Raw genomic sequence first — 230,686 nt, 5'->3', positions numbered from 1 at the left:
ACTTAAAAAAGCATGGATATAGTTTTGTAACAATTTCAGATTTAATGAATAAAGAACGAGATGAAATTATGCCTCCTGTTTCTTCTGAGGGGAAGCAATATTTACTTTACAATAAAGCTGTCTTTTCAGGAGCTGGATATTTTAAGCATATATTAACAACTATTTTTTATATTGCTATTGGATTAGGGATTTTTCGATTTTTATTCTTAATTTATTTTGCATGGAAGCAGAAAAGAAAAACGTTATCTCGCTATATTAATTCGTCTTATCAACCTTTTGTTAGTGTTGTCATAGCGGCATATAATGAAGAAAAGGTGATAGCCAAGACGATTCACTCAATTTTGAATAGTAATTATAGAGAATTTGAAGTTATTGTTGTGGATGACGGATCGACAGATGGTACGTCAAAAGTAATGAAAGAAACATTTTATAAACACCCTAAAGTTCGTTTCATTCAGAAAGAAAACGGCGGGAAATCATCGGCAATGAACCTAGGGTTTCAACAATCGCGAGGAGAAATCATTGTCACTTTAGATGCGGATACTATTATTGCGCAAGATGCTATTTCTTTAATGGTTAGACACTTTGAAGATCAGAATGTAGCTGCAGTTTCAGGTAATGTCAAAGTGGGGAATAGACGGAATTTGTTAACTACTTGGCAACATGTTGAGTATATTACAGGGTTTAATTTAGAACGTAGAGCTTTTGATGAGTTAAATTGTATTACAGTAGTTCCAGGAGCTATTGGGGCGTGGCGCAAGAAGAATGTAGTTGAATCTGGATATTTAAGCGAAGATACATTAGCAGAAGATACGGATCTTACTATTACATTTTTACGTCAAGGGCATAGAATTGTATATGAAGAAAAAGCGCATGCTTTTACGGAATCACCTGAGGATGTGAAAAGTCTCATTAAACAGCGATATCGTTGGTCATATGGTACACTTCAATGTCTTTGGAAACATCGAAAAGCGTTGTGTAATTCAAAACATAAAACATTAGGGTTTATTGCACTGCCTAATATGTGGTTATTCCAATATGTTCTGCAATTCATTGCTCCTTTTGCAGATATATTAATGATTATAGGACTATTTAGTAGTAATCCGCTAAAAGTTTTAGGGTTTTATCTTGTATTCTTTTTAATGGATCTTCTCGCTTCTCTGTTCGCATTTAAATTAGAGGAAGAGAACCCAAAACCATTGGCATGGTTAATTTTACAACGTTTTATTTATCGTCAATTTATGACTTATGTTGTCATTAAATCTATATTCTCATCGCTTCGAGGAGTAGCGGTAGGATGGAATAAACTAAAGAGACTGGGGAGTGTTAAACATTCCACGGAACATAAGGAGGCATCATAAAAGAGCAGACTATTTGCTCTTTTTTCATTGATTTTAGTTAGTTGAATGTAGAGTTGTAGCATAAATAAAAACTGCTGCTTCTATAATGAGATTCCTATTCCTCATTAATGGTGAGACATTATGTTAAGCTAATCCTTTAGTTTCGGATTAAATTTTTTTTATATTTTTTTAAAATGACGGACACAAAAACGCATATACCTTCGAATTATATATATGGATAACATAAATATGTATATAAAAGGGGAGAAATAAGATGAAAGAAAAAAAAGAAATGTTTCAAGAAATCGCTGAGGTGTTAAAGGTATTGGCGCATCCAGTTCGTCTATCTTTAGTAAAAATAATGCTTGCAAAAGGTCCTACTAATGTAACAACAATGTATGGGGATTTACAAATGCCTCAAAGTACAATTAGTCAACATTTATCTAAACTAAAAGCTGCTAAAATGGTTACAGGTACTCGGAAAGGATTAGAAATTTATTATGAGGTAACTGACAATCGCACAAAATCAATATTAGCATGTTTAGTTTAAATAATGACTTCTATTTCAAAATAAAAAACGCTATTCTTTTCTATGATTTTACAGAGAGAATAGCGTTTTTTATTTTGAAGGAGTATCTTTTTATATGCCTATAGAATGGAGTGAAAGGTTTATGGGTTTAAATGTACCTACTATTACCTTAGGTTCTAATGCGTCTAATAATGAAAAAATTCTCGGTTTAGGGGTGCTTCTTTATAGCTTACGTACAATTGAGATTAGAAAAAGTAGAGCGAGCGCTTAATGAGGCGGAAGTAGTGTTTATATGCGAAACTGTATAGAAATCTCATTTTTCTAATTGTATCTTTTTAGATTGATGGATGTGGGGTCACGTCCATCAATCTAAGAAAACAAGTTAGCTAAAAAATGATGAAAATAAACTTTATAGAAATAAAAAATATGAACGTAGAGATTAAACAAAGTATATAGTGCTTTTTTAGTCATGTAATCTTTTAATCTGATGATCTTTTCCCCATTCAAACAGATCATTCATTATTTGCATTAAAGATTTTCCGTATTCACTTATGGTGTACTCAACCTTTGGTGGTACTTCTTGATATACGGTACGATAGATAATCCCATCAGCTTCAAGTTGCCGAAGTTGTTGTGTAAGAACCTTTTGTGTAATGTTTGGGATTTCTCGTTTAATTTCATTTGTTCGCATTTTTCCATCCGACAAAATACATAAAATATGAACTTTCCATTTTCCACCGATTACATCGAGTGTTGTTGCAATTGGGCAATTATCATTTTGATTCATATAACACCTCCAAAGGTACTTCAAGGTTCCTATAGTACCTGAAAGTACGTACTTTTCAATTATATGTAACTCATTCATACTAATACGTAAAGGATTGATTAATTTATAAAGGGGCTGGAAAATGATGAGAACACTTGTAATTGTAGCACACCCTCATATTGAAAAATCAAAAATTAATAAAAGATGGATAGAAGAACTTGAGAAACATTCAGATGAAATTACGGTGCATGAATTATATAAGGTGGCACCGGATTGGGAGTTTAATATTGAAGAAGAGCAAAAGTTATTAGTAGAACATGACAGATATATATTTCAATTTCCGCTTTACTGGTACAGCACACCACCATTATTAAAAAAATGGTTCGATGATGTATTAACATATGGATTTGCGTACGGATCACAAGGAGATAAAGTGAAGGGGAAAGAATTTGGTGTAGCTATTTCTATAGGTGGATTAGAAAAAGACTATGAAAATAGTGGGATTACAATGGATGAGTTGACGAAACCATTCCAAGCTACATGCCTATATACAGGTATGGAATTTATACCTTCCTTTTATTTATATGGTGCAGAATATAAACTAAGTGATGAAGAGATTGATAAAAGTGCACCTGAGTATGTGCAATATGTAATGAACAAGAAGTATTCTAATATATAATGAAAAATAGCCATTTACTTATGAAGTAAATGGCTATTTTATATTCTTCTTATATTCACTAAGTGTAATCTTTAGTAAATTAATAGTTAATCTGGTAAAATAAAAAACCTAACATATATAAAGGGGAGTTTTACTTGAGAACGATGCAAAAATTACTACAAAAAAGAGCAATGCAATCACCAAATTTGGAAGCGCTTGTAGGGGGGAAGAAAAGATATTCGTTTCAGCAATATAATGAACGAGTAAATCAGCTTGCACATTATTTGTTACATAATGGTGTGCAAAGAGGAGATCGTATAGGAATACTATGCAAAAATAATCACCCATTTCCAAGCGTTATGATGGCAAGTTTAAAAATTGGAGCGGTATTTATTCCGCTAAATCATCAGCTTACTGTATATGAATTAGAAACGATTGTAAAAGAAGCGAAATTAAAAGTGTTAGTTATTGATGAAGAATTTAGTGAAGTGTTATTAAATGTTGATGCTGTTAAAGAAATCCCTTATGTAATTCAAACGACAAAAGAAGGCTTTGGTTCATTTGAATTAGAGTTGCAAAAACAGCCAACGACAGAACCGAACGTAGAAGTTCATGAAGAAGACGATGCCATTTACTTATTTACTTCAGGAACGACTGGACAGGCGAAAGCATGTGTAATTGGACATAAAAACTTACATCATTATTTTGCTGAAATTGCGGGACAAAGAGAAATCCCAGCAGGTGAACGCTTTTTATCTGTGCATCCATTGTTCCATATGAGTGGCGTGCTTTCTATTTTAAATTGTATTTATCATGGCGTTACAATGATTTTCTTAGCTGATTCGAACCCTACTCTTATTTGGGATAAGATTGAAGAAGAGAAAATTACTACGATGCTTGCGTTCCCAGCTGTTTATAGTTACATGCTTGATGAATTAAATAAAAAAGAACGTAATATTTCAACCTTTAAAGTAGCACAAAGCGGTGGTACAAAAGTGCCAGAAACACTCATTCAAAAATATATGGAAAAAGGAATATATATGGTGCAAGGCTATGGTAGTACAGAAGGTTGGGTTGTAACCTCATGGCATCCAATGATGGGAAAAGAAAAGATGTCTTCTGTAGGAAAAACCTTGAAAAATGTAGAGGTGAAAATTGTTCATCCGGAAACAGGACATGAACTAACAACAAATGAAGTTGGAGAGATTCATGTGAAAAGTCCATACATGTTTAAAGGGTATTGGAATAATGAAAAGGCGACAAAGAAGGTAGTAAAAGATAACTGGTTTAACATGGGTGATGCTGGCATGATAGATGACGATGGATTCCTGCATATTATGGGAAGATATAAAGACGTTATTATACGCGGTGGTGACAACGTATATCCAGATCAAGTAGAAGATGTTATTCATGAAATACATGGTGTTTTAGAAGTTGCAGTAGTTGGAGTTCCAGATGACTTTTGGGGAGAGGTTCCAAGAGCTTACACTGTGAAGGATGGCGAAACAACATTAACAGAAGAAAGTATTATTCAGTATTGTAAGGAGAAGTTAGCAAGTTACAAAATTCCAGAAGTGGTATTCATAGATGAGTTACCGAAAAACGCTTTAGGAAAAGTGTTGAAGAGGGAATTAAGAGAAAATGTACTTGTAAAATAAAAAACGATTAGATAATGAGGAATCCAGTTATGTACAAAGCATAACTGGATTTTTTGTTTATGGTTCTGTTAGTAGATATCATAAAGATTTTAAAAATTTTGTGTTTTTGGTGTAATATTGAAAATAAAGGGAGCTAACTAATTTCAGTACAAGGGGGAGAAAAGATGGCTATAAAATTAGAAACTGAGCATTTATGTATAGAACCTTTTACCAATGATGATGTTTTTAGAATTAAAGAATTGGCTAATGACAAGGAATTAGCTAATATTCTTGGGCTTCCGCATCCATATAAATTGGAGTTCGCGCAAGATTGGGTTGATATGCAACCAGAACTTATAAGGAAAGGAATCGAATATCCTTTAGGAATTGTCTCTAAAGAATCAAGAGAAATTGTAGGTACAATTACACTAAGAATTGACAAGGGTAACAATAGAGGTGAACTTGGTTATTGGATTGGTAAGAATTATTGGGGAAAGGGTTTTGCAACTGAGGCTGTAAACAGAATGATTCAATTTGGCTTTATCGAATTAGGTCTAAACAAAATTTGGGCATCTGCCATTTCTAGAAATAGATCGTCGATTAAAGTATTAGAGAAGTCGGGTTTACGTAAAGAAGGCACATTGAGACAGAATAGACTTTTATTAAACACATATGAAGATGTTGATGTGTATGGAATATTAAAGACAGAATACAACGTTTTAAATTACAGATAAGTTTGGTAGTGTGATGACAAAAGGAAACCCTTTAGAACAGGGTTTCCTTTTGTATTTTAATAGAAGCATGTTTATCAAAAACATAATGATTTACTAGATTTTGTATTTTGTGTAAGATAATAAAGAATATTCAAATATTAATCAAGGGAAGAGATGTAAATGAAGCTGCCGCTATTACAGATAGAGACAGAGAGACTCATGATCCGTCCGTTCCAAAATGATGATTATGAAAGTTGGTTAGATGGATTTAATAAGAGGCTGCCATCTCAGTATAAATACGACGATGGTTATCAAGTTATGGCATCATCAACAAAAGAATGGTTCACGGAATGGATTAGAGGATTTGATGAAGCAGCACATCGAGATGAGATGTATGTATTAGGTATTTTTCGTAAAGAAGATGGGGCTAATATTGGAAAGCTAGAGCTAATAAAAATTTTACGTATGGACTATCAATGGGCGATGATGGGATACTCCATACATAATCAATATTGGAGAAATGGATATGGTGTTGAAAGTGTGAAAGCTGCGTTACCGTTATTTTTTAGTAGCCTTGATTTTCATAGAATCGAATTACATATACGTGTTGATAATGAGCCATCAATGCGTCTTGCGAAAAGAGCAGGTTTTTCTTTTGAATGCAAGAGAGAGGCGTTTTCATTAGAGAATGGTAAGTGGATGGATTTTCTTATTTATTATAAAAATAAGGAGATGAATATATGAGAGTGTTTATTACAGGTGGCAGCCGCGGGTTAGGATTACAGTTAGTAAAAGTATTTTATGAAAATGGGCATATCGTTTATCCATTAGTTAGAACTGAGGTTGCGGTAATGCAATTGAAGCAAATGTTTAGTGGTAGATGTTTTCCTATATTGGCAGACTTATCGGCTGATGAGAGTACGGAGCAAATTAAGAAGCAGCTTGAGGAATATACAGAATATGTTGATTTAGTTATAAATAACGCTGGCATTACTGGGAAGGAGACTGAGATTTTACATACAAATTCAGAAGAGTTAACGGACTTATTTAATATTCATTGCTTAGGTGTAATTCGGGCTGTAAAAGGTACATATGTGGCGTTAGCTAAATCGGATCATCCGAGAATAATAAATGTGTCCTCTCGATTAGGATCATTACATAAAATGGCGAACAAAGAGTTTCCGCAAGGCCAGTTCTCATATTCATATCGAATTGCTAAAGCAGCACAAAATATGTTAACACTCTGCTTACAACAAGAGTTTGAGAATAAAGGAATTCGTGTAACTGCCATTCACCCAGGAAAATTAAAAACTGATATTGGTGCCTTTGATGCGAATATGACTCCGGCTGAAGGAGCAAAAAATATATATGATTGGGTAATAGATTCAAATGAGGATATTTCAGGGAAGTTTATTGAGCCTGGTGTGGGGGAATTGAAGTGGTGATATACGATTTTGCAATCATTCAGAATCTATTTGGCCCTTCTAAAAAAGTATAAAATGGCTTACCAAATGCAGTAACGATTGAAGAGATAGAAGAGAATGTTCTTTATGATGTACAAACTTATAAAGAAAAGATAAGTAGATTTGAAGAAGTTTGTTTTAACTGGGAGTTAAAAAGAGCGAGTATTGTATTAAACAAAAGGTTTAGTAGTTATAACTCAAGTGTAAGAGTGTTACTTGATGCCGGTTTTTCTTTGTATGCCGCAAAGATAGAAGTATGTAGAGAATTGAACAATGTAGAAGGACCTGAAAGACAATATACATATCGATCAATAGCAGAAGGAACGTTATCGGAAAAAGAATTTAAATATATTTGGGAACAATGTATGTCGGGTTCAGGGAATCAAACTTCAATTTTAACTATCGATGAGCATTTTTATTCAGTGCAAACAGAGTTAGGTACGGGCTGGGAAAAGTCATGTATTGTTTTTTATGATAAAACTGAGCCAATTGGTATGTCCATACCGCATATAGAAACTGGAACAGAAAGTGAAGGACGATTATTTTATTTTGGGGTAATGCCTTATTATCGCGGGAAAGGAATTGCTTCTCGGTTGCATCTTCAATCGTTGCATATGTTAAAGGAAATGGGGGCTACTTATTACATCGGAAGTACGCATACTTCAAATGAAAAGATGCAGAGGATATTTTGGAGAAATTATTGTTCGGTGAAAACGGAGACAGAGCTTTATTATAAAATTTTTAAAGTAGATTAGGAGAAAAGAAAATGAAGACTATAAATGTATTTCATTACGACGCATTTACGAATAAACCAAATAAGGGAAATCCAGCAGGTATTGTATTAGAAGCAGATGGATTAACGGAAGAGGAAATGCAAATTATTGCTGAAAAAGTTGGATATAACGAAACAACTTTTGTTCTTTCCTCAGAAGTAGGAGATATAAGAATGCGCTATTTTACACCTGGTTTTGAAATGGATTTATGTGGTCATGGGACAGTAGGGACGATATATGCCTTGCGCGAAAAAGGTTTATTAGAAGAGAAAAGTAACCTTACGATTGAAACGAAGGCTGGGATTTTACCGATACAAATAGGTGTAAATAAAAATGGAGAACCCTTTATTAAAATGAGACAGGCAGCACCTCAGTTTAAAGAATTTACAGGTTCAAAAGAAGAATTAGCTCATAGTATCGGTTTAGAAGTAAATGATTTAGATGTAAGTTTACCGATTGTATATGGAAGTACTGGTAATTGGACTGTAATTGTACCGATTAAAAATCTTAATGCATGTGAGAGAATGAAACCTAATAATGCTGCATTTCCATCAGTATTAAAAGAAATACCTAATGCTTCTATTCACCCAATTTGTCTAGAAACTTATGATGAACTAGCACAAATGCACGGCCGTCATTTTTCATCAGCTTACGCTGGGACGATTGAAGATCCAGTGACAGGAACAGCTTCAGGTGTAATGGGAGCGTATTATGCGGAGTATTTAGAGAAAGATTTTGAACATGAATTGGGTTTAATCGTTGAGCAAGGACAGGAAATAAATAAAGATGGTCGTGTAACTGTTTATGTAACGAAAGGGATAGAAAACGAAAAGTTACAAATAGATATTGCTGGAACAGCGGTGTATGTGAAAGAGTTTGAAATTTCGATATAAAGTGAAATTTTAATCAGTGGGGCTCTTACTGCCCAGTGAATAGCGGGATAAAAAGAAAGCCCGGAATACATCCGGACTTTTATTATCTGTTCAATACTTCAATGTACGAAGCATTTCCAGTTGTTCTTAAAGCGGAGCGGAAATTATTATTTTCTAACGCCACAGCAACTTGTTGTAATTGCTGTGCATCATCATGATGAATAAGTAAGCTGTCAGCACCGCTTTCTTCTATATGAATGTGTTCAATATTTCCAATGGCATCATGTACAGCTTTTAAAAATTCAGGTTTCATATGTGTCCTCCTATATGTATGTAACGTTGTAATTTAGTATTTCCTTATTTATGAAATATAAAAGTAAATGAAGGGAGAAATAAAATGAATATAAAGCAGTTTAACGAACATATAACATCACTATTTGGAGAGGACCTTCATAAATACGGCGATGATGAATATGGTTTTACTCATATAAGTAAAGATGAATTTCACAAAATCGGTTACACAACAAATTTGACATTAGAGACGATTGAAGAAGCGTATAAAAATGGAGTCGATATGATAGTTACACATCATGCACCATGGAGTTTTTTATTTGGTATGGAAGAGGCTTGTATTGAGAAATTGAAGCAATATGAAATGAATCATTTTTGGATTCATTTGCCGTTAGATTTTGTAAAGTTTGGCACGTGTACATCGTTATTTAACGGAATTGGGATAGATAAAATACTGGAATATTCCACGTATGAGGAAGAAGAACTACCGGGAATAGGAGAATATAAAGAAGCGATTCCTTTTTCAAACTTAGTTGGAAAACTTGAAGAAAAAATGGAAGAGAAAGTGAAGAGCTGGAGAAATCACGATAAACCAGTAAAACGGATTGCGATTTTAACCGGTGCAGGAAACAATACAAATTTGATTGAACGTGCATTAGAAAAAGGGTGTGACACGTACATAACAGGTGAAAAAACATTATATACAGTGCAACATGCGAAATTTAAAGGGATTAATTTAATTGTAGGCAGTCATACGTTTACAGAAGTGTTTGGTGTAGAAAGTTTGGCTCATAAATTACAAGACATAGACCCTGCAATAGAAATTATTAGAGTATATGAAGAGCATTTAGAGTGATAAAATCACGTTATCATAAATGAGATATGGAAGAAAGCCATTGTAATAAAATAAAATTGTTGTTTGTTATATTAGGATGGTTGGGAGGATTTCCCTTGCGTTTGTCAAATAATAGTAAAGTTGTCTTTTGAATTAAGGGAATCTTCCGAATTAAAGGGTGAGAGAATGGACATTTCAATAATCACTGCACAACTAGTTAAGGAAAAAGTTATTTCACATTATCCAAATAGCGTAAAAGCATTAAACGGGGGAACGGCAAGTACTATATATTTGTTAGATGAACAATACGTTGTAAAGTTGAATGAATCGGATGTCATACGTGAAGAAGCTTATTTTCTTCAGTTTTATAAAAAGGACGAATTATTTCCAAAGCTTTTATATAAGGAACCTTTAAATCGCTATATTGTTTACTCATTCCTTGAGGGCACAACTTCTTGCAAACTAGGCTATAAACGGAGTGTTCTTTGTAAACTTGTAAAAGAAGTTATCAATGAGTATGAAGTAGCTACAGAGGTTGATGGCTGGGGATGGAAAGAAAATCTCGTTCAATCTTGGAGTGAATTTTTAACAACAAATGTGATAGAAGCTCATGAAAATGTAAGGCGTTACATAAGTGAAGAAGAGTATAGAACGGTTCTTAAGTTAGCGAATAGGGACGCTGGAATAAATCAGCCATTTTTATTGCATGGTGATTTCGGATTTCATAATTTTATATTTCAAGAGAATAAACTGCACGGTGTAATTGATCCTTTACCAGTGTTAGGAGATCCTATATACGATTTAATTTACGCGTTTTGTTCGACTCCAGAAGATTTAACAAAAGAAACAATTCATTATGCGATGAAACAATGTGTATTTCATAAGAAAGCCCGTGATTTATATGAAGAAATAGTCATAGGCTTATATTTGCGTATAGATACATGTTTACGGCACCACCCGAAAGATTTAGAAGGTTACTTAGCAGCTTGGCGTTATTGGATGGGCGAAGTTAAGACGACTATATAGCACTAATATTTTTAGGGGAGATGGTGAGATGAATGTTGCAGAAGCGAAAAAGGATTTAGCAATAAAAACGAAGAGAGGCCTACCGATTATATTAGCCGGCGTTTTATTTTGGGTAGTTATGAGTATAACGGGATTTGTTCTTTCTGAAAAACAAGTAGTGTGGGTATATTTAATCGGTATGGGCTGTGTGTTTCCTTTTGGCTTAATGATAGCTGCTATATTGAAAATTGATATGTTTGCGAAAGGAAATCCGTTAGGGATTTTGGCTGGATTAATTGGTGGGATAAATGTATTGAATATTCCACTTGTATTACTTGCCTATTTTCAATTTCCAGAATGGTTACCTTTTGTAGTAGCAATGTTAATAGGTGTTCATTTTATCCCGTACGTATGGATTTATGAAAGTAAAAGTTATGGTTTATTGTCGGTAGGGACTGTATTTGTAACGTCAGTTTGCGGGATTCTTTTTGCAGAAAAAGGATTTACTGTAATTCCATTATCGGTTACAGTTGTCTATTTACTTACTTTTATAAGTTTAATGATTGAAAATAAAAAAGCAGATCATTATCAACAAAAGTCAGCTTAATAAAAATATAGGGATAGGGGAAATTATGATGAAAAATTTCGTTTGTACAACGTGTGGCGTGCAGTATGCAGCGAGTGTAGAAGAACCGGTGAGTTGTCATATTTGTGATGAAGAAAGGCAGTATGTGAATCCGAAAGGGCAGTCTTGGACGACTTTAGAAAATTTGCAAACAGATGATACATATAAAAATGAAATAATCAAAGAGGAAAATGGACTTTATAGTATTACGACAAAACCAGGATTTGCGATCGGTCAAACGGCATTTGTAGTGAAAACAGAGTCATATCGTTTACTGTGGGACTGTATTACGTATTTAGATGAAACGACAATTATGAAAATAAAAGAGCTTGGCGAATTAGATGCGATTGCATTGTCTCATCCTCATTATTATTCAACGCAAGTAGAATGGGCAGAGACATTTGATGTACCAATTTATATACATGAAGATGATAAAGAGTGGGTGATGCGTCCGAGTAGTCGTATTATTTATTGGTCTGGTGAGTCTTTACAATTAGCTGATGGATTAGTCATTCATCGTTTAGGGGGACATTTTAAAGGTGGATCTGTCTTACATTGGGAAGAAGGTAATGACGGAAAAGGGATTTTGTTAACAGGTGATATTATTCAAGTTGTAGCGGATGAGCGGTGGGTGAGTTTCATGTACAGCTATCCAAACTTAATTCCATTACCAGCGAGAAAAGTGGAAGAAATGGTGAATCGAGTGAAGCCATTACAGTTTAATCGTTTATACAACGCTTTTCATCGAGTAGTAAAAGAAAATGCAAATGAAGCAGTTGAACGTTCTGCTGAAAGATATATTGGAGCATTAGAAGGTAAATTATTTCATACGTAAAAAGGGGAGCAAGCCTAATGAAAACGTTAGTATGTTTTGGCGATAGCATTACAGCTGATGAGACGTTTTTTGATGGAACACCGAGATTAACGCCAAGGTTACAAGCAATGTTTCCAAATTGGAAAGTAGTGAATGCAGGTGTTCCAGGGGATAATACATTTGATGCGTTAAATAGGATTGAAGAAGATGTAATATCATATAAACCAGATTTCGTAACAGTTTTTCTTGGTACGAATGATGCAGTTTCTTTTTCTCAAGTGTCATTACAAGCATATAAAGAAAACTTAGAGAAGATTGTGAACCAGGTTTCCTCAGATAAAATACTACTTATTAGTCCTGCACCAGTTGATGAAGAAAGACAGTACAATAGAACCAATAAAGTGCTCGGTCAGTATACAGACGTAGTAGAGGAAGTGGCGAGGGAAACAGGAAGTTATTTTCTAAATGTATATGCTGAAATGATTCAAGAACGGGATTATAAAAGATTTGTAGAAAATGATGAAAAAGATGGGTTACACTTTGGGCCAGAAGGTTATGAGTATGTAGCGAAGTTAATTGGTGAAAAGTTAAAAGGGATTTTATAAGGAGCAAAGCACTTAGTGCTTTGCTTTTTCGTATTTCTTTCGTAGTCCATAAACTTATTGATTGCTGTAATTTGGACAGATATTTTGCGTTTTTATCCCGCATTAACTGTCCGTAAACGCCCCATTGGTGAGGGCTAATAATCAGTGGGGGATGAACAAAAACCCCACTGATTAAAGTTTCACTTTATGTGCTTAAAAGGCGAGTTCTGTTTTAAAGTAATATAAATTTATTTTTAAAAATTTATATTTCGTAGTTGAAAATCAATAAAGGTGTAACTATAATAGTTACAGTAAGTTTGTTATTTTGAAATGTACACATTGAATTACAAGAATGAAGGGAGTTTTTATGTAAATCAAAAAGTTATAAAAATCTATTAATTTTTATAATAAGATAAAATGCTTTTCGGTTCATACACATTATGAAATATGTTATTTCTAATAGAAAACTAGAGGTGGAAAAATGAAAAATTTTAAAGGTATGTTGATATCATCACTTGCAATTACAACTTTTGCTGGGGTAGGTACGACATTTGTGACAAATACAGTACATGCTGCTAATGACGATTCTAGTAAAATACAAGTTCGTTCTAATAAGAGTATAAATACAACAACTGGCTCGAGATTCCCTGTATTATCATCAGTCAATCCTTATGATGAACCTAGATTTTCGAGACAGGGATATCTTGAAGAGGCACCTTTAGGAATTAATGCTCCTTATGCTTGGGGAATTAAAGGAGGGAATGGTCAGGGGGCAACTTTTGTAGATTTGGAAGAAGGCTGGTTATTAAATCATGAAGATTTAGTCGGTCAAAATATTGAATTTATGTCTGGAAAAATGAGTAATGATCTTTCTCATGGTACTTCAGTTCTAGGTGTTGTTTCTGCAGCTGACAATGGGATTGGGAACATTGGAATTGCACCAAAAGCAAAGGCAAAAGTAATTTCAGTGATCCGAGACAATGGGAGAATTGATGTAAGAGATGCTATTTTAAGTGCCGTAGATTCTTTACAGGCTGGAGATGTTTTATTAATAGAAGAATCCTTTAAATATGATGGATATGGAGATGACCCTTTACCAGTAGAAGTATACCCGAGTATATTTAACGCAATTCGCAAAGGTACAGATAAAGGCATTATTATTGTAGAAGCAGCTGGTAATGGTGGGATTGATTTAGATGAATTTAAAGACCGTAATGGTAAACAGATTTTAAATCGAAACAGTCAAGACTTTAAAGATTCAGGAGCTATTATAGTGGGAGCATCTACTGCAAGAGTTCCTCATAAACGTTTAGCTTTCTCTAACTATGGTAGTAGAATTGATGTATATGGTTGGGGAGAGTATGTTGATACATTAGATACATATCAAAATCAAAATAGTAAAGGACAAAAAGTTACAGATCAGAACATAACTAATCGTTATACTTCTAATTTCCGTGGTACTTCTAGCGCTTCGCCTATAATTGCTGGGGCTGCTGTATCGATTCAAGGGATTGCTAAAGAACATTTAGGTAAGGCATATACACCAAAAGAATTGAGAGCAATTTTAAGTAATCCTAATACAGGCACAAAGTCTAATAACCCATCATCTGATAAAATAGGGGTTTTACCAGATTTAAAAGCAATTTTGTCTAACCTTGGATTTCATAGTGATTTGACTACCAATGATCCTATGGTATTTCCAGATAACGTAGAAAAAAATGAAGGAAAAGAAAATTCAACTTTCGTATTTCCAGGTGAAGAAACAAAAAGAACAGGTGATAAAAATTCAACTGTAACCTTCCCAGAAGAAGATTTAAAACAGGAGGAAAAAGAAGAGGGATTAATTGTTTTTCCTGATTAATAAAAAAATACTACCTTCCATTTGGAGGTAGTATTTTTTATTTCTTGTCATTAACAAGCAGGCATGAAATTTGTATTTGTTTATCTTTTATAATGAATTTAACTAAAAAAATCGAATATTTGACTGTTAATTTACTTTTTTGTCTCAATCAATTACATGAATCAATCTAGAAATGCTTGCTGCAATGCTCTCAGTCCATCACTGTAAATGCCATGAAACAGATTAATTGCCTCTTCATCACTAACTTCAACAGGAGTGAACGTACCAGACCACTCTACTAACGATGTGTTACTTTCAGTACCTCCTTTAACCTGGATTGTAGATAAATAATTAGTGACTGGGAATGGTGCATTCATGATTGAATATGTGTAGTAGCGCTCTTTATCATTGAATACTTCTAATCGTTCTATAATTGTATCGCCATCTGGATTAGCTAGATGACGTACACGACCGCCTTCAGTTAATTTACTGCTAGGTATATAAGGTAACCAGTCTGGAAGGGAGTTGAAACCTCCGATTAATTGCCATACTTGTTCCGGTGAAGCAAAAATTTCCATAGATGTAGTAGTATGTGCCATATTCATTACGCTCCTTTTCATCCCGGTATTTACGGGTAAATAATCAGTGGGGGATGCTCCCACTGATTAAAGTTATATTATTATTTTACGTTGATTGGTAGTGGTGCATTAGGTGCTACTAATTTTTGTTCGCGCATTTCTTCCCAGAATGCTGCTGGAATTACTGTGTTTAAGGCATTTTGGTCTTCTACAATGCGTTCCGGTTTACTTGCACCAGGAACAACAGCAGCAACTGCTGGATTGGCTAGTGAAAATTGTAGTGCAGCAGCTTTGATGCTGATTTCGTGACGATCTGCAAGAGCTTTGATTTTCTCAACTTTTGCAATAATTTCTGGCGATGCTTTTTGATATTCGAAGTGAGCGCCGCCAGCAAGAATACCTGAGCTATATGGGCCACCAACAACAATATCCATATTATGCTTTATAGCTGCAGGCATTACTCGTTGCAATGCACGTTCGTGGTCTAATAATGAATAGCGACCAGCTAATAAGGATATATTTGGTTTCGCTTCTTCTAAATCAAGCATAAGTTCAATTGATTCTACTTTGTTTACTCCAAGCCCCCAGCTTTTAATGACTCCTTCTTCACGTAAACGTGTTAGCGCACGGAATGCTCCTGTTCGAGCAATTTCAAATTGTGAAATCCACGCATCACCATAAAAGTCTTGTGCTAAATCATGAATGAAAACAAAGTCTAGACGATCTGTTTTTAAACGTTTCAAACTTTGCTCGATAGAACGAAGTGTTGCATCTGCGCTATAGTCATTGATCATTTTATTTTTGCGACCAAATTCGAAAAGCCCGCCTTTTTCACCCAAATCACGTGCAGATGGATCTTCTAATTCATCCGAAATCGTTCGACCTACTTTCGTACTTAAAAAGTAATCATCACGATTTCTTTTTGATAGTGCTTCACCAAGACGAATCTCCGCTAAGCCAGATCCATAAAGTGGAGCTGTATCAAAGTAACGAACGCCATTCTCCCAAGCAGCATCCACTGTAGCGATTGCTTCTTCTTCAGGAATATTACGGTACATGTTTCCTAGTGGTGCTGTACCAAAACCGATTTTTTCTTTTAGTAATTTACTCATTATAGATATCCTCCTAAAATGTATTTAAAAATGAATTCATCATTGTAAATGGATGTGAAAATGAAAACATGTCATTTCATCGTCTGACAAAATGTATGATAAAAATACTCACTTTAAAGTACGGGTACCAAAAGGTTATTTCTAATACTGCATGACTCACTCAACTCTTACAAATGCTATTATGAAATGTATTTTACATAATGAAAAGTACGTACTTTAAAGTGATATAGATACTAAAAAGTAATACAGGTACTTTTTGGTGCCGTACTACTCATCTGCTGTTTACGTATGCTATTATGAAACATGTTTAATACAATAAAAAGTACGTACTTTAAGGTGCTATAGATACTTAAAAGTAATATTTAAATATTTTAGCTTATTTGTCTTATAAAATTATTAAAGGAGATTTTTATATGAAAACATACAATATTCCTGTAGAGGCAACTTTAGAGGTTATCGGTGGAAAGTGGAAAGTAGTTATCCTTTGTCATTTAAAGAAAGACAAAAAGAGAACGTGCGAATTAAAACAATTAATGTCTGGTATTACACAAAAGATGTTAACGCAACAATTACGTGAATTAGAAGAAGATGGTGTAATCGAGAGAAAAGTGTATAACCAAGTGCCGCCAAAAGTAGAGTATTCGTTAACCGAATACGGTCATTCTTTAGATGCTATACTCGATTCTCTTTGTAACTGGGGAGAAAATCATCTTGAAAAGAATGGTAACACGTCTATGCTTATAACAGCAGCTGAATAAAGAAAGAAAAAACGAACGAGAATACGTTCGTTTTTTCTTTTTGTATAGAGGGAGATTTTTAAGTGGCATAATTACTTTTTTGTAATATAGGTACTTTTTTGTGCTGTAGGAACTAAAATGTGCCGTATAGAAAATTATTTATTTTTACGTAACAATAGATAAGGAATTTATAAAAAAGGAGAGGAGATCGCGTGAAACAATATAATATACCTATAGAAGCAACTTTAGAAATTATCGGGGGAAAGTGGAAGGTCGTTATTTTATGTCACTTAACAAAAGGGAAGAAGCGAACGAGTGAGTTACAACGTTTGATGCCTGAAATTTCTGTTAGAATGTTAACGCAGCAACTACGTGAGCTGGAAGAAGATGGTGTGATTACACGTGAAATTTACAAAGAAATTCCCCCTCGAGTAGAATACTCCCTAACCGATTATGGGTGGTCTTTACAAAATGTATTAAATCAATTAACCGCGTGGGGAGAACGATGCATAGATAGAAAAAACACAGAAGTTAAGTGAAATCTCTATATGTAATATTGAAAACACCACCTAATGACGAGGTGGTGTTTTTCGTTTTAAAACTTTAGAAAGTTGTTATGATGAAAAGTAAAATTTTTGAGGACCTGTTTCAGTCATGGGTACTTAAAAGTGCCTACATCACTTTAAAGTACGTACTATGCTTCATAATATAACCGTTTTATAATGACACTCGTAGCAAGAAGTCATAACGATTTTAAGCTATGTTCAAAAAGACTTATTAACTAGTATAGTTTTTTGTTCAATTTTTTAGTAGGAGATGTTTTTATGGTTGAAGAACTTTTTTATAAAAAAATACTTAAAAATCTGTTTTCAGATCCAGTTCAAATTACACTTTGGAATGGAGAAACAATACAATATGGCGAAGGGGAACCTCAATTTCATATAACATTCCATAAGCCGCTCTCAAAAAAAGAAATTGCTAAGGATCCTTCTATTGCATTCGGTGAAGCATATATGAATGGAGACCTTGAAATAGAGGGTAATCTTGAAAAAGCAATTCAATCTATTTATAAAAGGCAGGATAGCTTTTTAGGTGATAGTAAGTTGCAATATTTCAAAAGTAAATGGAATTTCTCAAAACAAAAAAATAAAGAAGATATTGCTCACCATTATGATATTGGGAACGATTTCTATAAATTATGGCTTGATGAGACAATGACATATTCTTGTGCGTATTTCCAAAATGAACAAGATTCTTTAACGACAGCGCAGCATAATAAAGTGAATCATATTTTGAAAAAGTTGAACCTTCAAAAAGGTGATACGCTATTAGATATCGGTTGCGGGTGGGGTGAGCTCATTACAGCTGCCGCTAAGCAGTACGGTGTGAAAGCGATGGGAGTAACATTAAGCGAGGAACAATTTGCAAAGACTTCCGAGCGAATTAAACAAGAGGGACTTACGGATTTAGTTGAAGTATCTTTACTTGATTACCGCGATATTAAGAATCGTAAATTTGATAAAATTGTTAGTGTAGGTATGATCGAACATGTAGGAAAAGACAACATTACGCAATACTTTGAAACAGTTAACAAACTACTAAATGATGGCGGGATTTCTCTGCTGCATTGTATTACTTCTCCGGCTAATGGTGGTGCTACGAATGGTTGGATTGAAAAATATATATTCCCTGGTGGGTATGTTCCTGCTGTTAACGAATTAATCACGAACATGACAAACGAACAATTTTTCATTGTTGATGTGGAAAGCTTACGTAGACATTACGGGAATACATTACAACATTGGGCTCGAAATTATGAAAATGTACTAGAGGAAGTTCGCAAAACGAAAGATGAGCGATTTATCCGCATGTGGCGTTTATATTTAAATGCATGTGCAGCTTCGTTCTTTACAGGTAATATTGATTTACATCAATTTGTATTTACAAAAGGGATTAATGATACAATTCCGATGACACGTTCTTATATGTATGAATAAGAGTATATAACTAAGTAGCTCTCAAGTCATTGAGTATAAATAAAATGATGATAGGATATAAGTCTATAACGTAAAGTCGAGATGGGAATCAGAAAATGATTTCTTTCTCGACTTTTTGATATATAATTTTGAAATTAAAACTATATACTTTTAAAGATAAAAATATATAATAAATGTAGAAACGAAAATTTATGAGCAAGGAAGTTGAAGAACATGACATTAACAATGGGCTTTATTGGATTTGGAAAATCAGCTAACCGTTATCACCTACCTTATCTAAAGACACGTAATAATATAAAAGTAAAAACAATTTTTGTACGTCAAATAAATGAAAAATTAGCGGCTCCATATGAGGAAAAAGGTGTTTACTTCACTACTGATTTAGACGAATTGTTGAATGACAAAGAAATTCAAGTTGTGACGATTTGTACGCCAGCACATACGCATTATGAATTAGCAAAAAAAGTTATACTAGCCGGAAAATCAGTTATCGTTGAAAAACCATTTTGCGATACAGTAGAACATGCGAAAGAATTATTAGCTTTAGGACGAGAGAAAGGTGTAGTCGTTATGCCTTATCAAAACCGTCGTTTTGATGGTGATTTTTTAGCTGTAAAGCAAGTAGTTGAGCAAGGATTCCTTGGTGATATTATTGAGATTGAATCACATATTGATTATTTCCGTCCTGGTTCAATCACTCATGAAGCTCCAAAAGAAGAAGGTTCATTTTACAGTTTAGGTATTCATACGATGGACCGTATGATTTCATTATTTGGCCGTCCAGATACGGTAACATATGATATTCGTAATAATGAAATGGAAGGTGCGGTTGATAACTATTTCGATGTTGGTCTACATTACGGAAATCAGTTGAAGATTAAACTGAAAACGAACCATGTCGTAGCAAAAGATTATCCACGCTTTATTGTCCATGGAACAAATGGATCATTTATTAAATATGGTGAAGATCAGCAGGAAAATGATTTGAAAGCGGGTATTATGCCTGAGAGTGCAGGATTTGGTGAAGATTCACCGATGTATTATGGAATTGCTAAATATCGTAATGCAAATGGTGACTGGATTGAAAAACAAATTAAAACGCCGCTTGGTGATTACGGTCGTTTCTATGATGCAGCGTATAACACAATTGTAAATGGTGCACCAAAACTTGTGAAAGATGAAGAAGCAGTAACGAATATTGAAATCTTGGAAAACGGATTTGCTGCCCCATCACCTTCAGTTTACAAACTTGAGGCTTTACATTTGAATGAATAGAAGAGAGTTTGCGGTATAAAGGAGGTATGGAAATGGCAAGCGGATCAACACAAGTAAAATACCTCGGCATTTATCAAAAGATTAAACAGCAAATTTTAGACGGTGAATATAAAATCAACGAAAAAATTCCGAGTAGCTCCGTCCTTGCTGAAGAATTCGATGTTTCAGCACTTACGATTAAAAAAGCGTTAGATCTATTAGTAAGAGACGGCTACATTATCCGTCGGCGCGGAAGTGGAACAGTGGTACAAGATTGGCATCAGCAGGAAAAGGCACGAATGATTCAAACTTTAACAGGTACGAAAGCTGTTTACGGTAGTGAGGTAGAAAGTAAAATTATCGAGTTTGCGATTGTAGGTGCTGATAAAGTAGTTGCTGAGAAATTGGGAGTTTCAATTGGTGATTTCGTCTATAAAATCATTCGCCTTCGCATCATTCACAGCATTCCGACGATTATGGAGCATACATGGATGCCAATTTCGGTTATCCCAGGTGTTGAGGCTTCTGTTTTAGAGGAGTCGATATACTCACATATTCAAAATAAACTTGGTCTTGAAGTAGGGACATCTGTTGTCAGGGTTAAAGGAATTCGCCCAGATGATAGGGAAAAGCAGTTTATGAACTTAACAAATCAGGATTTCCTAATGCGAGTTGAGCAAGTAGCTTACTTAACGGATGGACGAACTTTTGAATATTCTTACGCAGATCATTTACCGGAAACCTTTGAGTTTGAAACAGTCATTACGGCAAAAAATTATAAAGAGACATAAAAAACGGTTGAGGCAAGTATTGTCTCAACCTATTTTATGTCTTCTACAGTTATTATTCATCAGCAGTAATCAGCATGGATGTGTTCCCGGTTTTTTCAAGATGAACTTCTCCCCAGGAACAGAGGGAATCAAGTATAGCTCCTAAAGACGAACCGTAATCCGTTAAAGAGTACTCTACTTTCGGTGGTACTTGGTCATATACTTTCCTTTGGATTACACCATCTTCTTCTAGTTCCCGTAATTGTTGCGTTAACATTTTTTGCGTAATACCAGGCATTAAACGTTTTAATTCACTCGTTCTTTTTGTTCCTTTTTTTAAATGACAAAGGATAACAACCTTCCACTTTCCACCAATAACTTCTAAAGTCGCTTCTACAGGAATATTATATGTCTTCATAAAAAAACTCCTTTGATGAATTTAGATTACAGTTGTGAGCCTACATCCGTTGTAATACTAAAATTATTTCTTTTTAGTACCTATAACACTTTAAAGTGCGTACTATTTATTGTGCTAAATATCGGTCATAATAACCGATGTAAGAGAGAAATAAGCAGAATGGCACTTGAAAATGCATATGTTCCTTTTTAGTACCTATAACACTTTAAAGTACGTACTTTTTATTAGGATGAATATAATCCATAATAGCACTTGTAAGCAAGAAATGCGTGAAATGTGCTTTGAAGGAGCCATCATGCTATGGGGAATTTTACATGAGAATAATTTGTTGTGTTATTAAAATTAATCCAAGACTTAACAGTTGATTAATTGAACTGTAAAGTTTAAAATTACAGTAAGATTTTTAAAAGTGAGTTGTTAACGTCTGTAAAATGTAGCATGAATAATAGAGATAAATGAAACATTGCTGAATAACTAACATTATGTGAATTTGATTCTAAACTGTAATTTTTTTTAATACATTTCAATAAGCGATATTTAAAATGTACGTTTAATAACATTAAAGGAGTGAGTTAAATATGGTAATTCTATATACAACAGCAAGCTGTGCGTCATGCCGAAAAGCGAAAGCATGGCTTGAAGAGCATCAAATTGATTATATTGAAAAAAACATCGTATCAAATTCTATGACAGTTGATGAGCTTAAATCGATTCTTCGTTTAACTGAAGAGGGGGCTACTGAAATTATTTCAACTAGATCCAAAACTTTTCAGGACTTAAATATAAATATTGATGAGCTCTCGCTAAATGAATTTTATACATTAATAATTGAGCATCCACTAATGTTGCGTCGCCCGATTATGCTGGACGAAAAAAGATTGCAAATTGGTTTTAACGAAGAAGAAATTCGCAAATTTTTACCACGTAGCGTCCGAACATTTTTAAACATTGAACTGCAAAAGTTGGCTAATTAATAAGTAATATTTTTTAGGAAAAGTGGTATGAAAGGAGGAAGCTGAAAATGATAGAAGTATGTGTTACAGTCTATTATAACGATAGAAATTATCAAACAAATGTTATTGTAAGTAAAGATACGATATGGACAAAAATTAAACAATTGGCAGAAGAACAAGTCAAAAAACAGTGGGGCTTTTAAATTGGATTATTTAAAAAGTGAAGTTACACGTTAGAGGCTTTAACTAAATCTAAGACTTTTCAGGACTTAAATATAGATAAGAAATTTGTATGAAAGGAGGAAGAAGGAAATGATAGAAGTATGCGTTACAGTTAATTATAACGATAGAAATTATCAAACAAATGTTATTGTGAATAAAGATACGATATGGAAAAAAATTAACCAGTTGGCAGAAGAACAAGTGAAGAAACAGTGGAGTGTTTAAATGTATTTTTAACTTAAAAAGCTAAATGAAGTTATGGAATCTATTTCTTTATGCTAAGAGTGGTTCTTATATATTTTAACGTTCAACTAACCTATCTGTAATGTTTATGGCTACAGTATGTTAATATAGGAGAAACAATATTTTTGATTGTAGGAGGAAAACAATGAACAGCGACTTTACCTTGGCCATACACAGTTTAACTTATTTAGCTTTACAGCCAGACCGGATGTCAACAAGCAATGCTATTTCAGAAAGTGCAGGTGTTCACCCAGTACGCATTCGCAAAGTACTAAGTTTGTTAAAAAAACATAAGTTTATACAATCGAAAGAGGGAACTGGTGGAGGTTTTATTTTCGCTCGCGATTTAGATGAAATTAATCTTTGGCATATTTATCAGATAACCTCTGAAGGTGCTTTGCAGCCGAAGTGTCCAGAATCAAACAATCAGTGTGTTGTAGGTTCGAACATGCGAAAAGTTCTTTTCGCTATTTTCTTAGGTGCTGAAGAGCATTTAGGTGAATACTTAAAGAATTATACGATGAAAGAAGTTGTTGACCTTATCAATCAAGAGCGTTAAGCAGCTTAATTATTATATAGCCGTGAGTTCTTAACACTTAAATGTAATGAAAAATATTACAGTATAATTTGTTTTTATATCTTTTTTATCGTCACAAAAAATGTTTATAGGAAGGTGAAACGGTATGATGTCAAATAATAATCATGTTTTAAAAGTAGGAGATTGGGTTCGTGGAATATCAAATGAAGGTGAATTAATAGTTGGTTATATTGTATCACTTGATGATGTAGAGGATATAGTTACAGTTAGTATTGTGAAACGTGACGGCCAGTACACAATAAACGAAGCGATTTTACTCTTTAGTAAACACGTTAACAAACTCCCTGAATCAAAGGTAATAAATAAGGAACAAATCCTTTATCTTATAGATCTTGCATTATTAACAGGGGATGAAGAATGGTTTATCGAGCTTTCTTCAAAATTAAACTCGATAAAAGAGCTAGTTAATGAGGGATTTTAAAATTTAAACTTTTGAGGGTGCACACAATCCGCCTTATGGAGAGGACACAATTACTTTTCGCATAAAAGGAAATGATGTAAAAACGATTCATTACAAACATAGAGATATCCCTGAAGAAGAGCCGAACAAACTACAATTAAGATGATATTGAAGTGATTTGTTTGTGTATTCCTGATAACGATAATTATGTAAATGAGCTGTCCATATGGGGCAGCTTTTTTGTTTTTTGCTCAGTGTAGCTTTTTAAATTGTATATGAATTCAATATTAATAATATATATCCTAAAATTTGGTTTTTGTATTTTGGGATTTTTTTCTTTTTACCTACATTAATTATTTATTAGAATATCTTTTATGTTTAAAATAAAATTTTTTGATAAAAGGGGATATAAGTATCTTTATAATAAGTCACCTAGAAAAACAATGTATTATTGTATTTTTTTACTAACTAATTCAGCTTTAAGCGATAAAAACAATGGCTACATGCTAACTGTAAAATATTATCCATATAAAATTATTCCTCGTTAATATTTCTGAAAATATAAAAATATTAATTTTATAAATATACACGTTATAATGAGGGCGTCGAGAGAAATTTTATTATCTCTGGAGAAAATATAAAAAATGCGATTATTAGTAAGAAAGGTGTGTGATTAGAGGCGAAATGTATGTAATGTGCTTCAGTGGCTTGTGTAAGCAATATCATCAGTGCTACCGAAGTTATGAAAGTAATGTATAGAATTGAGAAAGAAATGCCTCGCAAATGAAGAGAGGCCGGTTTAGCTAAAATTACTGTTAAAAGTAAAAAAGAGAAACCATTAAAGTAATACACTGTTATTAGAAATGTTGCAACGTATTTATGAAGTCTATTCTATATTGTTCTCTTAAGGGTTCTTTATATAAAGAGCGGATATTACGAGTAAACTTTTTTGTGAACGCTAACAATTATATTAGGACGCTAATTAGCGAATGTTTCAATTTGGATTCATTATGATGAAGAACATACAATGTGGGGCAACTTGTAAGGAATTCATTTTCCAAAAAGGGAATATTTGTTAGGTGCAAAGAGAGATGCAGGAATAGATACAAGGGGGAGTTATTATATGAACGGGAATACTGCAAAGAAAATAGAAGTTCAAGCTGAAAATACCGCACTAAAAAATGAGCAATATGCAGATCCGAAAAAGTGGCATAAGCAGGATACTACATGGGCACTCAGTCTATTTGGAACTGCAATTGGAGCAGGGGTGCTCTTTTTACCGATTAATGCAGGTTCAGGTGGTTTATTATCTTTACTACTAATTACATTGCTTGCATATCCAGTTATGTACTACTCACATAGGGCACTTGCTAAAATGATATACGCTTCTAATTCTGCTGATGAGGGGATCACAGGTACAATTAGAGAGTATTTCGGAAATAAAGCTAGTATCATTTTTAACATCGTATATTTCGGTTCAATTTATACAATCGTACTAATGTATTCGGTTGCGCTTACAAACACTGCAAGTAGTTTTATCGTGCATCAATTGCACATGCCAGAACCTCCAAGAGCTATTTTATCACTTGTATTAGTTCTTGGTCTTATCGCTATACTGAATTTTGGTCAAGATATTACTGTAAAGGTAATGAGTATGTTAGTGTATCCTTTCATAGTTTCTCTACTTTTTATCGCAATATCTTTAATTCCACAGTGGAATACGTCAATGCTTAGTTTTTCAGCTGTTTCAACTGCTTCAACAGGAACAGGCTATTTTGGGACGATATTGATGATTCTACCAATCATCGTATTCTCATTTAATCATTCACCTATGATTTCATCATTTGTTGTGAAACAGAGAGCTACGTATGGAATCGAAGCCACTGATGCTAAATGTGCGCAAATACAAAAGGTTTGTTATATCATGACATTCGCTGTTGTTATGTTCTTCGTTTGGAGTAGCGCATTGAGCTTGACTCCAGATGATATAAAAATGGCAAAAGAACAAAACTTATCAATTCTTTCATATCTTGCTAATGAGCTTAATTCGCCTGTAATCACTATTGCAGCTCCAATTATTGCTTTTGTGGCTATTACAAAGTCTTTCCTTGGCCATTATATAGGAGCATTTGAAGTAATGCGTGACATGATTATTAAGTTTGGTAAATCACGTGGAAAAGATATTGAAGAAAAAACAATTAAGACAATAATTCTTACTTTTGTTGTATTATCATGCTGGTTTGTTGCTTATACAAATCCAAGTATTCTTGGACTTATTGATTCTCTAAGCGGTCCTTTAGTTGCTGCTATCTTATGTCTATTACCGATGTATGCGATTCAAAAAGTGCCAGTACTAGCTAAATACAAAGGGAAAATGAGCAACGTATTTGTTATTATTGTAGGTGTACTTACTGTCTTAGCAAGTATTAAGTCATTATTCTAATTCACTACTGTTGGTTTTAGTATCAAAATAGTTGGATCTGAGAAAATAAGGAGCAAGTTTTGAATAGTTTTTTTCAAAACTTGCTCTTAAGATATTCTACGGAATTAATTTTACAAATAAGTTTATTCATATTAGTCATCTAGCGTTTTGGTCATATACTCATCCGATATTATCAAGACCTAAATCGAAAAATTTTAAATATCAAGCGCCTAACGTATTATATATCCCTAATATGTTAGGCGCTTTTATTTTGGATAATAAATTTTGAACCTGAATTTGAATAGTATATTTCTCTATTTGATGCTTATTTAATATTGTAAAATTTGTATTGAAAATTCGGGGTTTTAAAAGTATCATATACATATTCAAACATTTGAAGATGTATATGATACTTTTTGAAATTGAGGAAAAGTAACGGAGGGATTTCAATGGGAAACGAAATGCAACAATTTAAAGCAGATTTCTTTAAAGCCTTAGCACACCCTTTGCGAATAGGTATTTTAGAATTATTGTCAGAAGGTGAAAAAAGCGTAAACGAAATTCAAGATATTTTAAATAAGGAAGGCTCAGCTGTTTCTCAGCAATTAAGTGTACTACGTTCAAAAAATATTGTTGTTGGTAGGAAAGATGGAAAAAGAGTTTTATATTCTTTACGAGACCCTATTATTGTGGATTTATTGGTGGTTGCACGGAAGATTTTTAACAACCATTTAATCGATACGATTTCAATGTTAGAAGAGCTAGATGAAGCAGAAAGTGAAATGATGGCCAAGGAGGGATAGGTTGAGTATTGAGGTTAAGAAAGAAGATATCATCCAACATGGGATTGAAACATTTCGCTCATTAGGAGCTCATTACGTTTGTGAAGTTTGTATAAAAAGTGGGAATTCTTGTTGTTTTTCATGCCAACATTTACAAGATGGAGTTGGATGTCGAAAAAGAAATACTGCTTGTACAGCTTGGTTATGCGGAATTCAAGGTTTTTTATTTGATCAACTAGGATTACTGGATGAATGGAATCGTTTTTGGAGTGAAATTCCAGGACAAATGTTTCGTAGAGATATTACTCCAGATAAGGTAAGGATTAGATCGTTTATTGATACGAAGAAGCTAGATAGTAGAGCCGGAGAACGTCTAGCAGAAAGATTAAAATCCTATGTACAACAAGGTGGAGATATAGGTGAATTGGAGTGTCATTTAAGTAAAACATATAGTAAATATTAGGATGGTTTTTCTTTTTGTGAAAAGGACAATTTTCTGTATAAGGGACCGAGAAATACATTTGTAATCCAGATCTATTAAAAATAGAAAAGAAGGGTTTGTAATGAGAAAGTTATTTACAGGAAGGTTTGAAGGATATTCATTAGCACATTTTCAAAAGGATCTTCTTTCAGGAATGATTGTTGGAGTTGTTGCGATTCCACTTGCTATGTCTTTTGCTATTGCCTCTGGTGTTAAGCCAGAGTATGGGATTTATACAACCTGTATTGCTGGAATACTCATTTCACTGTTTGGTGGTTCGAAGTATCAAATTGGAGGACCTACAGGTGCTTTTGTTCCGATTCTTTTAGGAGTTGTAATTACCTATGGATACGAAAATTTACTACTCGCGGGTTTGTTAGCTGGAATTATTTTATGTCTTATGGGAATCTTCAAGCTAGGCTCTTTAATTAAGTTTATTCCACGTCCTGTAACAATTGGTTTTACTTCAGGTATTGCTGTTATTATCTTTACGGGACAAATTGCTAGTTTTTTAGGTTTAACAGGTATAAAAAAGCATGAGGAATTTCTAGCGAATTTGAAGGAACTCTTCACTCATATCAGTACTACCAATTTTTATAGTGTTATAACTGCTTTGATTTGCTTTTTTGTTATAGTCATAACACCAAAGATTTTACCAAAAGTGCCTGGTTCATTAGTAGGTGTTGTTATTTCAACTGTAATTGCAACTGTATTTTTCTCAGGTCATGTACCTACTATTGGTACAGCATATGGCACGATTCCAAATACACTTCCTCAGTTTGATATACCAGAAATCACATTAGAACGTATAAAACAGTTAATTGGTCCTGCATTTGTTATTGCGATGCTCGGTGGAATTGAATCGCTTTTATCCGCTGTCGTGGCAGATGGTATGACAAATAGTAAACACAACAGTAACAAAGAGCTTGTCGGTCAGGGGATTGCAAATATTGTTACCCCGTTATTTGGCGGGATTCCAGCAACTGGAGCAATTGCTCGTACAGCGACTAATATTAAGAGTGGGGCTGTATCTCCGATGTCGGGTATTATTCATGGGGGATTTGTGTTATTGACACTTTTACTGTTAGCTCCATATGCTTCACATATTCCTCTTGCTAGTATGGCTCCCATTTTAATGGTGGTAGCTTGGAATATGAGCGAACAAAAACATTTTTATCACATACTCAAAATGAAGACAGGAGATTCCCTTGTATTACTAGTAACATTTTTACTTACTGTATTTACTAGTTTAACAACAGCTGTGGAAATCGGTCTTATTTTAGCTGTTATTTTGTTTACAAAACGTATGAGTAATATGCTTGTTATATCTAAAGTGCTTCCTGATCATACAAAAAAGAATGAAAAATTGTTATCGCATGTGGTAAATAAAGCTCATGATTGTCCACAAATTAGTATTTATACAATAGAAGGGCCATTATTCTTTGGGGCTGCTCAAACATTTGAACAAAATATTTTAGCGACTATTCATTATAAACCTAAAGTTTTAATTTTACGTATGGGAAAAGTTCCTTTTATTGATACCACAGGAGAGTCTTACTTTAGGAATATTGTTCAGCACTTCAAAAAACAAGGTGGCGTACTTCTTATTTCTGGAATTCGATCAGAGCTAAAAGCCAATCTAGATAAGAATGGATTGTATGCTGAAATTGGGAAAGAAAACTTTTTTGATCATACCGGAGAAGCAATTAATTGTGCTTTAGGACATCTGAATACAAAAAAATGTATAGGGTGTAAGCATTTTGCTTTTCATGAGTGTACAGGGCTTTCTCAGCAATCTCAGGAAATCAATACAATAAAGAATAAAGTAAATGCATTAGATTTTTAAAAATTTCACTTCACATACAAAGTTTGTTTGATTTAATCTACTTTTTCATCATTTTATTAAAAAATAGAGAAGAAGAAAGTTTGCTTTGGAGAATGTGGAGAAAATTTTTTACAAGGTGTGAACAAGTAGTTTTTTTATACATTCAACAAATAAGTATCAAACAGTAAGAAGAGAATATTTCCCGTATATTTAAACGAAAAAGGGAAATTAAAAATAATATTTATTTAATAGAATACACGAAAACGAGTGGAGGAAATAAAAATATGTCTAATTTACCAAATTGTCCAAAATGTAATTCAGAATACACTTACGAAGATGGGAATCTTTTTGTTTGTCCAGAATGTGCTCATGAGTGGACTTTAGAATTAGAAGCTGAAAATAGTGAAGATACAAAGGTAATTAAAGATGCAAATGGAAATATTTTAAACGATGGTGATTCTGTAACAGTAATTAAAGATCTTAAAGTAAAAGGAACTTCATCAGTTGTAAAAATTGGTACAAAAGTAAAGAGTATCCGATTAGTTGATGGAGATCATAATATTGATTGTAAAATTGATGGTTTTGGAGCTATGAAATTAAAATCTGAATTTGTTAAAAAGGTATAAATACAATTTTGTTACATCAAAATTAGTTTGAAGTTAATGAATATACACTGTTTTTCAGCTGTACCCTGTGCCCAACAACTTAAGAATTTCGAATTACCTCGAAATGATAAAATGAACTTTTGGTTATGATTCAGCAGATTTTTTTGGGGAGTACCATGAAATTTTAGCTTGCTAGCGATATAGTGCTGCCGAAATATTTGAAATAGCTATAAGACTATTCTTTCGATGGTATGATGAAAGATATGGAAAAGGCATAGGTGTCAATCAGACCCCAATATTAATCTTGACCATTAGCAACAAAAAACCACCTCTCATAAAGGTGGTTTTTTAGTATTATTTTAATTAGTCACGTCTAAATGGACCTTTTGGAGCAATAAGCTCTAAATTAGTACCATCTGGATCACGGAAGTAGGCAACGCCTGTGCCAAATCCAGATTTCTAGCCGTCTTCTTGAAAGATAATTGGTTCGTCATATGGGTGCTATCCTATGCCCATCAAGCTAACAAAATGGATTGCCTCTGAAACAAAAAAATTTTTATTACTATAAAAAACGTAAAGTATCTGTTTTTAGAAAAAATTAATTTTTATAAATTGATGGAGATATAACTCAATTCTTTTATATATTTAGTTAAATATGATTGTCAGAATGAACTTAAAGTAATTATGATTTCTAGAAATGCGAACTGATGTTTTGAATTGGTTTAAAGTTGCTGGAACAAAATAAAACCAATTGAGCAAAAAACTTGCAAAAATAAAAAGAGAGATGTATATTAATTGATATATCAATAATTGATATATCAATTAATATTTTGACAAGAAAGAAAAGGAACATTTTATGAAGGAAATGTTCGTAAATATCAGTGGAGAAGAACGCAAAATACTTATTCGTGTTCTATTACAGATGCAAAAAAATGTAGAGAATATTAAAGAATAGAGAGTGTAGGGGGCAGAATAGTGTGGAAATAATCGCAGCTATTTTAGTCGGGATCGTAGCATTAGAACATTTGTTTATCATGATCCTTGAAATGTTTTTTATTGATTCAAAAGTAGCGAAACGTGCTTTCAAATTACCGAAGCATTTAGAAGGAGATCGAAACGTAGCCATTATGTTTGCAAACCAAGGTTTATATAATGGATTTTTAGCGGCTGGTCTCATTTGGGGACTTGTACTTGGGCTCAATCCAATTGGTTATATGGTCCAATTATTTTTCGTGATTTGTGTGGTGATAGCAGCTATTTTCGGAGGTTTCACATCTAATAAATCAATTATTGTGAAACAAGGACTTCCAGCTGTTTTAGCACTGGTTGCCCTTTTATGTATGATATAGAATCAAAGTTTCTCAATAAAAGAACTCATTTTTGAAAAGAATACGCTATTCTTTCTTTAGAATTATAGGAAAGGATGGCGTTTTTTTATGTCTATTTCTATATGTAGTGAATTATAACTATTCCCTCAAGGGACTCAACTGTTTTTCAGCTTTTGGATATATTTTCATCCATCTTTGTTTCCTCCTATTGTTGGATAGTGTAATAATTGATAAAAATTTTGATGAAATTGGATTATAACGATTGATCAAAAAAGTTAGTGATTAAAAATATTATTCTTTAGTACATACATTTTTAAGATGTTAAATATATTTCATAATAGTCTCTGTAAGATAGGGATAAGTAAAATAGTACTTTAAAGTACCTATAGCACTTTAAAGTGCGTACTTTTTATAACTTTGAATATCATTCATAATAGCACCAGCAAGAAGAAAACAAGCTTTACGGTACTAGTTACCAACGATGTTACAGAATTTTATTTAGAGTCAGATTGATTGAAAGGTTGTACTATATGGCCTAATAATTTCGGGAAAATGTCGGTGTGGCATAAAACAATTATGGAGGTTAAAGATATGAGTTCTTCAAATTTGAATGAAATAAGTAAACAAATTTTAAAAGAGGAGGAAACACTTCAATTTTCCTCTTTTACAAATGAAGATGCCTTGCAACTAGGTTTATTTATCGTTGAAACAGCAAAGCGAGAGGGAAAATTGATTGCTGTTGATATAACGAAAAATGGTGTCCAATTATTTCATTTCAAGATGACAGGGACAAATGAGGAAAATACGAAATGGATTGAGCGTAAAAAACGTGTCGTTTCTCTGCATGATCGTAGCTCGTATTATATGCAGATACAAAGTGAAATAACTGGGATTTCATATAATGAAAAATATCTTTTAGATACTTCGGAATATGCTGCGTTTGGTGGATGCTTTCCTATCAGAATAAAAAACGTAGGGGTTATTGGAATGATAACAGTTTCAGGATTACCACCAGAAGAAGATCACGAATTGGTAGTAAGAGCAGTTAAAAATCATTTGAACCAATAGTTGTAACGAGTCAATAGATAATTAATTTTAGGGGGCAACACTATGCCATTAATTGAGCTAAATACTTGGCCAACCATGTCAACAGAAGAAAAGAAGGCGTTTATTTATAATGTAACGGAACTTACAATAAAACTATTAAAAATTGTCCCTGACAAAATTCAAGTGTTGATAACGGAACTTGAGAAAGAAAATTGGGGGAAAGCTGGGGCTGTAGCAAGTGATGCTACCTTTGCTGAGAAAAGTAGGGTGTCCGATTGGGAGACAAAAGAGTCTTACGATACACCAGGTTGTAACGTTAATGGAATGGCTATTATTAAGATTGATATATGGAATACATTTGATCAAGAGACAAAGGATAAGTGGGTAAAAGAACTTACACAAGTAACATCTAAATATACTCATGCACCTTTGGATAAAGTGCTAATTCTTATTCGTGAAATGATTCCAGGGAACTGGGGACAAAGTGGTGTAACAGGATCTAATGCAGATTTCCTTTCCAAAAGTCGTACATTTTAATCGTTAAATAAAAAAGGCAAAAATGAACATATTTCTGTTCGTTTTTGCCTTTTTATTATTTGTCTGTGGTAATGAACATGATCCTTTATATGTTTAAGTAATGTCCTCTAAAGTTGCCTCTACGGGAAAAGTGTATTTCTTCATTTAAAAGTCTTTTTCATGGAATGTAGATTTCAATTTTTGAGCAAAATAAGCTAGGCTATATAAATGTTACTTTTTAGTACCTATAGTACTTTAAAGTACGTACTTTTTATTATGTTAAATATCATACATAATAGCACATGTGAGAGGGAAACAAGATTTATGGTACGAGCAATTAACTATGTTACTTTTTAGTACCTACAGCACTTTAAAGTACGTACTATTCATTGTATTGAATATATTTCATAATAGTACATGTAAGAGAGAGACAAGCTTTACGGTATTAAAAAGTACCTATAGTACTTTAAAGTGCGTTATTTAAAAAAAGAATGAAACCATTCATAATAGCGTTTGTAGAGATTAAATATGTTTTTTAGAAGATAAAAGGGCCTTTTTATCGCACTATTATGATAGGAATTATAAGGAAGAGGGGAAACTCAATTGAATTCATATACAGCATCGTCTTCAGAAGTTCAGACGAATCGAAGAAGTATATTTGCGTTATTAGCGCTAGCAATTAGTGCGTTCGGGATTGGGACAACTGAATTTGTTAGTGTCGGTTTATTACCATCTATTTCGGAAGATTTACATGTGTCGGTTACAACAGCTGGTTTAACAGTTTCTTTATATGCGTTAGGTGTAGCGTTTGGTGCTCCAGTATTAACGTCATTAACAGCTAATATGTCACGAAAAACGTTATTAATGTGGATTATGATTATTTTCATTATTGGTAACGGAATCGCAGCGGTAGCAACAAGCTTCACTGTATTACTTATTGCGCGAATTGTGTCTGCACTTTCACATGGTGTGTTTATGTCAATTGGTTCAACAATTGCTGCGGCACTTGTACCAGAAAATAAACGTGCTAGCGCGATTGCAATTATGTTTACTGGTGTAACAGTTGCGACTATTACAGGGGCACCAATTGGAACATTTATTGGTCAACAATTTGGCTGGAGAACATCATTTTTAGCAATTGTAGTAATTGGAATTATTGCCTTAATTGCAAATAGTATTCTCATTCCATCTAATATGAAAAAGGGTACGTCTGTATCATTCCGCGATCAATTTAAACTGATCACGAACGGAAGACTGTTACTTGTTTTCATCATTACTGCACTTGGATACGGTGGTACATTCGTAACATTTACGTATTTATCTCCGTTATTACAAGAAGTAACAGGATTTAAAGCTAATACAGTTACTATCATTTTATTAGTGTATGGAATCGCAATCGCGATAGGGAATGTGATTGGCGGTAAATTATCGAACCATAATCCAATTCGAGCGCTATTTTACATGTTCTTTATCCAAGCGATCATATTATTCGTTTTAACATTTACAGCGCCATTTAAGGTAGCTGGGCTAATCACAATTATTTTAATGGGACTATTCGCATTTATGAATGTTCCAGGGTTACAAGTATATGTCGTAATGTTAGCTGAACGATTTGTACCGAGTGCTGTCGATGTTGCATCGGCAATTAATATCGCGGCGTTTAATGCAGGGATTGCCCTTGGTGCGTATTTAGGTGGTATTGTAACGAACTCTTTAGGGTTAATTCATACAGCTTGGGTAGGCGGCATTATGGTAGTAGGTGCTGTTATTTTAACAGCGTGGAGTATGGCATTAGAAAAACGAGATCTAGTAAAATAAAAGGAGAGAAAATAAAATGAAAAATTTACAAAGTACAACAACATTGTATAACGGTGTAGAAATGCCTTGGTTCGGTTTAGGGGTATTTAAGGTAGAAGAAGGTCCGGAACTTGTAGAAGCGATTAAATCAGCAATTAAAGCTGGATACCGTAGCATCGATACAGCTGCAATTTATGGAAATGAAGCAGCTGTAGGTGAGGGAATCCGTGCAGGTATCGAAGCAACAGGGATTTCAAGAGAAGAATTATTTATCACTTCAAAAGTATGGAATGCAGATCAAGGATATGAAGAAACGATTGCTGCATATGAAGAGAGTTTAAAAAAATTAAAGCTAGATTATTTAGATTTATATCTTGTTCACTGGCCTGTAGAAGGGAAATATAAAGATACGTGGAGAGCGTTAGAAACACTTTATAAAGAAAAGCGTGTACGTGCAATTGGCGTAAGTAACTTCCAAATTCATCACTTACAAGATGTAATAAAAGATGCGGAAATTAAACCAATGATCAACCAAGTGGAATACCATCCTCGTTTAACACAAAAAGAATTACAAGCTTTCTGTAAAGAACAAGGTATTCAAATGGAAGCATGGTCACCACTTATGCAAGGTCAATTATTAGATAACGAAACATTACAAGAAATTGCTGAGAAACATGGTAAAACAACAGCACAAGTGATTTTACGTTGGGATCTTCAAAATGAAGTGATCACAATTCCAAAATCAACGAAAGAACACCGCATTATTGCAAATGCCGATGTATTTAACTTTGAATTAACGAAAGAAGATATGGAAAAAATCGATGCATTAAATCAAAATCACCGCGTTGGTCCAGATCCTGATAACTTTGATTTCTAATAGAAATGAGTAAAAAGAGTGCAAAAATTGCACTCTTTTTTATTTTCTATTCTATTCAATAAAATGTTTCTGTTTATATTATGACTTTTAAATTACTTTAAGCAATCTAAAGAACTGATTAACAGTATTAAAGTTTGACATAAAATAATGCATTCTATATTATATATGCTATAGCATGTAAATTATGATTTATTTGGAGGTGGCATATGGACTTATATGAGTTAACAGGACATCTTGTTCATCATACGGATGTGAAGTTAACAAATTATATAATGTAAGTTTTTAAGCACATATTGCTTATAAAATTTATCTTTTATATGCTGTAGCATATAAGTGTTATCTCATAACTTGTAACGGTAAAAATTTAAATAATACAGTAGATATATTATGAAACGAGGAGATTTTAGTTATGGAAAAATTCATATTAGCGTTTGATAGAGAACTTGTAATCGCAGAAAAAAAAGACTCAACATGGAGCGTCCAATCGCAGTTTGTAGGTGCGAATCCAGTTGCTTTAGCTTTAGATCCATACGACCAAGAAAGAATGTATTGTGGTACTTTTGATAGGGGATTATGGAGAAGTAAAGATGGAGGAAGTTCATGGGAAGCAATTGGTACGTTGCCTTCATTTGGTGAAGTGTTCCCAGCTAATGCTATTCATATGAGAGCTATTACAGCAGTTTCTGTATCTCCAGCGAAGGGGGATGACGGTAACGGGATTGTATATGTAGGAACTGAACCGAGTGCAATGTTCGTATCCAAAAATGGAGGAGACAGTTTTGAGCTGCTAACAGATTATCGACAAATGCCATCATATTCATCATGGTTCTTTCCTCAAAGAACATATACACACCATGTAAAACATATTGAAATTGATGCTAATAATCCAGAAACTATTTATACGACTATTGAGGTAGGTGGGTTAATTAAAAGTGTAGATGGAGGTAAGACATGGACTGAGGAAAAAGAGGGGAACTATCCTCAAGATATTCACATTCTTACATCACATCGCAATGCCCCAAATCGTTTATACGGGGTGTTAGGTGATTCATTCTTGAAAGAACCAGGTCAAGAGTATGCGGAGAGTAATGATGGAGGTAAGACTTGGAACTATATGTGTAGCGGGCTAAAGCATCATTACGCATATCAAATGGCAGTTAACCCAAATGATCCAGAAAATATTATTATCGCGACATCTTCAAATCCACACGTAGCGCATGATTACAATAATGGAAATTGTGAATCATTTATTTATAAGAAAGAAAAAAATCAGTCTTGGGCAGAAATGAATGCAGGTTTACCAACTCCTAAAGGGACAATCATACCAGTATTAAAGGCAACAAGTGATGGAACGTTTTATCTGTTTAGCAATAAAGGAGTGTATCAGTCAGTAGACGGTGGTTCAAATTGGACATCATTAGAGATTCCTTGGGAGAATAGATTTATGGAACAGCATCCATATGAGATGTTAATTATTAAATAAGTGACGGGTATAGTTTTTACTACTATTCATTGGTAATGTTTAGTTGAATTTAAATTAAAAATGTAAAAAGCCAGGTATTGTGTTATTCATGCTACCTGGCTTTTTTGACCATCAATTTAAGGTTATTTTCATATTTGTGTAAATATGAAACAAGCAGGATACATGAATAGAGAATGGGTAAAATAATACCGAATGATCACTAGATTGTATCAATGATGCTATAAGAGTTTTTTTAGGTGAACTGAAGCAAGAAATAGTGGTTTAGATTCAGAATGACTAGCAATTGGTGTTATGGAGTTCGATGGTTCAAAAATGAACTCATTTCAACTCATATTATCTTCGCAATGTATCATTTTGAAGAATATTAAAACTTAGGAGGAAATGAATTATGACAAAAGATTTCTATACTGCACTGAAAGAAAGACGTACTTACTATGGAATTAACAAAGAGGTACAAGTATCGGATGAAAAAATTAAAGAAATCGTGGAGTTTGCTGTGAAATATACTCCATCAGCTTTCAATTCTCAAACTGCGCGATTAGTTGTATTATTTGGTGAAGCTCATGATAAATTATGGGATATTACAACTGAAACATTAAGAAAAGTAGTTGGAGATGGAGATTTCTCAGGAACGCAACAAAAAATGGATTCTTTTAAAGCTGGTTATGGAACAGTACTATTCTTTGAAGATGAGGCTATCGTTAAATCGCTTCAAGAAAAATTTGCTGCATATGCTGAAAACTTCCCAATTTGGTCACACCAAGCATCAGGTATGCACCAATTAGTCGTGTGGACAGGTTTAGAAGCAGAGGGATTAGGGGCGTCTTTACAACATTATAATCCATTAATTGACGATGAGGTAAAACAAGAATGGAATGTCCCTGCTAATTGGAAGCTAATTGCACAAATGCCATTTGGTAATCCGACAGCTGTACCAGGTGAAAAAGAATTCCAACCACTTGAAGAGCGTGTGAAATTTCATAAGTAACATTCAAATGTAATAAAGTGAAGCTTTAATTAGTAGTGGTCTTACTGTTCGCAAATAGCGGAGGAAGCTAACTGTATTGTGAAAAAAACTGTTTCGTCAAAAAAGTTTATTCGTTCTGTTAAAAACACTATTTTAATCTTTAAAGGAACAAGGTGATCGCTTTGATCACCTTGTTTCATTTCTTAAATTTTATTTTATTCATTCAAAAACGCTAGCTTTTCATAAATGTTTGAAAAACTAGCGTTTTAATTATAGATATTTGTAATTTGATTACTTAAAACTATATACGAAAAAGCTTTTATGCTATTCCTCAAGTTTTACCCATTCCTGTGACCATTCTTCTATTCCACGAATAATGGATTCTAAAGCAAATCCTTTTTGAGTTAAAGAATATTCTATACGAACTGGTGTCTCAGGAAAGACTTTACGTTCGACAATTCCTTCTAGTTCTAATTCTTTCAATCTTTCTGAAAGTAATCTTCCGCTTACAGGAAGAGAAGATTCAAGCGTACAAAAGCGCTGAGATCCAGAAAAAAGTTGGTAAATAATTAGTGCTGTCCATCGTTGACTAAAAAATTTCATTCCTTTTTCAAAGCGAGGGCATAATGTCGAATCATTCATTTTCCTTCACCTCCTAAAATAAATTATATAACATCTTACTATTAGTAACAAATGTTTTTATAATTAATTACTTGACGTAAATTAATTACGAATGTATACTAACTTACATAAAGTAACTAAGTTGTTTTATGTAACTAGAATTCTTTTCTTTAAATAGCCAAGGTTGTAATGATACATATTGCATATAAGCTGAGAGAAAAAAGAATATCATCTGTAAAAACACTTACGCTGTGTAAGTTAAACAATAAAAAATATAACAATGGAAGAGAATTTTTTAGAGATTCTCTATACTAGGAGGTACCTAATGGTTACAACAGATACAATTCATATGTTAGAAGATAAAATTCAATTTATACATCAAGATGGAAAGGATATTTATTTAGTAGGACCTATCAAATTGCCAATTAATTTATATGGGGAGACTAAAATTTTCCAATGGTATTCTTGGTTACAATGTAGTGAGGTTACAAATAGTGTAGAAGGAATTATCGAAAAACTCTCATCTATTAATTTAGCTGATATGCAGCAATCTAGTGTGCTTGTGTATGGTGATTTTGAGAATTCTGAAGATGCCCTAATTCGTATGCATAGTATTTGTCACACCGGTGATATCTTTGGTAGTAAACGTTGTGACTGTGGATTCCAATTAAAGCAGTCTTTACAAATGATTACAGAACATGGTTCAGGTGCTTTATTTTACTTAGCGAATCATGAAGGCAGAGGAATTGGCTTGTTTAGTAAAGCGATGACGTATCTCTTGCAAGAAAATGGGTTAGATACAGTGGAAGCCAATCTGAACCTAGGTTTTGAAGATGATATTCGAAATTACGATGACACAATTGAAGTATTAAAAGCGCTACGCTCAAAACCTGTAAAACTTATTACAAATAATCCGAAAAAATTAGAAGCGTTACAAAAAGCTGGGTTAAATGTTACGAGTCGTGAACCGTTATGGGGGGATGTCTCAGAATTTAATGAGAAATATTTGCAAACAAAGATTCAACGTTCTGGACATTTTGAAGGGGGACACTTACATGCTTGAGCATGAATTGTATATGAAGCTAGCACTAGAAAATGCCAAGGCTATGAAGGGACAAACGACTCCAAATCCACTGGTTGGATCTGTAATTGTAAATGATAACCGAATTGTAGGGATCGGAGCACATATGAAGGCTGGAGAACCACATGCCGAAATACATGCGATACGTATGGCGGGAGAACAGGCACGTGGTGGTACAATCTATGTAACTCTTGAACCTTGTTCTCATCATGGAAGAACAGGGCCTTGTGCAGAAGCAATTGTACAAGCAGGAATTAAGAAGGTAGTAGTTGCTACACTTGATCCAAATCCACTTGTTTCTGGACGTGGAATTAAAATTCTGCAAGATGCTGGTATTGAAGTGCTTGTAGGAGTGTGTGAAGAAGAAGCTAAAAAGATGAATGAAGTCTTTAATAAATATATTTTGACAAAGCGCCCATTTGTAACGATTAAATCAGGAGTTACATTAGATGGGAAAATTGCTACTTCTTTATCGGATAGTAAGTGGATTACATCTACAGAAGCAAGACAGGAAGTACACCAAATACGAAACGAAAATGCGGCTATTTTAGTAGGAGCGAATACTGTTCAAAAGGATAATCCATCATTGACAACGCGTATTCCAAATGGACGAAATCCAATTCGAATAATAATGGACTCGACATTACGCATACCGATGGAAGCTAACGTTGTTACAGATGGAGAAGCTCCTACCTGGATATTTACAACAAGTAATCATGCAGCGAAAAAAAAGAAAGCATTAGAAAATGCAGGAGTTAAAGTATTTGTTACTAGCGGAGAAAAGCATATAAACTTACATGAAATGCTTGATGTTTTAGGACAAAAAGGAGTTTCCTCCCTGCTTATTGAAGGTGGTGGAGAGGTAAATGCTTCGTTTATTGAAAATGGATTGATGGATAAACTTATTTTATATATTGCACCTAAAATTATTGGGGGTAGAATGGCGCCTAGCTTTGTAGAGGGTGCTGGTATTGCTAAAATGCAAGATGCGATTGAGTTTGAGGACATATCCTTTACCCAGGTTGGAAAAGATTATAGATTTATTGGCTATCCAAAATATCGGAAAGAAGAGGAATAAGGAGAATAAAAAAATACTTATATTTTTCAATAAATGAAGTACAGAAAGGAGCGATGAAGAGTGAAGTTTGGATTTGATATCGATGATACGTTAATTGATTTAAGACAGCATGCTTTTCATTTATATAACAAAAAATTAAACAAAAAAGTAGGTTTGGATGTATTTCATACTTTAAAAACAATTGAAATTCATGAAGCATTTGGCATGACTTCGGAGGAAGGCAGTCATATGTGGAATAGTTTGCTGGATGAGATTTATTATACTTCTTGTTCACCGTTTCCATATGCAGTAGAGACATTACAAGAATTAGAAAAACAGGGACATGAAATATACTATATAACAGCACGGCCTAAAGAACATGGAGAGCAAACAAAAAAATGGTTAATAGAAAAAGGTTTTCCGGTACATGAAGATCGCTTTTTCTATGGAATGAGGGATGAAGAAAAAATACACTTCATACAAGAAATAAAATTAAACTATTTCTTTGATGATAAGCCGGCAGTCTTAGAAACGTTAATAGGAAAACCGATAAATGTGTATGCAAAAACTACTTCTTACAATCAACATCTCAATATCCCGCGGATTACAAGTTGGACGGAGTTAGGAGATATTATAAAGAAAGAAATGTGAGGATTTAACTGGCAAATCAAATAGAGCTAAGAGTATATTGAGTGTTACAATTTTAGAGGAAAGACATAGGTGTTATGTCTTTCCTTATTTTTTAATACTATCGTTTTTATTAGTGTGATGTGCTAGGAGTACTTCTAATAGAGAGGAAATAGAAAAATGAGCAATAAGAAAAATATTTTTAAGCTAGTCTTGTATGGTAGTGTAATTTATACATCAATGATGGGTTCCCCTAGTGCCACAATATTTTTGGATATTTTGGATGAGAAGTTCAAGAATTAATAGGGTGTGTTCATAATCATGAATTTTTGGAAAACCAAAATTACAATGTTAGGTTATTTTGAATCAGTAGTGGATGATATGCAAAATTGCATATTACAAAATAAACATCGTAATTTTTGAATTCTTGGTATAAAATACATTACTTAAACTATATATTAGAATGGAGAAAGTGAATTGGAATTATTAAGAAACAGTAAGGTTGGTACAAAACTAAACATATTAATAACTATATCAAGTATTGCATGTATAGTATTATCCCTAATAGGGTTTTGGGGATTAGAAAGAGGGAAAAGTACTTCCTCTAATATGTATGAGGATAATTTACTACCAATTGAGTGGATTGGTATTGTAGAATCTAATTTTTATCATGTTAATATGAACTTTATGGAAATTATGGTATCAAAAGATGAAAAAAGAATGAATGAATTAATAAGAGAAATGGACGGAATTCGTCAGGAAAATGATTATCTTTTAAAGCAGTTTGAGGCTAAAGTTATTTCTACTAAAGAAAAAGAATTATATAACACGTTTTATGAAACATTTAATAAATTAAGAACTCAAATGAAGAAAGCGCAAGAATTAGGGAAATCTAATAATGAGGAAGCATATGCATATTACCTAAAAGAGATTGAACCTAATATGCAAAAATCAATAAAATCAATTCGTGAATTAATTTTATATAATAGTAATAATGCAGAGCTTTTACAGAAGGAAAATAATAATAGTGCTCAAAATACAATGATAATGTTTGTTAGTATTTCGCTTTTAGCAATTTTGATAATTATATTAATTGGATATATTATTAAATTAACTATCCGAAAACCACTTGTGTTACTACAAAATGATATGGAAAAAGTAGCAGCTGGAGATTTAACAACACGTACTCCTTATAAAGCAAATAATGAATTAGGGCATATTGTTCAGTCTTTTAATAGTATGTTAGATAACCTTCAACAATTAATTGCGAATGTTAAGATGACAACACAAGAGGTTATTTCTACTACGGAGGGCGTATTACAAGATACAAATCGAGCGTCTAGTATTTCAAATGAGGTTGTACAGACTGTTTTAGAAGTAAAAACAAAAATAGAAGGACAGGTAACTAGTATTCAGGAGAGCTCATCCTCAATGGAAGAAATTACAACAGGGGTGCAAACTGTAGCTGAATCTTCAGCAGTAGTCGCTGAGGTAGCAGTAACGACTACAGAACGAATAAATATCGGTAGTGAAGTGATAAATCACTCTATTCTTCAAATGAATAGTGTGCATGATGTTGTCGAGGAAACATCAAAAGTAATAAATAAACTTGTTACACGTACACAACAGATTGATACAGCTCTCGCTGCAATTACTAATATTGCCGAACAAACGAATCTTCTTGCCTTAAATGCCGCTATTGAAGCGGCACGTGCTGGAGAGAATGGGAAAGGATTTGCAGTGGTTGCCGCAGAAGTTCGAGACTTGGCTGAGCAATCTAAAGAATCTGCAAAGGAAGTGAATCATTTAATAAAATCCATTCAACAAGATACTCAAGATACAGTTAATGTCATGCGAAAAGGCCAACAGAAGGCAGTAGAAGGAAAAGAAGCTGCCCACAAAGCGAATCAAACCTTCTTGTCTATTATGAGAGATATTGATAAGATTACAAGTCAAATTCAAGAAGTATCCGCAGCGACAGAAGAGATGTCTGCTGGTACAGAAGAAGTAAATGCTTCTCTTTCGCTAGTTTCTGAAACTGCAACGGATGTGAAAAAGGAGACGCTTCAAACAGTAAATTCAATTCAATCACAGGCCGTATCAATTGAACAAATATCAATCCAATCCAACAAAATGAAAGAAAAGGTGGAAGAATTAAGGGGATTGGTTTCAAAATTTAATATTACAGAATAAGATAATTTATTCAATTATAAATGTAATAACATGTATGAAAACACATGAAGACTTAAGGGGCTTCGTGTGTTTTTTTTATTGAATAATGTATGAAATAATATTGGATCATTACAAGATATCTCGAAATTTTTCGTTAAACATTAATATATGCAAAATTACATATATTTAATGATTGATAATCATGAGCTAATGTAACTATAATAATTACACTAATAAGTAACTTACTGACGACAGTTATAAGTAAAGAAGGAGGGTTTTATTGTATTTTGTATATAAAAAATAGAAAAGGAGATATGTAAATGAAAAGGCTACTTGTTATAGGCATCATGTATACAATGTTTTTCTTCATAGGAAATATACACTTACATGCTGATGAACGAACAAATGTAAAAGAAATTACTAGTTTAGAAGAGCCTACTTGGATATTTCAGGCGGGCATAAGTAAGGGTAAATATCACGATCGACAAGATTTAGGATTTATTTTGCAGAGAAATACACCATTAAAGGTAAGACAAACGAATCCTAATTTTAAAGACAAATTAACATTACGTTTATTGTCTAATGACTCTAAAAATGAAAAATCCATACAAGTAGGAAATGAATGGATTACCATTCAAGGTGATACGCCTTTAGTTCCTTTCATAGATACTCCGTATGGTGAAGAGCACGCTGTACTTGAGTACCAAGTAGGGAATGAAAGTGCTACTAAACCTCTTCCCATTTATAAACAACAAGGAAGTGTATCTCAATTTTTTAGTACATGGGATCAATTTGATGGAGAGTATGCGTTACTTCAAGGGGAGAGTTTTCAATTATTTATACCTAAAAAAGATAAAGAAATAGTAAGGTCTTTAAAAGATTTTCAATCATTGGATGAGTTAATTGCGTATTATGAAAATATTTTTGCGATGTATGATTCAATTATTGGTTTAGATGGTTCAGCGGTTGAAAATAAAAAAAGTCAAAATCGTTATTTTTTAAAAGCAGATATATCCGGTGCTGGCGGTGCCTATTATGGTGCAAATTGGACAGCGAATAGTTCAGATAGTACAAAGATGTGGTTAGATAAACTGAGTTGGGGAACTTTACATGAAATCGCTCACGGATACCAAGCTGGTTTTGATAATCAAGGAATATTTACAGGAGAAGTTTCTAATAATCTATTCGGTGTTCAATATCAATATAGTAAATATGGAAAAAAAGCAGATCAAGTTGGTTGGTTGTTTAATTTCGGGAAAAAGGAACAAGTAGAACGGAATTTATATAATGCTTTAATGAAAGAAAATAAAAATTATGATGACTTAGATTTACGACAAAAACTTATTCTTTTAACGATGGCGAAACAAAAAGCTGGCGATGAAGCTTTTGCAAAAATGTATCAAGGTTATCGAAAACTAGCTAGTAATGCTGCTTTTAAAAAAGGTGACCATTCTTTACCAGATTTAATGAATCAGTATTATAGCGAGAATGTACAAGTTGATTTTACACCCGTTTTTGAAAGATGGGGCTTTAAGCTTAATCATAAACAAATAGAGATGAATAGGGCGAAAGGTTATCCGGCAGTTACTTCTTTAGCGTATATAGTGCCTGAATCACAATTAGCTAAGGCGAGAGCTCTAGTTGATCCTGATATTCCGATAAACTCTAACTTTGAAATAGTTACGAATCAGCAAATTGCTTCACTTAGGTTAAAAGGGAATTTGCATATCCATTTAAATACAAATGAAATAGATACATTGAAAGGAAGAAAGATTAAATTAAAAGAAGGGAATACAGTTGTTCAAGAAAAAACAATTGAAACAGCAGATATCAATTTACAAGACGTACCAAATGGGGTTTATACGGTTGAAATTTCAGGTGAGAAAATGGATAGAATGTATCATTTCCGTTCGTATTATGCCTATGTAAAGGAAAAGGATAATAGTCTAACGATTGATGTTAACGAAATGAAAGTGAGCAATTTGGTAAATGAAACGATTCAATTCCTAGGATTAGGAGATGATCAGTTTGCCGAATTAAATACAGACTTAGAGCAAAAGCGGGCTGTTTTTACGGTTACTACTAAAACGCCTCATAGCTATTATGCAGATGAAAAATACGCATCAATAGAGGTGTTTAATGAGAAAGGTGAAAAAATTTATACGAAGGAAATGGAAGGGACAAATGTAACGATTGTAAAAGATACTATTCCACTAAAAGAAGGATATAAAATTAAAATCTATCATGATGAAATAAAAAAACGATTAACTAGTAAAGCTACTATTATTAATCCTATGAATAAAACGAATGAATTTATAATGACAAAATGGGGACTGAAAAATACTTATTTAAAAAATAATCCAGAAGAAAATCTTATGAAAAGAATTGATGAAGAAATGGAAGAAATTATAAGTAATCCGGTTTTAAAAGAGATACCAATGCAAAAATTAGAAATGAAAAAGAATGTGTGGATGGCGATAAATATGTTATCAGAACCACAAAAAATAACGTATATAAATAAATATAAAGATAGCTTATATAATGAGTAATTTTTGAGGAATGAAATGAATCTAAAAGTAAAGACGCAATCTATCTATATTATGAGGAATCACAATTCATAAACAGTAGATAAACATAGATAGTTTGAAATATCTATGTTTCCAATTTTGAAAAAACATTTATTTAACTTAATAATAAGATTATAAAGGAGTAAGAATATGAATAATTTCGTAAAGGTAGGTTTAACTACAGGAGTGGTGTTATCGGCGATTATGCCCTATGGAGGAGTGCATGCGGAAACAGAAGATTTAAAAGTGGAAACAAAGGAAGATACGTTCCGAACAGGTAATTTAACAGTACCTTCTCAAAATTCGGCAGAAAATGTAGCAAAGGATGCACTAAAAGGAAAAACAGAACAAGCATTATCATCAAAGCAAGTTAATACGGAATCCAAAGTTAATTATAATGTTACGCAAAGTCGTAAATCTTATGATGGTACTACATTGGTACGTCTTCAACAAACGTATGAAGGACGTGATGTATACGGATATCAACTAACAGCACATATTAATGATGATGGTGTACTTACGAGCGTTTCAGGGGATAGTGCCCAAGATCTACAACAACAGGAAGATTTGAAACAACCTATTACTTTATCAGAAGAGGATGCAAAAAAACAGCTTTTCAACATCTATGGAAATAATCTCACATTTATTGAAGAACCAGAAATTAAACAAGTGGTATATGTAGATGAAAATACAAATAAAGCTACAAACGCATATCAAATTACTTTTAGTGCATCTACACCTGAATATGTATCTGGTACAGTATTAATTGATGCTTTTGGTGGTAATCTATTAAAAGAACTCGTTCAAAAATTGGGTATACAAGTAGATAGTAGTATTGTCCAATCTGCGACAGCAAATAAATCACAAGATTCTTCAAGATTAACAGGTACAGGAAAAGATGACTTAGGTATTAATCGTACGTTTGGAATTACGCAGCGAAGTGATGGAACGTACATGCTTGCAGATTATTCTCGTGGTAAGGGAATTGAAACATATACTGCTAATTATAAAGATTATAATAATTATAGAAGAAATGTATGGGGTTATCTCGATGATTTAGTAACAAGTAATTCTACAAATTTTACTGATCCTAAAGCAGTTAGTGCTCATTATTTAGCAACGAAAGTATATGATTTTTATCAAGAAAAATATGGCCGTAACAGCTTTGATAATAACGGACAAAAAGTAATTTCTGTCGTTCATGGTTGGAACACAAATGGTACGAATAAAGGAAATCCTAAGCAGTGGTTTAATGCATTTAGTAATGGAGCTATGCTAGTATACGGAGATCCAATTGTTAGAGCATTTGATGTGGCAGGACATGAATTTACACACGCGGTTACAAGAAATGAGTCTGGACTTGAGTATGCAGGAGAAGCTGGTGCAATTAATGAGGCTCTATCTGATATTTTAGGAGTAGCAGTTGAAAAGTATGCTAATAACGGAAAGTTCAATTGGACAATGGGAGAACAATCAGGTCGTATTTTTAGAGATATGAAAAACCCATCATCTATCTCTTCTAGATATCCGGAGGACTATAGACATTATAATAACTTACCTATTGATGCTGACCACGATCATGGTGGTGTACACACGAACTCTAGCATTATTAATAAAGTAGCTTACTTGATTGCTAGTGGTGGAAGCCATAATGGAGTAAATGTACATGGCATTGGAGAAGATAAAATGTTTGATATTTTCTATTATGCAAATACGGATGAATTAAATATGACTTCTGATTTTAAAGAATTAAAAGAAGCTTGTATTCGTGTAGCAACGAACTTATATGGTAAAGACTCATTAGAAGTACAAGCTGTCCAACAAGCCTTTAAAGCAGCTTATATTTAATATTATTGTGATGAATTATAAACTCTTTTATTTTAATATAGTGATTAATTTGTATGTATAGACAAAAACCTTGTAGAATTTTTCTGCAAGGTTTTTTTGAATGTTATCCCGCTATTTGCCGGGCAGTAAGACCCTGCCTCAAAATTCAGCGGAAGCAAAGAAGTTAGGTGGGGGTCGGGCTGATTAAAGTTTCACTTTATGTTATATGGTTTTTAGTTAATTAGGATAAAAAATAATCCTATAACTGTATGTAAGAATGTGTAATTTTACACTCTTTTTTATGATAGAAAAGGATACTACGTTAGTAAATATAAAAAGTTAGAAATTATAGTATATAGGGCACTTTTTTGTTCCTATGGAACTTTAAAGTGCGTAATTTTCTTTCTAGTTAATATAGATCATAATGGTATTTACTGGTTGGTTTTAGCTTTACTCTGCTGTTGATGTGATTTTTTAACATTACAATGATTAGAATCAGAATTATCGAGTAGATCTAAATGATGATAATTTCGATTTTTAATTCAGTACAGAGTGAAATAGCTACATAACTTTCGTTTATACGCTTTTGAAAAAAGGGTGAATCTGCTTATTTTCTGTTAAAGATAAGAGAAGTGAACCACAATATAAACGTAATTATTTATTCCAACGTAAGTCAATCATTTAGCACATGAATTTGGAGGGATTTATATGTATATGCAATTAAAAGGAAAAACAGCACTGGTTACTGGATCTACGGCAGGGATTGGAAAAGCAATTGCCACTTCATTAGTAGCGGAAGGAGCTACTGTACTTATTAATGGACGCCGTGAAGAAAATGTTAATCAAACGATAAAAGAAATTCAAGCGCAGTATCCTGATGCTATCCTTCAACCCGTAGTAGCTGATTTAGGAACAGAACAAGGGTGCCAAAATGTGATTGAAAAGTACCCTGAAGTAGACATTCTTATTAACAACTTAGGAATTTTTGAACCTGTAGAATATTTTGATATCCCTGATGAAGATTGGTTTAAATTGTTTGAAGTCAATATTATGAGTGGTGTTCGACTTACTCGCTCATATTTGAAAAAAATGATTGAAAGAAAAGAAGGAAGAGTCATCTTTATTGCTAGCGAAGCAGCTATTATGCCATCTCAAGAAATGGCTCATTATAGTGCGACTAAAACGATGCAACTCTCACTTTCTCGTAGTTTAGCTGAGCTGACGACAGGAACGAATGTGACTGTTAATACTATAATGCCTGGTTCGACTTTAACGGAAGGAGTTGAGACTATGCTAAATAGTCTTTATCCTAATGAGCAATTGACAATAGAAGAAGCTGAGAAGCGATTTATGAAAGAGAATCGACCAACCTCTATTATTCAAAGACTTATTCGACCAGAAGAAATTGCCCACCTTGTCACTTTCTTAAGTAGCCCACTTTCCTCAGCGATTAATGGTTCCGCGTTGCGAATAGACGGGGGATTAGTACGTAGTATATTTTAATAAAAAAAAGCAAATTGCGATATGAAAACAGCCGAATTTTTCTACTATAAGAAAAATTCGGCTGTTATTTTTTACTTGTTGTAAAGGAGGAAAAGCGTTTAGCGTTGTGGCATCTCTTAAGAAAAAGATAAGGTGGTTTAAAGCAATTCCACTGTTATTTTCAAACAACAAATATTTGTTGTTTGTATTATTTAGTGAAAGTTACCAAACGTTTTTCAACACTATTTTCCCAATTGCTTCTTTCGAATCCAAATAATCATGTGCTTGTGCAACTTCATCAAACGTAAATGATTTAGAATCTAGCAATGGACGAAGTTTTCCTTCTTCTACAATTTGCGTTATTTTCGTTAAGATTTCTCCGCAATCATTACGCTTATCTGTATGTAATATTTTTAACGCCATAAAAGTAACGTGCAGAGAGAGTCCTTTTGCGTGTAAAGGAGAGAGGTCATGGGTTGAACGAGCTGCAATTGTTACGACGGTTCCATTGACCGCAGCAGCTTCAAACGAATGATCAAGATTCTTGCCGCCTACTGTATCAAATATAACTTCAAATCCGTTGCCATTCGTATGTTTTTGCACATATTCTTGAACAGATTCTTCTTTATAATTAATAGCTACGTCAGCTCCCAGACGATGAGCTATTTCAATTTTTTTCTGCTGAGAAGCGGTTGTAAAAACTTTAGCGCCTGCCCATTTAGCTAGTTGAATGGCTACGTGTCCTACGCCACCAGTAGCTCCATGAATGAGGACATTTTGACCAGGTTTAATATTTGTACGATCAAATAAAGATTCCCAAGCTGTAATTGCCACCAATGGTAGAGCAGCTGCTTCTTCCATTGTTAAATTTTTAGGTTTTTGAGCAATTAATCGCGCATCAGCAAGCATAAATTCTGCAAGTGCACCACCAGTTTCTTTAAAACCTCCGGCACATCCGTATACTTCATCCCCTGATTTGAATTTCGAAACACCTTCTCCTACTTCAATAACAATACCAGCTACATCGCCGTGTAATATAGCTGGAAACTCAGGAGCGACTGCTGAAACAGCGCCACTACGCATTTTTGTATCGATTGGATTTACACTTGTTGCTTTTACATTGATTAGAACATGACCTGGTAAAAGTTTTGGTTTTGAAACTTCTTCTAATTGAAATACAGATGAATCCCCAAAAGAATGGATAATTTGTGCTTTCATAGTTTATACCTCCTGTTTGTGGTTATAGCATAGCAAAGTACGAAAAATAAGTATAATATTTTGAATTTGGTTAGTGAGAATTTTATATAAAGAAGAGGAAAGTGCATGAAATGAAATAATGTAACGTACTTCTAAAAACTACTGTAAAGCTTTTTGAAGAAAGGGTAGATGTTATTTTTGCAGCATGATTTATTATTACTCACTTAGTATAGGTACTTAAAAGTGCCTACATCACTTTAAAGTACGTACTGTTATTCATGTTATGGCCGATTTATAATAACACTCGTAGCACAAAGAAAGTTATAACGATGACAATCGGCAACAATGTGGTGTTGCAGTGTTGCTTATAAATTTTGAGAAGAAATATGAAAAGTATAGGTTTATATGAATGAGGGAAAGTGAGTGAAACACATGGAAAAGTTTGCGAACCATTTTGGATATAATCGTATGTTTGCGAAAGATCAACTTACGTTAGGAGTTCATATTCCGATTGAAAATTATCAGTTTCATGCTCCAACGATGGAAAAACAAGTAGAGTTAGTGCAAAAAGCTGAACAATACGGTTTTACAGGTGTATGGCTTCGCGATGTTTTACTGCAAGACCCTGACTTTGGTGATCCTGCAACAGGTCAAATTTACGATATGATGATTTATTTGACGTATTTAGCAAGCAAGACAGAGAAAATCGCATTTGGAACGTCGGCAACAGTGTTGTCACTTCGTCATCCATTGCGTGTAGCAAAAGAAATTGCTACATTAGATCAACTATTTCCAGAAAGAATTATGCTGGGCGTTTCATCCGGTGACAGACGTGCCGATTTCAAAGCGTTAGGTGTTAGTCATGAAACACGAGGTGAAAAGTTTAGAGAAGCGTTTGCTTACTTGGAAGAAATTTTGTATAAAAACTTCCCGTCTATCCAGTCGACACTAGGAGAAGTTCATGGTGCGAATTTAGTTCCAAAACCGTCTAAACGTGTTCCAACCTTTATTACAGGTTTTAGTCAGCAAAATATGGAATGGTTTGCTGAACATGGAGATGGATGGATGTATTATCCACGTAGTCCGGTGCATCAGGCGGGAGCAATTGGACAATGGAGAGAACTAGTAGAGGATTATCATCCAGCTGTATTCAAACCATTTATCCAACCGATGCATTTAGATTTATCTGAAGATCCAAATGAACGTCCTACACCAATACGTTTAGGTTACCGTACAGGGCGTAAGGCACTAATTGAATTACTTGATATATATAAAAGTATTGGTGTGAATCATTTATTCCTTGCTCTATTTGATGGTCAACGTCCAGCTGAAGAAGTATTGGATGAGCTAGGAGAAGAAGTACTACCTCATTTCCCAGCATTGTAAAGGAGTGAAAAGAATGAAAGCAATAGGACTTATACAATATGGAGATAAAAGTGTACTACAAGAGATTGAAATGCAGACACCGCTATTGGGAGACAACGATATACTGATTGAAGTATATGCAGCTGGTGTAAATCCTGTGGATTGGAAAATTCGTGAGGGTTTACTTCAAGACGTAATTTCTTATGACTTCCCGCTCGTTTTAGGATGGGATGTTGCAGGTGTAGTTGCTGCTATAGGTCCAAACGTAACAGCATTTAAAGTGGGGGATGAAGTATATAGTCGTCCAGATATTGAACGAAATGGTACGTATGCAGAGTACGTGGCAGTAGATGAGAAGTATGTAGCGAAAAAACCGAGAAATCTATCTTTTGAGGAAGCGGCATCAATCCCTCTAGTAGGTTTGACAAGTTGGCAAAGTTTAGTGAAATTCGCTAATGTTCAAAAGGGTAATAAGGTTTTAATTCATGCTGGATCTGGCGGGATTGGTACGTTTGCTATTCAGCTAGCAAAAAGCTTCGGTGCATATGTTGCAACTACGACTAGTACGAAAAACATACAGTTTGTAAAGGATCTAGGCGCTGATACTGTCATTGATTACAAAACAGAAGATTTTTCTTTGCTTTTGCATAATTACAATATTGTATTTGATGTGTTAGGCGAGGATGTACTAAAGGATAGTTATAAAGTGCTTGCCCCAAATGGAAAGTTAGCGTCTATCTATGGTCCGAAAGGTATGGAAATTCCGCAAACTGAAGTAGCAAGAGAGAAAAATATTCAGAGTGACCATATATTTACTGAACCTAACGGATATGAACTTTCTCTTATTACAGAATTAATTGAGGACGGGAAGATTAAACCTGTTGTAACACATGTGTTGCCTTTACATGTAGAAGGCGTAAAAAAAGCACACCACATAAGTGAATCAGAACGTGCTCTTGGCAAAATTGTATTAAAGAAACATTGGTAAAGTATGAGGATTTAGAGAGAGCGTTGTGCTAAGTAGCGAATGAGCTAATATATTCTTTTCTAGCAATTGTTTTAAAAAGGGAGATAGCAAATGGATTCAATGACATTTCTTTTATTCGGAGCGACAGGGGATTTAGCGAAACGCAAAATTTACCCTGCTTTATACAAACTATTTAGTAATGAAAATATACCGCAATCTCTTTCGATTATCGGTATTGGCAGAAGGGGAATGTCAGATGTGGAATTTCAAACAATAGTAGGACAATCCCTTACTACATTTTCTAGAAAATCTACTGATGACGAATCAGGAGTAGAAGAATTTATTAGCACATTTCGTTATTGTCAATTAGATACAGCGAATATAGAGGACTATCAAGATTTGTTGAGTCTTGTAAAGAGGCGTGAAATAGAATTAAACATTCCTGAAAACCGTATGTTTTATCTATCTGTTATACCAGAAGTATTTGATGTGATTGCTTTAAATATTAAAGAGAGTGGATTGTGGGCTACAAAAGGATTAAACCGTCTTATTATAGAGAAGCCTTTTGATTATAATGTAACGTCTGCTCGCGAGTTTAACGAAGAATTAATTGAAGATTTTGACGAAACTGATATTTATTATATCGATCATTATCTTTGAAAATGAATGGTAACTAGGAATACACTTAGAAAAGTATTACGAAATAAATAGTATGTAATGCAAGACATTTTTATTGACGATAATAATTTATGTGGTTAATATACTAGACATAAGATTACTTAATTACTAAAAGTAAACAGATATAAAATGTTTCGTTAAATTCTATAAATAAGTAAGTTGTAGTAGAAATGCTTTGAATTGCCACTATTAATATTGGGGACAATGAGAGAGCGAAAGGTATAAAAAGAATTGGAATTAGATAACTCTTTGTTTTTTATAAAAACAGGAAGTATAAGAGTATGAGCTTCTGTACAATTCATTTTTAGTATATTGAAGAGGATTATACAACCAGAGGGGGACTGAACTTGGAATCAATGACCTTTGTTTTATTTGGAGCGACAGGGGACTTAGCGAAACGCAAAATTTACCCCGCGCTATATAACTTATATAGAGATCAAAAGCTTCCAAAGCAAATATCTGTTATCGGGCTTGGAAGACGTCAAGTATCTCACGAAGATTTTCAAGAAAGAATAAAAGAATCAATAGAGACGTTTTCTCGTCAGAGGGAAGAAGGTACTCCGGAACTGGAAGGTTTTTTAGATAATTTTCGCTATTGTCCATTAGATGTGAGTAAGCCGGAAGACTATGAGAGATTATTACAAGTCGTTCGTGAAAGGGAAGAAGAACTACATATAAAAGGTAATAGAATGTTCTATCTTTCAGTTGCTCCTGAATTTTTCGAGACGATTGCTTTAAATATTAAGGAAAGCGGACTTGATAAAACAGATGGATGGAAACGCCTGATGATTGAGAAACCGTTTGGGCACGACCTTGCATCTGCTCGTGAGCTGAATGATAAGCTTAGTCGCACGTTTGAAGAAGACGAGATATACCGTATTGATCATTATTTAGGTAAACCGATGATTCAAAACCTTGAAGCGCTAGAATTTGCAAATCCTGTTCTCCAGTCGATTTGGAATAAAGAACATATAGCGAATGTACAAATCACAGCTAGTGAAACAGTTGGGGTTGAAGAAAGGGCAGGATATTATGACCAGGCAGGAGCCATTCGAGATATGGTTCAAAATCATATGTTACAAATATTAATGATGACTGCTATGAATCTGCCGGAAAAGGTTAATGCATGTGAAATTCGAGAGGAAAAGCGAAAGGTAATGGAGACGCTTCGTAAAGTGAAAAAAGAAGACGTTCAAAACCATATCATTCGCGGACAATACGCTTCAGGAGAGATAAAAGGCGGGCAAGTTGTAGCATATAAAGAGGAACCAGGAGTAAATCCTTCTTCTAACATAGACACATTTGTTGCTGCTCGCTTGTGGATCGATAATCCATTTTGGACTGGCGTTCCCTTTTATATACGAACAGGTAAACGAATGAAAGAAAAGTCTACTCGTATTGTAATCGAATTTAAAAATACGTTAAAACAGCAATATCAAGATAGTAATCCAAATGCAGCACCTAACTTGTTAATAATTGAAATTAGCCCAGGTGAGAACGTTTCATTACAGTTAAATAGTAAAAATCCATTAAAAAATGGAGAAATTGAACCGATGCGTATTAACTTTACTTGTGAGCAAGCAGATGTGGGAGTACCTGAAGCGTATGAAAGACTCATTCATGATGCTGTGAGTGGAGACGCTACATTCTTTGCACATTGGAAAGAAGTTGAATTGTCATGGGAATGGGTACAACCAATTCTTGAAGCATTCGAGGAAAACTTATTACCACTTCATGAATATGAGTCTGGTTCATATGGTCCAGATGCGTCGAATGAATTATTGCAAGAAAGTGGATTTAAATGGTGGTTAGATCAAGAAACGGAAAAATAAGTACTTTCTTTCATGAAAGCATGTAGGGGGACGATTACTATGACACAAAACATAAATCAATTAGCAGTGAATACAATTCGTACGTTATCAATTGATGCTATTAATGCGGCAAATTCAGGTCATCCAGGTCTTCCGATGGGAGCAGCACCGATGGCTTATGCATTATGGGCGAATCATTTAAATCACAATCCTAATCATCCGAAATGGTTTAACCGTGATCGATTCGTTTTATCAGCGGGACACGGATCGAGCCTACTGTATAGCTTACTTCATTTAGCTGGATATGACGTTTCAATTGATGACTTGAAAAACTTCAGAAAGTTAAATAGTAAAACACCAGGACATCCTGAGTTTGGTCATACTCCTGGAGTTGAAGCGACGACAGGCCCGTTAGGACAAGGGATTGCTAATGCTGTCGGAATGGCAATGGCAGAAGCTCATTTAGCAGCGAAGTTCAATAAGGATGGTCACTCTATTATAGATCACAATACGTACGCATTAGTCGGAGATGGTGACTTAATGGAGGGTGTCGCTTATGAAGCGATGTCAATGGCAGGACATATGAAACTTGGCAAGTTAATTGTACTGTACGATTCAAATGAAATTTCACTTGATGGTGAATTAGGCATTGCTTTCTCTGAAGATATTCAGAAAAGGGCAGAATCTGTACATTGGCAATATGTAAGAGTTGAAGATGGAAACGATGTCGATGCTATTACAAAAGCCATTACATTAGCGAAAGAAAATACGGATCAACCTACTCTTATAGAAATTAGAACCATTATAGGTTATGGAAGTCCAAAAGTTGCTGGAACGAACAAAGCACATGGTAATCCGCTTGGAGTAGAAGAGGCAACAGCGACAAAACAAGTGTATGGTTGGGATTATGAGGAAGACTTCTTTGTGCCTGAAGAAGTAACAGCTCATTTTAATGAACTGAAACAAAAAGGTATTGAAAAAGAGAATGAATGGAATGAGCAGTTCAACGTATACAGAGAGTCAAACCCTGCACTAGCAGATGAATTAGAAAAAGCGATTACAGGTGAGGTTTTAATCGAAGCGAAAGACATTCTATCCTTTGATACTGAAAAAACGATTTCTACTCGTGTTGCAAGTGGGGAAGCTATTAATCATTATGTGAAATCGATTCCTTCTATTTTCGGTGGAAGTGCAGATCTTTCTCATTCTACGATGACAGATATAAAAGGTGAAGCAGTATATGCAGTAGAATCGTATGCTGGCCGCAATATATACTTCGGTGTACGTGAACATGCAATGGGCGCGGCAGCGAATGGATTGGCGCTTCATGGAGGAGTAAAACCTTTCGTAAGTACATTCTTTGTATTTAATGATTATCTTCGTCCATCGATTCGACTGGCTGCACTGCAAAAGTTACCTGTTACTTACGTATTTACACATGATTCGATTGCTGTAGGAGAAGATGGTCCAACGCATGAACCAATTGAACAATTGGCAGCGCTTCGAGCAATTCCTGGTCTAACAGTTATCCGTCCGTCAGATGCAAATGAAACAGCAAGTGCTTGGGCGTATGCTTTACAGCAAACGGATGGCCCAGTCGTTTTAGTACTGAGCCGTCAAAATTTACCGGTGTTTAATGAAACGAAAGCGAACATAGAGAATCTCTCTAAAGGAGCTTACGTATTAACGGAAACAAATGAAAATCCGGATGTAATTTTAATTGCGACAGGTTCTGAAGTATCTTTAGCTGCTAGTGCAAAAGCAAAACTAGAAGAAGACAATGTCTCTGTTCGCATCGTTGCAATGCCGAGCTGGGAGTTATTCGATCGTCAATCGAACGAATATAAAGAATCCGTTCTTCCGTCTTCTATAACGAAACGAGTATCTCTTGAGATGGGTGTATCTCTCGGTTGGGAACGTTATGTAGGGCAAGAAGGAAAAGTACTATCAATTGAAACATTTGGAGCTTCAGGTACTGGAGCTGAAGTCATGAATCTATTTGGATTTACGATAGAAAATGTTGTTCAAATTACAAAAAATGTGTTGAATTCTTAAGCTATGACTGTGAATACCTTTCTAGATTTATCAATACTGAATGGTATTCAAAATCGTAGTGATATGAATTTTTAATAAAAGATAATCTGAGGAGGAATTATATTATGCAAGTAGGATTAATTGGGTTAGGTAAAATGGGATTAAATTTAGGGAAAAATTTAATGGATCATAAACATGAAGTAGCAGCATTTGATTTAAATGCAAGTGCAGTGGAAGAAATGAAAGAGTACGGGGCAACAGGTACATCTAGTTTAAGTGAACTTGTTCAGTCATTACAATCACCAAGAATTCTTTGGGTAATGGTACCACACGCTGTTGTTGATTCTGTTATTGATGAGGTTACACCACTTTTATCAAAAGGAGATATTTTAATTGAAGCAGGTAATTCACATTATAAAGAGTCTATCCGCCGATATGAACAATTAAAGAAAGATGGCATTCACTTTATGGATGCAGGAACTTCTGGCGGAATGGAAGGCGCTCGTAATGGTGCTTGTTACATGATCGGAGGAGATCAAGAAGCTTGGGACATCGTTGAACCTATCTTCCGCGATACTGCTGTAGAAAATGGATTTTTATATGCTGGAAAAGCTGGTAGTGGTCACTTCTTAAAAATGGTTCACAACGGAATTGAATACGGTATGATGGCTGCTATTGGTGAAGGATTTGAGATTCTAGAGAAAAGTGAATTTGACTACGATTATGAAAAAGTATCAAGAGTATGGAACAACGGTTCAGTCATTCGCTCTTGGTTAATGGAATTAACAGAAAATGCATTTTCTAAAGATGCAAAACTGGATGAAATTAAGGGTGTTATGCATTCTTCTGGTGAAGGAAAATGGACAGTAGAAACAGCATTAGACCTTCAAACAGCAACTCCTGTTATCGCAATGTCTCTATTAATGCGCTACCGCTCATTAGACAATGATACATTTACAGGAAAAGTTGTAGCAGCTCTGCGCAATGAATTTGGCGGACATGCAGTAGAAAAGAAATAAAGTGAAACTTTAATAAGTAGGGGCTTTATTCCACACCAATCGGGCTTTTACGGGATAAGCATATTAAACATGTAACTCATCAACGTTTAAAAACTGGAGGGAATGGATAATGAAATTTTTTATTGATACTGCAAATCTTGAGGACATAAAAAAAGCATATAAACTTGGAGTTTTAGCTGGTGTTACAACGAATCCTTCTTTAGTAGCAAAAGAGGGCATTAAGTTTGAAGACCGTATTGCAGAAATTTGTCAGGCAGTGCCGAAAGTTGAATCTGTTTCGGCAGAAGTAACGCCAGATGCTGTTACAGCTGAAGAGATGATCGCTCAAGCAGAGGAACTGATTAAGATTAACGGCGGCGATGAAAAAGTTACAATAAAACTTCCGATGACGCTAGCAGGATTAGAAGCTTGTCGCTATCTTACTGAAAAAGGTGTAAAAACGAACGTTACACTTATTTTCACCGTGAACCAAGCACTTTTAGCAGCTCGAGCAGGTGCAACGTATGTTTCTCCATTTTTAGGGCGCTTAGATGATATTTCTGAAGATGGCGTATTATTAGTTGCTAAAATTGCTGAATTATTCGATGTTCATCAATTAGATACACAAATTATTGCGGCTTCTGTTAGACATCCAGATCACGTAACTCGTGTAGCGATGGCAGGTGCTCACATTGCAACAATCCCTTATAAAGTAATCGAGCAACTTGCTATGCACCCATTAACAGATCAAGGTATTGAGAAGTTTGCTGCGGATTGGGCGAAAGCTCCTAAATTATAATGCATAAAAGTGAAGGGGCTTTCCGAAAATTGCTTTTCATGAGAGGACAAATCCTAAGTAACTTCATCGTTTAAACTGGATCCTGAGTTTGTAGTCTTACTACGTGAAAACAGCAGAGAAGAAAGTGTCATTCACTTTTGAAGAAGGAAAATATGCTCGTATGACGCATGTATAAAATAACACTATAATTATGAAAGAGAAATCCCCTTATCAGAGAGAGTAGTTAACATGTATCTCTGATAAGGGAGATTCTTTTTGTATAAATTATTATTTTGTGAAGATGATTTGTATATCGATATATAAATTCTTACTCATGAAAGAACGATATAGGTTCTCTTAATTGTATAGTAATTTTGAAAGGGTTTACATAAAGGGGTGGAACTGAGTATGAATATGTACCTTTTAATGATTACATTATTATCAATCGTAATTGTTATTTTAGGGGTGTCGTGGTGGAGATGGCATGCGTTTATTAGTTTAACGGTTGCAAGTTTGTTTTTAGCAATTATGTCTGGAATGCCAATGGATAAAATAGTGAGTGCTTATGAAACAGGAGTGGGAAGTGTTCTAGGGCATTTAGTAGGTATTTTAGTATTAGGTACAATTTTAGGGAAAATGATGGCAGAGTCAGGTGCTGGAATGCAAGTGGCAGAGTTCTTTATTAAATCCTTTGGGATAAAAAACTTACCATGGGCTATGTTAATTGCAGGTTTTATTATTGGAATCCCGGTGTTTTTTGAAGTAGGTATTTTAATATTACTGCCGTTAGTAATTTCAATTCATAAAACAACGAAACAAAATATTTTATTAATAGCATTACCAGCAATTGCTGGGCTATCTGTCGTGCACGGTCTTGTTCCTCCGCATCCAGGGGCCATAGTTGCAATTGGTATTTATAAAGCGAATCTTGGGAAGGTACTAATGTATTCACTCATTATTACATTTTTTGCAGCGATTATTGCAGGTCCTATATTTGCGAAATGGATTCACAAACGTGTAATTCCTGAAAATGAGCCAGAATTGATTCGTGTAAATACAAAATCAACGAAATTACCAGGAATAGGAGTTTCATTTTTAGTTATATTGTTACCTGTTATGTTAATGGTTTTAGCTGCAGCAGCTCCTTATGTGCCTCTTTCTAATACTTTGATGAAGATTATCACATTAATCGGTAGTCCTATCATTGCACTATTGATTGCATGTTTTGCGGCGTTCTATTTTCTTGGATTTCGTCAAGGTATCGATAAAAAAGCTATTAAGAAGATAACAGAAGATAGCTTATTACCAATCGGTTCAATTGTTGCGATTATTGGTGCTGGCGGGGGGTTTAAGCAAATTCTTATCGATAGTGGGGTAGGGAATGCTATTGCTCAAATGTCTGAACATTTAGCTCTATCTCCAATTGTATTAGCATTTATAGTAGCTGGTTTAATTCGAATTGCGACAGGGTCAGCGACAGTCGCCTTAACAACAGCAGCGGGTATCGTTTCGCCAATCGTTGAAAATACAACAGGTGTGAACTTAGAATTACTCGTTATTGCAACAGGTGCAGGAGCATTAATGTTTTCACACGTAAACGATGCTGGTTTTTGGATGGTAAAAGAATACCTAGGTTTAACAGTGAAAGAAACATTTAAAACATGGACAGTATTAGAAACGTTACTTTCATTTATCGCTTTTGGAGGCGTTTTACTAATCGATATGTTTGTTTAAGATAAAGATGTTTCTATTTAGATAATTGTGGCATACAACGTTATCAATAGATAAAAGGAATGTATTTTTATGGTGGGATACTGTAACAATTTTTTGTTAGGAGGAAGAAATGGTGAGCTCAAAATATATGATTGGTGTAGACATTGGGACAACTAGTACAAAATCAGTTCTATTTTCTACTGATGGATCTGTTATTGCTAGTCATGGAATTGAATATCCTTTATATTCTCCTACGCCTGAAACAGCAGAACAAGACCCAGAAGAAATTTTTCGTGCAGTAATACATACGATTAAAGAAACTGTACGATCAAGTAGTGTACAGCCAAGTGATATTCTTTGTGTCTCTTTTAGTTCGGCAATGCATAGTATCATTGCTGTAGATGAAAAGGGAAAGCCGTTAACGAGATGTATCACTTGGGCAGATAATAGAAGTGCAAACTGGGCGGAGAAAATAAAGAATGATATGAATGGTCACGAAATTTACCTTCGTACTGGGACACCAATTCATCCGATGTCACCACTTTCGAAATTAGTTTGGCTACAGAATGAGAAGGCAGAGTTATTCGCAAAAAGTTATAAATTCATTTCTATTAAAGAATATGTTTTTTACAAGTTATATAAAGAGTATGTAATTGATTATTCTATAGCATCAGCAACAGGGATGTTTAATTTAAAATCTTTAAAATGGGATGAAGAGGCTTTATATGTTGCGGGAATTACAGATGAAAAGCTTTCAAAGCTTGTTCCAACAACGCACAGTTTAACAGGATTAGATGAAGAGCTGGCCAAAGAGATGAATGTACCTGTTTCTACGCCTTTTGTAGTAGGAGCGAGTGATGGAGTACTATCTAATTTAGGGGTAAATGCAATAGATCCTGGCGTTGTGGCTGTTACAATTGGTACAAGCGGTGCGATTCGTGCTGTAACAAATCGTCCTGTAACAGATCCAAAAGGGAGAATCTTTTGTTATGCGTTAACTGAAGACCATTGGGTAATCGGTGGTCCAGTTAATAACGGTGGTATGATTTTCAGATGGGCTCGTGACCAATTGGGTACTTCAGAGATTGAACTTGCGAAGCGTTTAGGAAAAGATCCATATGAAGTACTTACTGAAATAGCAGCAAAAGTGAATCCTGGATCTGACGGTTTATTATTTCACCCGTATTTAGCAGGGGAAAGAGCTCCTTTATGGAATGCAAATGCACGAGGATCTTTCTTTGGACTCGGATTGCATCATAAGAAAGAACATCTGATCCGTGCTGTTTTAGAAGGAGTAATTTATAACTTATATACAGTTCTTCTCGCTTTAAAAGAGCTAATTGGTGAACCGAAAAAAATTCAAGCGACAGGTGGTTTTGCAAGATCGGAACTTTGGAGACAGATGATGGCAGATATTTTCCATCAAGACGTATATGTTCCGGAAAGTTTTGAAAGTTCTTGCTTAGGAGCTGCAATCCTCGGTTTATATAGTTTAGGTGAAATAGATACATTATCCGTAGTTTCTGAAATGGTAGGTGCAGATTTTCATCATGAGCCAAACATGGAAAGTGTGGAAAAATATAAAGATTTAACGCCAATCTATATTCGTCTGTCCCGTCAATTGGAAGAAGAATATGAAAGTATAGCAGCGTACCAAAAAAAGTGGGTTTAAAAGCTATTTACCAAGAAAATATGGTAACGTATAAAGAGGTACTCCGATTTTTTAGGATACTCTTTCAACATAAAATATTTTAAGAAGTATGATGAATGAAAAATATAGGGAGAGAGGGTTATGAAAATGAAGGATAACAAAGAGTTTATTGGATATGTTGGAACTTACACGAAAGAAAATAGCGAAGGAATATATAAGTTTACTTTAGACACAGAAGCAAAAAAAATTAGTAATGTAACACTTGCCGCTAAGCTGGATAACCCTACATATGTAACGATTAACCGAAATAATGAATATCTCTATTCCGTTGTTAAGGAAGGCGAATCTGGCGGTGTAGCTGCTTATTCCATTGATAGTCATACTGGAGAACTAAAAGCGAAAAATAGACAAGTAGTAGAAGGGGCTTCTCCTTGTCATATTAGTGTTGATAGTGGGAATCATACAGTAGTTACAGCAAATTACCATAAAGGAACGATTGAGTCTTTTAAAGTAAATGAAGAAAATGGAACTGTAAATCCTGCTGCATCTATTATGGCACATGAAGGTTCAGGTCCGAATAAAGAAAGACAAGAAAAACCACATGCACATTACGCGGGATATACTCCTGATGAAAAATATGTGATAGGTGTTGATTTAGGGATAGATAAATTAATTACGTATGAAATAAAAGATAGTACATTAATAGAAGTGAATAGCCTGTCTGTGAATCCGGGAAGTGGACCAAGACACATTGCTTTTCATCCAAATGGAAAATACGCTTATGTAATGACGGAGCTTAGTTCAGAGGTTATTGCGCTAACATATAACTCGGAAGAAGGATCCTTTACAGAATTACAGTATATTTCTACTCTTCCAGAACAATTTGATGAAAATAGTCAAGGCAGTGCTATCCATATTTCTTCTGACGGCCACTTTGTATATGCAGGTAATCGTGGTCATAATAGTATTGCTGTTTTCAGTGTGGATCAAAACTCAGGCCAGCTTACATTTGTGGAACATACATCTACAGAAGGAAATTGGCCGAGGGACTTTGTATTAGATCCTACTGAAAAGTTTCTTGTTGCTACAAATGAAAAGTCACATAATCTTGTGTTATTTTCAAGAGATGAATCTACAGGTAAGTTAACACTTTTACAATCTGATGTTGTTGTGCCAGAGCCTGTTTGTGTGAAGTTTTTAAATATATAATTTCAGATGCCTAAACAAAAGCAAAGCGATATCGCTTTGCTTTTTATTATTTCTTTTTCGGTCTACGTACTAATTCGCCGCCGCAGTTTGGACAAACGTTATGTCTTTCTTCTGTACATGGTGCGCAAAATGTACATTCATATACACAAATGTATGCTTCAGAATCTTGTTCGAGCGATTGATCGCAAATTTGACAGTTTGTTTTCATTTCTAGTGCCATAATAAGTCTCCTTTTTAGTTAGAAAATTTATAATTTAATTATAATTCATTAAATAGAAATAGTCCTTTTCAATTGAAAGGAAATCGAATGATAAAGTTATGAATTGAAACGAAAGATGCTGGTTTATTTTAAAATTGATTATTTATTACAGTTGGAATATTATGAAATAGTCAAAAGACAACAGGGGGTATAGATTTTGACTAATCATAACGATCATTTAAAAGCAAACTGCGAAAAATGCTTCGGTCTATGTTGCGTTGCATTACCGTTCGCAGCATCGGTAGATTTTGCAGTGAATAAAGATGGTGGTAAACCATGTTCCAACTTACAATCAGATTTCAAATGTAGTATACATAAAAATCTTAGAGGAAAAGGTTATAAAGGTTGTACAGTATTTGAGTGTTTCGGTGCTGGACAGAAGATTTCTCAGGGTACGTTTAAAGGGATTGATTGGCGGAAAGATGCAAAGCATGCAAGAAAAATGTACGATGCTTTTCCAGTTATGCATCAACTTCATGAAATGCTTTGGTATTTGAATGAGGCGATTCTTTTAAAGGCAACACAGCCAATTCATAAAGAGCTGGAGAACGCAATTGAGGAGACAGAGCGACTTTCGAATTTAAATCCAGATGAGTTAATGAAAATAAATGTTCCAATGCATAGGGCAGAGGTGAACATTCTCCTTTTAGAAACGAGCGAACTAGTATGGAAGGAAATGAATACTGCGCGTAAGAAACGAATCATACACCGTGGAGCAGACCTTATGGGAGCGAATCTGAAAAAGAAAAATTTACAAGGTGCAAATTTAAGAGGAGCTTATTTAATTGCGGCTAACTTAAATGGTGCAGATTTAAGAGGAGCAGATCTCATCGGAGCAGATTTGCGAGATGCAGATATTCGCGGGGCTGATTTTACTAATAGTATTTTTCTGACGCAAGTTCAAGTTAATGCTGCGAGAGGGGATAAGCATACGAAATTACCGAAATTATTGTCCCGTCCATCGCATTGGAGTGCGTAAAGAGTGAGGAGTGTTTAGTGTGGATATATTTCAGTATTTAGAAGAGATGCAAGAGGATGTCTTTTCGTTAGCAGTAGAGCAAATAGAAGCGAAGTATTATGATATTTGTTGCATGTTGGCGTCTACAGAATGTGCAGAGCGAATTAAAGTAATTGATTTAGAGTCATATAAGGAAAGTATTCGAGTAGGTTTGGATGCAACTGTAGAAAGGGCTACTAATGAAGAAGCAAAAGCGATTTATTTTGAGTATGACCTTGATAACGAATGGGATAGTCAGTTCTATATTTGTGAGGAGTATTTTCCAATGGAAGAAGAGGATGACGATTGGGCATCTGAATGGACATATAATATTGAGGGGCCGGGGTCTGTAGAATTAGCAGATATGTATACTGAAAATGGCTTTGACACAAGTGAAAAAGCAGTCGGTATAACTTTATATTTAATTGCTAAAACGCTGTGTAGTTTTATAAGTGTACGTAGTGAAGTGCAAAGTAATATACCGATTTGTATTGGTTTTCACGACCAAGATCCAATTATGCGAACAGGCAGAGACTAAGAATCTCTGCCTGCTTTTTATTTCTTTTCAAAAGTAGTAATGAAAACGCTACATATAATGAGAATACCACCAATGAAAAAGTTACTATTTAATGTCTCATTTAATAAGAGCCAGCCAAGTAACGATCCAACGATAGGTTGGAAGAAGAAAAATAAGGAACCGATGCTTGCATCCATTAATTCCAATCCTTTATTCCAAAGGAAAAAGGCACCTGCTGTTGAGACGATTCCTAAGTATAATACGCCTAATATGACGTACGTATTTACTGTTCCGATAGAGGCCGCTTGTAGTTCCCATATCATAAAAGGTGTAATAAAAAAGAGTGAAAAGAAAATTGCGTACGTTGTAATAACTAAGGATGAAAATTGGATTGAAGCGATTTTTACATGAATAGATAGTAAAGCCCACGTAATAGCAGCTCCAACTAAAATGATTGTTCCGATAAAATAAGAGCCGATTTCAATGTCCCATCCGATTACGATAATGACACCGATTGTCGCTATTATAGTAGATAAAAGTCTACGAGCAGTTAGTTTCTCTTTCAAAATGAGCGCTGCAAATATAACCATAAATGCAGGTGTAGCTGATGTAACTAACGAGCCTGTATGAGCGTCGGATAATTTTGTTCCGATAAATTGGCATGTGATCGAAATGAAATAGCCGATAAATCCAATCCAAGCGAAGAGGAGCCAATCTTTTTTGCGAATGGTTACTTTTTTCTTTTGCTTTTTCTCAGCTAGTTTTAAAATGCCATACAAAACAACAAAAGCGATAATAAAGCGTAGCCAAACGAGTGTTAGTGGTGGGATAAAATCGAGTACGTATTTGCTAACAACATACATACCGCCCCATATACTTGCTGCTAGTGATAAATATATAGCTCCTAAAATTGTTTGTTTCATGTAAAGTACCTCCGTCTATTTTTAGGGTATTATGAGTTCCCTAAGACGAGGCGTAGTGTATGTGTTATATGATTGCCCGTCTTAGTTTATAGACGGCCTACAGGTTGATCGTTTTCGAATGAAGTGTTGTAGTACATGCGTGCATTCCTCCTCTTTAAGTTATAATGATATTATAACTTAATTTTCTGATTATTGGAGGTTGTTATGAAATATATCGTTATAAAATCACATGTTAGCAATTATCCTAATCCAATTCGCTTAGAAGAGGGGGATGTAGTGAAAATGATAGAGAGTTACGCTGGTCCGGAAAACTGGGAAAACTGGATGTTTTGTCACGAAGAGAAGTATAACCGGAAAGGATGGGTTCCGGAGCAAATTATAAGAAAAGATATGAATGGAACAGGAATTATTATAAAACAATATACTGCGAAAGAATTAAATGTGAGTATTGGAGAAAGATTGATCGGATTAGAAGAATTGAATGGATGGGTTTGGTGCGAAGGAAGAGATGGTGAGAAGGGCTGGGTACCAAAGGAAAACTTACAAAAATATTAATAATAATATTTGATCAATAATTAGGAAACATATTTTTGCTTATGAGTATATTGGTTGTAGGATAAAAAGTAGATTAATAGAGAAAGAGGAGGAGATTATTATAACTACAACCGTTATTTCACATTTTTACAATGAAGAGTATTTATTGCCATGGTGGCTTATGCATCATACGAAACTTTTTGATCATGGTATTTTAATTAATAAAGGTTCAACAGATCGTTCCGTTGAGATTTGTAAAAAATTCGCACCGCATTGGGAGGTGCGAGATTCTGTAAATCCAGAGTTTGATGCATATGCGACAGATCATGAAGTGATGAGGATAGAACAAGAAGTACAAGGATGGAAAATGATTTTAAATACGACTGAGTTTCTTTGCGTGCAAGATAAAAATCAGTTTTGGAAATCGCTAAATGAATTGGGGGGGAGGATGTATTGGCTGGACGGGCTTATTATGGTTGATGATCCTAACTACAACTATCCGGACCTTAACTTTGGAATACCTTTAATGAAACAGCGATTTCATGGTTATTTACCAGAAGATTGGCCGTTATGGAGAAGAGGTAGATTTATTCATAATCATGAGCATGGAAGTTATACGGTTGGAAGACATTTATCTGCGCATGAATCGATGATTTATCCACCTCTTGCCTGTATATTATGGTTTGGGTTTAGTCCGTGGAACGATGCGATGAGAAAGAGAAAGTTACAAATTGGTCCGACTCTTTCTGAAGCTAGTAAGCATGGGGGAATGGGGACGCATCATATTATTACGTCGGAAAGATTAGGAGAATGGTATAAGGAATTAGCGAGAGGAACGAAGGATTTACGTTTTAATGATGCATATCGTTATGTTTTTGTATAAATGATTTCCACCATAAAATTGTTTCTTCAATTCCTGTATTTAGATCGTATGTTGGTTTCCAGTTTACTTCAGTTTTTAAACGTTCTACATTAACCCCGACAAATAAAGGTTCATCTTTAGAGAAAGGGATTGCACCTAGTTTAATTAAATGTTCTTTTCCTATCTTTTTAGCAATGATAGAAGCTAACTTTTTAATTTGTACAGATTGACCAGAAGCGATATTGATGGTGCCTGTAACGCTGTGTTCTAATATTGTTACGAGAGCGTCAGCGACGTCACTCACATGGAGGAAATCTCTCGATTGTTTTCCATGTGTACATAGTGCTTCCTCGTTTTTTAATAAGGAAGTGATAATGTTAGAAACGAGCCGATTACCTTGTTCGTGAGGTCCATACATATGAAAAATGCGGCCCCAACACATGCTGAGGCCTGTTTGTTGTGCATACGTTTCTAGCCAGGAGTGCAGTGCATTTTTACATAAAGAATACGGGGTTTTATAGGAAAGGAGCGGTGAATCTTCAAATAATACGCCGTTAAACCATTCGTACTCTGCGCCAGTACCTGCAACGACAACACGCTTTCCGCCGCATGTTGTGAAGTGTTGAATCAATGAAATACTAGACTTTAGCCAATAGTAATTATTAATAGATACATAGCATGCTGGTGGCACTGCTTCCCAAGCAAGGTGAATGAGATGGCTAGGCTGAACATCCGAAATGAATTGTTTTACTTCGTCATCGCGAAGCAAGTTTACTTTATGCCAATGGCAAGGGAGGTGAGAGGGGTTATTTTTATTATACGTAGCGTGCACTTCATATCCCTTTTGTATAAGTGAATGTACAACATATTTACCTATCCAGCCACTACCACCTGTTACAACAACTTTCTTCATGGCTCGATCACCTCAATTTCTGGAACCGTCACTAAAAATTTACCGCCCCATTCACGAATGAAAGAGCATTCTTTCATAATTTCGTCTTTCAAATTCCAAGGAAGTATAAGAATGTAATCCGGTTTTGTACGTTTAATTTCTGCTGGAGATTTTATTGGAATACGAGTTCCTGGTAAAAGGAGATTTTGTTTGTGAGGATTTTTATCTACTGTATAAGCTAGAAATTCTTTACCTATCCCGCAATAATTCAAAAGGGTGTTTCCTTTAGCTGGAGCACCGTAACCGATAATTTGTTTGTTTAAAGCTTTCGCTTCAATAAAAAACTTTAAAATATTTATTTTCAATTGTTCGATGCGTTTAGAAAAAAGGAGATAGCAATCTAAAGTATCTAACCCGTGGTCGACTTCTTTTTGAATTAATTTTGTAACATTGGAATGGATAGTTGATTGGGCACTTAGATGGTTTACAAAAATCCGTAAGGAACCACCATGCGTTGAAAGTTCTTCTGCATCAACAATTTGTAAATGATGATAACTTAAAACTTTTTGAAGGCTTATAAGTGAGAAGTAGGAAAAGTGCTCATGGTAGATAGTATCGAACTGTTTAAAGGATATGAGGTTTAATAAGTGTGGGAATTCAATTGTTATCGTGCCATCTTGTTTTAATAACGTTTTTAAACCGGCAACAAAATCATGCAAGTTTGGAACATGTGCTAATACGTTATTTGCGACGATTAAATCAGCTTGTGGCAATTTTTTTGCTAAGTCATTACTGAAAAAATTCACATGAGTAGGAATTCCTTTTTTGATAGCAATTTCTGCTACGTTTTTCGCGGGTTCAATTCCCAATGTCTCGATATTTTCTTTTTTAAAGTATTGTAATAAGTACCCATCGTTACTTGCGATTTCAATCACTTTTGAATGTTTCGTTAAGTTGAAACGCTTAATCGCCATTTCTACATATTGTTTAGCGTGTAGTAGCCAACTTGAGGAGTAAGAGCTGAAGTATAAATAGTTATGGAAAATATTTTGTGGGGATTCAAATTCATCTAGCTGTACGAGTAAACAAGAGTTACAAACAAATGTGTGCAGCGGATAAAAAGGTTCCATTTTATATGAGCTTTCAGGAGCTACAAATGAATTAGCAAGAGGGGAAACGCCCAAATCTAAAAAAGTGTTGGTTAGTAATGAGTGGCAAAAACGGCATTTTTTCTGTTCCATTTTATAGCCTCCTTATAAATTTTTGAATGCATCGATTTGTTGTCGTGTGAAAGATTCTATATTTTCACCAGATGCATATTTTTTGTACCAATCAACAGTCCAAGCGATAGCATCATCTGTTGATAACTTAGGAGTCCAGCCGAGTTTGTTTACTGCTTTTGTACTATCGAGTGTTAAAACAGGTGATTCATAAGGAGTATTTGTAGAGGAGGAAATGATTGTTAGTGGGTTATTCCATAATTTTATTACAGATTCAATGACATCATGAACGGTTCTGTTAGGTTCATTCATTGGGCCGAAATTCCACGCTTCTGCATATTTAGCATCATTCCAAAGTTTCTCAGCTAAAAGGATATAGCCATGTAGAGGATCTAAAACATGTTGCCACGGACGGACGGCATATTTGTTTCGAATACACAAAGTATGATTGTGCAAATATGCCCGAATGATATCAGGGAATAATCGGTCTTCTGCCCAATCACCACCGCCGATGACGTTACCAGCTCTGACTGAGGCGAGTTTCTGGGTATTAGTGCGGAAGAATGATTTTTGATAGGATGTTGCCGCTATTTCAGCGCAAGCTTTACTAGCGCTATAAGGATCGAAACCTCCTAGTCGGTCATTTTCCACGAACGCTCGGTCGCCACTACCGTCATTCTCATAACATTTATCGCTTGTCACATTAATAATGGCACGTACGCTTTCGACGGACTTTGCTGCTTCTAGCACGTGGACAGTACCTAAAACATTCGTTTTGAATGTATCGATAGGATTTTTGTATGAAGCGGTTACGATTGGCTGAGCTGCTAAATGAAATATTATGTCAGGTTTATGCTGCTTCATGGCATGAAATAAAGAATGGTAATCTGTAATATCGCCTTTCATTGTCGTGCACTCTTTTGCTACGTTACCTTGTTCAAAAATGTTAGGAATGGATGGGGGATGAGAAGAAAAGCCTACTACTTCTGCACCTAAAGAACTTAAGAAAAGGGTGAGCCAGGAGCCTTTAAATCCAGTATGTCCTGTAATAAATACTTTTTTCTTATTCCAAAAAGATGATGAAGCCATATTACCAAACCTTCCACGGAGCGTTATTACTTTCCCATAGCTCGACTAATTTATTTTTATCGCGCAATGTATCCATCGGATGCCAAAAACCAGAATGTTGATATGCGGCCAATTCATTTTTGTTTACTAACTGAACTAAAGTGTCTGTTTCAAAAACAGACTTATCTCCACTAATGTAATTGAAAACTTCAGGATTTAAAACGAAAAATCCACCGTTAACCCATCCGCCATCACCTAATGGTTTTTCTTGAAAAGATGTTACAGACTGTTTATCTAATATGAGAGAACCAAATCTACCAGGAGGTTGTACGGCAGTAACAGTAGCCATTTTTCCATGTTTTTTATGGAATGTAATAAGTTCTTTTATATTTACATTACTTAATCCATCACCATAAGTGAGGCAGAAAGGTTCGTCTCCGACATAATTTTGAATCTTTTTCACTCGGCCACCCGTTTCGGTATTTACACCAGTATCGATTAGTGTAACTTTCCATGGTTCTACACGATGAGAATGGCTAGTAATTGTATTATCGTTTAACTGTATTGTGAAATCAGACATGTGTAAGTTGTAATTTAGAAAGAACTCTTTAATTGCATATCCTTTATAGCCTAAGCAAATAATAAACTCAGTAATCCCGTAATGACTATACAAACTCATAATGTGCCATAGAATGGGCTTTGTTCCAATTTCAATCATAGGTTTCGGTTTTAAATGTGTTTCTTCCCCAATTCTTGTACCGTACCCACCAGCAAGAATAACAGCTTTCATTTTTTCCTCCTAAAATAAAAATTTATTATTTATACAGTATTCATGTTTTATGCAAATGAGATTGTTTTTGATTAAGTGAATGAAAATGTTTGAGGTGATGACGATGCAGAAAATATTACGGTTTGAATTTTGGAAATAATTCTTGATATTCAGGGTTATGACGGAGGTCTTGTGTTAGGTTACTAAGCTCTAAAAAACGTATGTCCAGTACTTCAGGAGATTGACCGTAATGTGTTTGAAGTCCCATTTGAACACCCCTTTTTGAAAGGGTAGGTGTAATTTGTAATTTTCTTGCCTTTGATTGTTCATTCCAAGGGCTAAAATAAAATTTTAAAATAAATGAAGGATAGTCATAAATTATATATCCGTGCCGCGAATGATGTCTACCAGGTAAATATGCACCGTCTAGATGATTGTGAATAAATCTCCAAGCACATCCGAGATTTGGGTTATAAGGGAAGACACCGTGGTATCGCTGTTCTACTAAGGGGATAGAATATCTAGGCTTTGAATAATTATAATTATGATTATCTATCATTAAAATCATTCTAATCGCATACATGTTTTGGCCTAGTGTATGAAGAGATGAAAAAAATTCTTCAGTATTATTACAACAAAAGAATTCAGTAGTATTTAAAACGATTTTCCAACCTGAAACTTCTCTTTCAATTTCCATCACTTCAATATCAGTATTAGTTGGATCAAACTCAAGAAATCTTGAATTTCGTACTTCCCAGTGGGGTGCTAATAGTTTACAAATCTCTACGGAACGATCTGTAGACCCTCTATTAATTAAAATGCCGTGATCGAATATTTTCGTGTGATGCATAAGCCACCATGGAAGTAGGTATTCTTCATTATAAAAATGAGAAATGATTGTCTTTTTCATATTAATTCCCTCCTATACAAGCAATCATTATTAGTAGGATATGCTTTTAAATAAGAAAGGTTAAAAGTGGCAGACAATGTAGTGATTAGGTAGTAGTTTAGTAATTTTATTGTATAAGTGTAGATTACTCGTATTGAATCATCATAGGAGGGGATTGGAATTTTGTATAAATTGTGAATAATAAACCGTCACGTTTGACTGTACAGTTTATGTGTTGTATGATGTAAGTAATATAAACAAGGGGGGAAGATCGTTGGGAAGGTGTATCGAATCGGACAGTTGGCTCTCATGGCTCACGTGTCGAAACGAACGATTGATTATTATACGAATCTAGGTATCTTAAAAGCGGAGCGATCTCAATCTAATTATCGCTATTACGACGAAACAGCATTTGAGACATTACAATTTATTGAGAAGTGCAAAGAAATGCATATGCCGCTTTGTGAGATTAAAGAGAAAATCGAGGAGAAGAAGAAGCTGCTCGGTATCAATGAACACGTTTCGAAACAAGTGAATGAAGTGACAGACCATATTCATCAATTAGAAGTGGAGCTTACTGAGTTAAAGCCGCTTTTAGATGGATTGACTGATTCACAACGTGAAAAAATATCGAAATCTTTATCTGGTCAAACGACAGCTTTAATACAGACACTTGCTCTATTATTATAGAATAAGTGAAATCCGACCTCTTTAATTTTTGTATCGGGCTATGTTTTCTAACAAACAAATAAGAAAACATTATAGTATACAGGAGGTGGACACCTTAGTTTTTTAACTAAGGGGATTCATTGGAAATATTTAATTTAGTCATGGTTGCGATTTTAATCGCATTTACTGGATTTTTCGTAGCAGCAGAGTTTGCGATTGTAAAGATACGTTCAAGCCGTATCGATCAGCTTGTTGCGGAAGGAAAACGCGGTGCTTTAGCAGCGAAAAAGGTAACAACAAATTTAGATGAATATTTATCTGCTTGTCAATTAGGTATTACAGTTACAGCTATGGGATTAGGTTGGTTAGGTGAACCGACAATTGAAAAGTTATTACACCCGTTATTTGAGAAATGGAACTTAAATCCTTCTATTTCATCAGTACTAACATTTGGTCTTGCTTTTATGATTATGACGTATTTACACGTTGTAGTAGGGGAATTAGCTCCAAAAACGATGGCAATTCAAAAGGCTGAAAGGGTAACGTTATTATTGGCAGGTCCATTAATGATGTTCTATAAAGTAATGTATCCATTTATTTGGGTATTGAACGGTTCAGCTCGTGTGATAACTGGTTTATTCGGTTTAAAGCCAGCTTCAGAACATGAAGTAGCTCATACAGAAGAAGAATTACGTCTTATCCTTTCAGATAGCTATGAAAGTGGCGAAATTAATCAAGCTGAATACAAGTATGTAAATAACATTTTTGAATTTGATAATCGCATTGCAAAAGAGATTATGGTACCGCGAACAGAAATCGTTGGTTTCTACCTGGAAGATTCAGTAGAAGAACACATGAAAGTAATCCAAAATGAGCGATACACACGTTATCCGATTTTTGGAGAAGATAAAGATGATATTATCGGTATGGTCAACGTAAAAGATTTCTTTATTCGATATATGACCGAGGATCAAAAAGATTTATCATCTATTCGCTCGTATATGCGTCCGATTATTGAAGTGATGGAAACGACTCCAATTCACGATTTATTACTTCAAATGCAGAAGAAGCGAATTCCGATGGCTGTTTTATATGATGAGTACGGAGGAACAGCTGGAATTGTAACGCTTGAAGATATCTTGGAGGAAATCGTCGGCGAAATTCGTGACGAATATGATGAAGATGAAGCACCACCAATTCAACATGTGAACGAGCAACATATTATTGTTGATGGAAAAGTGCTTATCTCAGAAGTGAAAGATTTATTTGGATTACACATCGAAGAAGATGATGTGGATACAATCGGTGGATGGATTATGATGCAAAATCATGAAATCGAAGAAGGACAACACGTTGAGGCGGAAGGTTATGAATTTAAAGTGTTAGAAAAAGACGCTTACCAAATTAAACGTGTTGAAATTCGTAAGATGGAACAAGAACAAGAAGAAGAGAAAGCAGCAACTGTGTAAGTTGCTGCTTTTCTTCTAAAGTACAAAAAATGAGAACTTAGGAGCGGATATTTTGATTCAAGAAGCCTTACGTGTATATCGATTACAATTGTATGTGATCTTTAGTGGTTTACTACTTATGTGGACGATTACTCCGTTTGGAAAACAAGTGACAGGGTTCGGTATTGGATTAGCAGTAAGCGCCTATTGTCTTTGGTTATTAGCTCGCAGAGTGGAGAAACTCGGAAAAAGTATCGTAATGAAGGAAAAGGCTCCTGGATTAGGAGTTTTAAACCGATTTGCAGCTGCTATTTTAGGAGCTATCATCATGTATGAAATTGAGCATGAAATGGAAATGTGGGCATTCGGTACAGGTATTTTAGGTGGTCACTTTTTAATGATTGCAAATTTAGCGTATGCAAATATGCAGTTAGTGAAAGAAGAAGAGAAGCAAAGAGAACATGCTTCGAAAAATATAGAGCTATGATGAAAGGGACCTAATCAGGTTCCTTTTTTAGTTTAGCGATATGATACAAGTAATCAAATTAACGACAAATATAATACGCTTCTTTTTTGTGTTTTTCAATAGTATGAAAAATAATAAAAAAATTTTAAAAAACCCATCGATTTCTAAAGGTTATGTATGTTATTATGACAAAAGACTTTTTGAAAGAGGTGGATACCAATGTTACAAGCGCTACTTATTTTTGTGCTTCAAATTATTTACGTTCCAATATTAACAATCCGTACGATTTTGCTTGTAAAGAATCAAACAAGATCCGCTGCTGGTGTTGGATTGTTAGAAGGAGCTATTTACATTGTCAGTTTAGGTATTGTGTTTCAAGATTTATCAAATTGGATGAACATCGTTGCCTATGTCATTGGCTTTAGTGCGGGACTGTTATTAGGCGGTTATATAGAGAATAAATTAGCAATTGGTTATATTACGTATCAAGTTAGTTTACTAGACCGTTGTAATGAATTAGTAGATGAATTACGTCACTCTGGATTTGGCGTTACAGTATTTGAGGGCGAAGGTATTAATTCTATACGTTATCGCTTAGATATCGTCGCAAAGCGTTCTAGGGAGAAAGAGCTTTTAGAAATCATTAATGAAATTGCACCGAAAGCGTTTATGTCTTCGTATGAAATTCGCTCGTTTAAGGGTGGATATTTAACGAAGGCGATGAAGAAAAGAGCGTTAATGAAAAAGAAAGATGAACATGCATCGTAAAAAAGAGGAGTAGTGCTGCATTAAAAGCGCAGTATAAGTCCAAATGTAAAAGGGAGGAATCTATTTTGATGTAGATTCCTCTCTTTTTTATTGTTAATTGAAAAACTAAATCGTATAATTATTTTTTCTACTCATCCTCAAATTAATGATTAGCCATATAACTTGAAAAAATACCGGTATGATAAACGCGATTAATATAACGATAAGTGATATGGATTTAATTTCAGGTGTTTGAATAACACCAGCACCATCAACCTCTCGTAACCAAATAATAGCGGCCCATATTCCAAAAACGATAATCCAAAATAGGTTACCAATCCACCAAGAAATCCATCGTTTTTTCATGTTAGCACCCCTTACATTTATCTACTGTTAAAAGTATATTTTCGTTCGTTACATTTATAATGAAACAACTTTAAAATTAGTTTTTAACTGTATATCTAACTTGTTTGAAGGTTACTATTTCTCCATCATCATTATCATCTTTCGTTTGCAAAAGTTGAACTTTTGGTTTGTAGTCTGTCCGATGAGCGTGTTCGATATCTTTAATGTTAAGCTTGTAGGATTCACCATTCTTTAGCTTTTGTTCTAACACTTTTTTATTAGCAACATAAATAAAAGTTACTTTATTTTCATCAATTCCCTCGGTCTTAATTTCTAACTCATTATCTTTTGCTGTGATCGTTGGTGTTAATAATTCCATACTGCCTTTCCCGCTTTCTAAAGAATTCTCTGCTATAGTTGAACATCCTGATAGTATGATTCCGGTGAATAGAAGAACAAGTAATTTCCTTTTCATAACATCCCCTCCGATTCTATGTGATTTTTGATTTTGGCATTGTTAGACTGCTAGTGTGGAGCGTAAATGTTTAGCTAGTACTCTTTTTATTGTACCATAATATGTAAATTAAAAAAGGCTGTATATCCAATGTAAGAGAGACTGAAAAATTTACTTATTGTTGTAAATTCGTGTGTTTTAGCTTCTATTTCAATCGAAATGTAGACGAGAAAAAGAAATTTTTTACAGAAATTATAATTTTTACATTTTACTATAATGATAGGGAATAGATGAATTCATTTACTTCGGAGGTAGTTATTTGAACATTAATGAGAAGGCAATTGAAATGTTTGAACAAAATAAATATGAGGAAGCAATGGAACTGTTTCAACAAGCAGTACATGAATCTAGAGACGTACAATCTCTCAATAATCTTGCCTGGATGTATTTTTATGAGGAAGAGAATGATGAGAAAGCTCTTGAATTAATAAGAGAAGTTGTTAAGTTGAATCCATCTTCATACTTTCCTTATAACATCTTAGGGGACATTTACATGAAACAAGAAAAATGGACAGAAGCGAAAGAAGCATTACAAAAGTCTATTTCGATTCAACCATCAGATGAAGCATATCATAATGTAGCTGTAGCGCATTATAACCTTGGAGAGCTGGAAAAAGCTTCAGAATTTTTCTTGCGAGTTGCAGGGGATTCGGACTATATCATGTATAGCTATGTAAAATGTTTAATTGATTTAGAACGAACGACAGAAGCAAAAGAGAAGTTAGATACTTTTAACAGGGAGTCTGATAATTTTTTAGGGGAAATTCATGTAGCAGATTTATATGTTGAGTTGAATTGCTATAAAGAAGCAATTGAATGGTTCGAAAAGGGATACAAAAAATGCTGGAAAAGTCCTAATTGGATTAGTAGATTTGTTTATGCTCTATATAAAGTGAATCATTTCTCGCGTATAAATGAAGTGATACGGGAATCTATCGAAGCGAAAACAGCAGAAATAAAAGATGTCGAGAATGAAGAAGTAGAAGACAACTGGACAGAGAAAGATAAGAAAGAGTTAATTGAGGAATATACAGAAGCGAATAATGATTATAAAACAATGATAGAGCGTATTAAATCAGGATATGTTCCAGGGTTAGAATTTGAAACGGATTTTATAGGTGGGTGCTATTTGTTTGGTTGTAAAAGGCATAATCATCTTGAATATGAAGAATAAAAAAATCGACTGTCACATATGATGGTCGATTTTTTTTATTATAGGACGCTTGTATTACATAGGTATATATCTATCCTCTTTAGAGGCCACTTTTTTTATATTCAAAATATGTAGTGAAATAAAACCAGTAAGCCCTATTCCGCCAAAAATAAGCCATGGTGTATACACTCCGCTTAAGTTGGATGTAAAAGATGTACCGGTATAATTACCAATGATAAAACCAAATGCGAGTGATAGTTGATAAAATCCAAAGAAAGTGGCTGTATATGATTCATTACTGTAATTTGCAATAGCGATATCAGCGTTTGGTAATACAAGTGTTTCACCGATTGTAAATAAAATTACACAAATAAAGAGCCAATATGGGTGTTGAAATAAAGGAATGAGTAAAAAGGAAATACTCATTAGTAAAACACCGTATTTAATAAAGGAAAGGGTGTTGTATTTGAGAAAGAGTTTTCGGAATAACACCATAAATAGGACGCCTGTTATTGCATTTATCGTAATGACTAATGTAGCAAGTTGATTGCTACTACTAATGTTTTTCATATGAAGTGGAAGTGCGACAGTAAGCTGAGTAAACATAATATAGAAGAAAATCATGATAAAGGAAAACAGAAGGAAAGACTTGTTTTGTAAGATGGCCTGTATTCCTAATGTAATAGACGTGTTTTCAGTAGTGACTTGGAAGTGATTTTTAAGTAAGTAAAAGATAAAAGCGAATAACAGCATAAGAGATCCTGTTAGAGAGAAAGCGTAGAGTGGATCGAGTAAGAGTAAGAACCCTCCTGCAATTGGTCCGATTATTGCACCGCAATTAAAGCTAAGGTTTAAATATGTAAATAAATTTTTTCTCAAATGAGCTGGTTGTGAACCGAATATGGCGCGCGCAGCAGGTTCGTAAAATGCAGTTCCGAAGCCAATAAGTGCAGAAGAAATAGAAATTGTATAGAAATCAGAGCATATTCCTAAAGCGATAAATCCGATTCCTCTCAAAAATAAACCGGATATCATCATAATGATATAGCCTATTTTGTCAGCAATTAACCCTGAGAATAATGGGATAACTCGTGATGTAATTGTCATAACCGTCAACACTGTTCCTACTTGGACAGCAGAAAAATGAAGAAAGGTTAATAGATAAATAGCTAAAAATGCGTATACTGCAAAATACCCAAAAGACATAAAAAATGAAGAAATAAGCATGAAACGTATCGGTGTTGAGAAACTTTTCATAGAAATCCTCCTAATTATGTAACCAGTAAAATCATTTGATGGTTAACTATTTTATACTATAATTATACATAAAGTCAGAAAAAAGTAAATTTTAAGAAGAAGGTGGATCGAATTGAATCAAAACGCTCCAAATGAACTAGAACATATTCGGGAATTTTTAAATACATGGAGAATACCAAACGATACGAGAGAGCCAATTGATTTGCTGCAAACAGAAGAAGACATAAAGCTTTTTATGAAAGAATATTTTGATGAAGAGTTTCCATTTCATACGATAGAGGAATTAAGAGGTTTTCGAGAAGATATTCGGATGACAATTGAAGGCGAAGGATCATTGCAAAAATGGTTAGAGAAATACCCATTTCATGTACATATAAAGGATGATATGAAAGATATTACATATGAACCGGTATATGAAGAGAATGTGTATACAAAAGTGTTAAGCATTGTGTTAATGTCAATTCAAGAAAATGTATGGGGAAGGTTAAAAGCATGTCCAGATTGTCGCTGGGTATTTTATGATCATTCGCGAAATGGAAGTAAAAGATGGTGCGGTATGTATGCTGGAGAAGAAGGAGGAAGAGCATGCGGTACGATTGCGAAAGTGAAAAACTACCGGGCGAAGAGAAAAGGGCGATCTGGTTATGATATGTAATTAATATTAGAGAAAGAAAAATGGATGGGGGAATGTAGAATATGAAAGGTAGGCAAATGTTAGCTTTAAATAAAAAGTGTTGGGATACAGTTGCACCTTATTTCTTTCAAGTGGATTGTTTACCTAAATATGGTCCGTATACGGCGTCTGAAGATGAGATTCGTTTGTTCGATTCAATCAGAAAGAAAAAGGTTCTTGATATTGGCTGTGGAAGTGGGCATTCGTTGCAATATATGGCGGAACAAGGGGCAGAGGAATTATGGGGGCTTGATCTTTCGAGTACACAAATTGAAATAGCGAATAAGACGTTAAAGGATTGGAATCCAAAGTTAGTATGCGGAGCAATGGAAGAAGAAGGAGATATTCCGAAAGGATATTTTGATATTGTATATTCCATTTATGCATTAGGTTGGACTTCGGATTTAAGAAAAACGTTGGAACTGATTTATTCATATGTAAAGCCAGGGGGAAGTTTTATTTTTAGTTGGGAGCACCCGGTATATTCAAACTTACAGTATGGTACGGAAGAAGTTGCTATAAAGTCTTCTTATCATAAGGAAACGCCCATTACGTTTGAAACATTTAAAGGAGAAAATGTACAAGCGACATTATATAAGAGAAAAATAAGTACATACATAAATGAGTTAAATAGAGCGGGATTTAAAATTGAGAGAATAGAAGAGCCTGAACCATCAAGCTCGTTTGATGGAGAACTAGCTGAGCCGTCTACGAAGTATTATTCTTTATATAAAGCTAGAATGGTGCCGACTACTTTTATTATTAAAGCTAGAAAGTAAAGTGTTTTTATAAAAGAAGCCTATGATTTCAAATAGATGAAATGATAGGCTTCTTTATTTTAAAAAAATGAGGTCAAAGGTGTACTTTTCTTATAAAAATGCATTTCATATAAAAGGTGTAATTATTTTGGGGAAGGGGGATTGTTGTGCGTCATCATAGAAAGTGCAAAAAATTTGGAGTGGCACTGCCTCTTCCGCTTATAGGAGCAACGGGTCCGACAGGTAATAGTGGTCCAATCGGTCCAACTGGAGGGCATGAAGGTCCTGTTGGTCCTACAGGGGTGACTGGACCGACTGGAGCAACTGGGCCCCAAGGTCCTCAAGGTATCAGGGGAATACAAGGTCCCCAAGGGACAACAGGAGCACAAGGAATACAAGGGGCTATTGGTGATACAGGAGAGCAAGGTATAACTGGCCCGACTGGTCTCCAAGGTGCTCAAGGATTAATCGGTAACCAAGGTCTAATTGGTGATATTGGAGTACAAGGATTAGAAGGAATACAAGGAGCAACGGGTCCTGCTGGTAGTCAAGGTATACAAGGCACACAAGGAATACAAGGGGAAATAGGCGAGCGAGGACAAACAGGGGCACAAGGAATGCAAGGAGAGAGAGGCATAACTGGAGTCTCGGGTGTAACTGGTCCACAAGGCCCTCAAGGTGTTCAAGGAATACAAGGAGAGCAAGGGGCTATTGGTATACAAGGAGAAGACGGCTTCCAAGGTATACAAGGAATTACTGGAGAGGAAGGCCCGCAAGGAGCTCAAGGAATACAAGGGGAAGTGGGTCCAACTGGTTCTACTGGAATGCAAGGTGCCCAAGGTATAAGTGGAATAAAGGGGATAACAGGTGCAATAGGTTTACAAGGACCACAAGGTGTGCAAGGAATACAAGGTATAACGGGAGCAACAGGTTTTCAAGGGATAAAAGGAATAAGAGGTATAACGGGAGCGACAGGTAGCATTGGTATTCAAGGCTCAGAAGGACCACCGGGCGGTCCGACGGGAACAACTGGTCCAATTGGTCCATCTAGTGGGGTGACTGGACCAGCTGGTCCACCCGGTCCACCAGGAGGTCCAACAGGTCCAACGGGTGCGACTGGTTCAACAGGTGTAAGCGGTGGGATAGGACCAATTGGAGCGCAAGGAGTGCAAGGTATAACCGGTCCAACAGGTCCTCAAGGTGTAAGAGGAGCGCAAGGTTCCCAAGGTGTAGTTGGAGCAGTTGGAGTACAAGGGGCACAAGGTCCTCAAGGTAACCAAGGTATAACCGGTCCAACGGGTGCAGAAGGTTCTCGAGGAATACAAGGTCCGCTGGGAGTAATCGGTCCAACAGGTGCAGAAGGCCCTAAAGGTATTCAAGGTATTCAAGGTGTAATCGGTCCAACAGGTGCACAAGGAATGGTGGGAATCCAAGGTGTAGCTGGTCCAGCTGGTGTTACAGGAGCGGAAGGAGCTCAAGGTGCACAAGGAATCCGAGGAGTAACCGGTCCTGCTGGATCACAAGGTATACAAGGAGTTCAAGGGATACAAGGAGAAACAGGAGCAGCTGGAATACAAGGTCCTCAAGGTGTTCAAGGGATACAAGGGACTACCGGATTGACAGGCACACAAGGTGCACAAGGTCCTCAAGGAGTGCAAGGAATAATAGGACCGACTGGAGCTATTGGCTTGCAAGGTTCTCAAGGATTACAAGGAATAACGGGTCCAACAGGAGCGCAAGGAGTGCAAGGAATACAAGGAGTGCAAGGAATTATCGGTCCAACAGGTGCACAAGGAATTAGAGGTCCCCAAGGAAGTGCAGGGGAAGTCGGTATAACAGGCCCACAAGGAGTCCAAGGAGCGCAAGGTAGTCAAGGCCCACAAGGCCCACAAGGAAATGTTGGAATTACAGGTGCAACGGGTGAAACTGGGGCTACTGGAGCAACCGGGGCAACTGGACCACAAGGTGTGCAAGGAGTGCAAGGGATTACGGGAATACAAGGAATAACGGGAACGACAGGCAATACAGGTGCAACGGGTCCGCAAGGAATACAAGGTATACAAGGGATTCAAGGGTTGCAAGGCCCAATTGGAGCAAGTGGGGTGACAGGTGCTAGTGGTAGTATAGGCCCAGTTGGAGCACAAGGTAGTCAGGGCCCAAGTGGTGTGGTGGGACCGACAGGAGCAACTGGTAGTGCAGGTTCAATAGGTTTCTTGGGAATAGCGGGAGCGACAGGAGCGACTGGCTTACCTAGCGGGGGTGGTTATTTCTTTTCTACTTCAACGAGTACAATTGCAGCGAATGCGTTAATACCAATTAATTCTGGATCTACAGTTTTTGGTTCTGATGTCAGTTTAACAAATGCAACAACTGTAACGTTAAGTACGCCGGGAATTTATTTAGTAAGCTATTATTTTCAAGGCGATCCAACTGCCGGAAATGAAACAATTTCAGTGAGGCTTACTTTAAATGGAACACAAGTCGCAGGGAGTTTTATTTTTTATGTTACAGGAGGTACTTTTATATTAGAACCAGCAGTTTCGAATACGATGGTCATTGAAGTTACTTCTTCAAATGCAACTTTGTCTTTACAAAATGGTCCGTTAGCTATCGGGCATGTAACGACATTATCTGGTGTGATAACAGCTAGTTTAAATGTATTAAAAATAGTTTGATACGTTAGTTATAACGGGGGAGATGCTTGTGAAGAATCAAGATAAGTGTAGTAAGTTTCAAGCACCTATTCCTTTTCCACCGCCAGGTATTACGGGGCCCACTGGTCCAACCGGTCCAACTGGTGCTTTAGGTGGACCAACTGGACCGCAAGGAATACAAGGCGTACAAGGTCCAATCGGTCCAACCGGCCCACAAGGAATACAAGGAGTGCAAGGGGTGCAAGGAGAAAATGGTCCAACCGGCCCAACTGGTTTAACTGGACCACAAGGTTCTCAAGGTAATCAAGGACCTATGGGAGAACGAGGCCCACAGGGAATACAAGGTGTTCAAGGAATACAAGGAGAAAGAGGTCCGACTGGTCCAACTGGTATTCAAGGGATACAAGGAATTCCTGGCCCAATCGGTCCGACCGGTCCAACAGGAATACAAGGCATACAAGGAATGCAAGGAGAAATCGGTCCAACCGGCCCAACAGGAATACAAGGAATACAAGGAGTGCAAGGGGAAATTGGTCCGACTGGACCAACTGGAAATACTGGTATACAAGGTGTGCAAGGTAATTTAGGAGGTAGTGGTTTACAAGGTGTAACCGGAATACAAGGAATACAAGGTCCGATTGGTCCAACAGGCCCAACTGGTTCTCAAGGAATTCAAGGGGAGCAAGGACCAATGGGTCCACAAGGGGAAACTGGTGTTCAAGGTTTACAAGGTCCCCAGGGAGAAATGGGGCAGGTAGGTCCAACAGGAATACAAGGAATACAAGGAGTGCAAGGTGTAATCGGTCCGACTGGTCCAACCGGTTTACAAGGTGATCCAGGTCCAACCGGCCCAACAGGAGCCACTGGGATAACTGGTCCGACAGGTTCTGCAACTGGCCCGACTGGAGCAACCGGTCCAACTGGTCCACCAGGAGGTCCAACTGGTCCAACCGGTCCAGCAGGATCACCAGGGGGTCCAACTGGTCCGACTGGAGCAACAGGGGCAACAGGAGCGACCGGAGCAACAGGAGCGACTGGAATTCAAGGGGTACAAGGAATCCAGGGACCGACCGGAGCAACTGGTGTAACAGGTTTGCAAGGAGTACAGGGACCAATGGGGGCAACGGGTCCAACGGGTGATCAAGGCATTCAAGGTCCACAAGGGATACAAGGAGTAACCGGTCCGACTGGTCCGCAAGGTCTACAAGGAATCCAGGGACCGGTAGGAGCAACCGGTCCGACTGGTCCACAAGGAGTGCAAGGGGCACAGGGGCCAATCGGTCCACCCGGCCCTCAAGGTCTACAAGGCATACAAGGTGAGCAAGGAGTAAGGGGAGCGACCGGTCCAACTGGTTTACAGGGGCTACAAGGAATCCAAGGTCCGAGTGGTCCAACCGGTCCTCAAGGAGTGCAAGGCGTACAAGGTCCGAGTGGCATAACCGGTCCAACTGGTCCTCAAGGAATACAAGGTATTCAGGGACCACAAGGAAGTATAGGCCCAACCGGTCCTCAAGGAATACAAGGTGTGCAAGGTCCACAAGGCCCAACCGGTCCGACTGGTGCAACTGGTCCTCAAGGAATACAGGGAATTCAAGGACCACAAGGAGTAACGGGTCCACAGGGAATACAAGGTATACAAGGAATTCAAGGTGTAATCGGTCCAACCGGCCCAACTGGACCGCAAGGAATTCAAGGGATAACCGGTTCGACGGGTCCAACAGGAGCAACAGGAGCAACCGGACCTACTGGTGCAACGGGTCCCCAAGGTCCTCAAGGAATTCAAGGACCACAAGGAGAAACTGGTCCAACAGGAGCAACCGGACCTACGGGAGCAACGGGTCCTCAAGGTCCACAAGGAATCCAAGGTCCACAAGGGGTAACGGGGCAGGCGGGAGCGACCGGCCCTACGGGAGCAACAGGTCCACAAGGAATCCAAGGAATCCAGGGGCCACAAGGTGTGACGGGAGCAACCGGAGCAACCGGAGCGACTGGAGTGACTGGTGCAACAGGACCGACCGGAATACAAGGCATACAAGGAATAACTGGAGCAACAGGGGTAACGGGGATAACGGGCCCAACAGGTGCCACAGGTCCAACAGGCTTAACTGGAGCAACAGGATCATCTGCTATATCGACAGGTGGCGGATATTTCTTTTCTACATCAACAAGCACAATTGCAGCAAATGCCAACATCCCAATTAATTCTGGATCCACTGTATATGGAACTGGTGTATCTTTAACTAGTGCTACGACAGTCACAGTAACGACGCCAGGAATATATTTAGTAAGCTACTATTTTCAAGGGGATGCAAATGGTGGGAATGAGACAGTATCTGTTAGATTGCTATTAAATGGAACGCAACTAACAGGGAGTTTTATACAAAACGTAACGACATCAACTGTAGTAATCGAACCAGCCATTTCAAATACACTTCTTGTGAATGTGACGAGTGCCAATTCAACATTAATATTACAAAATGGCCCGTTAGGTGTAGGGCATGTGACTACTATAGCAGGTGCGATTACAGCAAGCTTAAATGTAGTGAGAATTTTATAAAGAATATAAAAAACACAAGGAATGTCTTTGTAAGACACACCTTGTGTTTTTTAATATTAAATAAACATTTTCTTTATCTTTTCGGTTGAAAAATATGCTGAAAGAAGTATTTGTGATGTAAGTTATCTACAACCTTATTTGCTTGATATGTGCGTTGTTTTTCAATTCGAAGTCTTTGCTCCATCATTTTAATTGCGTGATCAGATAAACGTAACATAATACATTCTCCTTTTCTATAAATATAGGTGACTATTTGATATCGATCCCATATTTATAATTAAGGAGGCAAAATGTGTAACATAGGCAAAAAGCACCTTCCTCTCCCATTACGCTTACGAGGTTAGCTGTCGGACTCGGGAAGTGAGAGTTTCCCTACTTAAAAAAGATTCGCCCCAAGTAGCATAGCTACAAAAATGGTTCCCCCGCTCCAAAATTTGGACTCAGCAAAAGGTTTTATAAAGTAAAAAATAACATAAAGGAGCGAACAAGTCAAATTATTTTGTGTATTCTGTCTTTTTTAATTGCGTAAGAATCATACCGTCAGGAAGTATTGTATCTGATACTGTAATGAATCCGTGTTTTTTATATAAAGTAATAGCAGGGGTATTCGCTTTACCTGTTTGTACAATATATGTCATTGGAGAGGGAAACATGTTAAATATATAAATTAGGAGTTTCGTTGCGATTCCTTTTTGAAAAAAATCGGGCGATACAACTAGCCTATGGATATCGATTAGTTTTTCTTCTTGTACAAAAGAAATAAAACCGACAAGTTTATTTTCAGAAAAATATCCATAGAATGTTTCAACGCAATTTTGAATATCGTTTACAGTATCATATAAACGAGGTATGGCAGTACTATTTAAGTAGTCTGCTTCAACTTTATAAGCTGGAATTTGAACCTGTAAAATGGATGTTGCTACTTCAAAAGAAGTGGAATTTAACTTAAGAATCATAGATAATGAAGCCTCCTTTAAATATGGTATATGAATATAATTGCTTTATGGGTGAGTTTGACAATATTTTTCTTTTTTGCATATAATATATGTATCTCCATATGTAAAATAGTAGTAAATATATTTCTATAGTGAAATATGATTAGCAATGATAAATACATATGTTTGTATTAAATCATACAAACTATAATAGAAATGGAGGACTAAAAATGGGATGGATTATCACATTAATAGTTGGTGCTATTATAGGTGCAATTGCTAGTTCTATAACGGGTAAAAATTTCCCAGGTGGTATGTTCGGAAATATTATCGCAGGTTTATTAGGTGCTTCATTAGGTGGTAAATTATTTGGAACTTTTGGGCCGTCTTTTGGTGGGATTCATGTCGTGCCAGCATTATTAGGTGCAATCGTGTTAATTTTTATTGTATCATTTGTAGTGAAAGCTGCAAAGAAATAGATATATAGATTATGATGAAGAGCCCTGAATAAGGGCTTTTCATCATTCGAAGAGGTGGTTTCGTTGGAGAAAATAAATATAAGAAAAAGAGATAAGTTAAGAAAGTTTTTTAGAGAACAAAATTATTTGGCGGTATTACTTGGATTTGCGTTATTGTTCATTAATATTTTATTGCTAACAAAAATATCATTTGTTTTTACACCGTTTATCGTATTTTTAAAAACAATTTTCTTCCCAGTACTATTAGCAGGCGTGCTATTTTATATTTTACATCCATTCGTTTCGCTTTTAGAAAAGAAAGGTGTTTCAAGAATCGTATCGATAGCTTCCATATATTTAATCGTACTAGGATTATTTGTGTTTTTAGTTGTAACGGTTATCCCTATTATTAAAGATCAAATTGATGCATTAATTGATAACTTACCGTATTTTGGCCATGAGATTGAACAAGCAGCACGTAGATTCGGGGAAAGTAATTTACTCGGTAAAATTCAGGAGAATTTAAATATTAATGTTGCGAATATGGTAAAAGAATACACAGTTGATTTTACAAAGTCATTATCATCAGTAACTGGGAATGTAACTGGATTTTTGAGTACTGTTACAGAGGTTGTTTTGACATTTGTAATGGTTCCATTTATATTGTTCTATCTTTTAAAAGATGGTGAGCAATTGCCGAATCACTTTTTAAAGTTTATTTCAGAGCAAAGACAACCAGCAGCAATGAGAATACTAGATGATATGCATTATGCGATTAGCTCGTATATTAGAGGTCAAATTATCGTCAGCTTATTTATCGGTATTATGCTATTAATTGGTTATCTTATTATTGGTATTAAATATGCGGTATTACTTGCGATTTTAGCGATGATTGTAAATATCGTTCCGTACGTAGGACCAATTATCGCGATTACACCAGCGTTAATTATCGCATTTATCGACTCGCCAGCAATGGTGTTAAAAGTAATTATTGTTATGATGGTTGTACAATTAGCAGAAGGTAAATTTATTTCTCCGCAAGTTATGGGTAAAAAGTTAGATATTCACCCGATTACTATCATTTTTATCATTTTAACTGCCGGAAACTTATTCGGGATTATGGGCATTATTTTAGCCATTCCAGGATATGCGATATTAAAAGTGTTAGTTACACACGGTTATAGATTTGTTAAGTTGAATACGTGAAAAAAAGCGCTAAAACAGTGGGAACTGTTTTAGCGCTTTTTTATTAACAATTCATTTGCATATTGGCGCGCCCATTGATCCGCTTCTAATATAGCATCTAGTGAAGGATCTTTTACGTTATGATGAGCTTCAACTGTTTTGTAAATTGTTTTTTCAATATCGAAAAAGGAAATTTCATTTTTTAAGAATAGCGCATTCGCAATTTCATTTGCTGCATTTAATACAGCGGGAGTAGTACCACCGATTTTGCCACATTCATATGCGTATTGTAGACAAGGGAACTTCTCTAAATCTGGTTTTTCAAAATGTAAACTACCGATTTCTAATAAATTTAATTTTTCATAGGAAGAAGGTAGCCGAGTAGGATAGTGAAACGCATATTGAATCGGCATTCTCATATCAGGAGCACCGAGCTGTGCCATAACTGATCCATCAATAAATTCTACTAAAGAATGAATGATACTTTCTTTATGAATCATTACATTAATTTTTTCATATGGAATATCAAATAGCCATCTCGCTTCCATTACTTCGAACCCTTTATTCATTAATGTGGCAGAATCAATCGTTAGTTTTGCGCCCATTAACCAGTTTGGGTGCTTTAAAGCATCTTTTGCTTGTAATGTTTGCATTTCATCACGTGTTTTATCACGGAAAGCACCACCGGAAGCTGTTACAATTAACTTCTCAATCTCTTTATTATTTTCTCCGTTTAAACATTGGAAAATAGCTGAATGCTCACTATCTACTGGAATTAAGCGACATCCGTTTTGTTTCGCTAGTTCAGTTACGATATGTCCAGCTGCAACCAAAGTTTCTTTATTAGCAATAGCGATATCTTTCTTCGCTTTTAATGCTTCAATTGTTGGAAGTAATCCTGAAACACCTACAACAGAGCTTAATACAAGATTTGAATCAGGGTGAGTAGCTACTGCAATTAAGCCATCAGTCCCGTGTGTGATTTTTGTATTTGCTGAAATACGCGTACGAAGCTTGTCTGCTAAGTCTTTTGTCGCAACGCTTACAATACGAGGTTGAAACGTTTTGATTTGTTGCTCAAGAAGATCGATATTATAATTTGCGGTTAAACCGACGATTTTAAAATGTTCAGGATGAGCTGAAACGACATCTAATGCAGATGTGCCGATGGATCCTGTGGAACCTAAAATGGATATATATTTTACCATGAAAAAACCTCCAAAGTTGTTTCGAATATTTCTGCAAACCTATATAATATTAGACAATTGAAGTGGAAATTCCTTCTATATAAAATAGAAAATTTTGGTTTGTTTGGAAGTGAAATGTGATAAACTGTAAAAAATAACGAAAAAGCAATGAAAGAGAAGAGTACATATTCGAAACTTTTTAGAGAGCTGATGTGTGGTGGAAATCAGTAAGGGATGAATATGGAATGGGCTCTGGAGCTTCTAACTGAAATGAGTAGGTAAAGACGGTTACTTCACGTTATTGAAGTATGAAGTGAGCTAATGATAGCTAATTAAGGTGGTACCGCGGGAGTCTCTCGTCCTTTTTTAAGGATGAGGGGCTCTTTTTATTTTGAGAAAGGAGGAGTTAGTGTGAGTGAAAAAATAATGTTAACAGGAATTAAGCCGACAGGTTATCCACATTTAGGAAATTATATTGGTGCGATTAAACCTGCATTACAAATGTCAAAGAATAATGAAGGAAAAGCATTGTACTTTATAGCTGATTATCATGCATTAAATGCTGTGCATGATTCAGAAAAGTTCAGCAGTTATACGAAAGAGGTAGCAGCTACTTGGTTATCACTTGGACTTGGAGAAGATGTTATTTTTTATCGGCAAACAGAAGTACCGGAAATTCTAGAATTAGCTTGGATTTTAGCTTGCCTCACTCCGAAAGGTCTTATGAACCGTGCTCATGCGTATAAAGCGAAGGTGGAGCAAAATAAAGAAGCAGGGTTAGAGGTCGATGCGGGAGTGAACATGGGGTTATATACGTACCCGATCTTAATGGCAGCTGACATATTATTATTTCAAGCTACACATGTACCTGTCGGAAAAGACCAAATTCAACATATTGAAATCGCGCGTGATATTGCGACGTATTTTAATCATACATTTGGCACGACATTTACACTTCCAGAGTATGTCATACAAGAAGAAGGAGCTATTTTACCTGGTCTTGACGGAAGGAAGATGAGTAAAAGTTACGGAAATGTGATCCCATTATTTGCAGAGCAAGAAAAACTACGAAAGTTAATATTTAAAATCAAAACAGATTCTTCACTTCCAAATGAACCGAAAGAACTAGAAACCTTATTTACAATTTATAAAGAATTTGCGACAGAAGACGAAATACAGTCATTACGTGAAAAATATGAGACTGGAATCGGATGGGGCGATGTGAAAAAAGAGTTGTTTCGCGTAGTAGATCGAGAGTTAGCTGGACCTCGTGAAAAGTACGCAATGTATATGAATGAGCCGGATTTATTATATGAAGCATTAGAAAACGGTGCTGAGAAGGCACGCGCTATTGCAAAGGTAAATTTAGCGGAAATTAAAAAACGGATTGGATTTAAGAGGGAACGTTAAGCGTCCCCTTATTTTTTTTGATAATCTGTAATAATCCTCTCAATAACAGGGGGAAGATTATTAGGTAATTCATCAAGTGAAAAGAAGCGTAGTTCTTTTGATTCACTTTGATCGCATACAAGTTCACCATGAAATTCTCGGCAAATATAAACAACGAGTACACCGTGTACTTGATCGCCGTTTGGATAGATTTGAAAGTAATCTGGTCCAGAGTATGTACGGAATAGTTCTGGATTTTTAATAATAAGTCCAGTTTCTTCATATACTTCTCGTTTTAAAGCATCTTCTAATGTTTCATTATATTCTAAGGCACCGCCAATAATGCCCCAGCGGTTAAAATCTGTACGGAGCTGCAGCAATACTTCATCTTTTTTATTTAATATAATGGCGTGTGATCCTATTAAAATAAGTGGATGAATTCCTACTAGATTTCTCATGTCTTCAATATAACCCATGTCATTGCTCCTTGTATTTAATAATAGTTAGGAAGTTCTTTTAACATTCTTTCTGTTTTACGTGCTGTAAAGGCTAAGTTATGGTCATCTTTCGTTCTGAAAAATAATGTGCGTAAAAAGGTTTTAATATTGGCACATAAAATACAATACTCATTAAGCGAAAGGCGTTTTCTAATTTGAGGAAGCCTTTTTATTTTTTTATGAATAATAGAAATTAAATCGTTCTGAGGAAAATCATGATACAGCATTGCTAGTAATGGAGTAACAATGCGTTCATCTTCGTTATTATGAAAAAGGTCAGATGGAATAAAGATTTTATTTAATAAACAATGAATTAATTCTTCGTACCATTCAAAAGTGGTATACGTATTATGAACAATTTCAGTAAAAGCATCAGATACGTGAGCAAGACAATGAGCCCATCCTTTATTTTCGATATAGCCCCGAAAATCCGTTTCTAAGTTTGTGTATGTAATGAGTTTATTTTTTATTTCTTCGATATCCTCCTCTGTACAAAAGTAGTGCGAATTAGCGAATTGGAGTATTAACGCAATTAACGAAACAGTGTAAGAACGTGTGAAAACCCCATCTGTATGTGGGGAGTAAATGTCACAATATAAATACTCATCACTTAAACAAGTTTGCAGAAGTAATTTCAGTTGATCATCCATAAGGAATTCATGATGAATGAAATGTGCAAAACATTTATATATAAGTTGGTAACGAACGTAGCTATCAGTCGTTCCGATATACTGAAGCATGTTCAAAGTTAACTCATTTACGTCTATATGTTGCAGTTGCGTATAGTCATTTTGTTGTATAAGCTCTAACTGTTGTTGCAATGCTGTAATATCCACTGGAGAACCTCCTCCGCACTTTAAAGATGCGATCTTTTCTAGTATTCTATATATTCAAGGACAATCCTGCTCATGCAAGGAGAACGATTAGAAATTCGAGTATGATATAGATGAGGGAAGAATATGACGACGATAGAACAGTTAGAAAAACATTTTAAAATAAGAAGAAGTGCTTCTTCTATTATGATAAAAGAAAATAATGCAGAGATTTTTACAGAAGAGCAATTAGAGGAAATGATGCAATATTGCGTTGCTGAAGCTAAAAAAGATGGATTAGAAAAACTACATTTTGAAATCTCTTCAAAAAGTCCAAATTATGATGTGTATAAAAGATGTTTTGAAACGTATTTATTTGAATATGTTACGGAAAACATGATTGTATTTAAAGATATATACGAAGTAGAAGATGTAGAAAGTGAAATTGATTTTAAGCTTATTGAAGAAGTTGGAGAAGAGGCTTTTTATTCACTGTGGAATGAAGCAACGGGAGAACCAGTCGCTCATGATCAATTTGTGCATATGATGCTACAAGAAATTGGTGAGCAATGGAAAGAACATTGCTTAACAGCGAGTGCCGATGAAGAGCCGATAGGAATTGTAATCCCGCATATTGAAAGAGGTACGTTAGAAGAAGGGAAACTTATGTACTTCGCAGTTACTCCAAATATGCGTAATAAGGGATATGAAGCTGCGTTATTTGCAGGTGCGATGTTTGTCTTAAAGGAAATAGGTGCATCTTATTATATTGGTGAGACAAATATGCAAAATGAGTGGATGAAGGATGTTTTTGAAAAGAACGGATGTCAGCTGCTGAGTTGTACTGAGCGGTATGTGAGGAAGTTTTAGGAGGATGAAGGATGTATACTCTCGAACTCGTATAGCGGGAGGGGACTATATATGTTAAAGCAATCCATGCATTCATTCGTGTTACTGTATCCAAATGTATTGTTAGAAGGCTGGAATGTTGAAAAAGTTTCAGAACGTTATGAAGGTGAAAAGTGGGGAACTTTTTGGTTTCAGGTTGTTACTCCAACTGGGATGTTTCGAGTAAAGGAATTTTTTCTCGATATAATGGAACCAGTATTTCCGGATAGCTGTATTTCTCAAGCAAAAGGAGATGGTTTTCAATATAAAGGGCTTGTGTATTGGAAAGGTATAAATTATAAAGGAAAAGAAAGTTACGTTACATCTATATGGAAAACACAAGTTGAAATTTCTGTTGATCATGGATATGTAAAACAAGACGAAATGGAACGATTTCTATTTGAATTACAACCAGTAAATATGGAGCTTGGGAAAACGATATTACATACATCATTTCACTTATTAAGCTTTCAAGCGAAGAGAAGTGAAATGGGTGAGATAGGAAGATGTAGAGAGTGGAATGCTCCAGATGACGTATCCTATGTAAATTTGTTAATTCATGAAAAACTAAATTGGAAACTTGAATCGGTCGGTTTCGGAAATGACGAAACGCAGTATGTATACTGGGACGAAGTTAATAAACTATATGCACTTTGGGTTTGTAGACATAAAAACAAAGCGTACTATCCTATTTCTTCATGGACAATGAACTATGGCCCAAAACAAATTATAAACGGGTTAGAGTTTTATTCGCACCCTAATCGCGGAACAGTTGTATACGAAGATTTAGGTAATGAACAAATCGCATACGTATTTCGCGGTAATCCATGTACAAATTTTGAACAAGTAAAAGAACTTTTCGCCTGTTTGTAAGATAAAAAGAAAAATGAGAACGACAAAATGGATATTCCCATAATACAATAGGGTAAGATTCAATTATAAGAGAAAGCGTTGGTGAAAGAATGGAGCAGCAAAGAAATTGGCTACAAGCAACTGTAGAAAGAATTGAAGATAATACGTTACAAATAAAGTGGGAAAATAATATAGAAGAAGTTCGTATTTATTGGAGTACTTCACCAGATCATATTGAAGAAAATGGAGAACTACTTGCAACTGTAAATGGAGAATTATCATATACAATTGAAAACCCGAGTGAAAATGAACGTCCATATTTTAGACTAGTAGGAAGTAATGGACAAGCAGTGACAGTAGCTGAGCGTAGATTGCCATTACAAGGTGCGTTTAACTTCCGTGATATGGGTGGATATGAAACGACAGATGGACGTAAAGTGAAATGGGGCAAATTATACCGTTCTGAAGAATTAGCAGGACTAACAGAGTGGGATATCGACTATTTACAAAAGTCTGGTTTAAAGTTAATTTGTGACTATCGTACAGACTTTGAGGTAAAGCATAAGCCAAATCCTGAGATTACAGGTGCTCGTCAAGTGTGCTTACCAGTTATGCAAGACTTAGCGAAAGACTTAAATATAAATGAGTTTTTCCAAGTTGGTGACCTTTCTATGTTAGGAAAACCAGGTGAGTATCTTGTGAAAATGAATCAAGATTTCGTAAGTGGCAACGAGGCATTCGTGAGCTTCTTAAACTTAGCGCAAAACCCGGAAAACTTACCGTTAGTAAACCACTGTACAGCTGGAAAAGATCGTACTGGATTTGGTTCAGCATTATTACTACTTTTACTAGGTGTACCAGAAAAAACAGTAATGGAAGACTACTTACTAAGTAACGGATTCCGTGAAAAGCTAAATGAAAAAATGATGTCCTTTTTAGGTGCAAAATTACAAAACGATGAGAGCAGAGCGATATTAGGTGCAATGTTTGAAGCGCGTGCTGAATACTTGCAAGCTGCGATTGGTGAAATTCAAAAGCAATACGGATCAGTTGAAGCATACGCTGAAAAAGCTCTTGGCTTTACGAAAGATTCGTTAGAGGAAATGAAAGAGTTACTGCTGGAAGAAAAGTAAAAAGAAGGGAGGCTGGTTTTAATTAGCCTCCCTTTCTTATTGTTGTTATAATTAAGCTATGAGAATATAGGAGTTGAGAAAAACATCATGAAATACAAAGTTATATTATTCGACGTAGATGATACATTATTAGATTTCCCTGAAACGGAAAGACACGCATTACATAATGCGTTTGTACAGTTTGATATGCCTACAGGGTATAATGATTATCTTGCAAGCTATAAAGAGATTAGTAATGGATTATGGAGAGATTTAGAAAATAAAATGATTACGCTAAGTGAATTAGCAGTAGATCGATTTAGACAATTATTTGCACTTCATAATATAGACGTAGATGCACAGCAATTTAGTGATGTATATCTTGAAAACTTAGGGAAAGAAGTACATCTTATAGAAGGCGCAGTACAATTATGTGAAAATCTACAAGATTGCAAGTTAGGTATTATTACGAATGGATATACGATGGTGCAACAATCAAGAATCGGAAATTCACCTTTATGTAATTTTTTTGATCATATTATTATTTCTGAAGAAGTTGGTCATCAAAAACCAGCACGTGAGATTTTTGATTATGCGTTTGAGAAGTTTGGGATTACGGATAAATTAAGTGTACTAATGGTCGGAGATTCGCTAACTTCTGATATGAAAGGCGGAGAAGACTTCGGCATTGATACGTGTTGGTATAATCCGAGTTTGAAAGAGAATAAGACGAGTGTTAATCCGACTTATGAAGTGGAGAGTCTTCTACAAATTTTAGAAATTGTAGAAGTGGCGGAAGAAAAGGTAGCTTCATTTTAATCGTGCTGATATTTGTCGAAAAATCGATATATTGAAAAAATCGTTGATATATTGTAAGTTGTGATAGATATATTTGAAAAATCGTTGATATATTGTAAGTTGCGATAGATATATTGAAAAAATCGTTGATATATTGTAAGTTGCGATAGATATATTTGAAAAATCGCTCATATAAATTCATATACTAAGATATAGAACAAAAAAATAGAGCTACTATACAAGGTCATTCACGTGTTATAATGCGTGAATTAAATATGCGTATATAAATAGTTTCCTAGCGTGATGCGATGTCATGTATGATTAGTGTAACAACTAGAGGTGAATAAAGGATGTTAACGTTTTTATTTGAGTTAGACAAAAATCTCCCGCAGAAGGATGAGCCACGGTATGATGCTTATTCAAAGGGCTTTATCGAAGGAGATGTAACGATTTGCGCGAGTGACAGCGTATTTTTTCAAAAATCATGTATGAAGGTTGCAGAGCTGGGGATTTATTTAGGTCAGTGGATGGAACAAGTTCAACATGGGCAGAACGTGCCTATGAAATATGAAACGGCTGACCGTGAAGAGGTAATTCTTGGTTTCTTCTATGAAGAGGATCATAATCAATGGACTGTTTTTTCCAGCTGGCAAGAATTTGAACTTCAAGAGCGTATAGCTACTGCAACATTAATAGAGAGTGTTCAACGCTATTTGTATGAGCTAAATAAAGAACTGCGCATGATAGAATATCCTGTGACGTTTGATCAGTACTTAAGAGGAGAGCGAATGATGCAGCTCTCTTACAAACGACCGTGTGATAGCAAAGCAGATACGACACCGATAGAGGTTTATAATGGAAGTGAGCAAGTAGGTGTAGTAAGGGGCTATTATAAAAATACGCTGATGAGAGTGCTGGATTTTATTCCGAAAATTGGTAGTAATATTATTTATGAAATAAAGGATAGTAAGGACAATATTCGCGTCATTGCAAAGGATGTAAGTAGGCAGCGCCAAAGAAGGATTTTAGTAATGTACAAAGATAATCATGATGCAGAGCATGAAATACTTGTATGTGACGGAAAGTTATTGGATGCAAATTTCTTATTTACCTTTACATATAAGGCAGAAGAATATGTTGTTCATAAAACTTTATTTGGAATGGGAAAGTTATTACGAAAGGGCTATGTAATTGCAGATTGGAATATTCGTCTTGAGGAAGATATGTATTACATTGAGATGAATGTATATGATGAAGATTACATGCAGGATCAATACTTGCTATTAGGCGTATTTCATGCGGTTTTATATGGATAATCAATGAGAAATACCGTCATTCTTCTTGGAAAGAATGACGGTATTTTTTTTGTGATTCTTGTGACTGGACGTCTTTAATCAATCCTCAAAAATAAAAATCTCATCAATCGTACTATGTAATGCCTTCGCTATATCGTGAGCAAGTTGTAAGGAAGGATTGTATTTACCTTTTTCGAGATGACTAATTGTTTCACGTCGCACACCAACGCTCTTCGCTAAATCTTCTTGTGTCATGTTCAATTTGGCACGGTATTCTTTTATTCTCGTTACGAATGCCATGGTGCATCTTCCATTTCATCAATTGGTTTATCGAAAAAGAACATAGAAAAGCCGAATGTAAGAATGAGTGTGCCGAAAATAAGAGCGATATCAATCTCTTGTAGCGTAGGGTTTAGAAATAACATTTCAATAAACATAATGATTGTGGTAGTTAGTAACGTAACGATAAATGCATTGCGACACGATTTATTGACAATTTGTTCAAACAGTTCATCGTGTTGAACTGTTCTATACGATGTGAAAAAGGAGAAGAAACAGAACATAGTAAACAATCCTTTTTCATAAAAAAATCCGAGGAAACCGAAGAAACCGAGAAATCCTAAATATTTTATCCAAGTTGTTTTCATGATAGTTCCTCCTTATAGTGTTAGAAATAAATCACGTTATGTTATAAATATATCACATATGGATAGGAATGGTAATAATAGTTTTCCAGTTTGGTTCATAATAATAGTAAAAAGAGGAAATATGCTGCGAAATAAAGAGGATAATATTGTAAAATGGTTGTAAGGAGGGGGAGGAAGAAATGCTAACTTGGATCATGATCGTTGTATTACTTGTAGTGATTACTGTCATTGCGACGGTGTTAATTGGGCGGAATGGTGATGCAAATTATAGCAAAGCGACAAAGGGGAATATTAAACGCTTAACAATGATTTATATTATACTAGCTGTCGTTTTAGTTGTTGGATTAGGGGTGTATATTTATTTTAAAGGTTAAATATACTGAAAAATGTAAAAATCTTAAAATAGAACTATGCTATAATATCAATATAGTTATTTGGTAATTAAGGAAAGGATTGGATGAAATGATTGAAATTACGAATGTGTCAAAAAGTTATAATGGGTCTACCTATGCAGTAAAAGACTTAAGTTTATCTGTACCTAGCGGCGAAATCTTTGGATTTTTAGGACCGAATGGTGCGGGTAAATCAACGACAATTAAGATGATTACTGGTATTCACGGGGTGGACAAAGGGACTATTACGATTAACGGAAAAAATATTATGGAAGAGCCGATGGAAGCGAAGAAGACGTTTGGTTATGTACCAGATAGTCCAGATATGTTTTTACGATTAAAAGGAATTGAATATTTAAACTTTATGGCCGATATGTATGAAGTGCCGAAAGAAGTACGACAAGAACGAATAGAGTCTTTAGCGAAGAAGTTTGATCTTTATAATGCTTTATCTGATCAAATTCAAAGTTATTCGCACGGTATGAGACAAAAAATCGTTATTATTGGTGTGCTCGTACATGAGCCAGATGTATGGATTTTAGATGAACCATTAACTGGGCTTGATCCGAAATCTGCATATATTTTAAAAGAAATGATGAGAGAGCATGCGGATAAAGGAAAGATTGTATTTTTCTCTACACACGTATTAGAAGTGGCAGAAAAATTATGTGACCGCGTCGCGATTATTAATAAGGGAAACCTTCAGTTTAAAGGGAATTTAGATGAAATGAGAGATCATTTTAAATCCAATGAATCACTTGAAAAAATGTTCTTGGAGATGACGGGCAATGAGTAAAATTTGGACGTTAACGAAAGTATTATTGAAATTAAATTATGCAGATTTTATAACAGATAAGAAGAAGCGATGGGCGTATGTATTTTCATTTGCAGCTATTTTATTTGTCGGCTTTTTACTGTTTGGTTCTATCACGCATGCAATGTATGAGGGAATGATACATTTAGGGCAAGATCCAGGAATGATTATCGCAATGGGACTTGCGATTGCGAGTATATGGGTATTTTTAATGAGTATTACGAACATTTTAACTGTATTTTACTACAGCAATGACATTGAAATGTTATTACCATTACCATTAAAACCAGCGCAAATTATTTCAGCCAAATTTTTAACAGTATTAATTACACAATACGTAATGAGTTCATTTATTTTATTACCGATCTTTATTACGTACGGTTTAAAAAGTGGCGCATTTATTACATATTACATATATATGATTTTCATTTACTTACTCTTCCCAATTGTGCCGTTAGTACTAGCTTCGTTACTGATGACAGTTATTATGAGGTATACAAATATAGCGAAAAATAAAGACCGAGGAAATATATTTATTGGAATCGTAAGTATACTATTTATTGTAGGAATTAACGTATTTTTGCAGTGGAAAAATAAAAGTTCGTTTTCTGAAGATGCAATTGCGGATTACCTTGCAAACAACCAGTCTTCTCTTTTAGTACAAATGACAAACTATTTTCCAACTACATATTTTGGAGCAGTAGCATTAGTAGAAAATGCAAATTGGAAGGGACCTTTATATGTAATAATTTTTGCAGTTATTTCATTTGTCTTCTTTGTGTTGTTTTATTACATAGCAGAGCGTACATATTTAAAAGGGGTTATTGGACTTTCAACGAGTACAGCAAAGAAACAAGTTATTTCGGCGGAAGGTTTACAGAAATCAACAGTACAAAGTTCGCATTTAAAAGCGTATGTGAAAAAAGAATTTAAAACGTTATTCCGTACACCACAATTTTTCTTAAATTGCATTGTACAAACTTTCGTTATGCCAATTATGTTGTTCTTTATTTTATTTGTGCAAGATGGAAATTTAAAGTTTATTACAGAGTATATTAACAATTCAGAGACAACGGGATTTGCAATTGGTGTTGGCCTTTGTGCATCGTTATTTTTAATGGGTAGTAACGTCATTGCAACAACGTCATTTTCGCGAGATGGAAGCTCTTGGTTTGTGAATCGTTATTTACCAGTAAAGGCTTCGGATATCTTTTTTGCGAAAGCAATCACTGCTTGGTTAATTAATGTGATCATTTTAGCAGTATTCGGTATTACGATGGCAGTTGTAGCTGGGATTTCTCCAGTCTTTATGATACTGTGGTTTTTACTAAGTGCGAACGGGTTGTTATTCATTAATTTAATCGGAACACGCTGGGACGCGCAAACTGCAGATATTCATTGGGATACAGAGCAGAAATTATTTAAAAGTCGATATACAACTTTGTGGAATTTTTTAGCTAATATTTTAATAGCTTTAATTATTGTGGGGGGAGTAAGTGTATTATACTTCTTCCTTCATGTCGGACTGTGGGTTATGTTTATCGTTTTATTTGTAATGTTTACGATTGTAAATTATATCTTTATTAAAATGTTAAAATTAGGTGCTGAACGTATACTGTCAAATATTCAATAAGAAGATAGATCCTCTGTATTCATGCAGGGGATCTGTGTATAGATGGAGGAGAAAAAGGTGAAGAAAATAGCAATTGTAACAGGGGCAACTCGTCTGAATGGAATTGGTGCAGCTGTATGCAAGGTGCTTGCTCAAAAAGGGATAGACATTTTTTTCACGTACTGGCCAAAGTATGATAAAGCGATGCCATGGGGAATGAGTGATCAAGAACCCTTTTTGCTGAAAAAGGAAATTGAAAGTTACGATGTTCGATGTGAAATGGCAGAAATCAATTTATCGCAGTCTTATTCGCCAAATCGTTTGTTTTATATGGTATCAGAACGGTTAGGTGATCCATCTATTCTAGTTAATAATGCAGTATATTCTACTCATACGAGAATTGAGGAATTAGATGTAGAGCAGTTGGATAAACATTATACAGTTAATGTTCGGGCTACTATGCTATTAAGTTCATTGTTTATAAAACATTATTCACTTAAAACGGGCGGGAGTATTATTAATCTTACTTCAGGACAGTCAGTAGGTCCAATGCCAGATGAACTAGCATATGCAGCAACGAAAGGGGCAATTGAAGCATTTACAAAGTCAGTAGCACCAGTTGCGATGGAGAAGGGGATTACAGTGAATGCTGTAGATCCAGGACCGACGAATACAGGATGGATTACAGAGGAGCTGAAGCATCATTTAGTATGGAAGTTCCCGCAAGGTAAAGTAGGAGAACCGGTGGATGCTGCGCGCTTAATTTCTTTTTTAGTAAGTGAAGAAGCGAAATGGGTTACTGGGCAAGTCATTCACTCGAATGGTGGTTATTCATAAAAATATTATGTTAACAAATGTTGAGAAACAAAAAACGAAAGAAAATTTTATTTTTTTTGTATAAATAAAATGTCAAGAAAGATAAAAATTTGATAGAAGAGTATATCGTCATATGAAGATAGTAATTCTTAATGTGACAATATACTCTTTTTCTTTTACTTGCGAGTAGAAAAATGAAGTAGAAGAAACTCGAATATTAAAATGAGTTTATCAGTTTTTGTACGTATTATTATGAAGATTACTGTCGGAAAGATGATAATTCGTATGAAAAGGGATTTTTTAAGGGGGAATCGAATCGTAAAGGGGAGGATAAATTATGTAAAACATAGGGGGATTTATATGAAAATGAAAAAGGTCGCTATCGCATCGATAACAATTGGTACAATGCTTACTATGGCAGCTTGTAGCCCTTCAGCAGATAAAGAAACGGAAAAGAAAGAGCAAGTAACTGCGCAAAATGATGGAGAAGCAAAAACGACAAGTGCAGATGAAGCGTCAAAAACAACGAAAGATACTGAAAAAGAAACAAATACTTCTTCAAATGAAAAAACAGATAAGGATGCAAAAAATACGAAAGAATCATCAGGGACAGAAAGTAACGGCAAAACGTCAACTCAAAACGAAAATGTAAAAACAAAAGAAAAAGAGACGACAGGAAAAACGAATGATCAAACGACTAGCGGGAAAACAACAGATCAAAGTACAAGCACAAATAATAATGGAAAGACAACGAAAGATCCGAAGAAAAGTGTTGCTGTGAAAACGAATGTTAAAGAAGTTGTAGCATTAATTGATAGCTTGGACAAGCAGTTAGCTGCTAATCCAAAATTGGAAACAGTGAATAAGCTTGGCAAACAAATTAATGAAAAGTGGGATGTGATTGAAAAAGAGCTAGAAGCATCACATCCGACGGATTCTAAAACAATCGGTCAAAGTATGTATCCGTTAATTGTAGGAGCGGAGAAAGAAAAAATCGATATTAATAAAATGAAATCATTAACGACGAAAACGAAAAAAGATTTAAATCAGTTATTGACGAAACTTTCATAGTTTCAAAAGCCTACTCGTGTGAGTAGGCCTTTTTTAGTTTGTTGTAATGTGCACAGTATAACTTATTTATTTTCATTTTCAATTACGATGCGAAAGGAACTGAATGCTTGTTGACTGATATAATCTTCTTCGCTAACTTTATAAGGAAATGGAAAAGCGACGAGTTGCAAATTACTTTCCTGATCCACTGAAGGCAATGTGAAATTAAAGATTTGTCTTGTTTCAGGTGCAACCTTAGTATAAACGACTTTTCTATTGTTAAATATTTCAACTTGTTTCCAATCTTTAAAAGCCACGATTGCGTAAGTCATTTCATCATTTGTTTCATTACCGTTTGATAAAATTAATTGCTTGCCTTCCTTTTCAAAGAAGACAGTTTGTAAGTTCTCTTCACGGTTCGTAACAAATACTGGTTCGTAAAGACCATCTTTTAAAATAGCATCTGGATTTATAAGGGAGAGTTTTATTTTTTCGTTTTCTTTCTGAAGAGGATGCATTGAATATCGCATACTTAGAATATCTTCTAAAATAGCTGCTTTATTTAAGTTATTATCTTTTAATTTGTATTCAGGTTTTTTAATTATTAAAAAGGTTAATTCACTTGCATTAGGAGAAGTGCGTAAAGAGATTTTCGTAGTAATTGAACTGTTTGGTTTCATATCAAAAAAATAGTGTGATATTTCATTAGTAGTATCTTCTATTTTAAAAGGTTTTTGTTCGTAATCTTCTAGAACAATTAATCCATATTTTCGGTTTTCATTAATAGTATGTACGAATGATAATGTTACATTAATTTTATTATCCTCACTAGTAATTGTACTACCATTGTTAATATGTTGGCCTTGATTATCCTTCAATCCGTAAGAAATAGTATTGGTTTGTTGCTCTCGTTTATTTTCTATGGAAGGTGGATGAGGTTGTATGAATGAAGTATTGAACAAAATATAAATTGTAAGTAATGAAATAAGTAAAACACCGCTAATAATATATATTTGTTTCATAAATAGCACCTCAATATATGTAAAATATTAGAGAAAAAAGATATGCAAGATGCATATCTTTTTTCTCTTTCTTACCAGAAAGCTTTTGTTTCGTGATTCACATCATTATAACCACTTAATTTATAGGTATGATTACCGATAGCGTAATCATCTCCATAATAAATGCTTGTGTTGGTCGCTGTAGCACTTACAAAGGATGATTTTTTTGCACTATTACTTTTCGTATTCACTAATGAGCCATCGCCATTGAAAGTTCTTGCTTTTGCATAAACATAGTCTTCGGTCGTAGTTGATTTCGATTTAGCAACTGCATAGGGGTTACCAAAAAAGGGAGTATATACGCTAATGTTAGAGTCATTCTTAGGTGCAGCTGCAATAGTCAAACTAGGAACACTAGATGTTTTTGTTGATTGAATTGTATCAAAGTCAACTAAAACGGGCTGCTTGTCTACAGTATCGACCTCTGAAGCACTTGCGTTATTAGTAAAACCAAAACCTAAAACCGCTAACCCTAAAGTTGTCACCGATAAAGATTTTTTCATATTCACTAATTTTCCCACCTTTTTAAATTTTTGAGTTCGAACTCAATTCATACAATATATGAAAATTTCGAAACTCTCAATGGTTTATTCCATACTTAACTTTTCTTTTACTTTCGATTCAACATGTCTTCATTTGCAAAAAAGCGAATATATCTTCTAATGCTTAGCCAGCAAGGGATACAGGTTTAACTTTATGAAATTCGTGTAAATTTAAATCTATTCATGTCAGAATCTCTGTTATTTTTAAGTTCATATGGGAAACTTATTAAAAAAAGGATGGTGACAAAAATGACAATCGATCGAATTTGTACAATTGGACCCGCAAGTAATAATAAAGAAACGTTAGCACAGTTAATAAAGAATGGTATGAAAATTGTTCGACTGAATTTATCGCATGGCACGCATGAAAGTCATAAAGACATCATTCGTTTAGTGAAATCATTAGATGACTCTATTAAATTTTTGGGTGATGTACAAGGACCTAAAATAAGATTAGGTGAAGTGAAGGGAGAGCAAATTACACTTCAGGCAGGAGATTCTTTTATTTTACATACACAATCAGTTACAGGGAGTAATACAGAAGCGAGTGTTGATTATGAAGGAATTGCGAATGATGTAAAAGTAGGCAGTAGAATTTTAATTAATGATGGAGAAGTTGAATTAATTGTTGAAAAGATAAGTACGGACAAAATAGAAACGAAGGTAAAAACAGGTGGCAATATCTCATCTCATAAAGGAGTTAATTTACCAGATGCGGCTGTTCGTTTACCAGCTATTACAGAGAAAGATAAAAAAGATATTCAGTTTCTTTTAGAGGAGAATGTTGATTTTATCGCGTGTTCTTTCGTAAGAAAACCTAGTCATATAAAAGAAATACGAGATTTTATACAACAGTATAAAGAAACGTCACCTAATATAATTGCAAAAATAGAAACGATGGAAGCAATCGAGAATTTTCAAGATATATGTAAAGAAGCAGATGGAATTATGATTGCAAGGGGCGATTTAGGAGTAGAGTTACCGTATCAATGCATTCCGCTTTTACAGAAAATAATGATTCAGGAATGTAATCGAACGAATACATATGTCATTACAGCAACACAAATGCTTCAATCTATGGTAGATCATTCTATTCCAACAAGGGCAGAGGTGACTGATGTGTTTCAAGCTGTACTGGACGGAACGAATGCAGTTATGCTTTCAGCTGAAAGTGCATCAGGAGAGCATCCAATCGAAAGTGTAAGAACATTACGTCTCGTTTCAGAATTTGCGGAACATGTTAAAAAAGATGGACCTTTTGCGATGAAAGATGTACTGCAATTACTGCGTGAGTCTCTGGATGAGTAATAAATAAAAAGAGGGCGGATATACATCCGCCCGCGTGTTTTTCATTCATACTATTCTTGCTCTTGCTCATCCAAAATCTTTTCAAACGCAGCAGATACTTTATCAAACTCTTCATCATTTTCAATGTATGAAAACTCATTATCTTCTTCTACTTTTAAAAAGAAAATATCAATGTCTTCCTCAGTTTCTGTTTGGATATCTTCAACAAAGGCAACTGCAATATATTCTGCACCTTCGACATCCATCGCTCCAAGTACTTCTACTTCTTGCTCTTCGTTATTCTCATCACTAAGAGTAAACACTTCGCCAACTTCAATATCAGACATATTCATTCTCCTCCTGTTCGACTCTAAAAATAGAGCACTCAAACTGTATACATACTAACATATCTTTCCATGAAAAACCAAATTCATACGTAAGAAAACAATTCATTCTTCTTTAGTATGAGTATACAGCTATTAGGAGCATTATTTGTCTGTGCTATATTACTTAATCCATTCAACAATTGTATCCATAGTCTGTCTTGTTTTATCACGCTTTGGCTCTTCTTTACGGTAACCAAAGGCAACCATAACTGATACTTCAAGATTATCGCCTTGTATAATGCCTTCTTGACGAAGTAAAGAATCTACTTCCTCTTTATCAAATCCTTCTATTGGACAAGAATCAATACCGATTTGAGCTGCGCTCGTCATCATATTACCTAAAGCAATATAAGTTTGTTTAGATGCCCAATCAAATACAGCACGATCGGATTGTAATAAGTTAAAATCTGATTCCTGGAACTTTTTGAAGAATTCATATCTAATTTTTTGAGTGTCTTCAGGCAATCCAATAATATCGTTCATCATATATTTAATATACTCTGCATCATAATGCATATCTTTAATGTTTCTTGAAAGAACAATAACAAAATGACTAGCTGTTGCAAGTTGCCCACCAGCGCCCCATGAATACGGTTGTAGTTTTTCTCTTAATTCTTTATTTTGTACGACAATAAATTTCCAAGGCTCATATCCAAAAGAAGAAGGAGATAATCTGCCTGTTTCTAAAATGAATTTGAAATCCTCTTCTGAAATTTTGTGCATAGGATCGAATTCTTTACATGCATGTCTGAAATGAAAAGCCTCCATAATCTTTTCTTTTGTAATTTCATTTGTATTTGTCATAAAAGTTCCTCTTTTCATGAATTTATTTTTGTAAGTAAATTATATTTTTAAAGTAACACAGATACAAGTACGCACATTTATGTGGTATAGTATCAAAAAAGATACTATTGATAAGGGAAGGGATTTATTATGGATTGTTCAAATGAAAATAATATAAATTACCCATTTTTAAATAAATATTCTTGTCCAGTTGAAGCTATGGTTGAGGTGATTGGAGGGAAATGGAAAGGGGTAATTTTGTATCATTTATTAGATGGTACAAAGCGGTTTAATGAATTAAAAAGATTAAAACCAAATATCACACAAAGGATGTTAACACTGCAGCTGAGAGAACTTGAAGCTGATGGGATTATACATCGTGAAGTATACCGTGAAGTACCACCTAAAGTTGAATATTCGTTAACTGAGCTTGGTGAATCACTACGTCCAGTGATTCTATTAATGATGGAATGGGCAACTCATAATATGGAGAAGGTTTTGGAGAATAGGAATACGAAAAATAATAGTTAAGAGTTGAAATTGATATAGACGAGTTATGTGAAATAGTTGTAGAAATAAAAGGTGTTTCCATACGTGAAAACACCTTTTATTTCTATATTTTTTACTTTTTAACTTCAACTGCTGAAGTTGGAAAGTTATTTAAGTTTGCAGTTTGACCATACCAATCAGCATGTTTAAAAACAACACCTTTTCCATATCCGTCAGTTGAAGTACGTTCCCATAGTGTTGTTGAGTAGCTAGCAGTAGGAGCTGCTGTACGTACAGAAACAATTTGATTTTGCCAACTAGCAGACAAGTTTTTATAACCGCTACTTAGAGAAAAATACTCGCTACCTTGATTTGTAAGTTTATAGAAGTCTGTACTACCAGGTCCGCTTCCTCCAACACCAAGGGGAGTGATTGAATGATTCAACCTTTGTTTATCTTTTTCAATAAAAGACTCTAAAATTTCTTTGCTCGAAAATCCATAAGATAACCAGTCTCCATTTTGATTTTGTTTCGGTAGAACTAACGTTATTTTTACGTCTTCCTTTGATGGAGCACTCAATTTGTTAAACGAATCAACAGTCTTTTCATCTACAGTTACATATTCGAAAGAGGAAACCGTATAATCTTTTTCGGTACTAGCTGATACTGATCCCAGTCCTCCAGTTAACGACGAGACAGTTAATAATGCACCTGCTACCAACTTTTTAAGCATGGATTCATCTCCTTAAAAATTAGATTTTTTACATAACTAAAATGTATGTTAATTTGAATGTTTTATAAATGTTTAGAAATTTATAAAAATTAAACAGAATATTCTTTTATTATTCTGAAGTAAGGAAAGTAATTAAAAATGAAAAAAGGTTTACTTAAAAAGTAAACCCTTTTTGCTGACCTATTTCAAAACTCAATGGATGAAAGTTTCATTTTATCCATCTATGAATCATACACTTCTTTTGCATTCGTAGAAGCAGCATCTAATAAAAGGAAAATGGCTGCTATCATATGTAGAAAGATGTCTATATAAGGAAAGAAGGCAACTAGAGTAACGATAATACCGATATACTGAGGGTACGTATTCATGCCTTCTTTTTTAGCTAATAAAATAGTAGTGATATGAAAAACAATCAATAGTAGTAAAGGTAACCCATATAGGTTAACAAGACTTGGAAATACATAATAACAAGGAAGTAATAAAAGATGATAGATCCCTGTAGTCCACTTTAGTGCTTGAATGTAGGTTTTCAAAGTTAATCCTCCTAAAACAATTCATATCTATATATTACCAAAAATAATAGGTAATTGGATATTGTTTATTTGTATTTTTAATAGATTATAATAATTTTATGTAAACTAATTGTTAGGTATCTATAAAATAGAAAAACCACCCAAACGAGGGTGGTTCGTATTATAAATAACTACTTAAAGAAGAAATCGGAACCTTCACTTCACTACCTTCCTTCATATTCCGCAGCATAACGGTTTCTGTACTAAGTTCGTCTTCCCCAATAATAAGCACATAAGGTATATTCTCTTTATTGGCATAATTAAGGGCGCGTTTTAATTTGCGTCCTGCTAGTTCAAGTTCGACTTTTAAGGAAGTGGTGAAACGTAATTGCTGGGCAATTTGTAAGCATTGTAACTCTGTCCCAAGCGGGATGATAAATAGATCCGCTGTAGATGAGATTGTTTCTTTCTGCGATAGTGCTGTATAAATAACGTCTAAACCGAATGAAATACCGACTGTTGGATAGTTTATATTATCACCACGGAAAGCTCCGATAATGTTATTGTATCGACCACCGCTACCGATGCTAGATGTAATCGATCCATCTTTTAAAAAGATTTCATATACAGTACCTGTATACATTGTGAGTCCTCGCGCTAAAAACGGGTTGAATATCGTATTTTCATTTATTCCAAGGGCGATTAAATATTGCTGTAATTGTTGTAGTTCGTTTACTCCATCGGCAACGAGTGGATTATTGAAAGCTTCTTTAAAGTCAGCGATAGTAAGCTTTAGACAAGATAATACGGTATTACATATCGTATCAGCCATTTCTTCAGAAATTCCGCGCTCTAATACATCTTTTCGTACACCATCAATCCCAATCTTTTCGATTTTATCTAATGATAAAATGACGTCACTTGTTAACTCAGTAGGGATGTTAATGGCCTGAAGAATACCATTTAACAATTTTCGGTTATTATATTGGATCGTTATCTCTAAGTTTAACGTTCGGAACAGTTCAAACGCCATAGCCATAAGTTCAGCTTCTGCCAGGACAGACTCAACACCGACGATATCAACGTCGCATTGTATAAATTCACGAAATCTTCCTTGTTTAATTGGCCCATCTCGAAATACTTTCCCAATCTCATAACGTTTAAAAGGGAGGCGGAGGTTCGGATTCATTGCCACAACTTTTGCGAATGGAATAGTTAAATCGTATCGTAAGGCAAGCTCACGTTTTCCTTGATCCTTTAGCGTATATATTTCTTTTAATATTTCATCGCCACCGCCGTACTTGTAAGACATAAGCTCATACATATTTAACGTTGGTGTCTCTAACGGTTTGCATCCGTATCGTTCAAACGTATCTTCACAAGTTCTTTTAATTTTATTTCGCAGCACTTGCTCCTCTGGTAAATAGTCTTTCGTTCCTTTTACGTTTTTCATTTCCATCATAATCACTCCTTTTTTAAATTAAAAAAAGCTATGCAGGTATAAAAATACCCACATAGCTTTATGAATGCTTCGTGGGTCAACAGGAAAAGCCCTGTACCCACGAAGAAAAATTTTTCTTTGGATACACGGCGTTACGTATGATGATGAAGTTGGAAAGAAGTATTAAAATTTTGCATTACAAATCTCTCCTTAACATAAGTTTTTCCAAATTATATCAGATGATTTTTGAATTATCAATATTTTTATTTTTGAAATATACGTGAAGTTATGTAGGAGAAATGGAAAAGGGTGTATAATAAAACTTAATAATATGAAATAACCTTTTAAGGAGAATGTTATGAAAAAAGATAAAACAAATGCGATGCGAATATTAGAAAAAGAGAAAATTGAATATTCGATGATGTCATATAATCCAGACGATGGAAAAATTGATGGTGTATCAGTAGCTGAGAAAATTGGACGAGAAGTGAGAGAAGTATATAAAACGTTAATCGCTCAAGGAAATAGTAAAAATTATCATGTGTTTATTATTCCGGTAGATGAGGAACTAGATTTAAAAGCTGCCGCAAAAGCAGTAAGTGAAAAGAAAATTGAAATGATTCCTGTGAAAGATATTACGAAAGTGTCAGGATATATTCGTGGTGGTTGTTCACCAGTTGGAATGAAAAAGTTATTTTCTACATGTATCGATGAAAGCGCCCAATTACTTGATAAGATGATAGTGAGCGGCGGGAAAATTGGTATACAAATTGAGCTGAAAGTTGATGACTTGGCGAAAGTGACGAGAGCGCAGTTTGGAGAGGTAACGAAGTAAATATACATAGGAAAAGAAGTTCTGGTTTTATCCCGCTATTCGCCGGGCAGTAAGTAAGACCCTCACCTCAAAATTCAGCGGAAGCAAAGAAATTAGGTGGGGATTAATTGCCCGTAAAAGCACGATTGGTGAGGGCTGATAATCAGTGGGGATGAACAAAACCCCCACTGATTAAAGTTTCACTTTATTGAATTTAGATAATAATTTATAGGATAGTTAGTCCATTATGGGGCTGATTGTCCTTTTTTATTTACAAACTGGATAAAGATTGAATGTTTAGTTTGATATAGGCATGTAATCTGAATTGTTTGTTTGGCTTTGGGAGGAGGACAAAGGCTCGGTGCGAGGACTTTAAATAAGTTACTCTTAAAGATAGACAAGTGACGGGAGAGTGTTTAATGGAGGTTCAAGAAATACCCTAAGAAAGCACGTATTGGGGGGCAGTGTTTTGGCCCCCATCGGCTAAAAGTATGAAAGATTTTATACAGTTTTTTTGCTAATCCAGTAACAAACAAGAACACTAAAACCGCGTTAGGATAGGAATGTATAAAAAATGTCTAGATTCATAGAACTAAAAAAGAAGTTTCACTTGTGAGAGCAGGGTTCTCCTTTTTCATTGCTACTGATAATGAGACGTTATGTTAACTAATTTTGAATATCGTATACAGACTAAAAACAGAGAAAACTTCCTGTTGTGTAGGGTATTTTTTCTGTTTTTTTGATGATAGTTGTTAACTGATTTCTCACATTTCAAAAAAACTACTTTTTTGTTTGCTTGTCCACACCATTTCACCTCTTTGTGAATTTTATAGTATTAAAGGAGGTGAAAAGAATGAATGAAGATATTATTTCAATTGGAGCAAATTGTATAGTGAGAATTAGAAACAGATTCTTTCTTCTAGTAGAAATTGAAGTGGAATTTGGAAATGTAGCCATAGAGGAATTTGTTTTTATTCGAATATCTGAGCAAGAAGCTAGAACATTGTTAGCAGGGGGTATTCAACGTTGTACTATTTCCAATTGTATTCCTAGGTCTCATGATGATTTAGAAGTAGAATTCATTTGTGTTTTAATCGTAGGTGGGGAAGCATTTGCGGTTTTTGATGTAGAAGACGATGTTGATGAAGCTGTACTTGTTCCAATTTCATTAAGAGAAGCCGAGCGTTTAATCTGTAGAGGAGCAAGACGATGTACAGTTATTAATAGATAAGAGTAAGCCTTTTGGGTACTAAAGAGGTTTCATTTTGTGTGGCTTCTTGTAAGAATGATTATGTAAATATGAATATCCTCCAGAGTACTTAACTGGAGGATATTTTTTAGACTTCTAGATGTATTAACTACTGATAATGAGACGTTATATTAATTAGGTTTGGATATTGTATACATCGTCTTTTCTTCAACTAAGAGTGCAGATTCATACAGTAAAAATTACTTTTTTAACTATAAAATAAGAAGAAATGAACCTATATTACTACTGATAGAGCTATGTTATAATGAAAATAAGGGTTTTATCCTTATTTTCATTATATAGGAGAGTGTTGAACATGATTATCAAGTTCATTCGTTTACGTTAATTTTAAACACAATTCGTTATGCCCGACTATTTTTTTCGAAATGTGTGGGTTTATTTGGTTGTGTCTTTTTTTATTAACTAAATACGAATGAAATGAGGAGTTAATCATGACTGAAAAGATTATTAAAATTAATAAAGTTGATATATGTACAGAGAGCTTTGGCAATTCAGCAGATCCAGCAGTCTTACTAATTATGGGAGCCATGTGTTCAATGGTTTATTGGGATGAGGAATTTTGTCAACAATTAGCTGATACGGGCCGATATGTTATTCGTTATGATAATAGAGATGTCGGACGGTCAACTACTTATGAACCGGGGAGTTCCCACTATACTGTGGTAGATATGGCTGATGATGCGATTGGGGTACTCGATGCATATCATATTGACGAAGCACATATTGTTGGAATGTCATTGGGTGGAATGATTGCTCAAATTGTAGCCTTAAGGAACCCTGAGAGAGTTATAAGTATAACTTTGATTGCATCAGGTATTTTTGGTTCTGAAGATAACGACCGAAATTTGCCTCCGATCGATGAAAAGATACTCGCTTACCATACTAATGCGGCCAAACTAAATTGGTCGGATGAAGAATCTGTTGCAAATTACTTGGTTGCAGGATCAGCATTACTTTGTGGTTCAAAGCATAAATTCGATAAGAAGAGGGCTTATAAGCAGGTAGAAAACGAAATAAAACGGGCAAATAATCTACTCAGTATGTTTAATCATTCCCTTCTTAAAGGTGAGGATTCTTATGAGGGGAGATTAAAAGAAATCAATATACCTACTTTGGTTATCCATGGTACAGAAGATACAGTGCTTTCATACGAGCATGGTCTTGCTCTTGTTAATGAAATACCGCATGCTGTGTTACTACCCTTAGAAGGATCGGGTCACGAGATTCACTGTGACGATTGGAATCATATAATCAACGCTATTTTGAATCATACTTCAGTCCTGTAATCATTATAGAAATCGTATAAAACAAAAAATATTTGGAAAAAGGGTTACAATCGAATCTGTAACCCTTTTTTTCTATTAAAAATCAATTTTAGAACTGTTACTCATTTAAAGAATAGTAATACGCTTAGTTATTGGTATTTACTTCCAATGATGAAAATTATGTAAATAAGCTGTTCACTGGATTCCCATAGAAAACTGTGGTGAGATGAGATTTTTGATTTTGAAGTACTTCAAAATCTTAGCTAGATGGCTATGTAGCGGTACCCACATTAAAAATGCAGGAACATATCAAATATGTTCCTGCATTTAATTTTATTAAGTTTAATATCTATGACCTAAATATAATAGAATTTGGAGCTTCTTTTTATTTTAAATAAATTGGGTAATTAGACTATAACATTAATGTTTATCATTGAATATAATAATAATATAATGGAGGTGGTGTTATATGGCTCTTACTACAGGACCAATTGAAAACGTAGGAAATCAACCTGCTAATGCAAATAAAGTTAGGGTGAAGATCATTAACCGTACTGCGGGCCCACTTACTGGAGTAGCTAGAGTTTTTAGACTTGACGGTTCATTAGTATTAATTGAACAGGTAAACTTCAATGTGAATTCTAATGCTTCTACTTTTGCAACTCTAAGTTTAGTTCATCCTGCTCTTGGACAAGCATTTGAATATGAAGTTCAAATTGTTCCTAATCAACCTGGTGGACTATATAGTGTTTATGGACTAACAGCTGAAAATGTTATTATTACTGCACAACGTGTTGTGAACTCAGAATTGACACAGTTTCTTTAATTAAAATAGATTGGTGCCTACATGGTATCCAATCTATTTTTGTACGTATTATTCAGAGAAAGAATGGTTTTACACAAAAATAAAGATAGTTATGGAAAAGGGAAAAGTCGAGCTATCATCTTAATTTTTATTATTTCTGTCTTAGACCGTATCTGTTTTGTGGCACGGTTTTCTTTGAATGCATTTTATTCAAACTGTTTTTTAAAGTATTTATCAAATATGCATTATTGCATAAATAAATTTAAATTTATAAGTTAATATTAAACTACTTTTTAGTTGTAAAGAATATGTTAATAATCTTTATAAGAAAAGGATATTTCTTGTAAAAAGTGAAATTGTTTGGAATGTGAATAAACAAAAAGTTTAGAAGTGATACAGACTGGATAGAGTCTTGTATTAAATAAACAGAAAAGGGGTATGGGTTTCTAAAAGGTTTCGGGGGTTAGAAAGCACTTTTTAGTTAATAGCTTTAAATTATATTTTAAAGGGGAATGGGTATATGAAGTTTCGAAATACAAAGATTGCTATGGTTACACTGTCTTCATTTTTTATTTTAGGTTCTGCATCTCTATCATTCACAGATACTATACACGGTGAAGTAGCTTCTGCATCAGCACAAGAGATTATTGTGAAAAATTATGATGATACATATTATAATAACGCAATAGGAAAAACGGGGTTAGAATTAAAGAAGGAACTGCATAATATTATTGATAATCATACAAAGCTATCATACAGTGCGGTTTGGGAAGCAATAAGAGATACTGATGAAGATCCAAATAATAAAAATAATGTGATACTCTTATATACTGGTCGTTCGCAAGGGAAACTTACGAATGGATCAGGAGTAAATAACTGGAACCGAGAGCATGTTTGGGCAAAATCTCACGGTGACTTTGGAACGACTGCAGGACCTGGAACAGATCTACATCATTTAAGAGCGACGGATGTATCTGTAAATAGTTCACGTGGAAATCTAGATTTTGATAATGGTGGTGTGAATCATTCTGAAGCGACAGAATGTAAATATGATAGTGATTCTTGGGAACCTCGTGATAGTGTAAAGGGAGATATTGCTAGAATGCTGTTTTATATGGCTGTTCGTTACGAGGGAGACAACGGCGAAATAGATTTAGAACTAAATGAAAAAGTGAATAACAATAAAGATCCATACATGGGGAAACTATCTGTCTTATTAAAATGGAATGAACAAGACCCGGTCGATGATTTAGAGCGAAAGCGTAATGAAGTGATTTTTACAAAATATCAACATAACCGCAATCCTTTTATTGATCATCCAGAATGGGTAAATAAAATCTGGAACTAAGATTTTTAAAGGTATTATATTTTGATAAAAGGGATTGATCATTATGATCAATCCCTTCTTATATTTTTACTAGAATAAATGATTTTTATAGGACTAGTGAGGGAAATAGAATAGATATTTATATGGAACGATAGTACTTATTTATCTAGTTAAGTATTTAGTAAGGTCCCCACTCAATATTCACCCCAACAATAAGAAAAACAAGTCCAATGATAAACCAAATGAGTGCAAGTGGAGCCATGAAACGAATCCATTTTCCATAAGAAATCTCGCTTGCTGCGAGAACGCCCATTAAAACACCGGAAGTTGGATTTAAGCAGTTTACTACACCTTCTCCGAGCATAACAGCTTGTACTGTAACTTGGCGTGTAATGTGCATAAAATCAGCTAATGGAGCTAATATCGGAATAAAAATAACCGATTCTCCTGTCCCGGATGAAATGAGGAAATGTAATGCGGCACTACTCACATACATGCCGATAACACCAAATACAGGGTTTTGTCCTTCGAGAGCTTGTGCGAGTTGGTTAACAATTGTATCAAGCAATTTTCCTTGTTCTAAAATGACTGAAATACAGCGAGCCATTCCGACAATTAAAGCACCGTAGATAAGGTTTTGGCAGCCAGTTAGAAAAGTAGAAGCGATATCGTTTGCTTTCATGCCACCTATTATTCCGGCTGTAATTGCTATGAAAATAAAAGTAGCGGTCATTTCTGCGTCCGTCCAATGTAGACGAAAAGCGCCTATTAAAAATGCAATTAATGATAAAGCTGAAACGAGTAAAATTAATTTATGACGTATCGTCCAAGGAACTTCCTTTTTCTCTGCTTCTTTTTCGCTTGAAAGAGCGTTACTTGGAAACCAGTTGTCGCCAAGGATGCTTCCTTTATTCGATTTTTTCAAGCGCTTTACATACCAATTTATATATAGAATGGTAGCAAGTAAAAAAGATATATAAATTGCTGTGCGTAAACCAATTCCCGAAAACATCGGAAGTTCTGCGATCTTTTGTGAAATGCCTAAAGGTGAGGGAGATAAAATAGTAGCATTAAAACCAGCATAAGTACCTAAATAAATAATTGCTACACCGACGATAGCGTCCCATTTTAACGTGCGCGCAACGATGATGCCGATGGGGATAAAACCGATAACTGAGTTAACGATAATACCAGTCGTTCCAAGAATAGAAAAAAGCGCAGCAACTATACAAATGAAAAGTAATTGCTGATTACGAAATTTGTTAATAACATGATAGATTAAACCGTCAAGAGCACCTGTTTTTTCAAGAATTGCAATGGCTCCACCTGTAAATAAAATTAGAAAGATAATAGGAGCAGCAAGTGTCATTCCTTTTTCAATAGCGGTAAAAAAAGAAACAAATCCTACGGGTGATTGCGGAACAGAATGGTAGCTACCTGGTATTGTCGTTGTAACGGTCCCGTTTGTAACCCTTTTAAATTCTCCAGCAGGAACGAAGTACGTAGCAATGGCGCAAAGTAAGGCAATAAAAAATAGTAGTACGTACGCATCAGGCATTTTAAACTTTGGTTTACTAGGTTGTTTTTTTGCCTCAGTTTGTATTTGCATAAAATCCCTCCTTCTTCACTTGGTTAATTTTTAATATTCTGAATTTAATCTGTGAAATAGATTATAATAAAGGTAGCTTCTTAAGGCAATAGTTTTTGTATCCTTTCCCGTACATACAAATTATTGCAATATTAGACAGGGAAACGATAATAAGCCAAGAATATGTTATGTAGAAAGAAAAAGGAAAAGAGGGAACAAGATGTGGAAAACTACTGATCTATGTGATGAATTTGAAAAGGAATTACAAATATGTCGCCAGTCTTTTCGGTCTTTTGGGAAGAAAGAACAATTCCACGGGAAAATTGCAACTGTAAAAGTGAAAGATGATAATGTACTAGTGAAGGAAGGATTGCAAACATTACCAGAAGGAACAGTATTAGTTGTTGATGGCGGAGCGTCTACGAATTGTGCGTTACTCGGTGATAATTTGGCAGCTATTGCGGAAGAAAGAAAGCTAGCAGGAATTATTGTGAATGGGTATGTTCGTGATTCTAGTGAACTAAAGAATATTAATATTGGTATTTTAGCGTTAGGAACGATGCCAAATAGAAGTGTGAAAGAAGGAAAAGGAGAACGAAATATTTCATTGCACTTTGGACAAGTAGAATGGAATCCAAATGAATATGTCTATGCGGATGAAGATGGCGTCATTATTAGTGAAAAGAGTTTACATCGTTAAGAGTTAATAAGTTATTATTCTTAGAAAATAAATCCGATAAAGCATGGACAAAATTCTTTGTCAATAGTAAAATAATACAGAAATTTAAAATTTACAGAATGTATAGGTTTATCGTTTTACGATAACTTAAATGGGAGTAAGTTGTGCCAAGAAAAGTGAATGTTATCACAATGATACGTTCATAAACAAAATTATTTTTCCTATACAAATATAGCCGCGAATGATGCGGGTAGGAGGTGTTGTGCATTTTTGTTCGACACTTACAAAAAGAGAGTGTCAATCGCACGCCCTTGAAGGGCCTTTTTTTGTGTAAATGGTAGTAAGGGAGGAAATTTTGGGATGGCAATGTTGAAAAAATGGCTGCTTACGTCGTTAATGGCAGTGACACTTGTATTTGTTTCTTTTGCGAATACAGTACATATTACGTTTGCTGAAGGAAATACAGCAAAACTTGCAATTATTGGGGAATCACAAAAAGGCATTATGTTATGTCCGAAAGAAGAGCAAATTAAAGATGGGGAAACAGCTTTAAGTTTGCTGCAAAAGGTCATGGGGGACAAAGTAGAATCTGAAACGATGTCGTTTGGAACATATGTAAAAGGCATCGATGGTTTAATGGCCGGGGCTACAAGTGCTTGGCTGTATGATGTAAATGATCAGTCTGCAGAAGTCGGAGCAGATAGTTATAAATTAAAATCTGGAGACGTTGTTGTCTTTCGTTTTGTTTCAGACTGGAGCAATATAAGCCAGGAAACATTGAAAGAAACGTTAGATAAGTTCGGAACGTGTAAAACAGAAGAACCTGACGGCGGCAAACCAGAAGAACCAAAATCAGAAGGTCAAGACGGTAAAACGCCAGATGGGAAAAACCAAGGTGACCAAGACGGTAAAACGCCAGATGGGAAAAACCAAGGTGATCAAGATGGTAAAACGCCAGATGGGAAAAACCAAGGTGACCAAGACGGTAAAACGCTAGATGGGGAAAACCAAGGTGACCAAGATAGTAAAAAACCAGAACAACCAAAGCAAGAGAATGTTCAAATTCCAGCGAAGCAATTAGAGGAAGCAATCTCAAAAACATCTGAAAAAATGTTACAAGATGGAATTGAAAGTGACTGGGTAGCTGTAGCGCTTTCTCGTTCTGGAAAGAATGTGCCAATTGAGGCAAAATTAAATTATGTTAAGTCAGTAACTGAAAAAGTAGAAAAGCGCATTAATCGTTTTTCAGCGACAGATTTAGCTAGAACAATTATTATGATGAATGCAATGAGTGCAGACCCTAAAAATGTAGGTGGACATAATTTAGTTCAAAAATTGTATGAGTCAGATAAAGTGAATTCTGTTACAGGTTATGCATTTGCTTTACTTGCATTTGATACGAAGAAGTATGAGATTCCAGTTGAATCAAAATGGAACAGAGTTGCTCTAGTGGAAGCACTGTTAAATAATCAGCATACAGACGGTGGATGGACTTATAATAGTTCAGGTAGTAAAGATAGTGCTAGTAGCGTTGATGTAACAGGTATGGTTTTATCAGCATTAGCTCCTTATCAAGAGCGATCAGATGTGAAACCAGCTATACAAAAAGCTGTTGCGTATTTATATAACGAACAGCTGCAAAATGGTGGTTTTTCAGCTGATGGACAAGAAAATTCAAATAGTACTGCGCAAGCAATTATTGGATTATCGCTTGTTAAAGATGTAGATCAAAATCGTCTTCATAAGGCAATGCAAAACCTATTATCATATCAACTTTCAAATGGTGAATTTAAATGGTTACCAAGTGATCAAAATGGTAACGGAATGGCTACAGAACAGGCTCTTTTAGCATTACTTCAATTTAAGGAAATGGGAAAATCTATTTATGATTGGTCTAATGTAGACGCTGGTAATGTAATTAAGCCAAAACCGATTGAAGAGCCAGAAAAGGTCGTTGAACCAGAAAATAATGTAGTAGAAAAAGAAGGTACTGAAGAACCGAAAGAACAAAAACAAGTACAACAAGAAACAAAAGATGAAAATCTAAAAGTAGTTGTAGATAACGAACCGGTTAAGAATAAAAAAATCGGAAACGGTAACAGTCTACCAAAAACAGGAGCATCTTCTCATGGTGCAGCAACAGAAGTAGGTATGGGTGTATTATGTATTGCTTCTGCATATGTATTATGGAGACGTAAAGCAGCTTAACAAAAAATTAGGAGCAATTAATTGCTCCTAATTTTCGTATGAAAGGTGAGAGATAGGATGAGTAAGGTGAAATGGTTCATTTCTTTACTGCTTTCGCTCGGGCTACTTGCCGGATGTGAAGAGGCAGCTGTAAAGCCTGAGAAGAAGGTAGAACCGAAGCAAGAAGAGGTAGCGAAACAAGAAGAACAAAAAGATGAAGTGAAGCCGGAAGAAAAAACAGAAGAAAAGCAAGCTGAATCAGAGCAAAAGCAGCAAGAAGAACAGAAAGAGAAACAAGAACAAAAAGTAGAAGAGAAGCCGAAAGAGGAAAAGCCGCAGGCACAACCAGAGGTAAAGAAAGAAGAGAAACAACAGGAACAACCGAAAGAACAGCCGGCTGTAAATAAGCAACCAGAGCAGCAACAAGCACAAGAAGAGAAACAACAACCGAAAGCACCAGAAGTAAAAGAAGAAGCAAAGGTTGTGAATCAGCCGAAAGAAACACCGAAGCAGGAGCAAAAAGAAGATCCGAATAAAGCGGAGAAAACGATACCGACTCCGACCGTTCCAAATTCTGAACAACGAAAACCAGATCCGGTTCCACCGCCTAAACCACAAGCAAAACAAGTAACAATCTCGGTAAAAGGAAATAACGGATATATAATGGGTGCGAAAAAGATGGATGTACAAGAAGGCGATACAGTGTATAAAGTATTGCAACGTACAGGATTAGATGTTGATGCAAGCGGATCTAGAGATAGTATTTATGTAAAAGGTATTAATGATTTATATGAAAAAGATATTTCGGATACTAGTGGTTGGAAATATCGTGTGAACGGTGCTTTTCCAAACCATAGTGCTGGTGTAGTTACGGTAAAACCAGGAGATACAATTGAGTGGGTATACGTATTACAATAAGAAAGGCATTCGGTAAAGGGCTATGAAAATAAGTTTTTCTTCTTTACATCCTTTTGTGAATTTTTTCTATTATATCGGGGTGATGATACTATGTACGATGTGTCTTCATCCTCTTTTTTTAATTGGAGCAATAGTATTAATTATTATGTTAAATGTGATGCAAGGAAATAGCGAAAAGATAAGAAAGATGCTACCGAGCACAATTGTTTTCTTTTTTATGGTAATTTTATTTAATTCGTTATTAACGCATAGAGGTCGAACTACGTTATTTTGGTTAGGTGATAGCCGTATTAAGCTTGAGGCGATTATGTTTGGAATAGTAATGGGGTTATTACTAGTTGCAGTTATGTTTACGTTTGCGTCATACAATGATATTATTTCCAGTCATAAATTTTTATATTTGTTTTCAAGAATTTCACCGAAAGTTGCATTGTTAACGATGATTACAGTGAGATTTGTTCCTTTGTTTATAAGACGATTAAAGAAAATCACACTCGTCCAAAAAACGAAAGGTGTGCAGGTAGATTCAGGTTCGATAATTGAACGCGTCAAAAATGGTATGCAATTGCTGCAAGTATTATTAATTTGTTCGTTAGAAGATGCACTGCAAACGGCAGATTCTATGCAAGCTCGTGGATTTGGTGTAACGAAGCGTACGACGTATATTCGCTATAGAATGGAAAGGCGCGATTGGTATACGCTCAATTATTTAATCATTTTATTTATAGCTGCTATTGTATGTAGTAATTATGGCGGAGGGAAATTGATTATTTATCCGAAAGTCGAATCTATTTTATTCCAGCAATACGATGGAATGATGTTTGTATTATTTACACTGTTTATTAGTTTACCAATCATAATGGAAGGGAGAGAATGGATATGGTGGCGCATGCAGAAATAAACAATTTATCATTTGTATATGCTGATGAAAACGAATACGCGTTACAGCATATTTCTCTTTCTGTTCAAAAAGGTGAGTTTATTGCACTTGCTGGAGGATCGGGATCTGGGAAGACGACGTTATTAAAACATTTTAAAAAGGAGTTACTTCCAATTGGTACGCGTTCTGGAGAGATATTTTATGAGGGTGTTTTAATAGAGGAAGTAGCTGATTTGTTATCTGCCCAAGAAATTGGGATGGTATTTCAAAACCCAGAAAACCAGATTGTTATGGATACAGTGATTCAAGAATTAGCATTTTCTTTAGAAAATATCGGATTACCATCACATATTATTCAAAAAAGAATAGCAGAGCTTATTAGCTTTTTAGGATTTCAAGATTTATTGCATCAATCTGTTCATACGTTATCTGGTGGGCAAAAGCAACTTGTTAATTTAGCTGCGGTATTAGTTATGCAGCCGAAATTGTTATTATTAGATGAACCGACAGCGCAGTTAGATCCAATCGCTGCAAAAGAGTTTTTAGGATTATTAAAACGGATTAATGAAGAACTTGGAATTACGATTATTTTAAGTGAACATCGTTTAGATGAAGTTATCCCGCTTGCAACACGCGTTGTTTGTATGGATAATGGCCGTATTATGTATGATGGTAGTCCTAAAATTGTTATTACGGATATGTGGGGAGTAGAAACATTCCGTCCATTTATTCCGCAAATTCCAAGGCTATTTTTAGAGTGGAATGTGAGAGATATTCCGTTTACAGTGCGAGAGGCGCAAATGAAAATGAATGATTTTGCAGCGATATCATATGTAAATGACCCAATAGCACAAAGTGAAAAGCAAGAGGTAATTTTAAGCGCAGAGCATATTTCGTTCCAATATGAAAAAAATAGTCCGCTTATTTTACGTGATTTATCAGTTTCGATTGAAAAAGGAAAATGGGTAGCGCTCGTTGGGAAGAACGGTACAGGTAAGTCTACACTGTTAACGATTTTAGCAGGATTACAAAAAGCGAGAAGAGGAAAAGTAAAGTGGAACGGAAAAGTGATACATAAAATCGATTCGAAAGAACGGTTTAAAAGTATTGGGTATGTATCGCAGCATCCGTATTACCATTTTACATTTGATACAGTATGGGACGAGGTTTATGAACGTGCGCGTGAATTATATGGAGAACAAGGAAAAGAAATAGCAAAAGATACGCTAAAACAGTTTTGGTTGTATTCGCTTAAAGAACGCCATCCGCACGATTGTAGCGGAGGAGAGCAACAATTACTTGCGTTATGTACGACGTTGTTATCAAAGCCGACTTTATTATTACTGGATGAACCGACAAAGGGATTAGATCCATGGAAGAAAGAAAGAGTAGGAGAGCTATTTAGGAAGCTACAAAAAGAAGGTACAACAATTGTAATGGCAACGCATGATATTGAGTTTGCAGCGAAATACGTGGATCAATGTATGATGTTATTTGATGGAACAGTCATTATGAATGATGCACCGAAAGAATTTTTTAGCGGCAACTTCTTTTATACAACATCTATTAATCGATTCATTCGAAAAGAATTGCCATATGCATTAACGTGGGAGGATGTGTACGAAGCTTGTCCAAACGATATGTTGCATTCATAATATGTATCTTTGCAGTAATAATCGGCACATTACTCTTTACGACACTTGTCATGGACGGTTATTACATGTTAAGTAGTTTGTTTATATTAGCGGTTATTATGTTACCTTTCTATATCCGTTTTGAAAGAAAGGCGTTTGTTTCACGTGAAATTGTTCTCGTTGCTGTATTAGCGGCAATTGCAGCAGTAAGCCGGGTACCATTTTCTATTTTACCAAGTGTACAACCAACTTCTTTTGTCATTATCGTTTCTGCAATTGTATTTGGAAGTGAAACTGGTTTTATGATTGGTGCTACAGCAGCAATCGTATCTAATATTTTTTTGGGACAAGGTCCATGGACACCGTGGCAAATGTTTTCGTGGGGCATGATTGGTTTTATAGCAGGTTTACTTCGTAATACATTTTTTATGAAAAAGCTATGGGGGAGACTTCTTTACGGAGTAATTGTTGGCTTTTTATTTGGCTGGATTATGAATTTCTGGGGCCTTCTCGGTTTTATACGAGAAGCAACATGGGAAACTTTCATTTCGTATTATATCGCAAGTTTTTACTTTGATTTGAGCCATGCGATTTCGAATGTTATTTTCTTATTACTATTTAGTACTTCATGGATTACGATTCTTACAAGATTTAAAAAGAAATACGGTATATTAGATGAGCATAACGTGACATAGAAAAGCATACTCATATAAGGTAGGGTCGCGACTTACATATTCGTTTGCCTCTTTCATGCTTCTTACATAATGTAAGGAGCATTTTTTTGTCAAAAAATCGATTCAATATGCATCCGCTATTATATAAAATTATTTGTATAATTGTAGGTGAGAACTTTTTTCAAAAGGGAGGTGTATAGTTAATGAAGTTAGTTATTTCGAAGCAACATGGTGCATGGGCTATGCTTGTTATTCCTTTTTTATTAAGTGTCATACTTGGGAAACCTACTATTTATCATATTCCATTGTTTTTAGCGTGGTTCTTTATCTATTTAGCCACGTATCCATTTCTTACGTACATAAAGCAAAGACGAAAAAAAGAGTTTTTACAAGCTGCCATTGTTTATTTTATTATTGCGTTCCTATTTGGGACGATTTCTTTATTATATGAGTGGCGAATTCTTTTATTCGTAATAGTAATGATTCCATTATTTATAGTGAATATGTATTACGCTCGTCAAAAAAATGAAAGAGCACTATTAAATGATATTTGTGCGATTATTGTGTTTTGTATCGGTGGGTTAATTAGTTATTACTTTTCAATGAAGCAAATCGATCATACAGCTATATTTATTGCACTTATTTCATTTTTATACTTTTTAGGTAGTACGTTCTATGTGAAAACGATGATTCGTGAAAAAAATAATCCGAAGTATCGTCTTATATCTTGGGGATATCATATCGTATTAACGATAATTGTATTTGCGATTAATCCGTGGTGTTCTCTTATTTTTATACCAAGTGTCATTCGAGCAATTGTGTTGTATGGCAAAAAAATTTCTATTATAAAAGTAGGAATTTTAGAAATTGCTAATTCTGTATATTTTTTAATCATAACGGCAATAATTATGAAGTATGCCATTTGAAAAAACTTCCCATCAATTGATGGGAAGTTTTTAATCTTTTTCTAAAATGTGAACGGTGTACTCGCAACGTTGAATAGCTTGTTCAACAGCATAAAGTGATTGTTCAATACGAGCGCGATTAAAATCTTTTTCAACTGTTTCGAGCGCTTCTTCTAAACAATTTTTAGCTTCTTGTAATGATTGAAAAGAATCTTGTACATATCCGCGAGCATTTTGATGCATTTCATAATCCTCCTTGCATGTTCGTATATGGGTAGTATGAACAGTAAGGAAGAAAATATAATTTGTTATATTTATTATATTTGTTTGACAATTAAAGTGGAATTACGTATAGTAAGAATTAAGTGAATATTTTCTTATCCAGAGAGGTGGAGGGACTGGCCCGATGAAACCCAGCAACCGCGATGCAGGTGCTAATTCCAGCAGAACATATTTGTTCTGGGAGATAAGACGAAGATATATACGTAACTTCTTCTTATCGGAGAGGTTTTTTTATTGCAAAAAAACCGATTACGAAAATTTATATTAAGAAGAAAGGGGTTGCGCATTACTGTGACACTCGAAAAATACGTAAAACTGCGTAGTACAGTTTATGAATATATGATAGAGCAAGATAAGCCGATATCATTGTTAGATATTCAAGAACATATCGTTTCGCATCATGAAGGAAAATTCACGAAAAAGATGTTGCATCAATTTTATTTATCAAGATTATTAGACGAACTAAAACTGGATGGGAAAATTACATTAGCTGATGAATATCTCTATGCTGAAAAAGGGGTATTGTATAAGGCGAGAAAAGGGAGCTAAGCTCTCTTTTTTCTTAAAATAACGGAGTATGTAGAGTAAAAGACTGCTAAAGCAGCCTGATACAGGGAATGGTGTTGAGTGTGTAGTGTCAAAAATTGAATGTGCCTGAAAGAGGCAATTCATATCGGCTGCAAATGAAAAGAGACACCTTCGCCGAATAGGTGTCAGTCGTTTTGTCACGTAGACTTGCTACTTAACAGTAATTAGAATAACATGCAGGATTTTTGAAGTCAAAAGGGAATTAAAGGAAGGAGTACAATTATGTACGCTTACTTATTAAAAGATATAACGAAATGGATCCCAAAGTACATTGTAGATAAGGGATATGAATATTATGAAGATGGGCATGTAGAAGATGTTGAAATACAAGATAAAAAAGTGTTTGCTTTCGTTACTGGAAATGCAGGGAGTTATGAAGTAGCTATCGATCTCGAAGATTTTTCAAAAAGTAGTTGCGAATGTCCGTATGAAAATTATTGTAAACATATGGCGGCAGTTGTTTATGATATGCAAGGTACTGGTGAGAGTGCAGTTAAAGAGAAACTGAAAGATTTAGAAAAAGAAGAGTTACTTACTGTATTAAATCGTTTATTACAAAGTTCGAAAAACATGCAAATTGTAGAGAAGATGTTAAAGAAGGAGAAACTTTAACGTATAGAGGGAGTTGTTATGTAGTGAACGTACTAATTGTATACGCTCATCCTAGTCCTTCAAGTTTTAATGCGGCGATTTTAAATCATGTGCAAAAAGGACTACAGGAAACAAATCATTCAGTTACCGTACTTGATTTATACAAAGAACAATTTGATCCAGTCCTCGTATTTAATGAAGAGAAGAAAAGACGTGATTTAGTAAATGAAGAAGAAACAGCTCGATACAGAACGTTAGTAGAAGAAGCAGATACAATTCTATTCATCTATCCAATATGGTGGTGGGGAATGCCAGCTATTTTAAAAGGTTTTATTGACCGTATTTTCGTAGCTGGATTTGCTTATAAATATGAAGGGGCTCTGCCGAAAGGATTATTGCAAGGGAAAAAAGCGTGGGTTATTAATACGTTAGACTCACCTCTATGGTACGTCGCATTGTTATATCGATCAGCAGATTGGATTATGATGAAGAGAGGTATTTTACGTTTTTGTGGCATTCGCGATATAAAACGGTCAGTGTTTCAATCTGTGAAAACGAGTAAAGTATCAAAGCGTGAGAAATGGTTATTACAAATAGAAGAAAAGGCTCGTGCATTATGAATGAAGTCGATCGTATTATAAACTGTGTTCAGTATGATGGCGAACTTTTTCGGAAGTATGTTACGTGTTTACTTCAATTGAAAAAATGTAGCGAAACATTTCAGCAAATTCAAATAGAGTTAAGAAATGATTATTTAATAAGAGGAATTTGTGAAAGAGAAGTTGATCAGGTAGTACGGGGAAGTAAAGAATATGAAACATATTTTCTTCCTAAAGCGTTACAGTGGAATTTTTTGAGGGAACATCCACACCTGATCGGAAAAATTTGCGAAGATTTTTTTGCATTTGAGTCATTACATCTTACGGAGTCAGAGTGGGAGAAGATTATAAATTGCATGGGAAATAAGTGATTTATTATGTAAAAAAGCTAGTATAAAACTAGCTTTTCGTTTAAATAAATAAGAAACATAGACTAATGATAAAACCCGCATATAGTAAGTTCACAACACAAAATCCCATAATGTCACGAGCACCTAAACCAGCTATCGCTAATGCTGGTAATGCCCAGAAAGGTTGAATTAAATTCGTCCAAGCATCGCCCCATGCAATTGCCATTGCTGTTTTTGCAGCAGGTACACCAAGTTCAGCGCCAGCTGGAATCATAATTGGTGCTTGCACAGCCCATTGACCGCCGCCAGATGGAACGAAAATGTTAACAATGCCAGCACTTAAAAATGTAAAGAGCGGAAAAGTCGTTTCATTTGAAATGCTAATAAAGAAATTAGAAATAGCTCCTCCAAGTGAAAGTCCTTCACTATTTGCTCCAATCATCATGCCCATAATTCCTGCGTAAAACGGAAATTGAAGTAAAATGCCAGAAGCACTTTTCGTAGAGTCTGAAAAAGCACGAATATACTGAATCGGAGTACGGTGGAAAATAAGACCTGCAATTAATAACATAAAAATCACGATATCGAGAGTAAGGTTAAAACCTTTCGTATAAAAGTAATTGAAAATATAAATGAGACCTAACAATCCAACGCAAAGTGTAATAATAATGCTATTTTCCATCTTTTCAGCGAACGTATTTTTTTCTACTTCTTGAGCAGCAGCTTCTTCATGGAACACGCTAGGATCTACTGTAATCGTATGTTTTTCATCTGGATGCATCGCTTTATTAATGAGAGGCATCGTAATGAGAAAAATAATAACTGGAACGAGAGCGTATGGTGAGAATAACGTTTCTGTTATTGGAATCGCCTCTTTAATACTTCCAGCAGTCGTTTTAATTAACGTTTCACCGCCTGTTGCTAACGTAAGAGGAATAGAGGCAGAAAGACCGGCATGCCAAATGAGAAATCCAGAGTAAGAAGAGGCGATTGCTAGTCTATAATCTAATCCGTCCAGCTGCCTTGCCACTTCTTTTGCGTATAAAACAGATACAACAATTCCAAAGCCCCAGTTTATGTATGCACCGAGTAAACTTACAATTGAAATGGCAATAATGCCTTGTCCAGTTGTTTTTGGTAGTCTGGCAGCTTTCGTTAATCCTTTTTTAATAAGAGGAGCATTTGCTAAAGCAGATCCAGTCACGAGTACAAGTGCCATTTGCATAGAAAAGGCGAGGAGTCCCCAAATTCCATTACCCCAGTGATTAATCATTTCTACAGGTGTTTGGTGAGTCGCAAACATACCAAAGAAGATAACGAAAACAGTTAGTAAACATGATAAAATAAACGGTTCTGGCAAGAAGCGTTGCACTAAGGCGACGCAACCATTTGTAAAGGAACGAAACAAAATAGATCAACCTCCTTATGTATATGTATTACAATTATTCGAGGTTGTTTAGGAGATAACCTTCAATGTAAAGAAAATTCAGATATTTATAGAGTGGTAATTTATTGATAGATTGATATAGAGCCTCGTATCAAATTCTGCTTTTAATATACTAGAAGAAACGGTTGGAAATGGGGTAGCACTTATAGGGATAGTATAGAGAAAGGTTACTAGTTGGCTTCAAAGCTACTGTTGCAAAGGGAGAGGAGATTCAATACAATAGTGTTGCATTACATGAGAAATATGTTTTAGCACAAATCTAGCTAAAAATGTTTATACAAATACATTTAAAATTGATGGGGGAATTATGATCAAAAGTTTTTATCTTTTAAAGCCTAAAATGTTTACGGCAGATATATATTATAAAGTTTTTATTACAGGTGACTGTATATATTTTATAAAGATTGGCGGACAGTTTCATAGCCGACATGCTTATAAAAAACAATTACCTGGTATTTCAGAGCTATTGTTTTTGTTTTGGTTCAAAAAAATTGAGAAAAAACAATTAAACTTAGAAACTGAAATAGATGTAAAAATACATACTGGCGATGTACATGAACTCTTGCAATTAAAGAATAACTTTTCAATTGAAATAAATATAATTGAAGAGGTACTATTAAATAAACGAGGAACGTTTCATACAGGTTTTAATGATAATGGAACGATTTCCTTCATGTTAAAAAATGGTCAAAAAATAAAGTTCATCATCCCGGAAGAAACTTTATTTTCATCTATAGAAGAAATTTTCGACCAATATGAACAGACAATCTTTGTAAGGGAAGTGTTTTAAAGGAAACGATTAATTTATTATCTTTTTAATAAAGTGATAGAAAGCTTCATTAAAAAGATGAAGCTTTTTACTTATAAAAGATAACAAAAGTAATACATTCATTACTACATTTGTGTGTGAATTCAAGAAAAATTAAACCACCTAGCCCCTAAAGAGAATATAGGAAGCAGATGGTTTAGGTGTTTTGAGAGGTATCCTGTTTTCAGGATTTAGTTCAAATTATTGATTTGCATTTTTATATCGAGTAAATTTAAGTTTCTGGAATAATTGTAATAGCGACAGTCCGAACCGGAGTCTCTATTTCGTCGCCTTTACTTTGGCTATTGTAGTATTTAATCATTAATTCGTTAAGTTCGTTTTGAAATTTTCCAAAGTGTTCTTCATCTAGCTTTAATTCTACTACAGAAAAAGTAGCAGTATCTTCTTGACTGTTTTGTTCCTCTAATTTCTTAAGGTAACTTTGATATTGTGTCATAAGTGATAACTGATAATAGGAAATGTAGTTTAACTTTTCATCATCAGATAATCCTTTCCATTCACTTCCTTCAATTTTTGCATCTTCTTCATTGATTGCGTAATATTTTTCAGAAACAGATTTTACCTTTTTTTCTTTAATTACATGAACGATACCTGAATCAACCATAGTTTGTAGCTGTCTATATAGTGTTGCTTGTGGTACATTTTTAATGATTTTTACCATTTCTAATGGTGTTAACCCATCTTCTTTATTTCTCATTAACACTTGGCAAATTTTCATTCTTACCGGATGCATTAAAATTTCAACTTTATTACTCATTATATCACCTTATGTATTGTTTTTTATTCTCATTATAAATAATGAGAATAATGATTGCAATCCATCCGCTTTTGTTTTATCATTATCAATAATGATAATGAGATTTAAAAGGAGTGATGACAATGAAAATACATTATGGATTGAATGATCTTAAAGACATTGATATTATGGCTTTTCTACCCATTATATTACCAGTTATTGCAGTGGGAGCACTTTTAGTTTTAATTGCATTCATTGATTTATATCGACATAGGAAAACAAGAAAAAATGTACTTGTATGGACGTTAATTATTCTTTTCGTTAATATATTGGGACCTATCTTGTACTTTGTTATAGGGAGAAAGGACAGTGAGAAATTATGAAATTAGAGATTAAAAATGTAACAAAATCATTTAAAGGAAAAATTGCTGTGAATAATTTCTCGATGGAACTGCAAGCAGGGGAATGCGTCGGATTAATTGGACCAAACGGAGCAGGGAAATCCACATTAATAAAAGTAATTTCGGATATTACTAATCCAACTGCTGGTGAAGTTTTATTGAATGGGATAAAAATATCAAAAATGAAAAGTGAAATTGGTTATTTACCTCAATATCCTAATTTTTTTCATTGGATGACAGCGAGAGAAACGCTTACGTTTATGGGCCAACTTTCGGGGTTGAAAAAAGAAGAATTGTCAAAGTCGATTCCAAAAATGTTGGAGAAAGTTGGACTAAAGGAAGAAGAAAATGCAAAGGTTAGTACATTTTCTGGTGGAATGAAACAACGACTTGGTATTGCACAAGCATTATTGCATAAACCTTCGCTTATTGTCATGGATGAACCAGTATCCGCATTAGATCCGATCGGCCGGCGGGAAGTATTGAATCTGATTAAAGAAATAAAAAAAGATACAACCATTTTATTATCAACCCACATCTTAAGCGATGCAGAAGAAATCTGTGAACGATTTGTCATTATAAAAGATGGAACAAAAATAGAAGACACAACGATTACGGAGCTTTTACAACGTAATCGTGAAAATAAATTAATGATTGAAATAACAACTAAAGATCAAAATTGGATTGAAGTTGTAAAGAAATTACCGTATGTGAAGAATGTAGAAGTGGTTGGGCTTAAAATCAAAGTGAAGGTTGAAAGTATCGAAATAAACAAAAATATGTTACTGCAAAATGCACTCGAACATAAAGTGGACATTGTTAAATTTAAAATGAGCAACGATACTTTAGAAGAAATTTTCTTGAAATTGGTGGTGTAAAAATGAATAACTCAATGGTATTGATAAAAAAAGAATATGTTCAAATGTTACGTGATTTTAAGATTATTTGGCTACCAATTGTTTTTATATTTTTAGGTGCAACACAGCCGATAGTAACTCATTATTTGCCATCAATTCTAGAAGCATTAGGTGGAGGCCAGGGAATTACAATTGATCTGAGTATGGCAGCGCAAAAAGGGGGCGAAGTATTAGCGAGTACTTTAGGATCCCAGTTTGATCAGCTTGGACTTATGATTCTAGTGATTTCTATGATGGGTGCAATTCAAACAGATAAAGCTAATGGTATGTTGGCCTTTATTTTAACAAGGCCCGTTACTGTTACTTCATATGTAGGTGGGAAAATAGTGTCAAACTATTTAATGGTAGCGTTTAGTGTAACAATTGGATACGTAGCTTCTTATCTATATGTAAATTTTCTTTTTACTGCCGTTCCATTTGCACACCTAATTACTGGATTACTATTTTATCTAATTTGGGTTCTTTTTATCGTATCTTTCACAACAATGATAAGTGCTATTTTTCACAGTCAAGGTATGATTGCATTAATTTCAATTGTTTTCCTTTTAGCCTGCAGAGTAATCGTCGGTTTGAATCCAATAATGGATCAGCTTAATCCAGCCGGTATGAGTAAGTATGCAATGGAAACGTTAGTCACGGGGGTAGTAAATTCAAACGCAATAATTACTGGATTACTAACTATAGTGTGGATTTTATTGACACTCTTCGTAACGTATTATTGGATTGCTAATAAAAAGTTTCATTATGAATAACCGTGATGAGGGTAGTGGTTTCAAATAAAACAACGCAATAAGAAGAAGCTTTCACTACCGTGGAAGCTTCTCCAAATGATGTGCAATATCAATATACATATTTGAGTAAACCGAATGTATTTCATTACTTGGCGTTGCGTTAGAAGAGAAGTGAGCGATTACCATATTTGCTTTCGGATCGATGTAAAGTGTTTGTCCGTAACTACCTAACACTTCGAAAGCACCTTGTTCATTGTGGGGAATCCACCATTGATTATGATAAGAAATGGAAGCTCCAGGGCCAATTGCAAGTTCACCTTCTTGGACATTTTTTACACTTTCTGTAATAGAAGAAGGGAGAATGTGTTTTCCGTTATATTCCCCGTTGTTTAATAGTAATTGCCCGAATCTCGCCATATCTCTAGCAGTTGCATTTAATCCAGCACTAGCTTGTTCTACTTTTGTTTCATCTGTAACGTAATACGCGTTTTCTTCCATACCAATTTGAGACCAAATTCGTTCGCTTACATTTTCAGCTAGTGATTTACCAGTAATAGTTCTAATAATCCAAGCGAGCGTTTCTGTTGATCCGTTATTGTAAGAAAAGGAAGAACCAGGCGGTGCCGTTTCTTCGGCTTCCCGTAACATATCATAAATTTTCATCGGACCGTCGTAATTTTTGCCGCGGGGTAAAATATTGCTAGCTAAATATAATTGTGCATCTTGATTTTCTAGCCCAGGTTGCTCATATCCATGAGTAGGATATTCAGCTGAAACTTGCATGTCCATTAATTGCTGAAGTGTGGCATTACCGAACGGTGTGTTTTTTAATTCTTTTATGTAAGTGTCAGCTGTTTTCTCTAAATCGATACGATTCTCTTCAGCGAGAGATTGTATAATTGCCCCGGTAAAGACTTTTGCTAATGATGCCATACCATGAGGTTCATTCTGTTTATACCCATTGAAATATCGTTCGTAAACAAGTTGTCCATTATGTACAACGACAAAAGCATCTGTTTTGTTATCATCTAAAAGTTTTTTTAGAGGAGTTGTATTTCCGAATCTACGCTCCACAGCAAAATCGTCTAAGTTTTGCAATGCGGAAGGGAAGTGAGCAATTTGGTCAGGATTGTTTTTTACGTCATTAACTAAAGTGAATTCTTTCATGTGTGTGTACGACCAACGTAAGTAAGGGTCATTTAACCAGTTTTCTTTTGTCACATTATGTTTTGATGGGGTCGTTTTATTTTGTTTGAAGTAAGTAAACCCAAGCCCTGTAATTACAAATATGAATGTTAGTATAAGTAAGAGTAGGGGAGATTTTTTTAGTTTCATATATGGCCCTCCTTTTTATTTCTACTATAAGTATACGCTCGTCTTGAAAGAAATACAAAATAAGGAAAGTAAACGGGGAAGTTTACTTTCCTTATTAACGTTAAGCGGAAATTTTTCCGTCTGTAGGTTGTTTCTTGAATTTTTGTTTTCGTCCGTGTAATCCATAATATAAAAGTAAAGTGAACGCAACGATAATAGCTGCGATAAAATACATATTATGATAACTGGATTTCGCTGCGACAATACCTAAAATGAAAGAACCAAAACCAATACCACTATCAAAGAATGAGAAATACGTAGCTGTCGCAGAACCACGTCTATGGTTTGGAGCGGCAGAAATCGCAATCGTTTGGAAACTCGGAATTAATGTCCCGTAACCTAAACCGATTAGCATACCTGCGCCAAGGAACCAAAATGAAGTTTGTGCTTGGCTTAATATGAACATTCCGATTGTGAAAATAATGATAGCAGGGTAAACGAGTACATTTTCACCGAAGCGATCAAAAATCTTTCCTGTAAATGGACGAGAAATGACAACAACAAGTGCGTATAAAATAAAGAAGTAACTTGCAATTTCACTTAAACCGAGTTCTTTCGCATAAATAGGAATAAAGGATAAAATACCACTATAAGAAAAGGCTAAAACAAATCCTGTAAGTGCAATCGGAATAGAAGATGGTTCGATTAAGTCTTTCCATTTCATTTTTTCACGTTTTTGTTTGCTAACAGGTGCTTCGTGCGGAATATCTACAAGTAGTCCTAATAAAAATGCAAGTAATGAAAATACGGAACAAACGATAAATAATACAGTAAACGAAAAATGAGAAATAATTGTTAAACCTAAAAAAGGACCAATTACCATCGGCAGACTCATAAATACGCCGAAATATGCAAGCGCTTCGCCTCGTCGATGAGCTGGCGCAACATCAGTTACAATCGTACCAGTAGCTGTCGTTGCCATCCCGAACCCAATACCGTGCAAGAAGCGAAGGGCAAGTAATAAGAATAAACTTTGCGCACCGAAATACATAACAGTAGCGGCTAAAAATAATGAAAGTGAAATAAATAATATTTTCTTTCTTCCTAAATCATCGAGCCATTTTCCTGTGAATGGTCTACATAAAACAGAAGAAATAAGAAACACAGTTGCAACTAAACCAATTTCCTCAGGTTTTCCTTTTAGGCCGTCTATGACATAGACAGGCAGAGTAGTCATAAGCATGTAAAATGTTAAGAAGAGAAATAGACTACTAAAACAAGTTCCGAGGAAATCCTTCGTCCAAAGTTTCTCACTTTGCATCGTCATCCCTCCAATTTAATCTAAATTTTTAATAATTTGTTGTAACACTTGAAATGCTTGATGTAAATCATCTTCATTAATACCTTCTAGCGTTTTTTCTTCGAAAGTATCAACTTCTTCTTGCCATACTGGAATCATCTTTATCGCTGTTTCGGATAAAGAAATGAGCTTCTCGCGGCGATCTTTACCTTCTGTACGAATAATCCATCCCATCGTTTCCATACGTGTTAACGTACGAGTCATCGTTGGTGATTCAACATTTAAATACTGGCACAATTCTGTTTGCGTACAAGAACCAGTTTGATTAATGCGGAAAATAACAGCCCATTGCGCACTAAATAACCCTGTTGGAGATACACGTTCATTAAATTTCTTCGTAAACTTTCGAGAAGTCTGGCTGACGATGTGAAAAAAATGTTGTTTTTCGTCCATGTATTTTGATCCTTTCAAATTAGTTACCTAGCTAACTATATACTTTTTTATAATAATTGTCTAGTAATAGACATGTTGATTTATGTAAAAAATTCTTATAGGTTTTATGTTGCGAACGTATATTCTACGTGCTATTCTTTAATTAAGTAAAGAATTTTCTTTCTATTAAATAGAATGGGGGAACTTGTGATGATTAAGCCTGCAACAATGGAGTTTGTTTCACTATCGAACGGAGAAACGATTGCATATCAGGAAGTTGGAAGGCGAAATACAGATATTCTTGTACTCATTCACGGGAACATGACATCGTCACAACATTGGGATTTAGTTATTGAAAAGTTGCAAGATCAATACCATATTTACGCTCTTGATTTAAGAGGGTTTGGACAATCAACGTATAATCAGTCGATAGATTCATTACAAGACTTTGCAGAAGATGTAAAATTATTTATCGACGAGTTAAAGCTAGAGAAATTCTCATTAATGGGCTGGTCAATGGGTGGTGGCGTTGCGATGCAATTTACAGCGAATCACCCAAATTTTGTAGAAAAGTTAATTTTAGTAGAATCAGTAGGAATGAAAGGATACCCAATCTTTAAAAAAGATACGAATGGGCAGCCGATTGTATCAAGTTTAGTAAAGACGAAAGAAGAAATTGCGCAAGAGCCAGTACAAATCGCTCCAGTATTAGACGCGATAAAAAATATGAACAAACTATATTACCGTACAGTATGGAATCTATTAATATATACACATAATCAACCTGAACCGGACCGTTATGAAAAGTATTTAGATGATATGTTAACGCAACGTAATTTCGTAGATGTGAATTATGCGCTCATTACATTTAATATTTCAGATGAATATAATGGGGTTGTAGAGGGAAGTAAGCAAATTCATCGTATTAAAGCGCCAACACTCGTCATACAAGGCGATAGAGATTATGTCGTTCCGCAAGTAGTCGGTGAGGAATTAGCGAAATATTTGCCAAATGCAGAGTTGAAGGTATTAGAAGATTGCGGACACTCACCGTTTATTGATTGTTTAGATGTATTTATAAAACATGTAGAGGATTGGTTAGAACAGAAATAATCCCCGAAATGAGAAGTGTTGCATATACTATAACATTTGTATTTATAAGGGGAGATTATCAATGCATAAACCATCCTTAATCGCTTATTCGCCATATAATCATCATATCTATACAAAAATAATGATAGATCCGATGTATATGCAAGTTTCACCAGCTGTAGTTCCTTTACAAATGCAGCAGCCACTAACAGCTCATATGCAACATTACTTATATGGACCTTCATTTTATGAAAATCCATATTTTAAACACTTTCATTACAATGTGAAAGCGCAAGTTTGGGAAGGATAAGATAACAAGCTAAAAGGTTCATTCTTTTAGCTTGTTTTTTATTGCGAATATTCGTACACGCATTTGAAGAAACAGTTTATAATGAAAAGTGGAAGCATGAGAAGGAGAGGGACAGAGGATGTCAATGCGTTTTACTTTTTGGATTATGGTTGGGATTGTAGCAATCTCGGGTTTGTCACAAGGAATGCTCTTACCGGCCATTGCAATGATTTTTGAACAAGAAGGGGTTAGTTCAAGTATTAATGGTATTCATGCGACGGCATTGTACATTGGGATATTAGTTATTTCGCCGTTTCTTGAAAAACCGATGCAAAGGTTTGGAATGAAGCCGATTATTGTTATAGGTGGGTTTCTCGTTATTATTTCATTATTCTTTTTTACACAAACATTTTCATTTTGGGTATGGTTTATCCTTAGATTTCTAGTTGGAGTTGGAGATCATATGCTTCATGTCGGAACACAAACATGGATCACGACAACATCAGACCCAAGTAAAATAGGGAGACAAGTATCGATATACGGTGTATTCTTCGGAATTGGTTTTGCCGTTGGTCCGTATTTAGCAAGCACTGTGCAGTACGGTCTTGCAACGCCATTTATTATATCTACTATACTTTGTTTAATAGGTTGGCTTTTACTACTTCCAACAAAAAATGCATTCCCAGCGCAAGATGAAAGAGAAGTGAAGAGTGAATCATCATTTTCTCGTTATAAACAAGTTGTTGGATTAGGATGGATTGCACTGCTAGGACCACTTGCATATGGCGTACTTGAAGCAATGCTAAACAGTAACTTACCAGTATACGCACTTCGTAAAGGGTGGTCTGTTTCAGATGTATCCTTCTTATTACCAGCATTTGCAGTTGGGGGTATTATTACACAAATTCCGCTCGGTATATTGAGTGATAAATACGGAAGGGACCGTATTTTAACGTGGACGTTTAGCATAAGTACGGGCATTTTTCTACTTGCCGCCGTATTTGATCAATATTACTGGATCGTCTTTGCCTGCATGCTTTTAGCGGGTATGGTTATTGGATCGTGCTTCTCTTTAGGGCTTGGATTTATGACTGATTTATTACCGAGACACTTACTACCAGCAGGTAATATATTATCCGGAATCGCTTTTAGTTTAGGAAGTATTATGGGACCTGTATTAGGCGGCGTATTTATAGAAAAAATACAGTATACAAGCTTTTTTATTGCGGTTATGATTATAATGGGAATTCTCGCAATGTTATATATGGTCTACATGAAAAATCAATTCGCATCAAGAAAAATAGAAAGTAGGTTAGGGCATGACAAAACAACCTAATAAAAAGAAATTTGAAGTACTTGAAAATGAAACAATTACAGACTGCTTAGCACGTATGGAACAAGAAGGCTACGCTCCGTCTCGTCGTATGGAAGAGCCAATCTTTCATGAAGTAAAGAAAGACGGCAAAACAGTAGTTGAGCCGTGCGGTAGGAAGATTGTTTTTGAAGGGAAATTGAAGTAATCCAATAACAAATTCTCTTTATAGTATAGAGCCATCCAATAGTTGGGTGGCTTGTTTTTTTATTAATCAATGAAGGAATTGAATAGAATGAATCTCTCGTTCATTTCTCCTAATTGGCTTCTTTATATGGGGCAAAAGATTGCTACTTTTTTCGTATATTGGTAAAATAAGTTCTTGGGTCTTACTTATTGTTATCGGTATAATGTTTGTCGCTTGAATGAAAGAAATTAGTTGCAAAAATTTCGCACTATGTAAAGGGGTACAGCAACGATCCCTTTTTTGGAGGCACCTTAAACATAAAGCGAGAGAAGAGGCTATATGAACGATTCTCCTATCTTGTTTAAATATTAAACGAGTTATTGCAATTGGAATAGGTATATCAAACTAGTCGACATCCTGATGGATTATGTTTTTCTAGTAATCTATTACTTCTGATGGAATCGATAGATTGCTAGAAAGCGGAAAACAATTATTAGTATATTCCGAAGCAGGTGTAACAGAGTGTCCTTCCATAATTAAGGGTAAAACCAAAATACGTTGTTGTAAAGAATGATTTGTTAGAACAGGTTATAAGGAATAAAACAGAAAAGAGGATCACATGTTAGATACTTTACAGAGAAGTAAAAAGTTTTTTTTAGTATGTCTTATTTTTTTAGTGCTTTTAACCGCTTGTGGTAATACTGATGTTAAGACATCTAAAGCTTCGTTACCACCGGCTGAATCCAATATAGATACATCATTAAAAGCACCGAATTGGGTAGATAAAAGTCCTATCCAACAGTCTCCTAATTTTACGGAAGATAAAAAAGTACAATCGGTTGTGAATTTAATAGCTACGGGTGATAATTTATATCATGACGCAGTAATTAAAGATGGCAAACAAAAAGACGGTTCATATGATTATAATTATATTTATGAAAATATCAAAAAGGCTGTTAAATCAAGTGATCTTGCTATAGTGAACCAGGAGACTCCGATTGCCGGAAATAATTTAAAAGTACAAGGATATCCGACTTTCAATACACCTGAAGAAGTAGGCCAATCTTTAGTGGACACTGGATTCAATATAGTGACGCAAGCGACAAATCACGCTATGGATATGGGTATTAAAGGTGTTGCGAATACAAGAGAATACTGGAAAAAATATCCGGATGTTATCCCGGTAGGTATTAATGAGAGTAAAAACGAGCGTAATGAAATAAAAACGATTACAAAAAATGGTATTCGTTTTGCGTTACTAAATTATACATATGGTACGAATGGAATTAAAATTCCAGCTGATAAGTCTTGGGCTTTAAATTTAATTGATAAAAAAGCGATACAAAATGATGTGGAAAAGGCAAAGAGTAGCTCTGATATGGTGATTGTTATGGTGCATTGGGGAGTAGAATATACCTCAACACCTTCAAAGCAACAAAAAGAAGTTGCTCAATATTTAACAGATTTAGGTGTAGATGTAGTAATTGGAAATCATCCACATGTAATTCAACCAATTGAGTGGAAACAAAATAAAGATGGACATGAAACGCTAATCTATTATTCTCTTGGAAATCTTATTTCTGCGCAAGAAAAATTAGAAACATTAGTTGGAGGATTATCTTATGTACAATTTGTTAAGTATGAAGATAAAACTTTTGGTATACGACAAGCGGCAATCGTACCGACAGTAACCGACTATGCCGATGGTAAGAAACAATTTAAAATTCAATTTTTAAAAGATTATTCGGATGAAAATTCTAAAAAACATGGAATTAAAAAATTTGTCGGCCCCGTTTCTTTGAAGGATTTCAAGGAGATTCCTAGAGACGTGTTGGGAAATTGGTATAAAGACTAATAAACAAAAAGGGAATGAGATACAATTAAAAAATTTATAATTTTAGCATTGGTATTAGCAATGGGATGGAGTCTTGCTGCTTGTAGTGGAAAGCAAACATCTCAGGCAACTACTAATAATAACGATAAAAATAAAAATGAAATACATGCGAAGAAAAAAGATGTTTTACCTATCTCTGATGTTAATGATTGGAGAATTATCCTTGTAAATAGAGAGCATATGTTATCAAAGGAACTAGGAATTGAATTAACAAGTATCACCCAAAATGCGAAGCCAAATATGAAAATAGATAGTAGAATTGCAACTTCCTATCAGGATATGGTAGCAGCTGCAAAAAAAGAGGGAATCAATCTTTATTTAAGATCAGGTTATCGAGCTATAAAATTACAACAAACTTATTATGATGCTTCAGTTAAAAGCTATAAATCTCAAGGTTTGTCGGATAAAGAGGCTAGTGCTAAGGCATTGGAATATCTTCAGTATCCTGGTGCAAGTGAACATCATACTGGATTAGCGTTAGACATTATTTCAGTTGAATGGCAGAATACTGTAGAAGATTTAAATGCAAAATTTGAAACTACCGATGCATTCAAATGGTTAGATAAGAATGCTGCAGAATATGGATTTACTCTCCGCTATCCAAAAGAGAAAGAGAATATTACTGGCATTAAGTATGAGCCATGGCACTATCGTTATGTAGGGAAAGAAGTTGCTGTTTATCTAAAAGAAAAAGGGTTAACTTTAGAAGAATATAACGAAAAAATTAAGTCTGGTAAGTAAAAATATGCTTTAATTTTATTAAACATTATGCACTGCTACAAGAAAAGGTGAATCTGAGGATGTGTTAACCTTCCACCTAGTATTGTAAAAACTGAGTATGATAATTTGAGCACGTACGAACCAGTTATCGTGTAAAAAGATGTATGTATTAAGAAATTAAAGTTAAGGATCTGATATTCATATCAGATCCTTTTTCTATCGTTCTTTTAAGAGCGACTGAGCCAAAATATTGGAATGAATATAGAAACAAAACAGCCCAAGGAATAGTAAAACGAGTCCGGGAGCCTACTCGTACGCTTCATTGGGATTATCCAGAAATAGTTGTTGATGAAATAAGAAAGAACTGGTCTTACTCTCAAGCAAGGATTTAATACGAATGAATTGGATAAAAGGTAGTAATAAAAAACACTGCGCCTGGCAGTGTTTTTTATTATTTCTGCACATAAATACATAGTCATATTGATTAAAGTTTCACTTTATTGAAGAAAAATGCGAAAGCCATTCATAAAATATGGAAATGTTAAAATCCCTTTGATAAAATAGCAATATGTAAAAATAATTATTTGTTAATTCTTAATGTAATGAATATTCATGTTTAAATATACGAATTTAACTACATAGTTATTGCGCTAAAGGGGGAGAAAGATGTTAGATGAATTGTACAATGCTTTTTTAAATGCGTCTGGTTTTACAGAAAGTGCGAGGAAACGAGATCGGTATGATGATTTACATGATTATTTAAAAGATAAAGAAAGAGAGTTAAAGCAATTCATTCAAGATGCTGAATCAGCGAAGAGAGAGTATGAGAGTAAAAGTAATGGTTTAGAAGCTAATAAAATTCCGGCAGTTGAATTTGAACAAAAACGTCATGAAAAGGATGAAGAATTACATACATTAGTATCCTATTTTAAAAGTGCATTAAGCGATGTTGGATCTGCAAAAAGTACAGCTTATGCAAAGTATTTGGAATATAAAGCGAAAGCAGAATCAGAGAAAGCGTCAGCATACGCTGCAGCGACCAAGGCTTTTGAAGAAAAGAAAAAGGAATTTGAAAAACTTATCCATTAAGCATACAAAGAATGGAGGGAACCAACATGAGTGGTAAAGAGGTTGAAATTATAGGAAGTAACACTGCAAGTGCCATTTCTTACGCACAAAACATTGAAAATGGTATGAAGGATTCTTTAAACCAAGCGAAAGACTTAAAAGCATATGTCACAGGTGCGAAATGGAATGGAAAAACGAGAGATGCATTTTTAAGTTATCTTGATTTGATCATTCAATATAATTCAGAAATGGTAGAGGCATTTGAAGGACATACGAAAGCTTTGAAAGAGTTAGATAAAAGCATTCAAACGTACGGAGATAAATCGGAAGTAAGGGCGATAAAACAACTGTGATGGAGAAACGAGGGATAAAAGAATGGGGAAAGGAATGAGTTTTGCACCTGCTGAATTATATGTTCTCGCAGGTGCAGCTGGGGTTACCGATATATTTGGATTGCCAAACCGTGACGCAATTATTTTACTTGATGCAGAATGTGTCACGAAAGCAACTACGAGTTTAAAAGAAAAAGGCCTACTTACAAGTGAAAATGGAATTACCCCTGCAGCTTTTCAAATAATTGAACTATTAAAGGAATATGAAAATTGTCATGAATACACGAGAATGAATAATGTATTAATTGGCTTTTTAAAAGAGGATAAAGACCGAGTGGCTGTATTAACAGAAATAGAACCAAATAAAAAATACGAGATCGACTACATACCAAAACCGGACGTATATTTTTCATTATTAACACGCATTCCTTTCTTATTGAGAGAACCGAGGGAAATAGAAGATACATTTTTCTCAAAGAGAATGACAGAGGCAGAACAACAAACATTTGAGGGAAAAGATTTATCAAATAAAGACGTTATAGCGATAGAAACGTATATGAGGCCTCGAAGTAATAGAGGAGGAAAATGGGAATGTTTCTTATATTTTACTGAAGGAGAAGATTTCGTTCAAATCGATGTAGATCGTAATCGATATGACTGGGTGAGCCTCTATGCGGTTAATAAGAAATTGTATGACGTGTTAAAAATGCCATATAAAAAGTTAATTGACCCGAGACAATTCTCGTTAGGAGGTATTCAATAATGCAAGTATCAATGGGAGATAGTGGTTCTGGTGGTGGAGAAGAAGTATTAGTTAATTTTCAAGAACTACTTGATATAGTAATGAAGTTAGAAAATATATATAAAATCCATGTAGACGTCATTGGAACGAATATTGAGAGTTTATTAAGCTGTGATTTTTATCAAAAAGGTGAAGCGATGAGAGTAATTGAAAAATATCCTGATATATTACACAAAACACTAGAATTGGCTGAACACTATTCTAGGTCAGCGACAGTTGTAGGAAATGTATGTGTAGAAATGCTTGAAAAGGACGAACAATTACGTGAAATATTAAGTAAGTTGTAGAAATCACCATACGGCTGGGGGGATGAAAACGAGATGGATGTGAAATATAGACCTGAACCATGGCAAAACATGGGGGATGGTATGAATCGAATTACAAAAGATGCACTCATAAAATTACGGGATGCAAATGAACTATTAAAAAAAATTGATGGAAGAATACGAGATTTAGACTCGGATGGTAGTATCCATTTTAATCCTAAAGATCAATCGCAAAAAATCGGGGAATTACTTGATAGCTATTCGACATTACAAAAATATTGCGGAGAAGCAGGGCGATTAGTCTCTGAACATATAGATAAACCTTTTTTAGTAGAAATGGATAAATTCGCTCAAAAAATGAGAGATACATCTATTCTCAGTTTTGAAACAAATAACCGAATTGGCTCTACAACAACGACAGTATTACCAGGTGCGCATGCAGGCTACGGAAGTGTACCACAAACAATACAGAAGAAGAAAGATAAAATAACAGTAGAAGATATTTTTAGAGATTCACCTGCATTTGATAACGTACTGAGAGGGGAATACAAAGAACTAAAAAAACAAAATCCAGATGCAAAATTAAATTATGAAGAATACAAGAAAGTAGTCCCATCCACACGAGGATTTGAATACAAATCGATAGAAGATGAACAGAAAAAACTAGAAATGGTGCGAGACATAGGAATAGGCGTAGGAATCATCATCACAACAATCCTTTGTCCACCACTCGGGGCCGCTGCCGCAGTAGTATACGGAGGTGTACAAATAAAAAGCGGTATCGACGGAGAAGACTGGGGAACACATAGGAAATTGAGCCAAGAAGAGCGGGTAGGAAACATCATTTTTGGCGGATTAGATGCAATCCCAGTTGTTGGAGCAGTAGGAAAAGGAGTAAAAGCATTCAAAGGGACGAGTGAATTAGCTGATTTAGCCAAATTATTAAAATTCAAAGAAGGAATGCCTGGTTTTAATCCAAATTTGGGTGGAAATGTGGTACAATCGCTTAAGGAAAATAAGACTTTAAAAAATGCACTAGATGCTATGAAAAATACTCCTATTCCAGTAGCAGTTAGGACGGTGGATACTGGAATAGGAATGAAGCTTCCTTATATGGAATCTTCAACTGTTGGAGAAGTAGCTGGAAAGTTTTCAAAGGCAAGTACGGCAGCTAAGGATGACGCTTATCAACTTGCTAAGGGTAGTGGAGGGGTTAAGGGTACGGGTAACACTGTTCATAGATCAGAAATTGACGAAGTAATTAAAAACGACTACGATATAGACGGGAATTTGGTTAATAGGTCAATTGTGCCTAAAGGTTATGATAGTGTTGAAGACTTTTTAACAAAAGTAGATGATACTACTATTAAAGAGTTTGGATATGATAGTGTTGAGGAATTTAAAGCGGTAGTAGGGTATGTTGATGCTCATTTAAATGCTTCACCAAAACATAATATAATTAATAAAGGGCTAGCAGGTGGCACACATATGAAAGGTATAGATTACGATGTTTTAGGTTTTCCGATTTTTAAAGGTGAGGATGTTAAGTTTACTCATAAGTTAGATGAAAGTTTATTTATAGCTAAGGATGATGCACAATTTGAAGAGTGTACAAGGCAATTGAAGGCAGCCATAAACAAAGGAGAGATACCGAGAGATATTTTTACACCTAAGCAATTAAAAATGATAGAGTTGGAATTGCCACGAATTGTAGATTTAACATGGCATCATCATCAGGTGCCTGGAAAAATGCAATTAGTTGTTTCAGCAAAGCACAGTGTAAATCATTTAGGTGGTAATAAATTATGGGGAGGCGGAATTAGATGAGAAAAGATTTAACATGGCCAGTACCAGATGAGCCGGTTTCAGCAGAATATATATATGAAGTGGGTAAGCAGATGGATTTTATATTTCCAAGTGATTATGTAGAGTGTGCTACTACTAATAATGGTTCAGCGGTATTACCATATAAGTTTGAGGTGGATGGAGTAACAAGGGTGTTTGGGACATTGCTCTCTTATGATACGGATAGTAGCGAATATATTGTTAAAGTATATCGTACTTATGCCCCTACTATACCTAAAGAGTTAGTTCCTTTTGCTTTTGACCCAGCAGGAAATTTAATATGTTTTGACTATAAAAATGACAAAAATAACCCTGTTGTGGTATTTTGGGAGCATGAGAATGCTGGCGAAAAAGAAATATTAATGCGTCAAGAAGGTTTAACAGAAGCACAAGTAGAAGAACTGGCAAGAGAAAATGTATTTTATATTGCAGATACATTTACTGATTTTTTAAGTAAATTACACGATTAAAAAATATAATGATGAATGAAAAATAAAGTTTATGTGAAATGGATAGAAAAAATAATAGGGTGTTTGAAAATATATACTCCATGATGGTTGTACCATCATAGAGTAATATGTGCAATGATAGAATAGAAAACGAAGTACGAGCTTAGGCGATATGACATTTTACATGGCGATGAATATAAACACATGGAATGTATATTAAACTAACGAACTCGTACAAACTCGTAAGTTTTAACGTAGTAGTTGTCACAATATATAAAAGGTGTCAAACTGCACTACAAAAATTATAAAATTATCCATAATTAAAAACATATTAACTTAAAGTACTTGATTGCCGACTAAAGGCAACAAGTGCTTTTTTAATTGAAAGGTATACTATAAATTTATAAAAGTTATTTTTATGAATTAAAGCTAACAGAAACTATTAGTATTATATAATTGAAAATACATTAGCAAAAGGTGTGGACTCTGTAACTCCATTCGTTAAAGGTGCAGAAATACTGCCAGATGGAAGTGTCGCTAGAACTGGAACGAACTATAGCGGGAAATTCCAAGGAGCCCATGATACCTCAAAGGCGAGTATTCAGAGTAGAATCTCGAATTTGGAGAGTGGTGGGGTTAAGGGTACTGGTAGTAACGTAAACCCAAACAAAATTAAGCTAACTCAGGAAAGAGAAAAATACTATCGAAAGAAAATAGATGAAGCTAAAGCGCGAGGAGATTATAAAGCAGCAGCGGATATTAGATATGATCGTCATTGTGAAGAAACGAAACAACCTTTAGAGCGTAAAGATTGGGATGCTAGGACTGAAAATTTAAGAAAGAGTCAAGAGCGAGGAAGAGAAGAAGAAATAAAAGGGAGAAAAGCTTTGGGAGAACACCTAAATCGTACATTAGAGGACAATAACTCTGGCAAGGTTGTTACGTATACATCCAGTGAAGGGCATTTTACGCTAAGGATGAAATCGATTTAGTTCATGATCACAAACACAAAATAAGTGACAAAGAACACGTTATTCATAATGACAGTCAAATGCGAGCTGAAAGGGAAATGCTCGAAGATAAAAGTGGAAGTCATATTGTGACAATATCAAGTGATAAACCCGATTTGAATGGAATTCCTCCTCATCCAAGACCAAGTGGGCCTTTGGGTAAGGATAGTGATGTTTACTACACTGATCCAAATAGCGGTAAAGTGACTCATAAATGGGAGAACAATACACGTTTACCTGGTGGAGGTAGGTGGAAAAAGCTGTGAATAAAAATTATTATGTGACTATATTTTTTAATATTAAGGGGGATATACATGAAACCAGATTTTTTCACAATTACAATGTATCCTACAGTATCTTTTAACGAAGAAGAATTATTAGGTCGTCTTTTGGATGTGTTTGAGTCAAATGAAAAATTTGCTCCTACTCATTGGGGCAACTGTGAAACGGTACGGGTAGAATATAACCGTCAGGAAATTCTGGAAAAAGTAGTTTCAGAGCGTATAGTATCAGAAGTTTACCTGTATCGTGATAAATCTGTGAACTACACAGGACGTTTTCAAGTTAACTGGAGCCATCGTTCATTTTTAGAGTTTGAGTTTCATAAATCAATACCTAAAAAATTATGGTCTGCTTTTTTTGAGTTATCTGATCAAATCGCAGAAGCTGCGAAACCAAGTTACGGAGTAACTCAAATTTTTTGGCCTTTATCATATCCGTGGAATACCGACCGTGAACGTTTACAGATGTGGATGGAAATATCTTCCCAGCCAATACCGGTTAGGTTTCTTCCTAACGGTCCCTTAGGGATAGGCGCTAGAACATACTTTAGTGGTCATATTTTAGAAATGTTTGATAAGGAATTATTACAAAATAGTCCAGCTGTGGTATCTGAGCTAGATTGGGGTGGGCTTTGTATTGATATTTTAAATAATCCATTAGGGAGTGATAGTGATACATTACTTGATAATTGGCTACAAGTAATGAAGTATTTGGAACCAGCACAAGTAATGGCTATACCAAGTTTTGATGAAGATCAAATGGGTGTAACTTATTCTCCAAATATTGCTTGGAAGGACTATCTGAAAAGCTAAATGAAAGGAGATCGTAATAATGAATGAGAATGGTAATGATAGAATAAGAGTCATGGAAATATTAAATAGATCTCAATACAATGATGAGGTTATAGATGGACTAGATATGAGTGATTTAGATCTTACTTTTTCAGATTTGTCAGAGGTGATGGCAGAGGGTATCATGGCAAAACAAGTCCATTTAAGAGCTTCTTCACTAATGAGAGCATCTTTTTTTGATTGTGATTTTGAGTTTGCTGATTTCAGGAGCTGTAATTTAGAGGAAATACATATTGCAGATTGTAGATTTGGTGAAGCTAATTTCTCTAAAGCCAATATGAAATATGCAAAGGTAAATATAAGTAGTTGTTTTGAAACATGTTTTGATGAAGTTGATTTTTCATATGGAGAATTAGTTGGAACGATATTAAATCATGCTACTTTTCGCCATGCAAATTTGGCAGGAATCAATGCGGAACAGGCTGATTGTACAGGAACAAATTTCAGCAACGCGAATCTTACAGAAGGTAACTTTGAAAAAGCATATTTAGAAGATGCTAATTTATCAGAAGTAAACGCTAGAAATGCAGATTTTACTGACGCAGATTTAACGGGAGCGACCCTTTTAAATGGTGATTTTACGGGCGCGAATTTTACCGGTGCTAAACTTGACAATGTAGTTTGGACAGGAGCAAAGGTAGAAGGAGCCAAATTTGATGAAAATGTGAAGGAACAAATCTTAAAAATGATTTAAATATGATGGGGATTATATACATTTGAGCACTCGAAAACCTATGATTGGTAGCGGGTGCTTTTTTCTTAGAGATATTAGAGATTGATAAATAAGTGAAAATCAATATAGATTATTTTTAAGGATTGTTAGATAGATTAAGTCGTGAAAATTATATAATTGAAAATACATTAGCAAAAGGTGTGGACTCCGTAACCCCATTCGCTAAAGGTGTAGAAATACTGCCAGATGGAAGTGTCGCTAGAACTGGAACAAACTATAGCGGGAAATTCCAAGAAGCCCATGATGCCTCGAAGGCGAGTATTCAGAGTAGGATCTCGAATTTGGAGAGTGGTGGGGTTAAGGGTACGGGTAAAAATCCAGAAATAGTAAAGTTTACAGAGGAACAATTATCTACTAAACCCTTATATTCTAGGGATCCTGAAAAATGGCAGAAAAAAGGTGGGAAAATCGAAATTAGTGAGGAAGGAATATGGACTTATATTGATTGGTATATTCTTCCAAATCGAGTTTCTTATCCTGGAGGTTTTCCCGACTTTAAATCTGCTGGGTTGGTAAGACAAGAAGTTCCGATAGGTGAATTTAATAGATATGAAATTGATTTTGCTAAGGCTGATGAATTAGCTCCAAATGGACCAAAATTAGATGAAAACACATGGCACCATCATCAAGATTTAACAACAATGCAAGAAGTTAGTAAAGAGATGCACAGAAGATTTCGACATATGGGTGGAATGTCATTAGCTAAGAAGTTAAAAGATTAAATAGGAGTGAAATAAATGAATTTAAATGCTTTTGGTAAAGCAACTGAAGAATCAATTGAAGAATTAGAAGAGTTTTTAGGATTTTTACTTCCGGAAGATTATAAAAAATTTTTAAGTAAATATAACGGAGGTACTTCGAAAGTTAGGTATAGTAAATTTTTTGTTAAAGAATTAAATCAGGAAATCCCTTTAGATGTTTTGTATGGTATAGGTGTAAAAAAAACTTTTGATTTAAGTGAATGCTATGAAGAGTTTGAAGAAGATATGTTACCGACCAGTTTAATCATAGGAGATGATCCGAGTTCAGGGTTAATTGTACTTATTACAGATACTGAAAACCATGGTGTATATTATTGGGATCACTCTTTTTATTTTCCACAGTCTAGTGAAGAAGAAAATACGTATAAAATAACTGATAGCTTTAAGGATTTTATTAATGGATTGAAGAATCCTTAATTACCAACTTTTATATGTTGTAATTAATAATTTAAGATATTAAGAAAATATACGAAATGGATTACAGTAACTTTATAAATGCTAAAACTATACTTTATATATGAGAATGCTAAAAAATGTGGTGCTTGGTTAAAGATAACAATCATATATGTAGATGAATAGAAAATAAAGTGTATTTGCAGTGGAAAAAAAGAGTAGGCTATTAAAAAGTGCATACTTCAAAACACATGGAATGCATATTAAACTAACGAACTGATAGAAACTCGTAAGTTTTAACGTAGTAGTTGTCATGACATATAAAAGGTGTCGTACTGTTAATACCAAACTTACAGATCTTATAAATCTTACAAATTTATGCTACTTAAAAACATATGAACTTAAAGCACTTGATTGTCTACGAAAGGCAACGAGTGCTTTTTTAATAGATAAACATTCTGTAAATTTTTAGAAATTATTTTTTATGAATTCAGGCTAACAAAAATTACAAATATTATATAATTGAAATTAAACTAGCAAAAGGTGTGGACTCCGTATCCCCAATCTTTAAAGGTGTAGAAATAATGCTCGATGGAAGTGTCGCTAGAACTGGAACGAACTATAGCGGGAAATTCCAAGAAGCCCATGATGCCTCAAAGGCGAGTATTCAGAGTAGGATCTCGAATTTGGAGAGTGGTGGGGTTAAGGGTACGGGTGATATTGGAACACCGCCTCGATACGGGGAAAGAAGAATCTCAAAGGAATTATATGATGAATTAAGAGATGGAACGCCTGACCCTGCTTTACCTGGTAAGTATATTACAGATAGACTTCAAGCTGATCATATCGTATCAATGAAAAATATAGCAAAGATGAAAAATTTCGATAAATTAACGAAAGAACAACAACTTAAGGTTTTAAATAATGAAGAGAATTTTCTAGGATTAAGTGAAGAAGCCAATAAATCCAAGGGGTCTAAATCTTATTCTGATTGGACAATTTATAAGAAAGAAAAAATTGAAGTTGATCCTAAGTTTAGAGAAGAAATGATAAAGAAGGAAAAAGAATTAGAAATGAAATTACAAAAACAAATTGATGATTTTGTTGAAGAAAATAAAAAGGATATAGATAAATAAAGGAGATAGAATTATGGAACAAAAACTTGGTTTTTTAAGAAAATATAAAAGAAATGCACAACTTATATCATGCCATGAGATTAATAAACTTGATAGTGGGAAAATACCAAATTCATGGTATGAATTGTTTCAAGAAGAAAATGTAGACAAGAGAGTTGAGAGTATTTTATCGATATGGAAAGAGCAAGTAGGAGTGGAATTAAGAAACACTATTACTTATTTGTCTAGGCACCTTGAAGAAGTAGAGCTTATGAACACAAATGGTAGATATTCAATTTTATACACTATTAAAACAGATAATGGGGAAATTCTATATTATGAAGGGGGAAATCCCAAAGATGAGTTTAATAATGAAGAATTAGAAAAATCTTGGGATAAGATTCCTTCAACAATACGAAATTTTTATCGAACTGTTCATAATGGTTTCTATTTTTATGCGAGTCAATCTATGGGTTTAGTTCCTTTAGAAAATGTAACTTTTTTTGATGATGATGAATGGGGTATTATTGAGGAGTTAGAAGAACCTTTACAAATTGATTTACAAACTACTTTTGGTTTCTTTAAAAGTGGTATGGGTGGTTATGTTGCAGTAGATTATAAGAATTCTAATAATGATAATGCGACTTTATGGTGGACGAATAAAGAGCCTAGATATAATATGAATTTTTGGGACATTGTTGATGAATGGATAGTAATTGGATTTGAAGTTTAGTTTAAAGGTTCTGTTGCAAAGTTTTTATATAAACAAAAAAATCCTAATTTAGTAGGTAGAGTTTATACAACTTTGAATAGATTCTCTAATTCATTGTACGTCGAAAAAACGAAGTACGAGCTTAGGTGAGATGACATTTTACTGGGTGATGAATATAATCACATGGAAAGTATATTAAACTAAGAACCCGTACAAACTCGTCAATTTTAACTTAGTAGTTGTCATGGCATGTAAAAGGTGTCGTAATGTTAATACAAAACTTACAGATCTTATAAATCTTACAAATTTATGCTACTTAAAAACATATGAAACTTAAAGCACTTGATTGTCTATTTGGGGCAACAAGTGCTTTTTTAATTGAAATGTATACCATAAATTTATAAAAGTTATTTTTATGAATTAAAGCTAACAGAAATTACTAGTATTATATAATTGAAAATACATTAGCAAAAGGTATGGACTCCGTAACCCCATTCGTTAAAGGTGTAGAAATGCTACTAGATGGAAGTGTCGCTAGAACTGGAACGAACTATGGCGGGAAATTCCAAGAAGCCCATGATGCCTCAAAGGCGAGTATTCAGAGTAGGATCTCGAATTTGGAGAGTGGTGGGGTTAAGGGTACGGGAGAATCCAGATTAGAATATTTGAGAGGGAAATATGGCGAATTAACTTCTGAACAGCTCCATGCTAATATTAATGAAAGGGCTGGTATTGCATTTCCGCAAAGGTCCACTAGGAGTCAACTTAAAAATGGAGGTTATATTGTTGAAGATGTTGACTTGTATAAAAAAATGAGTCCAAATAAGAATCGTGCTCTAGGTTTTCGGAATACCAAAAATGATGGATTGGTACAAGCGCATCATGCAATACAAGATGAATGGGCTAAGATATGGGATAAAACAAGCGGTAATAATTATAGCAGTCGACAAGCACCATCAATATTACTCAAATCTACCTCTGGTGAACCACATGCTATAATATCCGCTCTTCAAAGAGCTAGAAGAAGGAATGAAGGTTTTAGTACGGATATAATATACGAATTTAATATTAGCTATAAAGAAATGATTGAAGTGGGTGTAGATTTAAAAGTAGCAAAAAAAGTAATGCGAGAAGCATATAGATATTTTGATGGATTAGGAGGATTTAAATGATAAATGTTCAAAAATTGTCGACTTATGAATTATATTCTCCAGTTGATGAAAATGAAATTAAAAAAATTGAAGAGGAAATGGGATTAATACTCCCTAATGCTTATAAACAATTACTAAAGCATACAAATGGTTTTGTGTCCGATAATGGAGTCGTTATATTTGGAGTGGATATAATAGATGAAATGAATAAAACATATGAAGTCCATGAATATGCAAAGGGTTATGTTGCTGTAGGAAGTAATGGTGGAGGCAAAATACTGTTAATGACTGCAAATGAAAACGCAACAGAGTTAGTACAAGTTGATTCGGGGATTATGGATCCGAATTATGCAACCACAGTAAGTGAGAATTTAATACAGTGGATAAATGACGGAGCGATAGATATTGACTGTGTGGACGAAGAACAGGAAGTGTTTAAGGAAAAACTGTGTAATCTTATATTGGTAAGTCCACCAGTAGGAGGGGCTATGGATTTAAGGAAAATACAAGAGGTATTTATCATCAAAAAGGGATTGTTTGACTTATTAAAAGGATCAAAACAATTACCATTCGTGCTAATGAAAGACATACCTGTTGAGTTGGCTTTAAAAAACATAGAACTGTTAGGCGAATTAGGGGATATATTGAAAATATCTAGTACTGATTAACTGATTTTAGGGCTTAAAATAGAGGGTATTTGAATTAAGAACCGTTTAATACAATTATTAATTCAAAATAATATTGTTGAAAAATTGCTATTGGTTCCGTGTGTGTCTTATATAATCAATAAATTAAACTCTTAGAAAATATTATTTGAATTTAGAGTGCTTGATTGCCGACTAAAGGCAACGAGTGCTTTTTTATTAGATAGACATGGATCATCAAGTACCTGGTAAAATGCAGTTAGTAGTGTCTAAAACGCATAAAGTTAACCATTTAGGTGGAAATGCATTATGGGGGGATGGAATCAGATGAGTAAGGTACAATGGAGATCACCAGATGAACCTATTATACGAGAAGATGTAAAGAATGTTGAACAGGAATTGAACATTAATTTTCCTTTAGATTATATAGAATGTGTGATGAATAATAATGGAGCGCATGTTAGTCCAGAGGTGTTTGAAGTTGAAGGGAAAAGAAAGGTTTTTGGAACGTTATTAAGTTACGATATGGAAGATGATGAAAATATTATGGAAGTATTTGATGATTACAAGGATACACTACCAGCAGAATTAGTTCCTTTTGCTTTTGACCCAGCGGGAAATTTAATATGTTTTGACTATAAAAATGACAAAAATAACCCTGTTGTGGTATTTTGGGAACGTGAAAATGCTGGTGAAAAAGAAATGTTGCTGCGAGAAGAAGGATTAACAGAAGAACAAGTGGAAGAACGTGCAAGAGAGAATGTATTTTACATTGCAGATACATTTACTGATTTTTTAAATAAATTACATGATTAAAAAAATAAAGTTTATGTGAAGTGGATAGAAAAAATAATAGGGTGTTTGAAAATAGATACTCCATGATGGTTGTACCATCATGGAGTGTTACGTACAATGATAGAACAGAAAAAGAGGTGCGAGCTTAGGCGAGATGACATTTAAACGCATGGAAGAGACATAAAACTAACGAACTCGTACAAACTCGTAAGTTTTAACGTAGTAGTTGTCACGACATATAAATGGTGTCATACTGTTACTACAAAATTTATAAATTTATGCTACTTAAAAATAGATGAACTTAAAGCACTCGATTGTCGATTAAAGGCAACGAGTGTTTTTTTGCGTATTAGCGTAGAAATTTAACAGATAACTATAATTTTATCATGTAAAATTTTTACATAGTTTTCTATACAACTAAAGAGAAGAAAAATGTTCACTATTACTTTCATTTCTGTTATAAAAATTCTACAATAGAAGACAGAACGTATATTTGGTATAATCAAAATATACTATATGAAATGATGTACATGAGTTTGAAATTCATGTAATGAGGTAAGCACTACATAACAATGACTAATATTTAAAGTTTTCGTACCTATAGAATTCAATTCATGTTATATAAATCAATTGTTAGAAAGGAACAGGTGTAATGAATCAAATTTCATTTGAAGATTTATTTGAAGAAGAAAAAGAAAAGGTGGAGGTAGCTGAGGTATGTAAGGTACTAGCCCCTTTATCACCATTACAAAAAGATATTTTAGAATTAATTGATTCTGAAGAAATAAGTGCGCTTGAGCTATGTGAACGATTAATACGATCGGGTAAAATACCCGATGAAAGATTCACTACGAATAAGCCTAAAGCATATGGACAAGTATGTTTACTATTAGAAGGTTTTGTTACAGAAGGAAAACTTATTTTTATCAAAGATGATGAGAAAAGAGATAGGGTATATAAATTGAAAGAAGAAGTTTGAGATGTATAGTGGGAGATGAATGATTGGTTCCCTTTAACTTGCAGCTCCGTTAGTCTAGTAATGTCCACAAAAAAGGTGTCAATCTCTCCTACATTGACACCTTCATACTTTTAACACCTTACATACTTACGCTTAAAACCAAGTCTTCCTCTATCTAGTTCTTTCTGAATACTTTCAGAAGCATTTAACAAACTGCTTTTTTTATTATCACGTTTGACTTCAACTATACCAACTTCTTTTGCAATCTCGACTGCTTTTTCATGTAGTGGTACATATGAGATTGCCACAGTGTTTAGGAAATTATTCATAGCGGATTTTGTTCGTTCTGGAGAATGATGAATTGTATCTTTCACCATTTCAAGCATATCGGAAATTTTACTTTCGGAAAACTCATTGTCTTTGCGATTTCCTAATAGCCAACAGTAGCAACTCCAGCCGGCAGACATTTTAAGCTCGTCCCCACTTGCAATCCATTTATCAGCAACATCTTGCGCAATATTTGACTCCGATAAAGTTACTGCCACTACATAATCAGATAGCATATAAAAATATGCCCCGTCTATCCAGCGATCAAAATCAGACTCACTCATAGCTTTTGGATCGGCAATAATACCTGCAAAGTACATAGCATCGTAGTTACCTGTGGCATAAAGTTCTTCAGCTAACTCTTGATTTAATTTTATTTTTTTAGCGATTGGTTTCATAGCACCTGTAGCTACTCCGAAAACCGGTTCGTGCGCACCGTTAGATATGTATATTTTTTTCGTTCGTTCCTTACCTAGAGCTTCAAGTTCTTGCATAACTGTTTTAAGATCCATAGTTGTGCAACTTCCTTTCTTCATGTGAAAGCCTTTTTAAGTCTTTCATATTTCTTATTTTAATACTAATTGTATTTAAGAGGTATGTCTACTTTCTAAAGGTATCGAAACTTGGTTTGAATTTTAGATGAAATAAAGAGCTAATTAAAAGGGTGGTATAATATAGAAAAAGTGAATGATGAACATCAAATAGGGGGTATTCAATTGGAAATAAAATTGAATCGATTATATAGAGAGATAGCGGAAACGGTTCATGCCATGATTCCAGAAGAATGGGAGAAATTTTATTTTTATGCACAAATATCAGAAGCTGGAGGGGGAACTTACTTTTTCTATAACAACTTCAGAAATAAACAAAATTATAAGTATAGTGTAGAAATTCCTTTTAAATACGAAGTTAATGAAGAGGAGTTTGAAAGGAAAGAAGATTCTTTATATAAATTGAGTAAGGAATTAAGAGATGTTTTTAAAGATAATCAGCAAGAGCTTTGGTACTCTTTTACAATGTCTCTGGAACATAGTGGGGAATTTAACATGCATTTCGATTATACCAATTGGCTCGAAACAGAATATAGTTTTAGTGATCAAATGATTATTTGGAAACGTAAATACTTAGGTGAAGTACCAATTAATGAAAATGATAAAGCGCTAATTAATAAGTATGATAATGAATTTCCGAATAATCCTATTTGACTGAAAGGAAAGAAGAAATGGTTTTTATAAAAATCATGAATTTTAAAGCGTAAGTTGAATGAGAATATATATTCATAATGGAGGACGCTATTAATGGAAGTACACGGAATGGTTTCAATATGGTTCGGTAATATGCAAACGCAAGATCAGTTGGATACATATATAGATGTTACGTATGATGAAGAAGGAGACTCTATACCAGCAAGATTTTTTGTTGATTTTAATATTGATATGATTGATGTAGATGAAGATTTTATTGAAAAGGAAGTGTTAGAAGAAGCGAGTGATGACATTTCTATGTTATTAACGGGATGTTCATATGATGATAAAATACTTTCTCGAATTAAGGAAGTAGTTAAATTAAATAAATCCTATAATTCTATCGTTTTAATTTATAATTTTCAATATGACAATTCAGTAAGTAATTGTGAAGGTTTTAATTTTGTAACTGCTACAAGTTATCTATAGTTAGAAGTAAAGTACAGTAGAATAAAAATGATTTGTATAGTTTTTCCAATAAATATTTGGTATGATGGTGAATGGGAAAAATATACAAGTTGTTAGTTTTTCAAAAAAGGGGGATTGAATTGAAAAGAACACCTGAATTTGTATTAGGTTTAATTGGTGGCATTTTGGGAATTATTATTTCCATAATATTAATAGTTGTAGCGTTTAATATTATGGAAGGTGTTGATTACGAACTTTTAGCTTATTACTCTATTATTTTAACGGTTCAAATAGGATTGTTCATTTTATCGTGTTTAGTAAACAAGGTTAATAATAAAGTTTATGGAGTTTGTATGATTGTGATTCCTATAGTTATGTTGTTTATGTCATTATTCTTTTTACTTATTCCGACAATTTTACAAATTATATCTGGTTCATTTGCATTTAGGACATTAAAGTTAGAATCGAATGTAAGCTAAATATAATTATCAACGTCTGAATATTCGGTTTTTTAAACATTTTCGTTTGCAGTTCAAATTAACATAAAGTACAAAGTTGTACGCTTTAGGAGGAGAAATAGATGATTATTTGGTCTGGTTGGGGTTTTTTGGTCGCAATTATTGTAATTATTAATACTCTTTTGGGTAAGGCTATCTTTGGATCTATAACGGGGGACGCTACATATTTTCAAGACCATAGTTGGCCAATGGCGGTAATGTTTATTATATCAGGGGTTATGTCTTGGTATTTAGGTAAATATATTAATAAGCCAGATGGGAAAGTTTATATAGATGCCGAAACTGGTGAAAAAGTTATGTTTAACAAAAAGCACTCATTATTTTTTATAAAAATGGAATATTGGGGACCGATTCTAGGAGTTATTGCGATTGTAACTTTAATTACAAGATAAAAAAAGAGGATGGGTATAGCAAGAGTAATCTATTCAAGTAGAAGGAGAAATCAGTCATGAATGCAAAGAAACTACTAGGGGTAGCAGTTCCGGTCATGTTGTTATTTGGTTGTGGAGTTTCTGAGAAAACGAACACTTCTAAACAGGAGAAAACGGAAGAGTCTAAAGTAAAAGAATCGAAGTCTAATAGTAAGAAAGAAAAAGTTTCAAAGGAAGACTATCCTAATAAAGTGTATAAATTAGGGGTAGAGTTTGATAAGTTGTTTGCGGAGCATAACAATATTACAAGAGAGGTTTTTGACGGTAAGAAAAAGAAATCAGATATAGTAGATAGTGTGAAAGAATTAAATAAAGTGTTAGATAAATTTGAGTCGATAGATCCCCCTACAGAGTATGTAAATCAACAAAAGGATTTTGAAAAAGCAATTGGTTATTTTAGAGAGTCTTTTTCTTTAATAAATGAAGTATTCACCCGAAAAGAAAAAAGAGAAAAAGGCGATAAGACTGATAAAGAGTTAATGGAGAAATCCGAAAAGTTAGTGAAAGAAGGAGATATTTACTGGCTTAAGGCATTCAAAGATCTTGAAGGGGATATTAAAATCGGTGACGGTACAGTATCTGTGAAAGATTTGAAAGAGTTAGATAAGAAAGCTGGAATTAATACGGATAACGTTATGAAGAATGTGAAAGATGGTACGGAATTAATCGGTAATTGGGGATTCAAAGGAACAGACGGTTTCATTATGTCACTTATTCTAAAAGGTGATAAGACATTTGAAACGTATGGTAAAGGTGAGTATCCAAATAAAAAGAATTATATTGAAGGCACTTGGGAATATGATAAGGAAGCTTTTACAATCTATTTACATCTCAATAAACGTTTAGTAGACGGTGTAGAAGATACAATTCAAAAAAAGAAAATAGCATATAAAGTTCAAGATTATGATGGGGAAAACTTGCAATTATTTAATGAGACGTCATTTCATACAATTAGGTATGTGAAGCAAAGTTAAAGTTATGGAGGACTAGGTTTAAATGGCCTGGTCCTTCATTAAAGAGTGGGTATGTAAATAATATGTTATCTTTCGTTCTGTTTAATTAGTATCATGTTATTCTTTAATAGAGTAATAAATGGAGTTTTGCATTAAATATATGAGGTTGGTTACAAATGATAAAAAAATTTACTAGATTAGTATTAATAGTGGTTATCCCAATCAGTCTTATTACAGGTTGTGGGGCTGCTGAAAAAACTGAAGCACAAAAGCCGAAAGCGGTACAAACGGAGAAAAAGGACTATATGGATTACTCATATGGTAGCAAAGGTATATTAGTAAGTGGCAAAGCGAAAGAACGGCAACAATACGAGATTGGATATATGGATGATAATAAATTAATTGGGATTGATGAAAATATTGAAGACTGCATTATTTTAGATAATAAAGATGAAGCAGGTCTCATTTGGAAACAAATAGAGCGAGGATCTATTATTGAAGTGCAATACGGTAAGGATCGCAATGATATCGTAGGCGTGCAATTCGTAGGAGATCGTGAGTCATATGAAATTAGTGATAAGTTTGATCGGAATACGATAAATGAGATTGTTGAAAACGTTAAAGGGAATTTGTAATAGATGTATTTCGATAGTATAGGATCTCTTATTATGAAATTGTATGCCAGTTATTTGTCTAAGTTTAAATTGATTATTTTGACGGTATTTGTAATTAGTTGTAAAATAATGTTTGTTGATGAATTTTATAAAAAGTATGTTAGATGAAATTCATCTGTAGGGATGACATATAAATATTTTCTTAATGGGTATAAAATATGGTAATTTAAATATATAAATAAAAAGAAAATATATTAGGAGTACATAGTAGATTCATATTTTTAAAAATTAATGTGACAATAAAGGGAGGTTGAGATACATACACGGTGGGAGTGTGTATGTATTTATTATAATAATGAATAAGACAATCAAACAACAAGTAATCGCACTATCAACAAGTCTAGTGATTTTAGGGAGCGCACCTTTATCAGCATCAGCAGAAGAGATCAACAAATCTCAAACTGATCAACTTAATATTGCCCAAGGAGAACACGGAACGAGCGGATTAAATTATTCTAATTTCAAGTTGGAAGTTCCTGATCATGTACAAATTAACGAAGCAGAAGTATCTGAAAATGAAAAAATGCTTTTAGAAGAATATAAGCATAAACATGATGAAACAGAAGAATTAAACAAAATGCAAGATGCTAAGAAGGGACAAGTAGCAGAAAAGGAAGCTATTTCAAACATTGAAAAGGCATTTGAATCTGTAGATGGTCGAAATGATGGATCTGATCGTCAAATGAAACCTGTTGCAAAGCCAAGAGGTATTCAATATAGTGCACAGAGTACGAAGAAATATGGAACACTTGCAGGAGTTCCATTTGTGGAGTGGATTGTTCCAGCAGGAAATCCTGATATTCGTCCTGCAAATCCGATGAAAGCACGTTACATTACAATCCATGAGACCGCAAATACAGCTGCTGGTGCTAATGCTGAAAATCATGCGAAATATTTATACAAGCAAGCAACTGAAGGCACTTTCCGAACAGCTTCATGGCATTTTACTGTAGATGATAAACAAATTTATCAACACTTACCAACAAACGAAAATGGTTGGCATGCAGGAGATGGAGATGGTTCAGGAAACAGGGAGTCTATCGGTATCGAGATTGCGGTTAACCAAGACGGTGATTACAATAAAGCGTTAGAAAATGCAAAACGACTTGCAGGTTATTTAATGAACAAAGAAGGAATTGGTGCAGATCATATTTACAAGCATCAACAATGGAGCGGGAAAAAATGTCCTGACATTTTAATTTCACGTGGTAATTGGGCTGGTTTCGTACAAGGAATTCAGTGGTATGCAAATATAAATGCGCAGATTGATACGCCTTTACAAGATAAAAATGACTCATTTAATCCAAATGAAAATAATCCAGCTGAACCTAGCATGGAACTAGTGGTAAATGGTAGTGGCATCAATGTACGTAGTGATGCGGGTATTGAACATCGTGTTGTACGTAAAGCTTCAAACGGAGATCGTTACAAAGTATTAGCCGTTAAAAATGGTTGGTATAAAGTAGGTAATGGAGAATGGATTTTCTATGACCCAAGTTGGATTAAAATTAACTACAATGTACCAAAGGAAGAAGTACAAAAGCCTAAGGAAGAAGTACAAAAACCAAAAGATGATATTACAGGTGGCTGGTTTGAAGGGCATATTCGTAAATTAAACAGTCTAGGTATTATGCAAGGCGAAGGCAATGGTGTATTTGCTCCATATCGAAATGTAACGAGAGCGGAGTTTGCGAAATTAATCTCGAATGCTCTTAAACTACCAGAGGGAAATAAGTCATTTGTAGATATTAATGAGGCACATCCATCACTTCATGACGGTATTAAACGTTGTGCAAGTGCAGGAATTATTAATGGTCGTGGTGAAGGGATTTTTGATCCTAACTCACCAATTACTCGTGAAGAAGTATCTATTATGATTGACAAAGCATTACGATATAAAGGAATTACAGGTGAGTTAGTAGCATTACCATTTACAGATAAGCATTTAATAACATACAAAGAATCGGTTCAACGATTATACAGTCTAAAGGTAGTTAATGGTATTGGAAATAATGAGTTTGATCCTCGAGGCACAGCAACTCGTGGTCAGGCGGCTGCCTTTATTGTGAAGATGTTAGATTCAATGCAAAAATAAAAGGAAACTTTAATCAGTGAGGGCCACTCGCATTGCAATCAAGCAGTTTATTCACCAAATTTTGAAATGAGAGTGTTACTGCCCACAAATAGCAGAAGAAATTGTATGTAGAAGCTGACATTGGTAGAAGTAAAAAAATAAGAAGAATTTGAAAGGAGCTATCCAAAATAATAATTTGGAATAGCTCCTATTTAGTAGGAAGAACAAATTGTATTTGATAGATTGTAATGTAGAATGCCCTTCCAAGCCCCTTATAAGCCCCTACCAAGTAATAAATCACTAAGAAAAAACAAAAACAAAAACAACTACAAGAACAAAACAAGCGCGAAAAAATGAAACCGGCGTTGTAGTAGTAAAAAAATTGTAATTCGAATGCCAAAACCATTCCCGCATGCCTATCTTTATAATGAAGGATTAAAATTTTCCTATTTACTAGCAAAGAGTGGAGGGAAACATATGGCAGTATACCGTAGTGTGCAGGTGAACTTTTGGCAAGATGAATTCATATTAGATTTAACGCCAGAGGAGCGTTATTTTTATATATATTTGTTAACTGGTACGAAAACGAAGCAATGTGGTATTTACATATTACCGAAGCGTGTGGCAGAGCTTGAAACAGGTTATAGTATGGAGACTGTTGAGAAGTTGCTAAACAGGTTTGTTGAGTATGGAAAGATTCTATATGATACGGAAACGAAAGAGGTATTCATAATAAACTGGTTACACTATAACCCTATTTCAAATACGAATGTGGAGAAGTGCGTATTACGTGAGTTAAAGACTATAAAAAGTAATGAGTTCATACATATATTTTTACGTAAATGCCTTGAAGAAGAATACAAGATTCCATTATTATTGCAGCATTTTGGTATGCCAAAAGAAGAGGATAATAGTAGTTCACAAGTAGTTATTGAAGAGAAAGAAGAAGCGGAAGAGATAGAGGTGGAAACCATAGAAGAGGACGTTCCAAATAGTGAAGTTTATAAGTTTTATGAACAAAATATTAGTAGTTTATCCCCATATATTGTGAAGGAATTGAAGAATTGGATACAAAGACTTTCTGGAGAGAAAGTGTTAGAGGCACTTAAAATTGCGTTTGAAAATAATAAGAAAACGTTAGCTTATGTGAAGGGGATTTTGAGGAATTGGTGTAAGAAAGGACGAGTAGATTTTAGTGAAGAAATGCATAGGAGAGAAGTATTTGGTTCGTATGATCCATAGTTTGGATAAGGATTTTTTCTAGTCTAAAAGGTTCTTTTACTATAGAAGCGAATAGTGTGAGAAAGGGGTGGTTATATGGAAGTCGTTATAAAGAAGAAACGAAAAAGGGGAAAAAGAATTTTTATTTGGGCTAGTAGTATCGTTCTTTTGTTAGTTATTTCCGCTGCGATTTTTTTGAACATATATACGCTGAAATCTATGCCAAAGATAGATGGAACGATAAAGCTAGAGGATTTACAACAAGCTGTTACGGTGAAGCGTGATAGTAAAGGTATACCGCATATTAAATCGGAAAATGCACATGATTTATATTTTTCACAAGGATATGTGCAAGCGCAAGATCGTTTGTTTCAAATGGATTTAAGTAGAAGACAAGCGTCTGGTATGTTAAGTGAAGTTGTTGGGGAAGCAGCTGTTGATCGAGATAAATTGTTTCGAACACTCGGTTTACGGCGAGCTGCCGAAGCTTCAGTTAGTCAATATGATGGAGAAGCGAAATATGCCCTGCAGTCATTTGCTGATGGGGTGAACGCTTTTATACGTGAGGCGAAAGAGGAAAAGAAATTACCAGTTGAGTTTACTATATTAGGTTATGAACCTGCTGAGTGGTCAATTGTTGATACTTTAACGATCGGGAAGTATATGGCGTTTGACTTAGGAGGACATTGGCACGGACAGGCATTTCGATATTGGGCGCTGAAAAATCTTCCGAAAGAGCAAGCGAATGAGCTATTTCCTGCATATCCGAAAGATGCCCCTAGATTGCTAGCTGAACTGAAAAATACAAATGTGGACGTAGCACAAAGTTTTTCAAAAACGATAATTCCGCCGGAGTTTAACGGTAGTAATAACTGGGTTGTGAGCGGTGAGAAGAGTGCGTCAGGTAAGCCAATTTTAGCAGATGATCCTCATTTATCTCTTGCGACGCCTTCTATTTGGTATCAAACGAGACTTGAAATGAAAGGTTTAAATGTGAGTGGCGTTATTTTCGCTGGAGTACCAGGTGTTATATTAGGACACAATGACAAAATAGCGTGGGGTGTTACGAATACAGGGCCTGATGTGCAAGATTTATATATTGAGAAGAGAAATCCTAATAATGAAAATGAATTTCTGTATAACGATAAATGGGAAAAAGCTACCGTTGTAGACGAGTCTATTAAAGTGAAAGGCGGGAAGACAATTCCTTATAACGCTACGATTACGAGGCATGGACCAGTAATTTCAGAGTTTGCGGATAAGGGGAAGGAGAAAACGAAAACAGTATTCTCTTTAAAGTGGACAGCTTTAGAACCGTCAGCTGAGTTAAAAGCTGTATTAAATATGAACAAAGCAAAAGACTGGAATGAGTTTGAAACCGCTCTTCAAGATTTTCATACACCAACCCAAAACTTTGTGTTTGCATCAAACGACGGCACAATTGCTTATAAAGCGAATGGAAATATACCAGCGCGTAAAAAAGGTGATGGTAGCTTGCCTGTTCCAGGATGGACAGATGAATATGAATGGGAAGGGTATATTCCATTTGATCAATTACCGAAAGTTGTAAATCCAAAAGAAGGGTTTATTTCAACTGCGAATAATAAAATTGTTGATGATGATTATCCGTATCATATTAGTAATACGTGGGCGCAGCCATATAGGCAAATGCGTATTCAAGAATTTTTGCAAGAGAAAGAAAAGTATACGGTGAAAGATTTAGAAGAGTTACAGATGGATCAAAAGAATTTATATGGGAAAGAGTTTACTCCTATATTTTTAAAAGAGTTAAATAAAGCATCTTTAAATGAGGTAGAGAAAGAAGGCGTAAACCAATTAAAAAAGTGGAATTTTTACGATAGTAAAGATGAAGCGGCACCACTAATTTTTCATTTATTAATGAAAGAGATTTCGAATACGTTATTTTCAAAAGAAATACCGAAAGATGTGATGGAGTTATTTAAAGGGAAGTCACAAGTTGTTGATGAATTAATTCGAAAAGAAGTAGCGGGAGAAAATAGCGCTTGGTTTACGAAGTATGGAGGTTTCACAAAAGTTGTGCATACATCGTACGAGAATGTAATGAAGAAATTGCAGAAAGAATATGGACCGGATGTTGCGGAGTGGAAGTGGGGCGATTATCATCAACTCGCTTTTACACATCCAATTTCGAAATCATCGAGTATGTTAGCATTACTAGCTTTTAATCGTGAGAAACCAGTTCCAATTGGCGGAAGTCAAGTTACCGTCCAAGCAGCAAGTTACGGCGAGAACGGCATTGTAAATCACGGAGCTTCTTGGCGATTCGTTATTGATACGAAAGATATGTCAAACGGTTATCATATCGTAGGACCAGGACAGTCGGGACATTTTAGAAGCGATTGGTATCATGATCAAATAGATGATTGGGTAAGTGGAACGTATCATACGACTACATTGAATACGGAGGGGATAGAGGGGAAGGTATTAACTTTGCAGCCGAAGTGATAGTAAGTTCTTATTTGCAGATGGCCCAGTTTTATGAAGTAATACTCCTTCGGCTAATGAAAGTTTTGCTTTAATAAAGAGACTCTTACGATTGTAAGAGTCTCTTTTATTATGAGAATGGATAAAATATCCTTTTTATAAAAAAGCGACAAGTTTTGACAAAATATTATACAGAGACTTGTTATAATATCTTTTGGAATATTATGTTTATTAAACGGAGGATGAAGTAGTGTGCAACAAGGAAAATTTCTTAATAGTTGCAGTGAAATCGAATAGGGGGATTTAATATGAGCGTTAAAGTAATAAGGGCAACAGGGATGATGGGCGGAGCAGCAAGAGTTGCTGTAAAGGTAGATAACGAAGTAGTAATGAAACTTGAGAATAACGAAGAATATACGCTTCCTTTTGAATTAGATGAAGCGAATATTAAAGTAAAACAATTCTTTTTTGGAAGTAAAGAAAAGAAAGTAAAAGATGGCGATGTAGTAGAAATTAAGATAAATAGTATTGCCATGCTATTACTGATGGTGTCAATGATGGCTGTTTTATTTGGTTCGTCAATTGGTATAAATATTGTTGTTTTTGGTGTAATAGGAGCTTTAGTTACGTTAGTATACGGATTGAATAACTGGTTTCGTTTAGAGGTTAAATAATTATTGTATATATGTTTATTTCAGTTGATTTACTATACATGGAATGAAAATATTTTTAAGTGGGAAATGGAGAGGATCAGTATGAAGAAAATGGTTGTAATATCTAGTTTGGCGCTAATAGTAGGTTTAACAACTGGTTGTAGCAGTGAAAAAACAAGTGGACCTAAAACAGTATCTGTAAAAAAAGAAAAAGAGTTAGTAGCGAAAGATATTTTTAAAAAAGCAGCTGACGGATTAAAACAAGAGGAATATCTTACATTGACATCTCTTATGTCAATGAAGGGGAGCGGCCAATCAGAAGAAATTAAAATGAAAATACAGATGGAGCCGAAACTGAAGAATTCTAGAGCTGAAATGAAAATAAGTGGTACAGATATTGTAACGTATGAAGTAAATGGAAAGGTCGCTGCTCAAGTGAAAAATCCTGATACAGGAGAGTTAGTTACGATACCTAATGATCAATTTAATGTAAATGATGTAATGGTCAGTAAAAATTTACTTAATGAGTTAGATTTACCGGAAGCTTTGGCTAAGAAAATGAAAGCAAAGAAAGATGGAGACACATATAAACTTACACTTGAATTAAAGGGAAAAGAAGCGGTAGATACGTTACAAAAAATTAATGGGGATATGAAAAAATTAACGGAAGGATTTAATATGGATGCGTTTAACATTGAATATATAATAACAAAAGATTATAAATTTGAAGAGATGCGAACAACTATAAAAGTGAGTGAAAGTAACTCGGATAAAAAAGCTAGTACAGATAAGGAAAAATTGGATGCAGTTGTGAGTATAAAGATTGATTCATATGAAAAGTTTGATTCAATTAAGTTACCAGAAGGAATTCAATAATTTCAATCGTAAAAGGATAAAAAGGAGCGGAAATCTGCTCCTTTTTTATTTTTCCTACTATTTTTAGAAGATTTATATGAATATAGTTGAACGGCACTTCATTTTTTTCTGGAATAAATGTGAAACGTTGTATAAAATAATCAAGAAAGCCAAAAATTATAGGGGGAAAGTTGTGAAGAAAAATAAGAGTTTAATAAGTTTTTTAGGAGTGTTTATTATGTTGTTTTCTTTTTGTTTTCAAGGAAATGTACAGGCAGATGTAAATACTGTTCAATCTGGAAAAATCAAATCAGGAAACGTAACAGTATGGGAAGTTGGAAATGTAGCGAAAGTATTAGCGGATGTGGAGCGCTTAAATTTAAATACAGTAAATGTACCAATTCAAGTGGATATCCCGAATGTGACTTCTACTAACATGGTAATTAATCAAGCGCAAAAGCAACAAGCTATTATTTTAATTCAAGAATTATTAAAGCGTAATATTCAAGTTATAGTGGAACCGTTCCCGTATATTCAGCAGGGGAATGTTGGAGAGACAGAATGGAACCCAAGTAACATTAATGATTTCTTCTGGAATTGGAAGACGGTTATTCTGCAAGATATTTTTAATTCCATTACAAGTAAATACAATGTGTATGGACTAAAGATTGCTTCTAATTTTGTGAATATGGAGTATGCAGAAGGATACTGGAGCGATACAATTGATTTTATTCGTAATCAGTATAAAGGAAATATTTTGTATCAAATGAACTGGTGGTTAACAGCAAGCTGGGACTCTTCTTATGAAGAGAAGTTTATAGAGAAAATAAACCGTCCGTATTTAAAGAAGGTAGATATTGTTAGTATCGATAGTTGGTTTGAAGTTTCAGGAAAAAGAAATCCAACATATGAAGAAGTGAAGCAAAGTTTATTTGCGACGACAGTATATAACCGTGGACAAAATGTTGTTCAGCAATTGGAACAATTACATAATGCAACAGGAAAGCCAGTTTACTTCGGTGGATTTAACGTTCCAGCACGTGAACTTGGATTACAAAATCCATGGAATCCAGATGTTTCAAATGTGTTTTCGAAAGGGATCCAATTAAATGGATGGCGTGCTTACCGCGATGTATTAGAACCGAAACCATATTTTAAAGGTTTTTCAATTTGGTTTATTGGCTCTAATGATAGTACACATCCGTATCAAATACATAGTAAAGAAGCGGAGGCAGTTATTAGCGGCTGGTACCGAAAATAATTTTTATAAAATAGGTAAGTTTTGAAGTTTACTACATATATTTCTAGTGAAAGGCCTTTCACCATCTTATCACCTAGGGGGCAATCATAATGAAATTTTTGTCTTACCTTACAGTAATTTTGGTGATTCTCGGCGGTTTGAATTGGTTGTTTGTAGCGTTAGATTACAATGTAGTTGAGAAATGGTTTGGTTCTATGCCGGCGCTTGTGGACACTATTTATTGGCTCATTGGTCTTTCTGCTATTTATCAAATTTTTGATCGGTTCTTCACGGACAATTAGCAATTATACTTTATTACTAGAGTGTTAAGTACGATTATGTACTTAACACTTTTTTGTATGTTTATAAAAAATAGTTTGCACATGCAAGCGATTCCATTGCGTCTTGCGCCGTAATAGTAGAAAACAAATTGACCACGTATTATATTTTAGGTTATAATTCAGAAAGTTTAAAAATTAATAAAAATGAGAAATAGGGAGGTTATGAGGGTAATGGAGAGAGTCTATAATTTTTCAGCAGGACCATCAATACTCCCTTTGCCAGTTTTAGAGAAAGTGCAAATGGAGCTATTAAATTATAACGGGACAGGCATGTCTATTATGGAAATGAGTCATCGATCTTCTTATTTTCAAAGTATTATAGAGGAAGCGAGTAACTTACTTCGTGAATTAATGAGCATCCCTGATGAGTATGAAGTTTTATTTTTACAAGGCGGTGCGTCATTACAATTCTCTATGATACCGTTGAACTTAATGAATACGTATAAAAAAGCTGGATACGTACTAACTGGCTCATGGTCTAAAAAGGCACTGCAAGAAGCCGAAAAAGTTGGGGAAGTACAAGTGATTGCTTCTTCCGAGCAAGAGAAGTTTACTACGATTCCTAAACTGGATGGTTTACTAAGCGATGAAAAACTAGATTATGTACATATTACAACGAATAATACAATTGAGGGGACAAAATATGTGGACATTCCACATGTAGAAAAAGTGCCGCTCGTTGCGGATATGTCCTCAAATATTTTATCAGAGCGATATGATGTTTCGAAGTTTGGTCTTATATATGCGGGGGCGCAAAAGAATTTAGGACCTGCGGGCTTAACGATTGCTATTATAAAAAGAGATTTAATTGGGGGAGCAGATCGCTCTTGTCCTACGATGTTAAACTATGAAACTTACAGCAAAAATAACTCCTTATATAATACACCGCCATCCTTTAGTATTTACGTAACGAAACTTGTACTAGAGTGGCTGAAAGAGCAAGGCGGGGTATCTGCGATTGAAGAACAAAATAGAATGAAATCTTCACTTCTTTATAATTTCTTAGATGAATCAAAATTGTTTACTTCACCAGTTGATCCTACGTATCGATCACTTATGAACATTCCGTTTACAACACCGTCAGAAGAGCTGAACAGTGAGTTTTTACAAAAAGCGAAAGAACGAGGACTTGTTACGTTAAAAGGACATCGATCAGTCGGTGGTATGCGCGCTAGTATTTACAATGCGATGCCAGTACAAGGCGTACAGCAATTAGTAAATTATATGAAGGAATTTGAGCTTGAGAATAGATAGGGAGATGGGGATATGTTTCGTGTTCAAACGTTAAATCAAATTGCAGAAAAAGGTTTGCAAGTTTTTACTGAAGAACGTTATGAAGTAGGAGATAGAATCAATCATCCAGATGGAATTTTGCTTCGTAGCTACTCTTTACATCAAGAAGAGTTTTCAAAAGACTTAAAGGCGATTGCAAGAGCTGGCGCTGGTGTAAATAATATTCCTGTCGAGCGATGTACAGAAAAAGGAATTGTAGTATTTAACACGCCGGGGGCAAATGCAAACGCTGTAAAGGAACTCATTATTGCCAGTCTTATTATGTCTTCACGTAACATTATTAATGGTGTAAGTTGGACGAAAAACTTAGAGGGTGAAGAAGTACCACAGCTTGTTGAATCAGGAAAAAAACAATTCGTTGGATCAGAAATTGCAGGGAAACGTCTAGGTGTTATCGGACTTGGCGCAATCGGTGCTTTAGTTGCGAACGATGCGTTAGCGTTAGGGATGGATGTTATCGGATATGATCCTTATATTTCAGTTGAAACAGCTTGGCGTCTTTCTACACATGTGCAAAGAGCATTTAGCCTTGATGAAATTTTTGCAACGTGTGATTATATTACACTGCATATTCCTCTTACGAATCAAACGAAGGGGATTATTGGGGAACACGCTGTAGAGAAGATGAAAAGAGGGATGCGTCTATTTAATTTCTCTAGAGGAGAACTTGTAGATGAAAAGGTTCTTCAAAAGGCATTAGAAGAAGATATTATTACACATTACGTAACGGACTTTCCAAATGAAAATGTAATAAAGATGAAAAATGTAACAGCGACACCTCACCTTGGTGCATCTACGTCTGAATCAGAAGAAAATTGTGCAGTAATGGCAGCACGTCAATTACGTGAATATTTAGAGACAGGAAATATTCGTAACTCAGTAAATTATCCAAACGTAGAATTGCCGTATATCGGAAAGAAACGAATTACAATTATGCATCAAAACGTCCCGAATATGGTAGGGCAAATTACAGGATGCTTAGCGGAACACCATATTAATATTGCCGATATGATTAATCGTAGTAAACATTCTTGGGCATACACAATGATTGATATCGATAACGGAATTGATGATATAATAAAAGAGAATATTGTAGAAAATATAAGCAAAATTACAGGTGTTGTAGCCGTTCGAATGATTGTGTAAAGGAGAGAGGAATGTGGCAAAAATACGACCGTTTCGGGCCATTCGTCCAGTAGAGGAAAAAGCGGCACAAGTGGCAGCTTTACCGTATGACGTATTAAATAGTGAAGAGGCAAGGGAAGTTGTAAAAGGGAATCCATATTCTTTCTTGCATGTTGATAAAGCAGAAATTGATTTAGATCCTGAACTGTCACCGTATGATGATCGCGTGTATGAAAAAGCGGGCGACAATTTAAAGCAATTTATACGAGAAGAAGTGTTCATACAAGATGAAGAGCCAGCGCTATATATTTATGAACTGACGATGCAAGGAAGAACGCAGTCAGGTCTTGTTGTTTGTACATCTATTGATGAGTATGAAGATGATACAATTAAAAAACATGAAAGAACACGTCATGAAAAAGAACTAGATCGTATTCGCCACGTAGATGTGTGTGACGCCAATACAGGCCCAATCTTTTTAACGTACCGTACAAAAGATGAAGTAAAGCATTTAATTAGAAGCTGGAAAGAAGAACATGCGCCAATTTATACATTTACAGCAGAAGACGGTGTTAAGCATGTTGCGTGGAAGATTGCAGATGAAGATGTAATTACGACTTTAGTAAACGCATTTGAAGATATTCCTAATCTTTATATTGCAGATGGGCATCACCGTTCTGCATCAGCTGCAAAAGTAGGACTTATGCGAAGAGAACAATATCCAAATTACACAGGAGAAGAGGAATTTAATTTCTTCTTATCGGTTCTATTCCCTCATGATGAATTATCGATTTGGGACTATAACCGAGTTGTGAAAGATTTAAATGGCTTATCAGAGGAACAGTTTTTAAATCAAATTACGCAGTACTTTTATGTAGAAGAAGCACCTGTTTCTCCGTATAAACCAAATGAGCCAAAAACATTTGGTATGTATGTAAATGAGAAGTGGTATAAGCTTACTGTGAAAGAAGAAACATTTGATGCGAATGATCTTGTTAGAGGTTTAGATGTATCTATCCTGCAAGATCATTTATTAAGCCAAGTACTTGAAATACATGATCCGCGTTCTGATTCACGTATCGATTTTGTCGGAGGAATCCGCGGATTAGAAGAACTAGAACGCCTTGTGAACAGCGGCGAATACAAAGCAGCATTCGCATTATATCCGACATCTATGGAAGATTTATTAGCAATCGCAGATGCCGGAGAAGTCATGCCACCGAAATCAACGTGGTTTGAACCGAAACTGCGTAGTGGGTTGTTTGTCCATTCTTTAAAATAAATAGACTTCTTTAGTTAGAAAAACCGAAATGATTTTAGTTTCGGTTTTTCTTATTTTGGCTCAGTAAACGTTTAATGTTGATTTTAATGTTAAGATTGAAATATGTAACAACAGGTCGCTACAAAAAATGGAGGAAATACGATGAAAATGCAGCTGCAAAAAAGTTTTTATGTTGAATTGAAAAATGCAATTCGTTGTCATTATAACGAACTTTTAACAAGATGCGGTGTTGACACAATATACGGGTACTCCATATTAACAGACGATTGTGTCAATAGCATTGGACCAGTGGCAAATAAAGAAAGACTAATCAAAGTTAATAAATCGGACCCTTTATACAATTATTATAGATACGGAGCTGTTGAGTGGAGCGAATGGGACGATTTTGGAATGTTTGATGAAGTGAACAAAATTATTAAGAAATATCATAATATCGTCGAAGATGACTTTAACATACGAGTACATACACTGTTGAAAGAAACGTTAAATGTGTTAATGGAACTTGAATCAGAAGGGTTGTTTGGAGATAGAGATGATAATCGATTTATTGTCATTTGTGTAACTGATTCATCGAACGAAATCATGATTGAATCAGCTCGATTGCTTAATACATTAAAGACATACGAAGAATATGCTTCAGAATTTGCATAAGAATGAACATAAGTAAAACTGCGCTCTATAAGAGGCGATTTTCATTTAATAGAAAGTCACCAATTAATAGTAACCATTCGTTGTGACGTAACCATTGAACAATTAGAACCTGATGAAAAAACGTCCAAAGATAATTAAAATGTTTATATGTATGAATCAACTTGGAAAAGAAGTAATGCAGGGGAGCTTTTCAGGCATTATTCTTTGATTGGTAGGAAAAGTAATGAATAAGTGGGCCCCCGCTGCCTCTCAGGCTTAGAGTTTTAATTTCCCTCATAACGAAAATTTGATGTATCGTTGAATACTGATAATAAGACGTTATGTAATATACTCTGTTCTTTTCTTAACTATTAGAAAATAGGTGATGGATAAACTCGTCAACAAAAAGGACATTCCTAGTATTACAAGAAATGTCCTTTCCACTAAATTATAAGGTATTTTGCTGAAATTCAAACTCTAAAATTAGTTTACTAGTTTGACCTGTAAACTGATAATTATAGGATCCTCTCAGGTTTTCTAAGTTACCGGTAGCTTTAATAATTGTTCCTGGGGAATCTAAATTTCCTTTATCAAATATTCCTTGCTCTATAGCTGTAAATGTCCCTTGTTGCCCCTTATAAATCCCTTCAAAGTGTAAAAATCCAGAAATTTTAGCAGTAGCCAAGTGACCATCATTTATATTTGAGTCTAAATAATATAATAAGTATTCAACAAAAGCCTTTCCTTTTAATTCCCCATCAATATCATATTCAACATGAGCAATATTAATAGAAAAATCTTTTCTAGTATCATCAATTGGTTTTTCATCCCATTTACTTACTGTAAATGTTACTTCCATACACGTAAATCCCCCTTTATCATTAGATAAGTAATCTCCATATCATTTAAAAAGTACTAATTCACAGTCATATCTTATAGGAGTGTTTTTATTTATTTAAGCTCTGTCATATCGTTATCTTATCTCAGAATCACCTGCGCCTCTCCATGAAGAACTTACTGTCGCCACGATATCTCCTGCTTGTAACCTCTTTGGTTTTATTAACATGTTAACTCCGCTGCTACAGAATGTAATGGACTACGATTATACAAACTGTATTATTGAAAAACATGATGTATGACATTAGTTTCTTCATCATCAATTCGTTTACCTGCTGGGATTCAAGAATTCAGTCTTAGTGTTGAATATAGGAATAACCAATTTATATTTGAAAATTACAGTATGCAACATTGTATGAGAAAGACGGTTGATATTTTCTGCAATCTGTAACTGTAATGATTATAAGTTGGTCGTATTCAATCCGAAAAATAAAATCATCATGAATGGAGAGGTTATAGCTTTTCCTGAACAAGAAAGCTATCGCCTTTAGGCATGGGAGGAAAGGGAGGTTTGATACGGATTGTCCCTAAAAATCGCAACGTTCGTGGTACTTTAAGTGTCCGAAGTATAGATAGATTCTTCGTTTTTTTTGATTTTTAGGGAATTATTCTTTAATTAGTAGATAGAGAGGTAAAATAAAAATACACCTAATTAATAGGTGTATTTTTTAGACTTGAAAACCACATATGTATTGGAGATTTCTCTTAGTTAGAATGTATCACAATAGAAATCATGTATATACATAATATTTGTTACATCGAATGGTTTCCTTGTAAGTATATGAAAATGGTAATCTAAATAGATTTTAATTTTGTTAACTTACCAACCTGTACTATGTTCAGAATTAGCAGGGGCGCCGCCAGTATTGCCATGAGATTCAACTTTCGGAGCAGGGAAATGTGTATGCCCTTCTTGTTTAGGAGCTCCACCAGTGTCGCCGATGTTTAAAGCAGGAGCGCCGCCAGTATCGTCACGGGAATCTAATTTTGGAGCAGGAGTATCACCAACATTTAAAGCAGGAGCGCCAGTATTACCATGCGCTTCTAACGTAGGAGCAAAGAAGTCAGCGTGACTCTCTTTTTTAGGAGCCATTCCTTCCCCATGAGTATTTGTATAAGAAGGAGCCCAAGTGTCGCCATGTGAATCTAATTTAGAGCTTAGATCAGCATGTGTCTCTAGTTTTGGAGCAGGAACATCGCCATGCTCTGCTTTTACAACGCCCCCATCCCCAATATTTACACCAAAAAGACCAAAGCTAAACACTGATAACCCTACAACAGCTGTACTAATTTTTCTTTTCAATCTATCTCTCTCCTTTTTATTGTTTTATTTCATTTTGTCTAAACGTGGTAGATAAAATGAAATGAATCGTAAAAAAATACAATTATATTACGATATACGAATAATTCTGTGTAATATTTTGTAAAACCTCCTTGAAATTTGAATTTTATGAAAATAAAATTCGACATGGTTCATTTTTCAACTAGTTGAATAGATTTTGATTGAGTTTTTATAAAGCTATTCATTAACCTTAGGACCGAAAGTAGATCTTAATTTCTTTATACCGTGGTCATAAGGTTATTTTAGCTTTGAATTAAATTAAAGCCCTCTTGCTTTATATTTAAAAAGTACAGTATGCATCATTGCATGAGAAAGAGGGTTGCTATTTTTTATATACTGTAACTGTAATAGTTACAGGTTGGTCGATACCAATCAAAAATAAAATCATCATGAATGGAGATGTTTCATAATGGGTATGAAAAAAATAATTTTAGCAGGTGCTTTAGGAATCGCAGCATTATCAGGAACAAATGTACCAGGATTAGAACTAACAAAAGCGAGTGCAGCTTCTATTGAATCGAACTTCTCGACGTTAGAAGGACGAGTAGTAGAAGTAGATAACGGTGTAATTGTTGTTAAATCTAAGCAATATGAGGAACCTGTTAGTGTGTATATTGATTCACTTTCAAACGTTAAAGTAGGAGATGAAGTAAAAGCTACTGGATCTATGATGCGTAATTTTACAGAATATATGGTTGCAACTGCAGTTGAAAATACAACAAACAAGTTAGGTATGCATATGAAAGAAGATGGCTCACCTGATTATGTAATTGGAGAAGTAGCAAAAGTAGGAACGATGGAAGATGAGGGAGACGGTGCTACTAAATATGTCGTAGTTGAATATCCATCGCTAAATGGGAAGAAAGATATTATTGATGTTTTCTTAACAAAGGGACAAGTATTTAATACGGGTGAGAAAGTAAAAATTGATATGAAGTATGTAGGCTGGGGCGGAAGTTCTATTAACTGGAACACAGTTGATCATATCGAAAGAGTTCATGAAGCAAAGACGAACACTGAAAATAATGATGATGTATGGATTTGGTCTTAATAAGGCGAGTATAGGTCGTTATTTGCAATTTTCTCCAAACAATACATGTAAAAACTAAATGTATCATGCAGTACCCATCTAATTCTCATTGCGTATGACAATTAGATGGGTACTTTTTTATTTGAAATTTGTGCAAGTCAATGTTCAGCATTTCTTTTTAAGAGTAAATTACGGTTGAAATCAAAACTTTATTTGCAGTACATAATAAATAATGTTGATTTTTTATCTTATATTAAAATAAAAACAAACCACTGTTCGATTTGAATATTCCACGATATAATAGTGAGAGTTTATGGCAGAATAAATATTTACATAAGAAGTGAGGTACTGTATGAAAAAAAGAACGACAGACATTATTTTTATTATTATCGGTGCATTTCTTTTTGCGTTAGGTGTCAATTTATTTGTTATTCCGAACGAGTTTGGTGAGGGCGGGGTAACAGGTATCACGATTATTACGTACTATTTATTTGAGTGGTCACCAGGTTTAGTTAACTTAATTTTAAATGCGATTTTGTTAATAGTCGGTTATAAATTTTTAAATAAGATTACAACGATTTATACGATTATCGCTGTAGTGACCAACTCGCTATTTCTTCATTTAACAGAAGGCTGGACGATTGCTTCTGATGAAATGCTCGTAAATGCCATTTTCGGTGGAATATTTATTGGGTGTGGTATTGGTCTAATCATTCGTGTTGGCGGAACAACTGCAGGTACTACGATTTTAGCAAGAATGACGCATAAGTATTTAGGCTGGAGTATTAGCTATGGTCTACTGTTCTTCGATTTAATCGTTGCGTTTTCATCTTATTTCATCATTGGTGCAGAAAAACTGATGCTGACAATTATTATGTTATATGTAGGAACGAAAGTAATGGAATTTGTAATTGAAGGTTTAAATCCGAAAAAGGCCATCACGATTATTTCTGATAAACCAGATGAAATTGCTGGGAAGGTGACGACTTTAATGGGCAGAGGGGTTACTGTGTATTCAGGTCATGGCTATTACACGAAAACGCCGAAGGAAATTCTTTATGTTGTTATTAATAAGCAAGAAGTAGTGAAGCTAAAGCGGATTGTTCAAACTACGGATCCGGCGGCGTTCATCGCTATACACGATGTTCGTGACGTGTTCGGAGAAGGATTTGTTGATATTTCGAAGGCTTAAAAATTGTTTTTGATTAAAATAAACTTAATACTAAAACGTAAGAATCTATTTTGAATCATCTGTTTTCAAAATAGATTCTTTTTTAATTAAACGCCAGTCACTTTCAGTTCAATCTTTTACGTTCTAAAGAAAACCGCCGATAAAGCGCTCCAGTCTGTTCTTTAATTTTGAAATGTGAGAGTTGAATAACGATGGATTATATGTGATTTTTTAATCTACTCCCCATGAGTTTCGCCATTTGTTTTGCATCTGGATTTTCTTCATCGTACAATTTCTCAATAATGTTAATATAATCCGTCTCATTTCGATTTTGACTTAATTTATATGCAGCCTGGATGTCTCCTACTTTAATTTTAAACCCAACTATGCCTTTCAGTTCATTTTCTAACAGAGTAGGGGAAAGTTTATCCCATAATACTGGATTTTCACGGTGCTCTTCATATTTTTTCAGCATTGTTGTTAATTCATCTATTAACTCCCCTTTATCTAAAATACTTGCTTTACCATATATATGGACAGCTTGATAATTCCATGTTGGAACTTCTTCATTTTCATACCAAGAAGAAGAGATATAAGAGTGCGGTCCCTGAAACATTATAAGAACATCCTCACAGGTTTCAAATGTTCTCCACTGGGGGTTCCCATAAGCCATATGTCCAGTAATAAAATAATCATCACCTTGTTTAGTTAACCCAAAAGGCAAATGAGTTGCGATTGGTTTCTCTTTTTTTGTTGTGACGATTGTTCCAAAAGAGTTTTTTTGAACAAAATCCCAAATTTCATCAACATTTGTGACTTTAAAATACTTTGGAATATACATAATAGCCCACCTCTCAAAAAAGTTATATGAGTGTTTTGATCATGATAAGGTCAACTTGTTCGTCATCGCCCATATAAAAGGAGTGAGAGCCAGCTTGTACAAAACCTAAGTTCTTATAAAAAGCAATAGCATTTTCATTTTTTTCCCATACGCCTAGCCAAATATTCTTTTTATTATTTGCTATTGCAATTTCAATAGCATTACTTAGTAGGTGTTTACCAAGACCATGTTTTTGAAAGGAGCTCTTTATATAAATTCTCTCGACTTCAAGTGATTCATCGCCCATTTCTTCAGACTGAGCATCATCAGTATTGATCTTCAGATACCCAGCAATTTCATCGTTGAAGTAGACAAAAAAGAATTGAGAAGAGTTATTGGATAATTCTTTTTCTAATTGCTTTAAGTTAAATGCCTTTTCCAAATAATGATGCATATTTTCGGGTGAATTTTGATGTTTAAAAGTTTCATTAAATGTTTCATAACTAATTTCTTGAAGTTTGTGTATATCTTTAAGGGTGCACTTTTCTATATGTGTAGTCATATTAATAGTTCGCTCCTTTATATAATCAATAACCTCTCTTATTTCCCTTTTTTACAAATTCCCAATCTTTTTCTATATTTTTTCTTACTCTTTGAAGAAGGTTAGAAATAGTTTCCGCTTCTGTTTCCGAAAATCCCTCTAATGCAACAGTATTTGAATAATCGTTTTCTCTTTTAATAAAAGGATAGACGTTTTTCCCTTTTTCTGTTGGGAAAAGTTTTTTGATTTTCTTGTTAGATTCATCTTCTTTCTTTTCGATAAATCCATTGAGTTCAAGCTTTTTGATAGCACGGGCTGCGGTTGTACGATCTACTTTTATCATCTCAGATAGCTTTTCTTGAATGATTCCTGGGTTTTCACATATTCGCACAAGGTACAAATACTGACCTTTTGTAAGCTCATATTCTTTAAATTCTATATTACTAATAGAATCTAATGCCCTTGCAATCATGCCAATTTCACGAAGAATTTCTTTCATAATGAACTCCTTATCTTTTATTTTTATTGCAAATGCAACAATTTGAAGTTACATTTAATATAAAATATTTTTATTGTAAATGCAACAAAAATAACGATGAAGAGGTTGATTAAAATGAAGTATGTTTTTTATGTATTAGGAATTTTAATATTAACCCTTGGTATTTCTTTCACAATACAATCAGATCTTGGAACGTCACCTTTTGATGCGCTTTTAGTAGGACTTTCTTTAAATGTGGGACTTACTGTGGGAAGCTGGGAAATAATAATAGCTTTATTATTAATATGTTGTAACTCAATTTTAAAAAGACATAGACCAGAGATACTAGGGTTGTTAACAGCATTCATAACGGGTATTGGTATTGATGTGTGGCTATTTTTCTTACGCAATTTAATTACACCTGAAATATGGTACAGTAAAATGATTTATTTTGGAATCGGATTAGTTATTACAGGATTAGGAACTGCAATATATTTACAAACAAATTTTGCTCCCATTCCAATTGATCGATTAACTTTAATCATACAAGAATTAACTAGAACGAATATCTTTATATCACGAACATATATTTACCTTATATTCTTAATAATGGCAACGATTTTACATGGACCAATTGGTGTTGGGACTATATTAACTGTTTGTTTAGGTGGGCTATTACTGAATTTCTTTATGCCACTTACTAAAAAAGTAATAGATCACTTATTCGTACACCAGAGTACAACATCACCAAGTTATAAGAGTAATAAAGCAGCTGACCACAATGATAACAAGAGTATCTTCTAAGGAATCCTTTTCTTTTTCTTGCAAAAAATCTAATTGTTTTTTAATGTAGTGATGTAGAAGGATGAACGAGAGAGGGTTTAATGAAGATGATACATATTTTATTAGCTGATGACGATAAACATATAAGAGAGTTATTGCATTATCATTTACAAAAAGAGGGGTTTAAAGTTTTTGAGGCGGAAGATGGAAAGGTAGCGCAAGACGTATTAGAGAAGGAAAACATTCATCTTGCGATTGTAGACATTATGATGCCGTTTGTTGATGGTTATACGTTATGTGAAGAAATTCGGAAGTATCATGATATTCCTGTTATTTTATTAACTGCGAAAGACCAGTTAGTGGATAAAGAAAAAGGATTCATTTCTGGTACAGATGATTATATCGTAAAACCATTTGAACCAGCTGAAGTGATTTTCCGTATGAAAGCTTTATTACGCCGTTATCAAATGCTGAGTGCAGACATTATTACACTCCACGGAACGACAATTGATCGTAAAGGTGTTGAGGTGAAGTGTAACGGACAGACGATTCTACTTCCGTTAAAGGAATTTGAATTATTATCACAATTAGCTAGTTATCCTGGGAGAACATTTTCAAGAGAAGAGCTAATTGAATTAGTATGGGGAATGGATTTTGAAGGAGATGAACGAACAGTTGATGTTCATGTGAAAAGGCTCCGAGATCGTTTCTCAAAACGAACGGATGATTTTCAAATTACAACGGTGCGCGGCCTCGGGTATAAGTTGGAGTTGAAATAAGATGAAATCACTATATTCTAGATTTGTATTTATGACGGTCGGCATTATGCTACTTAGTAGTATTATCGGCTTTTTATTAACGAACGTATATTATCAAGTGAAGTTAAAACCGTATAATAGTGAAAAGATTTTAAAGTATGCGGAAGAAGTTAAATCGTTATATGAAAAGCAAAGTGAAGAAAATCAAGAGACGTATTTGCATTCTATTGCAAAGTTAGGGTATGAAATTTATATTGTCGATGATCAAAAGAATGGAAAGCGTATCGGCAATGCGTTTCGTAAGACGACGATAAGTGATGATACAGTCCGTAAAGTATTGCAAGGTGAAACATTTAATGGTGTTTCTACATATCCGACTCGCCTATTTATTACCGGTTTTTTCGATAATGAATTAATAAATAGTGTCGGTGTACCGGTAAAGCACGGTGATAAACAGTACGCGTTATTTATTCGACCCGACATTCAGAACCAATTTGGCGAAATGCGAATTTTCTTAGCGGTATTACTTGGGTTTATCGTACTATTAAGCATTATCTTTATAGCGATTGCAGCAGGTTATATCGTTCGCCCAATCCGTAAATTTACGAAGGCTACGCAAAAAATTGCGAGTGGGGAATATAAAATTGAATTAGACGTAAAACGAAAAGATGAAATAGGAACGTTATCTACAAGCTTCCAAAAGATGACGAAAAGTATTAAAGAACTAGATGAAATGAGACAAGAATTCGTTTCAAATGTTTCGCATGAATTTCAATCACCGCTTTCTTCCATACAAGGTTTTTCAAAAACGTTGCAAACAGAAAAGATGAGTGAGGAAGAAAGAAATCATTACTTACAAATTATTGAGGGCGAAAGTAAGCGAATGTCTAGTTTATGTAAACAGTTACTTACGCTTGCTTCATTAGATAAGGAGGAAAAGGTTTTACAAATAAAAGACTTTTCCTTACAAAAACAAATTAAAGACGTCATTTTTATGCTTGAATGGAAATGGCGGGAAAAAGATATCGCCGTTGAATTTGATGTGCCGGACATTACAATTCAAGGTGATGAAAACTTACTTCATCAAGTATGGAGTAACATTTTCACGAATAGCATTAAGTTTTCAAACGATGGTGGAACGATTGAGTTTTTCGTGGAAGAGTTAGAGTCTAGCGTTATAATTTCTATATCAGACAACGGAATCGGTATGGAAAAAGAAGAAATGGATCGTATTTTTGACCGTTTTTACAAAGTAGATACAGCAAGGGCAAGAAACGTAGAAGGTAGCGGTTTAGGCTTATCAATCGTGCAGAAGATTGTTGAACTGCATAAAGGGACCGTTTCGGTATATAGCACGAAAGGGGAAGGGACGACTGTTCGGGTGGAGCTTCCTAAATAGATGAAAGAGGCTGTTTGGGAACAGCCTCTTCTTTTTTTGTCGCTAGTATACGTGTAAAATGAAAAAATATGAGTCATTTTAATTGCATAATCGGATGAGTTTATGGAGTGGGATTAGGAGGAAGTTTATTTAAAAATGTAGAATCTCTACAGAGTTAGAGGAAGTGTATTAAAACTTGAACTGTGTAGGGAGGAAATTACTTTGAAACGAATTGACTTGTTATTAAACGTACTAGATTCAACATTCGATAAAGAGAGTTGGTATGCACCGTTTAAACGTGCTATAGAAGGACTTACAGCTGAACAGGCTATGTGGAAACCAGCTGGAGAGACAACGAATACCATTTGGGAGAATGTTAATCATCTCACTTATTACAAAGAAAGACTTGCTGCAAACTTGGAAGGACGTGAATGGACATATAATCTTGACGGTAATGACACCTTTTATCTTACTAAGCAATCTAATAATGATACGGAATGGAAGGAAGTCGTTGAACGCTCTGAAAATGCTCAGCGTAATTTAAGACAGGTATTAAGTGCAATTTCTGAAAGAGAGCTTGAACAAAATTCACTTGAAGGTAAATTACTGGACATCATGCTTCATGATGCTTATCATACAGGCCAAATTATTCAATTAAGGAAAATGCAGGGGGCATGGCCATCAAAGCGTTAACGTAACCTTTTAGTTGGTGCTATTGTTGAATAAATTTTAGATATTCAAACGACTTCATTGTTATATTTTTAGTGAAGTATTTTACATCCAAAATGAAATAATTATATTTTTAACCCCGTCCCCAATTTAGAACGGGGTTATGTTTGTTCTGTTATAAAGCCGCACCTTTCCCGCGTTCTTCCTTAAACCGAAGCCCAAAAGTATCCGCTGTAATTTCATCAGCTTTCGGCAAAGCCCGTAATTTTGGATGAAGCAGCCATACGAGGGAAATGAATAAAATCCCAGTACTAGCAAGCGCGAAAATGAGTTGGCTACTATATACATTCGCAGTGTATCCGCCAATTAAAGAGCCGAGCGGCATAGCAATTGTGCCCATGCTCCGTGTGACTGAATTGATGCGCCCAAGATATTGGTTTGGAATTACAATTTGACCAATTGTCGCAAATAATATGTTGGTCGCACCAATTGGTATCCAAGCTAAGCCGAATAAAAAAATGGATAACCATTGAAATGGTACAATCGTAGAGAGAAACCAAAAGAAAGCGCCAGTTGCAAAGCTAATAATGGAGACACGGCCAACATTATGTTTACCAACCCATGAACTGAATAGTGCTCCAATTAAACAACCGGCTGATATAGCGGCTAAAAAGAACCCATATAATCTCACACCACCTAAAGAATCAGCGAAAGAAGGGAGTATGGCCATCGTCATACCGATTGAAAAATTAGCGACAACGGAACCGATTAAGAAGACGCCCATTAAGGAACGAAAGACGATTGAAAACCCTTCTTTTAAATCAGTGAAATATTGCTTAGTTGAAAGTGATGTGCCCGTTTCGGTTTGTTTTGGCATTTTCAATGAAACGAACAAAAGGGCAGTAATCGCAAATGTAAAAGAGTCGATCACATATAAAGTAATCGCGCCAAATAGTGCTACTAATATTCCAGAAAGAGTCGTGCAAATTAAATCAATGCCTTGGTATGCAAATGAGAAAAGTGAATTTCCTTTTAATAATTGTGTTTTATGCAGTAGAAGTGGTAAAGCTTTTGACTGTGCGGGATAGGCGAATTGTTCGATAAAGGCTACGATGGGCATGATGATGAGTAGTAGTTGGACTGTTAATAGGTCGAAGTAGTGTGTAATAGGAATGATTAAAATAAGAATGCATTGCAAAACTTGTGTGATGACGAGGGTGTTTTTTATGGACCATCTATCAATGAATGGACCAGTAAGAAATTGTAGTGCAGAAGGTAATAACGTAAGGGAACCAGCCAATCCAGAATAAAAAGGATTACCACTTAATTTGTATACGAGCCACATCGCTGCTACATAATACAAACTATCTCCTATGTTTGTAAAAATTCTCCCTAAAAATAATAAGAGGAAATTCCGGTTTTTTAATATGTCCACTTTATCTACTCCTTTATAATAAATTTATTCGGTAAAATAAATTTGACCGTTTATGTAAAAAAAATCGTATTACGATTTTTCTTCTTCTTTAATAAATTGCTGCATTGTTCTCTCAGCGATTTGAAGTGCAGTAGTAGAAATATAATAAGGTTTACTATTCGGATCTTTATCTGCACCTTTTGTGATTTCGTTTAATTCAGCCATTAATTCATAAAACTTTTTTACCCACACTTGAAATTGTTCTGGCGTAGCATCAAATTCCCAGCAGGATGAAACGTAATTCCACTTAGCTGGATCTTCACTTGCATTTCGTAATGTAAAAGCTTCTTCTGGTGCAGCGAGAATTTGGCTTTTCGTTCTTTCTATCATTTGTAAAAAGATTTGGCGACCTGATTCGCTTAATATTTCTAAATGAGGTAATAGATCTGCAGCAGGGGTGAAGCCTTTCGCGACAGATTGATAAAACTTTTGAACAATCCCATTCTTTTCTTCTGTATAAACGATCTCTATAAGACCATTCTTTTCTAATTCTTTTAAATGATAATGAATTTTCGCCCTTGAAATGCCGAATTTCTCAGATAGTAATTGTCCAGTATAAGGACGTTCGCATAGACGTATCATCATTTCGGAACGTAGTGGATCGCTTAATGCTTTTAGTTGGCTATAAGTAGTTAGTGTTAATACGGGCTTCAAAATGATCAACTCCTTAAATTAAATTACTCGGTCAAGATTATTTGACTGAATTGTATCAAGGATTTCGAATGTTTTCAATACTTTCTGAAAATTTAATCTTAATCTCTGTAATCTTCTGTTCATATTCCGTTCATATTTCTTTTTTATGATAAGTGCATAGAAAGAAAGAGGAAGGAGCGAGCGAAATGTTTTTAGCTCTGCGTGAATTAAAACAATCAAAATTAAGATACGGATTAATCGGATTGATTATGGTGTTATTATCATTTTTAGTCCTTGTTATTTCAGGATTAGCAAATGGATTATCATATGATAATGCTTCATCGATTCAAAATATGGAGGCAAATAAGTTCGTTTTAGCAGATGATGCGGAAAATAAATTACTTCGTTCACAAATTAAGAAAGACGATGTAGATAACGTAGTAAGTCAAGTAGGCGAGAAAGAGGCAGTTCCGTTTCGGGTGAAAGTTTCAACGTATGAAAAGAAAGATAGCTCGAAAAAGGTTGATATCGCTATTTTCTCAAGCGAACGAGATTCATTTTTAGAACCGAACATTGTAAAAGGGGAGAAATTAGGTACAGCAAACAACGAGATGGTTGCTGATGAATCGATTAAAGAGAAGGGAATCGATATTGGAGATACAATTATCGATCCTGTTTCAAAGAAAGAATTTACAATCGTCGGATTTACGAAAGATCAAATGTTTAGCCATACACCAGTCGTTTATGTAAATGAAGACGTATGGGGATCTATTTCACAACCAAACCAAAAAGATTATAGTGCAATTGCACTTAACACAGATAAAGAAATTAAAAATGCTCACGTTATCGATAAAAAAGAAGTACTGCAAAGTATTCCAGGATTTAAAGAAGAGCAAGGAACATTAACGATGATCATTGCGTTCTTACTTGTGATCGCTGCGTTATTAATCGGTGTATTCTTCTATGTTATTACACTACAAAAAACACAGCAATTAGGTGTATTAAAAGCAATTGGTACGAAGAACTCGTATTTAGCAAATAGTTTAGTCGTACAGGCGTTATTCTTATCAGTCGTTGCGATGGTAATTAGTATCGTTCTTGTACAAGGATTAGAACAAATTTTACCAGCGGGTATGCCGTTCTTATTAACAACACCGATGATTGCACAATACGCAGCAATCTTTATCGTAATTAGTATTTTAGGAACACTTATTTCGTTATACCAAGTATTAAAAGTTGATGCATTAGAAGCAATTGGAGGCGGGATGTAATGACTTCATTATTGAAATTAGACAAAGTAAGTAAAGTGTACGGAGAAGGGAATACGGAAGTAACAGCCCTTCATCCGATGTCGCTTGATGTGAAAGCTGGAGAGTTTATCGGAATCGTCGGTCCTTCTGGATCAGGGAAAAGTACATTATTATCAATCGCGGGTGCACTATTATCACCGTCAAAAGGGGATATTTACATTCGTGAGCAAAATATTACGAAGCTATCAGAAAAGGAAATGACAGACATTCGTTTGAAAAAAATCGGCTTCATTTTCCAGTTCGCAAATCTTGTTCCATATTTAAATGTGAAAGAACAATTACTTTACATTGCTAAGTTAAAAAAAGAAAGTAAACAAGAATCAGAAAAGCGTGCGGATCATTTATTAGCGGCATTTGGATTAGGAGAAAGAAAAAATCATTATCCAAATCAACTATCTGGTGGGGAAAAACAAAGGGTAGCAATTGCTCGTGCGTTCATGAACAACCCAGATTTAATATTAGCGGATGAGCCAACGGCAAGCTTAGACTCAAAACGCGCACGTGAAGTTGTTGAAATGATGAAACGTGAAGTGAAAGAGAGCCAAAAAGCAGCAATTATGATTACACATGATGAAAGAATGCTTGATGTATGTGATCGTATATTGACGCTTCGAGATGGACAGTTAATATAAAGAAAAAGGCCAACCGTATATGCGGTTGGCCTTTGTATCATTGTTTTTAATAAGTATAATGGCTTTATTTTGAGAATAACGTTTTAATTTTATTGCGTGTTATTAATAAAATCCCGCCTAATACAGATAGCATTCCTAGAGCCATATTGTTTGATTGCTCGCTACCAGCGTTAGGAAGTTCTTTAGCGTTATTGTTTTTAGTACTATTATCTGCTTGCGTTTGTTTAGACTGTGACACTTCATTAATCTTGTTATCAACATTTTGCTTCGTTGTATGTAACTCAGCTAATTTGTCGTCAATTTTTTTCTCAGTATGCTTAAAGTCGTTGATTTTAATATCTAAGTCTTGTTTTTTCTTTGTTAAATCGTCTGAAACAGTTTGTTTCGATTGTTTAATTTCGTTAATTTTATTTAGTAAATCTTCTCTAGCCTTTTGTAATTCAGCTAGTTTGTTTTTTACATCTTGTTTAGCTAGTTCTAAGTTAGCGGAAAGACTGTCTAAATTGCCTTTAATTTTCTTAAGTTCCTCTAACGTATTACCAGTATTCGGCTTGTTTTCTTTTAGTTCAGCGAGTTTGTCCTCAGCAGTTTGTTTCGCTTTTTTTAACTCAGCTAATTTTTCATCTACTTGTTTTTTAACTTCCTTAAGTTCATTAACCTTTTGATCAATGTTCTCTTTATGTTGCTTCATTTCATTCACTTTTTCATCGACAGTTTGTTTATGTTCTTTAATCTCATTCACTTTGTTATCGATATTTTGCTTATGCTCTTTTACTTCAGCAACTTTATCTTCTACTTGTTTTTTATGCTCTTTAATTTCAGCGATTTTATCTTCGGCGATTTGTTTGTCTTGCTGAAGTTTTGCATCTAACTCTTGTTTATGTTGTTTAATCTCGTTAATTTTTTCATCAGCAACTTGTTTACGTTCATGTAGTTCATTCACCTTCGTATCAACATTTTCCTTAACCTTGTTAAGTTCATTCAATGTTTGATCCACGTTTTCTTTGTGTTGCTGCAATTTCGCATCTAACTCTTGTTTATGTTGCTTAATTTCAGCTAATCGATCTCCCATACTTTGCTGAGGAGTAGCATCATTTACTTCCGCATGAGCAGGGTTCGCGCCAGCAATCATTGCTAAAGCTAGTGTAGACGCAGCGATTGTTTGTTTTGTTTTCATATTTTTGTACCTCTTTTCTTTCATATGCATGAACTGTTTTGTGTAAAAATGAGCATATAGAAGTAGATTATCTTATTATTATATACTATGTTAGGCGCTTAGAGGAAGGATTTGCATAATAATCTATGATTATGTAATTTTTATAATCTCTTATTTGGGGTAGGGGATAAACCTTTAGCTAGATGAACAATTTCTTCTATAGTAAAGCTTACATCTTTATTATTGCGAATAACAAACAAATAATCAGCCTCGTTTTCTACAGGATCTACCACATTATCGTGAAGTGATTCAGTTTGTTGTCGATCAAGTACTTCTTTGAAACTAGAATATCCACCTCTAAAAATATTCGTACTTCGCGTGCTTCGAGCCACTCTTTCGTAAAGTACATCATCTGGAATGTCAAAATGAACTAATATGCGTACATATTCATTCTGTGGAAATAATTCGTTTAGTAAATAGAATCTTCCGTTTTTACTGCGATTGGAATTACAAATAATAAGGTGTAAATTTGTATGTTCTTTCGCATAATCAACAATGAATTTTGAAAGACTGTGCTTTAGTGTATTTGATCCTTCTGTCGGCTGTAATTTTTCATAATGCGTGTTAATAAATTCAGCTTGATTATCTTGATCCATAACGAAAGAGTGGGGTAACTCTTTTTCTAATGCTCTTGCAAATGTAGTTTTTCCACTGTGTGTTTTTCCAACTGTAATGATGACTAATCTTTTCATGACGCCCTCCATTTGTATTGTTATGAACTGGAATATTCGGTGTAGATCGAAATCTTCCTGCTAGAGATTACACAAATTGTTGGAGCGTTAGTAGGCTGGGAACTTGACAAAAAAACTTATTTACGCTATAATTTACCAATATAAAAATAAGGTGTATAATAGGGTTCTCCTGGCCAGGGGAACCCTATTTTTGTTGTGAAAATGAAGGAGAGTGTATGTGCGTGAAACAAGGTGAAGCAAGTGTAACGTCGTTAGTATCAGCTTTCAGCAGGGCATATCATAGTGAATTTGATAATCCGAAAATCTTTGATGATTATGTAGCTAAAGAGTTCATTTCGCCAAAAGGACGAATTAATATTGAAACGAATATGGTTCAAGGAATACATTTCTTCAATACAGACATTGCACAGCAGTTTCAAGACAATCCAAAAGAAATATTAAAATGGATTACGCAAGTTCAGTTATCACCAACACCTTTAGCACGTGCGGCATATTGTGAAAGAGTATTACTACATGAAATTACATTAGGAGCGAAACAATACGTCATACTCGGTGCAGGCTTAGATACGTTCAGTTTTAGACACCGAGAATTGGAAAATAAAATAGAAATATTTGAAGTGGATCATCCTTCTACGCAGGTGTTTAAGAAGGAAAGAATAAAAGAAACAGAACTTGAAGTTCCAAAAAACCTTCATTTTGTTTCAATGGATTTTACGAAAGGATTTTCCTATGAACAGTTAAGCAATGAAGGATTTGAACATAAAAAGACTTTCTTTAGCCTTTTAGGTGTTACGTACTATTTAACGAAAGAGGAACTTGCTAGTTTATTAGAATGTTTATTCGAGATGGTTCCGGCAGGTAGTTCTATCGTTTTTGATTATCCCGATGAAAACTTGTTTACAGAAAAGGGACTGTCCAATCGAGTTGAAAATATGGTAAAAATGGCTGCGGTAGGCGGAGAACCGATGAAATCATGTTTTTCTTATGCCGAAATGGAAGCACTGTTAGAGAAGGCGGGCTTACTCATTTATGAACATTTATCGCCAGAAGACATAAATAAATTATATTTTGAAGGACGAAACGATTATTTGAAAGCTTTTGAGACAGTGCATTATGTGCATGCGGTGAAAAGGTAGGAAATTAGTAGGCATGGGGAGGAATCTCTGTGTCTTTTTTTATAAAAAAGGAAATGAGCTGTAGTGGTGGAAAATATAATTATAAATATATATAAATTAATGTTTTGTAGAAACTAAAGGAAAGGGGAAATAGAAGATGTTGAAATTACAAGGGAAATACAATGAAGCAAAAGTGTTTACTACGAATGTAGAAAAAACTGCAGCAGGTCAAATTATTGATCTTTGTAACCAAGAATTCGTAAAGGATAGCAAGATTCGTATTATGCCAGATACACATGCGGGTGCAGGTTGCACGATTGGGACAACAATGACAATTCAAGATAAGATTGTTCCTAATTTAGTCGGGGTTAACTAATCGGCTCAGACTTTAAACTACTCACTCAATTGACTGGGAACCCTAACGATAAAAGGCGAGGGCAATCAGCAGCCAGTGGTTATGGTGACATAATCGAATGGTTCAGAGACTTGTACCATGTTAGCAGACTAAGGTACAGAATTATTCCTCATCTATTTTGAATTGAAGAGGAATAATTAATACGGTGAGCCTACAGTAGAGACTGCATATCTCGATGACTGTAGAGAAGGTATAGTCCACTCTTTCAGGAAACTGAGAGGTAAGTACGATATTGGTTGTGGCATGGAAGTTGTTATGATTAATAAGAAAAAAGAGGAAATCAACTTCGATCACTTAGACGAAACGATACGTAAATTTGTCCCAAGTGGTTTTCGTATTCGAGATAAGGAACATCGATTTTCAAAAATGATTGATTTTGATAGTGTAAGAGCCCCGTTTACATTGCAACGTGCTCAAAAAAGTATTGGTACACTTGGCGGGGCCAATCATTTTTTCGAACTGAATGAGGATGATAAAGGAAATGTATACATTGTCATTCATAGTGGTTCGCGTAATTTAGGGAAACAAGTAGCAGAGTATTATCAAAACTTTGCTTACGAGCAACTTATAAACGTTAAATCTATTAAAGAAGAACTGATTGAGCGTTTAACGAAAGAAGGTAGACAACAAGAAATACATGAAGCTTTACGTGAAATTAAGAAACCGGTGATTCGCAAAGAATTAGCTTATTTAGAAGGACAAGGATTTAAAGATTACATGAATGATATGAAAATTGCACAAAAATATGCGGAGTTAAATCGTAAGGCAATGATTGATGAAATCGTCACTAAAATGGATTGGAATGTAACCGATCAATTCACTACAATTCATAACTACATCGATATGGAAAATATGATTCTACGAAAAGGTGCTATTTCAGCTCAGAAAAATGAACGAGTAATCATTCCAATCAATATGAGAGATGGTTCAATCATTGCATTTGGTAAAGGAAATCCAGATTGGAACTTTTCTGGCCCTCATGGAGCAGGGCGTATTATGAGTCGCAAGAAGGCGAAAGAAGTACTTAACTTAGAGGATTTTCAAAATACAATGACAGAGGTTTGGACTACATCTGTTGCAGAAAGTACTTTAGATGAAGCACCAATGGTATAAAAGCCAATGGATGAAATTATTGAGAATACAAAAGAAACAATTGATATTAAACATATTATTAAGCCACTTTACAATTTTAAGGCTAATTAAAAGAGGAGTAACGTTTATTAAAGAAAGAGAACTTGAAAAGATAGCATATTTTGTGGCGGTTATATAACAGAGATTAAAAAGACAACATATTAAACTAAGAGATTCATCATATTCATTTACATTTATGTAATGTTAAAGACTAGAAAGCTATATTGGCGCGAATTGCTAATTGTGGGGTGTGAAAAAAGACAAAATCTCTTAAAAAACACTTAATTTTTTACTCCATCTATCTTTACAATCCCTCTTTATAATGTGAATTGGACAAGCACCTAAGAGAAAGCAGAACATGTCAGTTTGTACATTCTATTATTAGGGGGAGAATTTGTATGAAAAAGACAGTTGCTTCGTTAGCAGTTATGGCGGCATTATTACCGACGTTTTCAGTGCATGCGGAAGGGAAAGAGCAAGCCCGAAAATCAGCTACAACTTTTAATGTTATTAGTGATATTCAAGGGGATTTAGGGGATTTTGATCATGTGCTAAAAGATATGAACAAAGTGACGCCACTTTCTAGAGCGCTTATTATGAATGGGGATATAACGCCGACTGGACAACAGTCACAATATGATGATGTAAAGCGTGTGTTAAATAAAAATAAGCATCCAGAAAATGTATGGTCTACTGTTGGGAATCATGAGTTTTATGCTGGTAAATGGACAGCGGATGGGAAACTCTCTCAAAGTACATGGCCAAATGGTGTAACTGAGGAAACTTTATTTAACCGCTATCTGAAATTTAGTGGACAAGAAAAGGTATATCATAAAAAAGAATTAGATGGTTATCCGCTTCTATTTTTAGGAACTGAAAAATATATGAAATACCACGATTCAAAAATGTGGGACGAAGTATATATGAGTGATGAGCAATTAGGTTGGTTAAAACAAAATTTAGAAGAGTATAGTCAAAAGGATAAAAATAAGCCAATCTTTATTCTCTCTCATCATGTTTTACCGGATACAGTATCTGGATCAAGACAATCACCATATTTACAAGACTATTTAAACGTCGATAAATTGTATGATATATTAAAAGACTATCCGCAAGTTGTTTTCTTCACGAGTCATACGCATTGGGATTTAAACTTACCTGACTGGGCTGGTAAAAAGAAAATTAAAGGCGGAGATGAAAAAGGATTTACTGTTGTAAATACGGGCGGGATTGAAACAGGCTGGATGTCAGCAGGACCAAATGGAGGAGAGAAAACTGCTCCAGATGGCTATTCATTTAAACAAGGGTTACAAGTGAAAGCATATGGTAACGATGTAATCGTGACAGCTTACGATTACAAACGTGATAAGGATATAAAGAAGTTATTAATTAGTGATTCAAAAATTGCGCAGATGGCACCAAATGTAACGGCAGATGATAGTAAAAATATAATTGTCGGTGCAACTGAATATATGGAGTACACTATAGAAGGAACGAATGAGTGGCATACGTATAGTAAAGCAAATCCTCCGAAATTTGATGGAGATAAAGTCGTATACGTACGCCATAAAGGTGAAATGAATTTAGAGCCGGGATTAACGCAGTTACTTCGTTTTACGGTAAATAAGTGATTGGAGGGAGTCTGCATTTGAATGTGTGGGCTCTTTTTTTGTTGATGAGAAAGGGGTTGCCTGTCTGTCGTTTTTTGTCGATAGATCGATATATTAAGAAAATCGTTGATATACTGCAAGTTACGATCGATATATTTGAAAAATCGTTGATATATTGTAAGTAATGAACGATATATTTAAAAAATCGTTGATATAAATTTCATGTACCGTAATTAAGTAAAAATCATTAATACGGTTTTACTTATCAAAATGAAATTCTAATACATTTTTAACCGAGAAAGATGACTTCACCATTTTTACGTGTAATAATAGTAACGTTACATATATTGTGAAAGAAGTACAAAAGGAGCGTTACAATGAATTTAGCTAAATTCCCGAGAAAAAAATATACAGAATCATATACACCAATTGAAAAGTTAAACAATTTTTCTGAAGCACTTGGTGGTCCGACTATTTATTTTAAACGAGATGATTTACTTGGTTTAACAGCCGGTGGCAATAAGACGAGAAAATTAGAATTTTTAGTTGCAGATGCACAGGAAAAGGGTGCAGATACGTTAATTACAGCTGGTGGTATTCAGTCAAATCATTGCCGTCTGACACTGGCAGCTGCGGTAAAAGAAAAAATGAAATGTATTCTTGTATTAGAGGAAGGGCTTGAGCCAGAAGAGAAGAGAGACTTTAACGGAAACTATTTCTTATATCACTTATTAGGTGCTGAGAATGTCATTGTTGTACCGAACGGAGCAGACCTGATGGAAGAAATGCATAAAGTAGCAAAAGAAGTAAGTGAAAAAGGTAGTACACCATATGTAATTCCAGTTGGTGGATCAAACCCTACAGGCGCTATGGGATACGTTGCTTGTGCGCAAGAAATTATGGCGCAATCATTTGAGCAAGGAATTGATTTCAGTTCAGTTGTTTGTGTAAGTGGTAGCGGCGGTATGCATGCTGGTTTAATTACTGGTTTTTCTGGAACACAAAGCCATATTCCTGTAATTGGAATTAACGTAAGTAGAGGAAAAGCTGAGCAAGAAGAGAAAGTAGCAAAACTTGTAGATGAAACTTCAGCACATGTTGGTATTCCAAACTTTATCTCGCGCGACGCTGTTACGTGCTTTGATGAATATGTAGGACCAGGCTATGCGTTACCAACGCCGGAAATGGTAGAGGCAGTTCAGTTACTTGCGAAAACAGAAGGTATTTTACTTGATCCAGTGTATACAGGTAAGGCAGTAGCGGGATTAATCGACTTAATTAGAAAAGGTAATTTTAATAAGGAAGACAATATTTTATTCGTACATTCAGGTGGTTCACCAGCTTTATATGCGAATACTTCTTTATTTGCGTAAGTGTAAAAAGCATTGGGTATCCAATGCTTTTTTTGTTATATACTGGAATTATTGAGAGGTAGGAGGATGATATGAATTCAAATTTAAAATGGATTATATATACGGTACTCGGCATTTCTATTCTATTAATCTTATTTGTGGCTTATGGGGTGTATTCTTATTTTACATTTTAAAAGCGTAATGGAAGTGAACCATAATGTAATGTATGTTATAGTTTGATATGTTAATTACTTACAATACTTTCCACAAGGAGAATACATAATGAGAGCAAAGAAACTAGTAACGTTAGCAGTTCCATTTATGCTGTTAGTCGGATGCGAGGTAGGAGATAAAGATTCTACTCATAAGACTGAGCAAACTAGTAAAGCAATAACAATACTTTCCGAACAACAGTATCCGTACTACATATGTGAGCAAGTGGTAGAGTTCCAATTTAAGAAGGATGAACTATTACTAAACTTAGGAGAATCCTTAAAGGATAAAGAAAAAGCAAAAGCTGTTTTAAAAACATCAAACGAGATAGATAAAATTTTAGATAATATGGAACACATAAAAGTACCTGATACATACAAAGACATTCACAAATCCATACAAGAAGGGGTAACAGAGGCAAGAAAAGCAACGAAGTTAATTAAGGATGCTGGTAAAGAAGATAAACAGAAGATTCAAGAAGCTGCAATGAAAGGTACTGAATTTTTATCAGGTGTAGACGGAGAGCATTGGAAAAAAGCAGTTTATGAGTTATCACAGGAAAACAAAGATGCTTATAGTAAGGCACTTGATAAGAAAGTAAAGGAGTACTCAAAGTAAAACAGTAACTTGTAACAATACATATCCACCTAAAATTTCCGCGAATGCTATGCTAGGAAGTTAGGTGGGAGATTACTGTCCTTAAATGTGGCTGATTAAAGCTACAGCCACATTCTCCTGTTCTAATTAACTAAAAGAAGAACTTCCCCATCCCGATTAAACTACTGATCATTCCTATTCCACTCATGGTGCTTTTTCCTGCTGTAAATAAGTTTCCAAGCATTCCTAGCTGACCGTTACCTCCGTTATTTCCCCATCCCATTGGGGCCCACGGACTACCCCATCCTGGAGGGTTTCCAAAAACACCCGAGTTATTGGTATTGATATGAAAAGGCTTGGCTGGCGGAGATAATAAAGCGGCAAGATGACCTTGTGCAAACATCCCTGCATGATTGAATGGTTGGGCCCAGGGGAAGGGAGGTTTTTGAAAATTAAAACCTGCATGGCCTGGTAATGGAGTCCAATTGGCAGGATGACCTTGTGGTATTATCCCTGCATAATTGATTGGCTGCTGCCCCCAAGAGAAGGGAGGAGGTTGGGGATTGAATCCCGTATAATTGGCTGATGAATCCCAACTAACTGGATAGACTCGATAACTCCAATTCTCAGGAATCTTCAAATCATTCATTACCTTAGATTTAGTTATTTCGGGCTGTGAATATAATGAAATTTGGTTAGTATATTGTTCCCCGTTTCCCTTTGAATTCAAATACCAATATTGGTGCATACGCTTATTCTCCTCACTTTAAAAATGTAATGTTAGACTTAGCCTATGTAATATTCCTTTTTATGGATGGTTACATAACTAGATCTACAAGCCTGTATTTAAAGGAATGGGTGTGTGGACTTGTTGATTTAAAGTTTCACTTTATTTTAGAAGGGGATTTTCAGTTGCTTATTTTGTGTATTTCAGCCTAATTTAAATTCCGTTAACAAACGTTTTTATAAAGGTTTCATCAAGAAAAAGATTTTAAAATGTTATGTTGAGCAAGTGGAATTGCTAAAAAGAGAATATCCATTCGAAGAGTTTGGCAAAATACTGCAAGGGTAATGTTTTCTTGTGCAAATATGTAAACGATTTAAACGAATCAATGAAATTTATAATGAAGGGGCAATTAAATATATGAGTGAAACATTACATAAAAGAAAACCACCATATTTAATGCTTGTAATTCTTTTTATTGGGGCATTTGTTTCATTTCTAAATAACTCGCTTTTAAATGTAGCCTTGCCATCAATAATGAAAGATTTAGACATTCAAGATTATTCAACGATCCAGTGGCTTTCTACAGGGTATATGCTTGTAAGTGGTATATTAATTCCGGCATCAGCATTTTTAATAACGCGTTTCTCGAATAGAAGCCTATTTATTACATCTATGTTGATTTTTATTCTTGGTACTGCCTTAGCGGCTGTAGCGCCGAATTTTGGTTTATTACTTACTGGTCGGATGGTTCAAGCGGCAGGCTCTTCAGTTATGGGACCTTTGTTAATGAATATTATGCTAGTAAGCTTTCCGAGAGAAAAAAGGGGAACAGCAATGGGGATTTTTGGACTAGTTATGATTACAGCTCCAGCAATTGGACCGACACTATCAGGTTATATTGTAGAGTATTATGACTGGCGTTTGCTTTTTGAAATGATTTTACCGTTAGCAATCATTAGCTTACTGATAGGGATTTGGAAATCTGAGAATGTCATGAAACAAAACAAAAATGCAAAACTTGATTATCTCTCATTACTATTATCTTCTGTCGGTTTTGGCGGTTTGTTATATGGATTCAGTTCTGCAAGCTCCGATGGTTGGACAAATAAAGTTGTCTTAACAACCTTAATCATAGGCGCTATTGCCCTAATTGCTTTTATTATCCGCCAATTAAAAATGGATGAGCCGTTATTGGATTTACGTGTTTACAAGTACCCAATGTTTGCACTTGCGTCTGTAATTGCAATTGTTAACGCGGTGGCCATGTTTTCGGGTATGATTTTAACACCAGCTTATGTACAAAACGTCCGTGGTATTTCGCCGCTGAGCTCTGGGCTGATGATGCTTCCAGGTGCGGTTATAATGGGGATTATGTCACCAATTACAGGTAAACTATTTGATAAATATGGTCCTCGTATTCTTGGTATAGTAGGACTTTCCATTACAGCCGTTTCAACTTATATGCTAGCAAACCTGCAACTCGACTCTAGTCACACACATATTATTCTTATTTACACACTGCGGATGTTTGGGATGGCGATGGTGATGATGCCACTTATGACAAATGGTCTTAATCAATTGCCAACTCGCTTAAATCCGCACGGTACAGCTGTTAATAATACAGCTCAACAAGTGTCCGGTTCGATTGGTACTGCTATTCTTGTTACGATTATGAATTCTGTAACAAAAACAAAAGTTGAAAGTTTAATGTCTGATATAGATCCAACAACCTTCACAGAAACTACGAAGGCAATAGTAACTCAAAAGGCTTTATTATCTGGAATTCAGTATTCCTTCTATGTAGCGCTTGGCATGAATGTTGTTGCACTACTATTAGTTTTTTTCGTTAAACGTGTAGATACAAGTGCGGAAGCCGTCGAGAAGTTAAATCGGTAGAGAAGAATAAAACGCTAGATAATGATTCCTACAAGTTGTTTGCTGATTAGATAGACTATAAAGAAATGCAAATTTTTACTGCTAAGGCGCCGGTATTTAAAGCTGGAAAAGAACTGAAAGAAGCAGTGACATAATTATGTAGTGAAAGAGGACCTGATGTTCATATCAGGTCCTCTTTCATTAGTAACACGGTATATTGCTTATTGTATTGGTTTAACTAAACCACTGATTTTTCAAATACTACAATCTTAAGCTCGTCAACTTCTCTATTTTGGGGTGTTTTAGAAGAAAATGAATTAAAATGATTGTTTTATAAACAAATACAAGAGATGAGATCCGTTTGCAATTTCTCATAAACATTATAATTTTAGATTATCTTTTAACACCAACATTAAAAGGGTCCAACTATATTTATTCGCTTCATTTTAATTTAGTATTTTTCTACAAGTTATAAATCTAATTGCCAAGCTTATACGTAATATCATAATCATGAATAGTTAGGGAAAAGATAAAATAAGGTAATCAATTACATATCTTTATTTCATGCTTTTTTGAAAGGGTGTTTTTAATGGAAAAAAAAGTATCTGCCATTCCTCAGCCGAAAACATATGGACCGCTGGGTAATCTCCCATTAATCGATAAAGATAAACCGACCCTATCCTTTATCAAGATAGCGGAAGAGTATGGTCCCATTTTTCAAATTCAAACTTTAAGTGATACCATCATTGTCGTTTCTGGACATGAATTGGTAGCAGAAGTCTGTGACGAAACACGGTTCGATAAAAGTATAGAGGGTGCTTTAGCAAAAGTTCGTGCCTTTGCTGGGGACGGATTATTTACTAGCGAGACTCACGAGCCTAACTGGAAAAAAGCTCATAATATTTTGATGCCTACATTTAGCCAACGGGCAATGAAAGATTACCATGCCATGATGGTCGATATTGCTGTACAACTCGTTCAAAAATGGGCACGGCTTAATCCGAATGAAAACGTGGATGTTCCGGAGGATATGACTCGTCTTACGTTAGATACAATTGGTCTATGTGGTTTTAATTACCGCTTCAATAGCTTTTATCGTGAGACACCTCATCCTTTTATTACTAGCATGACCCGTGCTCTAGATGAGGCGATGCACCAATTACAGAGGCTGGATATAGAAGACAAACTCATGTGGAGAACGAAACGTCAATTTCAGCATGATATTCAATCTATGTTTTCTTTAGTAGATAATATTATTGCTGAACGTAAAAGTAGTGGAGATCAGGAAGAAAATGATTTACTTTCCCGTATGTTAAATGTGAAGGATCCGGAAACTGGTGAAAAATTAGATGATGAAAATATTCGTTTCCAAATTATTACCTTTTTAATAGCTGGACATGAGACAACAAGTGGATTGTTATCTTTTGCAATTTACTTCTTATTAAAGAATCCGGATAAGTTGAAAAAAGCCTATGAAGAAGTAGACCGTGTTTTGACAGATCCTACTCCAACATACGAACAAGTTATGAAACTGAAGTATATACGGATGATTTTAAATGAATCGCTACGTCTATGGCCTACCGCTCCAGCATTCAGTCTCTATGCAAAAGAAGATACAGTGATTGGCGGGAAATACCCAATTAAGAAAGGAGAAGATCGTATTTCTGTTCTTATTCCACAGCTACATAGGGATAAAGATGCATGGGGAGACAATGTGGAAGAATTCCAACCTGAACGATTTGAAGAGCTGGATAAGGTTCCTCATCATGCTTATAAGCCATTTGGAAATGGCCAGAGAGCATGTATCGGTATGCAATTTGCACTTCATGAAGCCACTCTTGTAATGGGAATGCTTCTTCAACATTTTGAATTAATCGATTATCAAAACTATCAGCTGGACGTAAAACAAACATTAACGCTAAAGCCCGGTGATTTTAAGATTAGGATTCTACCCCGAAAACAAACTATTAGTCATCCTACTGTTCTTGCACCTACAGAGGGCAAGCTGAAAAACGATGAAATTAAGCAAAACGTCCAGAAGACACCTTCTATTATTGGGGCCGATAATCTTTCACTTCTTGTTCTGTATGGCTCGGATACAGGTGTAGCAGAAGGTATTGCAAGAGAATTAGCAGATACAGCTAGTTTAGAAGGGGTTCAAACGGAAGTGGTAGCTCTTAACGATCGAATTGGAAGTTTGCCAAAAGAAGGAGCGGTACTTATTGTGACTTCTTCTTATAATGGAAAACCGCCAAGTAATGCAGGGCAGTTTGTGCAATGGTTGGAGGAACTAAAACCAGATGAGCTAAAAGGTGTTCAATACGCAGTTTTTGGTTGTGGAGATCATAATTGGGCTAGTACCTATCAACGGATTCCAAGATACATTGATGAGCAGATGGCTCAAAAAGGAGCAACAAGATTTTCTAAACGCGGAGAAGCAGATGCAAGTGGTGATTTCGAGGAACAGCTTGAGCAATGGAAACAAAGTATGTGGTCTGATGCGATGAAGGCATTTGGATTGGAACTCAACAAAAATATGGAAAAAGAGCGCAGTACTTTGAGTCTACAATTTGTCAGTCGTCTTGGAGGATCTCCTCTTGCACGAACATATGAAGCAGTTTATGCATCTATACTAGAAAATCGTGAACTCCAATCACCCAGCAGTGATAGAAGTACACGACATATCGAGGTATCTTTGCCAGAAGGCGCTACATATAAAGAAGGAGACCACCTTGGAGTGTTGCCAGTTAATAGCGAGAAAAATATCAACCGAATTTTAAAACGTTTTGGGTTAAATGGGAAGGATCAAGTTATACTGAGTGCAAGTGGACGAAGTATAAATCACATACCTTTAGACAGTCCTGTTAGTTTATTGGACCTTCTTAGTTATAGCGTTGAAGTTCAAGAAGCTGCCACTCGAGCACAAATACGAGAAATGGTAACATTCACAGCATGTCCTCCTCATAAAAAAGAATTGGAAGCATTATTAGAAGAAGGAGTTTACCATGAACAAATATTAAAGAAACGGATTTCAATGTTGGACCTTCTTGAAAAGTATGAGGCTTGTGAAATCCGATTTGAACGCTTTTTAGAACTTCTTCCTGCGCTCAAACCGCGTTACTATTCTATTTCAAGCTCTCCACTCGTTGCACACAATCGTCTGAGCATTACGGTCGGTGTTGTTAATGCGCCTGCATGGAGTGGGGAAGGGACATATGAAGGAGTCGCTTCTAATTACTTAGCTCAGCGTCATAATAAAGATGAGATTATCTGTTTCATTCGAACGCCGCAATCAAACTTTGAATTACCTAAAGATCCAGAAACACCAATTATTATGGTTGGGCCAGGTACTGGAATTGCACCATTCCGTGGATTCTTGCAAGCGCGTCGTGTTCAAAAGCAAAAAGGTATGAACTTAGGACAAGCACATCTATATTTTGGTTGTCGTCATCCTGAAAAAGATTATCTCTATCGTACAGAACTAGAAAATGATGAAAGAGATGGATTAATCTCTTTACACACAGCTTTTTCTCGTCTAGAGGGACATCCAAAAACATATGTACAGCATTTAATAAAACAAGATAGAAGCAATTTAATTTCGTTATTAGATAATGGAGCTCATCTTTATATATGTGGTGATGGAAGTAAAATGGCTCCGGATGTAGAAGATACCCTTTGTCAAGCATATCAAGAAATTCATGAAGTAAGTGAACAAGAAGCAAGAAATTGGTTGGATCGTGTGCAAGATGAAGGGCGATATGGAAAAGATGTTTGGGCTGGTATATGAATGTTTCTTAATTAGATACATATTAACTAATGAACTTCTTTCGAATAAATTTCACTTTATTAGTATAGTGTATTTAGATGAATAGTGATTAACCAGACTATTTAAGTATCTACTAAATAAAAAACAGGACCTGATATGCATCTATCAGGTCCTGTTTCACATAGACATTATACATCGATATTTTCCATACATTATCAATGTCTGTAATGTAGTTAGCCTTTTGAGTCAGCTATAAAATCAGATATTATTTTTTCCATATCGAAAGGAGTAATCCCTTTATCCAAAGAGAAAATAGTTTCTGCTTCTTCGATGTCTTGAACGAGTTCACCTCTAGCTTCAATATGTAATCGGAACAAGTCATATAAATTCGGTTTAACTAAATTAGTTAAAGCCTTCCCAACTAGTATCATACCTTTTTGATTAGCCTCGATGGTATTATCATAAGTTAGATCTCTTGTAAGAGATAAATCTGTCCAAATCAATTTTCGTTCCTTTAAGTCTAAAATAACTGGAATAGAGATTTGGGTGTCGGCAGTAATATCCACTTTATCTTGAACAGTAGAAGGTTCAAATATTTCACCTGAACCAGGATATTGACGAACCATCCAACCAGTAAAGCATTCTGGTAAATCTTTATATGGTTGGTCTGTGTAAGAAAGCAAAGTCATGACTACATAGCGTCCACCATATTTCAGCACAGACGGAATATCGAAATCAATGAATTCAGATGCCCCCTTTGGTGCAGAAGTAATATCTCCGCTATGGTAGGCTTTGAAATTTTTTGAACGTAAGTTCGTGAAGGATACATGTTCTTTGTATTGCCAATCTTCGTCGTACATTGCAGCAGACAAATCAATGTCAACACGTCCTGTATGTTGTCCATTCACATAGCCTTCTTTCCACCATAGGAAAAAACGAATCGTATCTCCTTCTGGCAAATCTACTTTACTTCCTCGAGATAATGTACGAAGCGCTTTGCTGGCTGAACGTTGAGAGAAGGGAACTAAGTGATTTTTTAACTGTTCATCCAAAAATACTTTTCCGAGACTTGGAAGTTCTGCGAAGCGATTTTTTAAAGTATCTTCACACATTTTTACAATCATTAAACAAATATCCTCTGAGATAAATGGAAGTGTATTTTCAATACCTATAGCTTTTGCTACATTTCCCTTTGGAAAAAATGTACGAAATTCATTTTTATCATTTCGATGCTTAAAATGAGCCGTGAGTTGAAGTAATACAGGAGTAGAAACGTTTCCTATTATACTTAGAAAATCTTCGAGAATATTGAAAACATCTGTTGACTTATTACTACATAAACGGATTAAATGATCCAAGCGTCTGGCAAATTCCCCCGGGCGAGTTTTTAAAAGATTTTTCGCTGTCATGATATCACGATTCAACAAAGCTGCTTCTATTTTTCCATTAAATGTTTCAACTTTAATGTTGTTGCGAAGAATCTCAAATGCTCGGTGGGTTTTTGGGAAACGAGTATGATATTCTGCTGGATGAAGAATTTCACCTAAACGAATCCAACGTTTTTTGTATCGAAGCATATCTTCGGTAATGTTTCCGCATTGCTCTAACAATCCTAAAAGGAAGCGTCTTTCTGCTCGGTTAAACTTCTTGAATCGAACGGAGGATGCTAAACTCACATCGCCTTGAGATAAAGCAACTGCAAGGCGAAGAACATCAGTTGCTGTTTTAAAATACTTTGCAGCAGCATCGGCTGATATTTTTCTGTTTATTAATAAAACCCCAATTATAAAAGACATATTTTCCTTATGAGGAATTACATTAGGTAGAAAACAGGAAACATCTTCAGTGTGTGTAATAGCCCATTCTACATCTGTCTTATCAGTTGAGGAAATAGAGCTGTTTGCACGAATCAATTGAGAAATCATTTGATTGAAATCTTCTTCACTTCCTAAGTCAATAACTTTCAAATCAACGCTATCTAAAAGAGGAAGTCGTTCTTCTACTTTTGATACAGGTAGGCGCAACGTCACATAATGAATAACGGCATTGGTGTATAAATCAGCGTCACTTAAATCCATCATTTGTTGCGGAAAGTTTGGATACATAGGAGTAAACTGAATATGTGCACCAACCATTTCTTTTAAATGTTTTACCAACTCCTTGTAAAACGATGTGAATGCATCAACCGAAAGTGTTTGCAACTCTTCTATTAAAGGCTCAGAAAAAGTAAATCCTAAACTTTCCAAGTTTTTTAAAACAGTGGCTAAATACATGTTCGGTAGTTTATTTTCTTCTCTTTTTATAATTACTTTCAAACTTCTTCTTATGTAAATAGAATTTTTCATGAGAACGCCGATTATTCACTCCTTATAAAAGAGGGGAATAGTCCGACTGTCCTCCTTTCAGTGGTAGATTTTTATTTTTACATGCATAAACACACTAATTGTAGAAAAATGCACAGAGGGTATAAAGCTATTTTTTAGTGAAAAATTAGGGGTATAACATTTAGTTGTTAAGTGGTAATTTGTTAATTAAGAAAAGAAAACCTCTACATCAATGGTTGATAAACTAAAGTTTATTCAATCCCAAAGAAGAAAGAGGTTTTATAGTCTAATTATTTTTCATAGGAAATTGACAACTCTAAAACAATTTGAAATTTCTACAAAGAAGGAAGAATTGTCATAGCCTATGTGTTTAGCAGGAAAGTAACATCCCTATTTCGCCAAAGAAGTTAGAAGGAAGGAACGTCATAGCCTGCTCTATTAGTATATTCTCATGCGAAGAGCAATTCAAGTATACTGTCTGATTTTTTATATTTTTCTTAAAGGGGAATTTTCATGTTTATCCCGCATTAACGGGTAGCCCGATTGGTGAGGGGGATTAAAGTTTCACTTTATAAATAGGGAGATCATCACATGCCCTTTTTATAATACTATTACGGGAGGATTTTTATTTTTGATATATTATACCATTTATTTGATGGTATAATATGGTATTGGTTCTATGGAATGGAGTTGAATGAGTATTATAAATACAAAAGGTGAAATTAAAAAAACGAAAAGAAAAGTATTACTAACTATACTTACTATGTTAGTAATTATAATTGGATTTGGATATTGGAAACTTTTTAGTTTGCAAGGTGTTCCAAAAGGGGAATTAATTCGAACAGTGGAATCTCCAGATGGAAAATATCTCATCAAGACTTATTTTCATAATGCAGGATCATTAAGTGCGGATGCTGTTAGGGGTGAATTAGTTAACCTTGATACAGATTCAGAGAAAAATATATATTGGAATTATCCAGATACCGATCCATATATTGAATGGGTAAATAAGAATATTGTTAGAATTGGAGATCAAACTTTAGATATTTCACAGAAAGAAACCTATGATTGGCGTGATGATGATAAGCACGTTAAAGAAATGCCTAAACAGTTTAGTAGATAAAACAAGAAAATTTAAATTTATTTAATCTTATTCGTTTAACTATAGATAGGATTATATGAGTGAAAAAGTCCATTTAGATCTTCTAAATGGACTCTTTTAGGTTTCTAGATACGACTACTGATAAAAATGGAACAAACTTGTTACTTAGGTTGTCTATTAAGTATACGTATAAAACAGGTGTTCATGATAGTTCAATCATTTGATGAAAAGTGAGATGCAAGAAGAGTGATATCCGATACACTCTTTAATTGTATCGATATGTATAACACCTAGAAAAACTATATATTCTTGAAAGAGGTTGAAAATGTATGATAGTCTTAAACAAGTTTTTTAACATTTTACATTACAAAAAGATGGTACCTGTAGTATTTCTTTCATGTGCAACGCTTATAGGCTGTTCCGATGGCAATACTCAGTCTGAATTACCTAAACAAACAAAACAAACAAATCAAACCAAACAAGAAACTACTGGTAATGATTCTTTTGCTAAACTTGAAAAAGAATTTGATGCTAAACTCGGTATTTATGCATTGGACACTGATACGAATCAAACCGTTACGTATCAATCAGATAAACGGTTTGCATACACATCTACCCACAAAGCTTTAGCTGTGGGAGTACTTTTACAAAAGAAATCAATAGAAGATCTAAATCAAAGAGTTTTGTATACTCGTGAAGATCTTGTTAATTACAATCCAATTACAGAAAAGTATGTTGATAGGGGTATGACTCTGAAAGAGCTTGCAGATGCTTCCCTTCGATATAGTGATAATACTGCGCAAAATCTTATTCTTAAACAATTAGGTGGACCTAGTGAATTCAAAAAATCACTGAGAGAAATAGGAGATACCGTTACAAATCCTGAACGTTTTGAACCAGAGTTAAACGAAGTGCATCCAGGAGACGTACATGATACTAGTACCCCAAAGGCATTAGCTACTAGTCTTCAGGCTTTTGCGCTAGGAGATGTACTTTCAACTGAGAAACGGGATTTATTAATAGATTGGATGAAAAGGAATACTACGGGAGACAACTTAATTCGTGCTGGAGTTCCAGGAGGATGGGAAGTAGCTGATAAGACGGGCTCGGGATCTTATGGAACCAGAAATGATATCGCAATTATTTGGCCACCAAATAAAAAGCCAATTATTCTTGCGATACTTTCTAATCATGATAAAGAGGATGCTAAATACGATGATAAGCTTATTGCAGAAGCAACCAAAATAGCGCTGGGTGTCTTAAAAGCTAAAAATAAATAATAATAGTATTAGTTATTGAAATTTTCTTGTTTTTTCGTCACAATACTGTGACGGTCTTTTTGTGTATTTTACAAAAGATCGTCTTAAGTAAAGAAAGAAGATAGAAACCATCTCTATTAAGTTTATTAACTAAGTAACAACAAATATATGCTTTATTGAATACTTATTGCATTTAATGTGGAGGAATAAAATGGAGTCGAAAATTCTTATTGTTGATGATGATAAAGAGATTAGAAATCTTATCTCGGTATATCTGGAAAATGAAGGTCTAAAAACTCAAAAGGCAGAAGATGCTATACAAGCTTTACAACTGTTAGAAGAAAAGGACTTTGATTTGATTATTTTAGATATTATGATGCCGAATATGGATGGCATTGAAGCATGTATGAAAATTAGGGAAGATCGCAATATGCCTATCATTATGCTATCTGCAAAATCTGAGGATATAGACAAAATTCAGGGCCTAGCCTCTGGTGCAGACGATTATTTATCAAAACCGTTTAACCCACTAGAATTAATTGCTAGGGTAAAATCCCAATTAAGAAGGTTCAAAAAATACAATACGTCCATAGAACATAATAAAAGTATTCTAGAAATTGGTGACTTAACCGTGAATACAGATACTCGTCAAGTATGGGTAAGGGGAAAAGAAACAAGGTTAACTCCAAAAGAGTTTGCTATTCTCGAACTACTCGCCCGCAACAAAGGGATTGTCCTGAGTGTAGCAAAAATATATGAAGCAGTTTGGAAAGAGGTTTTTTATAAATCAGATAATACCGTTATGGTGCATATTACAAAAATAAGAGACAAAATTGAAGAAGATTCTAAACATCCCATTTATATTAAAACTGTTTGGGGAATTGGGTATAAAATATGAAGAATGTTAGTTTCAGAAATAAGATTATTATAAAACTTCTTGGTGCTGTTGCAATTAGTTTTTTTATTTCATTTGGTTTAACAATCCTCATTGTGCAATACGTCATAGATCCATTTTTTATAAAACACGAAGATTTTGGCATGTTTGAAGTGAGACTCGCAATGTTGTTCTTATTTACGTTCGCAATCTTAAACTTTATAGTAATCTTTTTGCTATTGGTTCGAAAGAAAATAGTATATTTGAAGCTCATTTCGGAAAATGTGAATGATATTGCAAATGGAAAACTGGGTTTAACAATTGGGATTAAGGGGAAGGACGAATTGACCCAACTTGCTCAAAATATCAACTATATGTCCAAGGAATTGGAGAATACATTTGAACAAGAAAGACAATTAGAACGTACAAAAAATGAACTTATCACCAATGTATCTCATGATTTACGCACACCTTTAACATCTATTATTGGCTATATAGATTTATTAAAAAGAGGGCAATACAACAGTAACATACAATTACAGGAATACCTTGAAACCACGTATTCAAAGTCACAGAGACTGAAATATTTAATTGATGAGCTGTTTGAGTATACTCGTTTATCAGGTATAGATGCTAAGTTAAACCTTAATGAAGTTGATTTATCAGGTTTGTTGGAACAAATAGTTGGAGAATACATACCTATATTTGAAAAGGAAAATTTAATCGTTCAAAGATCTATCGCGGAAGAAACAATACCTATCTTCATAGATGTAGAAAAAATGGTACGTGTATATGAAAATCTCTTTATGAATGCGATAAAGTACAGCATGAAACCATCCGAATTATCTATATGTCTTGAACTAATAGGTAACAAGGCAATTTTGAAAGTATCAAATAAAGTCGAGAAACCGCCTGTTAGCGATCCAAATAAATTGTTTGAAAGGTTTTTCAGGGGGGACAAGGCAAGAAAAGATGACCAGGGAAATGGACTGGGGCTTGCTATTTCAAAAAGAATTGTTGAACTTCATCATGGTAATATACATGCAGAATATAAAGATGGTTGGATGTCTTTTATTGTTGAACATCCAATTAGATAGAAAGCTTATGGAACTACAAGTTCCATGAGCTTTTTTTAAAACTTAAGAAATCTTAAGGATTTTACGGGGTGTTTCCTAATTTTCATAGTTTATCATGGGTGTATTCAAAGTGATGAGGTGAGCAAAGAAGATAAAAGGAAAGATTTCATTGTAGCTTATTGTAATGAAATAAAAAAATGTAGGAGGATATAAATGATAAAGCCAGTTGTAGATGTAAAAAACATTCAAAAATTGTACGGTAAAAAAGGTGAGAATCAATCACACGCATTAAAAGGTGTATCATTCTCAATTCAAGAGGGAGAGTTTGTTGGTATTATGGGGCCTTCTGGTTCTGGTAAAACAACATTATTAAATGTAATTTCAACGTTAGATAAAGCGACAGGCGGCGTTGTTGAAATTGCAGGAACGGATATTACGAGGATGAAGCAGGGTGAACTTTCTGATTTTCGTTCACAAAAGTTAGGATTCATTTTCCAAGACTTTAACTTATTGGAGAATTTATCTATCTATGAAAATATCGCACTCCCACTTTCACTTCAAGGTGTTTCATCTCGTAATATTGGAAAGAAAGTAGAAAAAGTAGCTGATATGTTAGGCATTACAGCGATACTTCAAAAATATCCTTCTGAAGTATCTGGTGGACAAAAGCAACGTTCCGCAGCAGCACGTGCGTTAGTTCATGAACCAGCAATTATTTTGGGAGACGAGCCGACTGGAGCCCTAGATTCTAAAAATGCAACGAGTTTACTTAATGCCATGACAAGCTTAAATAAAGAGCAAGGTGTATCCATTATGATGGTTACGCATGATCCTTACAGCGCAAGTTACTGTCAACGTATTTTATTCATTCAAGATGGTGAGTTATATAAAGAAATTCATCGCGGTAGTACCCGTGAAGAATTCTATAAAGAAATTTTAGATGTGCTTGCAAACTTAGGCACACAAAAAGCGTAAGGAAGGAAGTTCAATCATGTTATTTAAGCTCTCTATGTCAGGCCTAAAAAGTAAGTTGCAAGATTACATTGTTTTACTTGTTGGTCTTATTGTCTCTATTTCAACTTTTTATATGTTTCAAACGCTAGCATCCAATAAAACGTTCCTTGAATCTAACTCTTCTATTAGGGATATTGTGGCTGTCTTTAAAATTGGTTCCGTTTTGTTAGCGATTATCACATTTTTCTATATTTTATATGCAAACTCTTTCTTATCAGCTCTTCGTCAAAAAGAATTTGGTATGTATATGATGTTAGGAGCAAAAAAGCATAAAGTTACATTACTTATGTTTATCGAAACAATCATATTAGGTGCCACCTCTCTTTTGATTGGAATTACAATTGGTGTAGGACTTGCAGAAGGTATCGGTCAGCTATTAATGAAACAACTCGAGTTTGCTGGTGAAGGTTATAAAGCATTTTATCTGCCATCTATAGCTATTACTTGCATCTTCTTCTTTGCACTCTTTGTATTATCTGCAATTATGAATAGTATTAAATTATCTCGTATTTCTGTACTGCAACTTGTACATGCTGATGAACAAACAGAACGTGTTGCCATAAAAGGAAAAATGACAGTTGTAGTTGCATTCCTTGGTATTCTTTTATTGGGTATTGGTTATGCATCACTTATTTATATATCATATGCAAATTCGCTAATTGTTTTGGGGTTAATGGCCGTTGGATTAATCTCAGCAACCGTTGGTACTTACCTTATATTTGGATCACTTCTTCCAGTTATGATTAACAAGCTAAAGAGTAATAAAAAACGTAGTGAAAAAGGCCTTAATGCTTTTACTTTTGCACAATTAAATTTCCGCATTAATAGTCTAACAAATGTGCTTGCAACAGTAGCAATTTTAGTGGCTCTTGGTGCTGGTGGAATTGCTTGTGGTATGGCATTTAAAAACAACATCCTAAAAATTACAGATCAAATACAAATTTACGATTCAGTTATTCATAATCCAACAGCGGAAGAAAAGACAATTTTGGGTAGTATCTTATTTCAAGAAAAACTTGAATATCATTACAAAGTTGATGATAGATATGTTTATTATCTTAAAGAAGATGTAGAGAAAAATCGCCCTTTCTTGCAAGGTATGAAAATAGAGAAAGTTTCAGAGGAAATACCAATTGGTGCATTTTCAATAAAACGGGCTGAAGGAGAGACAGACACAAAACAATGGATTCAGGCTTTCAGAACAATCCAGCCAAATTATTTATATCCTGATTATGAAATGAAAATTGTAGACTATAACATATACAATGGATTGAAGGGTAAAGAAAGTATTGTGTTTATGGGGAAAACAGATGATTTTGGATCATACATAAAAGAATGGAAAAAACTTGATGAATTACAGATAGCAAAATATAAAAATGTGGAAGAATTGGGTAGTAAGTATCAAACATATATTATGAGTCATGATTTTGCCAGCGGACTAATGTTTATGGGTTTCTTCGTTGGAATTGCATTTTTAGCAATGATGGCAAGCTGCTTAATGTTTAAAGTTCTGTCGGGAGCATCAAAAGATGTAACACGTTATCAAATGCTTCATAAAATTGGTGTTCGCCGAGAGTTATTAACAAAATCAATTTATAAAGAGTTATTCTTCATATTCTTATTCCCAGCAATTGTAGGGATTACTCATATATTAGTTGGTATGAACATGTTTAGCCCTCTTGTAATCAATCCGTACTCCCGCATTTGGTTACCACTTGTTATTTTTGTAGTAATTTACTCGATGTATTACTGGATTACTGTTCAATTATTTAAAGGAATTGTACTCCCTAAAAAAGATTAATGTAATGATGTTGTTTATCCCGCATTAACGGGCAGCACGATTGGTGAGGGCTGATAATCAGTGGGGGATGAACAAACCCCACTGATTAAAGTTTCACTTTATCTTTTACTGTACCTTGTAACTACATTTTACCTTGCTGTAGAGAAACAAAAAAACATTTTTCTTATTCAATAATTCCAATTTCTAGAGCCTTTTGAACAGCTTCTTCTTTGTTACGGACTCCCAGCTTTGTATAAGCTGTAGAAGCATAATTTCTGACCGTACCATTTGATAAATATAACCTTGATGCTATGGTAGTGTATCGAAGTCCCTTTGCTACTAGCTGCAATATTTCTATCTCCCTAGCTGTTAGCTCATAAGCGGTTGCTTTTGATTGTGGTGTCTCTTTTTGCTCATCAAATTTCTCAAATATTTTGTGAGACATTCCTTGATCAATCAGTGTCCCACCTTTGTGAATAAGTCGGATCGTATTAGCTAGCTCCAATGTTTCAATAGATTTGAGTAAAAAACCATCCGCACCGTTGCGAAGCGATTCCAACGCCTGTTCGGTATCCTGAAAAGTGGTAAAAATCAATATGCGGATATGTGGCCATTGTTGCTTAATCTTTTTGGTTGCTTCGACTCCATCCATGTGTTGCATATCTAAATCCATAAGTATAACATGAGGCTGAAGGCGCCCACACAAATCGATGGCTTCATTGCCATCCTCGGCCAAACCGACTACATTTAAATCTTCATATCTATCGAGTAGTGTTCTCAAACTTTCCCGAACAAACGGCTGGTCGTCTACAATTAACAAACGAATAAGTCCATCTTTTATTTCAGTTTGTCGCGGTATGGTACATGTAACAAGCATTCCTTCATCTGGCTTTGTATATACAGACAATTGACCTTGCAAATTCATTGCTCGTTCTTTCATTGCATTCAGACCGAAGCCTTCCTGCCATTCTACATTTCCTTTTCCATTATCTTGAACTTCTAATCTCGTATATTGTTGTTCAAACTGCAATGAAACTATAATTTCAGTTCCTTGACCATGACGTACTGCATTCGTAAGGGACTCTTGTAAGCAACGAATGAACGCTATCTTCGCTTGCCGAGACATTTCATATTCCTCTCCGTATGCCCGAAAACTTACATTAACCTGAGCGTGCTCCTGAAATTCGGCTCCAAGATTTTGGAGAGATTGAATTAAGGAAGGCGATTGGCAAGGAGACTCCATTTGATGTAGGTAACCTCTCACGTCCTCGATGCTTTTACGTCCCATTTCAAGCAGAGAATCTAGCCTCTGTATACCCATTTCAGTAGCAAGTTCGGTGCGCAACGTTTCCATCCCCATAATAATAGAAGTATAAGCGTGACCAACTGTATCATGAAGCTCACTTGACAGTCGGTTTCGTTCTTCCGCCAGTGTAATGCGTTCAATTTGAGACATATATTGCTCAAGTACTGCGTTTTGTTTACGAATTGATTCATTTTGTTTATGATTGACGATTAATAAATGAAAAGCGAAGCCCATTACATATGCGAATCCATAATAGGTGACCATAATCCAATAGCTATTACTTGGTGAGACCGCATAGAAAATTCCAGTTGTTGCAAAAACTGTTATTGGAGCTGTCCAATAATAGGACAAATGCTTACTATTCGCAGCAATTAGAAACACTGATATAAGAAATGTGTTGTAAGCCCCTGGAAATAATGAGGTTAAATATATACATAGTCCACCATACAACAGTATTTCTGTGAACAAATAATATTTATAATTGAATAGTAAGGCTACCCATGGAACAGAGAAGGCAATAATTTCCCAAAGAATAATAATCCAAAGTGGTAATGTTAAACCATCCTGAAAATTTAATGTAGCTAGAATGATAGACACACTAGCAAGTAGGCGTACCCCTAACATAATCCAATCATACCAAAACCAATACTTAACCATATCTAACAAGTCCTTTACCCCCTAAATAGCCTACCATTTTACTTCCTATATTATAATTTAATCCTTCCTGCCTTATTATACTTTTTAATTTAAAACTGTGATACTACTCACAGACTGTAAACTTCTATTGATTTAGTTGCCGAATCATACTACGTGTATAGCCCCCAATTTTCTTTGTCAAACCATCTACTATTCTAATACTTATGGCGGTAAATACTATACCCATAAACATTACAAAGAGTGACTTGGCAAAAGTATCTATCTGTATAAATATAATATTCATATCGATGTATCGATACAGTAGTGGTGCCAACAGGAACATAAGTGGCATTACATAAAAAATGATTGCACTAATGAGACTGAAAATGCCAATCACAAATTTCTGCATTAACCAATAGACAGCACACCAAGTGCGACGATCTGTAAGCGCTAATTTCACCTGAGCCCAGTTCGATGTATCCATTGTTATACTTCTATCGTAAGAGTCTGTTGAAATATCTGTATAAATTTTCGTTTGTATGCGCTCGAATTGGATAAAGGGTGTGGTAGTCTGTAGTACGCGTATAATTAATGGAATCCCAACAACAGTAAATGAAAGCGTTAAACTAAATAGCAGAGCTATTAGGTAAAAACAAAAATAAAAAAATCCTGTACCGAAAGTTAGCAATAAAAAATAACCATTATGGATGAATCTTGATTTCATAAAGTTCATCACTCCTATCTATGTAATAACCGAATCATACTGCTTTTTTTGTCAGTCTCACTAGTGTAAAAGTGTCATATGACAGTTCTAAATGATGTTAAAAAGGGGAGAGCAGCCTACTTCTGTTTAAAAAAGATGCTTTTATCCCGCTATTTACTGGGCAGTAAGACTCCCACCTCAAAATTCAGCGTTAGGTGGGGGGCGGGCTGCCGGTAAACGCACGATTGGTGAAGGCTAATAATCAGTGGGGGATGAACAAAAACCTGCTGATTAAAGTTTCACTTTATTAATCCCCACAAAACAACCCCGTTTTTGCATATGCAAGAACGGGATTATTTTGTACTTTTATTTAATATGAGATGGACTTGTTTTTCGAATATGAAAAATAATATCAAATTGCTCAAGCAATGAAGTCTCAAAGTATACCGAACTGTTCGGGATGATTTGTCCCCCTATACTTAGTAATGGTCTTTTTGCTTTAGCCCATTTCTCTGCTTGTCCTTTAAGGTGACGGTTATCCAATAAAAACATTTTATATGGCACTTTTCCGAGAGTATAATTGAAACTTTTTACATCTTGTGGAATAGTGTCTGTTGTAATCTTACCTCCAGTGGAAGGATCATATTCGCTGTATAAGGTGAAATTTCCCTCCGTAGTTGTACTACCAATTGTGACATAATTATTGTCTAAACGTTCCTTCAAAAACTGCCCCGCAACATAAGGGTATAATTTCTCATCGATAATTCCTTTAGCTATATGAATATTGTGTGCCCATACCATCGTTTTACCACCAAATGTCTCTTGTGCCCACATTGCATGATCGGCCAAGTATTGTTCATGTAGTTTTATTATACTTGGATAGTCGTTAGGAAGTAGCATTGTGGTAAATTTCTCTATTGCACTTGCCGTTGCTTTCGCCCAGATGTACTCGGATGGAATTATTTCTGCGTTGGCTTGCTCGTTCTCATCATTTAGTAATCGGGCTACTCTCTCAGCGTTTGCTTTGAACTTCTCTTTCAATTCAGGAGTAAGTTTCATATATTCTTGTATACTGCCGGTAAAAGATGATAATTCTTTATAGTTTTCTTCTACTTCTGTCAGCAAATCTGGTCGATGCACCCTTACATAATCAATTACTTTATTAAAGCTACTTTGGTCCAACGTTTTTAAGTCGAGTCCAATAAATTGGATCTTTTTTTTATTGGATGGATCAGCATTATAATCTTTCATCCACTCAATCATGGCTATGATTTCATCAGTAGGATATAACAATTTTAAAAATTCCCTAGGGTTTCCTTTTCCTGTTTGGATATATTCATTTAGCTTTAAGCCGTTTCCCCAATCTTCTTCCAGTGCGAAATTTGTAAAACCCATCTCAGTAACCAAATATTTCACAAGGCGAAATTTTATAGTGAAAATTTCAGAGCTTCCATGGGTATTCTCTCCTAATCCTACATATTGTGCGTTCCCAATCATTTTCTTAAGTGGTTTTAAATCTTCAAATGGTTTTGACGGCTCTATCGTTTTTAATGGGTTAGCCTGTGATTGTATTGATTTAACTATATTTTTTTGGATTGATTGACCTGAATTTTCGATTGCTACCGTTTGAGCGTTTCCTACTTCTACACATCCTGTGACTAATAAAGCTGTACTAACCATTGCAATTATTCTCTTCTTATTCATTTTTTTCCACCTCAATTGAATTATTTGTAAAAGCAAAATTGATTCATGTACTTGCACGAATCAATTGCCTTAATTCAATTGTTATTTATTCCATATCATATTTTCTAGTTACATATTGTCATAAGGTTAATTGACACAGGTCATAGATTAATCATTACACTTTTGTACTATCGGTTATGACAACTTATAAATAATAATTACATTGTTGAGCCGCAAGTAAGATTAGATTATGAATTTGGGAGGGATTGTAAAGATGAATGAATCTGTATGCCAAAATATCTTTATTCTAAGTTGTAGCTGTTGAAATGACAGGAAGTAATTTTGATAAACAAATGAATAAAAGGGGAAGGGCGGATTACAATGTTATTACGCGGAGAAGCATTCCACAATAAAGATAAAATCCAACGTGCTAAAATAGGACTTCAACTTTTTCTAAGTATCTTAACTATTACTTCTATTATCCTAAATGTACTAGTAATGATTACTAAAAGTATGCCACTTATTGTGGTATATATGTTTACCCCAGCATTTTCTTCTATTTTGACTCGCATAATATTGAAAGAAGGGTTTAAAGATGTATCTTTTAGTCTCGGTAACTTAAAGATATGGAAGGGGATTGGTTTTGCGCTGTTAATACCTATGATAATATGTGGAATTACTTATTCTATTGCCTGGTTTAGCGGACTTGTGAGGTTTCAGCCTCCGCAAGGTGGTATGCTAGAACCTATTTACAATATACTTGGATTTCAGTATCTACCGATATCATTAAGTTTCATTTTTATAGTAGTATTGAGCGGAGTTTTAGGAAGCTTGCTTAACTTAATCCCAGTTATGGGGGAAGAAATAGGATGGCGAGGTTATATGCTTACAAGACTAATCGATGCAAAGTTTTCACGTCCCATTCTTATTAGCGGATTAATTTGGGCAACGTGGCATGTTCCAATTGTTATTGCTGGTCTATATGTAGAGGGAACATCTGCCCTACTTTCAGTACTTGGCATCTATTTTTGTATTGTGCCATTCAGTTATATTACAGCTTATTTACGACTTATCACAGGTAGCGTTTGGCCTTCGGTTATCATTCATACTACTTGGAATGCCATTATTCAAGGACCTTTCGCACGTGCAAGTACAGGAGATCAAACTGAGATTTGGATTGGAGAATCTGGTTTGATAACCGCTATTATTATCTTGGCTACTGCAATAATTATGGCTCGAATCGTAAATTTTACTAAATAGCATACGGATGTGTTTTAAATTCAATTAGTGTAATATGACGAGGCTGAAATAAGATGCTCCTAAAAATATTAGAAAAAATCTAGTTGAACGGACTCTTACTTAATCTTAGGCTGCTGGACATGTGGTGATATCCCATCGTCATCAAGCTAAGAAAATAAACTAGGTTGCCATAAAAAACATAATGTTTTCATTTAAAGGCTTGGAGATGAAATTTTATCATCTTCATCACGTTTGACCTTCAGGAAATAAAAAGTTAAACGATTATACAAATACTCTAACTGAAAAAACGATAGTCCTTCTATCAAAAATATAGAAGGACTATCGTTTATTTTTTTGACAAACTTAGGGGGTAATGTTCATAAAAATGGATAATATAATTCGTATTTTACGTAAAGAGAAAAAGTTTTCCAAAGAAGGTTTAGCTAATTTCCTTGGTGTAACGGTTGATTGAAATTTCACTTTATGACTTGTAAGTGACTGTTCAATGCATCGTACTATTAAAAAATCTAAATTTAATCATTAAATTGCGATAAAATGTGGTCGGAAATAATGAAATTTTAGGAAAAATAAGGTACACTAGTTTATGATTTTAGTTGAAAATCGTTTGACGTTAATGCATACGGGGGAAAGATTGATGAACAACAATACAACAAATGAATCAGTTGAAGAAATTGATCAAAAACGAGTAAGATCAAAAAAACGTTATACAAATTGGAAGTTTATCGCAGTGGGTATTGGTGTAATTGCACTTCTTATTGGGGGAATGAGTTATTATCAGGCAACTCACTTCAATTCGAATGTTACAATTAATGACACAAAAGTTGGTGGTCTGAGCGCTGATCAGGCAATACAGAAATTAAAGACATCTGGACTAGCAAACAAAGTCTATGTTGATCAACAACAAATTTTAGATGAAAAAGATACAAAAACGGAACTTACGGAAAAAGATTTGCCTCAAGTTAAGAAACTATTAAAAAGTCAGTGGACATTTTTCCCTTCCTCAAAGGGAGAAAATTATTCATTGCTACCAGAGAAGGCAGATCAGTATCGTAGTGAAACGATGAAAAAACTTGTAGAAGAAACGCTCATCTCTATGAATGAAAAATTAAAAGCGCCTCAAGATGCTATGGCGAAGCTAGAACAAGGGAAAATTGTTATTTCGAAAAGTGTGGAAGGGAAACAGTATGATGTTACTAGTCTACTGAAAGATTATGATAAGCAAAAATATAAAAGCGAAATTCATCTGAAGTCTGCATACATAAAACCTATTAAAGAAGACGATCCGATTGTCAAAAAAGAGGAGAAAGCACTACAGAATCTTCTTGGGCAGTCTGTTGAGTATAAAGTGCAGGATGAAGTTTATCCTTTAAAAGCGAAAGATTTAATTCAAAATGCCTCTATGTCAAAGGATATGAAAGTTACAATTGATGCGAGTGATATTAAGAAGAAAATTACTGAAATTAATAATGCCAAATCAACATTAAATAAAGATTTCTCATTTAAAACGCATTCCGGTTCAGTCATATCAGTAAAAGGACAAGGATACGGCTGGGCACTAGATGTTGAAAAAGAAACTAAACAAGTTCAACAAGCCTTTGAGAAAGGCGAAAAGTCGCTTTCTGCTTCTAATATTCACGGAAATGGTTGGGAGAAGGAAGGTATCGGTTATAAAACAACATCGAATAATGGCATCGGAGACACGTATGCAGAAGTTTCAATTGCAGAGCAACAAATTTGGATTTACAAAGATGGAAAATTAGTTGTTACAACAAATGTAGTAACTGGTAAACATAGTACTGGTGAAGATACATCACCAGGTGTGTGGTACGTCCTCTATAAACGAACACCATATACGCTAAGAGGTAACGCAGTAGGAAAAGCTGATTATGCGGTTAAAGTAGATTACTGGGTTCCATTCACAAATAGTGGTCAAGGATTCCACGATGCCGGCTGGCGAAAAGACTGGGGAAATAATGCTTATTTAACAGGAGGATCAGGTGGATGTGTGAACCTTCTTCCTAATGTTGCAAAAACTGTATATGATAGTTTGAACACGTATGATCCAGTTATCGTGTATTAAAAAATAGCTACGTATCAAGAAATAAACAAAACAGGAAATCTTACCTGATGGTATATGAAAAAACACCTCTTGCATTCGCATACTAAGTGTGCAAATGTAATGGAGGTGTTTTTGTTTGAATACAAAAGTGTATTGTTAATAAGAAACAAAGTAGGAAGAGATTAAGAATAAGTATTCAAATAGTCAATAAAATTGACAATGAATATCATTTTCACTTAATATAGAATCGTTGCATTTAATTAGACATGAATTTTTTGTTAATATAATAGAGTTCTATTAAGTTGTCACATTTAAGAACTATCATTAAATCTTTTAAGAATTTAAACGTAGGAAAGGGTAATATAAAATGAACTGGAAAAAAGGCGGGTTATGGGTTATTATTTTTTTCGTTGTAAAAGGCACGATTTCTACACTTTTAATCGTTACAGGTGCTAAATATTTTGATTTATCATTTATGCAACTTATCTTATTAATTCTGACCTTATTAGTGATTTCTCTAATAAGTCGAAAATTGCTGTATAGACATAAACAAAATAAAAAGCAAAAAGAGCTAAATATATAATGAAGCCCCAGAGACCGTTGGATTTCTGGGGTTTTATTTCGATAGTGTTTTCATGCTTATACGTTACCATTTGAAAATGTGGAAAATCTTCATACTTCTACAATCTATATAAATGGCTCAAGCTTCACATCTTATGAATTCCTTGAAGCGCTAAACCTAAGCAAAATAATGAACTATCCTATAGAAGAAAGTTGAGGGAGCTAATCGCATATGTTTTATTGAAAGGATGTGATTGAATTATGGAACGGCCGAATTGGGGAATTGGAGGATTAGTATTCGTTGGCTGTATGTTTCTTGGTGGAGGAGTGGGATCTATGTTAGGTAATGCCCAAACTGGATGGCTAATAGGAATGGGCATTGGATTTCTTGGGATGGCTTTAACGAGACTGTTCAGAAAATAATGTAACTGAGATTCTTCTTCTGGTAAATAAGGAAATATGTAAGTAATTCATGGCATAAGAGTTCTATAAATTATAGTTAGAATCTTCTCTTTTGTATTTGTCTTTTCTAAATTTCTCCATACATAGATACGATTCTCAAGTCGGAGGATAGCACCTTAGGGTGTCTTTTTTATGCTTTTTAAAAATGTCTTACCATATAATAGCTGAGTTTTGCTTTCAGTCTCCGAGGCCCATTAAACATAAAATGAAAATTCCGCACCATTTAAACTCTGATAACAATTCATACGATCAAGAATAATTGAGTTAATAGCTTTCGGTAGATTGTCATCATTTTTTTATAATACATTAGATTCATTACCGTTTCAGACCTATGTATTCATTCATAACCTAACAGTAAAAGGGGGGATGATTAAAGGTATGGCAGTTAATGAGGAATCAATTTGTCAACAGTTTGCAAGAATTATCGGTGGACAAGAAGGATTCGCCGGTGGGAAATGCGTGGCAACAATAAACAGGGATGAAATACGAGCAACAATCTTGGGAAAACGTTTTAGAGTAACAACTTCCTTTTCATTCGAATCACGAGACAATAAAACTGGACGGGCATTATGCCTAGGCCGAGTAGCACTCTTACAAAAAGAAGTCACTGAATTTGTGGCGACAATTATTAAACAAGGAATAATTGTTTCGTCTATACACAATGAGTGGTTATGTGATGATCCAAATTTGATTTACGTTAATATCGAAGACGTTGATGATCCACTAAATTTTGCAAGAAAAGTGAGAAGAGCATTGTGCAATTAACAAATTTTTTTAGTTAATGGATTGATTACGTTAAATAGAAGATTTCAGCGTGTTGAATGTTATAGTTGTAAAATAGATTTAAGTGGATGGGTTTATAAAATGAAAGAAGGCATTCCGTATTTGGAATGTCTTTTTTATGTTTTTGTTGCTCATGAGGGTGGTTAACTGATTATATGCTGTTTATCTTGCAATAGCAAGAACTGGACGAGGTATCTTTAAAGGTATTTGACTATTTGTAGATACCATATTTTATCAAATGTTATTAGCATATCATAAAACGACAGGGGAGAAATCGCCAGAGAAATACGTCAAATTAGTCATTCCTTCTATAATCTAAGGGGGCGATTTTGTTTTCGAAAAATAATAGGTAAATCATTTGACAATTAAAATAATCTACTTTATTATATGTGCCATAGCATATATATGATGAAACAAATACATTCATTGTGAATGATTGACTGGTATGCTATATCCTTTCATATCTTAATTTATAGAGGTGGTATATGAACTTACATGATTTAATAGGCTATCTTGTTCATCGTACTGATGTGAAAATGACCAATTATTTTACGAAGAAATTAAAGCCGTATGGAGTTACGCCAGAGCAGTGGGGGATTATTAGTGTTCTTTGTAGCCAAAGGAGCACTACTCAAAAAGAGTTGGCGGAAGCTATTGATAAAGATCAAACTACTGTTGTTAGAATGATACAGTCAATGGAGAGAAAAGGGATTGTAAAGAAGGCTTTGAATGACCAAGATAGGCGTTCACATAACCTTTTTTTAACTGAAAAAGGTGACGAGTTAAAGAAAACAATCTTGCCTGTAGTGAAAGACGCTCACCATTTCGTTACGAGTAATTTGAGCGAGGAAGAAATTAAAGTATTACAATCGTTATTAAACAAATTGTATGATACACACTATTAATATTTGTTCCTTATTGATGCTATGCTATTCATAAGGAACAAACTTTGTTTTAGATATTATATATGCTACAGCATATAATTTCGTTTGGACGAATGGGAAGATAACTTTATTTTGTATCATATCTGATTCAGGTTCACTTTTTTGCCTAGTACCAGTCAAATTTCCGCATTATATATGCTATGGCATGTAATTTTCGGCCCTTTAATATGGAAAAGGGTAATGTAAATGGAAGCGACTTCCATACAGGTAATCTCAGGAAATAGGATAAAGGTAGTGACTATTATCTGAACAATACTGAGTTTTTATCAAATAATAAGAAAGGTGTGATTACTATTTTAATTTTCATCAATATTGTAAAAGTAGTGTTGTTTCTGTTCTTTTTAATGACAGGAACGAAAATTATATCCGGGAAAATGGCAGATGAGTTCAAACGATTTGGTTTACCTTCGTTTTTTAATTTCTTAACTGGAGCTTTTGAGATTGTAGGAGCGATTGGAATGTTGATAGGAATTTGGATTTCAACAGTAGCTTTATGGGCAGGATTGTTATTAGGCGGTACGATGCTTGCAGCTGCATTAACGCTAATTGTATTAGCGAGAGATCCCTTTAAGAAAGCGATACCTGCACTTGTTTTGTTTGTCCTTAGTTTAGGGATAAGTTTGTATCACATTTTTTAAAAATAACCGAAAACTATTAAATTTTCACTTTATGCGTTCAAGTTACTATCATTATGTGATTATTTTACAAATAGGGGGATTCTCAAATTAGTGCTTGAATAATAATAGCAATACGAATTTAGACATTACGATCATTCGGATCATAATCAGTAAAAGAATGGCAAGAATTTTATATTAAAAATAGGAGTGAGTGAAAATGGCATATTTATTACAAGTTGATTTTCCGTTTGAGGGTCCTTTTGGTGAAGAAATGGAAAAAGGATTTTGGGATTTAGCAAATAGTATTAACGAAGAAGAAGGATTCCACTGGAAAATATGGACTGAGAATGAAGAAACAAAAGAAGCTGGAGGCATTTATGTATTTAAAGAAAAACAAGATGCTGAAAAATACGCGGAAATGCACAAGAGCAGACTTGAAGCAGCTGGTGTTAAAGATATTAGAGTAAGAATTTTTAACATCAATGAAAAGTTAACTAAGTTGAATCGTGGTTATATTAAATAATTCCGACAGTCGGAGCAAGCGTAAAAAGGAGGGGGATAATCCCCTCTTTTTTTAATTCTTAAATTGATGGTGAGGGGACTCTTACAAAAAAATCTTTGCAAAATTTGTGAAAGAAAAGGAGAGATAAAGGTATTTTAACCTTATCTCTCTTTTTCTATATTCATTTATTTTCAGGTAAGGAGTTGATTAGTTATTACTATTTATAAGAACGTGAAGAAGTGTTGATGCCAGTTGGAACTGTTGTAAAGGTTGAGGGGGCATCCAAGGAAATAGCAGAGATGTGTATGATGATTTGGCGCAGGGGTATGAATCCATCTTCTATGAAATTGTGGGATTATATAAGCATTGATTATCCTGGAGATTTTAAAATGAAATTTACCTAATTATAGAAGTGATTTGAACGTAAGGAAATTGTAAGAAATGCATAAGAAAAAAGAAATTTTTATTATGTAGGATACAAATATAGAGAAGCACAAAAGAGGGAGGATAAATAGGGTTTATTTATACGAAAACCAAACTAGTAACAAGCGCATTCTAAATAAAAAATCATTTATGGTACTAACATACATGTGAAAAAGAGAGGTTTTACCGTTTGTTACAACAGTAGGGATAAAGCCAGAATAGTAGTTTATGTGATGTTTGTAATTGAACAAATAAAAGATGAAATTAATCATTTATCTAAGGAGGCATTTTTTTATGGAAAATAAATTATCTGGGGTGTTAGCCGCTACTTTGGCCCTAACGATGAGCTTGCCAACAGGAGCGATAGCGTCTTCTAGCAGTAAGGCTCCGGTTGTATCTAGCCAAGAAGTTGCTAGTAAAGATTTGGAGAAGATTGCTGCAGAGAACGCTGAACTACTCACGAAGTCCTATGAGACGACTAGCGTGCAGTATGCGCTGATTGATAATGGTAAACTTATTTTGTCGGGGCAGACAGGCAAGAACGACATAGAAGGGAAAGAACCATTAACTAAAGATACTCTATACGGAATTGGTTCAACCAGTAAAGTATATACAGCAGCGGCTGTTATGAAACTAGTAGACGAAGGAAAAGTTGATTTGGATGCTCCTGTTACTGGCTATATTCCTGAGTTCAAAATGAAAGATAAACGATATAAACGCATTACACCGCGTATGCTGTTGAATCACTCCTCGGGTTTGCAAGGTTCGACGTTCAATAATGCATTTTTATTTAAAGATAATGATGCTCATGCCCATGATATCTTGTTGCAACAATTGTCCAACCAAAACTTGAAGGCAGACCCTGGCGCGTTTTCAGTATACTGTAATGACGGTTTTACGCTGGCTGAGATCTTGGTAGAAAGAGTCAGCGGTATGAGTTTTACTGAATTTCTACATCAAAAGTTTACAGAGCCATTAAAACTGAATCAAACGATAACATCGCAAGACAAATGGGAAGACGAAAAGCGGGCTGGACAGTATTCTCCGACATACCAGGGACAGCTTCCAAGTGAAATGGTAAATGTGATTGGTACGGGAGGAATCTCCTCTACTGCAGAAGATGTGGTGCGATTCTCACAAATATTTATGGGACAGGGAAAAGAAATTCTCTCTAATAAAGCAATCAAGGCGATGGAACAAGAAGAATATAAAAAAGGAATGTGGCCAGGAGATAGCGGAAATATGTTCAACTATGGTCTTGGCTGGGATAGTGTGAAACTATACCCATTCAGTGAATATGGGATAAAAGCGTTGACTAAGGGTGGGGATACGATGCTGCAACATGCTACATTGGTCGTGCTTCCAGAACAGAAGATGGCAGCAGCTGTATTGTCCTCCGGTGGGAGCAGCATGACAAATCAACTATTGGCAAATAAATTACTGCTAGCTAGGCTTAAAGAGAAAGGGGCAATTAAGGATATAAAACCAGATAAATCCTTCGGCAAGCCAGTCAAGGCTAAAGTGCCTCAAGATGTGGTAAAAAAAGCAGGATTGTATGGAAATATCCAAAGCCATTTCAAAATAGAGATTACGAAGAAGGGAGAACTGTTTTTACCAACTAAACCGGAAGAAAAATATGTATATACGGCGGATGGAAGCTTTATAAATGAAAAGGGTACTTCCAAGCTTAACTTCGTCACTGAGAAGAATGGAAAAGTTTATTTAAGAGAGAGCACATATGAATTATCACCGGGATTGGGGCAAAATGTGCTGACTCACTATTTAGCTCAGAAATTAGAAAACAATGTGTTACCGAAGAAAACAGCTGCTGCATGGGCGAAGCGCGAGGGCGGCAAGTTCTACCTTGTTAACGAAAAATTTAATTCTATAAATTATCTAGGACAACAAATACCTCTTAACACACAAATTACGATCAAGGATGGCTATTGGGACGGCAAAAAAATTACAGGTCCGAATACGGCGACGCATCAAATTCAGATTCCTGTGATGAATGGGAGGGATACGAAGGAAGCTCATTTCTATACAGAGAATGGTACTGAATATATGGAGATGGCCAGCTTTTTATACGTCAGTGAATCTAACGTAAAATCCCTTGATGCAGGTCAATTATCGAAAGTTACACTGCAAAAAAATGGGCATGCGAAATGGTTTACGATTCCGCAAGAGGTAGCAGGGAAAACGATGAATGTGGAGTTGCCATCAGGAAGTTCATTCGCGGTGTATGATGGGAATGGAGTATGTGTCAATTTTAGCGTTGTTAGTAATAATAACAAAGTGAAACTACCAGAGAACGGAACGGTTGTATTTGCTGGCGCACCGAACTCCGAATTTACAGTCGCATTGAACTAGCTACAACTCGGGATAGACTTCAATAAAACAGTGCGACATGGAAAAGATATTTTATTTGTATCTTAAGTATTACCTTAAATGATATTACACTTAAATTCTTAGCTTAATAGCAATGGGATAGCACCACATGTCTACTAACCTAAGAAAATAAATCAAACCCATGTCCATCAAGCTAGTAAAAATAAATACCCCAAAAATAGTAAAATTGACATTCTCAGAGTAAAAATGTAAAAAATTATTGTTTAGGGGCAGCGTAAAACATTAGTTTGATAGCGATATGGCGCTACTCATAAAAAAAAGAAATAGGATAGAATATCCTATTTCTTTTTATTGATATAATAAAATGTAAAGAATAAATCCAAAGTAATGATAATAATTAGAAGTAAAAAGTGTATAAGTGCATCAGTTTTTCCGTTTAGTAAAGACTTTACAAAGAAATCCCATTCTGTTTCATGGGGAGGTTCTATCCAATTTCGTTGCAGACCTAACACCATTCCATTTATGAAATAGAAAATGCTTAATAGAATCCTTCCAACAAATAAGGCAGCTGTTTTTATATTCCAATCCTTTATCTTGATTACATAAAGGATTGGGAATAGTATCAGTATCCAAAAAACAATAATAAAGACTGTATTTCCCATTCTCTCCTCCTAACAAAATGATTGTGTTTTTAATCTTGGTAAATTCTTAGGTTGGAGGTATGTTTCATTGTTACTGGTTAAAAACAAGGGCCAGAATTCCGGCTCCTTTTCTATCCCGCAAAATAAAGTTTCACTTTATCTCTCCGTTTCAAAAAACTCAATCCACTCCCCATCAAGGCCAGCGAAGAATATGTAACGTGTTCCATCTGGTAATGTTTCGATTTCATCTCTTAGTAAAAAGGTTACTGCGTGTTTCTTTAGTCTTTCGATTTCATCCTCTAATGAATCCACTTTAAAGCAAATGTGATGTACTTTTCCTTCTGCCGGAAGGGAAGAGTTGTAGCCTTCAATTAATTCGAGTATCGTTTCTTTCGATTCTTCCACACCTAAAAAAGCGAGTTTTAAGTCTGGGTTTGGGTGCCCCATGCGTTTAAGGAGCTGTAAGCCGACTACTTCTTCATAAAATGAGATAGATGCTTCTAAGTTTGCAACCATAAGTCCAACGTGTTCTATTCTTCTAACTGGCATGTAGATTCCTTCTTTCTGAAAATTATATACAATATATTATTGAAAATTAAGAAAATAAGCAAGATAAAAACCTTACAAATTTTAGCGTGTTATATGGTATAGTGAGAAAGTATGTTTGGGGAGAAGGAAGGAGATTATACGATGAATACAACTACTCAAACTCCTTCATTATCGGAAACGATGAAAGAGTGGCATTATGCATTAGCGTATGAAATTAAACATTGGAAAACGATAGGTGGTAGTAAAATTTCTATCATGAATGGTCGTTTTTTATATACAGATTATGAAAGTACAGTATACGTATTTCAGCTTATTTCGGAAGTAAGCTTACCTGAAGGTTCACCGATTCGAATTGAGTTCGATGGTGAGGAAGCGACAGGAGAAGTATTATCTGTACATGGATTAGAAATAGAACTGAAATTAAATGATTATATACAAGGTGAAATAAGAGAAGCGGTTTTATACAGTGAACCGTGGCAACTTTTAGAGCAACTGCAAGAGCGATTGAAAGAAGCACGTAAAGATAAGCTGAAACGTAATCGTATAAAGCGTCTTGTTGATGGGACGAGCAGCCCGAAACATATTGAGAAGATGAAAAATCCAAAAAATGAACTGGCATATCGCGCGTTTTATAATCCGACAACGTACGTATGGGGACCGCCGGGAACAGGGAAGTCTTACAATTTATCACGTATTATTTCGGCCCATTATCAAAAAGGAAAATCGGTACTTGTGTTAGCTCATAGTAATGCGGCAGTAGACGTATTAATGAGTGAAGTAACGAAGCAAATTGAGAAGAAAAAGAAATGGACGCCTGGCGAAATTGTTCGTTACGGTTATAGTCAACATGAACATATACGAAATCATGAAACGTTACTTGCATCTAAGTTAGTTGAAACGACGAACGAATCATGGGGTGAGGAAAGACTCTATTTAGAAGAGACACGCCAAGAGCTTCGTGAAAAAATCTTATCGTATAAGGCAACGTCCTCTGATAAGAAGCGTATGCAGGAGATTGAAAGTGATCTTCGAAAGCAAAAGGCTAAAATTAAAGAAGTAGAAAAAGAATATATTGAAAATGCGAAAGTAATCGGCGCAACTTTATCGAAATGTGCCATTGATGCGCTAATTTATGAGCGTACATTTGATTTAGTTGTTGTAGATGAAGTAAGTATGGCATATGTTCCGCAAATTGCATTAGCTGCTTCACTTGGAAAACGTATCGTCGTTTGCGGTGACTTTTTACAGTTACCTCCAATTGCGATGGCAAATCATGAACTCGTTCGCAAATGGCTTGGGGAAGATATGTTTTACCATGCTGGGATTGTTGAGTCTGTTAATAAATCAGAAGCACATCCGAACCTATTTATGTTGCAGGAACAAAGACGTATGCATGCAGATATATCGAAGTTTACGAATTCGTTTATTTATAAAAATAGAGTATACGATCATCCGTCTGTTTCAGAGCGTAAAGAACTTGCGCAATTGCAGCCGTTCGCAAATGAAGCGAGTGTTTTATTTGATACGAGCCAAATGGGAGCTTTTTCGTTAAAAGATGCTGCTTCTGGTTCACGTTTTAACATTATGTCTGGTTTAGTAGCAATGCAAATGATGTTAATCGGATTGTTAGATGGTGTGCAATCCATTGGTGTTGTGACGCCTTACAGGGCGCAGTCACGCTTTTTATCGACGTGTATGAGAGAAATGTTGCAGAGAACGAAATATCAAAACATACCAGTTTTAGCGGCGACAGTTCATAAGTTCCAAGGTTCTGAAAGAGATATGATGATCTTTGATACGGTTGACAGTTATCCGCAAGAACGACCTGGCGTATTATTCTTTGATCACAAAAACCATCGCCTCGTCAATGTAGCAGTGACAAGGGCGAGAGGGAAGTTCATTCAATTATCAGATTGCCATTATATGCGTAAAAACCTTTCGAGAAAACAAGCGTTATCACAATTAACAGCTCATATAGAACGTCACGGAGATGTGTATGATCGCACGACATCAAGACAATTGTGGGAACGGAAAATTTCGAAACGTTTACGCTGGTTTATGGAAATGAATCTTGAAGAGCCGAAAGGGCTATTAAAAGATATTTTAGCCGCAAAACGAAAAGTTATTATTTCACTTCCAAGTACAAAACAAGTGGATAAGCGAGTATGGCAAGCGTTAATGCGTACAAATGCGCAAATAACAGTGTATAGTGATGGACCAGTTCCACTGAAAAATGTAAAGTTACAAAGACAAAATAAAGCATTCCCGTTTATCGTAATTGATGATGAAATTTTCTGGGTAGGCGCACCGCTCACATCTCAAATGATGTTTGAAGGTAGTACGGAATTTCCGTACGTATGTGCAAGACTGCAAGCACCAGAAACTATTGGTGTATTAAAAGGATTTTTAGATATTCGGTAAATTCAGATAGGAATTCCTTGACTTTTAATTGAAATGAACTTAGAATGAAAATAATTTAATATAATTTTATGAAAATTCTTATCACGAGAGGTGGAGGGACTGGCCCTATGATACCTCGGCAGCGGATTCGTTATGAATACTGTGCCAATTCCAGCAAGGTAACTTGAAAGATAAGAAAGAAGCTCATTTTGATTGTATATACAGAAGCCTCTTTCTATCTTTTAGAAAGAGGCTTTTTTACGTGAAAATAAAAGGAGGAAGAACAATGGGAGCGACAGGAGTAACGTCACAAAGAAAAACAATTGAAGAGAGTATCGAAAGAAATAAGGAAAAGTACATAGAAACAAGTCATGATATTCATGCGAATCCAGAGATTGGTAACCAAGAGTTTTATGCATCTAGAACGTTAAGTTTATTGCTAGGCAGTGCAGGATTTCAGTTGCAACACAATATAGCTGGACATGAAACGGGATTTATCGCGCGAAAAAGCTCTGGAAAACAAGGACCAGCAATCGCATTTTTAGCGGAGTACGACGCTTTACCAGGACTCGGTCATGCGTGTGGTCACAATTTAATCGGCACAATTAGTGTTGCAGCAGCAATCGCATTATCAGAAACGCTTGAAGAAATTGGCGGGGAAGTTGTCGTGTTTGGTACACCAGCTGAAGAAGGAGGACCGAACGGTAGCGCAAAATCGAGTTATGTAAAGGCAGGCTTATTTAAAAATATTGATGCGGCGCTTATGATTCATCCGAGCGGAAAGACAGCGACAACGAGTCCTTCACTAGCAGTCGATCCACTTGATTTTCATTTTTACGGAAAAACAGCTCACGCCGCAGCTTCACCAGAAGAGGGAATTAACGCATTAGATGCGGTGATTCAGCTCTATAACGGTATTAACGCACTTCGCCAACAACTTCCGTCAGACGTGAGAATTCATGGCGTCATTACAGAAGGCGGAAAAGCACCTAACATTATTCCTGACTATGCCGCAGCAAGGTTCTTCATCCGTGCAGCAACGCGAAAAAGATGCGCGGAAGTAACAGAAAAAGTAAGAAACATTGCTGAGGGAGCAGCGTTAGCAACAGGTGCAAAAGTAAAAATCCATCAATTCCAAAATGAAATCGATGAATTACTCGTAACAAAAACATATAACGATATTGTAGCGGAAGAACTAGAACTATTAGGTGAAGATGTAAATCGTAAAGAAAGAGTAGGGATCGGTTCAACCGACGCAGGAAACGTAAGTCAAGTTGTACCGACAATTCATCCGTACATTAAAATCGGACCAGATGATTTAATCGCACATACGAATGAATTTAGAGAAGCAGCACGTTCAGAACTTGGAGATAAAGCATTAATTACATCGGCAAAAGCATTAGCAAATACGGCGTATCGATTAATTACGGAAGAAGGGTTGTTAGAGAAGGTGAAGGAGGAATTTAGAGAGGTGCAGAGGAATCAAGGGTAAGGGGATTAAGGTGCTTTTTTCGAATAGAGATCTAATTCATAAGTAGAGATATAAAAAGAACATTGAAATATCAATGTTCTTTTTTGTTTACTAATCATTAATTTTATTGGCTTTTCTCATAACGAAAAAACTTTTACTGTTAGCCGGGGATAATACGTATCCCTTTATTAGAACGACAATTTCTCCTCAAACTCACTCTTTAAAACAATTAAAGGAGACGATAATCCAAATTGCATTAAAGAGTCTAAAAATGTAGCGAGAGAATCC

231 protein-coding genes, 6 pseudogenes, 3 riboswitches and 1 other annotated feature (2 of these 241 cut by a window edge) are annotated in these 230,686 nt (G+C 34.9%); of the genes and pseudogenes, 180 read left to right on the top strand and 57 right to left on the bottom strand.

Features of this window, described 5'->3' with window-relative positions; all coding sequences use genetic code 11:
- The 3 genes from ACTFRU_RS05275 to ACTFRU_RS05265 form a co-directional block, all read left to right on the top strand.
- Positions 1 to 1,361, top strand: partial view of a glycosyltransferase gene (locus tag ACTFRU_RS05275; protein ID WP_440037548.1) — the final stretch only. The gene continues 1,987 nt to the left of window position 1, outside the view; 1,361 of the gene's 3,348 nt are visible here — the last part of the coding sequence; its start codon lies beyond the left edge, outside the window; its stop codon occupies positions 1,359 to 1,361.
- 253 nt (positions 1,362 to 1,614) lie between these two features.
- Positions 1,615 to 1,890, top strand: a complete 276-nt coding sequence (locus ACTFRU_RS05270; protein ID WP_000660066.1) for an ArsR/SmtB family transcription factor — start codon at positions 1,615 to 1,617, stop codon at positions 1,888 to 1,890.
- A gap of 94 nt (positions 1,891 to 1,984) precedes the next feature.
- On the top strand, positions 1,985 to 2,140 hold the full coding sequence (locus ACTFRU_RS05265) for a hypothetical protein (RefSeq protein ID WP_001121201.1): 156 nt from the start codon (positions 1,985 to 1,987) through the stop codon (positions 2,138 to 2,140).
- Between the two features lie 192 nt (positions 2,141 to 2,332).
- On the opposite strand, the gene ACTFRU_RS05260 is transcribed toward ACTFRU_RS05265, so the two are convergent.
- Positions 2,333 to 2,656, bottom strand: coding sequence for a winged helix-turn-helix transcriptional regulator (locus ACTFRU_RS05260; protein ID WP_001072980.1), 324 nt, complete (start codon positions 2,654 to 2,656; stop codon positions 2,333 to 2,335).
- 124 nt (positions 2,657 to 2,780) lie between these two features.
- Between ACTFRU_RS05260 and ACTFRU_RS05255 the strand changes: the two genes are divergently transcribed.
- The 7 genes from ACTFRU_RS05255 (at position 2,781) to ACTFRU_RS05225 (ending at position 8,772) form a co-directional block, all read left to right on the top strand.
- Positions 2,781 to 3,314 (top strand): NAD(P)H-dependent oxidoreductase, encoded by a 534-nt coding sequence (locus ACTFRU_RS05255; RefSeq protein ID WP_016123075.1) that lies wholly within the window; start codon positions 2,781 to 2,783, stop codon positions 3,312 to 3,314.
- Between the two features lie 143 nt (positions 3,315 to 3,457).
- Complete coding sequence (locus ACTFRU_RS05250; RefSeq protein WP_290102530.1) at positions 3,458 to 4,951, top strand: class I adenylate-forming enzyme family protein; 1,494 nt, start codon at positions 3,458 to 3,460, stop codon at positions 4,949 to 4,951.
- A 164-nt stretch (positions 4,952 to 5,115) separates the two neighbouring features.
- A complete protein-coding gene (locus ACTFRU_RS05245) occupies positions 5,116 to 5,664 on the top strand; it encodes a GNAT family N-acetyltransferase (protein ID WP_000985518.1) in 549 nt (182 codons plus the stop codon).
- A gap of 159 nt (positions 5,665 to 5,823) precedes the next feature.
- On the top strand, positions 5,824 to 6,387 hold the full coding sequence (locus tag ACTFRU_RS05240) for a GNAT family N-acetyltransferase (RefSeq protein ID WP_000775352.1): 564 nt from the start codon (positions 5,824 to 5,826) through the stop codon (positions 6,385 to 6,387).
- Positions 6,384 to 7,088, top strand: coding sequence for an SDR family NAD(P)-dependent oxidoreductase (locus ACTFRU_RS05235; RefSeq protein ID WP_001263475.1), 705 nt, complete (start codon positions 6,384 to 6,386; stop codon positions 7,086 to 7,088). The genes ACTFRU_RS05240 and ACTFRU_RS05235 overlap by 4 nt, the downstream gene beginning before the upstream one ends.
- A gap of 77 nt (positions 7,089 to 7,165) precedes the next feature.
- On the top strand, positions 7,166 to 7,861 hold the full coding sequence (locus ACTFRU_RS05230; RefSeq protein WP_290102529.1) for a GNAT family N-acetyltransferase: 696 nt from the start codon (positions 7,166 to 7,168) through the stop codon (positions 7,859 to 7,861).
- An 11-nt stretch (positions 7,862 to 7,872) separates the two neighbouring features.
- Positions 7,873 to 8,772, top strand: a complete 900-nt coding sequence (locus ACTFRU_RS05225; RefSeq protein WP_006924229.1) for a PhzF family phenazine biosynthesis isomerase — start codon at positions 7,873 to 7,875, stop codon at positions 8,770 to 8,772.
- Positions 8,773 to 8,854: 82 nt separating this feature from the next.
- On the opposite strand, the gene ACTFRU_RS05220 is transcribed toward ACTFRU_RS05225, so the two are convergent.
- Positions 8,855 to 9,064, bottom strand: coding sequence for a hypothetical protein (locus tag ACTFRU_RS05220; RefSeq protein ID WP_000801642.1), 210 nt, complete (start codon positions 9,062 to 9,064; stop codon positions 8,855 to 8,857).
- An 84-nt stretch (positions 9,065 to 9,148) separates the two neighbouring features.
- Between ACTFRU_RS05220 and ACTFRU_RS05215 the strand changes: the two genes are divergently transcribed.
- From ACTFRU_RS05215 to ACTFRU_RS05190, 6 genes are all read left to right on the top strand, one after another.
- Positions 9,149 to 9,898: a Nif3-like dinuclear metal center hexameric protein gene (locus ACTFRU_RS05215; RefSeq protein WP_006924228.1), complete on the top strand. Its 750-nt coding sequence runs from the start codon at positions 9,149 to 9,151 to the stop codon at positions 9,896 to 9,898.
- 165 nt (positions 9,899 to 10,063) lie between these two features.
- A complete protein-coding gene (locus tag ACTFRU_RS05210; RefSeq protein WP_069604223.1) occupies positions 10,064 to 10,903 on the top strand; it encodes a phosphotransferase in 840 nt (279 codons plus the stop codon).
- Positions 10,904 to 10,931: 28 nt separating this feature from the next.
- Positions 10,932 to 11,489, top strand: a complete 558-nt coding sequence (locus ACTFRU_RS05205) for a DUF7010 family protein (RefSeq protein ID WP_016123071.1) — start codon at positions 10,932 to 10,934, stop codon at positions 11,487 to 11,489.
- Positions 11,490 to 11,514: 25 nt separating this feature from the next.
- Entirely contained in the window at positions 11,515 to 12,342 is an 828-nt protein-coding gene (locus ACTFRU_RS05200; protein ID WP_290101431.1) for a hypothetical protein, read from the top strand.
- 17 nt (positions 12,343 to 12,359) lie between these two features.
- Positions 12,360 to 12,926 carry an SGNH/GDSL hydrolase family protein gene (locus ACTFRU_RS05195; RefSeq protein WP_016098750.1) on the top strand — a complete coding sequence of 189 codons (567 nt, stop codon included), beginning with the start codon at positions 12,360 to 12,362 and terminating at the stop codon, positions 12,924 to 12,926.
- Between the two features lie 460 nt (positions 12,927 to 13,386).
- Positions 13,387 to 14,766 carry a S8 family peptidase gene (locus tag ACTFRU_RS05190; protein WP_000787685.1) on the top strand — a complete coding sequence of 460 codons (1,380 nt, stop codon included), beginning with the start codon at positions 13,387 to 13,389 and terminating at the stop codon, positions 14,764 to 14,766.
- A gap of 161 nt (positions 14,767 to 14,927) precedes the next feature.
- Here ACTFRU_RS05190 and ACTFRU_RS05185 read toward each other — a convergent pair whose 3' ends face one another.
- The gene (locus tag ACTFRU_RS05185; protein ID WP_023522577.1) at positions 14,928 to 15,344 is read right to left on the bottom strand and encodes an SRPBCC family protein; all 417 of its coding nucleotides are present in this window, start codon (positions 15,342 to 15,344) and stop codon (positions 14,928 to 14,930) included.
- Between the two features lie 80 nt (positions 15,345 to 15,424).
- Positions 15,425 to 16,435, bottom strand: a complete 1,011-nt coding sequence (locus tag ACTFRU_RS05180) for an aldo/keto reductase (protein ID WP_440037524.1) — start codon at positions 16,433 to 16,435, stop codon at positions 15,425 to 15,427.
- 413 nt (positions 16,436 to 16,848) lie between these two features.
- Here ACTFRU_RS05180 and ACTFRU_RS05175 point away from each other — a divergent pair, with 413 nt between their 5' ends.
- From ACTFRU_RS05175 to ACTFRU_RS05155, 5 genes are all read left to right on the top strand, one after another.
- On the top strand, positions 16,849 to 17,193 hold the full coding sequence (locus tag ACTFRU_RS05175; RefSeq protein ID WP_029440930.1) for a winged helix-turn-helix transcriptional regulator: 345 nt from the start codon (positions 16,849 to 16,851) through the stop codon (positions 17,191 to 17,193).
- 191 nt (positions 17,194 to 17,384) lie between these two features.
- Positions 17,385 to 17,711: a winged helix-turn-helix transcriptional regulator gene (locus ACTFRU_RS05170; protein ID WP_006924211.1), complete on the top strand. Its 327-nt coding sequence runs from the start codon at positions 17,385 to 17,387 to the stop codon at positions 17,709 to 17,711.
- Positions 17,712 to 17,996: 285 nt separating this feature from the next.
- Positions 17,997 to 19,169, top strand: coding sequence for a cyclopropane-fatty-acyl-phospholipid synthase (locus tag ACTFRU_RS05165; RefSeq protein ID WP_006924209.1), 1,173 nt, complete (start codon positions 17,997 to 17,999; stop codon positions 19,167 to 19,169).
- Between the two features lie 213 nt (positions 19,170 to 19,382).
- Positions 19,383 to 20,444 (top strand): oxidoreductase, encoded by a 1,062-nt coding sequence (locus ACTFRU_RS05160; RefSeq protein WP_102956238.1) that lies wholly within the window; start codon positions 19,383 to 19,385, stop codon positions 20,442 to 20,444.
- A 32-nt stretch (positions 20,445 to 20,476) separates the two neighbouring features.
- On the top strand, positions 20,477 to 21,214 hold the full coding sequence (locus ACTFRU_RS05155; protein WP_440037523.1) for a GntR family transcriptional regulator: 738 nt from the start codon (positions 20,477 to 20,479) through the stop codon (positions 21,212 to 21,214).
- A gap of 52 nt (positions 21,215 to 21,266) precedes the next feature.
- Here ACTFRU_RS05155 and ACTFRU_RS05150 read toward each other — a convergent pair whose 3' ends face one another.
- Positions 21,267 to 21,611: a winged helix-turn-helix transcriptional regulator gene (locus ACTFRU_RS05150; RefSeq protein WP_000860831.1), complete on the bottom strand. Its 345-nt coding sequence runs from the start codon at positions 21,609 to 21,611 to the stop codon at positions 21,267 to 21,269.
- Between the two features lie 578 nt (positions 21,612 to 22,189).
- On the opposite strand from ACTFRU_RS05150, the gene spxA reads away from it, so the two are divergent.
- The 11 genes and pseudogenes from spxA (at position 22,190) to ACTFRU_RS05095 (ending at position 30,163) form a co-directional block, all read left to right on the top strand.
- A complete protein-coding gene (gene spxA, locus ACTFRU_RS05145) occupies positions 22,190 to 22,585 on the top strand; it encodes a transcriptional regulator SpxA (protein ID WP_000236189.1) in 396 nt (131 codons plus the stop codon).
- 47 nt (positions 22,586 to 22,632) lie between these two features.
- Positions 22,633 to 22,767: a BA3454 family stress response protein gene (locus ACTFRU_RS05140; protein ID WP_290101419.1), complete on the top strand. Its 135-nt coding sequence runs from the start codon at positions 22,633 to 22,635 to the stop codon at positions 22,765 to 22,767.
- Positions 22,768 to 22,876: 109 nt separating this feature from the next.
- Complete coding sequence (locus ACTFRU_RS05135; protein WP_290101418.1) at positions 22,877 to 23,011, top strand: BA3454 family stress response protein; 135 nt, start codon at positions 22,877 to 22,879, stop codon at positions 23,009 to 23,011.
- Positions 23,012 to 23,174: 163 nt separating this feature from the next.
- Positions 23,175 to 23,588 carry an Rrf2-family transcriptional regulator SaiR gene (gene saiR, locus ACTFRU_RS05130; protein ID WP_001083465.1) on the top strand — a complete coding sequence of 138 codons (414 nt, stop codon included), beginning with the start codon at positions 23,175 to 23,177 and terminating at the stop codon, positions 23,586 to 23,588.
- A 124-nt stretch (positions 23,589 to 23,712) separates the two neighbouring features.
- Positions 23,713 to 24,048 carry an IDEAL domain-containing protein gene (locus ACTFRU_RS05125; RefSeq protein WP_000987462.1) on the top strand — a complete coding sequence of 112 codons (336 nt, stop codon included), beginning with the start codon at positions 23,713 to 23,715 and terminating at the stop codon, positions 24,046 to 24,048.
- Between the two features lie 7 nt (positions 24,049 to 24,055).
- Positions 24,056 to 24,193: pseudogene (locus tag ACTFRU_RS05120) on the top strand (DUF3888 domain-containing protein); the annotation flags it as partial.
- A 957-nt stretch (positions 24,194 to 25,150) separates the two neighbouring features.
- The gene (locus ACTFRU_RS05115) at positions 25,151 to 26,470 is read left to right on the top strand and encodes an aromatic amino acid transport family protein (RefSeq protein WP_001014168.1); all 1,320 of its coding nucleotides are present in this window, start codon (positions 25,151 to 25,153) and stop codon (positions 26,468 to 26,470) included.
- A gap of 428 nt (positions 26,471 to 26,898) precedes the next feature.
- Positions 26,899 to 27,252, top strand: a complete 354-nt coding sequence (locus ACTFRU_RS05110) for an ArsR/SmtB family transcription factor (protein ID WP_000526187.1) — start codon at positions 26,899 to 26,901, stop codon at positions 27,250 to 27,252.
- 1 nt (position 27,253) lies between these two features.
- A complete protein-coding gene (locus tag ACTFRU_RS05105; RefSeq protein WP_000021463.1) occupies positions 27,254 to 27,694 on the top strand; it encodes a hypothetical protein in 441 nt (146 codons plus the stop codon).
- A 100-nt stretch (positions 27,695 to 27,794) separates the two neighbouring features.
- Positions 27,795 to 29,558 (top strand): SulP family inorganic anion transporter, encoded by a 1,764-nt coding sequence (locus ACTFRU_RS05100; RefSeq protein ID WP_049107867.1) that lies wholly within the window; start codon positions 27,795 to 27,797, stop codon positions 29,556 to 29,558.
- A 263-nt stretch (positions 29,559 to 29,821) separates the two neighbouring features.
- Positions 29,822 to 30,163: a zinc ribbon domain-containing protein YjdM gene (locus tag ACTFRU_RS05095; RefSeq protein WP_000067659.1), complete on the top strand. Its 342-nt coding sequence runs from the start codon at positions 29,822 to 29,824 to the stop codon at positions 30,161 to 30,163.
- Positions 30,164 to 30,505: 342 nt separating this feature from the next.
- Here ACTFRU_RS05095 and ACTFRU_RS05090 read toward each other — a convergent pair.
- Positions 30,506 to 30,640, bottom strand: a pseudogene (locus ACTFRU_RS05090) (VOC family protein); the annotation flags it as partial.
- A 479-nt stretch (positions 30,641 to 31,119) separates the two neighbouring features.
- Between ACTFRU_RS05090 and ACTFRU_RS05085 the strand changes: the two are divergent.
- The 7 genes from ACTFRU_RS05085 to ACTFRU_RS05055 all read left to right on the top strand — a co-directional run bounded on the left by ACTFRU_RS05085 (position 31,120) and on the right by ACTFRU_RS05055 (position 38,178).
- Complete coding sequence (locus ACTFRU_RS05085) at positions 31,120 to 31,491, top strand: DUF1304 domain-containing protein (protein ID WP_000402472.1); 372 nt, start codon at positions 31,120 to 31,122, stop codon at positions 31,489 to 31,491.
- Between the two features lie 531 nt (positions 31,492 to 32,022).
- The gene (locus tag ACTFRU_RS05080; protein WP_106825200.1) at positions 32,023 to 32,538 is read left to right on the top strand and encodes a heme-degrading domain-containing protein; all 516 of its coding nucleotides are present in this window, start codon (positions 32,023 to 32,025) and stop codon (positions 32,536 to 32,538) included.
- A 42-nt stretch (positions 32,539 to 32,580) separates the two neighbouring features.
- Complete coding sequence (locus tag ACTFRU_RS05075; protein ID WP_023522568.1) at positions 32,581 to 33,054, top strand: tautomerase family protein; 474 nt, start codon at positions 32,581 to 32,583, stop codon at positions 33,052 to 33,054.
- Positions 33,055 to 33,636: 582 nt separating this feature from the next.
- Positions 33,637 to 34,851 carry an MFS transporter gene (locus tag ACTFRU_RS05070; protein ID WP_440037522.1) on the top strand — a complete coding sequence of 405 codons (1,215 nt, stop codon included), beginning with the start codon at positions 33,637 to 33,639 and terminating at the stop codon, positions 34,849 to 34,851.
- Between the two features lie 16 nt (positions 34,852 to 34,867).
- Complete coding sequence (locus ACTFRU_RS05065) at positions 34,868 to 35,707, top strand: aldo/keto reductase (protein WP_327946797.1); 840 nt, start codon at positions 34,868 to 34,870, stop codon at positions 35,705 to 35,707.
- A gap of 409 nt (positions 35,708 to 36,116) precedes the next feature.
- Complete coding sequence (locus ACTFRU_RS05060) at positions 36,117 to 37,190, top strand: WD40/YVTN/BNR-like repeat-containing protein (protein WP_440037521.1); 1,074 nt, start codon at positions 36,117 to 36,119, stop codon at positions 37,188 to 37,190.
- 388 nt (positions 37,191 to 37,578) lie between these two features.
- The gene (locus ACTFRU_RS05055; RefSeq protein ID WP_106824597.1) at positions 37,579 to 38,178 is read left to right on the top strand and encodes a nitroreductase family protein; all 600 of its coding nucleotides are present in this window, start codon (positions 37,579 to 37,581) and stop codon (positions 38,176 to 38,178) included.
- A gap of 303 nt (positions 38,179 to 38,481) precedes the next feature.
- On the opposite strand, the gene ACTFRU_RS05050 is transcribed toward ACTFRU_RS05055, so the two are convergent.
- Positions 38,482 to 38,799: a winged helix-turn-helix transcriptional regulator gene (locus ACTFRU_RS05050; RefSeq protein ID WP_016124968.1), complete on the bottom strand. Its 318-nt coding sequence runs from the start codon at positions 38,797 to 38,799 to the stop codon at positions 38,482 to 38,484.
- 304 nt (positions 38,800 to 39,103) lie between these two features.
- On the opposite strand from ACTFRU_RS05050, the gene ACTFRU_RS05045 reads away from it, so the two are divergent.
- From ACTFRU_RS05045 to ACTFRU_RS05015, 7 genes are all read left to right on the top strand, one after another.
- Positions 39,104 to 39,841, top strand: coding sequence for a GTP cyclohydrolase II (locus ACTFRU_RS05045; protein ID WP_440037520.1), 738 nt, complete (start codon positions 39,104 to 39,106; stop codon positions 39,839 to 39,841).
- Complete coding sequence (gene ribD / locus ACTFRU_RS05040) at positions 39,834 to 40,937, top strand: bifunctional diaminohydroxyphosphoribosylaminopyrimidine deaminase/5-amino-6-(5-phosphoribosylamino)uracil reductase RibD (protein ID WP_440037519.1); 1,104 nt, start codon at positions 39,834 to 39,836, stop codon at positions 40,935 to 40,937. The genes ACTFRU_RS05045 and ribD overlap by 8 nt, the downstream gene beginning before the upstream one ends.
- Before the next feature lie 60 nt (positions 40,938 to 40,997).
- Positions 40,998 to 41,567 (top strand): 5' nucleotidase, NT5C type, encoded by a 570-nt coding sequence (locus ACTFRU_RS05035; protein WP_440037518.1) that lies wholly within the window; start codon positions 40,998 to 41,000, stop codon positions 41,565 to 41,567.
- Positions 41,568 to 42,020: 453 nt separating this feature from the next.
- Positions 42,021 to 43,736 (top strand): methyl-accepting chemotaxis protein, encoded by a 1,716-nt coding sequence (locus tag ACTFRU_RS05030; protein WP_065212048.1) that lies wholly within the window; start codon positions 42,021 to 42,023, stop codon positions 43,734 to 43,736.
- 299 nt (positions 43,737 to 44,035) lie between these two features.
- Positions 44,036 to 46,264, top strand: coding sequence for a putative mucin/carbohydrate-binding domain-containing protein (locus tag ACTFRU_RS05025; protein ID WP_440037517.1), 2,229 nt, complete (start codon positions 44,036 to 44,038; stop codon positions 46,262 to 46,264).
- 168 nt (positions 46,265 to 46,432) lie between these two features.
- A complete protein-coding gene (locus tag ACTFRU_RS05020; protein WP_440037516.1) occupies positions 46,433 to 48,130 on the top strand; it encodes a M4 family metallopeptidase in 1,698 nt (565 codons plus the stop codon).
- Positions 48,131 to 48,817: 687 nt separating this feature from the next.
- Positions 48,818 to 49,612, top strand: a complete 795-nt coding sequence (locus ACTFRU_RS05015; protein ID WP_049108516.1) for an SDR family NAD(P)-dependent oxidoreductase — start codon at positions 48,818 to 48,820, stop codon at positions 49,610 to 49,612.
- A 201-nt stretch (positions 49,613 to 49,813) separates the two neighbouring features.
- Here the strand turns inward: ACTFRU_RS05015 and ACTFRU_RS05010 are convergent, their stop codons facing one another.
- Entirely contained in the window at positions 49,814 to 50,809 is a 996-nt protein-coding gene (locus ACTFRU_RS05010; protein ID WP_088363228.1) for a zinc-dependent alcohol dehydrogenase family protein, read from the bottom strand.
- Positions 50,810 to 51,220: 411 nt separating this feature from the next.
- Here ACTFRU_RS05010 and ACTFRU_RS05005 point away from each other — a divergent pair, with 411 nt between their 5' ends.
- The 10 genes from ACTFRU_RS05005 (at position 51,221) to ACTFRU_RS04960 (ending at position 63,992) form a co-directional block, all read left to right on the top strand.
- Positions 51,221 to 52,174: an LLM class oxidoreductase gene (locus ACTFRU_RS05005; protein WP_098852084.1), complete on the top strand. Its 954-nt coding sequence runs from the start codon at positions 51,221 to 51,223 to the stop codon at positions 52,172 to 52,174.
- 13 nt (positions 52,175 to 52,187) lie between these two features.
- On the top strand, positions 52,188 to 53,141 hold the full coding sequence (locus tag ACTFRU_RS05000) for an NADP-dependent oxidoreductase (RefSeq protein WP_440037515.1): 954 nt from the start codon (positions 52,188 to 52,190) through the stop codon (positions 53,139 to 53,141).
- Positions 53,142 to 53,231: 90 nt separating this feature from the next.
- Positions 53,232 to 53,780, top strand: coding sequence for a glucose-6-phosphate dehydrogenase (locus ACTFRU_RS04995; protein WP_098276736.1), 549 nt, complete (start codon positions 53,232 to 53,234; stop codon positions 53,778 to 53,780).
- Between the two features lie 365 nt (positions 53,781 to 54,145).
- Positions 54,146 to 55,630, top strand: coding sequence for a glucose-6-phosphate dehydrogenase (zwf, locus tag ACTFRU_RS04990; protein WP_016122892.1), 1,485 nt, complete (start codon positions 54,146 to 54,148; stop codon positions 55,628 to 55,630).
- A gap of 39 nt (positions 55,631 to 55,669) precedes the next feature.
- The gene (gene tkt / locus ACTFRU_RS04985) at positions 55,670 to 57,664 is read left to right on the top strand and encodes a transketolase (protein ID WP_440037514.1); all 1,995 of its coding nucleotides are present in this window, start codon (positions 55,670 to 55,672) and stop codon (positions 57,662 to 57,664) included.
- Between the two features lie 104 nt (positions 57,665 to 57,768).
- Entirely contained in the window at positions 57,769 to 58,662 is an 894-nt protein-coding gene (gnd, locus tag ACTFRU_RS04980) for a phosphogluconate dehydrogenase (NAD(+)-dependent, decarboxylating) (RefSeq protein ID WP_001195911.1), read from the top strand.
- Positions 58,663 to 58,771: 109 nt separating this feature from the next.
- Complete coding sequence (gene fsa, locus ACTFRU_RS04975) at positions 58,772 to 59,440, top strand: fructose-6-phosphate aldolase (protein ID WP_000667676.1); 669 nt, start codon at positions 58,772 to 58,774, stop codon at positions 59,438 to 59,440.
- Positions 59,441 to 59,827: 387 nt separating this feature from the next.
- Positions 59,828 to 61,153, top strand: a complete 1,326-nt coding sequence (gene gntP / locus ACTFRU_RS04970) for a gluconate permease GntP (RefSeq protein ID WP_006922503.1) — start codon at positions 59,828 to 59,830, stop codon at positions 61,151 to 61,153.
- A 109-nt stretch (positions 61,154 to 61,262) separates the two neighbouring features.
- Entirely contained in the window at positions 61,263 to 62,804 is a 1,542-nt protein-coding gene (gntK, locus tag ACTFRU_RS04965) for a gluconokinase (RefSeq protein ID WP_440037513.1), read from the top strand.
- 120 nt (positions 62,805 to 62,924) lie between these two features.
- The gene (locus tag ACTFRU_RS04960) at positions 62,925 to 63,992 is read left to right on the top strand and encodes a lactonase family protein (RefSeq protein WP_042867120.1); all 1,068 of its coding nucleotides are present in this window, start codon (positions 62,925 to 62,927) and stop codon (positions 63,990 to 63,992) included.
- 46 nt (positions 63,993 to 64,038) lie between these two features.
- Here the strand turns inward: ACTFRU_RS04960 and ACTFRU_RS04955 are convergent, their stop codons facing one another.
- The gene (locus tag ACTFRU_RS04955) at positions 64,039 to 64,212 is read right to left on the bottom strand and encodes a DUF1272 domain-containing protein (protein ID WP_001162788.1); all 174 of its coding nucleotides are present in this window, start codon (positions 64,210 to 64,212) and stop codon (positions 64,039 to 64,041) included.
- 196 nt (positions 64,213 to 64,408) lie between these two features.
- Between ACTFRU_RS04955 and ACTFRU_RS04950 the strand changes: the two genes are divergently transcribed.
- Both ACTFRU_RS04950 and ACTFRU_RS04945 read left to right on the top strand, forming a co-directional pair.
- Positions 64,409 to 65,230, top strand: a complete 822-nt coding sequence (locus ACTFRU_RS04950; protein WP_000181428.1) for a pentapeptide repeat-containing protein — start codon at positions 64,409 to 64,411, stop codon at positions 65,228 to 65,230.
- A 19-nt stretch (positions 65,231 to 65,249) separates the two neighbouring features.
- Positions 65,250 to 65,786, top strand: a complete 537-nt coding sequence (locus tag ACTFRU_RS04945) for a hypothetical protein (RefSeq protein ID WP_000350936.1) — start codon at positions 65,250 to 65,252, stop codon at positions 65,784 to 65,786.
- Positions 65,787 to 65,803: 17 nt separating this feature from the next.
- Here the strand turns inward: ACTFRU_RS04945 and ACTFRU_RS04940 are convergent, their stop codons facing one another.
- Complete coding sequence (locus ACTFRU_RS04940) at positions 65,804 to 66,688, bottom strand: DMT family transporter (protein ID WP_000814760.1); 885 nt, start codon at positions 66,686 to 66,688, stop codon at positions 65,804 to 65,806.
- 204 nt (positions 66,689 to 66,892) lie between these two features.
- Between ACTFRU_RS04940 and ACTFRU_RS04935 the strand changes: the two genes are divergently transcribed.
- A complete protein-coding gene (locus tag ACTFRU_RS04935; RefSeq protein ID WP_000875289.1) occupies positions 66,893 to 67,243 on the top strand; it encodes an SH3 domain-containing protein in 351 nt (116 codons plus the stop codon).
- Positions 67,244 to 67,304: 61 nt separating this feature from the next.
- Positions 67,305 to 68,105: a glycosyltransferase family 2 protein gene (locus ACTFRU_RS04930; RefSeq protein ID WP_076774856.1), complete on the top strand. Its 801-nt coding sequence runs from the start codon at positions 67,305 to 67,307 to the stop codon at positions 68,103 to 68,105.
- Here ACTFRU_RS04930 and ACTFRU_RS04925 read toward each other — a convergent pair.
- The 5 genes from ACTFRU_RS04925 to ACTFRU_RS04905 form a co-directional block, all read right to left on the bottom strand.
- Positions 68,074 to 68,997, bottom strand: a complete 924-nt coding sequence (locus tag ACTFRU_RS04925; RefSeq protein ID WP_000758375.1) for an NAD-dependent epimerase/dehydratase family protein — start codon at positions 68,995 to 68,997, stop codon at positions 68,074 to 68,076. The genes ACTFRU_RS04930 and ACTFRU_RS04925 overlap by 32 nt on opposite strands.
- Complete coding sequence (locus ACTFRU_RS04920) at positions 68,994 to 70,217, bottom strand: methyltransferase domain-containing protein (RefSeq protein ID WP_440037512.1); 1,224 nt, start codon at positions 70,215 to 70,217, stop codon at positions 68,994 to 68,996. The genes ACTFRU_RS04925 and ACTFRU_RS04920 overlap by 4 nt, the downstream gene beginning before the upstream one ends.
- A gap of 12 nt (positions 70,218 to 70,229) precedes the next feature.
- Positions 70,230 to 71,285 (bottom strand): CDP-glucose 4,6-dehydratase, encoded by a 1,056-nt coding sequence (gene rfbG / locus ACTFRU_RS04915; RefSeq protein WP_000168654.1) that lies wholly within the window; start codon positions 71,283 to 71,285, stop codon positions 70,230 to 70,232.
- Position 71,286: 1 nt separating this feature from the next.
- Entirely contained in the window at positions 71,287 to 72,054 is a 768-nt protein-coding gene (gene rfbF, locus ACTFRU_RS04910) for a glucose-1-phosphate cytidylyltransferase (protein WP_000648807.1), read from the bottom strand.
- Positions 72,055 to 72,169: 115 nt separating this feature from the next.
- Complete coding sequence (locus ACTFRU_RS04905; RefSeq protein WP_000750973.1) at positions 72,170 to 72,943, bottom strand: glycosyltransferase family 2 protein; 774 nt, start codon at positions 72,941 to 72,943, stop codon at positions 72,170 to 72,172.
- A gap of 261 nt (positions 72,944 to 73,204) precedes the next feature.
- Here ACTFRU_RS04905 and ACTFRU_RS04900 point away from each other — a divergent pair, with 261 nt between their 5' ends.
- The 4 genes from ACTFRU_RS04900 (at position 73,205) to ACTFRU_RS04885 (ending at position 76,273) form a co-directional block, all read left to right on the top strand.
- Positions 73,205 to 73,612, top strand: a complete 408-nt coding sequence (locus ACTFRU_RS04900) for a MerR family transcriptional regulator (protein ID WP_000285635.1) — start codon at positions 73,205 to 73,207, stop codon at positions 73,610 to 73,612.
- Positions 73,613 to 73,731: 119 nt separating this feature from the next.
- Positions 73,732 to 75,060 (top strand): hemolysin family protein, encoded by a 1,329-nt coding sequence (locus ACTFRU_RS04895; RefSeq protein WP_000402258.1) that lies wholly within the window; start codon positions 73,732 to 73,734, stop codon positions 75,058 to 75,060.
- A gap of 52 nt (positions 75,061 to 75,112) precedes the next feature.
- Positions 75,113 to 75,526, top strand: coding sequence for an ATP synthase subunit I (locus ACTFRU_RS04890; RefSeq protein ID WP_000613876.1), 414 nt, complete (start codon positions 75,113 to 75,115; stop codon positions 75,524 to 75,526).
- A 198-nt stretch (positions 75,527 to 75,724) separates the two neighbouring features.
- Entirely contained in the window at positions 75,725 to 76,273 is a 549-nt protein-coding gene (locus ACTFRU_RS04885; protein WP_000938438.1) for a DUF2179 domain-containing protein, read from the top strand.
- 105 nt (positions 76,274 to 76,378) lie between these two features.
- On the opposite strand, the gene ACTFRU_RS04880 is transcribed toward ACTFRU_RS04885, so the two are convergent.
- Together ACTFRU_RS04880 and ACTFRU_RS04875 are read right to left on the bottom strand one after the other, a co-directional pair.
- On the bottom strand, positions 76,379 to 76,618 hold the full coding sequence (locus tag ACTFRU_RS04880; protein ID WP_000747695.1) for a DUF3923 family protein: 240 nt from the start codon (positions 76,616 to 76,618) through the stop codon (positions 76,379 to 76,381).
- Between the two features lie 76 nt (positions 76,619 to 76,694).
- The gene (locus ACTFRU_RS04875; protein ID WP_000823781.1) at positions 76,695 to 77,072 is read right to left on the bottom strand and encodes a hypothetical protein; all 378 of its coding nucleotides are present in this window, start codon (positions 77,070 to 77,072) and stop codon (positions 76,695 to 76,697) included.
- 298 nt (positions 77,073 to 77,370) lie between these two features.
- On the opposite strand from ACTFRU_RS04875, the gene ACTFRU_RS04870 reads away from it, so the two are divergent.
- Positions 77,371 to 78,285, top strand: coding sequence for a tetratricopeptide repeat protein (locus ACTFRU_RS04870; RefSeq protein WP_440037511.1), 915 nt, complete (start codon positions 77,371 to 77,373; stop codon positions 78,283 to 78,285).
- Positions 78,286 to 78,339: 54 nt separating this feature from the next.
- Here the strand turns inward: ACTFRU_RS04870 and ACTFRU_RS04865 are convergent, their stop codons facing one another.
- The gene (locus ACTFRU_RS04865) at positions 78,340 to 79,521 is read right to left on the bottom strand and encodes an MDR family MFS transporter (RefSeq protein ID WP_006922528.1); all 1,182 of its coding nucleotides are present in this window, start codon (positions 79,519 to 79,521) and stop codon (positions 78,340 to 78,342) included.
- Between the two features lie 112 nt (positions 79,522 to 79,633).
- Between ACTFRU_RS04865 and ACTFRU_RS04860 the strand changes: the two genes are divergently transcribed.
- The 4 genes from ACTFRU_RS04860 (at position 79,634) to ACTFRU_RS04845 (ending at position 86,163) form a co-directional block, all read left to right on the top strand.
- The gene (locus ACTFRU_RS04860) at positions 79,634 to 80,176 is read left to right on the top strand and encodes a CGNR zinc finger domain-containing protein (RefSeq protein ID WP_006922529.1); all 543 of its coding nucleotides are present in this window, start codon (positions 79,634 to 79,636) and stop codon (positions 80,174 to 80,176) included.
- A gap of 41 nt (positions 80,177 to 80,217) precedes the next feature.
- Positions 80,218 to 80,973: a class I SAM-dependent methyltransferase gene (locus ACTFRU_RS04855; protein WP_139849013.1), complete on the top strand. Its 756-nt coding sequence runs from the start codon at positions 80,218 to 80,220 to the stop codon at positions 80,971 to 80,973.
- A 146-nt stretch (positions 80,974 to 81,119) separates the two neighbouring features.
- On the top strand, positions 81,120 to 83,627 hold the full coding sequence (locus ACTFRU_RS04850) for a collagen-like protein (RefSeq protein WP_440037510.1): 2,508 nt from the start codon (positions 81,120 to 81,122) through the stop codon (positions 83,625 to 83,627).
- A gap of 22 nt (positions 83,628 to 83,649) precedes the next feature.
- The gene (locus ACTFRU_RS04845; protein WP_440037509.1) at positions 83,650 to 86,163 is read left to right on the top strand and encodes a BC_3345 family exosporium-associated protein; all 2,514 of its coding nucleotides are present in this window, start codon (positions 83,650 to 83,652) and stop codon (positions 86,161 to 86,163) included.
- Between the two features lie 73 nt (positions 86,164 to 86,236).
- On the opposite strand, the gene ACTFRU_RS04840 is transcribed toward ACTFRU_RS04845, so the two are convergent.
- Together ACTFRU_RS04840 and ACTFRU_RS04835 are read right to left on the bottom strand one after the other, a co-directional pair.
- The gene (locus tag ACTFRU_RS04840; protein ID WP_000945243.1) at positions 86,237 to 86,380 is read right to left on the bottom strand and encodes a hypothetical protein; all 144 of its coding nucleotides are present in this window, start codon (positions 86,378 to 86,380) and stop codon (positions 86,237 to 86,239) included.
- 96 nt (positions 86,381 to 86,476) lie between these two features.
- Positions 86,477 to 86,619: riboswitch (cyclic di-AMP (ydaO/yuaA leader) on the bottom strand.
- A gap of 38 nt (positions 86,620 to 86,657) precedes the next feature.
- Positions 86,658 to 87,119: a GNAT family N-acetyltransferase gene (locus ACTFRU_RS04835; RefSeq protein WP_000601226.1), complete on the bottom strand. Its 462-nt coding sequence runs from the start codon at positions 87,117 to 87,119 to the stop codon at positions 86,658 to 86,660.
- 209 nt (positions 87,120 to 87,328) lie between these two features.
- On the opposite strand from ACTFRU_RS04835, the gene ACTFRU_RS04830 reads away from it, so the two are divergent.
- Together ACTFRU_RS04830 and ACTFRU_RS04825 are read left to right on the top strand one after the other, a co-directional pair.
- The gene (locus tag ACTFRU_RS04830; protein ID WP_000539727.1) at positions 87,329 to 87,577 is read left to right on the top strand and encodes a GlsB/YeaQ/YmgE family stress response membrane protein; all 249 of its coding nucleotides are present in this window, start codon (positions 87,329 to 87,331) and stop codon (positions 87,575 to 87,577) included.
- Between the two features lie 63 nt (positions 87,578 to 87,640).
- The gene (locus ACTFRU_RS04825) at positions 87,641 to 88,762 is read left to right on the top strand and encodes an AI-2E family transporter (RefSeq protein ID WP_000411484.1); all 1,122 of its coding nucleotides are present in this window, start codon (positions 87,641 to 87,643) and stop codon (positions 88,760 to 88,762) included.
- A gap of 29 nt (positions 88,763 to 88,791) precedes the next feature.
- Here the strand turns inward: ACTFRU_RS04825 and ACTFRU_RS04820 are convergent, their stop codons facing one another.
- The gene (locus ACTFRU_RS04820; RefSeq protein ID WP_149214910.1) at positions 88,792 to 89,949 is read right to left on the bottom strand and encodes a 1-deoxy-D-xylulose-5-phosphate reductoisomerase; all 1,158 of its coding nucleotides are present in this window, start codon (positions 89,947 to 89,949) and stop codon (positions 88,792 to 88,794) included.
- Between the two features lie 138 nt (positions 89,950 to 90,087).
- Positions 90,088 to 90,295, top strand: a binding site (T-box leader).
- 44 nt (positions 90,296 to 90,339) lie between these two features.
- Here ACTFRU_RS04820 and ACTFRU_RS04815 point away from each other — a divergent pair.
- On the top strand, positions 90,340 to 91,338 hold the full coding sequence (locus tag ACTFRU_RS04815; protein WP_016122880.1) for a tryptophan--tRNA ligase: 999 nt from the start codon (positions 90,340 to 90,342) through the stop codon (positions 91,336 to 91,338).
- Between the two features lie 8 nt (positions 91,339 to 91,346).
- On the opposite strand, the gene ACTFRU_RS04810 is transcribed toward ACTFRU_RS04815, so the two are convergent.
- Both ACTFRU_RS04810 and ACTFRU_RS04805 read right to left on the bottom strand, forming a co-directional pair.
- Positions 91,347 to 91,793 (bottom strand): NUDIX hydrolase, encoded by a 447-nt coding sequence (locus ACTFRU_RS04810; RefSeq protein WP_440037508.1) that lies wholly within the window; start codon positions 91,791 to 91,793, stop codon positions 91,347 to 91,349.
- A 17-nt stretch (positions 91,794 to 91,810) separates the two neighbouring features.
- Positions 91,811 to 92,650 carry a DUF2785 domain-containing protein gene (locus tag ACTFRU_RS04805; protein WP_000355451.1) on the bottom strand — a complete coding sequence of 280 codons (840 nt, stop codon included), beginning with the start codon at positions 92,648 to 92,650 and terminating at the stop codon, positions 91,811 to 91,813.
- Between the two features lie 123 nt (positions 92,651 to 92,773).
- Between ACTFRU_RS04805 and ACTFRU_RS04800 the strand changes: the two genes are divergently transcribed.
- The 5 genes from ACTFRU_RS04800 to ACTFRU_RS04780 all read left to right on the top strand — a co-directional run bounded on the left by ACTFRU_RS04800 (position 92,774) and on the right by ACTFRU_RS04780 (position 97,592).
- The gene (locus ACTFRU_RS04800) at positions 92,774 to 93,496 is read left to right on the top strand and encodes a GNAT family N-acetyltransferase (protein WP_139849009.1); all 723 of its coding nucleotides are present in this window, start codon (positions 92,774 to 92,776) and stop codon (positions 93,494 to 93,496) included.
- Between the two features lie 51 nt (positions 93,497 to 93,547).
- A complete protein-coding gene (locus ACTFRU_RS04795; protein WP_440037507.1) occupies positions 93,548 to 94,387 on the top strand; it encodes a hypothetical protein in 840 nt (279 codons plus the stop codon).
- 89 nt (positions 94,388 to 94,476) lie between these two features.
- Positions 94,477 to 95,499 carry a tyrosine-protein phosphatase gene (locus tag ACTFRU_RS04790; protein ID WP_440037506.1) on the top strand — a complete coding sequence of 341 codons (1,023 nt, stop codon included), beginning with the start codon at positions 94,477 to 94,479 and terminating at the stop codon, positions 95,497 to 95,499.
- An 87-nt stretch (positions 95,500 to 95,586) separates the two neighbouring features.
- Positions 95,587 to 96,297 (top strand): YjjG family noncanonical pyrimidine nucleotidase, encoded by a 711-nt coding sequence (locus ACTFRU_RS04785; RefSeq protein WP_000875908.1) that lies wholly within the window; start codon positions 95,587 to 95,589, stop codon positions 96,295 to 96,297.
- Between the two features lie 329 nt (positions 96,298 to 96,626).
- Positions 96,627 to 97,592: a tubby C-terminal domain-like protein gene (locus tag ACTFRU_RS04780; RefSeq protein WP_000955103.1), complete on the top strand. Its 966-nt coding sequence runs from the start codon at positions 96,627 to 96,629 to the stop codon at positions 97,590 to 97,592.
- Positions 97,593 to 97,670: 78 nt separating this feature from the next.
- On the opposite strand, the gene ACTFRU_RS04775 is transcribed toward ACTFRU_RS04780, so the two are convergent.
- The gene (locus ACTFRU_RS04775; protein WP_000896323.1) at positions 97,671 to 97,871 is read right to left on the bottom strand and encodes a helix-turn-helix transcriptional regulator; all 201 of its coding nucleotides are present in this window, start codon (positions 97,869 to 97,871) and stop codon (positions 97,671 to 97,673) included.
- A complete protein-coding gene (locus ACTFRU_RS04770; RefSeq protein ID WP_088362248.1) occupies positions 97,859 to 98,218 on the bottom strand; it encodes a DUF3796 domain-containing protein in 360 nt (119 codons plus the stop codon). Before ACTFRU_RS04770 ends, ACTFRU_RS04775 begins: the two co-directional genes overlap by 13 nt.
- A 179-nt stretch (positions 98,219 to 98,397) precedes the next feature.
- Between ACTFRU_RS04770 and ACTFRU_RS04765 the strand changes: the two genes are divergently transcribed.
- The 5 genes from ACTFRU_RS04765 (at position 98,398) to ACTFRU_RS04745 (ending at position 102,923) form a co-directional block, all read left to right on the top strand.
- Positions 98,398 to 98,592, top strand: a complete 195-nt coding sequence (locus ACTFRU_RS04765; RefSeq protein ID WP_000958863.1) for a hypothetical protein — start codon at positions 98,398 to 98,400, stop codon at positions 98,590 to 98,592.
- Between the two features lie 88 nt (positions 98,593 to 98,680).
- Positions 98,681 to 99,406 carry an ABC transporter ATP-binding protein gene (locus ACTFRU_RS04760; protein ID WP_000570206.1) on the top strand — a complete coding sequence of 242 codons (726 nt, stop codon included), beginning with the start codon at positions 98,681 to 98,683 and terminating at the stop codon, positions 99,404 to 99,406.
- The gene (locus ACTFRU_RS04755; RefSeq protein ID WP_088362247.1) at positions 99,399 to 101,057 is read left to right on the top strand and encodes a putative ABC transporter permease subunit; all 1,659 of its coding nucleotides are present in this window, start codon (positions 99,399 to 99,401) and stop codon (positions 101,055 to 101,057) included. The genes ACTFRU_RS04760 and ACTFRU_RS04755 overlap by 8 nt, the downstream gene beginning before the upstream one ends.
- Before the next feature lie 57 nt (positions 101,058 to 101,114).
- Entirely contained in the window at positions 101,115 to 101,873 is a 759-nt protein-coding gene (locus tag ACTFRU_RS04750) for an SDR family oxidoreductase (protein WP_000716965.1), read from the top strand.
- 339 nt (positions 101,874 to 102,212) lie between these two features.
- Positions 102,213 to 102,923 carry a hypothetical protein gene (locus ACTFRU_RS04745; protein ID WP_000782542.1) on the top strand — a complete coding sequence of 237 codons (711 nt, stop codon included), beginning with the start codon at positions 102,213 to 102,215 and terminating at the stop codon, positions 102,921 to 102,923.
- A 62-nt stretch (positions 102,924 to 102,985) separates the two neighbouring features.
- Here ACTFRU_RS04745 and ACTFRU_RS04740 read toward each other — a convergent pair whose 3' ends face one another.
- Positions 102,986 to 103,924, bottom strand: a complete 939-nt coding sequence (locus tag ACTFRU_RS04740) for a hypothetical protein (protein WP_000810153.1) — start codon at positions 103,922 to 103,924, stop codon at positions 102,986 to 102,988.
- A 71-nt stretch (positions 103,925 to 103,995) separates the two neighbouring features.
- Positions 103,996 to 104,472, bottom strand: a complete 477-nt coding sequence (locus ACTFRU_RS04735; RefSeq protein WP_001056353.1) for a hypothetical protein — start codon at positions 104,470 to 104,472, stop codon at positions 103,996 to 103,998.
- Positions 104,473 to 104,754: 282 nt separating this feature from the next.
- On the opposite strand from ACTFRU_RS04735, the gene ACTFRU_RS04730 reads away from it, so the two are divergent.
- A complete protein-coding gene (locus tag ACTFRU_RS04730; RefSeq protein ID WP_000151083.1) occupies positions 104,755 to 105,813 on the top strand; it encodes a pyruvate kinase in 1,059 nt (352 codons plus the stop codon).
- Positions 105,814 to 105,863: 50 nt separating this feature from the next.
- On the opposite strand, the gene ACTFRU_RS04725 is transcribed toward ACTFRU_RS04730, so the two are convergent.
- Positions 105,864 to 106,145 carry a DUF1292 domain-containing protein gene (locus ACTFRU_RS04725; RefSeq protein WP_002005464.1) on the bottom strand — a complete coding sequence of 94 codons (282 nt, stop codon included), beginning with the start codon at positions 106,143 to 106,145 and terminating at the stop codon, positions 105,864 to 105,866.
- 153 nt (positions 106,146 to 106,298) lie between these two features.
- Positions 106,299 to 106,982, bottom strand: a complete 684-nt coding sequence (locus ACTFRU_RS04720; RefSeq protein WP_000185709.1) for an NAD(P)H-dependent oxidoreductase — start codon at positions 106,980 to 106,982, stop codon at positions 106,299 to 106,301.
- Between the two features lie 129 nt (positions 106,983 to 107,111).
- On the opposite strand from ACTFRU_RS04720, the gene ACTFRU_RS04715 reads away from it, so the two are divergent.
- Entirely contained in the window at positions 107,112 to 107,492 is a 381-nt protein-coding gene (locus ACTFRU_RS04715; RefSeq protein WP_000340659.1) for a winged helix-turn-helix transcriptional regulator, read from the top strand.
- A gap of 91 nt (positions 107,493 to 107,583) precedes the next feature.
- On the opposite strand, the gene ACTFRU_RS04710 is transcribed toward ACTFRU_RS04715, so the two are convergent.
- From ACTFRU_RS04710 to ACTFRU_RS04700, 3 genes are all read right to left on the bottom strand, one after another.
- The gene (locus ACTFRU_RS04710) at positions 107,584 to 108,183 is read right to left on the bottom strand and encodes a hypothetical protein (RefSeq protein WP_102956223.1); all 600 of its coding nucleotides are present in this window, start codon (positions 108,181 to 108,183) and stop codon (positions 107,584 to 107,586) included.
- Positions 108,184 to 108,404: 221 nt separating this feature from the next.
- Entirely contained in the window at positions 108,405 to 108,716 is a 312-nt protein-coding gene (locus ACTFRU_RS04705) for a hypothetical protein (RefSeq protein ID WP_000860724.1), read from the bottom strand.
- A gap of 160 nt (positions 108,717 to 108,876) precedes the next feature.
- Positions 108,877 to 110,154 (bottom strand): histidine--tRNA ligase, encoded by a 1,278-nt coding sequence (locus ACTFRU_RS04700; RefSeq protein ID WP_440037505.1) that lies wholly within the window; start codon positions 110,152 to 110,154, stop codon positions 108,877 to 108,879.
- Positions 110,155 to 110,494: 340 nt separating this feature from the next.
- Here ACTFRU_RS04700 and ybaK point away from each other — a divergent pair, with 340 nt between their 5' ends.
- From ybaK to ACTFRU_RS04675, 5 genes are all read left to right on the top strand, one after another.
- Positions 110,495 to 110,971: a Cys-tRNA(Pro) deacylase gene (gene ybaK / locus ACTFRU_RS04695; protein ID WP_088362244.1), complete on the top strand. Its 477-nt coding sequence runs from the start codon at positions 110,495 to 110,497 to the stop codon at positions 110,969 to 110,971.
- Between the two features lie 832 nt (positions 110,972 to 111,803).
- The gene (locus ACTFRU_RS04690; RefSeq protein ID WP_001001282.1) at positions 111,804 to 112,181 is read left to right on the top strand and encodes a hypothetical protein; all 378 of its coding nucleotides are present in this window, start codon (positions 111,804 to 111,806) and stop codon (positions 112,179 to 112,181) included.
- A 470-nt stretch (positions 112,182 to 112,651) separates the two neighbouring features.
- On the top strand, positions 112,652 to 113,506 hold the full coding sequence (locus ACTFRU_RS04685; RefSeq protein WP_163092765.1) for an alpha/beta fold hydrolase: 855 nt from the start codon (positions 112,652 to 112,654) through the stop codon (positions 113,504 to 113,506).
- A 448-nt stretch (positions 113,507 to 113,954) separates the two neighbouring features.
- Positions 113,955 to 114,311: an ATPase gene (locus tag ACTFRU_RS04680; RefSeq protein ID WP_440037504.1), complete on the top strand. Its 357-nt coding sequence runs from the start codon at positions 113,955 to 113,957 to the stop codon at positions 114,309 to 114,311.
- Between the two features lie 499 nt (positions 114,312 to 114,810).
- Positions 114,811 to 115,638 (top strand): endonuclease I family protein, encoded by an 828-nt coding sequence (locus ACTFRU_RS04675; protein ID WP_000672188.1) that lies wholly within the window; start codon positions 114,811 to 114,813, stop codon positions 115,636 to 115,638.
- Between the two features lie 157 nt (positions 115,639 to 115,795).
- Here the strand turns inward: ACTFRU_RS04675 and ACTFRU_RS04670 are convergent, their stop codons facing one another.
- Positions 115,796 to 117,226, bottom strand: a complete 1,431-nt coding sequence (locus ACTFRU_RS04670) for a YfcC family protein (protein ID WP_440037503.1) — start codon at positions 117,224 to 117,226, stop codon at positions 115,796 to 115,798.
- 199 nt (positions 117,227 to 117,425) lie between these two features.
- Between ACTFRU_RS04670 and rraA the strand changes: the two genes are divergently transcribed.
- From rraA to ACTFRU_RS04635, 7 genes are all read left to right on the top strand, one after another.
- Positions 117,426 to 117,905, top strand: coding sequence for a ribonuclease E activity regulator RraA (gene rraA / locus ACTFRU_RS04665; protein ID WP_000266039.1), 480 nt, complete (start codon positions 117,426 to 117,428; stop codon positions 117,903 to 117,905).
- 339 nt (positions 117,906 to 118,244) lie between these two features.
- On the top strand, positions 118,245 to 120,092 hold the full coding sequence (locus ACTFRU_RS04660) for a DUF4430 domain-containing protein (protein WP_440037502.1): 1,848 nt from the start codon (positions 118,245 to 118,247) through the stop codon (positions 120,090 to 120,092).
- A gap of 57 nt (positions 120,093 to 120,149) precedes the next feature.
- Complete coding sequence (locus ACTFRU_RS04655) at positions 120,150 to 120,989, top strand: DUF4430 domain-containing protein (RefSeq protein WP_000048898.1); 840 nt, start codon at positions 120,150 to 120,152, stop codon at positions 120,987 to 120,989.
- A gap of 22 nt (positions 120,990 to 121,011) precedes the next feature.
- On the top strand, positions 121,012 to 121,890 hold the full coding sequence (locus tag ACTFRU_RS04650; RefSeq protein WP_163092763.1) for an energy-coupling factor transporter transmembrane component T: 879 nt from the start codon (positions 121,012 to 121,014) through the stop codon (positions 121,888 to 121,890).
- On the top strand, positions 121,863 to 123,524 hold the full coding sequence (locus tag ACTFRU_RS04645; RefSeq protein WP_440037501.1) for an ABC transporter ATP-binding protein: 1,662 nt from the start codon (positions 121,863 to 121,865) through the stop codon (positions 123,522 to 123,524). The genes ACTFRU_RS04650 and ACTFRU_RS04645 overlap by 28 nt, the downstream gene beginning before the upstream one ends.
- Positions 123,497 to 124,198, top strand: coding sequence for an ECF transporter S component (locus ACTFRU_RS04640; protein ID WP_434712390.1), 702 nt, complete (start codon positions 123,497 to 123,499; stop codon positions 124,196 to 124,198). The genes ACTFRU_RS04645 and ACTFRU_RS04640 overlap by 28 nt, the downstream gene beginning before the upstream one ends.
- A 182-nt stretch (positions 124,199 to 124,380) precedes the next feature.
- A complete protein-coding gene (locus tag ACTFRU_RS04635; RefSeq protein ID WP_440037500.1) occupies positions 124,381 to 125,103 on the top strand; it encodes a YwiC-like family protein in 723 nt (240 codons plus the stop codon).
- Positions 125,104 to 125,133: 30 nt separating this feature from the next.
- Here the strand turns inward: ACTFRU_RS04635 and ACTFRU_RS04630 are convergent, their stop codons facing one another.
- On the bottom strand, positions 125,134 to 125,325 hold the full coding sequence (locus ACTFRU_RS04630) for a hypothetical protein (protein ID WP_000554032.1): 192 nt from the start codon (positions 125,323 to 125,325) through the stop codon (positions 125,134 to 125,136).
- Between the two features lie 131 nt (positions 125,326 to 125,456).
- A riboswitch (SAM riboswitch) is annotated at positions 125,457 to 125,555 on the top strand.
- Positions 125,556 to 125,655: 100 nt separating this feature from the next.
- Between ACTFRU_RS04630 and ACTFRU_RS04625 the strand changes: the two genes are divergently transcribed.
- The 4 genes from ACTFRU_RS04625 to ACTFRU_RS04610 all read left to right on the top strand — a co-directional run bounded on the left by ACTFRU_RS04625 (position 125,656) and on the right by ACTFRU_RS04610 (position 127,513).
- Positions 125,656 to 125,913, top strand: a complete 258-nt coding sequence (locus ACTFRU_RS04625) for a hypothetical protein (protein WP_000171476.1) — start codon at positions 125,656 to 125,658, stop codon at positions 125,911 to 125,913.
- Between the two features lie 261 nt (positions 125,914 to 126,174).
- Positions 126,175 to 126,564 (top strand): SWIM zinc finger family protein, encoded by a 390-nt coding sequence (locus tag ACTFRU_RS04620; protein WP_016122865.1) that lies wholly within the window; start codon positions 126,175 to 126,177, stop codon positions 126,562 to 126,564.
- Between the two features lie 23 nt (positions 126,565 to 126,587).
- Positions 126,588 to 127,163 (top strand): NAD(P)H-dependent oxidoreductase, encoded by a 576-nt coding sequence (locus tag ACTFRU_RS04615; protein ID WP_142408766.1) that lies wholly within the window; start codon positions 126,588 to 126,590, stop codon positions 127,161 to 127,163.
- Positions 127,160 to 127,513, top strand: coding sequence for a group-specific protein (locus ACTFRU_RS04610; protein WP_140387049.1), 354 nt, complete (start codon positions 127,160 to 127,162; stop codon positions 127,511 to 127,513). Before ACTFRU_RS04615 ends, ACTFRU_RS04610 begins: the two co-directional genes overlap by 4 nt.
- 40 nt (positions 127,514 to 127,553) lie before the next feature.
- On the opposite strand, the gene ACTFRU_RS04605 is transcribed toward ACTFRU_RS04610, so the two are convergent.
- On the bottom strand, positions 127,554 to 128,900 hold the full coding sequence (locus ACTFRU_RS04605) for a short-chain fatty acid transporter (RefSeq protein ID WP_000490030.1): 1,347 nt from the start codon (positions 128,898 to 128,900) through the stop codon (positions 127,554 to 127,556).
- Between the two features lie 346 nt (positions 128,901 to 129,246).
- Between ACTFRU_RS04605 and ACTFRU_RS04600 the strand changes: the two genes are divergently transcribed.
- Positions 129,247 to 129,729 (top strand): hypothetical protein, encoded by a 483-nt coding sequence (locus ACTFRU_RS04600; RefSeq protein WP_000597308.1) that lies wholly within the window; start codon positions 129,247 to 129,249, stop codon positions 129,727 to 129,729.
- A 250-nt stretch (positions 129,730 to 129,979) separates the two neighbouring features.
- Here the strand turns inward: ACTFRU_RS04600 and ACTFRU_RS04595 are convergent, their stop codons facing one another.
- Complete coding sequence (locus tag ACTFRU_RS04595; protein WP_049108471.1) at positions 129,980 to 130,525, bottom strand: transcriptional regulator; 546 nt, start codon at positions 130,523 to 130,525, stop codon at positions 129,980 to 129,982.
- Positions 130,526 to 130,647: 122 nt separating this feature from the next.
- Between ACTFRU_RS04595 and ACTFRU_RS04590 the strand changes: the two genes are divergently transcribed.
- From ACTFRU_RS04590 to ACTFRU_RS04580, 3 genes are read left to right on the top strand one after another with little or no spacing between them, the layout of a single operon-like run.
- The gene (locus ACTFRU_RS04590; protein WP_000690914.1) at positions 130,648 to 130,887 is read left to right on the top strand and encodes a PLD nuclease N-terminal domain-containing protein; all 240 of its coding nucleotides are present in this window, start codon (positions 130,648 to 130,650) and stop codon (positions 130,885 to 130,887) included.
- A complete protein-coding gene (locus ACTFRU_RS04585) occupies positions 130,884 to 131,783 on the top strand; it encodes an ABC transporter ATP-binding protein (protein WP_016122861.1) in 900 nt (299 codons plus the stop codon). The genes ACTFRU_RS04590 and ACTFRU_RS04585 overlap by 4 nt, the downstream gene beginning before the upstream one ends.
- Positions 131,784 to 131,785: 2 nt before the next feature.
- Positions 131,786 to 132,574 (top strand): ABC transporter permease subunit, encoded by a 789-nt coding sequence (locus ACTFRU_RS04580; protein WP_016122860.1) that lies wholly within the window; start codon positions 131,786 to 131,788, stop codon positions 132,572 to 132,574.
- Between the two features lie 54 nt (positions 132,575 to 132,628).
- Here ACTFRU_RS04580 and ACTFRU_RS04575 read toward each other — a convergent pair whose 3' ends face one another.
- From ACTFRU_RS04575 to ACTFRU_RS04565, 3 genes are all read right to left on the bottom strand, one after another.
- Positions 132,629 to 133,888 (bottom strand): serine hydrolase domain-containing protein, encoded by a 1,260-nt coding sequence (locus ACTFRU_RS04575; RefSeq protein WP_016122859.1) that lies wholly within the window; start codon positions 133,886 to 133,888, stop codon positions 132,629 to 132,631.
- 100 nt (positions 133,889 to 133,988) lie between these two features.
- Positions 133,989 to 135,188 (bottom strand): MFS transporter, encoded by a 1,200-nt coding sequence (locus tag ACTFRU_RS04570; protein ID WP_001190318.1) that lies wholly within the window; start codon positions 135,186 to 135,188, stop codon positions 133,989 to 133,991.
- 15 nt (positions 135,189 to 135,203) lie between these two features.
- Complete coding sequence (locus tag ACTFRU_RS04565) at positions 135,204 to 135,620, bottom strand: MarR family winged helix-turn-helix transcriptional regulator (RefSeq protein WP_000343680.1); 417 nt, start codon at positions 135,618 to 135,620, stop codon at positions 135,204 to 135,206.
- Positions 135,621 to 135,809: 189 nt separating this feature from the next.
- Here ACTFRU_RS04565 and phaZ point away from each other — a divergent pair, with 189 nt between their 5' ends.
- From phaZ to ACTFRU_RS04440, 25 genes and pseudogenes are all read left to right on the top strand, one after another.
- A complete protein-coding gene (gene phaZ / locus ACTFRU_RS04560) occupies positions 135,810 to 136,712 on the top strand; it encodes an intracellular short-chain-length polyhydroxyalkanoate depolymerase (protein WP_152121523.1) in 903 nt (300 codons plus the stop codon).
- A 61-nt stretch (positions 136,713 to 136,773) separates the two neighbouring features.
- Positions 136,774 to 137,001, top strand: coding sequence for a hypothetical protein (locus tag ACTFRU_RS04555; protein WP_000549500.1), 228 nt, complete (start codon positions 136,774 to 136,776; stop codon positions 136,999 to 137,001).
- A gap of 118 nt (positions 137,002 to 137,119) precedes the next feature.
- Entirely contained in the window at positions 137,120 to 138,316 is a 1,197-nt protein-coding gene (locus ACTFRU_RS04550) for an MFS transporter (protein ID WP_000062798.1), read from the top strand.
- Positions 138,300 to 138,500: an NETI motif-containing protein gene (locus ACTFRU_RS04545; protein WP_000166303.1), complete on the top strand. Its 201-nt coding sequence runs from the start codon at positions 138,300 to 138,302 to the stop codon at positions 138,498 to 138,500. The genes ACTFRU_RS04550 and ACTFRU_RS04545 overlap by 17 nt, the downstream gene beginning before the upstream one ends.
- Positions 138,501 to 139,098: 598 nt before the next feature.
- A complete protein-coding gene (locus tag ACTFRU_RS04540; RefSeq protein ID WP_000887599.1) occupies positions 139,099 to 140,334 on the top strand; it encodes a CapA family protein in 1,236 nt (411 codons plus the stop codon).
- A gap of 48 nt (positions 140,335 to 140,382) precedes the next feature.
- Complete coding sequence (locus tag ACTFRU_RS04535) at positions 140,383 to 141,114, top strand: M15 family metallopeptidase (protein WP_000241987.1); 732 nt, start codon at positions 140,383 to 140,385, stop codon at positions 141,112 to 141,114.
- Positions 141,115 to 141,759: 645 nt separating this feature from the next.
- Positions 141,760 to 142,182 carry a hypothetical protein gene (locus ACTFRU_RS04530; RefSeq protein ID WP_097813919.1) on the top strand — a complete coding sequence of 141 codons (423 nt, stop codon included), beginning with the start codon at positions 141,760 to 141,762 and terminating at the stop codon, positions 142,180 to 142,182.
- Between the two features lie 26 nt (positions 142,183 to 142,208).
- On the top strand, positions 142,209 to 142,514 hold the full coding sequence (locus ACTFRU_RS04525) for a WXG100 family type VII secretion target (protein ID WP_000014535.1): 306 nt from the start codon (positions 142,209 to 142,211) through the stop codon (positions 142,512 to 142,514).
- A 22-nt stretch (positions 142,515 to 142,536) separates the two neighbouring features.
- Positions 142,537 to 143,256, top strand: coding sequence for a DUF5081 family protein (locus tag ACTFRU_RS04520; RefSeq protein WP_440037499.1), 720 nt, complete (start codon positions 142,537 to 142,539; stop codon positions 143,254 to 143,256).
- Positions 143,256 to 143,582: a hypothetical protein gene (locus ACTFRU_RS04515; protein WP_001198201.1), complete on the top strand. Its 327-nt coding sequence runs from the start codon at positions 143,256 to 143,258 to the stop codon at positions 143,580 to 143,582. Before ACTFRU_RS04520 ends, ACTFRU_RS04515 begins: the two co-directional genes overlap by 1 nt.
- Before the next feature lie 33 nt (positions 143,583 to 143,615).
- Entirely contained in the window at positions 143,616 to 145,388 is a 1,773-nt protein-coding gene (locus tag ACTFRU_RS04510) for an HNH endonuclease (RefSeq protein ID WP_326304139.1), read from the top strand.
- The gene (locus ACTFRU_RS04505; RefSeq protein WP_440037498.1) at positions 145,385 to 145,876 is read left to right on the top strand and encodes an SMI1/KNR4 family protein; all 492 of its coding nucleotides are present in this window, start codon (positions 145,385 to 145,387) and stop codon (positions 145,874 to 145,876) included. Before ACTFRU_RS04510 ends, ACTFRU_RS04505 begins: the two co-directional genes overlap by 4 nt.
- A gap of 458 nt (positions 145,877 to 146,334) precedes the next feature.
- Positions 146,335 to 147,131 (top strand): annotated as a pseudogene (locus ACTFRU_RS04500) (ADP-ribosyltransferase).
- A 48-nt stretch (positions 147,132 to 147,179) separates the two neighbouring features.
- Positions 147,180 to 147,959: a hypothetical protein gene (locus ACTFRU_RS04495; RefSeq protein WP_000801403.1), complete on the top strand. Its 780-nt coding sequence runs from the start codon at positions 147,180 to 147,182 to the stop codon at positions 147,957 to 147,959.
- A 19-nt stretch (positions 147,960 to 147,978) separates the two neighbouring features.
- Entirely contained in the window at positions 147,979 to 148,692 is a 714-nt protein-coding gene (locus ACTFRU_RS04490; protein ID WP_001004769.1) for a pentapeptide repeat-containing protein, read from the top strand.
- A 179-nt stretch (positions 148,693 to 148,871) separates the two neighbouring features.
- On the top strand, positions 148,872 to 149,453 hold the full coding sequence (locus tag ACTFRU_RS04485; protein ID WP_440037497.1) for an HNH endonuclease: 582 nt from the start codon (positions 148,872 to 148,874) through the stop codon (positions 149,451 to 149,453).
- A 15-nt stretch (positions 149,454 to 149,468) separates the two neighbouring features.
- Positions 149,469 to 149,909, top strand: a complete 441-nt coding sequence (locus tag ACTFRU_RS04480) for an SMI1/KNR4 family protein (protein WP_149214934.1) — start codon at positions 149,469 to 149,471, stop codon at positions 149,907 to 149,909.
- Positions 149,910 to 150,430: 521 nt separating this feature from the next.
- A pseudogene (locus ACTFRU_RS04475) lies at positions 150,431 to 150,592 on the top strand (hypothetical protein); the annotation flags it as partial.
- Between the two features lie 147 nt (positions 150,593 to 150,739).
- A complete protein-coding gene (locus ACTFRU_RS04470; RefSeq protein ID WP_065212284.1) occupies positions 150,740 to 151,021 on the top strand; it encodes a hypothetical protein in 282 nt (93 codons plus the stop codon).
- Between the two features lie 13 nt (positions 151,022 to 151,034).
- Entirely contained in the window at positions 151,035 to 151,733 is a 699-nt protein-coding gene (locus tag ACTFRU_RS04465) for an SMI1/KNR4 family protein (protein WP_065212276.1), read from the top strand.
- Positions 151,734 to 152,188: 455 nt separating this feature from the next.
- Positions 152,189 to 152,884 (top strand): hypothetical protein, encoded by a 696-nt coding sequence (locus tag ACTFRU_RS04460; protein ID WP_124749671.1) that lies wholly within the window; start codon positions 152,189 to 152,191, stop codon positions 152,882 to 152,884.
- Positions 152,881 to 153,531: an SMI1/KNR4 family protein gene (locus ACTFRU_RS04455; RefSeq protein ID WP_113303744.1), complete on the top strand. Its 651-nt coding sequence runs from the start codon at positions 152,881 to 152,883 to the stop codon at positions 153,529 to 153,531. The genes ACTFRU_RS04460 and ACTFRU_RS04455 overlap by 4 nt, the downstream gene beginning before the upstream one ends.
- 211 nt (positions 153,532 to 153,742) lie before the next feature.
- Positions 153,743 to 153,838 (top strand): annotated as a pseudogene (locus ACTFRU_RS04450) (HNH endonuclease); the annotation flags it as partial.
- Positions 153,835 to 154,323, top strand: coding sequence for an SMI1/KNR4 family protein (locus ACTFRU_RS04445; RefSeq protein WP_113304802.1), 489 nt, complete (start codon positions 153,835 to 153,837; stop codon positions 154,321 to 154,323). The pseudogene ACTFRU_RS04450 and the gene ACTFRU_RS04445, both read left to right, overlap by 4 nt.
- A 631-nt stretch (positions 154,324 to 154,954) precedes the next feature.
- Positions 154,955 to 155,281 carry a DUF3895 domain-containing protein gene (locus ACTFRU_RS04440; RefSeq protein ID WP_440037496.1) on the top strand — a complete coding sequence of 109 codons (327 nt, stop codon included), beginning with the start codon at positions 154,955 to 154,957 and terminating at the stop codon, positions 155,279 to 155,281.
- Between the two features lie 110 nt (positions 155,282 to 155,391).
- On the opposite strand, the gene ACTFRU_RS04435 is transcribed toward ACTFRU_RS04440, so the two are convergent.
- Positions 155,392 to 156,099, bottom strand: coding sequence for a DNA alkylation repair protein (locus tag ACTFRU_RS04435; RefSeq protein WP_048538243.1), 708 nt, complete (start codon positions 156,097 to 156,099; stop codon positions 155,392 to 155,394).
- A gap of 204 nt (positions 156,100 to 156,303) precedes the next feature.
- On the opposite strand from ACTFRU_RS04435, the gene ACTFRU_RS04430 reads away from it, so the two are divergent.
- The 17 genes from ACTFRU_RS04430 (at position 156,304) to ACTFRU_RS04350 (ending at position 173,016) form a co-directional block, all read left to right on the top strand.
- Positions 156,304 to 156,792 (top strand): antitoxin YezG family protein, encoded by a 489-nt coding sequence (locus ACTFRU_RS04430; RefSeq protein ID WP_000403544.1) that lies wholly within the window; start codon positions 156,304 to 156,306, stop codon positions 156,790 to 156,792.
- A 93-nt stretch (positions 156,793 to 156,885) separates the two neighbouring features.
- On the top strand, positions 156,886 to 157,260 hold the full coding sequence (locus ACTFRU_RS04425) for an immunity 22 family protein (protein WP_000451794.1): 375 nt from the start codon (positions 156,886 to 156,888) through the stop codon (positions 157,258 to 157,260).
- Positions 157,261 to 157,379: 119 nt separating this feature from the next.
- Positions 157,380 to 157,718, top strand: a complete 339-nt coding sequence (locus ACTFRU_RS04420; protein ID WP_000831724.1) for a DUF4064 domain-containing protein — start codon at positions 157,380 to 157,382, stop codon at positions 157,716 to 157,718.
- A 101-nt stretch (positions 157,719 to 157,819) separates the two neighbouring features.
- On the top strand, positions 157,820 to 158,149 hold the full coding sequence (locus ACTFRU_RS04415; RefSeq protein ID WP_000587853.1) for a hypothetical protein: 330 nt from the start codon (positions 157,820 to 157,822) through the stop codon (positions 158,147 to 158,149).
- Between the two features lie 56 nt (positions 158,150 to 158,205).
- Entirely contained in the window at positions 158,206 to 159,162 is a 957-nt protein-coding gene (locus ACTFRU_RS04410; protein ID WP_078384798.1) for a DUF3994 domain-containing protein, read from the top strand.
- Between the two features lie 155 nt (positions 159,163 to 159,317).
- On the top strand, positions 159,318 to 159,776 hold the full coding sequence (locus tag ACTFRU_RS04405) for a hypothetical protein (protein WP_000591634.1): 459 nt from the start codon (positions 159,318 to 159,320) through the stop codon (positions 159,774 to 159,776).
- A 334-nt stretch (positions 159,777 to 160,110) separates the two neighbouring features.
- Positions 160,111 to 161,910, top strand: coding sequence for an S-layer homology domain-containing protein (locus ACTFRU_RS04400; RefSeq protein WP_033673070.1), 1,800 nt, complete (start codon positions 160,111 to 160,113; stop codon positions 161,908 to 161,910).
- A 372-nt stretch (positions 161,911 to 162,282) separates the two neighbouring features.
- Positions 162,283 to 163,131, top strand: a complete 849-nt coding sequence (locus ACTFRU_RS04395) for a DnaD domain-containing protein (RefSeq protein WP_152121517.1) — start codon at positions 162,283 to 162,285, stop codon at positions 163,129 to 163,131.
- A 75-nt stretch (positions 163,132 to 163,206) separates the two neighbouring features.
- On the top strand, positions 163,207 to 165,597 hold the full coding sequence (locus ACTFRU_RS04390; RefSeq protein ID WP_152121516.1) for a penicillin acylase family protein: 2,391 nt from the start codon (positions 163,207 to 163,209) through the stop codon (positions 165,595 to 165,597).
- 287 nt (positions 165,598 to 165,884) lie between these two features.
- The gene (locus ACTFRU_RS04385; RefSeq protein WP_000114231.1) at positions 165,885 to 166,250 is read left to right on the top strand and encodes a hypothetical protein; all 366 of its coding nucleotides are present in this window, start codon (positions 165,885 to 165,887) and stop codon (positions 166,248 to 166,250) included.
- Between the two features lie 81 nt (positions 166,251 to 166,331).
- Complete coding sequence (locus tag ACTFRU_RS04380) at positions 166,332 to 167,105, top strand: DUF6612 family protein (RefSeq protein ID WP_098284157.1); 774 nt, start codon at positions 166,332 to 166,334, stop codon at positions 167,103 to 167,105.
- A gap of 172 nt (positions 167,106 to 167,277) precedes the next feature.
- Complete coding sequence (locus tag ACTFRU_RS04375; RefSeq protein WP_113303475.1) at positions 167,278 to 168,345, top strand: glycoside hydrolase family 113; 1,068 nt, start codon at positions 167,278 to 167,280, stop codon at positions 168,343 to 168,345.
- A gap of 89 nt (positions 168,346 to 168,434) precedes the next feature.
- Positions 168,435 to 168,626: a DUF378 domain-containing protein gene (locus tag ACTFRU_RS04370; protein WP_000670803.1), complete on the top strand. Its 192-nt coding sequence runs from the start codon at positions 168,435 to 168,437 to the stop codon at positions 168,624 to 168,626.
- 210 nt (positions 168,627 to 168,836) lie between these two features.
- Positions 168,837 to 169,919, top strand: coding sequence for a 3-phosphoserine/phosphohydroxythreonine transaminase (serC, locus tag ACTFRU_RS04365; protein WP_152121514.1), 1,083 nt, complete (start codon positions 168,837 to 168,839; stop codon positions 169,917 to 169,919).
- Positions 169,920 to 169,931: 12 nt separating this feature from the next.
- A complete protein-coding gene (locus ACTFRU_RS04360) occupies positions 169,932 to 171,104 on the top strand; it encodes a 3-phosphoglycerate dehydrogenase family protein (protein ID WP_000490228.1) in 1,173 nt (390 codons plus the stop codon).
- A 13-nt stretch (positions 171,105 to 171,117) separates the two neighbouring features.
- Entirely contained in the window at positions 171,118 to 172,365 is a 1,248-nt protein-coding gene (locus tag ACTFRU_RS04355) for a DUF1015 domain-containing protein (RefSeq protein ID WP_001063071.1), read from the top strand.
- Between the two features lie 141 nt (positions 172,366 to 172,506).
- Positions 172,507 to 173,016, top strand: coding sequence for a DUF4303 domain-containing protein (locus ACTFRU_RS04350; protein ID WP_000783832.1), 510 nt, complete (start codon positions 172,507 to 172,509; stop codon positions 173,014 to 173,016).
- Between the two features lie 427 nt (positions 173,017 to 173,443).
- Here ACTFRU_RS04350 and ACTFRU_RS04345 read toward each other — a convergent pair whose 3' ends face one another.
- Positions 173,444 to 173,854, bottom strand: a complete 411-nt coding sequence (locus tag ACTFRU_RS04345; RefSeq protein ID WP_440037495.1) for a DUF3224 domain-containing protein — start codon at positions 173,852 to 173,854, stop codon at positions 173,444 to 173,446.
- Positions 173,855 to 174,712: 858 nt separating this feature from the next.
- The gene (locus ACTFRU_RS04340) at positions 174,713 to 175,195 is read right to left on the bottom strand and encodes a hypothetical protein (protein ID WP_000823365.1); all 483 of its coding nucleotides are present in this window, start codon (positions 175,193 to 175,195) and stop codon (positions 174,713 to 174,715) included.
- Positions 175,196 to 175,643: 448 nt separating this feature from the next.
- Here ACTFRU_RS04340 and ACTFRU_RS04335 point away from each other — a divergent pair, with 448 nt between their 5' ends.
- The gene (locus tag ACTFRU_RS04335) at positions 175,644 to 176,285 is read left to right on the top strand and encodes a F0F1 ATP synthase subunit alpha (RefSeq protein WP_006922815.1); all 642 of its coding nucleotides are present in this window, start codon (positions 175,644 to 175,646) and stop codon (positions 176,283 to 176,285) included.
- Between the two features lie 331 nt (positions 176,286 to 176,616).
- Positions 176,617 to 177,456 (top strand): YitT family protein, encoded by an 840-nt coding sequence (locus ACTFRU_RS04330; RefSeq protein ID WP_000747497.1) that lies wholly within the window; start codon positions 176,617 to 176,619, stop codon positions 177,454 to 177,456.
- 196 nt (positions 177,457 to 177,652) lie between these two features.
- Here the strand turns inward: ACTFRU_RS04330 and paiB are convergent, their stop codons facing one another.
- Genes paiB through ACTFRU_RS04315 form a run of 3 tightly spaced genes read right to left on the bottom strand, consistent with a single transcriptional unit; the run spans position 177,653 to position 179,295 of the window.
- Positions 177,653 to 178,276 (bottom strand): protease synthase/sporulation negative transcriptional regulator PaiB, encoded by a 624-nt coding sequence (gene paiB / locus ACTFRU_RS04325; protein WP_065224285.1) that lies wholly within the window; start codon positions 178,274 to 178,276, stop codon positions 177,653 to 177,655.
- A gap of 22 nt (positions 178,277 to 178,298) precedes the next feature.
- On the bottom strand, positions 178,299 to 178,817 hold the full coding sequence (locus tag ACTFRU_RS04320; RefSeq protein ID WP_065224286.1) for a GNAT family N-acetyltransferase: 519 nt from the start codon (positions 178,815 to 178,817) through the stop codon (positions 178,299 to 178,301).
- 25 nt (positions 178,818 to 178,842) lie between these two features.
- A complete protein-coding gene (locus ACTFRU_RS04315) occupies positions 178,843 to 179,295 on the bottom strand; it encodes a MarR family winged helix-turn-helix transcriptional regulator (RefSeq protein WP_065224287.1) in 453 nt (150 codons plus the stop codon).
- Positions 179,296 to 179,409: 114 nt separating this feature from the next.
- Here ACTFRU_RS04315 and ACTFRU_RS04310 point away from each other — a divergent pair, with 114 nt between their 5' ends.
- From ACTFRU_RS04310 to ACTFRU_RS04295, 4 genes are all read left to right on the top strand, one after another.
- Complete coding sequence (locus ACTFRU_RS04310) at positions 179,410 to 180,078, top strand: YczE/YyaS/YitT family protein (protein ID WP_322356878.1); 669 nt, start codon at positions 179,410 to 179,412, stop codon at positions 180,076 to 180,078.
- 80 nt (positions 180,079 to 180,158) lie between these two features.
- Complete coding sequence (locus ACTFRU_RS04305; RefSeq protein WP_000781961.1) at positions 180,159 to 180,836, top strand: response regulator transcription factor; 678 nt, start codon at positions 180,159 to 180,161, stop codon at positions 180,834 to 180,836.
- Position 180,837: 1 nt separating this feature from the next.
- The gene (locus ACTFRU_RS04300; RefSeq protein WP_290101237.1) at positions 180,838 to 182,214 is read left to right on the top strand and encodes a sensor histidine kinase; all 1,377 of its coding nucleotides are present in this window, start codon (positions 180,838 to 180,840) and stop codon (positions 182,212 to 182,214) included.
- 201 nt (positions 182,215 to 182,415) lie between these two features.
- On the top strand, positions 182,416 to 182,886 hold the full coding sequence (locus ACTFRU_RS04295) for a DinB family protein (RefSeq protein ID WP_440037494.1): 471 nt from the start codon (positions 182,416 to 182,418) through the stop codon (positions 182,884 to 182,886).
- A gap of 151 nt (positions 182,887 to 183,037) precedes the next feature.
- Here the strand turns inward: ACTFRU_RS04295 and ACTFRU_RS04290 are convergent, their stop codons facing one another.
- Positions 183,038 to 184,297 carry an MFS transporter gene (locus tag ACTFRU_RS04290; RefSeq protein ID WP_440037493.1) on the bottom strand — a complete coding sequence of 420 codons (1,260 nt, stop codon included), beginning with the start codon at positions 184,295 to 184,297 and terminating at the stop codon, positions 183,038 to 183,040.
- Positions 184,298 to 184,366: 69 nt separating this feature from the next.
- Positions 184,367 to 184,990, bottom strand: a complete 624-nt coding sequence (locus tag ACTFRU_RS04285) for an ArsR/SmtB family transcription factor (protein ID WP_088362220.1) — start codon at positions 184,988 to 184,990, stop codon at positions 184,367 to 184,369.
- 185 nt (positions 184,991 to 185,175) lie between these two features.
- Here ACTFRU_RS04285 and ACTFRU_RS04280 point away from each other — a divergent pair, with 185 nt between their 5' ends.
- Positions 185,176 to 186,240 carry an ABC transporter permease gene (locus tag ACTFRU_RS04280; protein ID WP_000477773.1) on the top strand — a complete coding sequence of 355 codons (1,065 nt, stop codon included), beginning with the start codon at positions 185,176 to 185,178 and terminating at the stop codon, positions 186,238 to 186,240.
- Complete coding sequence (locus ACTFRU_RS04275; protein ID WP_000202606.1) at positions 186,240 to 186,911, top strand: ABC transporter ATP-binding protein; 672 nt, start codon at positions 186,240 to 186,242, stop codon at positions 186,909 to 186,911. Before ACTFRU_RS04280 ends, ACTFRU_RS04275 begins: the two co-directional genes overlap by 1 nt.
- Positions 186,912 to 186,975: 64 nt before the next feature.
- On the opposite strand, the gene ACTFRU_RS04270 is transcribed toward ACTFRU_RS04275, so the two are convergent.
- Both ACTFRU_RS04270 and ACTFRU_RS04265 read right to left on the bottom strand, forming a co-directional pair.
- Positions 186,976 to 188,088 carry an LPXTG cell wall anchor domain-containing protein gene (locus ACTFRU_RS04270; protein ID WP_367088276.1) on the bottom strand — a complete coding sequence of 371 codons (1,113 nt, stop codon included), beginning with the start codon at positions 188,086 to 188,088 and terminating at the stop codon, positions 186,976 to 186,978.
- A gap of 140 nt (positions 188,089 to 188,228) precedes the next feature.
- Entirely contained in the window at positions 188,229 to 188,819 is a 591-nt protein-coding gene (locus ACTFRU_RS04265; protein WP_000826991.1) for an ATP-binding protein, read from the bottom strand.
- A gap of 215 nt (positions 188,820 to 189,034) precedes the next feature.
- On the opposite strand from ACTFRU_RS04265, the gene ACTFRU_RS04260 reads away from it, so the two are divergent.
- The 6 genes and pseudogenes from ACTFRU_RS04260 to ACTFRU_RS04235 all read left to right on the top strand — a co-directional run bounded on the left by ACTFRU_RS04260 (position 189,035) and on the right by ACTFRU_RS04235 (position 195,273).
- Complete coding sequence (locus ACTFRU_RS04260; protein ID WP_053089524.1) at positions 189,035 to 189,955, top strand: class I SAM-dependent methyltransferase; 921 nt, start codon at positions 189,035 to 189,037, stop codon at positions 189,953 to 189,955.
- Positions 189,956 to 190,091: 136 nt separating this feature from the next.
- A complete protein-coding gene (locus tag ACTFRU_RS04255) occupies positions 190,092 to 190,310 on the top strand; it encodes an RtcB family protein (RefSeq protein WP_000916240.1) in 219 nt (72 codons plus the stop codon).
- A gap of 282 nt (positions 190,311 to 190,592) precedes the next feature.
- Positions 190,593 to 191,552, top strand: a pseudogene (locus ACTFRU_RS04250) (RtcB family protein).
- 326 nt (positions 191,553 to 191,878) lie between these two features.
- Positions 191,879 to 193,111: a DUF4073 domain-containing protein gene (locus tag ACTFRU_RS04245; RefSeq protein ID WP_016122836.1), complete on the top strand. Its 1,233-nt coding sequence runs from the start codon at positions 191,879 to 191,881 to the stop codon at positions 193,109 to 193,111.
- Positions 193,112 to 193,467: 356 nt separating this feature from the next.
- Positions 193,468 to 194,463 (top strand): D-cysteine desulfhydrase, encoded by a 996-nt coding sequence (locus ACTFRU_RS04240; protein ID WP_440037492.1) that lies wholly within the window; start codon positions 193,468 to 193,470, stop codon positions 194,461 to 194,463.
- 261 nt (positions 194,464 to 194,724) lie between these two features.
- A complete protein-coding gene (locus tag ACTFRU_RS04235) occupies positions 194,725 to 195,273 on the top strand; it encodes a hypothetical protein (RefSeq protein WP_001201796.1) in 549 nt (182 codons plus the stop codon).
- Between the two features lie 130 nt (positions 195,274 to 195,403).
- Here the strand turns inward: ACTFRU_RS04235 and ACTFRU_RS04230 are convergent, their stop codons facing one another.
- Positions 195,404 to 196,000, bottom strand: coding sequence for a hypothetical protein (locus ACTFRU_RS04230; protein WP_023522462.1), 597 nt, complete (start codon positions 195,998 to 196,000; stop codon positions 195,404 to 195,406).
- A 396-nt stretch (positions 196,001 to 196,396) separates the two neighbouring features.
- Between ACTFRU_RS04230 and ACTFRU_RS04225 the strand changes: the two genes are divergently transcribed.
- Both ACTFRU_RS04225 and cypD read left to right on the top strand, forming a co-directional pair.
- Positions 196,397 to 197,875, top strand: coding sequence for a DHA2 family efflux MFS transporter permease subunit (locus tag ACTFRU_RS04225; RefSeq protein ID WP_440037491.1), 1,479 nt, complete (start codon positions 196,397 to 196,399; stop codon positions 197,873 to 197,875).
- Positions 197,876 to 198,443: 568 nt separating this feature from the next.
- The gene (gene cypD, locus ACTFRU_RS04220; RefSeq protein WP_088362215.1) at positions 198,444 to 201,641 is read left to right on the top strand and encodes a bifunctional P-450/NADPH--P450 reductase; all 3,198 of its coding nucleotides are present in this window, start codon (positions 198,444 to 198,446) and stop codon (positions 201,639 to 201,641) included.
- Positions 201,642 to 201,853: 212 nt separating this feature from the next.
- On the opposite strand, the gene ACTFRU_RS04215 is transcribed toward cypD, so the two are convergent.
- Positions 201,854 to 203,965 carry a TerD family protein gene (locus ACTFRU_RS04215; protein ID WP_434712345.1) on the bottom strand — a complete coding sequence of 704 codons (2,112 nt, stop codon included), beginning with the start codon at positions 203,963 to 203,965 and terminating at the stop codon, positions 201,854 to 201,856.
- Between the two features lie 673 nt (positions 203,966 to 204,638).
- On the opposite strand from ACTFRU_RS04215, the gene ACTFRU_RS04210 reads away from it, so the two are divergent.
- The 6 genes from ACTFRU_RS04210 to ACTFRU_RS04185 all read left to right on the top strand — a co-directional run bounded on the left by ACTFRU_RS04210 (position 204,639) and on the right by ACTFRU_RS04185 (position 211,070).
- On the top strand, positions 204,639 to 205,067 hold the full coding sequence (locus ACTFRU_RS04210; RefSeq protein ID WP_016122830.1) for a DUF5412 domain-containing protein: 429 nt from the start codon (positions 204,639 to 204,641) through the stop codon (positions 205,065 to 205,067).
- A gap of 308 nt (positions 205,068 to 205,375) precedes the next feature.
- Positions 205,376 to 206,326: a class A beta-lactamase gene (gene bla / locus ACTFRU_RS04205; protein ID WP_102956203.1), complete on the top strand. Its 951-nt coding sequence runs from the start codon at positions 205,376 to 205,378 to the stop codon at positions 206,324 to 206,326.
- 190 nt (positions 206,327 to 206,516) lie between these two features.
- Positions 206,517 to 207,203 (top strand): response regulator transcription factor, encoded by a 687-nt coding sequence (locus ACTFRU_RS04200; protein ID WP_075678214.1) that lies wholly within the window; start codon positions 206,517 to 206,519, stop codon positions 207,201 to 207,203.
- Positions 207,200 to 208,276, top strand: coding sequence for a HAMP domain-containing sensor histidine kinase (locus tag ACTFRU_RS04195; protein ID WP_102956202.1), 1,077 nt, complete (start codon positions 207,200 to 207,202; stop codon positions 208,274 to 208,276). Before ACTFRU_RS04200 ends, ACTFRU_RS04195 begins: the two co-directional genes overlap by 4 nt.
- Before the next feature lie 192 nt (positions 208,277 to 208,468).
- Positions 208,469 to 209,230 carry an ABC transporter ATP-binding protein gene (locus ACTFRU_RS04190; RefSeq protein WP_000595170.1) on the top strand — a complete coding sequence of 254 codons (762 nt, stop codon included), beginning with the start codon at positions 208,469 to 208,471 and terminating at the stop codon, positions 209,228 to 209,230.
- Between the two features lie 16 nt (positions 209,231 to 209,246).
- The gene (locus ACTFRU_RS04185) at positions 209,247 to 211,070 is read left to right on the top strand and encodes an FtsX-like permease family protein (RefSeq protein ID WP_102956201.1); all 1,824 of its coding nucleotides are present in this window, start codon (positions 209,247 to 209,249) and stop codon (positions 211,068 to 211,070) included.
- 163 nt (positions 211,071 to 211,233) lie between these two features.
- On the opposite strand, the gene ACTFRU_RS04180 is transcribed toward ACTFRU_RS04185, so the two are convergent.
- The 3 genes from ACTFRU_RS04180 to ACTFRU_RS04170 all read right to left on the bottom strand — a co-directional run bounded on the left by ACTFRU_RS04180 (position 211,234) and on the right by ACTFRU_RS04170 (position 215,398).
- Positions 211,234 to 213,021, bottom strand: coding sequence for a helix-turn-helix transcriptional regulator (locus ACTFRU_RS04180; protein WP_102956200.1), 1,788 nt, complete (start codon positions 213,019 to 213,021; stop codon positions 211,234 to 211,236).
- 115 nt (positions 213,022 to 213,136) lie between these two features.
- A complete protein-coding gene (locus ACTFRU_RS04175) occupies positions 213,137 to 213,715 on the bottom strand; it encodes a sensor domain-containing protein (RefSeq protein ID WP_006922767.1) in 579 nt (192 codons plus the stop codon).
- Between the two features lie 345 nt (positions 213,716 to 214,060).
- Entirely contained in the window at positions 214,061 to 215,398 is a 1,338-nt protein-coding gene (locus ACTFRU_RS04170) for an erythromycin esterase family protein (RefSeq protein WP_400855960.1), read from the bottom strand.
- A gap of 360 nt (positions 215,399 to 215,758) precedes the next feature.
- Between ACTFRU_RS04170 and ACTFRU_RS04165 the strand changes: the two genes are divergently transcribed.
- The 10 genes from ACTFRU_RS04165 (at position 215,759) to ACTFRU_RS04120 (ending at position 225,358) form a co-directional block, all read left to right on the top strand.
- On the top strand, positions 215,759 to 216,637 hold the full coding sequence (locus ACTFRU_RS04165) for a CPBP family intramembrane glutamic endopeptidase (RefSeq protein WP_006922764.1): 879 nt from the start codon (positions 215,759 to 215,761) through the stop codon (positions 216,635 to 216,637).
- Between the two features lie 634 nt (positions 216,638 to 217,271).
- Positions 217,272 to 218,717 (top strand): L,D-transpeptidase family protein, encoded by a 1,446-nt coding sequence (locus ACTFRU_RS04160; protein ID WP_001064073.1) that lies wholly within the window; start codon positions 217,272 to 217,274, stop codon positions 218,715 to 218,717.
- A 346-nt stretch (positions 218,718 to 219,063) separates the two neighbouring features.
- Positions 219,064 to 219,279 (top strand): hypothetical protein, encoded by a 216-nt coding sequence (locus ACTFRU_RS04155; RefSeq protein WP_001104104.1) that lies wholly within the window; start codon positions 219,064 to 219,066, stop codon positions 219,277 to 219,279.
- Between the two features lie 239 nt (positions 219,280 to 219,518).
- Positions 219,519 to 219,680: a hypothetical protein gene (locus ACTFRU_RS04150; protein WP_000441009.1), complete on the top strand. Its 162-nt coding sequence runs from the start codon at positions 219,519 to 219,521 to the stop codon at positions 219,678 to 219,680.
- Between the two features lie 417 nt (positions 219,681 to 220,097).
- Positions 220,098 to 220,484 (top strand): DUF1259 domain-containing protein, encoded by a 387-nt coding sequence (locus ACTFRU_RS04145; RefSeq protein WP_002204749.1) that lies wholly within the window; start codon positions 220,098 to 220,100, stop codon positions 220,482 to 220,484.
- A gap of 503 nt (positions 220,485 to 220,987) precedes the next feature.
- Complete coding sequence (locus ACTFRU_RS04140; RefSeq protein ID WP_001048563.1) at positions 220,988 to 221,407, top strand: MarR family winged helix-turn-helix transcriptional regulator; 420 nt, start codon at positions 220,988 to 220,990, stop codon at positions 221,405 to 221,407.
- A gap of 326 nt (positions 221,408 to 221,733) precedes the next feature.
- Entirely contained in the window at positions 221,734 to 222,084 is a 351-nt protein-coding gene (locus ACTFRU_RS04135) for a DoxX family protein (protein WP_033685496.1), read from the top strand.
- A gap of 196 nt (positions 222,085 to 222,280) precedes the next feature.
- On the top strand, positions 222,281 to 222,586 hold the full coding sequence (locus tag ACTFRU_RS04130) for a monooxygenase (RefSeq protein ID WP_440037490.1): 306 nt from the start codon (positions 222,281 to 222,283) through the stop codon (positions 222,584 to 222,586).
- 224 nt (positions 222,587 to 222,810) lie between these two features.
- Entirely contained in the window at positions 222,811 to 222,969 is a 159-nt protein-coding gene (locus ACTFRU_RS04125; RefSeq protein WP_160310375.1) for a DUF4176 domain-containing protein, read from the top strand.
- A gap of 313 nt (positions 222,970 to 223,282) precedes the next feature.
- Complete coding sequence (locus tag ACTFRU_RS04120) at positions 223,283 to 225,358, top strand: serine hydrolase domain-containing protein (RefSeq protein ID WP_440037489.1); 2,076 nt, start codon at positions 223,283 to 223,285, stop codon at positions 225,356 to 225,358.
- Between the two features lie 317 nt (positions 225,359 to 225,675).
- On the opposite strand, the gene ACTFRU_RS04115 is transcribed toward ACTFRU_RS04120, so the two are convergent.
- Positions 225,676 to 225,999: a hypothetical protein gene (locus tag ACTFRU_RS04115; protein WP_016122820.1), complete on the bottom strand. Its 324-nt coding sequence runs from the start codon at positions 225,997 to 225,999 to the stop codon at positions 225,676 to 225,678.
- 135 nt (positions 226,000 to 226,134) lie between these two features.
- Complete coding sequence (locus tag ACTFRU_RS04110; protein ID WP_088345439.1) at positions 226,135 to 226,527, bottom strand: VOC family protein; 393 nt, start codon at positions 226,525 to 226,527, stop codon at positions 226,135 to 226,137.
- Between the two features lie 111 nt (positions 226,528 to 226,638).
- Between ACTFRU_RS04110 and ACTFRU_RS04105 the strand changes: the two genes are divergently transcribed.
- Together ACTFRU_RS04105 and ACTFRU_RS04100 are read left to right on the top strand one after the other, a co-directional pair.
- A complete protein-coding gene (locus ACTFRU_RS04105) occupies positions 226,639 to 228,948 on the top strand; it encodes an AAA domain-containing protein (protein WP_440037488.1) in 2,310 nt (769 codons plus the stop codon).
- Positions 228,949 to 229,023: 75 nt separating this feature from the next.
- Positions 229,024 to 229,125: riboswitch (SAM riboswitch) on the top strand.
- Between the two features lie 88 nt (positions 229,126 to 229,213).
- Positions 229,214 to 230,419 (top strand): M20 family metallopeptidase, encoded by a 1,206-nt coding sequence (locus tag ACTFRU_RS04100; protein WP_088362755.1) that lies wholly within the window; start codon positions 229,214 to 229,216, stop codon positions 230,417 to 230,419.
- Positions 230,420 to 230,586: 167 nt separating this feature from the next.
- Here ACTFRU_RS04100 and ACTFRU_RS04095 read toward each other — a convergent pair whose 3' ends face one another.
- A protein-coding gene (locus ACTFRU_RS04095; RefSeq protein ID WP_440037487.1) for an Lrp/AsnC family transcriptional regulator crosses the window boundary here: on the bottom strand, positions 230,587 to 230,686 show its 3' portion. The gene runs 341 nt beyond the window's last position; 100 of the gene's 441 nt are visible here — the last part of the coding sequence; the start codon falls outside the window, past its right edge — the gene reads right to left on this strand; the stop codon is at positions 230,587 to 230,589.

The organism is Bacillus cereus group sp. MYBK220-1, from assembly GCF_051916445.1.
In the GTDB taxonomy this organism is placed as follows: domain Bacteria; phylum Bacillota; class Bacilli; order Bacillales; family Bacillaceae_G; genus Bacillus_A; species Bacillus_A cereus.
Note: the sequence above shows the minus strand (reverse complement) of the source record. Positions and strands in the feature narration are given on the sequence as shown.

Bases quoted from the DNA above. Each gene is read 5' to 3' on its own strand.
- gnd (WP_001195911.1), top strand. From the start codon at position 57,769: ATGCAAGTAGGATTAATTGGGTTAGGTAAAATGGGATTAAATTTAGGG.
- ACTFRU_RS04460 (WP_124749671.1), top strand. From the start codon at position 152,189: ATGGACTCCGTAACCCCATTCGTTAAAGGTGTAGAAATGCTACTAGAT.
- ACTFRU_RS05205 (WP_016123071.1), top strand. From the start codon at position 10,932: ATGAATGTTGCAGAAGCGAAAAAGGATTTAGCAATAAAAACGAAGAGA.
- ACTFRU_RS05195 (WP_016098750.1), top strand. From the start codon at position 12,360: ATGAAAACGTTAGTATGTTTTGGCGATAGCATTACAGCTGATGAGACG.
- ACTFRU_RS04255 (WP_000916240.1), top strand. From the start codon at position 190,092: ATGTTGAAATTACAAGGGAAATACAATGAAGCAAAAGTGTTTACTACG.
- phaZ (WP_152121523.1), top strand. From the start codon at position 135,810: ATGATTAAGCCTGCAACAATGGAGTTTGTTTCACTATCGAACGGAGAA.
- ACTFRU_RS04775 (WP_000896323.1), bottom strand. From the start codon at position 97,871: ATGGCATTCGTAACGAGAATAAAAGAATACCGTGCCAAATTGAACATG.
- ACTFRU_RS04120 (WP_440037489.1), top strand. From the start codon at position 223,283: ATGGAAAATAAATTATCTGGGGTGTTAGCCGCTACTTTGGCCCTAACG.
- ACTFRU_RS04645 (WP_440037501.1), top strand. From the start codon at position 121,863: ATGGATATGGTGGCGCATGCAGAAATAAACAATTTATCATTTGTATAT.
- ACTFRU_RS04540 (WP_000887599.1), top strand. From the start codon at position 139,099: ATGTTAGATACTTTACAGAGAAGTAAAAAGTTTTTTTTAGTATGTCTT.
- spxA (WP_000236189.1), top strand. From the start codon at position 22,190: ATGGTAATTCTATATACAACAGCAAGCTGTGCGTCATGCCGAAAAGCG.
- ACTFRU_RS05190 (WP_000787685.1), top strand. From the start codon at position 13,387: ATGAAAAATTTTAAAGGTATGTTGATATCATCACTTGCAATTACAACT.
- ACTFRU_RS04600 (WP_000597308.1), top strand. From the start codon at position 129,247: ATGATCAAAAGTTTTTATCTTTTAAAGCCTAAAATGTTTACGGCAGAT.
- ACTFRU_RS05095 (WP_000067659.1), top strand. From the start codon at position 29,822: ATGTCTAATTTACCAAATTGTCCAAAATGTAATTCAGAATACACTTAC.
- ACTFRU_RS04320 (WP_065224286.1), bottom strand. From the start codon at position 178,817: ATGACTACACATATAGAAAAGTGCACCCTTAAAGATATACACAAACTT.
- ACTFRU_RS04270 (WP_367088276.1), bottom strand. From the start codon at position 188,088: ATGAAAACAAAACAAACAATCGCTGCGTCTACACTAGCTTTAGCAATG.
- ACTFRU_RS04865 (WP_006922528.1), bottom strand. From the start codon at position 79,521: ATGAAAAGTTTCTCAACACCGATACGTTTCATGCTTATTTCTTCATTT.
- ACTFRU_RS04565 (WP_000343680.1), bottom strand. From the start codon at position 135,620: ATGGACGAAAAACAACATTTTTTTCACATCGTCAGCCAGACTTCTCGA.
- bla (WP_102956203.1), top strand. From the start codon at position 205,376: ATGATAGTCTTAAACAAGTTTTTTAACATTTTACATTACAAAAAGATG.
- ACTFRU_RS04845 (WP_440037509.1), top strand. From the start codon at position 83,650: ATGCTTGTGAAGAATCAAGATAAGTGTAGTAAGTTTCAAGCACCTATT.
- ACTFRU_RS05210 (WP_069604223.1), top strand. From the start codon at position 10,064: ATGGACATTTCAATAATCACTGCACAACTAGTTAAGGAAAAAGTTATT.
- ACTFRU_RS04710 (WP_102956223.1), bottom strand. From the start codon at position 108,183: ATGCTTAAAAAGTTGGTAGCAGGTGCATTATTAACTGTCTCGTCGTTA.
- ACTFRU_RS04780 (WP_000955103.1), top strand. From the start codon at position 96,627: ATGTTAACGTTTTTATTTGAGTTAGACAAAAATCTCCCGCAGAAGGAT.
- ACTFRU_RS04755 (WP_088362247.1), top strand. From the start codon at position 99,399: ATGAGTAAAATTTGGACGTTAACGAAAGTATTATTGAAATTAAATTAT.
- ACTFRU_RS05110 (WP_000526187.1), top strand. From the start codon at position 26,899: ATGGGAAACGAAATGCAACAATTTAAAGCAGATTTCTTTAAAGCCTTA.
- ybaK (WP_088362244.1), top strand. From the start codon at position 110,495: ATGAAAAAAGATAAAACAAATGCGATGCGAATATTAGAAAAAGAGAAA.
- ACTFRU_RS04650 (WP_163092763.1), top strand. From the start codon at position 121,012: ATGAAAATAAGTTTTTCTTCTTTACATCCTTTTGTGAATTTTTTCTAT.
- ACTFRU_RS05220 (WP_000801642.1), bottom strand. From the start codon at position 9,064: ATGAAACCTGAATTTTTAAAAGCTGTACATGATGCCATTGGAAATATT.
- ACTFRU_RS04570 (WP_001190318.1), bottom strand. From the start codon at position 135,188: ATGCAAAGTGAGAAACTTTGGACGAAGGATTTCCTCGGAACTTGTTTT.
- ACTFRU_RS04925 (WP_000758375.1), bottom strand. From the start codon at position 68,997: ATGAAGAAAGTTGTTGTAACAGGTGGTAGTGGCTGGATAGGTAAATAT.
- ACTFRU_RS04525 (WP_000014535.1), top strand. From the start codon at position 142,209: ATGAGTGGTAAAGAGGTTGAAATTATAGGAAGTAACACTGCAAGTGCC.
- ACTFRU_RS04445 (WP_113304802.1), top strand. From the start codon at position 153,835: ATGAGTAAGGTACAATGGAGATCACCAGATGAACCTATTATACGAGAA.
- ACTFRU_RS04410 (WP_078384798.1), top strand. From the start codon at position 158,206: ATGAATGCAAAGAAACTACTAGGGGTAGCAGTTCCGGTCATGTTGTTA.
- ACTFRU_RS05080 (WP_106825200.1), top strand. From the start codon at position 32,023: ATGTCGGTGTGGCATAAAACAATTATGGAGGTTAAAGATATGAGTTCT.
- ACTFRU_RS04700 (WP_440037505.1), bottom strand. From the start codon at position 110,154: ATGGAAATGAAAAACGTAAAAGGAACGAAAGACTATTTACCAGAGGAG.
- ACTFRU_RS04215 (WP_434712345.1), bottom strand. From the start codon at position 203,965: ATGAAAAATTCTATTTACATAAGAAGAAGTTTGAAAGTAATTATAAAA.
- ACTFRU_RS04875 (WP_000823781.1), bottom strand. From the start codon at position 77,072: ATGAAAAGGAAATTACTTGTTCTTCTATTCACCGGAATCATACTATCA.
- ACTFRU_RS04720 (WP_000185709.1), bottom strand. From the start codon at position 106,982: ATGACAAATACAAATGAAATTACAAAAGAAAAGATTATGGAGGCTTTT.
- ACTFRU_RS04655 (WP_000048898.1), top strand. From the start codon at position 120,150: ATGAGTAAGGTGAAATGGTTCATTTCTTTACTGCTTTCGCTCGGGCTA.
- ACTFRU_RS04880 (WP_000747695.1), bottom strand. From the start codon at position 76,618: ATGAAAAAACGATGGATTTCTTGGTGGATTGGTAACCTATTTTGGATT.
- ACTFRU_RS05235 (WP_001263475.1), top strand. From the start codon at position 6,384: ATGAGAGTGTTTATTACAGGTGGCAGCCGCGGGTTAGGATTACAGTTA.
- ACTFRU_RS05005 (WP_098852084.1), top strand. From the start codon at position 51,221: ATGGAAAAGTTTGCGAACCATTTTGGATATAATCGTATGTTTGCGAAA.
- ACTFRU_RS04425 (WP_000451794.1), top strand. From the start codon at position 156,886: ATGGAAGTACACGGAATGGTTTCAATATGGTTCGGTAATATGCAAACG.
- ribD (WP_440037519.1), top strand. From the start codon at position 39,834: ATGCTTGAGCATGAATTGTATATGAAGCTAGCACTAGAAAATGCCAAG.
- ACTFRU_RS04765 (WP_000958863.1), top strand. From the start codon at position 98,398: ATGCTAACTTGGATCATGATCGTTGTATTACTTGTAGTGATTACTGTC.
- ACTFRU_RS04585 (WP_016122861.1), top strand. From the start codon at position 130,884: ATGAAATTAGAGATTAAAAATGTAACAAAATCATTTAAAGGAAAAATT.
- ACTFRU_RS05260 (WP_001072980.1), bottom strand. From the start codon at position 2,656: ATGAATCAAAATGATAATTGCCCAATTGCAACAACACTCGATGTAATC.
- ACTFRU_RS04495 (WP_000801403.1), top strand. From the start codon at position 147,180: ATGAAACCAGATTTTTTCACAATTACAATGTATCCTACAGTATCTTTT.
- ACTFRU_RS04595 (WP_049108471.1), bottom strand. From the start codon at position 130,525: ATGAGTAATAAAGTTGAAATTTTAATGCATCCGGTAAGAATGAAAATT.
- ACTFRU_RS04350 (WP_000783832.1), top strand. From the start codon at position 172,507: ATGAAAATGCAGCTGCAAAAAAGTTTTTATGTTGAATTGAAAAATGCA.
- ACTFRU_RS04620 (WP_016122865.1), top strand. From the start codon at position 126,175: ATGTACGCTTACTTATTAAAAGATATAACGAAATGGATCCCAAAGTAC.
- ACTFRU_RS04590 (WP_000690914.1), top strand. From the start codon at position 130,648: ATGAAAATACATTATGGATTGAATGATCTTAAAGACATTGATATTATG.
- ACTFRU_RS05010 (WP_088363228.1), bottom strand. From the start codon at position 50,809: ATGAAAGCACAAATTATCCATTCTTTTGGGGATTCATCTGTATTTCAA.
- ACTFRU_RS05060 (WP_440037521.1), top strand. From the start codon at position 36,117: ATGGAAAAATTCATATTAGCGTTTGATAGAGAACTTGTAATCGCAGAA.
- ACTFRU_RS04995 (WP_098276736.1), top strand. From the start codon at position 53,232: ATGGATTCAATGACATTTCTTTTATTCGGAGCGACAGGGGATTTAGCG.
- ACTFRU_RS04405 (WP_000591634.1), top strand. From the start codon at position 159,318: ATGATAAAAAAATTTACTAGATTAGTATTAATAGTGGTTATCCCAATC.
- ACTFRU_RS04610 (WP_140387049.1), top strand. From the start codon at position 127,160: ATGAATGAAGTCGATCGTATTATAAACTGTGTTCAGTATGATGGCGAA.
- ACTFRU_RS04670 (WP_440037503.1), bottom strand. From the start codon at position 117,226: ATGCAAATACAAACTGAGGCAAAAAAACAACCTAGTAAACCAAAGTTT.
- ACTFRU_RS05185 (WP_023522577.1), bottom strand. From the start codon at position 15,344: ATGGCACATACTACTACATCTATGGAAATTTTTGCTTCACCGGAACAA.
- ACTFRU_RS05015 (WP_049108516.1), top strand. From the start codon at position 48,818: ATGTATATGCAATTAAAAGGAAAAACAGCACTGGTTACTGGATCTACG.
- gntP (WP_006922503.1), top strand. From the start codon at position 59,828: ATGAATATGTACCTTTTAATGATTACATTATTATCAATCGTAATTGTT.
- ACTFRU_RS04885 (WP_000938438.1), top strand. From the start codon at position 75,725: ATGTTACAAGCGCTACTTATTTTTGTGCTTCAAATTATTTACGTTCCA.
- ACTFRU_RS04555 (WP_000549500.1), top strand. From the start codon at position 136,774: ATGCATAAACCATCCTTAATCGCTTATTCGCCATATAATCATCATATC.
- ACTFRU_RS04490 (WP_001004769.1), top strand. From the start codon at position 147,979: ATGAATGAGAATGGTAATGATAGAATAAGAGTCATGGAAATATTAAAT.
- ACTFRU_RS05250 (WP_290102530.1), top strand. From the start codon at position 3,458: ATGCAAAAATTACTACAAAAAAGAGCAATGCAATCACCAAATTTGGAA.
- ACTFRU_RS05180 (WP_440037524.1), bottom strand. From the start codon at position 16,435: ATGAGTAAATTACTAAAAGAAAAAATCGGTTTTGGTACAGCACCACTA.
- ACTFRU_RS04305 (WP_000781961.1), top strand. From the start codon at position 180,159: ATGAAGATGATACATATTTTATTAGCTGATGACGATAAACATATAAGA.
- ACTFRU_RS04545 (WP_000166303.1), top strand. From the start codon at position 138,300: ATGACAAAACAACCTAATAAAAAGAAATTTGAAGTACTTGAAAATGAA.
- ACTFRU_RS04685 (WP_163092765.1), top strand. From the start codon at position 112,652: ATGACTGAAAAGATTATTAAAATTAATAAAGTTGATATATGTACAGAG.
- ACTFRU_RS04905 (WP_000750973.1), bottom strand. From the start codon at position 72,943: ATGAAAAAGACAATCATTTCTCATTTTTATAATGAAGAATACCTACTT.
- ACTFRU_RS05055 (WP_106824597.1), top strand. From the start codon at position 37,579: ATGACAAAAGATTTCTATACTGCACTGAAAGAAAGACGTACTTACTAT.
- ACTFRU_RS04165 (WP_006922764.1), top strand. From the start codon at position 215,759: ATGTTATTACGCGGAGAAGCATTCCACAATAAAGATAAAATCCAACGT.
- ACTFRU_RS04100 (WP_088362755.1), top strand. From the start codon at position 229,214: ATGGGAGCGACAGGAGTAACGTCACAAAGAAAAACAATTGAAGAGAGT.
- ACTFRU_RS04240 (WP_440037492.1), top strand. From the start codon at position 193,468: ATGAATTTAGCTAAATTCCCGAGAAAAAAATATACAGAATCATATACA.
- ACTFRU_RS04210 (WP_016122830.1), top strand. From the start codon at position 204,639: ATGAGTATTATAAATACAAAAGGTGAAATTAAAAAAACGAAAAGAAAA.
- ACTFRU_RS04110 (WP_088345439.1), bottom strand. From the start codon at position 226,527: ATGCCAGTTAGAAGAATAGAACACGTTGGACTTATGGTTGCAAACTTA.
- ACTFRU_RS05050 (WP_016124968.1), bottom strand. From the start codon at position 38,799: ATGAATGATTCGACATTATGCCCTCGCTTTGAAAAAGGAATGAAATTT.
- ACTFRU_RS04465 (WP_065212276.1), top strand. From the start codon at position 151,035: ATGGAACAAAAACTTGGTTTTTTAAGAAAATATAAAAGAAATGCACAA.
- ACTFRU_RS04715 (WP_000340659.1), top strand. From the start codon at position 107,112: ATGGATTGTTCAAATGAAAATAATATAAATTACCCATTTTTAAATAAA.
- ACTFRU_RS04360 (WP_000490228.1), top strand. From the start codon at position 169,932: ATGTTTCGTGTTCAAACGTTAAATCAAATTGCAGAAAAAGGTTTGCAA.
- ACTFRU_RS04520 (WP_440037499.1), top strand. From the start codon at position 142,537: ATGGGGAAAGGAATGAGTTTTGCACCTGCTGAATTATATGTTCTCGCA.
- ACTFRU_RS04260 (WP_053089524.1), top strand. From the start codon at position 189,035: ATGTGCGTGAAACAAGGTGAAGCAAGTGTAACGTCGTTAGTATCAGCT.
- ACTFRU_RS05175 (WP_029440930.1), top strand. From the start codon at position 16,849: ATGAAAACATACAATATTCCTGTAGAGGCAACTTTAGAGGTTATCGGT.
- serC (WP_152121514.1), top strand. From the start codon at position 168,837: ATGGAGAGAGTCTATAATTTTTCAGCAGGACCATCAATACTCCCTTTG.
- ACTFRU_RS04390 (WP_152121516.1), top strand. From the start codon at position 163,207: ATGGAAGTCGTTATAAAGAAGAAACGAAAAAGGGGAAAAAGAATTTTT.
- ACTFRU_RS04170 (WP_400855960.1), bottom strand. From the start codon at position 215,398: ATGAATAAGAAGAGAATAATTGCAATGGTTAGTACAGCTTTATTAGTC.
- ACTFRU_RS04935 (WP_000875289.1), top strand. From the start codon at position 66,893: ATGAAATATATCGTTATAAAATCACATGTTAGCAATTATCCTAATCCA.
- ACTFRU_RS04840 (WP_000945243.1), bottom strand. From the start codon at position 86,380: ATGTTACGTTTATCTGATCACGCAATTAAAATGATGGAGCAAAGACTT.
- ACTFRU_RS05265 (WP_001121201.1), top strand. From the start codon at position 1,985: ATGCCTATAGAATGGAGTGAAAGGTTTATGGGTTTAAATGTACCTACT.
- ACTFRU_RS04515 (WP_001198201.1), top strand. From the start codon at position 143,256: ATGCAAGTATCAATGGGAGATAGTGGTTCTGGTGGTGGAGAAGAAGTA.
- ACTFRU_RS04175 (WP_006922767.1), bottom strand. From the start codon at position 213,715: ATGAAATCAAGATTCATCCATAATGGTTATTTTTTATTGCTAACTTTC.
- ACTFRU_RS04690 (WP_001001282.1), top strand. From the start codon at position 111,804: ATGAATGAAGATATTATTTCAATTGGAGCAAATTGTATAGTGAGAATT.
- ACTFRU_RS04155 (WP_001104104.1), top strand. From the start codon at position 219,064: ATGAACTGGAAAAAAGGCGGGTTATGGGTTATTATTTTTTTCGTTGTA.
- ACTFRU_RS04105 (WP_440037488.1), top strand. From the start codon at position 226,639: ATGTTTGGGGAGAAGGAAGGAGATTATACGATGAATACAACTACTCAA.
- ACTFRU_RS05225 (WP_006924229.1), top strand. From the start codon at position 7,873: ATGAAGACTATAAATGTATTTCATTACGACGCATTTACGAATAAACCA.
- ACTFRU_RS04245 (WP_016122836.1), top strand. From the start codon at position 191,879: ATGAAAAAGACAGTTGCTTCGTTAGCAGTTATGGCGGCATTATTACCG.
- ACTFRU_RS05165 (WP_006924209.1), top strand. From the start codon at position 17,997: ATGGTTGAAGAACTTTTTTATAAAAAAATACTTAAAAATCTGTTTTCA.
- ACTFRU_RS04575 (WP_016122859.1), bottom strand. From the start codon at position 133,888: ATGAAACTAAAAAAATCTCCCCTACTCTTACTTATACTAACATTCATA.
- ACTFRU_RS04960 (WP_042867120.1), top strand. From the start codon at position 62,925: ATGAAAATGAAGGATAACAAAGAGTTTATTGGATATGTTGGAACTTAC.
- ACTFRU_RS04550 (WP_000062798.1), top strand. From the start codon at position 137,120: ATGTCAATGCGTTTTACTTTTTGGATTATGGTTGGGATTGTAGCAATC.
- ACTFRU_RS04300 (WP_290101237.1), top strand. From the start codon at position 180,838: ATGAAATCACTATATTCTAGATTTGTATTTATGACGGTCGGCATTATG.
- ACTFRU_RS05025 (WP_440037517.1), top strand. From the start codon at position 44,036: ATGAAAAGGCTACTTGTTATAGGCATCATGTATACAATGTTTTTCTTC.
- ACTFRU_RS04435 (WP_048538243.1), bottom strand. From the start codon at position 156,099: ATGGATCTTAAAACAGTTATGCAAGAACTTGAAGCTCTAGGTAAGGAA.
- ACTFRU_RS05155 (WP_440037523.1), top strand. From the start codon at position 20,477: ATGGCAAGCGGATCAACACAAGTAAAATACCTCGGCATTTATCAAAAG.
- ACTFRU_RS04235 (WP_001201796.1), top strand. From the start codon at position 194,725: ATGAGAGCAAAGAAACTAGTAACGTTAGCAGTTCCATTTATGCTGTTA.
- ACTFRU_RS04580 (WP_016122860.1), top strand. From the start codon at position 131,786: ATGAATAACTCAATGGTATTGATAAAAAAAGAATATGTTCAAATGTTA.
- ACTFRU_RS04265 (WP_000826991.1), bottom strand. From the start codon at position 188,819: ATGAAAAGATTAGTCATCATTACAGTTGGAAAAACACACAGTGGAAAA.
- ACTFRU_RS04855 (WP_139849013.1), top strand. From the start codon at position 80,218: ATGAAAGGTAGGCAAATGTTAGCTTTAAATAAAAAGTGTTGGGATACA.
- ACTFRU_RS04195 (WP_102956202.1), top strand. From the start codon at position 207,200: ATGAAGAATGTTAGTTTCAGAAATAAGATTATTATAAAACTTCTTGGT.
- ACTFRU_RS04760 (WP_000570206.1), top strand. From the start codon at position 98,681: ATGATTGAAATTACGAATGTGTCAAAAAGTTATAATGGGTCTACCTAT.
- ACTFRU_RS05000 (WP_440037515.1), top strand. From the start codon at position 52,188: ATGAAAGCAATAGGACTTATACAATATGGAGATAAAAGTGTACTACAA.
- ACTFRU_RS04230 (WP_023522462.1), bottom strand. From the start codon at position 196,000: ATGCACCAATATTGGTATTTGAATTCAAAGGGAAACGGGGAACAATAT.
- ACTFRU_RS04400 (WP_033673070.1), top strand. From the start codon at position 160,111: ATGAATAAGACAATCAAACAACAAGTAATCGCACTATCAACAAGTCTA.
- ACTFRU_RS04345 (WP_440037495.1), bottom strand. From the start codon at position 173,854: ATGGAAGTAACATTTACAGTAAGTAAATGGGATGAAAAACCAATTGAT.
- ACTFRU_RS04140 (WP_001048563.1), top strand. From the start codon at position 220,988: ATGAACTTACATGATTTAATAGGCTATCTTGTTCATCGTACTGATGTG.
- ACTFRU_RS04730 (WP_000151083.1), top strand. From the start codon at position 104,755: ATGACAATCGATCGAATTTGTACAATTGGACCCGCAAGTAATAATAAA.
- ACTFRU_RS04480 (WP_149214934.1), top strand. From the start codon at position 149,469: ATGAATTTAAATGCTTTTGGTAAAGCAACTGAAGAATCAATTGAAGAA.
- ACTFRU_RS04810 (WP_440037508.1), bottom strand. From the start codon at position 91,793: ATGGGTTATATTGAAGACATGAGAAATCTAGTAGGAATTCATCCACTT.
- rraA (WP_000266039.1), top strand. From the start codon at position 117,426: ATGTGGAAAACTACTGATCTATGTGATGAATTTGAAAAGGAATTACAA.
- ACTFRU_RS05125 (WP_000987462.1), top strand. From the start codon at position 23,713: ATGATGTCAAATAATAATCATGTTTTAAAAGTAGGAGATTGGGTTCGT.
- ACTFRU_RS04315 (WP_065224287.1), bottom strand. From the start codon at position 179,295: ATGAAAGAAATTCTTCGTGAAATTGGCATGATTGCAAGGGCATTAGAT.
- ACTFRU_RS04740 (WP_000810153.1), bottom strand. From the start codon at position 103,924: ATGAAACAAATATATATTATTAGCGGTGTTTTACTTATTTCATTACTT.
- ACTFRU_RS04790 (WP_440037506.1), top strand. From the start codon at position 94,477: ATGGAGCAGCAAAGAAATTGGCTACAAGCAACTGTAGAAAGAATTGAA.
- ACTFRU_RS04680 (WP_440037504.1), top strand. From the start codon at position 113,955: ATGGCTCTTACTACAGGACCAATTGAAAACGTAGGAAATCAACCTGCT.
- ACTFRU_RS04275 (WP_000202606.1), top strand. From the start codon at position 186,240: ATGACTTCATTATTGAAATTAGACAAAGTAAGTAAAGTGTACGGAGAA.
- ACTFRU_RS04385 (WP_000114231.1), top strand. From the start codon at position 165,885: ATGAGCGTTAAAGTAATAAGGGCAACAGGGATGATGGGCGGAGCAGCA.
- saiR (WP_001083465.1), top strand. From the start codon at position 23,175: ATGAACAGCGACTTTACCTTGGCCATACACAGTTTAACTTATTTAGCT.
- ACTFRU_RS04335 (WP_006922815.1), top strand. From the start codon at position 175,644: ATGGGTATGAAAAAAATAATTTTAGCAGGTGCTTTAGGAATCGCAGCA.
- ACTFRU_RS04470 (WP_065212284.1), top strand. From the start codon at position 150,740: ATGAAAAATATAGCAAAGATGAAAAATTTCGATAAATTAACGAAAGAA.
- ACTFRU_RS04530 (WP_097813919.1), top strand. From the start codon at position 141,760: ATGTTAGATGAATTGTACAATGCTTTTTTAAATGCGTCTGGTTTTACA.
- ACTFRU_RS04185 (WP_102956201.1), top strand. From the start codon at position 209,247: ATGTTATTTAAGCTCTCTATGTCAGGCCTAAAAAGTAAGTTGCAAGAT.
- ACTFRU_RS05245 (WP_000985518.1), top strand. From the start codon at position 5,116: ATGGCTATAAAATTAGAAACTGAGCATTTATGTATAGAACCTTTTACC.
- ACTFRU_RS05215 (WP_006924228.1), top strand. From the start codon at position 9,149: ATGAATATAAAGCAGTTTAACGAACATATAACATCACTATTTGGAGAG.
- ACTFRU_RS04955 (WP_001162788.1), bottom strand. From the start codon at position 64,212: ATGGCACTAGAAATGAAAACAAACTGTCAAATTTGCGATCAATCGCTC.
- ACTFRU_RS04820 (WP_149214910.1), bottom strand. From the start codon at position 89,949: ATGGTAAAATATATATCCATTTTAGGTTCCACAGGATCCATCGGCACA.
- ACTFRU_RS04395 (WP_152121517.1), top strand. From the start codon at position 162,283: ATGCCAAAACCATTCCCGCATGCCTATCTTTATAATGAAGGATTAAAA.
- ACTFRU_RS05075 (WP_023522568.1), top strand. From the start codon at position 32,581: ATGCCATTAATTGAGCTAAATACTTGGCCAACCATGTCAACAGAAGAA.
- ACTFRU_RS05135 (WP_290101418.1), top strand. From the start codon at position 22,877: ATGATAGAAGTATGCGTTACAGTTAATTATAACGATAGAAATTATCAA.
- ACTFRU_RS04310 (WP_322356878.1), top strand. From the start codon at position 179,410: ATGAAGTATGTTTTTTATGTATTAGGAATTTTAATATTAACCCTTGGT.
- ACTFRU_RS04795 (WP_440037507.1), top strand. From the start codon at position 93,548: ATGTTAAAGCAATCCATGCATTCATTCGTGTTACTGTATCCAAATGTA.
- ACTFRU_RS04830 (WP_000539727.1), top strand. From the start codon at position 87,329: ATGGGATGGATTATCACATTAATAGTTGGTGCTATTATAGGTGCAATT.
- ACTFRU_RS05200 (WP_290101431.1), top strand. From the start codon at position 11,515: ATGATGAAAAATTTCGTTTGTACAACGTGTGGCGTGCAGTATGCAGCG.
- ACTFRU_RS05160 (WP_102956238.1), top strand. From the start codon at position 19,383: ATGACATTAACAATGGGCTTTATTGGATTTGGAAAATCAGCTAACCGT.
- ACTFRU_RS05270 (WP_000660066.1), top strand. From the start codon at position 1,615: ATGAAAGAAAAAAAAGAAATGTTTCAAGAAATCGCTGAGGTGTTAAAG.
- ACTFRU_RS04115 (WP_016122820.1), bottom strand. From the start codon at position 225,999: ATGGGAAATACAGTCTTTATTATTGTTTTTTGGATACTGATACTATTC.
- ACTFRU_RS04455 (WP_113303744.1), top strand. From the start codon at position 152,881: ATGATAAATGTTCAAAAATTGTCGACTTATGAATTATATTCTCCAGTT.
- gntK (WP_440037513.1), top strand. From the start codon at position 61,263: ATGGTGAGCTCAAAATATATGATTGGTGTAGACATTGGGACAACTAGT.
- ACTFRU_RS04635 (WP_440037500.1), top strand. From the start codon at position 124,381: ATGAAGTTAGTTATTTCGAAGCAACATGGTGCATGGGCTATGCTTGTT.
- ACTFRU_RS05045 (WP_440037520.1), top strand. From the start codon at position 39,104: ATGGTTACAACAGATACAATTCATATGTTAGAAGATAAAATTCAATTT.
- fsa (WP_000667676.1), top strand. From the start codon at position 58,772: ATGAAATTTTTTATTGATACTGCAAATCTTGAGGACATAAAAAAAGCA.
- ACTFRU_RS04415 (WP_000587853.1), top strand. From the start codon at position 157,820: ATGATTATTTGGTCTGGTTGGGGTTTTTTGGTCGCAATTATTGTAATT.
- ACTFRU_RS05240 (WP_000775352.1), top strand. From the start codon at position 5,824: ATGAAGCTGCCGCTATTACAGATAGAGACAGAGAGACTCATGATCCGT.
- ACTFRU_RS05255 (WP_016123075.1), top strand. From the start codon at position 2,781: ATGAGAACACTTGTAATTGTAGCACACCCTCATATTGAAAAATCAAAA.
- ACTFRU_RS04380 (WP_098284157.1), top strand. From the start codon at position 166,332: ATGAAGAAAATGGTTGTAATATCTAGTTTGGCGCTAATAGTAGGTTTA.
- ACTFRU_RS04330 (WP_000747497.1), top strand. From the start codon at position 176,617: ATGAAAAAAAGAACGACAGACATTATTTTTATTATTATCGGTGCATTT.
- ACTFRU_RS04800 (WP_139849009.1), top strand. From the start codon at position 92,774: ATGACGACGATAGAACAGTTAGAAAAACATTTTAAAATAAGAAGAAGT.
- ACTFRU_RS04675 (WP_000672188.1), top strand. From the start codon at position 114,811: ATGAAGTTTCGAAATACAAAGATTGCTATGGTTACACTGTCTTCATTT.
- ACTFRU_RS05065 (WP_327946797.1), top strand. From the start codon at position 34,868: ATGAAAAATTTACAAAGTACAACAACATTGTATAACGGTGTAGAAATG.
- ACTFRU_RS04145 (WP_002204749.1), top strand. From the start codon at position 220,098: ATGGCAGTTAATGAGGAATCAATTTGTCAACAGTTTGCAAGAATTATC.
- ACTFRU_RS04725 (WP_002005464.1), bottom strand. From the start codon at position 106,145: ATGAATATGTCTGATATTGAAGTTGGCGAAGTGTTTACTCTTAGTGAT.
- rfbF (WP_000648807.1), bottom strand. From the start codon at position 72,054: ATGAAAGCTGTTATTCTTGCTGGTGGGTACGGTACAAGAATTGGGGAA.
- ACTFRU_RS05020 (WP_440037516.1), top strand. From the start codon at position 46,433: ATGAATAATTTCGTAAAGGTAGGTTTAACTACAGGAGTGGTGTTATCG.
- cypD (WP_088362215.1), top strand. From the start codon at position 198,444: ATGGAAAAAAAAGTATCTGCCATTCCTCAGCCGAAAACATATGGACCG.
- ACTFRU_RS04510 (WP_326304139.1), top strand. From the start codon at position 143,616: ATGGATGTGAAATATAGACCTGAACCATGGCAAAACATGGGGGATGGT.
- ACTFRU_RS04125 (WP_160310375.1), top strand. From the start codon at position 222,811: ATGCCAGTTGGAACTGTTGTAAAGGTTGAGGGGGCATCCAAGGAAATA.
- ACTFRU_RS04225 (WP_440037491.1), top strand. From the start codon at position 196,397: ATGAGTGAAACATTACATAAAAGAAAACCACCATATTTAATGCTTGTA.
- ACTFRU_RS05115 (WP_001014168.1), top strand. From the start codon at position 25,151: ATGAACGGGAATACTGCAAAGAAAATAGAAGTTCAAGCTGAAAATACC.
- ACTFRU_RS04920 (WP_440037512.1), bottom strand. From the start codon at position 70,217: ATGGAACAGAAAAAATGCCGTTTTTGCCACTCATTACTAACCAACACT.
- ACTFRU_RS05140 (WP_290101419.1), top strand. From the start codon at position 22,633: ATGATAGAAGTATGTGTTACAGTCTATTATAACGATAGAAATTATCAA.
- ACTFRU_RS04150 (WP_000441009.1), top strand. From the start codon at position 219,519: ATGGAACGGCCGAATTGGGGAATTGGAGGATTAGTATTCGTTGGCTGT.
- ACTFRU_RS04130 (WP_440037490.1), top strand. From the start codon at position 222,281: ATGGCATATTTATTACAAGTTGATTTTCCGTTTGAGGGTCCTTTTGGT.
- ACTFRU_RS04630 (WP_000554032.1), bottom strand. From the start codon at position 125,325: ATGCATCAAAATGCTCGCGGATATGTACAAGATTCTTTTCAATCATTA.
- ACTFRU_RS04200 (WP_075678214.1), top strand. From the start codon at position 206,517: ATGGAGTCGAAAATTCTTATTGTTGATGATGATAAAGAGATTAGAAAT.
- ACTFRU_RS04440 (WP_440037496.1), top strand. From the start codon at position 154,955: ATGAATCAAATTTCATTTGAAGATTTATTTGAAGAAGAAAAAGAAAAG.
- ACTFRU_RS04745 (WP_000782542.1), top strand. From the start codon at position 102,213: ATGAAAATGAAAAAGGTCGCTATCGCATCGATAACAATTGGTACAATG.
- ACTFRU_RS05150 (WP_000860831.1), bottom strand. From the start codon at position 21,611: ATGAAGACATATAATATTCCTGTAGAAGCGACTTTAGAAGTTATTGGT.
- ACTFRU_RS04770 (WP_088362248.1), bottom strand. From the start codon at position 98,218: ATGAAAACAACTTGGATAAAATATTTAGGATTTCTCGGTTTCTTCGGT.
- ACTFRU_RS04505 (WP_440037498.1), top strand. From the start codon at position 145,385: ATGAGAAAAGATTTAACATGGCCAGTACCAGATGAGCCGGTTTCAGCA.
- ACTFRU_RS04190 (WP_000595170.1), top strand. From the start codon at position 208,469: ATGATAAAGCCAGTTGTAGATGTAAAAAACATTCAAAAATTGTACGGT.
- ACTFRU_RS05100 (WP_049107867.1), top strand. From the start codon at position 27,795: ATGAGAAAGTTATTTACAGGAAGGTTTGAAGGATATTCATTAGCACAT.
- tkt (WP_440037514.1), top strand. From the start codon at position 55,670: ATGACACAAAACATAAATCAATTAGCAGTGAATACAATTCGTACGTTA.
- ACTFRU_RS04940 (WP_000814760.1), bottom strand. From the start codon at position 66,688: ATGAAACAAACAATTTTAGGAGCTATATATTTATCACTAGCAGCAAGT.
- ACTFRU_RS04785 (WP_000875908.1), top strand. From the start codon at position 95,587: ATGAAATACAAAGTTATATTATTCGACGTAGATGATACATTATTAGAT.
- ACTFRU_RS04370 (WP_000670803.1), top strand. From the start codon at position 168,435: ATGAAATTTTTGTCTTACCTTACAGTAATTTTGGTGATTCTCGGCGGT.
- ACTFRU_RS04835 (WP_000601226.1), bottom strand. From the start codon at position 87,119: ATGATTCTTAAGTTAAATTCCACTTCTTTTGAAGTAGCAACATCCATT.
- paiB (WP_065224285.1), bottom strand. From the start codon at position 178,276: ATGTATATTCCAAAGTATTTTAAAGTCACAAATGTTGATGAAATTTGG.
- rfbG (WP_000168654.1), bottom strand. From the start codon at position 71,285: ATGGCTTCATCATCTTTTTGGAATAAGAAAAAAGTATTTATTACAGGA.
- ACTFRU_RS04160 (WP_001064073.1), top strand. From the start codon at position 217,272: ATGAACAACAATACAACAAATGAATCAGTTGAAGAAATTGATCAAAAA.
- ACTFRU_RS04660 (WP_440037502.1), top strand. From the start codon at position 118,245: ATGGCAATGTTGAAAAAATGGCTGCTTACGTCGTTAATGGCAGTGACA.
- ACTFRU_RS04280 (WP_000477773.1), top strand. From the start codon at position 185,176: ATGTTTTTAGCTCTGCGTGAATTAAAACAATCAAAATTAAGATACGGA.